Annotated in this window: 153 protein-coding genes and 1 pseudogene (1 of these 154 cut by a window edge); 74 read left to right on the top strand and 80 right to left on the bottom strand. The window is 73.6% G+C overall.

Annotation, left to right across the window (positions count from 1 at the left end; translation table 11 throughout):
- Window positions 1–386, top strand: partial view of a DUF6114 domain-containing protein gene (locus tag ACZ5FU_RS06455; RefSeq protein ID WP_468646536.1) — the 3' portion only. 34 nt of this gene lie to the left of the window's left edge; 386 of the gene's 420 nt are visible here — the last part of the coding sequence; its start codon lies beyond the left edge, outside the window; the stop codon is at window positions 384–386.
- 156 nt (window positions 387–542) lie between these two features.
- On the opposite strand, the gene ACZ5FU_RS06450 is transcribed toward ACZ5FU_RS06455, so the two are convergent.
- The 3 genes from ACZ5FU_RS06450 to ACZ5FU_RS06440 are packed head-to-tail and all read right to left on the bottom strand — an operon-like array spanning window position 543 to window position 4001.
- The gene (locus ACZ5FU_RS06450; protein ID WP_451779980.1) at window positions 543–971 is read right to left on the bottom strand and encodes an ankyrin repeat domain-containing protein; all 429 of its coding nucleotides are present in this window, start codon (window positions 969–971) and stop codon (window positions 543–545) included.
- Window positions 972–1006: 35 nt separating this feature from the next.
- The gene (locus ACZ5FU_RS06445) at window positions 1007–3037 is read right to left on the bottom strand and encodes an aromatic amino acid ammonia-lyase (protein WP_469044911.1); all 2031 of its coding nucleotides are present in this window, start codon (window positions 3035–3037) and stop codon (window positions 1007–1009) included.
- Between the two features lie 10 nt (window positions 3038–3047).
- Window positions 3048–4001, bottom strand: coding sequence for an ABC transporter substrate-binding protein (locus ACZ5FU_RS06440; protein WP_451526907.1), 954 nt, complete (start codon window positions 3999–4001; stop codon window positions 3048–3050).
- 396 nt (window positions 4002–4397) lie between these two features.
- Between ACZ5FU_RS06440 and ACZ5FU_RS06435 the strand changes: the two genes are divergently transcribed.
- Genes ACZ5FU_RS06435 through ACZ5FU_RS06420 form a run of 4 tightly spaced genes read left to right on the top strand, consistent with a single transcriptional unit; the run spans window position 4398 to window position 8727 of the window.
- On the top strand, window positions 4398–7190 hold the full coding sequence (locus tag ACZ5FU_RS06435) for a sensor histidine kinase (protein ID WP_451526906.1): 2793 nt from the start codon (window positions 4398–4400) through the stop codon (window positions 7188–7190).
- Window positions 7187–7663, top strand: a complete 477-nt coding sequence (locus ACZ5FU_RS06430; RefSeq protein ID WP_451526905.1) for a roadblock/LC7 domain-containing protein — start codon at window positions 7187–7189, stop codon at window positions 7661–7663. Before ACZ5FU_RS06435 ends, ACZ5FU_RS06430 begins: the two co-directional genes overlap by 4 nt.
- Before the next feature lie 37 nt (window positions 7664–7700).
- Window positions 7701–8141, top strand: a complete 441-nt coding sequence (locus ACZ5FU_RS06425; RefSeq protein ID WP_451526904.1) for a DUF742 domain-containing protein — start codon at window positions 7701–7703, stop codon at window positions 8139–8141.
- Window positions 8128–8727: a GTP-binding protein gene (locus ACZ5FU_RS06420; RefSeq protein ID WP_451526903.1), complete on the top strand. Its 600-nt coding sequence runs from the start codon at window positions 8128–8130 to the stop codon at window positions 8725–8727. Before ACZ5FU_RS06425 ends, ACZ5FU_RS06420 begins: the two co-directional genes overlap by 14 nt.
- 217 nt (window positions 8728–8944) lie before the next feature.
- Here the strand turns inward: ACZ5FU_RS06420 and ACZ5FU_RS06415 are convergent, their stop codons facing one another.
- The 6 genes from ACZ5FU_RS06415 to ACZ5FU_RS06390 form a co-directional block, all read right to left on the bottom strand.
- Window positions 8945–9613 carry an ABC transporter permease gene (locus ACZ5FU_RS06415; protein ID WP_451526902.1) on the bottom strand — a complete coding sequence of 223 codons (669 nt, stop codon included), beginning with the start codon at window positions 9611–9613 and terminating at the stop codon, window positions 8945–8947.
- Window positions 9610–10329, bottom strand: a complete 720-nt coding sequence (locus ACZ5FU_RS06410) for an ABC transporter permease (RefSeq protein WP_451779985.1) — start codon at window positions 10327–10329, stop codon at window positions 9610–9612. The genes ACZ5FU_RS06415 and ACZ5FU_RS06410 overlap by 4 nt, the downstream gene beginning before the upstream one ends.
- Complete coding sequence (locus tag ACZ5FU_RS06405) at window positions 10326–11468, bottom strand: ABC transporter ATP-binding protein (protein WP_451526900.1); 1143 nt, start codon at window positions 11466–11468, stop codon at window positions 10326–10328. Before ACZ5FU_RS06405 ends, ACZ5FU_RS06410 begins: the two co-directional genes overlap by 4 nt.
- Before the next feature lie 584 nt (window positions 11469–12052).
- Window positions 12053–12832, bottom strand: coding sequence for an FAD:protein FMN transferase (locus ACZ5FU_RS06400; RefSeq protein WP_451526899.1), 780 nt, complete (start codon window positions 12830–12832; stop codon window positions 12053–12055).
- 1 nt (window position 12833) lies between these two features.
- Window positions 12834–13241, bottom strand: coding sequence for an FMN-binding protein (locus ACZ5FU_RS06395; protein ID WP_451526898.1), 408 nt, complete (start codon window positions 13239–13241; stop codon window positions 12834–12836).
- 10 nt (window positions 13242–13251) lie between these two features.
- On the bottom strand, window positions 13252–14589 hold the full coding sequence (locus ACZ5FU_RS06390; protein WP_469044908.1) for a ferredoxin reductase family protein: 1338 nt from the start codon (window positions 14587–14589) through the stop codon (window positions 13252–13254).
- 153 nt (window positions 14590–14742) lie between these two features.
- Between ACZ5FU_RS06390 and ACZ5FU_RS06385 the strand changes: the two genes are divergently transcribed.
- The 3 genes from ACZ5FU_RS06385 to ACZ5FU_RS06375 all read left to right on the top strand — a co-directional run bounded on the left by ACZ5FU_RS06385 (window position 14743) and on the right by ACZ5FU_RS06375 (window position 18221).
- Window positions 14743–15432 (top strand): response regulator transcription factor, encoded by a 690-nt coding sequence (locus ACZ5FU_RS06385; protein ID WP_451526896.1) that lies wholly within the window; start codon window positions 14743–14745, stop codon window positions 15430–15432.
- The gene (locus ACZ5FU_RS06380) at window positions 15429–16865 is read left to right on the top strand and encodes a sensor histidine kinase (RefSeq protein WP_469044907.1); all 1437 of its coding nucleotides are present in this window, start codon (window positions 15429–15431) and stop codon (window positions 16863–16865) included. The genes ACZ5FU_RS06385 and ACZ5FU_RS06380 overlap by 4 nt, the downstream gene beginning before the upstream one ends.
- A 333-nt stretch (window positions 16866–17198) precedes the next feature.
- Window positions 17199–18221 (top strand): lysylphosphatidylglycerol synthase transmembrane domain-containing protein, encoded by a 1023-nt coding sequence (locus ACZ5FU_RS06375; RefSeq protein ID WP_469044905.1) that lies wholly within the window; start codon window positions 17199–17201, stop codon window positions 18219–18221.
- Between the two features lie 33 nt (window positions 18222–18254).
- Here the strand turns inward: ACZ5FU_RS06375 and msrB are convergent, their stop codons facing one another.
- From msrB to ACZ5FU_RS06355, 4 genes are all read right to left on the bottom strand, one after another.
- Complete coding sequence (gene msrB, locus ACZ5FU_RS06370; protein WP_451526893.1) at window positions 18255–18662, bottom strand: peptide-methionine (R)-S-oxide reductase MsrB; 408 nt, start codon at window positions 18660–18662, stop codon at window positions 18255–18257.
- Window positions 18663–18676: 14 nt separating this feature from the next.
- Window positions 18677–20065, bottom strand: coding sequence for a UDP-N-acetylmuramate--L-alanine ligase (murC, locus tag ACZ5FU_RS06365; RefSeq protein ID WP_468833102.1), 1389 nt, complete (start codon window positions 20063–20065; stop codon window positions 18677–18679).
- A gap of 310 nt (window positions 20066–20375) precedes the next feature.
- On the bottom strand, window positions 20376–20849 hold the full coding sequence (locus tag ACZ5FU_RS06360; protein WP_451526891.1) for an indole-3-glycerol phosphate synthase: 474 nt from the start codon (window positions 20847–20849) through the stop codon (window positions 20376–20378).
- A 250-nt stretch (window positions 20850–21099) separates the two neighbouring features.
- Window positions 21100–21903: a pyrimidine reductase family protein gene (locus ACZ5FU_RS06355; protein WP_451526890.1), complete on the bottom strand. Its 804-nt coding sequence runs from the start codon at window positions 21901–21903 to the stop codon at window positions 21100–21102.
- Between the two features lie 37 nt (window positions 21904–21940).
- On the opposite strand from ACZ5FU_RS06355, the gene zapE reads away from it, so the two are divergent.
- The 13 genes from zapE (at window position 21941) to ACZ5FU_RS06290 (ending at window position 35810) form a co-directional block, all read left to right on the top strand.
- Window positions 21941–23047, top strand: a complete 1107-nt coding sequence (zapE, locus tag ACZ5FU_RS06350; RefSeq protein ID WP_469044903.1) for a cell division protein ZapE — start codon at window positions 21941–21943, stop codon at window positions 23045–23047.
- A 182-nt stretch (window positions 23048–23229) separates the two neighbouring features.
- A complete protein-coding gene (locus ACZ5FU_RS06345) occupies window positions 23230–23637 on the top strand; it encodes a hypothetical protein (RefSeq protein WP_451779999.1) in 408 nt (135 codons plus the stop codon).
- 101 nt (window positions 23638–23738) lie between these two features.
- Window positions 23739–24320 (top strand): carbonic anhydrase, encoded by a 582-nt coding sequence (locus ACZ5FU_RS06340; RefSeq protein WP_451526887.1) that lies wholly within the window; start codon window positions 23739–23741, stop codon window positions 24318–24320.
- Window positions 24321–24328: 8 nt separating this feature from the next.
- On the top strand, window positions 24329–25786 hold the full coding sequence (locus ACZ5FU_RS06335) for a SulP family inorganic anion transporter (RefSeq protein ID WP_451526886.1): 1458 nt from the start codon (window positions 24329–24331) through the stop codon (window positions 25784–25786).
- Between the two features lie 128 nt (window positions 25787–25914).
- Window positions 25915–26754 (top strand): slipin family protein, encoded by an 840-nt coding sequence (locus tag ACZ5FU_RS06330; RefSeq protein ID WP_451526885.1) that lies wholly within the window; start codon window positions 25915–25917, stop codon window positions 26752–26754.
- 90 nt (window positions 26755–26844) lie between these two features.
- Complete coding sequence (locus ACZ5FU_RS06325; RefSeq protein WP_469044902.1) at window positions 26845–28239, top strand: alkaline phosphatase PhoX; 1395 nt, start codon at window positions 26845–26847, stop codon at window positions 28237–28239.
- 108 nt (window positions 28240–28347) lie between these two features.
- Entirely contained in the window at window positions 28348–29283 is a 936-nt protein-coding gene (locus tag ACZ5FU_RS06320) for a polysaccharide deacetylase family protein (RefSeq protein WP_469044901.1), read from the top strand.
- Between the two features lie 29 nt (window positions 29284–29312).
- Window positions 29313–29501, top strand: coding sequence for a hypothetical protein (locus tag ACZ5FU_RS06315; RefSeq protein ID WP_451780006.1), 189 nt, complete (start codon window positions 29313–29315; stop codon window positions 29499–29501).
- Window positions 29502–29571: 70 nt separating this feature from the next.
- Window positions 29572–30285 (top strand): aminoacyl-tRNA hydrolase, encoded by a 714-nt coding sequence (locus ACZ5FU_RS06310; protein ID WP_469044899.1) that lies wholly within the window; start codon window positions 29572–29574, stop codon window positions 30283–30285.
- A 278-nt stretch (window positions 30286–30563) separates the two neighbouring features.
- On the top strand, window positions 30564–31976 hold the full coding sequence (locus ACZ5FU_RS06305; RefSeq protein WP_469044898.1) for an MbnB/TglH/ChrH family RiPP precursor modification enzyme: 1413 nt from the start codon (window positions 30564–30566) through the stop codon (window positions 31974–31976).
- A gap of 262 nt (window positions 31977–32238) precedes the next feature.
- Window positions 32239–33036 (top strand): DUF4142 domain-containing protein, encoded by a 798-nt coding sequence (locus tag ACZ5FU_RS06300; RefSeq protein WP_468833115.1) that lies wholly within the window; start codon window positions 32239–32241, stop codon window positions 33034–33036.
- A gap of 136 nt (window positions 33037–33172) precedes the next feature.
- Window positions 33173–33961: a TIGR04222 domain-containing membrane protein gene (locus ACZ5FU_RS06295; RefSeq protein ID WP_469044895.1), complete on the top strand. Its 789-nt coding sequence runs from the start codon at window positions 33173–33175 to the stop codon at window positions 33959–33961.
- 250 nt (window positions 33962–34211) lie between these two features.
- The gene (locus tag ACZ5FU_RS06290; protein ID WP_469044893.1) at window positions 34212–35810 is read left to right on the top strand and encodes an alpha/beta hydrolase; all 1599 of its coding nucleotides are present in this window, start codon (window positions 34212–34214) and stop codon (window positions 35808–35810) included.
- On the opposite strand, the gene hemQ is transcribed toward ACZ5FU_RS06290, so the two are convergent.
- The gene (gene hemQ, locus ACZ5FU_RS06285) at window positions 35811–36542 is read right to left on the bottom strand and encodes a hydrogen peroxide-dependent heme synthase (RefSeq protein WP_451526876.1); all 732 of its coding nucleotides are present in this window, start codon (window positions 36540–36542) and stop codon (window positions 35811–35813) included.
- Window positions 36543–36547: 5 nt separating this feature from the next.
- Window positions 36548–38002: a protoporphyrinogen oxidase gene (gene hemG / locus ACZ5FU_RS06280; protein ID WP_469044891.1), complete on the bottom strand. Its 1455-nt coding sequence runs from the start codon at window positions 38000–38002 to the stop codon at window positions 36548–36550.
- Window positions 38003–38164: 162 nt separating this feature from the next.
- Here hemG and ACZ5FU_RS06275 point away from each other — a divergent pair, with 162 nt between their 5' ends.
- Together ACZ5FU_RS06275 and ACZ5FU_RS06270 are read left to right on the top strand one after the other, a co-directional pair.
- On the top strand, window positions 38165–39151 hold the full coding sequence (locus ACZ5FU_RS06275) for a DUF4349 domain-containing protein (RefSeq protein WP_451526874.1): 987 nt from the start codon (window positions 38165–38167) through the stop codon (window positions 39149–39151).
- Between the two features lie 409 nt (window positions 39152–39560).
- On the top strand, window positions 39561–40973 hold the full coding sequence (locus tag ACZ5FU_RS06270; protein ID WP_451526942.1) for an FAD-dependent oxidoreductase: 1413 nt from the start codon (window positions 39561–39563) through the stop codon (window positions 40971–40973).
- A gap of 64 nt (window positions 40974–41037) precedes the next feature.
- Here ACZ5FU_RS06270 and ACZ5FU_RS06265 read toward each other — a convergent pair whose 3' ends face one another.
- Entirely contained in the window at window positions 41038–41307 is a 270-nt protein-coding gene (locus ACZ5FU_RS06265; protein WP_451526873.1) for a hypothetical protein, read from the bottom strand.
- Between the two features lie 127 nt (window positions 41308–41434).
- On the opposite strand from ACZ5FU_RS06265, the gene ACZ5FU_RS06260 reads away from it, so the two are divergent.
- Window positions 41435–42241 (top strand): rhomboid family intramembrane serine protease, encoded by an 807-nt coding sequence (locus ACZ5FU_RS06260; RefSeq protein ID WP_451780018.1) that lies wholly within the window; start codon window positions 41435–41437, stop codon window positions 42239–42241.
- Between the two features lie 13 nt (window positions 42242–42254).
- On the opposite strand, the gene hemE is transcribed toward ACZ5FU_RS06260, so the two are convergent.
- A complete protein-coding gene (hemE, locus tag ACZ5FU_RS06255; RefSeq protein ID WP_468645683.1) occupies window positions 42255–43322 on the bottom strand; it encodes a uroporphyrinogen decarboxylase in 1068 nt (355 codons plus the stop codon).
- Between the two features lie 208 nt (window positions 43323–43530).
- Here hemE and ACZ5FU_RS06250 point away from each other — a divergent pair, with 208 nt between their 5' ends.
- From ACZ5FU_RS06250 to ACZ5FU_RS06230, 5 genes are all read left to right on the top strand, one after another.
- On the top strand, window positions 43531–44199 hold the full coding sequence (locus ACZ5FU_RS06250; RefSeq protein WP_451526870.1) for a DUF3000 domain-containing protein: 669 nt from the start codon (window positions 43531–43533) through the stop codon (window positions 44197–44199).
- A gap of 516 nt (window positions 44200–44715) precedes the next feature.
- Window positions 44716–45378, top strand: coding sequence for a response regulator transcription factor (locus ACZ5FU_RS06245; protein ID WP_037671863.1), 663 nt, complete (start codon window positions 44716–44718; stop codon window positions 45376–45378).
- Between the two features lie 344 nt (window positions 45379–45722).
- Entirely contained in the window at window positions 45723–47087 is a 1365-nt protein-coding gene (locus ACZ5FU_RS06240) for a ribonuclease D (protein ID WP_469044831.1), read from the top strand.
- Between the two features lie 293 nt (window positions 47088–47380).
- Entirely contained in the window at window positions 47381–48598 is a 1218-nt protein-coding gene (locus tag ACZ5FU_RS06235; RefSeq protein ID WP_451526868.1) for a thiolase family protein, read from the top strand.
- Entirely contained in the window at window positions 48595–50733 is a 2139-nt protein-coding gene (locus ACZ5FU_RS06230; protein ID WP_451526867.1) for a 3-hydroxyacyl-CoA dehydrogenase NAD-binding domain-containing protein, read from the top strand. Before ACZ5FU_RS06235 ends, ACZ5FU_RS06230 begins: the two co-directional genes overlap by 4 nt.
- An 82-nt stretch (window positions 50734–50815) precedes the next feature.
- Here the strand turns inward: ACZ5FU_RS06230 and ACZ5FU_RS06225 are convergent, their stop codons facing one another.
- On the bottom strand, window positions 50816–51832 hold the full coding sequence (locus tag ACZ5FU_RS06225) for a PLL family lectin (protein ID WP_451526866.1): 1017 nt from the start codon (window positions 51830–51832) through the stop codon (window positions 50816–50818).
- Window positions 51833–51945: 113 nt separating this feature from the next.
- Between ACZ5FU_RS06225 and ACZ5FU_RS06220 the strand changes: the two genes are divergently transcribed.
- Window positions 51946–52320, top strand: a complete 375-nt coding sequence (locus tag ACZ5FU_RS06220; protein WP_451780021.1) for a PIN domain-containing protein — start codon at window positions 51946–51948, stop codon at window positions 52318–52320.
- A gap of 308 nt (window positions 52321–52628) precedes the next feature.
- Here ACZ5FU_RS06220 and ACZ5FU_RS06215 read toward each other — a convergent pair whose 3' ends face one another.
- From ACZ5FU_RS06215 to ngcE, 9 genes are all read right to left on the bottom strand, one after another.
- Window positions 52629–54146 carry an amino acid permease gene (locus ACZ5FU_RS06215; protein ID WP_451526864.1) on the bottom strand — a complete coding sequence of 506 codons (1518 nt, stop codon included), beginning with the start codon at window positions 54144–54146 and terminating at the stop codon, window positions 52629–52631.
- A 183-nt stretch (window positions 54147–54329) separates the two neighbouring features.
- Complete coding sequence (dxs, locus tag ACZ5FU_RS06210; RefSeq protein ID WP_451526863.1) at window positions 54330–56249, bottom strand: 1-deoxy-D-xylulose-5-phosphate synthase; 1920 nt, start codon at window positions 56247–56249, stop codon at window positions 54330–54332.
- 242 nt (window positions 56250–56491) lie between these two features.
- Complete coding sequence (locus ACZ5FU_RS06205) at window positions 56492–57838, bottom strand: sugar ABC transporter permease (protein ID WP_451780027.1); 1347 nt, start codon at window positions 57836–57838, stop codon at window positions 56492–56494.
- Complete coding sequence (locus ACZ5FU_RS06200) at window positions 57835–58626, bottom strand: ATP-binding cassette domain-containing protein (RefSeq protein ID WP_451526861.1); 792 nt, start codon at window positions 58624–58626, stop codon at window positions 57835–57837. Before ACZ5FU_RS06200 ends, ACZ5FU_RS06205 begins: the two co-directional genes overlap by 4 nt.
- Before the next feature lie 280 nt (window positions 58627–58906).
- Window positions 58907–59998: a sugar ABC transporter substrate-binding protein gene (locus tag ACZ5FU_RS06195; RefSeq protein WP_469044829.1), complete on the bottom strand. Its 1092-nt coding sequence runs from the start codon at window positions 59996–59998 to the stop codon at window positions 58907–58909.
- A 121-nt stretch (window positions 59999–60119) separates the two neighbouring features.
- Window positions 60120–61319 carry an ROK family transcriptional regulator gene (locus ACZ5FU_RS06190; protein WP_451526859.1) on the bottom strand — a complete coding sequence of 400 codons (1200 nt, stop codon included), beginning with the start codon at window positions 61317–61319 and terminating at the stop codon, window positions 60120–60122.
- A 216-nt stretch (window positions 61320–61535) separates the two neighbouring features.
- The gene (locus ACZ5FU_RS06185; RefSeq protein WP_451780029.1) at window positions 61536–62453 is read right to left on the bottom strand and encodes a carbohydrate ABC transporter permease; all 918 of its coding nucleotides are present in this window, start codon (window positions 62451–62453) and stop codon (window positions 61536–61538) included.
- Between the two features lie 2 nt (window positions 62454–62455).
- Window positions 62456–63382, bottom strand: coding sequence for a carbohydrate ABC transporter permease (locus ACZ5FU_RS06180; protein ID WP_468645674.1), 927 nt, complete (start codon window positions 63380–63382; stop codon window positions 62456–62458).
- A gap of 28 nt (window positions 63383–63410) precedes the next feature.
- Window positions 63411–64922: an N-acetylglucosamine/diacetylchitobiose ABC transporter substrate-binding protein gene (ngcE, locus tag ACZ5FU_RS06175; protein ID WP_451526856.1), complete on the bottom strand. Its 1512-nt coding sequence runs from the start codon at window positions 64920–64922 to the stop codon at window positions 63411–63413.
- Window positions 64923–65673: 751 nt separating this feature from the next.
- Between ngcE and ACZ5FU_RS06170 the strand changes: the two genes are divergently transcribed.
- Window positions 65674–69414, top strand: a complete 3741-nt coding sequence (locus tag ACZ5FU_RS06170; RefSeq protein WP_469045101.1) for a GH92 family glycosyl hydrolase — start codon at window positions 65674–65676, stop codon at window positions 69412–69414.
- Window positions 69415–69575: 161 nt separating this feature from the next.
- Here the strand turns inward: ACZ5FU_RS06170 and ACZ5FU_RS06165 are convergent, their stop codons facing one another.
- The 3 genes from ACZ5FU_RS06165 to ACZ5FU_RS06155 all read right to left on the bottom strand — a co-directional run bounded on the left by ACZ5FU_RS06165 (window position 69576) and on the right by ACZ5FU_RS06155 (window position 75219).
- A complete protein-coding gene (locus ACZ5FU_RS06165) occupies window positions 69576–70640 on the bottom strand; it encodes a lytic polysaccharide monooxygenase auxiliary activity family 9 protein (protein ID WP_451526940.1) in 1065 nt (354 codons plus the stop codon).
- Between the two features lie 614 nt (window positions 70641–71254).
- A complete protein-coding gene (gene acnA / locus ACZ5FU_RS06160) occupies window positions 71255–73972 on the bottom strand; it encodes an aconitate hydratase AcnA (protein ID WP_451526855.1) in 2718 nt (905 codons plus the stop codon).
- A 356-nt stretch (window positions 73973–74328) separates the two neighbouring features.
- Entirely contained in the window at window positions 74329–75219 is an 891-nt protein-coding gene (locus ACZ5FU_RS06155; protein WP_469044826.1) for an aminoglycoside phosphotransferase family protein, read from the bottom strand.
- A gap of 332 nt (window positions 75220–75551) precedes the next feature.
- Here ACZ5FU_RS06155 and ACZ5FU_RS06150 point away from each other — a divergent pair, with 332 nt between their 5' ends.
- The 5 genes and pseudogenes from ACZ5FU_RS06150 (at window position 75552) to ACZ5FU_RS06130 (ending at window position 79616) form a co-directional block, all read left to right on the top strand.
- Window positions 75552–75752, top strand: a complete 201-nt coding sequence (locus tag ACZ5FU_RS06150) for a DUF4236 domain-containing protein (protein ID WP_363090398.1) — start codon at window positions 75552–75554, stop codon at window positions 75750–75752.
- Between the two features lie 64 nt (window positions 75753–75816).
- The gene (locus tag ACZ5FU_RS06145; RefSeq protein ID WP_451526853.1) at window positions 75817–77346 is read left to right on the top strand and encodes a helix-turn-helix domain-containing protein; all 1530 of its coding nucleotides are present in this window, start codon (window positions 75817–75819) and stop codon (window positions 77344–77346) included.
- Window positions 77347–77700: 354 nt separating this feature from the next.
- A complete protein-coding gene (locus ACZ5FU_RS06140) occupies window positions 77701–78093 on the top strand; it encodes a hypothetical protein (protein WP_451526788.1) in 393 nt (130 codons plus the stop codon).
- Between the two features lie 5 nt (window positions 78094–78098).
- Window positions 78099–78765, top strand: a pseudogene (locus tag ACZ5FU_RS06135) (nucleotidyl transferase AbiEii/AbiGii toxin family protein).
- 191 nt (window positions 78766–78956) lie between these two features.
- Window positions 78957–79616, top strand: coding sequence for a hypothetical protein (locus tag ACZ5FU_RS06130; RefSeq protein WP_469044824.1), 660 nt, complete (start codon window positions 78957–78959; stop codon window positions 79614–79616).
- A gap of 223 nt (window positions 79617–79839) precedes the next feature.
- On the opposite strand, the gene secD is transcribed toward ACZ5FU_RS06130, so the two are convergent.
- From secD to ACZ5FU_RS06110, 4 genes are all read right to left on the bottom strand, one after another.
- Complete coding sequence (secD, locus tag ACZ5FU_RS06125; RefSeq protein WP_469044823.1) at window positions 79840–82209, bottom strand: protein translocase subunit SecD; 2370 nt, start codon at window positions 82207–82209, stop codon at window positions 79840–79842.
- 63 nt (window positions 82210–82272) lie between these two features.
- Window positions 82273–82674 (bottom strand): hypothetical protein, encoded by a 402-nt coding sequence (locus ACZ5FU_RS06120; RefSeq protein ID WP_468645664.1) that lies wholly within the window; start codon window positions 82672–82674, stop codon window positions 82273–82275.
- 130 nt (window positions 82675–82804) lie between these two features.
- The gene (locus ACZ5FU_RS06115; protein WP_451526784.1) at window positions 82805–83503 is read right to left on the bottom strand and encodes a response regulator; all 699 of its coding nucleotides are present in this window, start codon (window positions 83501–83503) and stop codon (window positions 82805–82807) included.
- Window positions 83500–84450: a sensor histidine kinase gene (locus ACZ5FU_RS06110; protein WP_451526783.1), complete on the bottom strand. Its 951-nt coding sequence runs from the start codon at window positions 84448–84450 to the stop codon at window positions 83500–83502. Before ACZ5FU_RS06110 ends, ACZ5FU_RS06115 begins: the two co-directional genes overlap by 4 nt.
- A gap of 381 nt (window positions 84451–84831) precedes the next feature.
- On the opposite strand from ACZ5FU_RS06110, the gene ACZ5FU_RS06105 reads away from it, so the two are divergent.
- From ACZ5FU_RS06105 to ACZ5FU_RS06095, 3 genes are all read left to right on the top strand, one after another.
- Window positions 84832–85173 carry a TraR/DksA C4-type zinc finger protein gene (locus tag ACZ5FU_RS06105; protein ID WP_451526782.1) on the top strand — a complete coding sequence of 114 codons (342 nt, stop codon included), beginning with the start codon at window positions 84832–84834 and terminating at the stop codon, window positions 85171–85173.
- Between the two features lie 92 nt (window positions 85174–85265).
- A complete protein-coding gene (locus tag ACZ5FU_RS06100; RefSeq protein WP_451526781.1) occupies window positions 85266–85685 on the top strand; it encodes a TraR/DksA family transcriptional regulator in 420 nt (139 codons plus the stop codon).
- On the top strand, window positions 85682–86539 hold the full coding sequence (locus ACZ5FU_RS06095; protein ID WP_469044821.1) for a hypothetical protein: 858 nt from the start codon (window positions 85682–85684) through the stop codon (window positions 86537–86539). The genes ACZ5FU_RS06100 and ACZ5FU_RS06095 overlap by 4 nt, the downstream gene beginning before the upstream one ends.
- A 68-nt stretch (window positions 86540–86607) precedes the next feature.
- On the opposite strand, the gene ACZ5FU_RS06090 is transcribed toward ACZ5FU_RS06095, so the two are convergent.
- Entirely contained in the window at window positions 86608–87054 is a 447-nt protein-coding gene (locus tag ACZ5FU_RS06090; protein WP_468833335.1) for a DUF6299 family protein, read from the bottom strand.
- A 227-nt stretch (window positions 87055–87281) separates the two neighbouring features.
- Between ACZ5FU_RS06090 and ACZ5FU_RS06085 the strand changes: the two genes are divergently transcribed.
- Window positions 87282–87470, top strand: coding sequence for a DUF5999 family protein (locus ACZ5FU_RS06085; RefSeq protein ID WP_451526778.1), 189 nt, complete (start codon window positions 87282–87284; stop codon window positions 87468–87470).
- Here the strand turns inward: ACZ5FU_RS06085 and ACZ5FU_RS06080 are convergent, their stop codons facing one another.
- Both ACZ5FU_RS06080 and ACZ5FU_RS06075 read right to left on the bottom strand, forming a co-directional pair.
- On the bottom strand, window positions 87471–87872 hold the full coding sequence (locus tag ACZ5FU_RS06080; protein WP_451526777.1) for a RidA family protein: 402 nt from the start codon (window positions 87870–87872) through the stop codon (window positions 87471–87473). It abuts the gene before it with no gap.
- Window positions 87869–89194, bottom strand: coding sequence for an acyl-CoA dehydrogenase family protein (locus ACZ5FU_RS06075; protein ID WP_469044820.1), 1326 nt, complete (start codon window positions 89192–89194; stop codon window positions 87869–87871). Before ACZ5FU_RS06075 ends, ACZ5FU_RS06080 begins: the two co-directional genes overlap by 4 nt.
- A gap of 205 nt (window positions 89195–89399) precedes the next feature.
- Between ACZ5FU_RS06075 and ACZ5FU_RS06070 the strand changes: the two genes are divergently transcribed.
- Together ACZ5FU_RS06070 and ACZ5FU_RS06065 are read left to right on the top strand one after the other, a co-directional pair.
- A complete protein-coding gene (locus ACZ5FU_RS06070) occupies window positions 89400–91004 on the top strand; it encodes an AMP-binding protein (RefSeq protein ID WP_468833340.1) in 1605 nt (534 codons plus the stop codon).
- Between the two features lie 15 nt (window positions 91005–91019).
- Complete coding sequence (locus ACZ5FU_RS06065; protein ID WP_451526774.1) at window positions 91020–91844, top strand: PaaX family transcriptional regulator; 825 nt, start codon at window positions 91020–91022, stop codon at window positions 91842–91844.
- A 48-nt stretch (window positions 91845–91892) separates the two neighbouring features.
- On the opposite strand, the gene ACZ5FU_RS06060 is transcribed toward ACZ5FU_RS06065, so the two are convergent.
- Window positions 91893–94277 carry a bifunctional salicylyl-CoA 5-hydroxylase/oxidoreductase gene (locus tag ACZ5FU_RS06060; RefSeq protein WP_468645651.1) on the bottom strand — a complete coding sequence of 795 codons (2385 nt, stop codon included), beginning with the start codon at window positions 94275–94277 and terminating at the stop codon, window positions 91893–91895.
- The gene (locus tag ACZ5FU_RS06055) at window positions 94262–95089 is read right to left on the bottom strand and encodes an enoyl-CoA hydratase family protein (protein ID WP_451526772.1); all 828 of its coding nucleotides are present in this window, start codon (window positions 95087–95089) and stop codon (window positions 94262–94264) included. The genes ACZ5FU_RS06060 and ACZ5FU_RS06055 overlap by 16 nt, the downstream gene beginning before the upstream one ends.
- A 347-nt stretch (window positions 95090–95436) precedes the next feature.
- Here ACZ5FU_RS06055 and ACZ5FU_RS06050 point away from each other — a divergent pair, with 347 nt between their 5' ends.
- Entirely contained in the window at window positions 95437–95922 is a 486-nt protein-coding gene (locus tag ACZ5FU_RS06050) for an ATP-binding protein (protein WP_469044818.1), read from the top strand.
- 85 nt (window positions 95923–96007) lie between these two features.
- On the opposite strand, the gene argF is transcribed toward ACZ5FU_RS06050, so the two are convergent.
- Window positions 96008–97018: an ornithine carbamoyltransferase gene (argF, locus tag ACZ5FU_RS06045; protein ID WP_451526770.1), complete on the bottom strand. Its 1011-nt coding sequence runs from the start codon at window positions 97016–97018 to the stop codon at window positions 96008–96010.
- A gap of 254 nt (window positions 97019–97272) precedes the next feature.
- Window positions 97273–98496: an arginine deiminase gene (locus tag ACZ5FU_RS06040; protein ID WP_451526769.1), complete on the bottom strand. Its 1224-nt coding sequence runs from the start codon at window positions 98494–98496 to the stop codon at window positions 97273–97275.
- A gap of 140 nt (window positions 98497–98636) precedes the next feature.
- Here ACZ5FU_RS06040 and ACZ5FU_RS06035 point away from each other — a divergent pair, with 140 nt between their 5' ends.
- Window positions 98637–99701 carry an SPFH domain-containing protein gene (locus ACZ5FU_RS06035; RefSeq protein WP_451526768.1) on the top strand — a complete coding sequence of 355 codons (1065 nt, stop codon included), beginning with the start codon at window positions 98637–98639 and terminating at the stop codon, window positions 99699–99701.
- A complete protein-coding gene (locus ACZ5FU_RS06030; protein ID WP_451780060.1) occupies window positions 99698–100591 on the top strand; it encodes a diacylglycerol kinase catalytic domain-containing protein in 894 nt (297 codons plus the stop codon). The genes ACZ5FU_RS06035 and ACZ5FU_RS06030 overlap by 4 nt, the downstream gene beginning before the upstream one ends.
- Window positions 100592–100716: 125 nt before the next feature.
- Here the strand turns inward: ACZ5FU_RS06030 and ACZ5FU_RS06025 are convergent, their stop codons facing one another.
- The 7 genes from ACZ5FU_RS06025 to ACZ5FU_RS05995 all read right to left on the bottom strand — a co-directional run bounded on the left by ACZ5FU_RS06025 (window position 100717) and on the right by ACZ5FU_RS05995 (window position 108939).
- Complete coding sequence (locus ACZ5FU_RS06025; RefSeq protein ID WP_451526766.1) at window positions 100717–103305, bottom strand: polynucleotide kinase-phosphatase; 2589 nt, start codon at window positions 103303–103305, stop codon at window positions 100717–100719.
- Window positions 103302–104816: a 3' terminal RNA ribose 2'-O-methyltransferase Hen1 gene (locus tag ACZ5FU_RS06020; protein ID WP_469044816.1), complete on the bottom strand. Its 1515-nt coding sequence runs from the start codon at window positions 104814–104816 to the stop codon at window positions 103302–103304. The genes ACZ5FU_RS06025 and ACZ5FU_RS06020 overlap by 4 nt, the downstream gene beginning before the upstream one ends.
- A 107-nt stretch (window positions 104817–104923) precedes the next feature.
- Window positions 104924–105856, bottom strand: coding sequence for a DUF4232 domain-containing protein (locus ACZ5FU_RS06015; RefSeq protein ID WP_469044814.1), 933 nt, complete (start codon window positions 105854–105856; stop codon window positions 104924–104926).
- Between the two features lie 363 nt (window positions 105857–106219).
- The gene (locus ACZ5FU_RS06010; RefSeq protein WP_451526763.1) at window positions 106220–107143 is read right to left on the bottom strand and encodes an LLM class F420-dependent oxidoreductase; all 924 of its coding nucleotides are present in this window, start codon (window positions 107141–107143) and stop codon (window positions 106220–106222) included.
- A 160-nt stretch (window positions 107144–107303) separates the two neighbouring features.
- Window positions 107304–107765, bottom strand: a complete 462-nt coding sequence (locus tag ACZ5FU_RS06005) for a DUF6099 family protein (protein ID WP_451526762.1) — start codon at window positions 107763–107765, stop codon at window positions 107304–107306.
- A gap of 296 nt (window positions 107766–108061) precedes the next feature.
- Entirely contained in the window at window positions 108062–108388 is a 327-nt protein-coding gene (locus ACZ5FU_RS06000) for a nucleotide pyrophosphohydrolase (protein WP_451526761.1), read from the bottom strand.
- 164 nt (window positions 108389–108552) lie between these two features.
- Window positions 108553–108939: a cell division protein SepF gene (locus tag ACZ5FU_RS05995; protein ID WP_451526760.1), complete on the bottom strand. Its 387-nt coding sequence runs from the start codon at window positions 108937–108939 to the stop codon at window positions 108553–108555.
- Between the two features lie 635 nt (window positions 108940–109574).
- Here ACZ5FU_RS05995 and ACZ5FU_RS05990 point away from each other — a divergent pair.
- Entirely contained in the window at window positions 109575–110015 is a 441-nt protein-coding gene (locus ACZ5FU_RS05990; protein ID WP_451526758.1) for a Fur family transcriptional regulator, read from the top strand.
- Window positions 110016–110092: 77 nt separating this feature from the next.
- Window positions 110093–112318, top strand: coding sequence for a catalase/peroxidase HPI (gene katG / locus ACZ5FU_RS05985; RefSeq protein ID WP_451780070.1), 2226 nt, complete (start codon window positions 110093–110095; stop codon window positions 112316–112318).
- Window positions 112319–112754: 436 nt separating this feature from the next.
- Here katG and ACZ5FU_RS05980 read toward each other — a convergent pair whose 3' ends face one another.
- Window positions 112755–113243, bottom strand: coding sequence for an ATP-binding protein (locus ACZ5FU_RS05980; protein WP_451531054.1), 489 nt, complete (start codon window positions 113241–113243; stop codon window positions 112755–112757).
- Window positions 113244–113417: 174 nt separating this feature from the next.
- Between ACZ5FU_RS05980 and ACZ5FU_RS05975 the strand changes: the two genes are divergently transcribed.
- The 13 genes from ACZ5FU_RS05975 to ACZ5FU_RS05915 all read left to right on the top strand — a co-directional run bounded on the left by ACZ5FU_RS05975 (window position 113418) and on the right by ACZ5FU_RS05915 (window position 126959).
- Window positions 113418–116087 (top strand): LuxR C-terminal-related transcriptional regulator, encoded by a 2670-nt coding sequence (locus ACZ5FU_RS05975; RefSeq protein WP_468645637.1) that lies wholly within the window; start codon window positions 113418–113420, stop codon window positions 116085–116087.
- A 327-nt stretch (window positions 116088–116414) separates the two neighbouring features.
- On the top strand, window positions 116415–116849 hold the full coding sequence (locus ACZ5FU_RS05970; protein WP_451531056.1) for a hypothetical protein: 435 nt from the start codon (window positions 116415–116417) through the stop codon (window positions 116847–116849).
- Between the two features lie 183 nt (window positions 116850–117032).
- Complete coding sequence (locus ACZ5FU_RS05965; RefSeq protein ID WP_451531057.1) at window positions 117033–117479, top strand: hypothetical protein; 447 nt, start codon at window positions 117033–117035, stop codon at window positions 117477–117479.
- A complete protein-coding gene (locus ACZ5FU_RS05960; protein ID WP_468645635.1) occupies window positions 117476–118132 on the top strand; it encodes a hypothetical protein in 657 nt (218 codons plus the stop codon). Before ACZ5FU_RS05965 ends, ACZ5FU_RS05960 begins: the two co-directional genes overlap by 4 nt.
- A 2-nt stretch (window positions 118133–118134) precedes the next feature.
- Window positions 118135–122895, top strand: coding sequence for a putative T7SS-secreted protein (locus ACZ5FU_RS05955; RefSeq protein WP_469044813.1), 4761 nt, complete (start codon window positions 118135–118137; stop codon window positions 122893–122895).
- Between the two features lie 8 nt (window positions 122896–122903).
- Window positions 122904–123254, top strand: a complete 351-nt coding sequence (locus tag ACZ5FU_RS05950) for a hypothetical protein (RefSeq protein ID WP_451531060.1) — start codon at window positions 122904–122906, stop codon at window positions 123252–123254.
- A 21-nt stretch (window positions 123255–123275) separates the two neighbouring features.
- Window positions 123276–123695, top strand: a complete 420-nt coding sequence (locus ACZ5FU_RS05945) for a hypothetical protein (RefSeq protein WP_468833358.1) — start codon at window positions 123276–123278, stop codon at window positions 123693–123695.
- A gap of 48 nt (window positions 123696–123743) precedes the next feature.
- On the top strand, window positions 123744–124139 hold the full coding sequence (locus ACZ5FU_RS05940; protein ID WP_468645629.1) for a hypothetical protein: 396 nt from the start codon (window positions 123744–123746) through the stop codon (window positions 124137–124139).
- A 2-nt stretch (window positions 124140–124141) separates the two neighbouring features.
- Complete coding sequence (locus ACZ5FU_RS05935) at window positions 124142–124936, top strand: hypothetical protein (protein WP_451531063.1); 795 nt, start codon at window positions 124142–124144, stop codon at window positions 124934–124936.
- Window positions 124930–125367: a PH domain-containing protein gene (locus ACZ5FU_RS05930; protein WP_451531064.1), complete on the top strand. Its 438-nt coding sequence runs from the start codon at window positions 124930–124932 to the stop codon at window positions 125365–125367. The genes ACZ5FU_RS05935 and ACZ5FU_RS05930 overlap by 7 nt, the downstream gene beginning before the upstream one ends.
- Before the next feature lie 128 nt (window positions 125368–125495).
- Window positions 125496–125801: a hypothetical protein gene (locus ACZ5FU_RS05925; RefSeq protein WP_451531065.1), complete on the top strand. Its 306-nt coding sequence runs from the start codon at window positions 125496–125498 to the stop codon at window positions 125799–125801.
- Between the two features lie 181 nt (window positions 125802–125982).
- Window positions 125983–126159 carry a hypothetical protein gene (locus ACZ5FU_RS05920; RefSeq protein ID WP_451531066.1) on the top strand — a complete coding sequence of 59 codons (177 nt, stop codon included), beginning with the start codon at window positions 125983–125985 and terminating at the stop codon, window positions 126157–126159.
- 2 nt (window positions 126160–126161) lie between these two features.
- Window positions 126162–126959: a hypothetical protein gene (locus ACZ5FU_RS05915; RefSeq protein ID WP_451531067.1), complete on the top strand. Its 798-nt coding sequence runs from the start codon at window positions 126162–126164 to the stop codon at window positions 126957–126959.
- Window positions 126960–126977: 18 nt separating this feature from the next.
- Here ACZ5FU_RS05915 and ACZ5FU_RS05910 read toward each other — a convergent pair whose 3' ends face one another.
- From ACZ5FU_RS05910 to ACZ5FU_RS05895, 4 genes are read right to left on the bottom strand one after another with little or no spacing between them, the layout of a single operon-like run.
- A complete protein-coding gene (locus tag ACZ5FU_RS05910; RefSeq protein ID WP_451531068.1) occupies window positions 126978–127904 on the bottom strand; it encodes a MerR family transcriptional regulator in 927 nt (308 codons plus the stop codon).
- A 55-nt stretch (window positions 127905–127959) separates the two neighbouring features.
- Window positions 127960–128538, bottom strand: coding sequence for a P-loop nucleotide/nucleoside kinase family protein (locus tag ACZ5FU_RS05905; RefSeq protein WP_451780080.1), 579 nt, complete (start codon window positions 128536–128538; stop codon window positions 127960–127962).
- Window positions 128539–128545: 7 nt separating this feature from the next.
- A complete protein-coding gene (locus tag ACZ5FU_RS05900; protein ID WP_451531071.1) occupies window positions 128546–128758 on the bottom strand; it encodes a DUF397 domain-containing protein in 213 nt (70 codons plus the stop codon).
- Window positions 128731–129582, bottom strand: a complete 852-nt coding sequence (locus ACZ5FU_RS05895) for a helix-turn-helix domain-containing protein (protein ID WP_451780082.1) — start codon at window positions 129580–129582, stop codon at window positions 128731–128733. The genes ACZ5FU_RS05900 and ACZ5FU_RS05895 overlap by 28 nt, the downstream gene beginning before the upstream one ends.
- Window positions 129583–129797: 215 nt before the next feature.
- Here ACZ5FU_RS05895 and ACZ5FU_RS05890 point away from each other — a divergent pair, with 215 nt between their 5' ends.
- Together ACZ5FU_RS05890 and ACZ5FU_RS05885 are read left to right on the top strand one after the other, a co-directional pair.
- The gene (locus ACZ5FU_RS05890; RefSeq protein ID WP_451531073.1) at window positions 129798–130064 is read left to right on the top strand and encodes a hypothetical protein; all 267 of its coding nucleotides are present in this window, start codon (window positions 129798–129800) and stop codon (window positions 130062–130064) included.
- Window positions 130061–130291: a hypothetical protein gene (locus ACZ5FU_RS05885; RefSeq protein WP_451531074.1), complete on the top strand. Its 231-nt coding sequence runs from the start codon at window positions 130061–130063 to the stop codon at window positions 130289–130291. The genes ACZ5FU_RS05890 and ACZ5FU_RS05885 overlap by 4 nt, the downstream gene beginning before the upstream one ends.
- 113 nt (window positions 130292–130404) lie before the next feature.
- Here ACZ5FU_RS05885 and ACZ5FU_RS05880 read toward each other — a convergent pair whose 3' ends face one another.
- The 10 genes from ACZ5FU_RS05880 to eccD form a co-directional block, all read right to left on the bottom strand.
- On the bottom strand, window positions 130405–133494 hold the full coding sequence (locus ACZ5FU_RS05880) for a glycosyl hydrolase (RefSeq protein WP_469044785.1): 3090 nt from the start codon (window positions 133492–133494) through the stop codon (window positions 130405–130407).
- A gap of 705 nt (window positions 133495–134199) precedes the next feature.
- Window positions 134200–155793 (bottom strand): hypothetical protein, encoded by a 21594-nt coding sequence (locus ACZ5FU_RS05875; protein WP_469044784.1) that lies wholly within the window; start codon window positions 155791–155793, stop codon window positions 134200–134202.
- An 81-nt stretch (window positions 155794–155874) separates the two neighbouring features.
- The gene (locus ACZ5FU_RS05870; RefSeq protein ID WP_451530609.1) at window positions 155875–156252 is read right to left on the bottom strand and encodes a hypothetical protein; all 378 of its coding nucleotides are present in this window, start codon (window positions 156250–156252) and stop codon (window positions 155875–155877) included.
- A 2-nt stretch (window positions 156253–156254) separates the two neighbouring features.
- Window positions 156255–156710 carry a YbaB/EbfC family nucleoid-associated protein gene (locus ACZ5FU_RS05865; RefSeq protein ID WP_451530608.1) on the bottom strand — a complete coding sequence of 152 codons (456 nt, stop codon included), beginning with the start codon at window positions 156708–156710 and terminating at the stop codon, window positions 156255–156257.
- Between the two features lie 189 nt (window positions 156711–156899).
- Window positions 156900–160553, bottom strand: coding sequence for an AAWKG family protein (locus ACZ5FU_RS05860; RefSeq protein ID WP_469044782.1), 3654 nt, complete (start codon window positions 160551–160553; stop codon window positions 156900–156902).
- Between the two features lie 128 nt (window positions 160554–160681).
- The gene (locus ACZ5FU_RS05855) at window positions 160682–161146 is read right to left on the bottom strand and encodes a type VII secretion system-associated protein (protein WP_451530606.1); all 465 of its coding nucleotides are present in this window, start codon (window positions 161144–161146) and stop codon (window positions 160682–160684) included.
- Between the two features lie 229 nt (window positions 161147–161375).
- Window positions 161376–161684, bottom strand: a complete 309-nt coding sequence (locus ACZ5FU_RS05850; RefSeq protein WP_451530605.1) for a WXG100 family type VII secretion target — start codon at window positions 161682–161684, stop codon at window positions 161376–161378.
- A 91-nt stretch (window positions 161685–161775) separates the two neighbouring features.
- Window positions 161776–162111, bottom strand: coding sequence for a hypothetical protein (locus ACZ5FU_RS05845; protein WP_451530604.1), 336 nt, complete (start codon window positions 162109–162111; stop codon window positions 161776–161778).
- A gap of 487 nt (window positions 162112–162598) precedes the next feature.
- A complete protein-coding gene (gene eccB, locus ACZ5FU_RS05840; protein WP_451530603.1) occupies window positions 162599–164269 on the bottom strand; it encodes a type VII secretion protein EccB in 1671 nt (556 codons plus the stop codon).
- Between the two features lie 139 nt (window positions 164270–164408).
- Window positions 164409–165815, bottom strand: coding sequence for a type VII secretion integral membrane protein EccD (gene eccD, locus ACZ5FU_RS05835; RefSeq protein WP_451778931.1), 1407 nt, complete (start codon window positions 165813–165815; stop codon window positions 164409–164411).
- Window positions 165816–166271: 456 nt separating this feature from the next.
- Between eccD and eccCa the strand changes: the two genes are divergently transcribed.
- Complete coding sequence (gene eccCa, locus ACZ5FU_RS05830) at window positions 166272–170309, top strand: type VII secretion protein EccCa (RefSeq protein WP_469044780.1); 4038 nt, start codon at window positions 166272–166274, stop codon at window positions 170307–170309.
- A gap of 666 nt (window positions 170310–170975) precedes the next feature.
- Here the strand turns inward: eccCa and ACZ5FU_RS05825 are convergent.
- From ACZ5FU_RS05825 to ACZ5FU_RS05810, 4 genes are all read right to left on the bottom strand, one after another.
- Window positions 170976–172223, bottom strand: coding sequence for a S8 family serine peptidase (locus ACZ5FU_RS05825; protein ID WP_451530600.1), 1248 nt, complete (start codon window positions 172221–172223; stop codon window positions 170976–170978).
- Complete coding sequence (locus ACZ5FU_RS05820) at window positions 172220–175537, bottom strand: right-handed parallel beta-helix repeat-containing protein (protein ID WP_451530599.1); 3318 nt, start codon at window positions 175535–175537, stop codon at window positions 172220–172222. Before ACZ5FU_RS05820 ends, ACZ5FU_RS05825 begins: the two co-directional genes overlap by 4 nt.
- Window positions 175538–175681: 144 nt before the next feature.
- Window positions 175682–177079, bottom strand: a complete 1398-nt coding sequence (locus ACZ5FU_RS05815; RefSeq protein WP_469044778.1) for a ricin-type beta-trefoil lectin domain protein — start codon at window positions 177077–177079, stop codon at window positions 175682–175684.
- Window positions 177076–177921, bottom strand: coding sequence for a type VII secretion system-associated protein (locus tag ACZ5FU_RS05810; protein ID WP_468833479.1), 846 nt, complete (start codon window positions 177919–177921; stop codon window positions 177076–177078). The genes ACZ5FU_RS05815 and ACZ5FU_RS05810 overlap by 4 nt, the downstream gene beginning before the upstream one ends.
- A gap of 570 nt (window positions 177922–178491) precedes the next feature.
- On the opposite strand from ACZ5FU_RS05810, the gene ACZ5FU_RS05805 reads away from it, so the two are divergent.
- Window positions 178492–179586 carry a mannose-binding protein gene (locus ACZ5FU_RS05805; protein ID WP_469044777.1) on the top strand — a complete coding sequence of 365 codons (1095 nt, stop codon included), beginning with the start codon at window positions 178492–178494 and terminating at the stop codon, window positions 179584–179586.
- 106 nt (window positions 179587–179692) lie between these two features.
- On the opposite strand, the gene ACZ5FU_RS05800 is transcribed toward ACZ5FU_RS05805, so the two are convergent.
- From ACZ5FU_RS05800 to ACZ5FU_RS05780, 5 genes are all read right to left on the bottom strand, one after another.
- Window positions 179693–180538: an RNA polymerase sigma factor SigF gene (locus ACZ5FU_RS05800; protein ID WP_451778959.1), complete on the bottom strand. Its 846-nt coding sequence runs from the start codon at window positions 180536–180538 to the stop codon at window positions 179693–179695.
- A gap of 168 nt (window positions 180539–180706) precedes the next feature.
- A complete protein-coding gene (locus ACZ5FU_RS05795) occupies window positions 180707–182026 on the bottom strand; it encodes a TIGR02679 family protein (protein WP_451530502.1) in 1320 nt (439 codons plus the stop codon).
- Window positions 182023–186264 (bottom strand): TIGR02680 family protein, encoded by a 4242-nt coding sequence (locus ACZ5FU_RS05790; RefSeq protein ID WP_468644228.1) that lies wholly within the window; start codon window positions 186262–186264, stop codon window positions 182023–182025. Before ACZ5FU_RS05790 ends, ACZ5FU_RS05795 begins: the two co-directional genes overlap by 4 nt.
- Window positions 186261–187511, bottom strand: coding sequence for a TIGR02678 family protein (locus ACZ5FU_RS05785; protein ID WP_451530504.1), 1251 nt, complete (start codon window positions 187509–187511; stop codon window positions 186261–186263). Before ACZ5FU_RS05785 ends, ACZ5FU_RS05790 begins: the two co-directional genes overlap by 4 nt.
- Complete coding sequence (locus tag ACZ5FU_RS05780) at window positions 187508–189145, bottom strand: TIGR02677 family protein (protein ID WP_469044775.1); 1638 nt, start codon at window positions 189143–189145, stop codon at window positions 187508–187510. The genes ACZ5FU_RS05785 and ACZ5FU_RS05780 overlap by 4 nt, the downstream gene beginning before the upstream one ends.
- A 443-nt stretch (window positions 189146–189588) precedes the next feature.
- Here ACZ5FU_RS05780 and ACZ5FU_RS05775 point away from each other — a divergent pair, with 443 nt between their 5' ends.
- A complete protein-coding gene (locus ACZ5FU_RS05775; RefSeq protein ID WP_468644241.1) occupies window positions 189589–190458 on the top strand; it encodes a helix-turn-helix domain-containing protein in 870 nt (289 codons plus the stop codon).
- Window positions 190455–190652, top strand: coding sequence for a DUF397 domain-containing protein (locus ACZ5FU_RS05770; protein WP_469044760.1), 198 nt, complete (start codon window positions 190455–190457; stop codon window positions 190650–190652). The genes ACZ5FU_RS05775 and ACZ5FU_RS05770 overlap by 4 nt, the downstream gene beginning before the upstream one ends.
- Window positions 190653–190710: 58 nt before the next feature.
- Here ACZ5FU_RS05770 and ACZ5FU_RS05765 read toward each other — a convergent pair whose 3' ends face one another.
- From ACZ5FU_RS05765 to ACZ5FU_RS05750, 4 genes are all read right to left on the bottom strand, one after another.
- On the bottom strand, window positions 190711–191598 hold the full coding sequence (locus ACZ5FU_RS05765) for a hypothetical protein (protein ID WP_451530507.1): 888 nt from the start codon (window positions 191596–191598) through the stop codon (window positions 190711–190713).
- Window positions 191595–192026 (bottom strand): hypothetical protein, encoded by a 432-nt coding sequence (locus tag ACZ5FU_RS05760; protein WP_451778903.1) that lies wholly within the window; start codon window positions 192024–192026, stop codon window positions 191595–191597. The genes ACZ5FU_RS05765 and ACZ5FU_RS05760 overlap by 4 nt, the downstream gene beginning before the upstream one ends.
- Before the next feature lie 117 nt (window positions 192027–192143).
- Entirely contained in the window at window positions 192144–192851 is a 708-nt protein-coding gene (locus ACZ5FU_RS05755) for a DUF6585 family protein (RefSeq protein WP_469044759.1), read from the bottom strand.
- On the bottom strand, window positions 192848–193972 hold the full coding sequence (locus ACZ5FU_RS05750; protein WP_451530510.1) for a BTAD domain-containing putative transcriptional regulator: 1125 nt from the start codon (window positions 193970–193972) through the stop codon (window positions 192848–192850). The genes ACZ5FU_RS05755 and ACZ5FU_RS05750 overlap by 4 nt, the downstream gene beginning before the upstream one ends.
- Before the next feature lie 188 nt (window positions 193973–194160).
- On the opposite strand from ACZ5FU_RS05750, the gene ACZ5FU_RS05745 reads away from it, so the two are divergent.
- Together ACZ5FU_RS05745 and ACZ5FU_RS05740 are read left to right on the top strand one after the other, a co-directional pair.
- Window positions 194161–196677 carry a helix-turn-helix domain-containing protein gene (locus ACZ5FU_RS05745; protein ID WP_469044757.1) on the top strand — a complete coding sequence of 839 codons (2517 nt, stop codon included), beginning with the start codon at window positions 194161–194163 and terminating at the stop codon, window positions 196675–196677.
- Window positions 196678–196835: 158 nt separating this feature from the next.
- Window positions 196836–197600, top strand: coding sequence for a PE-PPE domain-containing protein (locus ACZ5FU_RS05740; RefSeq protein WP_451778892.1), 765 nt, complete (start codon window positions 196836–196838; stop codon window positions 197598–197600).
- A gap of 510 nt (window positions 197601–198110) precedes the next feature.
- Here ACZ5FU_RS05740 and ACZ5FU_RS05735 read toward each other — a convergent pair.
- Window positions 198111–200450: an AfsR/SARP family transcriptional regulator gene (locus ACZ5FU_RS05735; protein WP_469044755.1), complete on the bottom strand. Its 2340-nt coding sequence runs from the start codon at window positions 200448–200450 to the stop codon at window positions 198111–198113.
- Window positions 200451–201066: 616 nt separating this feature from the next.
- Window positions 201067–202518 carry a flavin monoamine oxidase family protein gene (locus ACZ5FU_RS05730; protein WP_451530514.1) on the bottom strand — a complete coding sequence of 484 codons (1452 nt, stop codon included), beginning with the start codon at window positions 202516–202518 and terminating at the stop codon, window positions 201067–201069.
- A 373-nt stretch (window positions 202519–202891) separates the two neighbouring features.
- Between ACZ5FU_RS05730 and ACZ5FU_RS05725 the strand changes: the two genes are divergently transcribed.
- A complete protein-coding gene (locus ACZ5FU_RS05725; RefSeq protein ID WP_451530515.1) occupies window positions 202892–204070 on the top strand; it encodes an acyl-CoA dehydrogenase family protein in 1179 nt (392 codons plus the stop codon).
- A gap of 54 nt (window positions 204071–204124) precedes the next feature.
- Window positions 204125–205006, top strand: coding sequence for an NAD(P)-dependent oxidoreductase (locus ACZ5FU_RS05720; protein WP_451530516.1), 882 nt, complete (start codon window positions 204125–204127; stop codon window positions 205004–205006).
- Window positions 205007–205713: 707 nt separating this feature from the next.
- Here ACZ5FU_RS05720 and ACZ5FU_RS05715 read toward each other — a convergent pair.
- Complete coding sequence (locus tag ACZ5FU_RS05715) at window positions 205714–207318, bottom strand: aspartate aminotransferase family protein (protein WP_451530517.1); 1605 nt, start codon at window positions 207316–207318, stop codon at window positions 205714–205716.
- Between the two features lie 180 nt (window positions 207319–207498).
- Here ACZ5FU_RS05715 and ACZ5FU_RS05710 point away from each other — a divergent pair, with 180 nt between their 5' ends.
- Together ACZ5FU_RS05710 and ACZ5FU_RS05705 are read left to right on the top strand one after the other, a co-directional pair.
- Window positions 207499–208047, top strand: a complete 549-nt coding sequence (locus ACZ5FU_RS05710; RefSeq protein WP_451530518.1) for a flavin reductase family protein — start codon at window positions 207499–207501, stop codon at window positions 208045–208047.
- Between the two features lie 96 nt (window positions 208048–208143).
- Window positions 208144–208557 (top strand): YybH family protein, encoded by a 414-nt coding sequence (locus ACZ5FU_RS05705; protein ID WP_451530519.1) that lies wholly within the window; start codon window positions 208144–208146, stop codon window positions 208555–208557.
- Window positions 208558–208689: 132 nt separating this feature from the next.
- Here ACZ5FU_RS05705 and ACZ5FU_RS05700 read toward each other — a convergent pair whose 3' ends face one another.
- Window positions 208690–209100, bottom strand: coding sequence for a YybH family protein (locus tag ACZ5FU_RS05700; RefSeq protein ID WP_382784508.1), 411 nt, complete (start codon window positions 209098–209100; stop codon window positions 208690–208692).
- A 282-nt stretch (window positions 209101–209382) separates the two neighbouring features.
- On the opposite strand from ACZ5FU_RS05700, the gene ACZ5FU_RS05695 reads away from it, so the two are divergent.
- Window positions 209383–223269, top strand: a complete 13887-nt coding sequence (locus ACZ5FU_RS05695; protein ID WP_469044754.1) for a type I polyketide synthase — start codon at window positions 209383–209385, stop codon at window positions 223267–223269.
- Between the two features lie 62 nt (window positions 223270–223331).
- Window positions 223332–230686 (top strand): type I polyketide synthase (locus tag ACZ5FU_RS05690; RefSeq protein WP_469044752.1); only part of this gene is annotated, 7355 nt, incomplete at its 3' end.

The raw sequence follows: 230686 nt of genomic DNA, 5'->3' as shown, positions 1-230686 counted from the left end.
CCTTCCCGGGCGGTCTGCTGCTCGTGCTGGGCGGTGCGGAGATCCTGGTGACCATGAAGGCACCGCTTCCGGTGATCCTGCACATCGGCATGCAGGGCCTGGCCGGCTACCTCCTGCCGACCCTCATGGTGCTGATCGGGCTGCTGCTCCTGTTCAACCCGGCCCAGCGGTTGTTCTACTCGATCATCGGCGTCCTGCTGTCCCTCGGGACGTGGCCCACCTCGAACCTCGGCGGCTTCCTCGTCGGCCTGCTCCTCGGGGTCGTGGGCAGTTGCCTGGCCTTCGGGTGGCTCCCGGACCAGGAGTCGCGCAAGGTCCGCAGGCAGCGGCGCAAGGAGGCACGGGCGGCCGAGGGGCCGCCGCTGGAGGCCGGGAAACCCGCCTGAGCGGGATTCCACGGGGCTCACCGAGGGGCCGGGGCGATCCACCGTCGACGGGGATCGCCCCGGCCCCTTTCGGTCGCCGCCCCGCACCGCGCCCGCCGGGTGCGGCGGGCGGCGGCCCGGCAGCGCCCCGGCGGTGCGGGGCCCGTCGGCGGCCCGTCAGCGCGGGGCGGCGGCCGCCCCCGCGGCGCTCAGTACGGCGATCGTCCCGGGGTGCGGGCCCTGCCGCGCCCACTCCAGCGGCGTCCGGCCCGTGCCCCGGTCCTCGCGCAGGCCGGGATCGGCGCCGTGGGCGAGCAGGGCGCGGACCGTCTCGGTGTGCCCCCAGCAGGCGGCCGCGCACAGCGGCGTGCCCTGCGAACCGGGCCCGTCGCTCTCCGCGTCGGGCGGTGCGCCCGCCTCCAGCAGCCTGCGGACGATGCCGGCCGAGCCCTGGACGGAGGCGACGTACAGCGCGGTGGTGCCGTCGCGGTCGGCCGCCGCGGGATCGGCACCGGCCCGCAGTAGTGCGTCGACCCGGGCACCCTCGTCCAGCAACGCCGCGGTGACCAGTTTCCCGGCCAGTTTCTTCTGCCTCCGCCTGTTCATGTCCGCCGAGGCTAACGGGGTGCGGGAACCGGCGCTCACAATTGCGCGAGCAGGGACAGCAGTTCGGCCGCGGCCGTCACGTCGCCGGTCAGCGGGCGGTCCTCGGTCCCGTCGGGCAGGGCGCCGGCCGCCACGGTGAGGACGTCGGCCGCGGGAGGCATCGGGTGCATCCGCAACGCCCTTACGGCGGCTACGAGTTCGCAGCCGAGGACCGTGCGGTACGCCTGCGCCGCGCGCAGCGTCTGGCGAGCGGCCTGACCGGCGAAGCTGGCGGCCTCCTCCAGGCCGTGCGAGAGGACGGCGTGGCCGACGGAGGCGGGAGCGGCACAGGAACGCATCTCCGCCAGGGCGGAGTTGGCGGTGTACTCCAGGATCATCGTGCCGGAGCTGCTGGCGGGGCCGGCGGCGAGGAACGCGGGCAGGCCGGTGAGACCGGGGTCGCCGAGCGCGGTCAGGCGCGCCGCCGAGAGCTGGGCGGTCTGGAGCAGGGTCAGGTTCACCGTCTCCAGGGCGTGTCCCAGGGGGGCGGCGAAGAAGCCGCCGTGGTGGTGGGCCGCGGTGCCGTCGGAAGACAGGAGGGGGTTCTCGGAAGCCGAGTTGATCTCGACCTCGAGGACTTCGCGCAGCCGCTCCGACGCGTCGAGGGCGCAGCCGTGGACCTGGGGGAAGGCGCGGAAGCCGTAGGGGTCCTGGATGCGGCGCCCGCCGGCCCGCGGCCGGTCCGGCAGCCCGAGCAGCCGCCGCACCTCCGCGGCCGCGCGGGCGGCGCCGGGGTAGGGGCGCAGGGCGTGCACGGGCGCGGCGTAGGCCTCGGCCGAACCGGAGACCGCGGCCAGCGACAGCGCCGCCACGGCATGGGTGGCCCGCAGCAGCCGGTCCACCTCGTGGCGGCCGAGCGCGGCCTGCGCCAGCGCGAGCGCGTTGCTGCTGAGCAGCGCGAGCGCGTCACCGGGACGCAGGACCACGGGAGCGGGCAGGGCGCGGGACGCGGACCCGGCCCCCGCGGGGGTGCCCGCGCCCACCCGACCGACGGACGCGGGGATGCCGGCGTCCACCGGACCGGCGGGCGCGGGAACACCGTCCAACGCCGGACGAGCGGGGGCGGGAACACCGTCCAACACCGGACCGGCGGGGGCGGAGACACCGTCCAACACCGGAGCGGCGGGGGCGGAGACACCGTCCAACACCGGACGAGCGGGGGCGGGAACGCCGTCGAGCACCGGACCGGCGGACACCGCAACACCCTCCGCCACCGCGTCCGTCCCCGCGGGCCGGTTCCCGAACACGGTGCCGTCCGGCACGATGCCGCCCGGTGCGGTGCCGCCCGGCACGATGCCGCCCGGTGCGGGGACCCCCTCGGTCCTGGCGCGGCCCGCGCCGATCAGGCTTTCGTCCCCGCCGTCGGCGTACGCCTCGTACGAGCCGTCGGGGATGTCCTCGCCCCCGCCGTGGACGGTCGCCCCGTCCCCACCGCCGGTGCGGTCCCCGGGCACGCCGCCCGTCCGGGCCGGAGCGCCGCCCGTCCGGACCGGGACGCCCGTCCCCCGCGGACCGGCCGACTCGCTTTCCAGCCAGGGGCGTTCACCCAGGAGGGTCAGGCCCGTCTGGGCGAGGGCGGTCAGGTCACCGGTGCCGACGGCGCCGTACTCGTTGACGGCGGGGTGGACACCGAGACGGAGGGCCTCGGTGAGGGCGTCGACGAAGGAAGGGTGGATGCCGGAGCCGCCGGCGAGGAGCTGGTTGGCGCGGATCGCGAGCATCGCGCGGACCTGGCGGGCGGGCAGCAGAGCGCCCGCGCCGCCCGCGTGGCTGCGCAGCAGGCGCAGCCCGTGCGCGGTCTCGTCGTCGGCGTCGACGGACACCGCGCGGTGCGCGCCGACGCCGGTGCCGCGGCCGTACAGCCGCCCGGCGGCGGCCAGCCGGCGTCCGGCGCGGAAGGAACGCGCGGCCCGCTCCCGTGCCTCGGGCGCCAGGACGGGTACGGCCGCACCGTCGGCGAGCGCGATCAGCCCGCCGACGGTGAGGGTGGTGCCGTCCAGGACGACCCGGTGTGCTGTCGTGTCCAACGCGGACGGGTCAGCCCAGGCCGACGGACTTCAGCCAGGCCTTGGCCACGTCCAGCGGGTCCTTGCTCTCCAGCTGCACCTGGGAGTCCAGGTCCAGCAGGGTCTTGGTGTCGAGCTTGGCGGAGACCGCGTTGAGCGCGTCGACGCCCTCCTGGGAGAGCCCGCTCTTGTAGACCAGCGGCGTCACGTTCGCGAACCCGAAGAGGTTCTCCGGGTCCTGGAGGACGACGAACTTCTCCTTGGTGATGGTCGGGTCGGTGGTGAAGAGGTCCGCGGCCTGCACGGTGTTCTTCTTCAGCGCGGCCTGGGTCAGCGGGCCGCCGGCGTCCAGCGCCTTGAAGGACTTGAACTTCAGTCCGTACACCGCCTCCAGGCCGACCATGCCCTGCTGCCTGGTCTGGAACTCGGGCGAACCGCCGAGGACCAGGTCGGGGGCGACGTCCTTGAGGTCGGCGAGGGTGGACTGCGCGGTGAGGTCGTACTTCTTCGCGGTGGCCGCGTTGACCGTGACGGAGTCCTTGTCCTCGGCGGGCGAGGACTCCAGCAGGGTCAGCTTGGGGTCGAGCTTGGCCTTGGCCGCCGCGTTGACCGCCTCGAGCGACTTCTGCTCGGCCTTGGCGTCGAGGTAGGCCAGCAGCGAGCCGTTGTACTCGGGCAGGACGGTGATGGAACCGTTCTTGAGCAGGCCGTAAGTGGTCTCACGGCTGCCGATGTTGGGCTTGTAGGACACCTTGATGTCCTTGGCCTTGAGGGCCTCGCCGTAGATGTCGGCCAGCAGGATGCTCTCGGCGAAGTTGTTGGAGCCGACGACGACGGTGTCGCCGGCGGCCTTGTCCTCGGAGAGCGGGTCGCCGTCGTCGGAGGAGGAACAACCCGCCAGCAGGGCCGTCATCGCGGCGAGCGCGACGGCCGCCGCGCCTGGGTGGTTCCTGAGGGACCTGCTGCTGTGGGCGTTGGAAGTCACGTCTGCCGTTCCGGGCTCGGAGGTTGGTGGAGAGAACGAACGCTCCGTCTGATCCAATCCAGCGCGTTCTCCGCGAGTCAAGTGCAGCCGGGTCACCGATTGGCTTCGATGCGCGACCGGTTGTGATGGTTCGTGAAGAGGGAAAGGCCAGTACGACACCCTGACGGCGGCGCTTTGTAATGGATTCTTGACGTAGGGCCACGCACGTGATCGATCGAAGAGACGATAGTCTCGCCGCAGTCGGCGTCGGTCACAGCGGTGTGCGGGGGCCGCTCCGGTCCCGTGACGCACCCCGTGTGGTGCGGTCGCGCACCCGACCGGGTTGCCGGGAACATCGATCACAATCGGACAGAAGCGTGCGTCGCGCGGTGCGCACGACCTCATGAAGGAGGCCCGGTGTCCACGACCGAGGTGGACGCGTCCTCCCCCCGTCGCTCGGCTTCGCACGAGCGGTCCGGGCAGGGGGGACCCCGACGGCCGGCGGGCTCGTCCGTACGCCGGGGGCTGCGGGGTCTCGTCGACCGGTGGCCCTTCCAGCGCAAGCTCAACATCCTCGTCGGCGTCCCGCTGGCGGTGATCGCCCTGCTGCTGACGTGGGTCATCACCGACCTGGTGGAGGAGTCCGACCACGCCGAGACGGCCGCCCAACTGGTCCGGGACAGCGCCGAGGTGGCCCAGCTGGTCGCCGACGTGCAGGCCGAGCACCAGCAGGCCGTCCTGCTGTCCGTGCGGTACGAGGCGTCCTTCGACGGGGGCACGCCCTCCACCTCCACCTACCGGGTCGCCCAGCTCGCCGTCGACGCCCAGGTCCAGAGAGTGCGCGACACCTTCGGCGACCGGCTGCCGGAAACCGAGGCGCAGGCGCTGCGCGAGGTCGAGAGCCTGGCCGGCCTGCGGGACACCATCGAGCAGGGGTACCTGCCCGCCGACAACATCGACCCGGCGTACTCGGGGGCCGCCGACGGCCTCATCGACGGCCTCGGCCTGGACCGCAACACCGCCCTCGCCACCACCTTCACCGGCAACCTGCTCGACTCGCTGCTGCGGGCCGACGCGGCCCACGGCGCCTACGAGACCGGCGTGTTCTCCGCGCGGACCGGTGACAGCAACGCCCTCATCGAGTTCACCGGCGCGGTCGGCTCCCACGAGCTGTACACCTACCAGGCCGAACGTTTCGCCCGCTTCGCCACCGAGGCGCAGACGGACCTGCTCGGCGACATCGAGCACAACCCGGCGCAGGCGGTCATCGGCCGGCACTACGCCGAACTCGCCGTCGACCCGAGCGCGTTGCAGGCCGAGTCCAAGAACGAGATCCGCGTCGCGTTCCGTGAGGCGCTGGACTCCTACCACCGCTACAACGAGCAGGCCGAGACCCGGCTGGGGATCACCACCTCGCTCATCGACCAGATCGCCGACCGGGCCGACGACGCCGACACCGCCGCCGAGTGGCGCGCGGCCCTGCTGCTGACCCTGGCGCTGCTGGGCTTCGCCACCTGGATCGCGCTGGCGGCGCTGGTGCGCCGCTCCGTGATCCGCCCGGTGCTGGCCCTGACCGGGGCCGCGCAGGAGGTCGCGGACATCGCCGGGCGCGAACTGGCCCGGGTGGCCGACGACGACGCCGAGGAGAGCGGGCCGCCGCGGCTGCGCGAGCTGCCCGTCACCGCCGACGACGAGATCGGCGCGCTCGCCGAGGCCTTCAACAACGTCCAGACGACCGCGGCCGCGCTGCTGGAGCGCCAGGTGGTCAGCCGGCGCAACGTGGCCGAGATGTTCGGCAACGTGGGGCGCCGCGTCAGCAACCTCACGACCCGCCAGCTCGCGCTGATCGACGCGGTGGAGCGCGGCGAGACCGACCCGGCGCTGCTCGAACGCCTCTACTCCATCGACCACATCGCGGTCCGGCTGCGCCGCAACGCCGACAGCCTGATGCTGCTGGCCGGCATCCGCGAGACCGTGCTCGACTCCGGGCCGTCCGCGCTCACCAACGTGGTCCGCGCCGCGCTCGGCCAGATCGAGGGTTTCCAGCGGGTGCAGCTGTACGCCGGCACCGAGGTCATGGTCGAGCCCGACATCATCGGCGACCTGACCCTGATGATCGCCGAACTCGTGGAGAACGCCGTGTCGTTCTCCCCCGAGGGCAGCCCCGTCGAGGTCCGGGTCCGGCCCGGCGACGACGGCGCGACGATCACCGTCGCCGACCACGGTCTGGGCATGAGCGCCGAGCGGCTCGCCGAGGAGAACGCCCGTCTGGTGCGCCGCGAACGCCTCGACCTCGTCCCGACCAAGGTGCTCGGCCTGTTCGTGGTCGGCGCGCTGGCCCGTCGCTGGGAGATCGACGTCACCCTGACCCGTACCCCGGGCGGCGGCGTGACGGCGGAGGTCGCCATCCCCTCCGGCCTGCTCCTGACGCAGATCGGCACGGCCCTCCAGGGCCCGGCGCCCGCGACGGCGGCGCTCCCCTCCGGTACGACAGCCGGTACGGCGTCCGGCGCGAAGACCCCGGTCCCGGCGGGCGGCCCCTCCCGGGCGGCCTCCGTGCCGGCCTGGGCGGCGACGGACGGCGGCGAGGACGCCGGCCCGCTCCCCCGCCGGGTCCCCCGGCGCGAGCCGGCCGGGACCGGAACGGGGGCAGCGGCGGAGCCGGAGGCCGGGGCCGCGTCCCCGCCCGCCACCGGACCCCGTACCGAGGAGCCGACGGTCCACGACCGTACGGCGGAGCCCGCGCCGCACGCCGGCCGGCCCGCCGCGGCGGAGCCCGCCGACGGCGCCGTACGCCCGACGACCCGTGCCGGGGACGCCGCGCCGGGTGCCGGGGAGGCCGCGGCCAGCACCCACGACGGCGGGAGCGCGCCCCGTCCGGCGGCGGACCCCGCGCACGACGGGGCCCGTCCCCTGCGCCGCCGGGTCCGCGGTGCCACGCTGCGGACCACCGCGGAGGCCGCCGACCGGCAGGCCGCGCTGCGGGCGGCGCCCCCGCCCGCCGACGCGGACGCCGTCCGCAGCGCGCTGGAGGAGTTCGAGGCGGCCGTGGAACGCGCCCACCTCGACACCGGCGAGCATCCCCGCCCCGACGGCGGTCGCGCGCTGCCCGGCGACGCCGGGCCCGACGGCCGTACGACCGACCCCGAGACCGACGACCGGAACACCACGCACCGCCAGAACCACCTTCCGGAAGGAGCCGAGCAGTGAGCACGTCGACAGGAGGCACTCCCGCGGGAGACGCCACGCCGACCGACCTGCGGGCCGCCGCAGCCGACTTCACCTGGCTGCTCAACCGTTTCGCCAACGAGACGGCCGGAGTCGTGGACGCCATCGCGGTGTCCACCGACGGCCTGCTGATCGCCGTGTCGGAGCTGCGTGAGCACGCCGACTCCGAGCGGCTGGCCGCGATCGTCTCCGGCATCACGAGCCTGGCCGCCGGCGCCTCCGGCAACTACGGCCTGGGCGGCCTGAACAAGGTCATCATCGATCTGGAGGGCGGCCACGTGCTGGTCTCCGCGATCGGCAGCGGCGCCGTGCTCGGCGTGGTCACCGACAAGGAGGCCAAGCTGGGCAACATCGCCTACGAGATGACCGTGTTCGCCAACCGGGCCGGTACCGCGCTCAGCCCGCAGCTCGTGCTGGAGCTGAAGAACAGCGTCGGCGCCACCAGGTCGCGCTGAGCGTCCACCGCCGGTCCAGAGAGGAAACCCACCACCGATGGCGGACGGCCGCACTCCGCGCGGCGCCGGCGAGGACGGCGTCGCACCCGTCGGCCCGGCGTCCGCCGTCCGGCCCTTTCTGGTCACCGCCGGCCGGGTCGCGGGCTCCGACGAGGCCGCGGCCGGCCGGCCGATGCCGGTGGAGACCCAGCTGGTGGCCACCGCCGCCGGGCTCGCCGCGCTCGACCGGCTCTCCTTCGAACAGCACGACATCGTCGCCGCATGCAGGCAGCCGCAGTCGATCGCGGAGATCGCGGCCCGGCTGCGGCTGCACCTGAACGTGGTGCGGGTCCTGGCCGAGGATCTGCGCGCGGCCGGGCAGCTGTCGGTGCACGTGCCCGACTCCGGCGTCACCCATGACGCGTCCGTCCTGCGCAGGGTTATCGATGGCCTGCGGGCCATCCCCGACTCCCGGGGGGTACTCCGTGACTCCGACTGAACCGCTTGTCGGCCATTTCGCCGGACAGGCCGCCGTACGGCCGCCGCTGCCGGTGAAACTGGTGATCGCAGGCGGCTTCGGCGTGGGCAAGACCACCGCCGTCGGCTCGATCTCCGAGATCGAGCCGCTGACCACCGAGGCCGCCATCACCGAGGTGGCGGCGGGGGTCGACGACCTCAGCCACACCCCGCGCAAGACCACCACCACGGTCGCGATGGACTTCGGCTGCATCACCATCGACCCGACCCTGAAGCTGTACCTGTTCGGCACGCCGGGGCAGGAACGTTTCGGTTTCATGTGGGACGACATCGTGGAGGGCGCGGTCGGCGGCCTCGTCATCGTCGACACCCGCCGTCTCGACGACTGCTACGCCGCCGTCGACTACTTCGAGCACAAGCGGATCCCGTTCGCCGTGGCGGTGAACGCCTTCGACGGCCGGGTCGAGCACGGGCTGGACGAGGTCCGCTGGGCCCTCGACGTGTCCGAGGGCGTCCCGGTCCTGGTCTTCGACGCCCGTGAGCGCGGCTCGGTGCGGGACGCGCTGCTGGTGGTCCTGGAGCAGGCGCTGGCCCGGTCGCAGGGGTGACGTCCGCCCCGGGCCCGGCGGTCCCGGTCCGGGCGGTCCGCCCCGCCCGGGGAGCCGGAACCGGCCGGGGAACCGGAGCGGGGCCGGGCGGTTCGGCGGACCGCCCCGCCGGTCCGCGGGCCCCGCGGACCGAAGGCCCCACGGCCGGACCCACCGACGGTCCGGAGGCCGGGACGGTCCGCGGGCCGGGGCGGTCCGCAGGGTCGTCCCCCGGCCGCTACGCGCTCCTGCGCACCCCCGGTGACACCGTCGCCTTGGTGACCGCCCAGAACACCGCGAGGGTGGCCAGGGCCATGCCGGCGGTGAGGGTGGCGCCGCCGACGACCTTCTCGTAGTCGCGCTGGTAGAGGCCGTCGATGATGTAGCGGCCGAGGCCGCCGAGGCTGACGTAGGCGGCGATGGTGGCGGTGGAGACGATCTGGATGGCGGCCGAGCGCAGGCCGCCCAGGACCAGCGGGAGGGCCGCCGGGAGTTCCACCTGGAGCAGGATCCGGGTCTCGGCCATGCCCATGCCCCGCGCGGCGTCCACCGGGGACGGGTCGACGGAGCGCATCGCCTCGTAGGTGGTGACCAGCACGGGCGGGACGGCGAGGACGACCAGCGGGATCATCACGGGCAGCATGCCGAAGCCGATCAGCATCGTCATCAGCACCAGCAGACCGAAGGTGGGCAGGGCCCGTGCGGCGGTGGCGACCATGGCGAGGGCGTTGCCGCCGCGGCCGTAGTGACCGGTGAGCAGGCCGACCGGCAGTCCGATCAGGGCGGCCAGGGCGAGCGCCTCCAGGGTGTAGCCGAGGTGCTCGCCCAGGCGGGTGGGGATGCCGTCGTAGCCCTGCCAGTGGGCGCTGTCGCCGAAGAAGGCGCTGACGAAGTGGAGTACGTTCACCGGGCTGCGTCCTTGAGGGCGGGTTCGGCCGGCACGGGCCGGGTCCCGGCGGATCGGGGCGTCCTGCGGCGTCCGGCACCGCTCGGCATCCACGGGGTGAGCAGGACCCGTACGAGCACCAGCGCGGTGTCGGCGAGCATCGCCAGGACGGCCATGGTGAGGACGGCGTTCCAGGCGAGCTCGGGACGGTTGTAGATGGTGGCGTCGTGCAGGAGGTTGCCGAGGGCGCCCTGGTTGCCGATGAGGGCGCCGACGCTGACGAGGCTGATGCTGGACACGGTGGCCACCCGCAGCCCGGCGATGATCGCGGGCACGGCGATCGGCAGCTGCACCTGGAGGTAGCGGCGTACCGGACCGAAGCCCATGGCGGTGGCCGCGGCGAGGGTCTCCTGCGGTACCGAGCGCACCGCGTCGACGATGGCGGGGACCAGCACGACCAGGCTGTAGACGGTCAGCGGGATCATCACGGTCAGTTCGGTCTGGCCGGTGTAGTCGATGAGCACGACGAAGAAGGCCAGCGAGGGGATGGCGTACAGCACGGTGGTCACCCACAGCACCGGCGCGTACAGCCAGCGCAGGCGCACGCAGAGCTGGCCGAGCGGGAGGGCCAGCAGCAGGCCGGCCAGGACGGGCAGCAGCGCCTCGCGCAGGTGCAGTCCGATCAGCCCCCACCAACTGTGCTGGAGGTCGCTGGGGATGTCGAAGAAGCGGTTCATCGCAGGACCTTGGGCCGGCCGGCGCCGTCCCGGGGGGCTCCGCCGTCCTCGTGGGCACCGCGGATCGCCTCGGCGATGGCCTGCTGGGGGACGACCCCGGCCGCCCGTCCCTCGCCGTCCACGGCGACCGCCCAGCCGGTGGGCGAGAGCACGGCGCAGTCGAGGGCAGCCCGCAGCGAGTCCCGTCCGGCCACGAACGGCCGCCCGTGGGACAGCAGTCGGCTCACGTCGACGTGGCCCGCGGTGAGCCGGTCCGGCTCGCTCCAGCCGAGGGGCCTGCCGTCGACGTCGGTGACGAGGAGGTAGGGCGCGCCGGCGCGGGCGGCGATCTGCTGCGCGGAGGCGTCGACGGCGACGATCGGCGCGGTCAGCAGGTCGAGCCCCGCGGAGGAGAAGAACGACAGGCGCCGGATGCCGCGGTCGGCGCCGAGGAAGTCCTCGACGAACGCGTCGGCGGGGCTCGACAGGAGCTCGGCGGGCGGCGCGAACTGGGCGAGCCGGCCGCCCGTCCGCAGGACGGCGACCATCGTGCCGATCTTGACGGCCTCGTCGATGTCGTGCGTGACGAAGACGATGGTCTTGCCCAACTCGTCCTGGAGTCGCAGGAGTTCGTCCTGAAGACCCTTGCGGACGACGGGGTCGACGGCGGAGAACGGCTCGTCCATCAGCAGGACGGGCGGGTCGGCGGCGAGGGCGCGCGCGACACCGACGCGCTGCTGCTGTCCGCCGGAGAGCTGGTAGGGGTAGCGCTTGGCGAGCGAGGCGTCGAGACCGACACGGTCCATCAACTCACGGGCGCGGGCGCGGGACTTGTCCTTGCTCCAGCCGAGCAGGCGCGGCACGGTGGCGATGTTGTCGATGATCGTGCGGTGCTGGAAGAGTCCGGCGTTCTGGATGACGTAACCCATCGACCGGCGCAGGGTGTTGACCGGCTGCTGACGGCTGTCGACGCCGTCGATGAGGATGCTGCCCTCGCTCGGCTCGACCATCCGGTTGATCATGCGCAGGGTCGTCGTCTTGCCGCATCCCGAGGGGCCGACGAGGACGGTGATGGCACGGTCCGGTATCTCGAGGGAGAGGCGGTCGACCGCCACCGTCCCGTCCGGATACCGCTTGGTGACTGAATCTATCCGTATCAAAGCGCCGAATACCCTTCGGGTCTGGCCGTGTCTGCCCGTTCTCGACCACGCAAGTTCCGAGCCGTTGCGGGGAGAGTCTAGACGGCTTGTGTTGCGGGGGTTTTGACGGGCGCGGCGGGCTTCCCCCGGTCCTTCACCGGATCGACGGGCCCGCGCCGGGCCGCCGCGCGGACCGCGCGCCCGCCCCGATGCCGTCCGGGCGGTTCCCGGTGCGCCGGGCGCGTCCGGGCGCACGGCCGGGGCCTGCCGCCCGACCGTGCCGGTCCGGCGGACGGGACTTCGTGGCGGACGGGGGCGACTCGGCCCGGACCGGGGCGGTCCCGCCCGGGAAGGCGGGACCCGGGCGGGAACCGGACACCGGTCGGACGGAGCGACGGCCCTACGGATAGACCGCCTGACTGCCTGACTGCCTGACGGATCAACGGTCCGTCGGATCGACGGCCCTACGGCCCGACGGACCGACGGGCCTCTCCCGTCCCCCGGCCCGGCTCACCGGGTGGGAGGACGGGAGAGCACCCACGCCGCCACCGCCGCGCCCCACCCCGGCCCCCGGGCCGCGACGACCAGCGCGCCCACCCCCGGACTCATCCCACCCCCGCCCCCGGCACCGCCGGAACCCCGGTCGCCGGAGCGCCCGCCGTCGGAAACCCTGCCGTCCGCAGGACGCTTCGTCCCGCGTCCACGGCGTACACCTCGCACCCCGGCAGGCCCGCCGCCCACGCGACGCCCTCCGTGCCCATCGCGAAGGCGGCGGTCGCCACCGCGTCCGCCTCCGTCAGGGTCGCCGCCACGACGCTGACGGACAGCAGTCCGGTCGCCGGCCGTCCGGTGCGCCCGTCGACGATGTGGTCGCCGCGTTCGTAGCGCGCGGAGGTCGCGACGGCCCCGTCGGTCAGCTCCAGCACCGTGCACAGCCGGTCGGCGATCTCCGGGTGCCGTACGCCCACCCGCCACGGGCCGCCGCGGACGACGACGTCGCCGCCGGCGTTGAGGCAGAACCGCTCCGCCCCGGCGGCGGCCAGCCGCTCCGCGGCCCGCTGCACCGCCCAGCCCTTCACGATCGCGCAGGGGTCGAACCCCCTCCCCGGCAGCCGGGCGTCGAAGGCGCCGCCGGTGGCGACCCGGTAGCGCTCGCACAGCTCGAGGATCTCCGCGAGGTCCGCACCGATCCGGGAGGCGGGCAGCTCGCCCCGGCCGTGGCGGGACACCTCGCTGTCCGCCCGGAACGGGCTGAACCGTTCGTCGACCTCGCGCAGCCACCCGAACACGGCGTCCGCGGCCCCGGCCATCGCGTCGGCCCGCCCGTCCGGGCCGTCGACGCGCAGGGAGACCGGGAACCCCATCACGTGTTCGACGCGGCGCACGTCAGGCGCCCTTCGCGTCGATCGCGGCCTGGAGGGACTCCTTGTAGCCCTCGCTGGTGAGCGTCGCGCCGGACACCGTGTCGATGTCCGCGCTCTGCGCCTCCAGCGTCTCGGCGACCAGCGTCGGCACGGCCGCCGTCGTCTGCGGGTGGTCCGGCTGCCGCACCATCCGCACCGCGGTGATCTCCTCCCCCTCGAAGGTGACCTCCACCTGTACGTCGCCCTTCTCGGTGCGCACCGTCGTGCCCGTGACGACGACGGCGCCGGAGGACGAGGTGGAGGGCGGGACGGAGGGCGTCGAGGCCGGTGCGGCGGCCTCCGCGGACGCGGTGCCCGTCGACGGCTCGTAGCGCCACAGGGGGACGAGTGCGGCGGCGGACAGGACCAGGACCGGCAGTGCTCGCTTCACGATGTCTCTCTCATCCCGCCAGGCTGAAGCGCTCGAAGTGGATCTGCGTCCGGGGCACGCCCAGCGCGCGCAGGCTGCCCAGGACGGCGTTCATCATCGGGGGCGGCCCGCACAGGAACACGTCCCGGCCGGCGATGTCCGGCACCAGGCGCAGCAGTTCGTCGGGGGCCAGCCGGTCGGGCACGGGCGGCCCGGTGACCAGGTGCAGTTCGGCGCCCTTGAGCCGGGCGAGGTCGCGCAGCTCGTCGTGGAGGACGGCGTCCCGCTCGGAGCCGACGCGGTGGATGACGACGGTGCGGCCGTGCAGCTCCTCCAGCAGGGCGCGCAGGGGGGTGACGCCGACCCCGCCGGCGATCAGCACGGCCTCCGGCCGGGTGCGGCGCATCGCGGTGAAGGCGCCGTAGGGGCCCTCGGCGAAGACGCGGGTGCCGGGCCGCAGGTGCCGCAGTCCCGCGGAGCCCTCGCCGACGGCCTTGACGGTCAGGCGCAGGCTCCGGCCGTCGGGCGCGGCGGACAGGGAGTACGGGTTGGCCTGCCACCAGCGGTCCCTGGTGAGGAAGCGCCACAGGAAGAACTGGCCGGCGCGGGCGGGCAGCCGGTCGAGGTCGCGGCCGGTGACGTACACGGAGACGACGTCGTCGGACTCGGGGACGACGGCCTCGACGCGCAGCCGGTGGCGCAGGTTGCGGTACAGGGGCAGCGCGATCCGGCCCAGGAACACCGAGCCGAGGGCGACGCTCCACAGGGCGTACCAGTACGCCGTGGCGGCGGGCGAGGTGGTGAACGTCGTACCGGCGGCGACCTGGTGGGTGAAGGCCAGCACCACGGCGACGTAGGTGTAGAGGTGGATGAAGTGCCAGGTCTCGTACGCCAGTCGGCGGCGGGCCCAGCGGGCGGAGACGCCGCCGACGACGAGGATCAGGGCGAACGCGACGACCGCGCGGAGCACGCCCTCGACGGTCTCGGCGAGGTCGACGAGCTGGCCGACCGGGCCCAGGGTGGAGGACCGCGCGTAGCCGAAGGTGACGAGGACGACGTGCCCGAGCAGCGTCCACAGCAGGCCGAAGCCGGTCCAGCGGTGCCAGTTCGTGAGCCGGTCCATGCCGATGCGCCGGTCCAGCCAGGGCAGCCGGGCGACCAGCAGCAGCTGGAACGCCATCAGCAGGGCGGCGTAGAGGCCGGCGAAGCGGCCGAGCACGAGCAGGGCGTTGGAGGCGAAGCCGGCCTGCACGGCGAAGAGGGTCACGACGGCCGCGTTCGCGGCCGGCACGGCGTACAGGCCGGTGCGGGCCACGACCGCGGGGCGTATCGCCGTGGGGGGTGCGGGGGGCGACTGGACGGTCGTCACGGACGGAAACTCCTTGATCGGGTCCTCAGGACACCGAGCTTCGCCGCCCGTTGCTGTCGATACCCTGTCGTACAACTTTCAAGAGGATATCGATCCCGGTCCGCCGGCCTCCGGGGGGCTGATGCCGCGGGGCGCGTGGCGCAGTATGGGCGGGTGGAAAAAGTACGGCTCCTGGTGGTGGACGACGACCCGCCGATCGCCGACCTCGTCGCGACGGTCGCCCGCTACGAGGGCTGGGACGCGGTCACCGCGAACACGGGCGAGGAGGCGCTGCGGCGCGCCGCGGAGTTCCGGCCGGACATCGTGGTGCTCGACCTGATGCTGCCCGACCTCGACGGCTTCGGCGTCCTGGACCGGCTGCGCCGCTCGGGGACGATGGTGCCGGTGGTCTTCCTCACCGCCCGTGACGGGGTCGCCGACCGGGTCGCGGGGCTCACCCGCGGCGGTGACGACTACCTGGTCAAGCCGTTCGCGGTCGAGGAGCTGATGGCGCGGCTGCGGACCGTGCTGCGCCGCAGCGCGGGTCCGGCGTTCCAGCGGTCGGTGCTGCGGGTGGGGGACCTGTCGATGGACGAGGACACCCGTGAGGTGCGGCGCGGCGACAGCACGCTGACGCTCACCCCGACCGAGTACGAGGTGCTGCGCTACCTGATGCGCAAGTCGCCGACGGTCCTGACCAAGGCGCAGATCCTCGACCACGTGTGGGAGTACGGCTTCGGCGGCCGCTCCAACGTGGTGGAGCTCGTGGTCAGCCGGCTGCGCCGCAAGCTCGACGCGACGGGCGAGCCGCTGATCCAGACGGTGCGCGGGTTCGGGTACGTCGTCCGGCGGGCCGCCGAGTGATCCGCCGGGCCCGGGGGTCGTACCGCGGGCTGCGGCTCGGCACCCGGCTCGCGCTCGGCCTGGGCGTGCTGTCGCTGGTGGTGTTCGCGGTGGTCGGCACGGCGCTGACCGCGTACATGCGGGACTATCTGGAGCACCAGCTGGGCTACCAGATGAAGGTCGTGCAGACCGTGCAGTCCAAGGACGCCGCGGCGCACGGCACGGTGACGCAGAAACCGTACTGGGGCTGGTTCTCCGCGGTGTACGACGTCTCGGGCGGTTCGGCCGTGCTGCGGCAGCCCGCCGACATCCCGCACGACATCCGTCCCCTCACCCGGTTCGCCGAGACGATGGCGGACTCCGACACCGAACTGCTGCGCACCGTGCGACTCGACGGCGAGGGCGTCTACCGGCTGCGGGCGTGCGAGGTCCGGCCCGGTGTGGTGCTGGTCAGCGCGGCGCCGATGAAGGGCGTCGAGGACACGATCGAGCGGCTCGTCACCGTGCAGGTCGTCACCTTCGGCCTGGCGCTGCTGGGGCTGGTGGTGGCCGGGCGGGCGCTGCTGCGGCGCGGTCTGAAGCCGCTGAGCGACATGGCGCACACCGCGCACGGCATCGCCTCGCACAACCTCACCGGGTCGGCCCCGCGGCTGCACGTGCGGGCGGACGCCCTCGGCGGCGGCCCGGAGGTGGAGGAGCTGCGCACCGCGTTCAACACGATGCTGGAGCACATCGACGCCTCCCTCGCGGTGCGCGCCGAGGCCGAGCAGCGGCTGCGCCGTTTCGTCGCGGACGCCTCGCACGAGCTGCGCACCCCGCTGATGTCCGTGCGCGGCTACGCGGACCTCTTCCAGTACGCGGCCGCCAACGAGCCCGGGGAACGGGACAGGCACCTGGCCCGGCTGCGCGCCGAGGCCGCCCGCATGGGCGTGCTCCTCGACGACCTCCTGCTGCTGGCGCGGCTGGACGCGGCGGAGGCGGAGACCCCGCTGCGGACGGAGGAGGCGGACCTGGTGGAGCTGGTCGAGCAGGCCGCCGACGCGTTCCGCGCCGGTCACCCCGACCACCCGCTGGCGGTGGCGCCGGGCCCGGCGCCGGTGCGGCTGCGCCTGGACCCGCAGCGCGTCCGGCAGGTCCTGGACAACCTCCTCACCAACGCGGCCGTGCACACCCCGCCCGGCACCCCGGTCTCCGTCGCGGTGTCGTCGGCCGCGCACACCGCGCGGGTGCGCGTCGCCGACGAGGGACCCGGCATCCCGCCCGGCGACCGCGACCGCGTCTTCGACCGCTTCCACCGCGTCGACAAGGCCCGCAGCCGCGACCGCGGCGGCAGCGGCCTCGGCCTGGCCGTGGCCCGCTCCCTGGTCGAGGCCCACGGAGGGACCCTCACCCTGGACGACGACCCGGCGCGCACGGCCTTCACCCTCACCCTGCCCCTGCGGCCGGCCGGGTGAGGCACGGGACCGCGCGGGCCGGGCCCCGGCGGCCGTCCCGCGGATGAGCGGCCCGTGCGGCGGGCAGACATCCCCCAGCACCGCGGTCGCCCCTCCGTCCGCACACCGTCGGCTCGCGGACACCGCACCGTCACCCCGGAGGGGAACGTCTCCCCCGTCCCCTCCCCCGCCCAGGGCCCGCCCCGCCGCAACCGCACCGCCCACCGCCCGCCCGTCCACCGCCCGCGGCCGTCGCCGCGACCGGTGGGCGGGCGGTGGGAACGGGCCGGACGCGCCCGCCCCGATCCGTCGCCCCGCCGTGCGCGGGCGTGACGCGGAAGGACACCGTGCGCCGTGTCCCTGATGCCGCTCGACGGTCCCGTCGCCCCGCTCCCCCGCACCGACGACCGCCCCCCGCCGCCGGTCTCCCCCGCCCGCCGCGCGCTCGGCTCCCCCGCCCGCCACGTCGCGGTCCTGCTCCCGCTCCTGCTGCTCGGGGTCTGGGCGGCGGTCGACGGGGCCGCCGTCCGCGACGGCGCCGCCCGCCTCACCGCCGCCGACCCGTGGTGGCTGTCGGCCGGGCTCGTCCTCACCTGTCTGGGCTGGGTCGCCGCCGCCTGTGTCCGGCAGGGCGCGGTCCCCGACCGGCTGCCCAGGGGACCGCTGCTCGCCTCCCAGATCGCCGCGGACGCCGCGAACCACCTGCTGCCGGCGAACCTCGGCGCCCACGCGGTCACCGTCCGCTTCCTGTTGCGCCAGGGCGTCCCGCTCCCCCGCGCGACCGCCTCGATCGCCCTGTACTCCCTGGTCAGGGCCATGGCGAAGGCCCCGCTCCTGCTGGTCTTCCTGCTGGCCGCCCCGACGGCCGTACCGCCCGTGGCGCTCCTCCCGGACGGTCGGACCCTGGCCCTGGCCGTCGGGGGCGCCCTCCTCGTGCCCGCCGCGGCCGCGGTCACACTGGCCCTGGTACGCCCCCTGCGGCGCCCGGCGGTGGACTTCGTCCGCACCGCCCTCACCGACGCCCGGCACCTGCACACCCGCCCGGGCCGCCTCCTCCCCCTGTGGGGAGGGGCGGTGGCGGCACCGCTGCTCCAGGGGTGCGTGGTGGCCTCGGTGGGCACCGCGCTCGGCGTCCCGCTGTCCTGGCCGCAGCTGGTCTTCGCGTTCCTGGCCGCCGGCACCGCCGCGGCCGCGGTGCCGGCCCCCGGCGGCATCGGACCGGTCGACGCGGCCCTGGTCCTCGCCCTGACCGGTTACGGCACCCCCCTCGCCCTCGCCACGACCACCGTCATCGGCTACCGGGTCCTGACGGTCTGGCTCCCGCTGCTGCCGGGGATGCTGGTGCTGTCGGCGCTGGTGCAGCGGAAGGTGCTGTGAGGGGCGGTGGCGCGGGGAGGGGACGGGTGGGGGTCAGCCCTCGGCGGGCGTCAGCCGCAGCGAGATGCTGTTGATGCAGTACCGCTGGTCGGTGGGGGTGGGATAGCCCTCCCCCTCGAAGACGTGGCCGAGGTGCGAGCCGCAGCGCGCGCAGCGCACCTCGGTCCGCAGCATGCCGTGCGAGCGGTCCTCGATCAGCTCCACCGCGTCGGTGTCCTTCGGGTCGAAGAAGGACGGCCAGCCGCAGTGGGACTCGAACTTGGTGCCGGAGGTGAACAGTTCGGCGCCGCAGGCCCGACAGGAGTAGACACCGGTCGTCTTCGTGTCGGTGTACTCACCGGTGAACGCGGGCTCCGTACCGGCCCGGCGCAGCACGGCGTACTCGGCCGGGGTCAGTTCGGCCCGCCACTGCTCGTCGGGCTTTTCGACGTCGTACGACATGAAGGCCAACCCCTCTACTTCTGTGCGAGACGGTCCAGGATGCGCGGGCCCAGGTCCGTCACGTCGCCCGCGCCCATGGTGAGAACGAGATCACCGGGCCCGGCCATTCCCGCGATCACGGACGGCACCTCGTCCTTGTCGTGCACCGGGGTCACGGCGGCACCCGCCGCCCGGCCGGCGTCGATGATCAGCTCGCTGGTCACGCCCGGGAGCGGGTCCTCGCGGGCGGGGTAGATGTCGAGGACGACGGAGGCGTCCGCGAGGGCCAGCGCCTGCCCCATCTCCTTGCCCAGTTCCTGGGTACGGGAGAACAGGTGCGGCTGGAAGACGACGAGGATGCGGGCGTCGCCCACGGCGGAGCGCATCGCCTCCAGGTCGGCCGTCATCTCCGTCGGGTGGTGCGCGTAGGAGTCGACGACCTGCACGCCGGCCGCCTCGCCCTTGAGCTGCAGGCGCCGCTTGACGCCGGTGTAGGCGGCCAGGGCGGGCGCCAGCTCGGCGGCCGGGATCCCGAGCGAGACCCCGGCGACCAGTGCGGCGACGGCGTTGTGCGCGTAGTGGCGGCCGGGCACGGAGACCGCGAAGGTCAGTTCCTGCCCGTCGAGCAGGACGGTGACCTCGCTCTTCAGCCCCTGGGCCACCACCGACAGCACCCGCACGTCGGCGTCCTCGGCCTCCCCGTAGGTCACCACCCGCACGCCCTCGACCCGCCGGGTCAGCTCCCGCGCGCCCTCGTGGTCGGCGGAGATCACCAGCGTGCCGCCGGGCACGATCCGCCCGGCGAACGTCTCGAAGGACTCGTAGATCTCGTCCATCGACGCGTAGTTGGCGTGGTGGTCCAGCTCCACGTTGAGGACGATCGCGACCTCGGGGGCGTACTTGTGGAAGCTGCGGTCCGATTCGTCGGCCTCGGCGACGAAGATCTCGCCGGCGCCGTGCAGCGCGTTGGAGCCGGGCGCGTCCAGGTCGCCGCCGATGGCGTACGACGGGTCCAGGCCCAGTTCGGACAGCGAGACCGCGAGCATGGAGGTGGTGGTGGTCTTGCCGTGCGTGCCGGCGACCGCGATCGGCCGCAGGCCGTCCATCAGCCGGGCGAGGGCGTCCGAGCGGTGGACCACCGGGATGCCCAGCTCGGCGGCGCGGGCCAGCTCGGGGTTGTCCGCGCGGATCGCCGACGAGACGACGACGCAGCCGGCGTCGTCGGCGAGGTGCTCCGCGGCGTGCCCGATGTGCACGGTCGCCCCGAGCGCCCGCAGCGCCTGCGCGGTCGCCGACTCCTTGGCGTCGCTGCCGGACACCTCGGCCCCGCGCTGGGCCAGGATCTTGGCGATCCCGGACATCCCGGCGCCGCCGATGCCGATGAAGTGCGGTCGGTCCATGGCGGAAGGAAGGCCGGGTGCCATGCGTGTCTCTCCCAGATGCGGTACGACGGTGACGCCCCCACCCTATTGCGCGAACCGTCCCCACCCGACCAGGGGCACGGCGAACCGCCCCGGGACGCCTGCCCACCCGGCCAAGCCCCACCACCCCGCCCCCGGGGGCGGGGTGAACCGCGCGACCGGCCACGGCCGACCGCGAGCCGCCCGGCACCCGCACTCCCACGGCGCACCGCCCCCGCCGGGCCGACGGCGGTCAGGAGCACCGCCCGCCCCGTCGACGCGGGTCGCCCGCGAGGCCGGCGGCGGTCACCTCACCCCGCGAGGCCGGCGGCGGTCACACCTTGCTGTGCGAGAACAGCTTCAGCACCGGCACCCCCACCTTGTGACGCGCGCGCGACGCCCAGTCGCGGTGGAAGAACTCCTCCACGTAGTGCGGATCGGTCAGGACGATCACCTCGTCCGCCCCGGTCTCCTCGACGAGCGTCTTCAGCGCGTCCAGCGGGTGGTCCTCCACCAGCCGCCCCACCGCCTCGCTGCCGGCGGCGTGCAGCGCCTGCAAGGACACGTCCAGGGCCCGGACCCCGAACCCCTTGGCCTCGTCGCCCTCGGGCGTCTCGCCCTCCTTCGCCGCCTCGTCCAGCTCGCCGAGCGCGACGTCGTCGATGGCCCGCAGCAGGCGGTCCGCCTGGTCGCCGCGCGGCTGGAGCAGGACGTGGAACGAGACCGGATCGTCACCGTGCAAAGTGGTGACGAACTCCACGTCGGCGGACGTCAGGGCCTTCTCGATCATCAAAACGCTTGTGAACACCAGCGCCTCATTCTCCTTCGAGGACCCCCGTGGCCCTCAGTCCTCCGCGGGCCTCCGAGACCCTGCGGAAACCATCCTTCCCCGTGTTCGCACGGGGTCTGCGTGTCCTAGTCTGCCCATCCGAAGTCAACCGGAACGGAAGGTTCCGTCGAATTCGGTTTCAGGGTGCCGCCCGCCTTCCCCGGCAGCACCCCGTCACGCCCCTCCCTCCCGTTACTTCCGTTCCTTCCTTTCCCTTCCGTCCCGTCCGTCAGGCCCGCCCGTACCGGCTGAAGAGGAACCCGTCCTCCTCCAGGAGCGACACCAGCGCGAACCGTCGCGGAACCGCGACCCCGGGTCCGCCCGCGATGCGCTGCGCGCCGCCCGCGGTGAGCGTCGGGGAGAGCGTCAGGCACAGCTCGTCGAGCACCCCGGCGGCCACCAGCTGCCCGAGCAGCCGGGGACCGCCCTCGGTGAGCAGCCGGGTGTGCCCGAGGGCGGCGAGGGCCCGGACGGCCCGCGCGGGGTCGACGCCCGCGCCGTCCCCGGCGGTCACCACCCGGGCGCCCGCCTTCTCGGCCGCCGCGACCCGGCCGGGGTCCGCCGCCGCGCCGGTCAGGATCAGGGTCGGGACCAGCGGGGAGGTGAAGAGCGGCAGTGAGAGGTCCAGGTCCAGGCCGGCGCTGACGACCGCGATCGCCGGGGCGGCGCCCTGCCCGGCCGCCCTCCGCCGCTCCGCGAACTCCGCACGCGCGCGTGCCGGGCGGTACTGCTCCCGGCGTACCGTCTCGGCGCCGACGACCACCACGTCGGCGAGCGCCCGCAGGGTGCCGAAGACGCGCATGTCGGTGGCGCCGGAGATGGGCTGGGAGCGCCCGTCGTGCTGGGCGGCGCCGTCGAGCGTGGAGACCATGTTGGCGCGCAGCCAGGGCGCCGGCCCGCCGGGACCGGGCTCCGGGTAGGCGTAGGCGTCGGCGATCTCGTCGAGGCTCCACTCACGGGCCCGTGCCGCCGCACCCCCTTCGCCCGGGGGGTCGGCCACTGTCTGGTCGGTCACAGGGAACAGCCGTCGCATGCCAGGCAGTCTGGCACGGCGCTTACCATGGGGAACCGTGTCGTCCTACCGTTCCGCCCTCGGCATCGACCCGATAGCCGACGCGGCCCCCGTGTCCCTGTGCGCCCGTGAGCCGCATGTCCCCGCGGACCGGCTGGTCGCGGAGATGGTGCCACCGCCCCGGTTCGACTCGGTGCGCTTCAGCACCTACCTCCCGGACCCGAACCAGCCCAGCCAGACGCGGGCGGTGGAGGTCCTGGAGGACTTCGCCGCGGGTCTCGACGGGGCGCAAGCCGTCGGTTCCGCCAGACGGGGGTTCCTCGGCCTGGGCCGGGCGAGGGCGCCGAAGGTCCCGGCCGGCCCGCGCGGCGTCTACCTGGACGGCGGGTACGGCGTCGGCAAGACGCACCTGCTGGCGTCGCTGTGGCACGCCACCCCGGCCGAACCCGCGCTCAAGGCGTTCGGCACCTTCGTCGAACTGACGAACCTGGTGGGCGCCCTCGGCTTCCAGCAGACGGTGCGGACCCTCTCCGGCCACCGGTTGCTGTGCATCGACGAGTTCGAGCTGGACGACCCGGGCGACACCGTCCTGGTCTCGACGCTGCTGGGCAAGCTGGTCGAGGCGGGCGTCGCCCTCGCGGCCACCTCCAACACCCTGCCGGGCAAGCTCGGCGAGGGCCGGTTCGCGGCGGCCGACTTCCTCCGGGAGATCCAGGGGCTGTCCGCGCACTTCCGCGCCCTGCGCATCGACGGCGAGGACTACCGCCACCGCGGCCTGCCCGAGGCGCCGGCGCCGTACTCCGAGGAACAGGTGACGAAGGCGGCGTACGCCACCGCCGGGTCCTCGCTCGACGACTTCCCGGGCCTGCTCGACCACCTCGCCCGGGTCCACCCCAGCCGCTACGGCGCGCTGACCGACGGCCTGAAAGCGGTCTGTCTCACCGACGTCCAGCCGGTCCCCGACCAGTCCACGGCGCTGCGCCTGGTCGTCCTCGCCGACCGGCTGTACGACCGCGAGGTCCCGGTGCTGGCCTCCGGACTGCCGTTCGACCGCCTGTTCAGCGACGAGATGCTGAACGGCGGATACCGCAAGAAGTACTTCCGGGCGATCTCCCGCCTCACCGCGCTGGCCCGCGACGCCAAGCGGCTCGTCGAGTCCGCCTGAGCGTCCGCCGGCCCCCACCGAGGGCCGGTTCGCGCCACTCCACCCGCGTTTTTAAGGCGCAGTTCGCCTGGAAACGTGGAGTTAACCCTGCAAACAACTTTGCAGGGTTAACGTGTTTCTTGACCATCGGTTGACCAATCCTTGGTCCGGACCGGAGGCGTGAAACGGCCGGGAGGGGGCGCATGTTCCGAGGTGAGACGGCCAGGGGCGCGATGTCGCTCCTCGTCGCCGTCCTGCTGACACTCCCTTTCTTCACACTCGCCCCTTCCTTCGCACACGCGTACACAGCCCGTCATGCCGAGGCCAAGGCCGTGCCCGGGATCAAGGCCTCCGCCACGCCCGCGCGCGACGAGATCTCCCCCTCCCGGCCCTGCGGCCGGTCCGAGAAGCCCTCCGACCCCCTGCGCGTGCGCGACCGGCACCGCACCACCGTCACCGCCGGCCCGGCACCGCAGCAGCACGAGCGCCCCCGGCCGGTCCGGGATCCGGCGGCCGGGCACCGGGACCCCGGTCCGGCCGGCCTCCACCGGCACGGGGCGAGACCCCCGACCGCCCACTCCCCGGCGGCCCTCCAGGTCTTCCTCTGCTGACAGGGCCCTCCGCTGCCGCAGCGGAGCGGAACAGCAGTTCCCCCACCTGTCCTGCACGTCCGACGCGCACCCCACCGCGCGCCAGGAGGAATCACCACGTCATGCAGCCCCTCATCGACAACGCCCGTACGTTCGGACAGCGCCCTGAGGAGTTCGCCCAGCTCGCGGCGGGCCAGTCACCCGACGTCCTGTTCATCACCTGTTCCGACTCGCGGGTCGTCCCCGCCCTGATCACGGGCGCCCGCCCCGGCCAGCTGTTCGAGCTGCGCACCGCCGGCAACATCGTTCCCCCCTACGTCTCGAACCCCCCGACCGGCGAGGCCGCCACCATCGAGTACGCCGTGGAGGTGCTCGGCGTCCGGGACGTCGTCGTCTGCGGCCACTCGCACTGCGGTGCCGTCGGCGCGCTCGTGCGCGGCGACGACCTCGACGCCGTCCCGGCCGTGCGCGCCTGGCTCGCGCACGCCGCCGGCGAACCCGCGGCCGCCGACGCCGGCGACCCGACCGTCGCGCAGGCCGTGCAGCACCACGTCCTCGCGCAACTGCTGCGGCTGCGCTCCTACCCGTGCGTGGAGAAGCGGCTCGCGGACGGCCGGCTGCGGGTGCGCGGCTGGTACTACGAGGTGCACACCGGCGCCGTGCGCGAACACCGCGCCGACACCGACTCCTTCGAGGCCCTGTGAGGACCCCGATGACCAGGTTCCCCCACCTCAGGGAGGACTTCACCGCCTCCCTCGTCGTCTTCCTGGTCGCGCTGCCGCTGTGCGTCGGCGTGGCCGTGGCCTCCGGCGCCCCCGCCGAACTGGGGCTCGTGACCGGCATAGTCGGCGGCGTCGTCACCGGTCTGATGCGCGGCAGCAGCCTCCAGGTGTCCGGACCGGCGGCCGGTCTGACCGTGCTGGTCTTCGAGGCGGTCCAGGAGTTCGGACTGCCCGCGCTCGGTGTGATCGTGCTCGCCACCGGCGTGCTCCAGATCGCGATGGGCGTCCTGAGGCTGGGGCGCTGGTTCCGGGCCATCTCGGTCTCCGTCGTCGAGGGCATGCTGGCCGGGATCGGCCTGGTGCTGATCGCCGGCCAGCTGTACTCGCTGGTCGGTGCCGAGGCCCCCGCGTCCGGCCTGGAGAAGATCGCCGGGCTGCCGGCGGCCGTCGTGGACGTCTTCGGCAGCACCGCCTCGCTCGCCTCGCTCGCCCTGGGCGCCGGCACCGTCGTCCTCCTCGTGGTGTGGAGGCGGCTGCCGGCGAAGGCGCGCGCGGTGCCCGGTCAGCTCGCCGCCGTCGCCCTGGCCACCCTCGCCGCGCTGGTGCTGGACCTGCCGGTGGCCACCGTGGAGGTGCGGGGCCTGCTCGGCTCGATCCAGCCGCCGTCCCCGGACGCCCTCGACGGGGCGGCCGTCGTCGGTCTGATCGCCACGATCGTGGCGTTCACCCTGATCGCGTCCGCCGAGTCGCTGTTCAGCGCGGCGGCGGTGGACCGGCTGCACGACGGGCCGCGCACCCGGTACGACAAGGAGCTCATCGCGCAGGGCGCGGGCAACACCGTCTGCGGCGCGCTCGGCGCCCTGCCGATGACCGCGGTGATCGTGCGCAGCGCGGCCAACGTGCAGGCGGGCGCGCGCACCAAGGCGTCCCGGGTGCTGCACGGCGTCTGGCTGCTGCTGTTCGCGGCGCTCCTGCCGGGCGTGCTGGCCTACATCCCCCTCCCGGCGCTCGCGGGCATCCTGGTGCACGCGGGGGCCAAGCTCATCCCCGTCCGGTCGGTCGTGTCGCTGTGGCGCGACCACCGGGGCGAGGCGCTGATCCTGGTCGTCACGGCCGTGTCGATCGTCTCGGTCAGCATGTTCGAGGGCGTCCTGATCGGCCTGGCGCTGGCGGTCGTCAAGACGGCCTGGGAGGCCTCGCACGTCAGGACGGAGGTCGTCGACAAGGGCTCCGGCCCCGTCCAGGCCCACCTGTCGGGCAACGCGACCTTCCTGCGGCTGCCGAAGATCCTGGACAGCCTGGAGGCCCTGCCGCAGGACCGTCCGGTCGAGCTGGACCTCTCCGGTCTACACCACCTCGACCACGCCTGCCGCACGGCGCTGGAGAACTGGGCGGCCCGGCACAGCGACGCCGGCACCGAACCGGTGCGGGTCACCATGGCCGCGTAGCGCCGGGCCGGCGGAGGGCTTTCGCCCCGCCCGCCGTCGGTTCCGGGCGCCGGCACGTGGCCCCGGGACCGGCGGCGGGCCTATCTTTGCAGGACAGGCGTGTCGGACCTCTCCCGGAGGAGGTCGTGATGGTCGAGGAGCTGCTGACGGCGGCCGCGGCGGTCGGTGCCGCGGGGTTCGCGTACGTGGCGGCGGGCGCCCGGGTCGTGAAGCAGTACGAACGCGGGGTCGTCCTCCGGCTCGGCCGGGTCGCGGGCGAGGCGCGCAGGCCGGGCTTCACCATGGTGGTGCCCTTCGTCGACCGGCTGCGCAAGGTCAACCTCCAGATCGTGACGATGCCCGTGCCCGCGCAGGAGGGCATCACGCGGGACAACGTGACCGTGCGGGTCGACGCGGTCGTCTACTTCCGGGTCGTGGACCCGACGGCGGCGATCATCAACGTCGAGGACTACCGCTTCGCCGTCTCGCAGATGGCGCAGACCTCGCTGCGGTCGATCATCGGCAAGAGTGAACTGGACGACCTGCTCTCCGACCGGGAAAAGCTCAACCAGGGGCTGGAGCTGATGATCGACAGCCCGGCGGTGGGCTGGGGCGTGCAGATCGACCGGGTCGAGATCAAGGACGTGTCGCTGCCCGACACCATGAAGCGCTCGATGGCCCGTCAGGCGGAGGCCGACCGCGAGCGGCGGGCCCGGGTCATCAACGCGGACGCGGAGCTCCAGGCGTCGCGGAAGCTCGCCGAGGCGGCCCAGCAGATGGAGGACACTCCCTCCGCGCTCCAGCTGCGGCTCCTGCAGACGGTGGTGGCGGTGGCCGCCGAGAAGAACTCCACGCTTGTGCTGCCGTTCCCGGTGGAACTGCTGCGCTTCCTGGAGCGCGCCCAGCAACAGCCGCAGCCCTCGCCGCCCCCGCAGCCGTCACGGCCCGGCTCCCCGCCGTCGCCGTCCGCCCCGCCGGTGGAGCGGTGACACGAGCCACTCGCGTGGTTCCCGGGGCGGGCGCCGGGTGATAGACACGGCGGGGTCACCGTCCCTGTCCGCCAGCAGGAAGGTCACCCCATGTCCGCGACCCGTCGTCAGATCCTCGCCCGCACCGGTGCCCTGGGAGCGGGCATCGCCTTCTCCGGGGCGCTGTCCGAGCTCTTCCCCGGCACGGCCATCGCCGCCCAGGACCTCGGCCACGGCGGCTACGGCCCCCTCGTGCCCGACCCGCACGGCCTGCTCGATCTGCCGGAAGGTTTCCGCTACCGGGTGCTGTCCCGCGAGGGCGACGCGCTGCGCTCCGGGGAGGGCCCGGTCCCCTCGAACCACGACGGCATGGCAGCCCTCCCCGGCCGCGACGGCCGCGTCCACCTGGTCCGCAACCACGAGAACCGCCCCACCGCCCGGTACCCGGTCCCCACCGTGGCCGGCCTGACCTACGACCCGGCCGGCAAGGGCGGCTGTACGGCCCTGACCCTGGACCCGGGCGGCAAGGTGGTCGCCGAACGGGTCGCGCTCGCCGGTACGGCCGTCAACTGCGCGGGCGGGCCCACCCCGTGGCGCACCTGGCTGACCTGCGAGGAGACCGAGGACAAGGCCGGCACCAACGGCTACGCCGAGGACCACGGCTTCGTCTTCGAGGTCGACCCGTCCGACCCGCGCCGCACCGGGGCGGTCCCGCTGACCGCGATGGGCCGTTTCCAGCACGAGGCGGTCGCGGTCGACCCGCACCTGGGGATCGTCTACGAGACGGAGGACGCCTTCCTCGAGCCCTTCGGCCTGTTCTACCGCTTCCTGCCCGCGAAGCCGCTGGGCGGCGTGGGCTCGCTGCGCGCCGGCGGCCGGCTCCAGGCGATGCGCGTGCCGGGCGTGCCGGACCTGTCGTCGGTCCGCGAGACGGGCACGGTCTTCGACGGCGTCGAGTGGGTCGACGTACCCGACCCGCTGGCCGTCGGCACCCCGGTCAGGTTGCAGGACTTCGGTCCGAAGGGCGTCACGCACGCGCAGAAGCTGGAGGGCTGCTACTGGGGCGGGCGGTGCGTGTACTTCGTGTCGTCGTTCGCCCGTGCCACCGACGGCTCGGCGGCCGACCATTTCGGCCAGGTCTGGCGCTACGACCCGGCCCGCCGCCGGCTGACCCTGGTGATCGTCTTCGGCCCGGACACGGACGTGCGGCTGCCGGGCGAGTCCCCCGACAACATCTGCCTCGCGCCCAGCGGCGGCCTGATGGTCTGCGAGGACGGCAACGGCGCCCAGCACGTCTTCGGGGTGACGCGGGGCGGCGAGGTCTACGCGATGGCGCGCGGACGCCAGGCGATCGCCTCGGCCGCCGGCGCGGCGGGCGGCACGCCGCAGGAGCCCGAGTGGGGCGAGTTCGCCGGCGTCACCTTCTCGCCCGACGGCCGCACGATGTACGTCAACTGCTACACGCCGGGGACGACGTTCGCGGTGACGGGCCCCTGGCGCCGGTAGGCCGGTGCCCGCCCGGGTCACCTGCCCGGTGACCCGGGCGGGTGACGCGGCACGAGGCGCGCGCACATCTCCACATGATCGGATCACCGTCGCTCATAGCTTCGTACGATGATCCTTCCCGTACCCCGTCTCGCCGCCGCCCGTGTCCTCGGTGTCCTCGGTGTCCTCCGCATCCTCAGTGTTCTCGGTGTTCTCGGTGTTCTCGGCGCCGTGCTCGCCGCCTGCGGCACCTCCGAGGCGCCCCAGGCACCCCGCGCCCCCCGCCCGGCCTCCGGCCGGCCCTCCGCCGGTCCGCTCCCCGCCGGCCGTCCTTCGCCCGCCGCGTCCCGGCCGCCCACCCTCGCGCCGGGACCGGCCGGCCAGGTCCCCGTCTTCGCGCACGCGCCCCGCACCCGCGACCGGACCGTCGCCCTCACCTTCGACGCCGACATGACCGCCGACCAGGGAGCGCGGGCCGCGGCCGGGGAGCACTTCGACAACCCTCCGCTGATCTCGGCCCTGCGCACGCTGAGGGTGCCGGCGACCGTGTTCATGACCGGCCGGTGGGCGGAGGAGTATCCGGCCCAGGCCCGCGCCATCGGCCGGGACCCGCTCTTCGAGGTCGCCAACCACTCCTACAGCCACCACGCCTTCACCGACGACTGCTACGGGCTGCCGACCGTGGGGCGCGAGGCGATGCGGGCGGACGTGGAGCGGGCGTACGCGGCCTTCCGTGCGGCCGGGATCCCGGACGCGATGCCGTACTTCCGCTTCCCGGGCGGCTGTTACGACGGACGGGCGCTGCGCGCGGTGAGCGGCACCGGGGTGACGGCGGTGCAGTGGGACGTGGTGAGCGGCGACGCCTTCGCCACCGACGCGGACGCGGTGGCCCAACAGGTCCTGGAGGGCGTGCGGCCGGGGTCGGTGGTGGTCATGCACTGCACGCGCAGCGCCGCCCCGGTCACCGAGCGGGCGGTGCGCGCGATCGTGCCCGAGCTGCGCCGCCGGGGCTACCGGTTCGTGAAGGTGTCCGAGCTGATCGGCGCCGCGGGCGGCCGCCGCTGAGCCCCGCGCCGCTCTCGTACGCTGGGGTCATGAGCGACGACGGCGACGACACCCCTTGTGCGATCGACGCGAGCCGGCCGGCCGGGGCCGGGGGGCCGCCGTACGCGGAGTGCGTGCTGTGCCGGAAGCCGACGGAGTACCCGCGGGCGTACCGGGGGATCACGCTGTGCCCCGGGTGCGAGTGGCAGGAGGCCCAGCGGACCGCCTGCTCGGGCTGAGCCCCGGCCGTACGACGGTCCCGGGGGCGGGGGCGCGAGGCGCGCCGGGCGGTCCAGTACCCTGCGCCGAGTGAGTGAGAGCCCGTTCCAGACCGAGCCGAATCCGCGCGATCAGGCACCCCAGTTCGTCCTTCCGCTCGTCGTGCGGCTGGAGAAGACCGACCCTCCCGGCCGCACCGACGCGCTCGAGACGGCCGCCCGGGCCGTGCTCGTGCTGCTGAGCGACGAGCGGGCCCTCGGGGAGGGCGAGTGGGCGCGGGCCGTACGGGACTGGCAGGACGCCCGCATCCGCAAGGTCGTGCGGCGGGCCCGTGGGGCCGAGTGGCGGCGGGCCGGGGAACTGCCCGGGATCACCGTGACCGGGGGCACGGCGCAGGTGCGGGTGTTCGTGCCGGTGCCGCTGGACGGGTGGCCGAAGGAGCTGGCGAAGCTCCAGGTGTCGGGGACCGAGCTCGACGACCCGCGGGAACCGGAGCCGGCCGCTCCGGGAGTACCGGTGCTGTGGATGAGCCCCGAGGTGGAGATGTCGGCGGGCAAGGCCATGGCGCAGGCCGGGCACGGCGCGCAGCTCGCCTGGTGGGAGCTGTCCGACGAGGAGCGGTCGGCGTGGCGCGAGGCGGGCTTCCCGCTGGCCGTGCGCACCGCGGAGCCCGGGCGCTGGCGCGAGCTGACCGCGAGCGGGCTGCCGCTGGTGCGGGACGCGGGGTTCACCGAGATCGCGCCGGGCAGCTGCACGGTGGTCGCGGAACACCCGGCGCTGCGCTCGCGCTCGCGCTCACGGTGACGGCTTCGACATCGGCGGTGTCGGCTTCGGCTTCGGCTTCGGCTTCGGCGGCACCGATTCCGGTGCGACCGGGTGGTCCCGTGCCGCCCTCCCTGTGAACCGGACGGGCCCGCCCTCCGTACTTCCCGGAGCCGGGCGGGCCGTGCGGCGGTGCGCGGCCGAACCTCAAATGTTGCTCTGAAGGGGCCTCGTCGGCGGTTCGGGCCCGGCCGGCGGGGTCATATCCCGGTCACCACGCGGGGGGCTCGGCGATGAAGTCGGCGACGAAGGAGGGGACCATGACGCGACTCGGTACGGGAATCGGCTGGCGGCCGGAGATCGCGGACGCCGTGGAGCGCATGCCGGGCATCGACTGGGTCGAGGCCGTGGCCGAGAACGTCTGCCCCGGTCACCTCCCCGAGTCCCTGCTGCGGCTGCGCGAACGCGGGGTCACCGTCGTCCCGCACGGGGTCTCGCTCGGCCTCGGCGGCGCCGACCGGCCCGACGAGGGGCGGCTGACCGCGCTCGCCGCGCGGGCCGAGGCACTGGGATCGCCGCTGGTCACCGAGCACATCGCCTTCGTCAGGGCGGGCGGCCCGCTGACCGCGACACCGCGGCTGGAGGCCGGGCACCTGCTGCCCGTGCCCCGCACCCGGGACGCGCTGGACGTGCTGTGCGAGAACGTGCGCGTCGCGCAGGACTCGCTGCCCGTGCCGCTGGCCGTGGAGAACATCGCGGCGCTCCTCGCCTGGCCCGGCGAGGAGATGACGGAGGGCCAGTTCCTGTACGAGCTGGCCGACCGCACCGGTGTCCGGCTGCTCATCGACGTGGCCAACCTGCACACCAACCACGTGAACCGGGGCGAGGACCCCGCCAAGGCGCTCGCCGAGCTTCCGCTGGAGGCCATCGCGTACGTCCATGTCGCGGGCGGCTTCGAGCGGGACGGCGTCTGGCACGACAGTCACGCGCATCCGGTGCCGCGCCCCGTCCTCGACATCCTGACCGACCTCACCTCGCGGGTCGCCCCGCCGGGGGTGCTGCTGGAGCGCGACGAGAACTTCCCCGCGCCGAAGGAGCTGGAGCGCGAGGTGGACGCGATCCGGGAGGCGGTGCGGCTGGGGACGCGCCGGCGGGAGAGGACCGCGCCGCGGGACGCACCGGCCGCGGAGACGACGGAGACCGGGAGGACGACACGGCGGGCCGCGGAAGCCGGGCTGACCGCACGGCAGGAGACGGAAGCGGGAAGAACGGCACCGCGGGAGGCCGAAGCCGGGGCGGCCGAGCCGTCGGCCGTCGGCGACGCCGTGCGGCAGCGGCTCGGGCTCGCCCAGGCCGCCCTGTTGTCCGCGCTGGTGGCCGGTACGCCCGTACCGGAGGGCTTCGACCGGGTGCGGCTCGGTGTGCAGGCCCGCGCGCTGGCCGCGAAGCGGGCCGACGTGGTGGCGAAGCTGGCGCCGGAACTGCCGCTGATCCTCGGCCCCGGCTACCGGTCCGCGTTCCTCGCCCACGCCCAGCGCCACCCGATGCGCGGCGGCTACCGGCAGGACGCCCTGGACTTCGCCGAGCAGCTGCTGCGGGGCGGGCGGCCGGCGCGGGGGCGGGCCCGGCGCGAGCTGCGGCGCTGGTGGCTGGACCGCTCGGGCCCGGCACCGAGGCCGCTGTCCCGGCTGGGACGGGTGGGCCGGGCGGGGCGCTCGCTGATCGGGCGCTGACCGGGAGCGCCCCGGTCACCGAAGCCGACGGCACACCCCGCACGCGGGGGTGCCGGGGCCGGCACCGGAGCCGCCCGTCCCTCCCGGGCGGGCGGCTCCCGACGCTTTCCGCCCGTCCGCCACGCGGCCCCGAAGGGCGTTTCACCCCGAAAGCCCGAGCCGCAGCCTTTGTCCCCCGGGCGGCAGTTGCCTCGACGGGCGCAGTAATATGCCCACTCCGCACCCGAAGCACGCGCGTGCGGTGCCGTGAGCAGGAGGCACCATGCGACCCCGACCCCGCCCCCCGATCAAGGGCAGAGGCATCTTCAGCGGCACCGGGCTCATCGTCGTCGGCCTGGCCGCGACGCTCGTCGCGCTGGTCTTCCCGCTCTGGTCCTACGAGGACCGGCCGGGCGCCGGCGTCGACGTGCTGAACGCGGAGACCGTGGCGACGCAGTACGGGCCGCTGTCCGGGCTCGACCGGGACTTCGTCACCAAGGTGCGGCTGGCCGGGCTGTGGGAGCTGCCGGCGGGCCGGCAGGCACAGGCCAAGGGCACGACCGAGGCCGTGCGGACGGCGGGACGGCACCTCGTCGAGGGGCACGCCTTCCTGGACGAGCGGGTGCGCACCGCGGCCGCGCAGCTCGGGCTCGCCCTGCCCGACGAGCCCACCGAGCAGCAGCAGGGGTGGCTGGAGGAGCTGGACGCGGCGCGGGGCGAGGACTTCGACCGGGAGTTCGCCAACATTCTGCGGCTCGCGCACGGCCGGGTGTTCTCCCTCGTCGCGCAGGTACGGGCGGGCACCCAGAACGCGCTGGTGCGCAACCTCGCCGACGACGCCAACGCCACGGTCCTGGACCACATCAAGGTCCTGGAGGCCACCGGCCGCGTCGACTTCGCCGGCCTCGCCCGGGACCTGGCGGCGGGCGGCACCCCGCCGGTCACCCGCTCCCCCGCTCCGGCCGGTCCGGTCGCCGACCCGGGAACGGTCGTACCGCTCGCGCCGTCCGCGCCGTCCGTGCCGTCGGGCCGTCCGCTCCCGCCGGCCGCGACCGGCCCGCCGCCGCCCGGCGGTTCCTGACCGGTCCCGGCGAGGTCGGACGGAACGCCGCACGCCACACGCGCACGCCGCACGCCGCACGGACCGGAGCCCGGCCCGGGTCCGGATGGTGAACAGGGCATGGCGTTCCCCGGCGCGTCCGGCATAGAACTGCGGCATGTTCTGGGTCCTTCTCCTGCTGTTGGCCTGGGTCGTCGCCGGTGTCGCGTGCACCCGGCTGTGCCTGGCCGCCGTCCGTACGGCCTCCGTCGACCCGGGCGGGCCCCCCGGACACGACCTGACGCTCTACGAGGCGGCGTTCCTCTCCGGTGGTCCCGCCCGGGTCGCCGAGCTGACGCTGGTGTCCATGGCCCGGCAGCGACGGCTGCTGCTGGCCCACACCGGCTGGGCCACGGTGGTGGACCCGCACGGGCGCGACGAGATGGAACGGTCCGTCATAGGAGCCATCGGCCCCTCGGGACAGTCCAGGGTGGCCCCGGTGCGGGCCGCCGCCGCGGCCGCCGACGCGGTCCGCCGGCTCGCCGACCGCCTCGCCGGCGCGGGCCTCGCGGTGCCCGAGGGCGCCGGTACGACGGTGGCGGCGGGCGTCCGGCAGGTGCGGGGTGCCGCCCTGGCCGTCCTGGCGCTCGGTACGGCCGCGCTGCTGATGCCGGCCCCCTCGGACGTGCCGCGCGTCCTCGTCGCCGCCTGGTTCGGGCTCCCCCTCGCCCTCACCCTGAGCTGCCTGGTCCTCGCCCGGATCGAGGCGTACCCGTACTCGCGCTGGGCGTCCCCGGCGGGACAGCACCTGTTGACCGCCCTGACCCGCGGCCCCGCGGCCTCGTCCGACGACCGCGCCCGTCTGGCCTCCGTGGCCGTGCACGGCCTCCGGGCGGTGTCCGAACCGCACCTGCGGGCGGCGTTCGCCCACCGCGACGCCGGCCACGGGACCCGCGGGAGCGACTGAGACACCCGGCCCGCGCCCGGCCGCCGCCCCCCACCCCCACTGGACGCCCCTGCCCCCGCCGGCCGGTCCGGCCCCGCCCCCACCACCGGCGCGTCCCCGGCGCGTGCCGGACCTCGTCCGCCCCGGCGCGTCCGGTCTCCGGGGGGCGCACGAGGGGCATCGGCGGCGACACCCCCGTGCGGTGCTTGCCTTCGTCGGCGGGTGGACGAAGCATCCCTTCTGCCGCTGCCGCGCCACGAAGGGACACGCGATGAGAGCCGCCGCCCTCCAGTCGGTCACCGGAGCCGTGCTCCTGACCGTGCTTTCCGCCGTCCCCGCGGGCGGGACCCCGAACACCGTCCCCGGGGTCGTGCTCGCCGCCGGGCGGGCCGCGGCGGCGGGAATCGACTTCGGCGCCTGTTCCGGCGTACCGGGCCTGCCGGCCGGCGCGGAGTGCGGCACCGTCAGCGTGCCGCTCGACTACGCGCGGCCGGACGGCGAGCAGCTCCGGCTGACCGTCAGCCGGGTCCGGGCCACCCACCGCGACCCGCACCACAGGAAGCACCGCGTGCCCCGGCAGGGCGCGCTGGTCTTCAACCCGGGCGGGCCGGGCGCCTCGGGGCTGAACTTCCCGCTGGTCGGCACGGTTCCCCGGTGGAAGCGCCTGGGCGCCGCCTACGACCTGGTGGGGTACGACCCGCGCGGGGTCGGCCGCTCGGCCCCGCTGTCCTGCGAGGACCCGAAGGCCTTCTTCGAGGGGCCCGCCCCGGCGCCGACGCACCCCTCACCGGCGTACAAGCGGGAGCGGGTCGCGCGGGCGAAGGCGTACGCGCGCGGCTGCGCGCAACGCGCGGGCCGTGCGCTGCGGCACTACAACTCGCTGAACAACGCCCGTGACCTGGACGTCCTGCGGGCCGCGCTGGGCGAGGAAAGGCTGACGTTCCTGGGGGCGTCGTACGGCACCTACTTCGGTGCGCTGTACGCGACGCTGTTCCCCTCGCACGTACGGCGGATGGTGTTCGACTCGGCGGTGAACCCGGACCCGGCGCGGATCTGGTACCGCAACAACCTCGGCCAGTCGGCGGCGTTCGAGAGCCGCTGGGAGGACTTCCGGGAGTGGGTCGCGAGGCACGACCGGGTGTACGGGCTGGGCACCACCCCGCAGGCGGTGCTGCGCGGTTACGAGCGGGCGCGGACGCGCCTGGCCGCCGAGCCGGCCGGCGGCACGGTGGGGCCCGCCCAGTTGCAGGGCGCGTTCCTGCAGGCCGGGTACGACGACGGCCGCTGGCCGTCGCGCGCCGAGGCGCTGTCGGCGTACCTGAAGGGCGATCAGGGGCCGCTGGTCGCGCTGGCCGCGCCGGTCCCGGAGGCCGCGGCGGAGGCGGAGAACGCGAACGCCGTCTACACGGCCGTGGAGTGCAACGACGGGCCGTGGCCGACGGACTTCCGGGTGTGGGACCGGGACAACACGCGGCTCGCGCGGTCGGCGCCCTTCGAGACCTGGGACAACGTGTGGGCGAACCTGCCGTGCGCGTACTGGCCGGCGCCCCGGCAGAGCCCGCCGGACGTGCGGACCGGGCCCGGTGAGCTGCCCCCGACGCTGATCCTGGCGGCCGAACGGGACGCCGCGACGCCCTACGACGGAGCCCTTGAGCTGCACCGTCGGCTGACGGGCTCGGTGCTGGTGACGGAGCGGGACGCCGGCACCCACGGCATCGCGGGCGGGCCGAACCCCTGCGTCAACGGCCACCTGGAGGCCTACCTGCTCCAGGGGCGGCTGCCCTCCCGGCACGCGGCCTGCGCCCCGCGCGCGGAACCCCGGCCGGGCGGCCCCGCCGGGAAGGCGGCCGCCGCCCGGCCGGCGCGCTGATCAGGCGAGGCCCGCGACCAGTTCGGCGACGTCCTTGCGACGGCCCGTGTAGAACGGGACCTCCTCGCGGACGTGCAGCCGGGCCTCGGAGGCGCGCAGGTGACGCATGAGGTCGACGATGCGGTACAGCTCGTCGGCCTCGAAGGCGAGGATCCACTCGTAGTCGCCGAGGGAGAACGAGGCGACCGTGTTGGCGCGGACGTCCGGGTAGCCGCGGGCCATCTTGCCGTGGTCGGCGAGCATGCGGCGGCGGTCCTCGTCGGGCAGCAGGTACCAGTCGTAACTGCGCACGAACGGGTAGACGCTGATGTAGTCGCGCGGCGTCTCGTCGGCGAGGAACGCCGGGATGTGCGAGCGGTTGAACTCGGCGGGGCGGTGCAGCGCCATGTTCGACCAGACCGGCTCCAGGGCGCGGCCCAGCCGGGTGCGGCGGAAGAGGTTGTACGCCTCCTGGAGCTGGTCGCTGGTCTCGGCGTGCCACCAGATCATCAGGTCCGCGTCGGCGCGCAGGCCGGACAGGTCGTAGGTGCCGCGGACCGTGACGTCCTTGGCGGCGAGCTGGTCGAACAGCTCCTGGACCTCGTCGGCGTAACCGGTGCGGTCCTCGGGGAGGGTGTCCTTCAGCCTGAAGACGGACCACAGCGTGTAGCGGATGACCTCGTTGAGGTCCTTGGCCAGCTTGCCCTTGTTCGGGATCCTGCCGGGCTCGGTGGTGGGGGCGTCGTCACTCATGGTTCTCATTCTCCCGCTCCGCCGTGCAGACTTTGCACGGGGTTGGCCGTCAGCTCGCGCGCACCGCTCTCGTCGCCGCCGATCCCGTCGGCCGCCGCGTACGCGCTCGCGATGCAGGCGGGGATGCCCACACCGTCGTAGGGCGCGCCGCACACCGCGAGGCCGGGCAGCTTCGCGAGGTGCTCGCGGACGCGGGCCACGCGCGCGTGGTGGCCCACGGGGTACTGGGGCAGGCCGTCCGTCCAGCGGGTGACGCGGGTCTCGAGGGGCATGGCGTCCAGGCCGACGGCGGCCTTCAGGTCGTGCCGCGAGACGTCGACGAGTTCGGCGTCGGAGCGCTCCAGGATCTCCGTCTCGCCGTACCGCCCGACGGAGGTGCGCAGCACGGTCACGTCCGGGTCCTGGTCGGCGATCCAGCCCCACTTCTGCGAGGCGAACGTGGACGCCTTGACGGTGCGGCCGTCGACGGGCGGGACGAGGAAACCGCTGCCGTCGGGCAGGGCGGCCGCGGAGCGGCGGAAGGCGAGGGTGACCAGGGCCATCGAGGCGTACTCGACGGTGCGCAGTTCGGCGGCGGCCCCGGGGGACTCGGCGGCGAGCAGGGCGGCGGCGACGGGCGCGGGGGCGGCGACGACGACGCCGTCGGCGTGCAGGACGCGGTCGCCGGCGGTGACGCGCCAGCCGCCGGCCGGGTCGCGGCGCAGGGCGCTCACCGGCGTGCGGGTGAGGATCTCGCCGCCGCGCGCCCCGACGGACGCGGCCACCGCGGACGGCAGCGAGCCGACGCCGCCCTCGACGCCCATGAACACCGGTCCGGTCCGCTGGTGGGCGGCGGCCTTCGCCTGGATGTCGCGGACGGCCTCCGTCAGCGAGCGGTGGGTGCGCGCGGCCTCGAACAGCTGCGGGACGGCCGAGCGCATCGAGATGCGGTAGGCGTCGCCGGCGTAGACCCCGCCGAGGAGCGGCTCCACCAGGCGGTCGACGACCTCGCGGCCCAGGCGGGCCGCCACGTACTCCCCGACGGCCACGTCCTCGCCGACCTCCGTGCGGGGCAGGTCGGCGTCCCGGTCGATCCGGGCGAGGCCCTCGTCGGAGAGGAGGCCGGCGAGCGCGGCGGCGGTGCCGGGGACGCCCATGACGTGGCCCTTGGGCATGGGCCGCAGGGCGCCGCGGGTCCAGACGGAGGCGGTGGCGGTGGCCGGCGGCCGGAGCCGCTCACCGAGGCCCACCGCGCGCGCGAGGGCGACCGCCTCGGGGCGGCGGGCGAGCATCGACTCGGCGCCCAGGTCCACCCGGACGCCCGCGATCTCGCCCGGCAGGAGCTTGCCGCCGACCCGTTCGGACGCCTCCAGCACGGTGACGCGCGCACCGCGCTCCAGCAGCCGGTGGGCGGCCGCCAGGCCGGCGATCCCGGCTCCCACCACGACGACGTGCCCCGTGCTCGTACCCGTTGCGCTCATGCTCCCCACTCTCTCAGACCCCACCGGCGCTCCGGCCAGGGCCATGTGGCCCCACCGAGTCCCGACCGTGACCGCTTCGGGACCGTCGCGGCCGAACGCCCTGCCCCGCCCCGGCGTCGAAGGACCGTCAGCCGTCGCCGAACCCTCGGGGGGTACGCCCACATGCGCACACGACGTTCCGTACGACCGGTCCACGCCCTGGCGGGCGTCCTGCTCGCCGCCGCCGTCGCCCTCACCGGGTGCGGCGCGAACGACACGGGGGCCGGCAGCAGCTCCGACAAGGCGGCCGGCCCGGAGGCCGGCGTGGCGCAGCCGGCCCAGGACGCCAAGTCCGGTGCGGGCGCGAGCGGGTCGCGGGCGACCGCGGCACCGAAGCCGTCCGTCGATCGCGTCATCCGCACCGCCACCCTGACCGTGCGGGTCGAGGACGTGCCCGCGGCCCTCGACCAGGCCCGCGCCACCACCGAGAACGCGGGCGGCTACGTCGGCGACGAGACGACCGTCCGCGACGAGGACGGCGCCGAACGGACCCGCGTCGTCCTGCGCGTGCCGGTGGAGAAGTACGACGACGTCCTGGCCGGGCTGCAGGGCGCGGGCAAACTCCTGGAGCGCACGGCGAAGGCCCAGGACGTCACCGACCAGGTCGTCGACGTGGAGAGCCGGATCACCTCGCAGCGCGCCAGCGTGACCCGCGTCCGCGCGCTGATGGACCGGGCGACGAAGCTGAGCGACGTGGTCACCCTGGAGGGCGAGCTGAGCCGCCGGGAGGCCGACCTGGAGGCCCTGCTCGCCCAGCAGGCGTCCTTGAAGGACCGCACCAGCATGGCCACGATCACGCTGACCCTGTCCGAGAAGCCGGTGCGCGTCGTGGCCGAGGACGACGACCCCGGCTTCGTGGACGCGCTGGCCGGCGGCTGGGACGCGTTCGTGACGATGCTGCGCTGGATCGCGATCGCGTTCGGCGCGGTGCTGCCGTTCGCCGCGGTGCTCGCGGTGGCGCTGCTCGTGTGGCTGCGGCTGCTCCGCCCCCGACGCCGGGCGGCCCGCCCGGCCGAGCCGGCCCAGTGGCCGGCCCACCCGGCCCACCCGGCCCACCCCGCCGAGCCCGAGCGGCGGACGGCCGACCCGGACCGAGCGGACCAGGACTGAAGGAGCGGGGACCGAGCCGACCGGGGCTGAAGGGACCGGGGCTGAGCGGACCGGACGGACCGGGCCGTTCCAGGGCCCGGCTCCGCCCCGGCCGCCCGCCCGGCACCACCCGCCGTCCGCGGCGTCCCACCGGTCGGCCCGCTGGTCGGCCCGCCGAGTGGCTCGCCGGCCCGGCGCGTGCCGTGCGCAGGTGGTCCGCGAACCGTTCGGCGGGCCGGGCCGCGGTCGGGCCGTCGCGGACGCCCGGGGGCGGCGTCGTCCCCGGTCCGGCAACTCCCCTGCCCCGCACGTCCCTTGTCGGCAGGTCCCTTGTCCGGCACGTCCCCGGCCCGGTCGGCCCGGTCGGCCCGGTGGGGTCGAGGGCGGGCGGAGCGCCCTGGCGTCCGCCCCGTAGCGTGTCCGCATGAGCATGAGCGAGAGCGCGCGTACCGGGGCGGCCGGGCGGAAGCGGCTGGTCGTGATCGGCGGCGACGCTGCGGGCATGTCGGCGGCCTCCGGGGCCCGCCGGCTGAAGGGGCCGGGGGAACTGGACGTCGTGGCCTTCGAGCGCGGCCACTTCGCGTCCTACTCGGCCTGCGGCATCCCGTACTGGGTGGGCGGTGACGTCGAGGAGCGGGACGACCTGATCGCCCGCACGCCGCAGGAGCACCGCGCGCGCGGGATCGACCTGCGCCTGCGCACCGAGGTCACGGAGATCGACCTCGCCCGGCAGCGGGTGCGCGCGCGTGACGTCGACTCGGGGGCTGAGTCCTGGACGTCGTACGACGACCTCGTGATCGCCACCGGGGCCCGGCCGATCCGGCCGGACATGCCGGGGGCCGACGCCGAGGGCGTGCACGGGGTGCAGACGCTCGACGACGGGCAGGAGCTGCTCGACACCCTGACGCGCACCCGCGGGCGCGGGCGGCGCGCCGTGGTGGTCGGGGCGGGTTACATCGGCGTGGAGATGGCCGAGGCGCTCGTCAAACGGGGCTACCTGGTGACGGTCGTCAACCGGGGCGGCGAGCCGATGTCGACGCTCGACCCGGACATGGGACGGCTGGTGCACCGGGCCATGGAGGGCCTCGGCATCACCATGGTGAACGACGCCGAGGTCACCGAACTGCTCACCGACGACGACGGCCGGGTGCGGGCGGTCGTCACGGCGGACGCCGCGTACCCGGCGGACGTGGTGGTCCTCGGCATCGGCGTCCGCCCCGAGACCGCCCTCGCCGGGGCCGCCGGCCTGCCCCTCGGCGCCCACGGCGGGCTCCTCACCGACCTGGCGATGCGGGTGCGCGGCCACGAGAACGTCTGGGCCGGCGGCGACTGCGTCGAGGTCCTCGACCTGGTCTCCGGCCAGCAGCGCCACATCCCCCTCGGCACCCACGCCAACAAGCACGGGCAGGTCATCGGCACCAACATCGGCGGCGGCTACGCCACCTTCCCCGGTGTCGTCGGCACCGCCGTCAGCAAGGTGTGCGACCTGGAGATCGCCCGCACCGGCCTGCGCGAGAAGGACGCGCGCCGGGCGGGTCTGCGGTACGAGGCGGTCACCGTCGAGTCCACCAGCCGGGCCGGCTACTACCCCGGCGCGGCCCCCATGACCGTCAAGATGCTCGCCGAGCGCCGCACGGGCCGCCTCCTCGGCGTGCAGATCGTCGGCAGGGAGGGCGCGGGCAAACGGGTCGACATCGCGGCGGTGGCCCTGACGGCGGGCATGACGGTCGAACAGATGACCGCCCTGGACCTGGGCTACGCCCCGCCGTTCAGCCCGGTGTGGGACCCGGTGCTGGTGGCGGCGCGGAAGGCGGCCGCGAAGGTGCGCGACGCACGGGGATAGCGACAGCGACCGCCCCCGCACACCCGCACCCGCACCCGCACCCGCACCCGCACCCGCACCCGGCCTACGCGGTCCCGGTCAGCCTCGGCAGCGCGGAGACCGCCGGAGGCTGCTGCTCGGCCGTCGGCTTCGCGTGCGCGGCCGGCGCCGGCCGGGACCGCAGCCGGTGGCTGACGGCCTCGTCGAGGGTCACCGCCCGCTGGTGCTGCGCGGCCAGCCGTCCCGCCTCCTGGCCGAGCCGGGCCACGTCCTCCCAGGGCAGCCGGATGACGAGCGCGATCTCCGCCTCGCCGTCGGGCGTGGCGTGCATCGGAGGGGTCACCCTGTCGTTCATTCGCCTGTTCCTCACGTCGTGTCCCGCGGCCCGCCTTCCCGGTGCCGCGGGCGGTCGCCGCTTCATACGCGTCGGCGGGGAACCGCGTTCACCGGTTCACCGAACGGATCGGGGGCACTACTTCCTTGTGGTCATCCCCGTCCATGACGTGAATCCCGCGCGCCGTACGCCCGTGGTGACGTACGCGCTGATCGCCGTGAACGTCTTCGTGTTCCTGTTCATGCCGGGCCTGTCCGGCTCGGTGGCGGGTGACAGCACGCTGGCGCAGACCTGCCATCTGCACGCGTTCCTGGAGCAGTACGCGGCCGTCCCGCGCGAGTTGATCCACCATCAGTTCCCTCAGCTCGTCCCCACCGGGGACGTGCGCGGCGGCGGCTGTCTGCTGGGGCCGCCGGGCTACGACAAGTCCCCGGCGCTCAGCGTCCTGACCGCGATGTTCCTGCACGGCGGCTGGCTGCACCTGCTGGGCAACATGCTTTTCCTGCTGATCTTCGGCAACAACATCGAGGACCGCATGGGCCACGTCCGCTTCGCGCTGTTCTACCTCGCCTGCGGCTACGCGGCGTCGTACGGCTTCGCGCTCGTCAACGCCGGCTCGACCGACCCGCTGATCGGCGCCTCGGGAGCGATCGCGGGCGTACTGGGCGCCTATCTGGTGCTGTACCCGAAGGCCCGGGTGTGGGTGCTCGTGCCGTTCCTGGTCTTCCTGCCGCTGCGGCTGCCGGCCTGGCTGGTCCTGGGCTTCTGGTTCGGGCTCCAGGCCGTGTACTCCTCCGGCGAGGGCGTGTCCGACGCGGGCACGGTGGCGTACGCGGCGCACGTCGTCGGATTCCTGGCGGGCATGCTGCTCGCCTGGCCGCTGAAGCGGGGCACGCCGCCACCGCCGGAGCCGCGCGGCCTGCTGTTCGGCAGGAGGGCGCGGCCCGGCTGGTGACGCGGGCGGCGGGTCAGCGCGCCGTGTGGGTGTGGACGTACTCCACGAGGCGGGTCAGGGCGTCCGGGTCGGTGGACGGCATGACGCCGTGCCCGAGGTTGAAGACGTGGCCCTCCAGGTCCGCGGCGGCGTCGAGCACCTCGCGGGTCTTGGTCTCGACGGCCTCGGTGGAGGAGAACAGCACGGTCGGGTCGAGGTTGCCCTGGAGCGCCTTGCCGGGGCCGACCCGGCGGGCGGCCTCGTCGAGCGGGACGCGCCAGTCGACGCCGACGACGTCCGCGCCGGCCTCGCCCATGAGCCGGAGCAGTTCGCCGGTGCCGACGCCGAAGTGGATGCGCGGGACGCCATACCCGGCGACGGCCTCGAAGACCTTCACCGAGGCCGGCATCACCGAACGGCGGTAGTCGGCCGGGGCGAGGGCGCCCACCCACGAGTCGAACAGCTGGACCGCCGACGCGCCCGCCTCGATCTGCACCTTCAGGAAGGCCGCCGTGATGTCCGCGAGACGGTCCAGCAGGTCGGCCCACAGCTCGGGGTCGCCGTACATCATCGCCTTGGCGTTCTCGTAGGTGCGCGACGGTCCGCCCTCGACGAGGTAGCTCGCGAGGGTGAAGGGCGCGCCCGCGAAACCGATGAGGGGGGTGGAGCCCAGCTCGCGGGTCAGCAGGCCGATCGCCTCGGTGACGTAGGAGACGTCCTCGGGGGTGAGGTCGCGCAGCCGGGCGAGGTCGGCGCGGGTGCGGATCGGCTCCGCGACGACCGGGCCGACACCGGGCCTGATGTCGAGGTCGAGGCCGATCGCCTTGAGCGGGACGACGATGTCGCTGAAGTAGATCGCCGCGTCCACGCCGTGCCGGCGCACCGGCTGGAGGGTGATCTCGGTGACCAGCTCGGGCCGCATGCAGGACTCGAGCATCGGCACGCCCTCGCGCACCTTGCGGTACTCGGGCAGCGAGCGCCCCGCCTGGCGCATGAACCACACGGGCGTGTGCGGCACCGGTTCCCGCCGGCACGCCTTCATGAAGGGGCTGTCGTACGTCGCTGTCGGCTGCCGGCCCGCGGGGCTCTCGTTCGCGCTCACGACGGCAAGTCTCCCACGCCGCGGAAAGCCCGCGGAAACCGGCGGTCCGCCCCCGTACCGCCCCCGTGCCGTCCCGTACCGTCCGCGGGACGCCCGCCCGCCGACACCCCGTGTCCGCGCGTCTGTTCGCCCAGCGCGCAGCCGTCCGAGGTCGGCGCACGGGTGTCTTGCCCTGCGCGAGGCTCCCGTTCCCCTTAATCTTCCCGGCATGGCTGCGGCTCAGGAACGACTGTCGGACGGTACGGGCGGGATGGACGACGCGAACGGGGAGGACCAGGAGGGGAGCAGGGCGGCTCCGGCGCCCTTCCGGGCCGCCGTCGAAGCGCTGAGGACCGCCCGGCCGCGGCCCCAGATCGAGATCGAGCCGACACCGGCCCCGCGACGCCTCGCGCCGTACGCGTACGCGCTGGAGGCGGCCGTCGTGGACGGCGACCAGGACCTGGCCGACGGGCGCCTGGTCCTGCTGCACGACCCGGCCGGGCACGACGCCTGGCGCGGCACCTTCCGGCTGGTCACCCTCGTGCGGGCGGAGCTGGAGCAGGAGATGGCGGTGGACCCGATGCTGCCGGACGTGTGCTGGTCCTGGCTGACCGGGGCGCTCCAGGCGCGCGGCCTGACGTACGGCGAGCCGAGCGGCACGGTCACCCGGGCGAGTTCGCACCACTTCGGCGGCCTGTCGGAACGTCCGCCGTCCTCGCAGATCGAGATCCGGGCCTCCTGGACGCCCCGCGAGGGCCTGGGCTCGGTCCCGGACACGGCGGCGCACCTGGCGTCCTGGTGCGATCTGCTGGCGCAGGTCGCGGGGCTGCCGCCGGCCGGTCCGGGCGACGCGTCCGTGGTGACGCTGCCGCAACGACGGGGGCCGCAGTCGCGCTGACCGCGCGCACCGACGGCGACGGGCCCCGTCGCCGCCCGGCACACCCCTGACCCGCCCCGCACACCCCTGACCCGTCCCGGGCGCCCCGCCTCCGCGGCCCCGCCCTGCCTGCCCCTCGCAGCCCGGCCTCCCTGCCTCGCCCTGCCCGGCTCCCACCGGTCACTCCGGTCGCGCCGGCTCTTCCCCGTTCCACCGCCCCGTCGCGGCCCGTCGGCCGTACTCCTCCACCGTGTTCGGGCCCGCCAACCGCGGAGTCCCTCGAACGGCCGCCCCGATTGACCATCTCTTTGTCGATACGGCCACTTTCGGTCCCATACGGCGCCCGCTCAAACCGACTCGATCTTCGGATGATCGACCACGCGTCCGAATTGAACGGATTGTTACTCACTAGATCGTGATCATTTTCTAAAGGACCCGGCGTCCGCTGCCGAAGACGACTGTGACCTTGAAAGCACGGTTCGTCCCGGCTTCGTCACCACGAGCCGGCCGCCCGTCGTCCCCCATCCAGGAGGCCTGGTGTCCGTTCTCCTCGAGCAGCCCGCAAGCCTGGTCGCCTACCGCCCGAACAAGCCCACCGCCATGGTGGTCGTGGCCGACCCGCGCGTCCGTTCCACCGTCACCCGCCATCTGTGGGCGCTCGGTGTGCGCGACGTCATCGAGGCCTCGTCCGTCGCGGAGGCTCGTCCCCGCATCGGCAACCCCCGCGACATCTGCGTCGCCGACGTCCATCTCCCCGACGGCTCCGGCCTCACCCTCCTGTCGGAGACCCGCGCCGCGGGCTGGCCCAACGGGCTCGCCCTCTCCGCGGCCGACGACATCGGCGCCGTGCGCAACGCCCTCGCCGGCGGCGTCAAGGGCTACGTCGTCACCGGCACCCGCACCAACCTCGGGCTCCCCACCCGACCCGGTGCCGCCCCCATCGGCGCGGCCGCCGCCCGCCTCCACCGCCGCCCCCCGGGTGCCCCGAGCCACCCGGGCGGCTACCGCGAGCTGTCCGGCCGCGAGGTGGAGGTGCTGCGCCTGGTCGCCGAAGGCCAGTCCAACAAGGCGATCGGCGTCTCGATGGGCCTGTCCGCACTGACCGTCAAGAGCCACCTCGCCCGCATCGCCCGCAAGCTCGGCACCGGCGACCGCGCCGGGATGGTCGCGGTCGCGCTGCGCACCGGCATCATCCACTGAGCTCCGCGGACCGAGGGCCCGCCCCGCCACCCGGCCGGCCGGCGGATCCCCCCGGTCCCGACGCGCGCCCCGCCGACAACCGCCGAGCCCCTTCGCCCCCTTCGATCCCTTCCGCCCCTTCGACTCCTTCCACCCCGTCGGTCCCCGCCGATCTCCCGCGATCCACCCCGACCGCCTCGACCCCTCCCCGCCCCACCGGCCTCACCGGTTCGCCCCGCCCGTCCTCGCCGGCCCGGCCGGTTCCCCGCCCCCCTCCCCCGGCCTGACTGGTTTGCGACCCCACGGAGACTGCCGACGGAACGTTCCGTCGGCAGTCTCCGCCCACACACGGATACCCTTGACAGGTGACCGACGCCCAAGAAACCGCAGCAGCCAGTTCACTGCGAACCACCGGGGGCGCCCCTCCGGAAGACGACGGACCGCTTGCCACCGGGGCGCCGACACCACTGCTCGAACCACGCGAGGGCATTCCCCCCGTGATCGCCGACGAGGCCGCGCTCGCCGAGACGATCGCCGCCTTCGCCGCCGGCTCCGGCCCCGTCGCCGTGGACGCCGAGCGCGCCTCCGGCTACCGCTACGGCCAGCGCGCCTATCTGGTGCAGCTGCGCCGCGAGGGCGCCGGCACCGCGCTGATCGATCCCGTCGCCTGCCCCGACCTCTCCGTGCTCGGCGAGGCGCTGTCCGACGTGGAGTGGGTGCTGCACGCGGCCACCCAGGACCTGCCGTGCCTGCGGGAGATAGGCATGGTGCCCACCCGGCTGTTCGACACCGAGCTGGCCGGCCGGCTGGCCGGGTTCCCGCGCGTCGGACTCGGCGCGATGGTCGAGGGCGTCCTCGGCTTCGTCCTGGAGAAGGGACACTCCGCCGTCGACTGGTCCACCCGCCCGCTGCCCGAGCCGTGGCTGCGCTACGCCGCCCTGGACGTCGAGCTCCTCGTCGACCTGCGCGACGCGCTGGAGAAGGAACTGGACCGGCAGGGCAAGCTGGAGTGGGCCCGGCAGGAGTTCGACGCGATCGCCTCCGCTCCGCCGCCCGAGCCCCGCAAGGACCCCTGGCGCCGTACGTCCGGCATGCACAAGGTGCGCCGGCGCCGCCAGCTCGGCGTGGTGCGGGAGCTGTGGCAGACGCGGGACCGGATCGCCCAGCGGCGGGACGTGTCGCCCGGCAAGGTGCTGTCCGACGCGGCCATCGTGGAGGCCGCGCTCGCCGTGCCGGTCAACGCGCACGCGCTGGCCGCGCTGAACGGCTTCGGGCACCGCATGAGCCGGCGCCAGCTCGAACAGTGGCAGGCGGCCGTCGACCGGGCCAGGGCGCTGAGCGAGTCGCAGCTTCCGCAGCCGGGGCAGTCGGTCGCGGGGCCGCCGCCGCCGCGGGCCTGGGCGGACAAGGACCCCGAGGCCGCGGCCCGCCTCTCGGCGGCGCGGTCGGCGGTCTCGGCGCTGGCCGAGGAGCTGAACATGCCGCAGGAGAACCTGATCGCCCCGGACACCGTCCGGCGGGTCTGCTGGGAACCGCCCCGGCAGGCCGACGCGGACTCCGTCGCCGCGGCGCTCACCGCCCTCGGCGCCCGCCCCTGGCAGGTGGAGCAGGCGACGCCGGTGCTGGTGGCGGCGCTGTCGGCGAAGGACACCAGCACCCAAACGGCACAGCCGGCGCAGACGGCGGGGACCGGCGGCGCGCCGGAGGCCGGGAGCCCGGAGCTGGCGTAGCCGGCGCGGACACCGCCGCCGTACGGCGGCCGCCGGCCGTGCGTGGTGGTGCGGCCGGCACCCGGGATCCGCCCGCGTTGCCGGACGACACGGCGAGGTCGGGATCAGGCCAAGATCTCGTGCGGGCGAGCGGAGCGGGCGGGTGCCGGTGCCGTCCGGCGGCCGTGTGACATTCACCGCTCCGCCGGGTAGGGCTGTGCAGCTACGTTACCCACAAGTAGCATGGGCCCTGAGCGCGCGCTCAGCGCTTGCGCCACGCAGCAGTGCCATCCCGCACCTGGAGGAGAGCCATCGTGCCTCGTACCGTCAGGGACGTCGTCTTCGTCGACGGCGTCCGTACCCCGTTCGGCAAGGCGGGCCCGAAGGGCATCTACCACGAGACCCGTGCCGACGACCTCGTCGTGAAGGCGATCCGGGAGCTGCTGCGCCGCAACCCCGGTCTCGACCCGAAGAAGGTCGACGAGGTCGCCATCGCCGCGACCACGCAGATCGGCGACCAGGGCCTGACCATCGGCCGCACCGCCGGCATCCTGGCCGGTCTGCCGACCTCGGTGCCCGGTTACTCGATCGACCGCATGTGCGCGGGCGCCCTGACGGCCGTCACCACGGTCGCCGGCTCCGTCGCCTTCGGCGCCTACGACGTCGCCATCGCCGGCGGTGTCGAGCACATGGGCCGCCACCCGATGGGCGAGGGCGTCGACCCGAACCCGCGGTTCGTCAGCGAGAAGCTGGTCGACGAGTCCGCCCTGTTCATGGGCATGACGGCGGAGAACCTGCACGACCGCTACCCGCAGATCACCAAGCGGCGCGCCGACGAGTACGCGGTGCGCTCGCAGGAGAAGGCCGCCAAGGCGTACGCCGACGGCAAGATCCAGGCCGACCTGGTGCCGGTGTCCGTGCGGCGCACCAGCCCGGAGGCCGGTGAGACGGGCTGGGGCCTGGTCACCGCCGACGAGCCGATGCGTCCGGGCACGACCCTGGAGAACCTCTCCGGGCTGAAGACCCCCTTCCGCGTGCACGGCCGGGTCACCGCCGGCAACGCGGCCGGTCTGAACGACGGCGCCACCGCCTCCCTCATCGCCTCCGAGGACTTCGCGCGCGAGAACGGCCTGCCGGTCAAGATGCGCCTGGTCTCCTACTCCTTCGCGGGCGTCGAGCCGGAGGTCATGGGCTACGGCCCGATCCCGGCCACGGAGAAGGCCCTCGCGCAGGCGGGTCTGTCCATCTCCGACATCGGCCTCTTCGAGATCAACGAGGCCTTCGCCGTCCAGGTCCTGGCCTTCCTGGACCACTACGGCATCGCCGACGACGACGAGCGCGTCAACCAGTACGGCGGCGCCATCGCCTTCGGGCACCCGCTGGCCTCCTCCGGCGTCCGGCTGATGACGCAGCTGGCCCGCCAGTTCGAGGAGCAGCCGCACGTCCGCTACGGCCTGACCACCATGTGCGTCGGCTTCGGCATGGGCGCGACGGTCATCTGGGAGAACCCGCACTTCGAGGGGGACAAGTGAGCACCACCGCTGAGCTGTTGAAGGGTGCGGCCGAGCTGTTCCCGGACGAGGTCGTCACGTCGGCGCACGTACGCCACTTCGACCTGCCGCTGGGTGCCGGGCGCTTCGCCCTGATCACCCTCGACAACGGGCTGGACCACACCAAGCCGACCACCTTCGGCCCGCAGTCCCTCGCGAACCTGAACACCGCGATCGACCAGGTCGAGAAGGAGGCGGCGGCCGGCGAGATCGTCGCCGCGGGCGTCACCGGCAAGCCGTTCATCTTCGCGGTCGGCGCCGACCTCAAGGGCGTCGAACTGCTGAAGGAGCACGAGCACGCGCTCGCCATCGGCAAGGGCGGCCACGAGGTCTTCAAGCGCCTCTCCGGCCTGGCCGTGCCGACCTTCGCGTACTACAACGGCGCGGCCATGGGCGGCGGCGTCGAGGTCGGCCTGCACTGCACCTACCGCACGGTGTCCGCGGCCCTGCCCGCCTTCTCCCTGCCCGAGGTCTTCCTCGGTCTGGTCCCCGGCTGGGGCGGCTGCACCCTGCTGCCGAACCTGATCGGCGCCGACAAGGCCGTCTCGGTGATCATCGAGAACTCGCTCAACCAGAACAAGCAGCTCAAGGGCGCCCAGGTCTACGAACTGGGCATCGCCGACGCCCTGTTCGAGGGCGCGGACTTCCTGGAGCAGTCGCTGATCTGGACGGCGTCCGTCCTCAAGGGCGAGATCGTCGTCGACCGTCCGGTGATCGACCGCGGCGAGGCCTGGGACCAGGCCGTCGCCCGGGGCCGCTTCATCGCGGACGGCAAGGTGCACGGTGCGGCCCCGGCCGCCTACCGCGCCCTCGACATCATCGCCGCCGCCAAGAACGGCGACCTCCAGCAGGGCTACGACGCCGAGGACCAGGCCCTCGCCGACCTGATCATGGGCGGTGAACTGCGCGCCGGCATCTACGCGTTCAACCTGGTGCAGAAGCGCGGCAAGCGCCCGGCCGGCGCCCCGGACAAGAGCCTGGCCCGCCCGGTCACCAAGGTCGGCGTCGTGGGCGCGGGCCTGATGGCCTCGCAGCTCGCCCTGCTGTTCCTGCGCCGTCTGGAGGTGCCGGTCGTGCTGACCGACATCGACCAGGAGCGCGTCGACAAGGGTGTGGGCTACGTCCACGCCGAGATCGACAAGCTGCTCGGCAAGGGCCGCGTCAACCAGGACAAGGCCAACCGCCTCAAGGCGCTGGTGACCGGTGTGCTGGACAAGGCCGAGGGCTTCGCGGACGCGGACTTCATCATCGAGGCCGTGTTCGAGGAGATCGGTGTCAAGCAGCAGGTGTTCGCGGAGGTCGAGGCGGTCGCCCCGGCGCACGCGATCCTCGCCACCAACACCTCGTCCCTCTCCGTCACCGAGATGGCGTCGAAGCTGAAGAACCCCGAGCGGGTCGTGGGCTTCCACTTCTTCAACCCGGTCGCGATCCTGCCGCTCCTGGAGATCGTGCGCGGCGAGGCGACCGACGACGCGTCGCTGGCCACCGCCTTCGCCGTCGCCAAGAAGCTGAAGAAGACGGCCGTCCTGGTGAAGGACGCCCCGGCGTTCGTCGTGAACCGCATCCTGACCCGCTTCATGGGCGAGGTGCAGAACGTCATCGACGAGGGCACCCCGGTCGAGGTCGCGGAGAAGGCGGTGGAGCCGCTCGGCCTGCCGATGTCCCCGCTGGTCCTCCTCGAGCTGGTCGGCCCGGCCATCGGCCTGCACGTCTCGGAGACGCTCAACCGGGCGTTCCCGGACCGCTTCACGGTCTCCCCGAACCTCAAGGCGGTCGTCGAGGCGGGCAAGCGCGGCTTCTACGTCTACTCCGCCGAGAACGACTTCCGGCCGGAGCTGGACCCGGAGGTCTCCGCGCTGCTGAAGCAGGGCGACACCGTCCTCACCGAGGAGCAGGTGCGGGCGCGCGTCCTGGACGCGGTGGCGCAGGAGATCGGGCTCATGCTCGACGAGGGTGTCGTCGCCGAGGCGCAGGACGTCGACCTCTGCCTGATCACCGGTGCCGGCTGGCCCTTCCACCTGGGCGGCATCACGCCGTACCTGGACCGTGAGGGCGTGTCGGAGCGGGTGAACGGCAAGAGGTTCCTCGCCCCGGGCGTCGCGTCGGTCCCGGCGTAACGCGGACGCATGACGTGAGGAGGGCCCCCGCCGGTCGGCGGGGGCCCTCCTCGCGTCCGCACCGGGCCTCGCCGCAACCCCGTCAGACCTCCTGCCACGCCGTCAGCGCCAGCCCCGGTTCGTCCTTGCGGCGGGTGACGAGGAGCCGGCCGGCCGACGGGGACAGGGTCGCGGCGACCACCCGGTCCTCGTGGTCGCGGGCGAGGGCCACCTCGGCGTCGGCGGGCAGCCCGGGTCCGGACTCGGCCCACCAGGCGCCGGCGCCCTCCTCCTCGGTGGGGTACGCCGCGAAGGCCACCCGGCCGCCGGAGGAGCGCTGGGCGAGGAGCGTGCAGTCGTGGCCGTCGAGTTCGCAGCGCACGGCGGCCACCGGACCGGGGCCCGCCGCGGTGAGCAGGGCGACGGGCGCGCCCCCGGGGCGCCACGCGCACAGGTCGCCCGAGGCGTCGGTGTAGTAGAGCGTGGTGTGCTCCGGCGAGGTGGCCAGGGCCCGCAGGGTGCCGGGGCGGACCGGTGTCTGCACCGACTCCCCGAGGACGGGCGGGGTGCCCGGCTGCTCCTGCCGCCAGTGCTGCAGCCCGCCGGGGACGGCCGCGTACGCCTCGACGCGCCCGGACTCCCCCGCGAGCGCGACCGGTGCGTCCAGGACGTCCGGACCCTTCAGGTCGCGCCACGGGTCCCAGCCGCCCTTCTCCTTCTGGGCCACCATGCCGAGCCCGGTGCCGCCCCGGGCGGCGAAGACGTGCGCCCGCCCCTGGGCGTCCACGGCCACGGCGGGGATGCCGGTGAGGTCGCCCCTGGTCTCCGGGTGGCCGACCGGAACCCAGTCGAGGGCGGCGAGCAGGGGCCGGAAGTGCGCGGAGTGCACGATCCCCGACTGCCCCGGCACGGTGGGCCGCCAGGAGGCGAGGTGGGCGTACCCGTCGGCCCCACGGCCGACCGCCGCGGCCGCGCGCAGCTTCTGGTCGCCACCGACCCGGCGCGGCGGGTCCCAGGCGCCGCCCGGGGTGCGCTCCGCGCGGCACAGCACCGCGTCGTCCGACGTCAGGTAGACACAGAGCCGCCCGTCGCGGCCACGTACGAGCCATTCGCCGTTCACCCGGTCACTTTATGACGGCCCCTCGGCGGCGCCCTCGGGCGGGCCGCGCCGGGGACCGGCATCGGCCGTCGTCGGCTGCCGCGGCCGTCCTCGGCCGTGGCACCCTGGGCCCCATGGATGACGACGACGGCCCGCTGCTCGTGATCGTCGACGCCGCGAACGTCGTGGGGTCGGTGCCCGACGGGTGGTGGCGCGACCGGCGGGGCGCGGCGGAGCGGCTGCGGGACCGGCTGGCCGCCGACGGGCTGCCGGGACACCCCGGGCCCGTGGAGATCGTCCTGGTCGTCGAGGGCGCCGCGCGCGGTGTGGCGCCGGTGTCCGGCGTGCGGGTGGAGTCGGCGTCCGGCAGCGGCGACGACCACATCGTCGGCCTGGTGGCCCGGTCGGGCGACCGCCGCCGCCTGGTCGTCACGGCCGACCGCGAACTGCGCCGGCGGGTCACCGCCCTGGGCGCCGGGGTGGCGGGACCTCGCACCGTGCGGCCGTAGGGCGTGTCCGGCCCTGCGCGTCGGGCCGGCGCGCGGCGTCCGGTGCGGTGGCGGTGCGTCGCACGGCGGAGGATCGCCCGTGCACCGGAGGTGCTCGGGTGGTCCGACGACGCGGCGGGGGCCCTCCCGCACGAGCGGAGCCGAGCGTGGGGGAGCCGAGCCGGGCGTCGCCCGCCCGACGAGAAGGGGCGGACCCGCCCTGAACGGGTACGGCGTCCTCGCGCACCCCGCCCGAACGGCGCACGGCCCCGCGGGCACCGCCGGGACGGGGTCGCGCGGGGCCGCGGGGCGGGGTCGCGCGGGGTCGTTCAGCGGCCGGCGGCGGGCCCGGCGCCCCGGCCGGCGGTGGCCTCCTCGCCGCGCCCCAGGCGGCTGTGGGAACGGCCGTACAGGAAGTACACGGCGAAGCCGATCACCATCCAGATCACGAAGCGCAGCCAGGTCTCGGCGGGCAGGTTGAGCATCAGCCACAGCGAGGCCAGCACCGACAGGACCGGCAGCACCGGCACCCAGGGGGTGCGGAAGGCCCGGGGCAGGTCGGGACGGGTCCGGCGCAGGATGATCACGCCGATGGCGACGACCACGAAGGCGAAGAGCGTGCCGATGTTGACGAGTTCGGCGAGTTCGCTCAGGGGCGTGAAACCGGCCAGGATCGCGATGAGCACGCCGAGCAGGATGGTCGGCCGGTGCGGGGTCTTGAAGCGCGGGTGGACCTGGGAGAAGAACCGCGGCAGCAGTCCGTCGCGGCTCATCGCGAAGAAGACGCGGGTCTGGCCGAGCAGCAGGATCATGCAGACCGTGGTGAGGCCGACGGCGGCGCCGAAGCTGATGAAGCCGGCGAACCAGGGATGGCCGGTGGCCTTGAACGCGTCGGCGAGGGGGGCGGTGATGGACAGATCGGTGTACTTCTGCATGCCGGTCACGACGATCGACACCGCGACGTAGAGGGCGGTGCAGATGATCAGGGAGCCGATGATGCCGCGGGGCATGTCCCGCTGTGGGTTCCTGGTCTCCTCCGCGGCCGTGGCCACCACGTCGAAGCCGATGAACGCGAAGAAGACCACGGAGGCGGCGGTGAAGATGCCCATCACACCGAAGTTGGACGGCGCCCAGCCGAACATCAACTGGATGAGCGGGGCCTGGAGGCTGTCGCCGGCCGGCACCGCCTGCGCCTTCGGGACGAACGGGTCGTAGTTGGCGCCCTCGACGAGGAAGGCGCCCGCGATGATCACGACGAGGACCACGGTCACCTTGATCGCGACGACCACCGAGGTGACGCGCGCGGAGAGCTTGGTGCCGACGACGAGGATGGCGGTCAGGACCAGGACGAGCGCGGCGGCGAGGATGTCGAAGCCGAAGCCCTCGGCCCCGTCCCGGCCGCTGAGCGCCGCCGGCAGGTGCCAGCCCGCGTTGTCCAGCAGCGAGGCGATGTAGCCGGACCAGCCGACCGCGACCACCGCCGTGCCCAGCGCGAACTCCAGGACCAGGTCCCAGCCGATGATCCAGGCGGGCAGTTCGCCGAGGGAGGCGTAGGAGAAGGTGTAGGCGGAGCCGGCCACCGGGACGGTGGAGGCGAACTCGGCGTAGCAGAGCGCGGCGAGCGCGCAGACGACGCCGGCCGCCACGAAGGCCAGGGCGACGGCGGGACCGGCGTTGTTCTTGGCGACCGTGCCGGTCAGGACGAAGATGCCGGTGCCGATGATGACGCCGACGCCGAAGACGGTCAGGTCGAGCGCGGACAGGGATTTCTTGAGCGCGTGCTCGGGTTCCTCCGTGTCGAGGATGGACTGCTCGACCTTCTTCGTCCGGAAGAGGGCGTTGCTCATGGGTGTACCTCCCACGCGGTGTCGTCCCCGACATGATCGAGAGGGGCCGTAGTCCGTATGCCCCGGAGCGGGCTCAATCACGCAAATGGGCCGGTTCCACCACTCTCTCAGCGGTGGAACCGGCCCGGCAACGGCACGGCGCGCGCATCGCGCCCGCTTCCCGTCGGTCGCGCCCGCTTCCCGTCAGTCGCGCGCGGGCTCGGCCTCGGCGGCCGTCCTGTCGTACCGCCCGTCGAGGCGGGAGACCAGGCCGGTGACCTGGCGGGCGATGTCGGGGGCGGTCAGCCCGATCTCGGCCATGACCTCGGCGCGGGAGGCGTGGTCGAGGAAGCGGGGCGGGATGCCGAAGTCGCGCAGGGGCACGTCCACCCCGGCGTCGCGCAGGGCCTGGGCGATCGTGGAGCCCACGCCGCCGACGCGCGAGTTGTCCTCGACGGTGACGACGACGCGGTGGCGCTCGGCGAGCGGGGCCATGGCCTCGTCGACGGGCTTGACCCAGCGCGGGTCGACGACGGTGGTGGAGATGCCCTGCCGGTCGAGGAGGGCGGCGATCTCCAGGCACATCGGGGCGAGGGCGCCCACGGAGACCAGCAGCACGTCGGGCCGGTCGGTGCCCGGCTCGCGCAGCACGTCCATGCCGCCGACGCGTCCCACGGCCGGTACGGCGGGGCCCACGGCACCCTTGGAGAAGCGCACCACGGTCGGCGCGTCGTCGACCTCGACGGCCTCCCGCAGCTGGGCGCGCACCTGGTCGGCGTCGCGCGGCGCGGCCAGCCTCAGGCCCGGGACGACCTGGAGGATCGACATGTCCCACATGCCGTTGTGGGAGGCGCCGTCGGTGCCGGTCACGCCGGCCCGGTCGAGCACGAACGTGACGCCGCACTTGTGCAGGGCGACGTCCATGAGGACCTGGTCGAAGGCGCGGTTGAGGAAGGTGGCGTAGACCGCGAAGACGGGGTGCACGCCGGCGTGGGCGAGGCCCGCCGCGGAGACGGCGCCGTGCTGCTCGGCGATGCCGACGTCGTAGACGCGCTCGGGGAAGGCCTTGGCGAACTTGTCCAGGCCGACCGGCTGGAGCATGGCCGCGGTGATGGCGACGACGTCCTCGCGCTCGGTGCCGAGCTTGACCATCTCCTCGCCGAAGACGGAGGTCCAGTCGGCGCCGCTGCTGGCGATCGGCAGACCCGTGTCGGGGTGGATCTTGCCGACGGCGTGGAAGCGGTCGGCCTCGTCCTGGAGGGCGGGCTGGTAGCCGCGGCCCTTCTCGGTGAGGCAGTGCACGATGACGGGGCCACCGAAGCGCTTGGCGCGGGCCAGCGCCGACTCCAGGGCCTCGATGTCGTGGCCGTCGATGGGGCCGACGTACTTCAGGCCGAGGTCCTCGAACATGCCCTGCGGGGCGATGAAGTCCTTCAGGCCCTTCTTGGCGCCGTGCAGGGTGTCGAAGAGGGGCTTCCCGACGACCGGGGTGCGGTCGAGGATGTCCTTGGTGCGGGCGAGGAAACGTTCGTAGCCCTCGGTCGTGCGCAGGGTCGCCAGGTGGTTGGCGAGGCCACCGATGGTGGGGGCGTAGGAGCGCTCGTTGTCGTTGACGACGATGACGAGCGGGCGGTCCTTGGCCTCGGCGATGTTGTTCAGCGCCTCCCAGGCCATGCCGCCGGTCAGGGCGCCGTCACCGATGACCGCCACGACGTGGCTGTCCCGTTTCAGGATCTCGTTGCCCTTGGCGATGCCGTCGGCCCAGCCGAGCACCGTGGAGGCGTGGCTGTTCTCGATGACGTCGTGCTCGGACTCGGCCTGCGAGGGGTAGCCGGACAGGCCGTCCTTCATCTTCAGCCGGGAGAAGTCCTGCCGGCCGGTGAGGAGCTTGTGCACGTAGGACTGGTGGCCGGTGTCCCAGAGCACCTTGTCCTTCGGGGACTCGAAGACCCGGTGCAGGGCGATGGTGAGCTCGACCACGCCGAGGTTGGGGCCGAGGTGGCCGCCGGTCTTGGACACGGCGTCGACGAGGAAGGTCCGGATCTCCCCTGCCAGCTGGTCCAGCTCCTCCAGGCTGAGCCGGTCCAGATCGCGCGGTCCCCTGATGCGGGTCAGCAGCGGCACCCGTGCCTCCTTGCAATAGAGCTGATCGAGCTGTTGCCGGGTTCTGCGAGTCTAATCTTCCGCCCCGGCGGACGGCGCCCGCCCCATGATTCGAGGGTTCTCGGGGGTCCACGGGGGTTCTCGGGGTTCTCGGGGGTTCACGGATCGGCCGTCCCCCGGATGCGGGTCTCCCCGCTCGTGCCCGGCACGCCTGTGCCCGGCACCCGAGGACGGGTGCCGGGCACAGTCGGTCGCTGCCGTGATCAGCCGCGGCCGGCGGCCTTCTGGCTCCTGCGGGAGACGGAGTCGACGACGACCGCGCCGAGCAGGACACCACCGGTGATCATGTACTGGATCGAGGTGTTCATGTTCAGCAGGTCGAGACCGGTCCGGATGGACTGGATGACCAGCATGCCCAGGAGGGCGGACCAGACGGTACCGCGGCCGCCGAAGAGGCTGGTGCCGCCGATGACGGCCGCCGCGATGGCGAGCATCAGGGTGTCGCCGGCACCGGCGCTCAGCGAGGCTCCGGCGGTCTGGCCGGCGAAGAACATGCCGCCGAGCGCGGCGAAGCCACCGGCGATGGCGAACACGGTGATCCGGACCATCGGGACGTTGATGCCCGCGCGGCGGGCGGCCTCGATGCCGCCGCCGACCGCGAACACCTTGCGGCCGTACGTCGTACGACGGAGCACGAAGTCCACGATCACCAGCGCGGTCAGGAAGAGCACCAGCGCGTTGGAGACACCGGACGCGTTGTTCAGCACGGCCGCGGACACGAACGCCGCCACCGCGAGCAGGCCCACGCGCAGCAGGATCTCGCCGGTCGCGCGGAACGGCACGCCCGCCGCCCGGCGGCGACGCTGCTCACCGAAGTTGCCGATCAGGGACAGCACGACGGCGAGTCCGGCCAGCAGGTAGGCCCCGATGATGGCCTGGTCCATGAAGAAGGAGTTCTGGCCGAACAGGTGGATGGGACCGGAGTCGGACGGGAGGTTGATGGTGCCGTTGGAGCCCAGCAGCCACAGCATGAGGCCGTTCCAGGCGAGGAGGCCGGCCAGGGTGACGACGAAGGCGGGCACGCCGATCTTGGCGAAGAACCAGCCGTGCAGGGCGCCGATGGCGATGCCCGTGATGATCGTCAGGACGAGCGACAGCCACGGGTTCATGGAGTGGTCCACCACGAACACGGCGAACAGCGCGGACGCCAGGCCGCTGACGGAACCGACCGACAGGTCGATCTCGCCGAGCAGCAGGACGAACACCAGGCCGATGGCCAGCATGCCGGTGGCCGACATGTAGTAGCTGATGTTCGAGAGGTTCTCGGCGCTCAGGAAGCGGTCGTTGTTCAGCTGGAAGATCGTCCAGATGACGATCAGGCCGACGACCACCGGCAGCGAGCCCAGCTCGCCGCCCTTGACCTTGCGCTTGAACTCGGTGACGTAGCCCTTGAGGCCCTCTTCGCGGACCAGCAGGCGCGGGTCGACGACGGCGACCGGGGCGGCCGTGGGGTCGTCGGCGGGGGCGACCGTGGTCTGGTCCTCCACCACGCCCTCGCTCTTGCCGACCTTGGTGCTGTCGCTCTTCACGGTCTTGGACGTGTCGCTCACTTGGCCGCCTCCGCGGTGCGACGCCCCGCACGACGGGTCACGGCGTTGTCCGTGGCACCCGTGATCGCGGCGATGATCTCTTCGTGGCTGGTGTCCTTCACGGGGAAGGAGCCGTTGTTCTTGCCCAGGCGCAGGACGGCGACGGTGTCGGCGACCGCCTTGACGTCGGCCATGTTGTGGCTGATGAGGATGACGCCGAGGTTGCGCTCGCGCAGCCGCTCGACCAGGTCGAGGACCTGCGCGGTCTGCTCGACGCCGAGGGCGGCGGTGGGCTCGTCGAGGATGACGACCTTCGGGTCGCCGATGAGCGCGCGGGCGATGGCGACGACCTGGCGCTGACCGCCGGAGAGGCTCGCGATCGGGATGCGCACGCTCGGGATGCGGATGGAGAGCGTGGACAGCAGCTCGCGGGCGTTCTTCTCCATCGCCACCTCGTCGATGGCACCGCGGCGCAGCAGTTCGCGGCCGAGGTAGAGGTTGCCGACGACGTCGAGGTTGTCGCAGAGCGCGAGGTCCTGGTAGACCGTCGCGACACCGAGACCCTGGGCGTCGTGCGGCTTGTTGATGCTGACCGGCTTGCCCTCCCACTCGATGACGCCCTCATCGATGGGGTGAACACCCGCGATCGTCTTGACCAGGGTGGACTTTCCGGCGCCGTTGTCGCCCACCAGGGCGACCACTTCTCCGGCGTGGACCTCCAGCTCGACGTCGGTGAGTGCCTGCACCGCACCGAATCGCTTGGAGACTCCGCGCAACGCCAGCACGGGCGTAGCGGACACGTGAACCATCTCCTTCGCCGCCTGACCGGCGGGGATGCCGCGCTGTGGAACAGGCGCGGAAGGGTGTGCTCAGCGCCGACGGCTGCGGGGCGCTGACGCACGAGGTTTACAAGATGAACATGCGCGAGTCCGCCGCACTTGGCAACGGTTCCGTCCGACGCCCGCCCCGGCAGCGGGGTGTGAAGGTGGGGCGAGCGTCGGCGGGGTCTCACGGGGCCGCTGTGCGGCCGGTGGTCCGGGCCCGGGCCCCGCGGGGGCCCGAGCCGGATGCGCGCGGGGCGCGGGACCGCTACTGGAGGCCGGCGGCCTTGCAGGCGGCGGCGAACTCGGCGGTGCAGATCTCCTCGACCGTGTACAGCTTGTCCGCGACGACCGTGTCCTTGATGTTGGCCTTGGTGACCGACACCGGGGTCAGCAGCTGCGAGGGCACCTTGTCGCCGGAGCCGCTGGTCAGCTCGGTGGTGGCGAGGGACTTGATGTCCTTGCCCTCGAGCAGGTTGACCGCGAGCTGGGCGGCGGCGTCGGCCTCGGGCTTGAAGGCCTTGTAGACGGTGGAGGACTGGGTGCCGGCGACGATGCGCTGGATGCCCGCGAGCTCCGCGTCCTGGCCGGTCAGCGGGATGCCGCTGATCTTCGCGCCCTTGAGGGTGTTGGCGATGCCACCGGCCATGCCGTCGTTGGCGGCGTAGACGCCGGCGATCTTCTTCGCGCCGAGCTGGGTGATCGCGGCGGACATCTTCTGCGCCGCGACGGTGTCCTTCCACAGGCCGGACTGCTCGTAGGCGATCTTGACCTTGCCGTCGAGGGCCTTGTGGGCGCCTTCCTTGAACTGGCCGGCGTTCGGGTCGGCGTCGTCACCGTTGATCATGACGACGTTCGCCGTGGGGGTGGCCTTCGAGCCGAGCGCGTCGAGCAGGGCCTGGCCCTGGAGCTCGCCGACCTTGACGTTGTCGAAGGAGACGTACGCCGAGACCGGACCCTGGGCGAGGCGGTCGTAGGCGACGACCTTGACGCCCTTGTCCACCGCGGACTTGATGGAGGACTTGATGGCGGCCGAGTCCTGCGCGGAGACGACGATCACCTTGACGCCCTTGGTGACCATGCTGCTCATCTGCTGGGCCTGCTTGGCCGGGTCGGCGGCGGCGTTCGCGTACTGCACGTCGCAGTCGGAGCAGAGCTCCTTGACCTTGGCCTCGAAGAGCGGCTTGTCGAACTTCTCGTAGCGCGCCGTGACGCTGTCGGGGAGCAGCAGGCCGATGGACTTGCTGTCGGAGCTGCTGCTGTCGGAGTCGTCGTCGCCCGCCTTGCCGCACGCGGCAATCGACAGGGCCATGGAGACGGCGGTGGCGCCGATCAGGACTCTACGCATCGTTGCGTTCATTGGATGTGCCTCCCTGACAGGGCCGCAACGCTGCGGCCGAGGTGGCTGGAAGTCAACTCGGCCACACGTGCGACGTCAAGAAGTAAATACTTAACGAGATGGCAACGGCGTCATTCGTTCTCTAAGTGAAGGCAGGCGTGTTGACGGACAGCGTGCCGTCCAAAAGGGTCGAATCACCCATCTCGCCGAGGGCGAGGGCGAGCGCCCCGAGCACCTCCGCGCGGCCCCCCAGCGCCCCCGGGAGAACGGTGAGTTGGCGTGCCGCGCTGGGGATCGCGTAGCGGCCGACGGACTCCCTGATGGGCCCGAGGACCAGCTCGCCGGCCTCGGCGAGATCACCGCCCAGGACCACCCGGCTCGGGTTCAGCAGGTTGCAGAGGTTGGCGACTCCGCTGCCGATGTGCCGGCCGACGTCGGCGATCACCCGGCGGCAGCCCGGATCCCCGTCCCTGGCCAGCCGCACGACCCTCTCCATGGTCAGGTCCGTGCCGTGGCTGGAGTGCAGGAGGGGCAGCACGTAGCGCGCGGCCGTGAAGGTCTCCAGGCAGCCCCGGTTTCCGCAGCGGCAGACGGGGCCGGACTCGTCGAGGGTGATGTGCCCGATCTCCCCGGCGGTTCCGCCGGGACCCCGGTAGATCTTCCCCTCGATCACCAGGCCGGCGCCGACACCGCTGGCGACCTTGATGTAAGCAAGATCACGAACACCCCTGCCGCTGCCCCAGACCAGCTCGCCGAGGGCGCCGAGGTTGGCGTCGTTGTCCACGTGCACGGGCACGCCGAGCCGCCCCCGCAGCTCCTCGGCGGGCTTGGTGCCGATCCAGCCGGGCAGGATCGCGGACGAGCCGAGCGAGCCGGACTCCACGTCGATCGGACCGGGGACCCCGAGGCCCACTCCGGCGATCTTCGAGCGGTCCACCCCGGTGGCCTCGATCAGGCGGCTGACCAGCTGTTCCGCCCGGTCGAAACCCTGTGTCGAGGAGGCGTCCACATCCAGTGGTTCGGACTCCTCGGCCAGCACCTGATGGGCGAGGTTGCCCACGGCGACCCGCAGGTGGGTATGCCCGAAATCCACGCCGATGACGATGCCGGCGTCCCCGCTCAGACTGACGCTGCGGGCCCTGCGGCCGCCCGCCGAGGTGGGGGTGACCTCGACGGTCCCGCGGTCCTTCAGCTCCCGCACGATGTTGGACACGGTCGCCGCGGACAGGCCCGTCGTCCGGGCGATCTCCGCCTGCGTGAGGGACCCGGCCAGACGCACGGCGCGTACCACCCGCTCCAGGTTGGCTCGGTGCAGCGACGACTGCGACCCCGGAGTCTCCACGACGACCTCCCGCGCGCGGGACCGCTTCGATGAGGCCCCGTCTATGTCCAACTAGTGAACTCTAAGCTGAGCTGTTCGGGTTGCCTCCCGTCAAGAGGTTGAACACTAATCGCATTCATGCACACACCGAACGGCGCCGTCCCCCGACTCGGGAACGGCGCGCGTACGGGCGGCTGCGCAGTGCTACCCCGGCGTCCAAGGGATCAAGGGAAAGGGCTACTTCAGCGCCCCCGCGGTCAGCCCCCGCACCACCTGCCGCTGGAAGACGACGTACGCGGCGAGGACCGGCAGCATCGCCATCACCAGTCCCGCGAAGAGACCCGACCAGTCGCCCTTGTAGCCCTGGCTGACGGCCAGCTGCACCAGCCCCTGGGTGAGGACGCGCCGGTCCGGGTCGGTGTTCAGGACCGTGGGGAGCATGTACTGGTTCCACTGGCCCAGGAAGTTGAAGATCCCCACGCTGATCAGGCCGGGCCTGGCCATCGGCAGCATGATCTGGAAGAACGTACGGCTGTGCGAGGCGCCGTCGACGAACGCCGCCTCCGCCACCGACGAGGGCAGCGTGCGGAAGAACGCCGTCAGGAAGAACACCGTGAACGGCAGCGAGTAGGCGATGTAGACCAGGATCAGGCCGTGGATCGTGTTCAGCAGGCCCATGTTGTTCACCACGTAGAACAGCGGGACCAGCGCGAGCATGACCGGGAAACTCATGCCGCCGACGAACAGGTAGTAGACGAACCGGTTGCCGGGGAAGTCGAACCGGGCCAGGACGTAGGCCGCCATCGAGCCGAGCACCAGGGTGCCGACGAGCGAGCCCCCGACCACCAGGACGGTGTTGAGGAAGTAGTCGCCCATGTCGGCCTCGGTCCAGGCCCGCGACCAGTTGTCGAAGTGCAGCGTGTCGGGCAGCGACCAGGGCGAGCCGAAGATGGAGCCGTCGTCCTTGAAGGAGGTCATCACCGCCCACAGCAGCGGCAGCACGACCATGACCGCCCACAGGACGAGGATGCCGTGCGAGAAGGCGTTGAGGACCTGCCCCTCCTTCCGCGTCCGGGGCGGGGCGCCGGCCGGCGGGGCGTCCGCCTTCACGACCGGGACGGGCGCCGGGGGTTCCGCGGTCTTCTCGATGCTCATGATCAGTACTCCAGCCGCTCGCGCCGGCCCAGCCGCAGCACCAGCGCGGCGAAGGCCAGCGTCACGACGAGCAGGGCGACTCCGATGGTGGTGGCGTAGGCGGCCTGACCGTCGCGGAACGCCTTCTGGTACACGTAGAGGACCATGACGGTGGTCGAGTAGTCGGGTCCGCCCGGCCCGGTCGTCATGATCTGGACGACCGCGAACGACTCCGCGCCGAGCGCGAGGATGCCCAGGTAGACCCAGCCGGACCGCACGGTGTCCCACAGCAGCGGCAGGGTGATGCGGAAGAACGTGGTGGCGCGGCCGGCGCCGTCGAGCAGCGCGGCCTCGTACAGGTCCGTGGGGATCGACGCCATGCCGGCGGAGAACAGCACCACGAAGAAGCCGACCGTCGACCAGACGAGCACCGCCATCACGCACCACAGCGCGAGATCCGGATCGCCCAGCCACAGCGGCTGCACGCCGTCCAGGCCGATCCCCCGCAGCAACGAGTTGAGGGCACCGCTGTCGGGGTTGTAGGCGAAGGCGAACAACAGCGCCACGATGGCGATCGAGAGCACCTGCGGGAAGAAATAGACGATCTTGTAGAAGGACGAGCCGCGCACACCGGAGACGACCGGGCCGCCCTTCCTCCTGCGTCCGCCGACATTGATCATGAAGGCGAGGAACAGGGCCAGGCCGATCGTCACCGGCGGCAGCACGAGCGCGAACGTCAGGCTGTGCCGCAGGGACTTCCAGAAGATGTCGTCGTCCAGCATCCTGCGGTAATTGTCCAGGCCGACCATCTCGAATTCGGGGCTCAGCCCGGTCCAGTCCGTGAACGAGTAGGAGATGGACTGGATGAACGGCCACACCACGAAAAGCGCGTACAGCCCGAGGGGCGGCGCCAGGAAACCCACGATGAACCGGTACTTGCCGTGCTGCATCGCCACTCCGGTGTCGTGATGTCGCCGGTCACTGGTGCTTGTAGTGCTTGATCGAGGAATCCTTGGCCGCCTCGTCGGCATAGCCCTGGATCTTCTTGATCGCCTCCGCCGGGGTGAGCCGGCCGGCCATCATCTCGCCGAGGCCGGAGACCCCGATCTTCTCCTTCTGCAATTGCACGTACCAGTCCTGGAGCCGCGGGTTCACCACGTTCCGGCCGGCCTTCCGCAGCGCGGCGACACCCGACTTCAGGCCGGGGGTGAGGGTGATGCCGTCGGTGCCGCCGTCGTACGCGGTCAGCGACTTGACCTTGGAGGTGAAGTTCTTCGAGGACGCCTCACCGAGCATGATGCGCAGCTGCTCCATGCCGCCGGCCGGGTTCTTCGCCCTGGCCGGGACGACGAACGGCTCGCCGCCGGAGGCCCAGATGGTGCCGAACGGCAGCTTGTCGGAGCCGTCGAGTCCGGTCGGCGCGGAGACGGCGAGGCCGAAGTCGGCGGGGATGACGCCGGCCGACTCGTTCTCCACCCAGGAGCCGTTGGGGAGGAACAGGGCCTTGCCCTTGGCCCACGCGGTCTGCGACTGGATGTGGTCCAGGCCGGGCGTGCCCCGCAGGACGTACCCCTTCTCGTACAGCTCGTAGTAGGCGTCGAAACAGGCCTTGACCGCCGGGTGCCTCCAGGCGTTCGGCTCCAGGTTGTCGATGGCGTCGAGGACTTCGCGGCCGCCGACCTTGCCGATCATCGGGTACAGCGAGAAGGGCAGGTAGTACGGGTACTTGCCCGCGTACGTCCAGCCCGCGATGCCCTTCTTCCTGGCCTTGGCGCAGACCGCGAGCATCTCGTCCCAGGTCTCGGGGTAGGCCGCGTCCAGCGAGTCCAGGGCCTTCTGCGAGTACCAGACGCCGTACACGGTGTAGGCGTAGTACATGATCCAGACCGGGTCGCCGTCGAACTGGCCCATCTCCACGATGCCGGGGCGCAGGGTGTCGCGGACCTTCTTCGCCGGGTCGTCGTACGAGGGCGCGTCCAGCAGCGCGGTGAGGTCGGCCAGTTGGCTCTTGCCGACCAGGACGCCCATGTCCATCTGCTCGGCGCCGGAGTTGTCGATGAGGTCCGGCGGGGTGCCCTGGTTGAACCGGGGCTGGAGCGTGGACTGGATCTTCTGGGTGGCCGAAAACTTCACCTTCGCCTCGGGGAAACGCTGTTCGTAGATCTTGACGGCGTCCTCGGCGTACTCCTTGCCGAAACCGCCGTCGAACAGGACGAATTCCAGTCGGGTGGTGTCCTTCACGCCGAGCGGGTTCTTGTCGGTCTTCTCGCCCGTCTCGGCCTTTCCCTCGTCACCACCGCTCCCGCTGCTGGCGCAGGCGGAGAGGAAACCCGCCGTGGGGACGGAGATCAGCCCGAGTGCGACCGATCTCCTGATCAGATCACGGCGGCCGACGCCTTTCGCACCACGGTCCTCGATCGCATCGGCGGAATCATCCGGAACGGCCGGTCGGGCCGGGCCTTCCGAACCGGACACAGAAGCGGATCCCATGCTCAAGTCCACGCCTTCTCCAGGACTCAGGCGGTGAACCGGATTCCTCCCGGCACCGCGGTCAGGTCAAGCAGGGTTGTGCGGATCGAGTGAATCGCCGACAGGTATAGTCCACTTCCCGCCACCGGACAAGATCGAATACAAGGTTGGCCGTGGGTCTTTTCCGAGTTGAGACCTGGCGGAAATACGGGCCCACCGCGACCGTCCGGCCGGAAAATCGCCGGACACGAACCCATGGGGGATTCACGGCGAGCCTCCGGACGGTGGTTCGGCGGTCCGCGACGGATCCGCGAGGGGCGGGGCGGACGACCTGCGGCAGACCCGCGAAGGGCGGGGCGGCAGGCCCGCCGAGGACGGCCCGGACGACCTGCGGGGGACCGGCGGCGGAACGCGGCAGGACACCTCGGGAAGCCGGTGGCAGCCCGCGGCAGGGCACCTCGGGAAGTCAGTGGCAGCCCGCGGCAGGGCACCTCGGGAAGTCGGTGGCAGCCCGCGGCAGGGCACCTCGGGAAGTCGGTGGCGGCCCGTGGACGTGAGGCCCCGCGAGGTCCCTCCGGGGCGCCGGGGAGGACGCGGGTGGCGCGGTCAACATCCTTGACATCACTTGCCACTTGGCCACCTACTGATTCCTGCGCATCGAAGAAGACAACGTTGTCCGGCGCAGGGAGGGTGCTCGCGGATGCAGCGCTTCGGAGCTCGGTCGAGGTGGGTCCGATGGAGACGGGCGGTCGTGGGCACGGCCGCCCTGGTCATGGCGGCGGGCGCGCCGGGGGCGGCGGTCGCCCTGCCCGACCGGGTGCCGGTGCCCGACCGGGAGTTCGCCTCCTCCTTCGAGGAGGGCGAGCGGGCTCCCGACTGGCGGAGCACCGTCGAGTCCGCGCCGGGCGGCGGGAAACGGGCGTCGGGGGTCGACGGCGGATACGGCGGCGGGCTCCCCGGCGAGGTGACCGACCGGGTCACGGACGTGCGGGCGAGCGCCGAGAACACGGCCGGCGGCGAGGTGAAGGAGAACCTCGTCGACGGCGAGGCCGGCACCAAGTGGCTGGCCTTCGAGGCCACCGGCTGGGTGGAGTTCGACCTGCCGGAACCCGCGGCGGTCACCGTGTACGCACTGACGTCCGCCAACGACGCCGCCGAACGCGACCCGGCGGACTGGACGTTGAAGGGCTCGGCGGACGGCGGCGACTGGACGGCCCTCGACACCCGCTCCGGCGAGTCCTTCGACAAGCGGCTGCAGACGAAGGCGTACGCGCTCGACGCACCCGCCTCCTACCGGCACTTCCGGCTGGAGGTGACGAAGAACCACGGCGCCGGCCTCCTCCAGCTCGCCGACGTGCGGTTCGGCACGGGCGGCGACGGCGCCCCCGTGCCGCCGGACATGCAGACCGTCGTCGACCGGGGCCCGAGCGGCTCCCCCACCGCCAAGGCGCGGGCCGGCTTCACGGGGCTGCGGGCCCTGCGCTACGCCGGGCGGCACACCGCCGAGGGGCGCGGCTACTCGTACAACAAGGTCTTCGACGTGAACGTGCGGGTCTCCGCGCGCACCCGCCTCGCCTACCGCGTCTTCCCCGCGATGGCCGAGGGCGACCTGGACTACGCGGCGACGAACGTGTCGGTGGACCTGGCGTTCACGGACGGGACGTATCTGAGCGGTCTCGGGGCGAGGGACCAGTACGGCTTCGCGCTGTCACCCCGCGGGCAGGGCGCGGCCAGGTCGCTGTACGTCAACCAGTGGAACGACGTCGTCGCGGGGATCGGCGCGGTGGCGGCCGGGAAGACCGTCGACCGCGTCCTCCTCGCCTACGACTCCCCCGGCGGGCCGGCGCGGTTCCGGGGCTGGGTGGACGACGTCACGCTGCGCACGGTCCCGCCCGAGGCCCCGAAGGCGCACCTGTCGGACTACGCGCTGACCACGCGCGGCACCAACTCCAGCGGGAGCTTCTCGCGGGGCAACACCTTCCCCGCGACCGCCGTGCCGCACGGCTTCAACTTCTGGACCCCGGTGACCAACGCCGCCGGCCTGGGCTGGCTCTACGACTACTCCCGCGCGAACGACGCCGGCAACCTGCCCACGATCCAGGCGTTCAGCGCGAGCCACGAGCCCAGCCCGTGGATGGGCGACCGGCAGACGTTCCAGGTGATGCCGTCCACGGCGGCCGGCGTCCCCGACACCGGGCGGGCCGCGCGGGCGCTGCCGTTCCGGCACGCGAACGAGACGGCCCGGCCGTACTCCTACGGCGTGCGGTTCGAGAACGGGCTGACGGCGGAGATGGCGCCGACCGACCACGCGGCGGCCCTGCGCTTCACCTACCCGGGCGACGACGCGAGCGTCGTCCTCGACAACGTCAACGACCGGGCGGGCCTCACGCTCGACACCGATGAGGGCGTCGTCACCGGCTGGTCGGACGTGAGGTCGGGACTGTCCACGGGCGCCACCCGGCTGTTCGTGTACGGCGAGTTCGACGCGCCGGTGACGGACGGGGCGTCGAACGGAGCGAAGGGGTACCTGCGGTTCGACGCGGGCGCCGACCGCACGGTCACCCTGCGCCTGGCGACCTCCCTGATCGGTGTCGACCAGGCCCGCGACAACCTGCGCCGGGAGATCCCGGAGGGGACCTCCTTCGAGACCGTCGAGCGGCGGGCCCAGCGGCAGTGGGACGAACTGCTGGGCACGGTGGAGGTCGAGGGCGCCACCCCGGACCAACTGACGACGTTGTACTCCAGCCTGTACCGGCTGTACCTGTATCCCAACTCCGGTTTCGAGAAGGTCGGTTCGACGTACAAGTACGCCTCGCCCTTCTCGCCGGTGTCGGGCCCGGACACCCCGACGCACACCGGCGCGAAGATCGTGGACGGCAAGGTGTACGTCAACAACGGTTTCTGGGACACCTACCGGACGACCTGGCCGGCGTACTCGCTCCTGACGCCGACCAGGGCCGGCGAACTGGCGGACGGGTTCGTGCAGCAGTACAAGGACGGCGGCTGGACCTCGCGCTGGTCCTCCCCGGGGTACGCCGATCTGATGACCGGCACCTCCTCGGACGTCGCCTTCGCGGACGCGTACGTCAAGGGTGTCGGCCTGGACGCGGAGTCGGCGTACGACGCGGCGGTGAAGAACGCGACCGTGGTGCCGCCGACGTCCGGTGTGGGCCGCAAAGGCATGGCGACCTCGCCGTTCCTCGGTTACACCGCCACCGACACCCACGAGGGCCTGTCCTGGGCCCTGGAGGGCTACCTCAACGACTTCGGGATCGCCCGGATGGGACGGAAGCTGTTCGAGAGGACGGGCGAACGGCGGTACCGGGAGGAGTCGGAGTACTTCCTCAACCGCGCGCAGGGCTACGTGCACCTGTTCGACGCGGAGGCCGGTTTCTTCCAGGGCCGGGACGCCGCGGGCGACTGGCGGGTGAAGTCGTCGGCCTACGACCCCCGCGTGTGGGGTCACGACTACACCGAGACCAACGGCTGGGGCTACGCCTTCAGCGCCCCGCAGGACAGCCGCGGCCTGGCCAACCTCTACGGCGGCCGCGACGGCCTCGCGCACAAGCTCGACACCTACTTCGCGACCCCGGAGACCGCCTCCCCCGAGTTCACGGGCTCCTACGGCGGCGTCATCCACGAGATGACGGAGGCGCGGGACGTGCGGATGGGCATGTACGGGCACTCCAACCAGGTGGCCCACCACGCGATCTACATGTACGACGCGGCCGGGCAGCCCTGGAAGGCGCAGGCCAAGGTCCGCGAGGTGCTGGGGCGCCTGTACACCGGCAGCGCGATCGGGCAGGGCTACCACGGTGACGAGGACAACGGCGAGCAGTCGGCCTGGTACCTCTTCTCCGCGCTCGGCTTCTACCCGCTGGTGATGGGCGGCGGCGAGTACGCGGTCGGCTCGCCTCTGTTCAAGAAGGCCACCGTGCACCTGGAGAACGGGAAGGACCTGGTGATCCGGGCGCCGCGCAACAGCGCCCGGAACGTCTACGTGCAGGGCCTCGAGGTCGACGGCCGCCCGTGGAGGTCGACCTCGCTGCCCCACTCGGTGCTGGCGAAGGGGGCGGTCCTCGACTTCGCCATGGGACCGGAGCCCTCGGCGTGGGGCAGCGGGAAGGGCGCGGCCCCCGTGTCGATCACCCGGGACGACGAGGTGCCCGCACCGCGCACGGACGTGCTCGCGGGCGGGGGCGCCCTGTTCGACGACACGTCGGCGACGGGGACCGGGGTCTCGGGCGCGGTCGACCTGCCGGTCGGCGCCGCCGAGAAGGCCGTGCAGTACACGCTCACGTCCGCGAAGCACTCCGACGCGCCGACGGCCTGGACGCTCCAGGGCTCCTCCGACGGCGTGACGTGGACGGACCTGGACCGGCGCACCGGGGAGGCGTTCCGCTGGGACCGGCAGACCCGGGCGTTCTCGGTCCCCCACCCGGCCTCGTACCGGCACTACCGGCTGGCCTTCGACGGCCCGGCGGTCGTCACGGAGGTCGAGTTGCTGTCCTGACCGCGGGCGGCCCGGTGGGCGGCGGCCGTACGGCTCACCGCCCACCGGGCCGGAGCGGGGTGGCCCGACCGGAGTGGCCGGAGCGGGGTGACCCGACCGGAGTGGCCGGAGCGGGGTGGCGCTCCGGCGCGGCCGGTCCGTGGCGGGGTGCCGGCCCGGGCTCAGCCGACCCGGCAGGGAAGGGTCGTCGTGCTGTCGCCGCCGGCGCCCGAGACGACGTACCCGAAGCTCGCGCTCTGCCCCGGGCTCAGCGAGCCGTTCCAGCCGGCGTTGTGGACCATCACCGCCTGGCCGGCGTAGGTGGCGGTGCCGTTCCAGAGGCTGTCGACCTTCTGGCCGGCGGGCAGCGTCCAGTCGACCATCCAGCCGAGCATCGGGACGTCGCCGGAGTTGGTGACGGTGACCTCGGACTGGTGTCCGCCGTTCCACGTGCCCGTCGTGCGGCGGGTGGCCGTGCAGGTGCCGGGGACGGGTTCGGTCGGGTTCCCGGGCTCGTGGATGCCGGTCACCTCGCCGTCGCCGCCGTCGAAGACGACGTCGGAGCAGGAGTAGAAGGTCTCCGCGCTGTCGGAGCGCTGCCACACCATGTAGACGACGTGGCGCCCCGACTTGCCCTCGGGCAGCTTGCCGCTCCACCGGTAGTCGGCCTCGACCGTGCCCGGGGTGCCGTTGAGCGGCGGGTGGTCGACGCTCAGGAACGGCTGGTCCTCGACGGCGTCCCAGGTGAGGGTCCGGGTCGGGTCGAAGCCGTCCTTGGTGAGGTAGACGCGGAACCAACCCGGGTGCGCGGCCCAGGCGTTGTAGGAGAAGTCGATCGTCGCGCCCGAAGTGAGGTGGGTGAGCGGCCAGTCGGCGCGGGGGGCGTCGAAGCCGGTGAAGTTGGTGTTCCCCCCGCTGCACAGTTGTCCGTCGGGCACGAAGCCGCGGGTGCGGCCGGCGCCGTCGGAGCGGAGCACGGAGAACCAGTTGTAGAACGGCGTCGTCCCGCTGACCTGTTGCGCGTTCCGGCAGGCGGGGTTGACCGGTTTGATCTCGCCGGTGTCGGTCAGCCCGTCCTGCCAGCACAGGAAGGTCCGGCTGCCGGGCTTCATCGGTGTCCCGTGGGCCTCGGCCGTGCCGCCCGCCGTGACGACGAGTCCGGCGGCGGGGAGGGCGACCAGGAGGGAGAGGAGGACGAGGAGGAGGGCCTTGGCGCGTGACCCGGCTCCAGATTTTGTCGTGATCATGACATCGATGTCGGTGTCTCGCATGGGAGTCCGTCCTTCCGTGTACGGACCGTGCGGGCATGGAGAGGGTGCGGGGCGGGTGCGGCCGCGGGTGCGAGTACGGGTGCGGGTGCGAATGCGGGTGCGCGGAGGAGGGGTGGAGGCGGGAGCGGTCCCGGCGGGTTCCGGTCCGCCGGATGGGAGCGCTCCCACCTCACCTGTGGCGCAAGGTAGCGCCGGAGAGCCGACTTGTAAACGGAATCGGCGTCGATTCACGGAACCCGCGGCCCGGCCGGGTCGCGGAAGGCGGAGCGGACGCGTCCCCCTGCCCGCGGCGGCGCCGCCGCCCGCGGACGTGTCGCCGCCGCCGCTCGTGGGCGGGTGCGCCGTACCGGCGCCACCGGGTGGGGCGGGGGCGGCCCGGGAGGTCCGTGCGGCCGGTGGCCCACAGGAGGGTGGGCCACCGGGGGTGTCCGTGGGGGCGTCGAGCGCCGTCGGCGGCCGCAGAGGCACGGCAACGGTGACGGCGGAGACGGTGACGGCGACCGCGACGGCCCGCCGTACGGCGGAGGGCCGCTCCCCCGTCACCGGGGAAGCGGCCCTCGACGGCCGTGCCGTACCGCTCGCCCGACCGCTTACTTGCGGATCAGGCTGCGCAGCACGTACTGCATGATGCCGCCGTTGCGGTAGTAGTCGGCCTCACCGGGGGTGTCGATGCGGACGACCGCGTCGAACTCGACACCGGTGTCGGTGGTGACCTTGACGGTGCGCGGGGTGGTGCCGTCGTTCAGCTCCTCGACACCGGTGAAGGAGAAGGTCTCCTCGCCGGTCAGGCCCAGGGTCGTGGCGGACTGGCCCTCGGGGAACTGCAGCGGCAGGACGCCCATGCCGATGAGGTTCGAGCGGTGGATGCGCTCGTAGGACTCGGCGATGACGGCCTTGACGCCCAGGAGCGCGGTGCCCTTGGCGGCCCAGTCGCGGGACGAGCCGGAGCCGTACTCCTTGCCGGCCAGGACGACCAGCGGGATGCCCTGCTCGATGTAGTTGCGGGAGGCGTCGTAGATGAACGACACCGGAGCGTCTTCCTGGGTGAAGTCGCGGGTGTAGCCGCCCTCGGTGCCCGGCGCGATCTGGTTGCGCAGGCGGATGTTGGCGAACGTGCCGCGGATCATGACCTCGTGGTTGCCCCGGCGCGAGCCGTAGGAGTTGAAGTCACGACGCTCCACACCGTGCTCGGTGAGGTACTTGCCGGCCGGGGTGTCGGCCTTGATGGCGCCGGCCGGGGAGATGTGGTCGGTGGTGACCGAGTCGCCCAGCTTGGCCAGGACGCGGGCGCCCGTGATGTCGGAGACCGGGGTGGTCTCCATCGTCATGCCCTCGAAGTACGGGGGCTTGCGGACGTAGGTCGACTCGGCGTCCCACTCGAAGGTGTTGCCGGTCGGGATCGGCAGCGCCTGCCACTGGGCGTCGCCCGCGAAGACGTCCTGGTAGGACTTGTTGAACATGTCCTCGCCGATGGCGTTGGCCACGACGTCGTTGACCTCGGCCTCGGAGGGCCAGATGTCCTTCAGGTGGACCGGGTTGCCGTCCTGGTCGACGCCGAGCGCGTCGCGCGTGATGTCCACCTTCATGGAGCCCGCGATGGCGTACGCGACGACCAGCGGCGGGGAGGCCAGGTAGTTCATCTTGACGTCGGGGTTGATCCGGCCCTCGAAGTTCCGGTTGCCGGAGAGGACCGAGGTGACCGCGAGGTCGTGGTCGTTGACGGCCTTGGAGACCTCCTCCGGCAGCGGGCCGGAGTTGCCGATGCAGGTGGTGCAGCCGTAGCCGACGAGGTTGAAGCCGACCTTGTCGAGGTAGGGGGTCAGGCCCGCCTTGTCGAAGTAGTCGGTGACGACCTTCGAACCCGGGGCGAGGGTGGTCTTGACCCAGGGCTTGCGGGTCAGGCCCTTCTCCACGGCCTTCTTCGCGACGAGCGCGGCGGCGACCATGACGTACGGGTTGGAGGTGTTGGTGCAGGAGGTGATGGCCGCGACCGTCACCGCACCGTGGTCGATCTCGTACGTCGAGCCGTCGGGGGCGGTCACGGTGACCGGGTTGGACGGGGCGCCGTTCGGGGCGACGGCCGGGGCGTCGGAGGCCGGGAAGGACTCCTTGCCCGCCTCGTCGACGTCGTCGACGTAGTTGCGCACGTCCGTCTTGAACTGCTCGGCGGCGTTGGCGAGGACGATGCGGTCCTGCGGGCGCTTCGGGCCGGCGATCGAGGGGACGACGGTGGACAGGTCCAGCTCGAGCTTCTCGGAGAAGTCGGGCTCGGCCTTCGGGTCCAGCCAGAGGCCCTGCTCCTTGGCGTACGCCTCGACGAGCGCGAGCTGCTGCTCGGGGCGGCCGGTGAGCTTGAGGTAGTTGATCGTCTCGGCGTCGATCGGGAAGATCGCGGCGGTCGAGCCGAACTCCGGCGACATGTTGCCGATGGTGGCGCGGTTGGCGAGCGAGGTCGCGGCGACGCCCTCGCCGTAGAACTCGACGAACTTGCCGACGACACCGTGCTTGCGCAGCATCTCGGTGATGGTCAGCACGAGGTCGGTGGCGGTGGTGCCGGCCGGCAGCTCGCCGGTCAGCTTGAAGCCGACGACGCGCGGGATGAGCATGGAGACCGGCTGGCCGAGCATCGCGGCCTCGGCCTCGATGCCGCCGACGCCCCAGCCGAGGACGCCGAGGCCGTTGACCATGGTGGTGTGCGAGTCGGTGCCGACCAGGGTGTCGGGGTACGCCTGGCCGCCTCGCACCATGACCGTGCGGGCCAGGTGCTCGATGTTCACCTGGTGGACGATGCCGGTGCCGGGCGGGACGACCTTGAAGTCGTCGAAGGCGGTCTGGCCCCAGCGCAGGAACTGGTAGCGCTCCTTGTTGCGGCCGTACTCCAGGTCGACGTTCTGCTTGAAGGCGTCGTTGGTGCCGAACTTGTCGGCGATGACGGAGTGGTCGATGACCATCTCGGCCGGGGAGAGCGGGTTGATCTTGTTCGGGTCGCCGCCCAGCTCCTTGACGGCCTCGCGCATGGTGGCGAGGTCGACGACACAGGGCACGCCGGTGAAGTCCTGCATGATCACGCGGGCCGGCGTGAACTGGATCTCCTGGGAGGGCTGGGCCTGCGAGTCCCAGCCGCCGAGGGCGCGGATGTGGTCGGCGGTGATGTTCGCGCCGTCCTCCGTGCGGAGCAGGTTCTCCAGCAGCACCTTCAGGCTGTAGGGAAGGCGCGCGGAGCCCTCGACCTTGTCCAGCCGGAAGATCTCGTACGACTCGTCGCCCACCTGCAGCGTGCTGCGGGCGTCGAAGCTGTTCGCCGACACGACAGTCTCCTTCATTGATGTGCGCGTACCACCGCATCCTGCCGTCACGCGGGCTTGGCCGATCGCTTAGGACAGGCTAAGTTAGGTAACCCTTACTCGGGTGGCGGCTGCGGTGCGCCTCGGCAGATATCTCGATGTCGAGATAACTCTAGTACATGGGGGCCGACTGGTCATGTCCGGGCCCGCCCGTCAGCCGTCATCCGATGAAAGGAAGCCTCCGCTCTCCGCGAGGTCACTTTCGGTGATTTCCCGAATCGAGCGGACATGCCCCGCCTCAGCCGACCTGTTCCCATGGGTGCCGTCTCGGCGAGGGCGGCAAGCGGTCGTCTCCGTCACGGCCCGCGACCGGGGCGACGTCACTTCGTCGACTCCAGAATGCGGTCGAGTGTCCGGCGCCCCATTCGGCTCATCGTCGGATTGCTCTCGGCGTAGTACCAGACGAGCCCCATCGCCTGTTCGAACGCCCATGCCTTGCCGCGCTCCCACTCCAGATCGTCGCAGGCCAGTATCCGCCGGAGCACGTCCCGTGGGCCCGGCCGCAACAGGTGCCAGGCGCCGACCAGGTCCAGCGCGGGGTCGGCCGGGCCGAAGCCGCCGGTGTCGAGTACGCCGCCGAGCCGGTCTCCCGTGACCAGTACGTTGCCGGGGATCAGGTCACCATGGCTCATCACGTCGGCGGCCGTGCGCGGCAACTCCCGGAAGCGGCTCCACAATCGGCGCAGCCGGGGCACGTCGAGCAGCCCCTGGCTCTCCTCGAAGCACTTCGCCATCCAGTCGTCGTGGTGGGCGAGAACGCCGCCACGGTTGTCGCCGCTGAACCGCCGCCCCCGCGTCTCGGCGTCCCGCAGGGCCGCGATGAAGGCCGCAAGGTCCTCGGCGAAAGCGTCCGACCCACTCGGGTCGGCTTCGAAGGCGACCGTTCCCGGCAGCCACGTCTGGACCGACCACGGCATGAGGTAACCCGCTCCGGGCTTTCCCAGGGCGACGGGTTCCGGAACGGGGAACCGGGACACCCGTGCCAGCTCCGCGCTCGCCCGGGCTTCCCGCTCCAGAACCGCCAGCGCCTCCGCGGCATCGGTCGGACGCAGCGGGAAACGCGCGGAGAGGTCGTCCCCGACGCGGAAGACGGCGTGGACCGTCCCGGTCGACGACAGGGGGCGGATCGCCTTGCCGCTCCACTGAGGGAACTGTTCTCGGATCAAGGTCGCGACGACGTCGGTGGTCACGTCCACTTGGTCATCGTGCATGGTCAATCTCGCAGGCCCTTCCACTGGTCCGGTTCGAAACGACGGAAGCAGTCCAGATCAACCGGGACGACAGCAAGTATTCAGACGCCGGGTTCCAGGTCGACCGAGATTTCTTCGGCCACCCGGATGTCTCAACCGTCCGGGCCCGCTCCCGGCCCTCCGGATCCATCCGGTCCGTCGGGTGTCCGACGGCGCGTCAGCTGCCGGTGCGTCAGGTCGGCGGCACGGCGGCCATGACCCGGCAGGGCGGGGGTAGACGGAAGCGGAGCGTTCCCGGGACGGCCGTGGAGCGCTCCCGACGTCCCGACGTCCCGACCGAGAAGGAGACCCCGATGCCCCTCACCTTCCGCAAGAGCTTCCGCATCCTCCCGGGGGTGCGCCTGAACATCAACAAGCGTTCGTGGTCCATCACCACCGGCGGCGGCTCGCACGGCCCGCGCCACACCCACAGCAGCACCGGCCGTCGTACGACATCGATGGATTTGCCCGGACCTTTCGGGTGGCGTCGCACGCGTACCGCCAAGCGACGTTGACGGGGCATCACTCGAACAGACCCCCCGAGATGTGCGATCTCATATCTGAGATAACCTCAGCCTCATGGCAGACGACTACCTCGTACGCATCGGCAAGCTCATCCGTGACGCCCGGCAGCACCGGGGCTGGACACAGGCGCAGCTCGCCGAGGCGCTCGGAACCAGCCAGAGCGCCGTCAACCGCATCGAGCGCGGGAATCAAAACATCAGCCTTGAGATGATCGCTCGAATCGGTGAAGCTCTGGACAGTGAGATCGTCTCACTGGGCTATGCGGGACCGATGCACCTGCGCGTGGTGGGCGGCCGCCGGCTGTCCGGCGCCATCGACGTGAAGACGAGCAAGAACGCGTGTGTGGCCCTGCTGTGCGCCTCCCTGCTCAACCGGGGGCGCACGGTGCTGCGCCGGGTCGCCCGCATCGAGGAGGTCTACCGCCTCCTGGAGGTGCTGAACTCGATCGGCGTCCGCACGCGCTGGATCAACGGGGGCGTCGACCTGGAGATCGTGCCGCCGGCCGAGCTGGACATGGCGGCCATCGACGCCGAGGCCGCCGTGCGCACCCGCTCGATCATCATGTTCCTCGGCCCGCTGCTGCACCGCGCGGACCGCTTCATGCTGCCGTACGCCGGCGGCTGCGACCTCGGGACGCGAACCATCGAGCCGCACATGATCGCGTTGCGGCGGTTCGGGCTGGACGTCGCCGCGACGGAGGGGCAGTACCACGCCGTCGTCGACCGCGCCGTGCGCCCGGACCGTCCGATCGTGCTGACCGAGCGCGGGGACACCGTCACCGAGAACGCGCTGCTGGCCGCCGCCCGGCACGACGGGGTGACCGTCATCCGCAACGCCTCCTCGAACTACATGGTCCAGGACCTCTGTTTCTTCCTGGAGGCGCTCGGCGTCGGGGTCGAGGGCATCGGCACCACCACGCTCACCGTGCACGGCGTGCCGGACATCGACGTCGACGTCGACTACTCCCCCTCCGAGGACCCGGTCGAGGCGATGAGCCTGCTGGCCGCGGCGGTGGTGACGGAGTCGGAACTGACGGTCCGCCGCGTCCCCGTGGAGTTCCTGGAGATCGAGCTGGCGGTCCTGGAGGAGATGGGCCTCGACCACGACCGCACGCCCGAGTACCCCGCGGACAACGGCCGTACCCGGCTGGTGGACCTGACCGTGCGGCCCTCCAAGCTGGAGGCGCCGATCGACAAGATCCACCCGATGCCGTTCCCGGGCCTGAACATCGACAACGTGCCGTTCTTCGCGGCCATCGCGGCCGTCGCCCAGGGCAAGACCCTCATCCACGACTGGGTCTACGACAACCGCGCGATCTACCTCACCGACCTCAACCGCCTCGGCGGCCGGCTCCAGCTCCTCGACCCCCACCGGGTCCTGGTCGAGGGCCCCACCCGCTGGCGCGCCGCCGAGATGATGTGCCCGCCGGCCCTGCGGCCCGCGGTGGTCGTCCTGCTGGCGATGATGGCGGCGGAGGGCACCTCGGTGCTGCGCAACGTCTACGTCATCAACCGCGGTTACGAGGACCTGGCGGAGCGGCTGAACTCGATCGGGGCGCAGATCGAGATCTTCCGGGACATCTGAAAGCCATAAGAAAGAGCACCACGAGTCCCCTTTTGACCTGCATATATGCGAGCCAGGAGGGGACTCGGCTGTGTCTGTGGGACTTCTCAGGGACGGGACTTCTCAGGGACTTCTGGGCCGAGCCGGGAGACTGCCGGCCTCAGTGGCTGAAGGGCGGCTCGCCCGTCACTGCACGTGAGGGCTCACCGGCCGGGCTTCGAGCTGAGCGGCGCATGGACGAGGACAGGGCGGGCCGGTTTTTCGGCTCACTGCCTTTCTGCCACGCTCGGACACCCTCAACGGGCCCGTCCCACTCACTGCGAACGCAAGCTCGCGCGTCATGGTCCTTACTCCTCCCGCGGTCATCATGGGAGCATGTCCTTCAGCCCACAGCACCCCGCGCCCGCCCCGAGCGGCCTCTCGGACGCGGCCGCCGAGGACCTCGCGCTGTACCGGGAGAAGTTCCGACGGCGTCTGCCGGAGTCACTGGACGAGTTGCACGGCCCGACCCAGGGGATCGTGGAGCTGCCCCTGCACATGGCCTGGTCCGGGATGACGTCGTACGACCTGGGCAAGCCGCGCCGGCGTATGGACCTGTACCGCACCGTCCTGCACGAGGGCCTGCGCGACGACCTGCCTCGCTACCTCGACCAGGACCTGCTCCTCCAGCTGTGGCCGGTGCTGCGCACCCTCGTCGGCCGCACCGTGCGCACCGTATGGGAAGACGCCTTCCCCCAGCTCGCCTCCCGCACCCGGGCAGCCGCGTGACGGACATGCCGGAGCTGCACACACGGCTCCTGGCAGATGTGATCGCTCTCGGCTCCCCGTATCCCCTGGTCCTCACCGGCGGATATGCCGTACGGGCGCACCGCCTCGTGAACCGCCCCAGTCAGGATCTCGACGTCGCCACCGAGAACCCGGCGCCCATGGCCGACATCGCGGCCGCGATCCGCTCCGGCCTGGAAACCCGCGGTTGGAAAGTGCACGCGTTGGAGACCGCACCGCTGTCCGCCCGCTTCACCGTGTCCGATCCGGCCACCGGGCAGGACTGCGAGGTCGACATTCCCAAGGAGATCTTCTGGCGACCGGTCGCCCAGAGTCCGTACGGGCCCGTCCTCGCGGAGGAGGACGTGATCGGGACCAAGGTCCGCGCTCTCACCGACCGTGGAGCGCCCCGCGACCTGATCGACGTGTTCGCAGCCTCCCTCCGCTGGACCAATGCCGAGCTCGAGGAGTTCGGCCGCCGCCACGCCCGCGGCCGCTTCGAACGCGAGGACGCAGTCGAACCTCACGGGCGCCGAATGGACCGACGACGAAGCCTTCGCCGCCTACGGGCTCGATGACGCCACCATCACCGCTCTCCGCTCTTGGGCCGTGGAGTGGGCCGACGACCTTGCGACCCGCCTCCTCCAAGAGGCCGATGATCCGGACATCGAGTAATCATGTCCGGGAAAGGCCGTGTGCCGGAACCGTTCCCCGTTCCGGCAGGGACCGCACATCCGCGTCGTGCGCATCGTCCGCGTCGTCCGCCGTGGGGAAAGACGTCTTTCGTCGACGTGTGAGCTGCTTCCCCTCCTCACCTGAGTACGGGTGCTCACGTGAACGGGGCGGGGCGGGCCGAGACTTGGCGCATGAGACGATCCCTCGCCCTGACCGGCACGGTTGCCCGCTCCTCGCGCCGTCCGCGGCTCACGTTCGCCATGGCGGTCGTCGGCGTCTGCCTCCTCTCCGCCTGCGGGACCGCGGGGACGAGCGCCGACGGAGCGCTGAGCGTGCCCGCCGACACCTCCGGGGGCCGGTCCGCCGCGTCCTCCGCGTCCTCCGCGTCCTCCGCCGGGATGCTGAGCGAGGTCGCGCGGTCGTGTCCCCCGAGCGCCCCGCCGGAGGCGCCGCCGACCGGCCCGACGGAGGCGCTGCCGCCTGATGGGGTGGAGACGCCGCCGAGCGACGCGATCGAGCCCATCGCCCCGACGGCGGGGCCTGAGGTGGAGTTGAACGCTCGCGACTGGTGCGCGAGCTTCCTCCACGAAGAGCGCGTCACCCGGGCTCTCCTGGGGCTGACGGCTCCCACCCCGACCGAGGTCAGGGCGGTCCTGAACGGCCTCGGCTACGTCGACGAGCGCATCCACGGTCTCGAGCAGTCCGGTGCGGCCACGCGGTTCTTCCTCGACCTGCGCGAGCAGGGCGGACGACTCTGCCTGGCGGGCTCGGCGGCCGGGGAGCGGACCCTCGTCGACACCTGCGTGGCCCCTGCCACCGGCCCGTTCAGCCCCGGAGAGCGGGAACGGTGACCACCGGGCCGGCGTGACCGGCCCGTCTTCACGCGGCCGGGCGGTCCGGCCGCCCGGCTCCCGCTCACGTGGTGCCCGCAAGGCATGGTGGTGGACCGCCTTCGCGAAGCCGTCGAACAGCTTCGCGAAGGCGGCGGGGTCTCCGGCCCGTACCCGGGTACGCGTATCGGTGCTCACCTCCATGGGCTGTCCGGCGCCGCCCGCCCCCTTCCCGTGACCCGCGTCACGCCGACCGTGCTCCCGGGCGGCGTTCGTGGAGCAGGACGGCCAGCGGTGTCGCCGTGAACATGGAGGAGTACGTTCCCACGGCGAGGCCGACGAGCAGGGCCACGGCGAAGTCGGTGAGGGAGTCGCCGCCGAAGACCGCCAGCGCGGTGAGGACGAGCGCGGCGCCCGTCCCGGTGTTGACCGTGCGGGGCAGGGTCTGCTGCAGCGCCCGGTCGGCGATGCGGCGGAAGGAGGCGGCGCGCCCCCCGTCCGCGCGCCGGGTCAGTTCCCTGACGCGGTCGAAGACGACGACGGAGTCGTTGACGGAGTAGCCGATGACGGTGAGGAGCGCGGCCAGGAAGACGCCGTCGACCGGTTTGCCGAGCCAGGCGAAGACGCCGACGAGGATCACGACGTCGTGGGCGAGGGCAGCGACGGCGGCCGTGCCGAGCAGCAGGCGGAACCGGGCCGCCAGGTAGACGAGTTGGGCGCCGAGGGCGACGGCGAGGGCGATGACCGCGCCTCGGCGCAGTTCCTCGCCGAGGCTGGGGCCGATGGCCTCGTCGCGGAGTTCGTCGGCGGGGCCGGTCAGTCCGGTGACGGCCGCGCCGACGGCGTCCGCCTGCGCGTCGCTCACCTGGCCGGTCCGGACGGTGAGCCGGTTCTCGCCGGAGGTCTGCACCACGGCCTCGGGGAAGCCGGCGTCGGTGAGGGCGGCGCGGACCCGGTCGGGGTCGACCGGGGCGGCGGTGGCGTACTCGATCTGGCGGCCGCCGGTGAACTCGATGCCGAGGTCGAGGCCGCGCAGGGCGATCCCGGCCCCGGCGAGGACCAGTGCGGCGGCGGACGCGGCCAGCCAGCGGCGGGGGTGGCGCATCAGGTGCGGGTCCTTGCGGGCGAGCCGGTCGCGGACGGCGCCGGTGTGGGCGATGCCCGTCAGGTGGGGCCGGCGGCGCAGACCCGGGCGGGCCACGGCGAGGTCGGCGAGCGCGCGGGTGACGACCAGGGCGCTGACCATCGAGGCCAGGACGCCGATGCCGAGGGTGACGCCGAAACCGCGGACGGGGCCCGACGCCAGCGCGAACAGCAGTCCGGCGGCGATGAGGGTGGTGATGTTGGAGTCGGCGATCGCGCTGAGGGCGTTGCGGAAGCCGGCGGCCAGGGCCGAGCGCGGGGTGGGCCGGTGGCGCGCCGCGTACTCCTCCCGGGCCCGCTCGAAGACGAGCACGTTGGCGTCCACCGCCATGCCGATGGCCAGGACGAACCCGGCCAGGCCGGGCAGGGTGAGGGTGGCGCCCAGGGCGGCCAGGGCGGCGTAGGAGATCAGGCCGTAGCAGAGCAGGGCCGCGGCGGCGAGGACGCCCAGCAGCCGGTAGACGACGATGACGAACAGGACGGTCAGCGCGCTGCCGACGGCGGCGGCCCAGGCGCTGGCGGTGATGGCGCTCGCGCCGAGGGTGGGGCCGACGGTGCGCTGTTCGACGGTCTCGACCGGTACCGGCAGGGCGCCGCCGTTGACGAGCAGGGCGAGTTCCCGGGCGTCGCCGTCGTCGAAGGCGCCGTTGATCATCGTGGAGCCGCCGCTGATGCCTGCACCGCAGCCCACCGAGGGGTCGACCTGCGGTGAGGAGATGATCCTGTCGTCGAGGACGATGGCCACCCGGCGGGCCGGGTCTCCCGCGGGCCGGCAGGCCGCCTCGCCGGTCAGGCGGGCCCAGCGGTCGCGGCCCGCGCCCTCGAAGTCGACGGTGACGTGCCAGCCCGCGCCGCCCTGCTGGTCGAACCGGGCGGCGGCCTCTCCGACGTCGCCGCCGGTCAGCGCGGCCGCGTCGAGGCGCAGGGGCTGACCGGACTCGTCGGACAGGACGCGTGCGCGGGTGGGGTCGGGGCCCGGGTCGGGCCGCGACTCGGGACGTGGGCCGGGGGCGGCTCCGGGAGCGGCTTCGGTTCCGGGAGCGGCGTCGGGCGCGGTTCCGGGAGCGGCGTCGGGCACGGTTCCGGGAGCGGTATCGAATCCGGACCCCGCCGCCGTGCCCAGCACCCGGTGGAAGGTGAGCTGGGCGGTGCGGCCCAGGACCTCCGCCGCCTCCGCCGGGTCCTGGACGCCGGGGAGTTCGACGACGATGCGGTCGTCGCCGGAGCGGACGATGGTGGGTTCGGCGACGCCGAGCGCGTCGACGCGGCCGCGCAGCACCTCCACGGTGCGGTCGACGGTGTCGCCGTCGTCGGTGGTGTCGGTGGTGGCGGTGGGTCGGGTCTCCAGCACGATCTGGGTGCCGCCGCGCAGATCGAGCCCGAGGTGGACGGGCACGGTCATGGCGACGTACAGGGACAGGGCGACTACGGCGAGGGCGAGCAGCCCTCGGATGCGCTGGGCGCGGGTCAAGCGGGCCTCCGGCAGGCGTGCCGCGGCCCGGACGGGACCGCGGTGAAGGAAGAGAGGGGGATGTCAGGTGCCTGGAGGAGGGGGCGGGGCGCGCAGGGGGTGGCCGTCGGCCGGGCGCGGGCGGACGGGTGGGAGCACGGCCGTCCGCGGGGCCGGCGTTCCCGGCAAAGCGGTGCCGGCCGGGTCCCGGGGGTCGAGGCCGGCGAGGGCCGGCGGGGCGGGGAGGTCGCCGTGGACGCGGGCCGCTGCCGTGCGGACGGCGGGCGGCGCGTCGTCGGCGACGGGGGCGCCGCCCGCCTCGACGCCCGCGGAGACGCCGTGCGGGGCGTGAGGGTGAAGGCGAGGGCCGTCGTGTGCGGCCGGGGTGAGAAGGGTGGTGAGGACGACGAGGAGGGCGGTGAGCAGGGCGGCCGCCGTCGGCGGGCGGGGCCCGCCACGGGGGACGGGACGCGCGGAGCGTGTCATGTGCCGTCCCCCCTCTCCTCGTTCTCCTCGTTCGCGCGCGGCCGGTTCAGGTGGCTTCCGCGCGGGCGGCCGTTCCCCTCGTCGACGTGATGACGTGCGGGCGGCTCGCTTCGTGCCCGTACGGGCCGGTTCAGGGCTCGATGAGGCCCGCCCGGATGGCGTACCGGGTGAGTTCCAGCCGGTCGCGCATGCCGAGCTTGCTGAGGAGGTTCGCCCGGTGGCGGTGGACGGTCTTGATGCTGATGAACAGGGTCTCCGCGATCTCCTTGGAGGTGTTGCCCTCCGCCACGAGCTTGAGGACCTCCTCCTCGCGCGCGGTCAGCACCCGTTGCGGGGGTTCCTCGCCGTGGCGGACGCGGTCGAGGTAGTTGCGCACGAGGGCGGTGACCGCGCCGGGGTAGAGGAAGGGCTCGTCGCGCACGGCGGCCCGGCAGGCGGCGACCAGGTCGCGGTCGGCCACGGACTTGAGCACGTATCCGCCGGCCCCGGCCTTCAGCGCCTGGAAGAAGTACTGCTCGTTGTCGTGCATGGTCAGCATCAGGATGCGCAGGCCCGGCTTCAGCGCGGCGAGTTCACGGGCCGCCTGCAGGCCGGTCATCCGGGGCATGGCGATGTCCAGCACGGCCAGGTCGATGTCGTGGGCCCGCGCCAGGGCGATGGCCTCGGCGCCGTCCCCGGCCTCGGCGACGACCTCGAGGTCGGGTTCCCGGTCGAGGATGAGGCGCACTCCGCGGCGCACCAGGGCGTGGTCGTCGGCGAGGAGGATGCGGATCGGGGACGGGGCGGTCGAGGAGGGATCGGTCGGGGACGGGTCGGTCGGGGTGGTCATGACACCTTCTTCCGGACGGGCACGGTCAGCCGGACCTGGGTGCCGGTCGGCTGGGAGACGATGTCCAGGGTGGCCCCCACGAGCAGCGCCCGCTCCCGCATCCCCCGGATGCCGGCGCCCTCGTGCGCGATGCCGGTCCCATGGCCGTCGTCGGTGACGGCCAGCAGCAGCGCGCCGTCCGCGGAGGACAGGCTCACCTCGACCCGGTCGGCCCCGGCGTGGCGGGCCGCGTTGGTCAGGCTCTCCTGGACGACCCGGTACAGCACCAGTTCCGTCTGCGGGTCGAGGGCCGGCAGGTCCGCGTCGAACCGGCGTACGACCCGCAGTCCGGCGTGGGCGGCGAACTCGGTGGTGAGCGAGGTCAGGGCGCTGACCAGGCCGAGGTCGTCCAGCACCCCCGGACGCAGTCGGCGTACCAGACGGCGTACTTCGTCCAGGCTTCCCCGGGTGATCTCCTGGGCCTGCCGGAGTTCGCCGCGCAGGGGCTCGTCCGCCTCGTCGGCCGCCCGCTTCAGCGAGAGCAGGATCGCGGTCATCGTCTGCCCCACCTCGTCGTGCAGTTCCTGGGCGATGCGGCGCCGTTCGGCCTCCTGCGCGAGCAGCACACGGCCGCTGCTGGCCGCCCTCTCGCTCTCCAGCCGGTCGAGCATGGCGTTGAAGGTGCGGATGAGGTGGGCGACCTCGCGCATGCCGTGCGCGGGCAGCCGCTGGCCGGGGCGGAGCAGGTCGACCGTGGTCATCAGGCGGGTGAGCCGGTCGAGGGGGGACAGCGCGAGCCGCAGCAGGGCCGCGTTGGCGACCAGCATGACCAGCATGCCGCCGACCAGGATCACGGCCTCGGTCAGCAGGACCGGCACGGAGACGGTGACCGGGGCCCACAGCAGCAGCGCGGTGGCCGTGCCCAGCACCACCGCGTTCAGCCCGAAGATCCGCCAGAACAGGGACACCGGGATCGCGCCTTTCGTAGGGACACGCTTCGTACGTGGTCGGTCTCGTGGTCGGTCTCGTGATCGGCCTCGTCGTCGGAATCGTCGCCGGGACCGGGGCCGGGGCCGGGTCGACGCGCCCGCGCGCGTGGGACGCGGGGAGCGGACCGACCGGCCCCCGACCAGCGTGCGCGCTGTCCGCCGCCGCGTCGATGGGCTCTGATGCCCATTTCCCGGCGCGCGCCGGCCGGGCCGGCGGTCCGGAGCGGGACGGGCGGCGCGTGCGGCGGCGGATGGGTACTGCGCCCGATAGGCAGGGGGCGGCCCGTGGGCGACGGTGGAGGGGAGCGGCGACCACCACCGGCCGCTCCCCCGCCGAGCCACCCGAGGAAGAGGTCCGCCATGTCGTCGCTCGACACGCCCCCCACCGAAGGCCGTCCGAAGCGCCTGACGGCGCACGAGGCCCGTCAGCGTCTCGAGCACGAGCGCAACGCGCGGCTGACCCAGCTGCGGGCCCTCGACGAGGCCGGGCGAGGAACGACGGACCCGGTGACCGACCAGGTGACGGTCGTGCAGAAGGAGGCCGTCCGGCGCGTGCTCGCCGAGATCGAGGCGGCCTTCGCGCGCGTGCACGACGGCGGTTACGGCATCTGCACGGGTTGCTCCCGGCCGGTGCCCGCCGAACGCCTGGAGATCCTGCCGTACACGCGCTTCTGCGTCGCCTGCCAGCGTCACAGCGCCTGACCCCCCGCCTGACCCCGCCCGTCCCCGTTCCCCGCCCCGACCGATTCCCGTCCTGCCCGATTCCCGTCCTGCCCTGACCGAGGGGTGAAGTCGTGAACCACCGCACCATCGGTGACGTGAACCACCGGACCGTAGGTGAGCGGTCCCCGGTCCTCTCCGCGGAGGACCTCGCCGCGCTCCGCGAGAACCTGCACGAGCAGTTGCTGTTCCGCCGGGAACAGATCGAGCAGCTCACGTCCGCCGCCCCGGCCCTCGTCCCCGGTGACGGCGACGGGGACGGCGACGGGCCGGGCGGGCTGCGGGCCGCCGCCCGGATCGAGGTCGGGGTCCAGCTCGCCGCCTCCGCCCGTATGGTGCTCGCCGACGTGGAGGCGGCCCTGCGCCGCATGGACGAGGGCCGTTACGGCTCCTGCCGTCTGTGCCGACGGCCCATCGCCCGCGAGCTGCTGGCGATCGTGCCGCAGGCCCGGCACTGCGCCCGCTGCCGCCAGGTCAGGGAGACGGGCCGGTGATCCCCGCGGCCCGTCGCGGCTCCGGCCGGCACCGGCCGTGGCCGCTGTGCCGGCGGTGCTACGGCCTCGCCCTGGACGTGGGCGCCACCCGTACGCGGGTCTGGACGTCCGACCGGGGCACGGTACTCGACGTCCCCAGCACGGCCGGCGCCGGGGCACCGGCCCCGCGGGGCGCCGTCGGCAGCGGCGTCGACAGCGCCGGCACGGCGCGGTTGCTCGACCGGCTGTTCGGCGGCCGCGAGCCCGGTGCCGGCGGCGGCCGTCCCCTGGTCATCGTGAGCGCGCCCGTCCTGGACGGCGTCGCCCACCGGGGCCGGGTCCGCGCCGCCGTCGAGGTGCTGCGCCCGCGTGCCGTGCTCACCGTCCCCGCCGCCCGCGCGGTCGCCGTGGCCGCGCGGGCCGACCTGTCCCGGCCGCTGCTCGTCGTGGACCTCGGCGCCCGTCTCACGGAGGTCGTCCTGCTGGCGGACGGGGCGGTGGTCGACGCCCGGGGTGCCGCGCTGGGGACGGACGACGTGTACGGCGCCCCGCCGGGCACGGCCGCCGCCTCGCCGGTGGCCCCGCCGGCCGCCCTCCTCGTCGACGCCGTCACCGCCATGGTGACCGCGATGCTGGAGGAGGACCGCACGCCGCAGACGCTCGACGCCCTGCGGCGCGGTGTCCTGCTGGCCGGCGGGGGCGCGTCGCGGCCCGAGATCCCCTACCGGCTGACCGGCCGTCTGCACGCCCCGGTCCACCCGGTGCCCGCCCCGCGCACCGCCGCCGTACGGGGCGCCGCGGAACTCCTGCGGGCCGCGCACGCCCACCCCTCGGCCGCCGGCGTCGTGGGGGCCGGGGTGTCCCGGCCCGGCTGACGGCGTGTCCGCCGGCCGGTGGCATCGGCCCGCCGTCTGTCCGTCGTCCGTCCGCCGTCGGCCCGTCGTCAGTCCGTCGTCAGCGTCATGCGGGCCGCGTGCACCGCGTGGAAGTGCGGCAGGGGCAGGCCGCCCGTCGCGCGCAGTTCCATCAGGGTGACCTCGACGCGGACCGCGCCGGGCTCGATCGGTTCCGGCGCGGTCCCGCCCGTGTTCACCCAGCGGTGCTCGGCGCCGTCGCAGACGGCACGGGTGCCGCCGACGGGGTACTGGGCGGTCGAGTCCTCGTGGCGGACGGAGGAACTGACGAAGACGGGCCCGGAGCTGCCGACGCAGCGGTAGGTGCCGGAGAGGGTGACGGTGCCGTCGGCGGCGATCCGGCCGACCGGGTCGACGGTCACGCTCTCGGACGGGTCGGCGGTCGCGGTCACCGCGGGCGCGGCCGACAGGAGCAGGGCGGCGCCGGCGGCCAGGGCGGGGCGCGGGAATCGGCTCGGGACGAGGCGGAACGGCATGGGAGACCTCCTGGTAGGGGGTTCCACTGGTACCGGGAGGACGGGCCCGCGCCCGTGACCGTCACTCCTTCGGTGGCGAGTCCGCACCGTGCGTCGGTGAACGGTCCGCGGGTCGTCCCGGTGCTGTCACACTCCCCGGCGGCCTCTGGCGGCGGTGTCCCGGGCGGGCGCACGGTCGGTTCGACGGGGCCCGCCGACCGGTGGCCCCACCGACGTGGAGGTGCGCCATGTGTACCCACCGGACGACGAACTCCCCGGCCGACCCCGCGCACGTCGTCGCGGCCCGCCCCGAGCAGGGCTGGACGCTGCTGTGCGACGGCACGATCGTCTTCGACGACTCCGGCGAGCTGCTGCCCGACGGCCGTGTCGTGGCCCCGCACCGCGTGCCGGCCGAACGGCTCGCCGTCGCCGCCTGATCAGTCCCCGAGGACGGCGAACCCGTCCAGTTCGACGAGGGCCTCCTCGTCCCACAGCCGTACGATCCCGACGACCGCCATGGCGGGATAGTCCCGGCCCGCCAGCGCCCGCCACACGCGGCCGAGTTCGGGTGCGCGGGCCCGGTACGCGGCGACGTCGGTGACGTACACCGTGACGCGTGCGAGGTCCGCCGGGGTGCCGCCGGCCGCCGCGAGGGCGGTCAGGAGGTTGGCCAGGGCGCGGGCGAACTGGTCGGGCAGCGAGTCCCCGGCCACCTTCCCGTCGGCGTCCAGCGCGGTCTGGCCGGCCAGGAACACCACGCGGGAGCCGGTCGCGACGACCGCGTGCGAGAAGCCGGCCGGCGGTGACAGCTCCGGCGGGTTGACGCGCTCGGCGGTCACCGGACGCCCTCCGGCCCGGCCTGCGCGGGGCCGTCCCCGCCCGCCCGCGCACGGTCCGGTTCCGTGCGGTCCGGCACCGTACCGTCCGGCTCCGTGCGATCCGGTGCCGTGCTGTCCGCCCCGGGGCGCCCCGGCTCCGTGCGGTCCGGCTCCGTGCGGTCCGGCTCCGTGCGGTCCGGCTCCGTGCGGTCCGGCTCCGTGCGGTCCGCCCGCGCGTACAACTCCCTCGCGATGATGGTGCGTTGCACCTCGCTCGCCCCCTCGTAGATCCGTGGCGCCCGCACCTCGCGGTACAGGTGTTCCAGCAGGTGGCCCCGGCGCAGGGCGCGGGCGCCGTGGAGCTGGACGGCCGTGTCGACGACGTACTGCGCGGTCTCGGTGGCGAGGAGTTTCGCCATGGCGGCGCGGCGCGGCACGTCGGGTGCGCCGGTGTCGTACGCCGTGGCGGCGGCGTACACCATCAGGCGGGCCGCCTCGGTGCGCAGGGACATCTCGGCGACCTGGTGGGCGACCGTCTGGAGGTCCCTCAGCTTGCCGCCGAAGGCGTCCCGTCGCGCGGTGTGGGCCAGGGTGGCGTCGAGGGCGGCCTGGGCCATGCCGACGGCGAAGGCGCCGACGCTGGGCCGGAAGAGGTCGAGGGTGGACATGGCCACGCGGAAGCCGCGGTCCGGTTCGCCGAGCAGGTCGGCCCCAGTGACCGGGACGGCGTCGAAGGTGAGGGCGCCGACGGGGTGCGGGGAGAGCATGTCGAGGGCGGTTCCGGTGAGGCCGGGGCGGTCGGCGGGGAGCAGGAAGGCGGTGACGCCGCGGGCGCCCGCTCCGGGTGTCGTACGGGCGAAGACGGTGTAGAAGTCGGCTTCGGGGGCGTTGGAGATCCAGCGTTTCTCGCCGGTCAGGCGCCAGCCGCCGGTGCCGTCGGGCTCCGCGGCGAGGGAGAGCGCGGCCGCGTCCGAGCCCGCCCCCGGCTCGCTGAGCGCGAAGGCGGCCACGGCGCTGCCGTCGGTGACGCGGGGCAGCCAGTGCTCCCGCTGGTCGCGGCTGCCGTGCGCGTGGACGGGGTGCGCGCCCAGGCCCTGGAGGGCGAGGGCGGTCTCCGCCTCGGTGCAGGCGTGGGCGAGGGACTCGCGCATCAGGCAGAGGTCGAGGGCGCCGGAGGTGAACAGGCGGGCGAGCAGGCCCAGTCGGCCGAGCTCGGCGAGCAGGGGGCGGTCGACCCGGCCGGGTTCGCCCTTCTCCGCGAGCGGGCGCAGCCGGTCGGCGGCCAGGGCGCGCAGTTCGGCGCACCAAGCCGTCCGTGCCGGTTCGAGCGAGAACGCGGGCATCGCCGCCCCTCTCCGCCGATGGCCTTGCCTCTGCCACCCCCACGGTATCGCGAACCGTTGACTGTCGTCACCGAGGCGATACGCTCGGTGGGCGAGCCCACGCCACGCGCACCGTCACGCCACGCCACGTCACGTCACGTCACGCCCACCGTCACGCGCACCACGGCGCTCCCGGGCGCCCACCCAGACAAGGGGGCGATCCGCCATGCACGCCTCGGCCCACGTCGACACCTTCGCGCGCGACCACCTCCCGCCGCCCGACCGGTGGCCCGCACTCCACTTCGATCTGCCGGAGCTGCGCTACCCCCGGCGGCTGAACGCCGCCGCCGAGCTGCTCGACGGCGGCGCACCCGGGCGGCCGGTGTTCCGCACCCCCGCGGGGGCGCCCTGGACGTACGGGGAGCTGCGCGCCCGCGTCGACCGGCTGGCGCACGTCCTCACCGGCGAGCTGGGCGTCGTGCCGGGAAACCGGGTGCTGCTGCGCGGGCCGACCACGCCGTGGCTGGCGGCCTGCTGGCTGGCGGTGCTGAAGGCGGGGGCGATCGCGGTCACCGTGCTGGCGCAGCAGCGCCCGCAGGAGCTGCGCACGATGTGCGCGATCGCCCGGGTGGGGCACGCCCTGTGCGACGTCCGGTCGGTCGGCGACCTCGCCGGGGCGGGGATACCGGGGCTGCGGATCGCGGTGTACGGCGGCGACGCCCCCGACGACCTGCTGAGGCGGCGGGCGCCCGCCGGCCCGTTCCCGGCCGTGGGCACCGCCGACGACGACGTGGCGCTGATCGCCTTCACCTCGGGCACCACCGGTCGGCCCAAGGGCTGCCTGCACTTCCACCGGGACGTGCTGGCGATCGCCGACACCTTCTCCCGGCACGTGCTGGCGCCACGCGCCGACGACGTGTTCGCGGGCAGTCCCCCGCTCGGTTTCACCTTCGGTCTCGGCGGTCTGCTGGTCTTCCCGATGCGGGCGGGCGCGAGCGCCCTGCTGCTCGAACAGGCGGGCCCGCGGCAACTGTTGCCGGCGATCGGCGAGCACCGGGTGTCCGTGCTGTTCACCGCGCCCACCGCCTACCGGGCGATGCTCGGCGACCTCGACGGGCACGACGTCTCGTCGCTGCGCCGCTGCGTCTCCGCGGGCGAGAACCTGCCCGCGGCCACCTGGCGGGCCTGGCACGAGCGGACCGGGCTGCGCCTGATCAACGGGATCGGGGCCACCGAGCTGCTGCACATCTTCCTCTCCGCGGCCGACGAGCGGATCCGGCCGGGCACCACGGGCGTCCCCGTGCCGGGCTGGCAGGCGCGGGTGCAGGACGGCGACGGCGATCCCGTCCCCGACGGCCTGCCCGGACTGCTCGCCGTGCGCGGCCCGGTGGGCTGCCGCTACCTCGCCGACCCGCGGCAGCGGGAGTACGTGCGCGACGGGTGGAACGTCACCGGCGACACCTATGTCCGCGAGGCGGACGGCTACTTCCGGTACGTGGCCCGCGCCGACGACATGATCGTCTCCGCCGGGTACAACATCGCGGGTCCCGAGGTGGAGGAGGCGCTGCTGCGGCACCCCGACGTCGTCGAGACGGCGGTCGTCGGGCGGCCCGACGAGGCGCGCGGCCGGGTGGTGGTGGCGTTCGCCGTCCTGCGGGCCGGGGCGCGTCCGGACGCGGAGGCGCTGCGGGCCTTCCTCAAGGCGGAGCTGGCACCGTACAAGTGCCCGCGCGAGATCGTGTTCCTGGACGCGCTGCCGCGCACCGCGACCGGCAAACTCCAGCGTTTCCGGCTGCGCGCCACCGGCGACACCGGTGGTGACCAGCAGTGATGCCGACGACCTAAGATGATCAACGTGTCCGACCAGCCCGCACCCCGGTCCCTCATCGTCACGCTCTACGGGGCGTACGGCCGCTTCGCGCCGGGCCCGGTGCCCGTCGCCGAGCTGATCCGGCTGCTCGCCGCGGTCGGTGTCGACGCGCCTGCCGTGCGCTCCTCGGTGTCCCGGCTGAAACGGCGCGGCCTGCTGCTGCCCGCCCGCACCCCGCAGGGCGCCGCCGGGTACGAACTGTCGGCGGAGGCACGGCAGTTGCTGGAGGACGGCGACCGGCGCGTCTACGCCACCGCGCCGCCCGAGGACGAGGGCTGGGTGCTGGCGGTGTTCTCGGTGCCGGAGTCGGAGCGGCAGAAGCGGCACGTGCTGCGCTCCCGGCTGGCCGGTCTCGGCTTCGGCACTGCCGCCCCGGGTGTGTGGATCGCCCCGGCCCGGCTGTACGACGAGACGCGGCACGCCCTGGAACGGCTGCGCCTGGACGGCTACGTGGACTTCTTCCGCGGCGAGCACCTCGGTTTCACGCCGACCGTCGAGGCCGTCGGCCGCTGGTGGGACCTGGCGGCCGTCGCCGAGGAGCACGAGGCGTTCCTCGACCGCCACGCGCGCGTGCTACGGGCCTGGGAACGGCGCGAGGACACCCCGGCGGAGGAGGCGTACCGCGACTACCTGCTCGCCCTGGACGCCTGGCGCCACCTGCCCTACGCCGATCCCGGCCTGCCCGCCGCGCTGCTGCCGGACGACTGGCCGGGGACGCGCTCGGCGGCGGTGTTCCGGGGGCTGCACGACCGGCTGCGGGACGCGGGCGCCGCCTTCGCGGGACTGCTCCCCGAGGCCTGAGCCGCCCCCGGTCCCCCCTCTCGGCTCTCGGCTCTCGGCTCTCAGCTCTCAGCTCTCCAGCGTGAGCCGCGGTCTGGGGGCGTCGGTGCGGCCGGTCCGCGGTGGCCGGCTGCCCGCCCGGTACGGTGCCGGCCAGACGGCGCCCGGTCCGTCGTAGCCCTGTTCGGCGGCCGCGTGCAGGGTCCAGTGCGGGTCGTACAGGTGCGGCCGGCCCAGCGCGCACAGGTCCGCGCGCCCGGCCAGCAGCAGCGAGTTGACGTCGTCCCAGGAGGAGACGGCGCCGACGGCGATCACCGGGATCCGCGCCTCGTGCCGGATCCGGTCCGCGAACGGCGTCTGGTACGACCGGCCGTACTGCGGCCTCTCGTCGGCGACGACCTGCCCGGTGGAGACGTCGATCGCGTCGGCCCCGTGCGCGGCGAAGGCGCGGGCGATCCCTACGGCGTCCTCGGCCGTGGTCCCGCCGTCGGCCCAGTCGGTGGCGGAGATCCGTACCGTCATGGGGCGTTCCTCCGGCCACACGGCCCGGACGGCGTCGAAGACCTCCAGCGGGAACCGCAGCCGCCGCTCCGGCGAGCCGCCGTAGGCGTCGGTGCGCCGGTTGGTCAGCGGGGAGAGGAAGCCGGACAGCAGGTAGCCGTGGGCGCAGTGGAGTTCGAGGAGGTCGAACCCGGCCCGCGCGGCCCGCCCGGCCGCCGCCGCGAACTGGTGCCGCAGATCGGTGAGCTGGGCCCGGCCGAGTTCCCGGGGCAGCTGGCTCCCCCGCTTGTACGGCAGCGGGGAGGCGGCCACGAGCGGCCAGTTCCCGTCCGGCAGGGGCTCGTCCATGCCCTCCCACATCGGCCGGGTCGAGCCCTTGCGCCCGGAGTGGCCGAGCTGCACGCCGATCGCGGTGCCCGGTGCCCGCTCGTGCGCGAAGTCGGTGATCCGCCGCCACGCGTCGGCCTGCCGGCCGGTGTAGAGGCCGGTGCAGCCGGGCGTGATGCGCCCCTCGGGCGACACGCACACCATCTCCGTCATGACCAGTGCGGCCCCGCCGAGGACGCGGGCGCCGAGGTGGACGAGGTGGAGGTCGCCGGGGACGCCGTCGGCCGCGGAGTACAGGTCCATCGGGGAGACGACCACCCGGTTGCGCAGGGTCAGGCCGCGCAGCCGCAGCGGCGTGAACATCGGGGGCGTGTCGGGCGGGCAGCCGAACTCCCGCTCCACGCCGCCGGTGAAGCGGGCGTCGCGCAGCCGCAGGTTGTCGTGGGTGACGCGGCGGCTGCGGGTGAGCAGGTTGAAGGCGAACCGGCGCGGCGGCTGGCCGACGTACAGGGCGAGGTCCTCGAACCATTCCAGGCTGGCGCGGGCGGCGCGCTGGGTGGAGGCGACGACCGGTTTGCGCTCCTCCTCGTAGGCGGTCAGCGCCGCGCGCAGGTCGGGCTGTTCCTCCAGGCAGGCCGTCAGCGCCAGGGCGTCCTCGACGGCGAGCTTGGTGCCGGAGCCGACGGAGAAGTGGGCGGTGTGGGCGGCGTCGCCCAGCAGCACCACGTTGCCGTGGGACCAGCGTTCGTTGACCACCGTGCGGAACGTGGTCCACGCCGAGTCGCCGGACCGCAGCGGCCTGCCGCCGAGCGCGTCCGCGAAGATCTCGGCGCAGCGCGCGACGGACTCCCGCGGGGTGATCCCGTCGAACCCGGCCGCGCGCCAGACCTCCTCGCGCATCTCGACGATGACGGTGGAGGCACCGGACCGGTCCTGCGGCCCGGAGGGCCCCGTCGAGGGGTGGTGGCCGGGGGACGGGCGGGCGTAGGGGTAGCCGTGCAGCTGCATCACGCCGTGCTCGGTCTCGGCGATCTCGAACCGGAAGGCGTCGAAGGCGAAGTCGGCGGCCAGCCAGATGTAGCGGCAGCGGTGGGTGGTGATCCGGGGGCGGAACACCCCGGCGTAGGTCTCGCGGACGGCGCTGTGCACGCCGTCGGCGGCGACGACCAGGTCGTGGGTGCGCGCGAGGTGCGCCACGGGCGGTGCCTCGGTGGGGCGCAGCTCGACGCCGAGGGCGTGGCAGCGGGCGTGCAGGATCTCCAGGAGGCGCTTTCGGCTCAGGGCGGCGAAGCCGTGGCCCGTGCAGGTGTGGCGGGTGTCGCGGTGGACGACGTCCACGTCGTCCCAGCGGACGAAGCTCTGCCGGAGGGCGTCGTGGACGGCGGGGTCGGCGTGTTCGATGCCGCCGAGGGTCTCGTCGGAGAGGACCACGCCGAAGCCGAAGGTGCGGTCGGCGGGGGTGCGTTCCCAGAGGGTCACCCGGCGCTCGGGGGCACGGCGTTTGAGCAGGGCGGCGGTGTAGAGGCCGCCCGGGCCGCCGCCGACGACCGCGATGCGCGAGGGGCGGGCGGGGCCCTCGGACGCGGGGCGCGCCGCCGGGGCGGGCGTGCTCAACGCCCCTGCCATTTCGGCGCCCTCTTCTCGGTGAAGGCCGCGTGGAACTCCGCGTAGTCCTCGCCGTTCATCAGGAGGGCCTGGGTGGCCGCGTCCAGTTCCACCGCCGCCGCCAGCGGCATGTCGAGTTCGGCCGTCAGCAGGGCCTTGGTCTGGGCGTACGCCAGGGCCGGGCCGTCGGCCAGGCGGCGGGCGAGGCGGTGGGCGGCCTCGTCGGCACGGGCCTCCTGCGCCAGCTCGCTGATGAGGCCGATCCGCTCCGCCTCGGCGGCGCGGACCGGCTCGCCGAGCATGAGCAGGCGGGTCGCGTGGCCGAGGCCGACGACGCGGGGCAGGAGGTAGGCGGCGCCCATGTCGCCGCCGGAGAGGCCGACGCGGGTGAAGAGGAACGCGAAGCGGGCGCTGGGGTCGGCGACGCGGAAGTCCGCGGCCAGGGCCAGCACCGCACCCGCTCCGGCGGCCACCCCGTGCACGGCGGCGATCACCGGGAACGGGCATTCCCGCACCGCCCGGACGACCTGGCCGGTCATCCGGTTGAAGTCGAGCAGCTGGGCGGTGTCCAGGGCGAGGGTGGCGCCGATGATCTCCTCGACGTCTCCGCCGGAGCAGAAGCCGCGCCCCTCGCCGGCCAGCACCAGGGCGCGCACGGAGCGCTCCCTGGACAGTTCGGCGAGCAGGTCGCGCAGGTCGGCGTAGGCGCCGAAGGTGAGCGCGTTGAGCTTCTCGGGGCGGGCGAGGGTGACGGTGGCGACGCCGTCGGCACGGGTGACGCGCAGGTGGTGCCAGTCGGAGGTGCGGGCGGCGGAGCCGGTGAAGGGACTCATGAGGGCGGCCTCCTCGACGCGTGGTCACCTTCGAAGTTATCACCTGTACGTGACTGTCGTCAGGAGTGCGCGATAGGGCGAGTCGGCCCGCGCCGCGACGGTGCGGGACGGGACGGTGTGCGAGGGGCGGGCCGGTGGGTGACGGACGCCCCGTCGCGCCGGAGCCCTGTCGTCACCCGCGTCACCGGTTCTCGACAAGGTGGTGACGACGGGATCAGGGGTGCGCCCGGGATCGTTGTGACGGGTGGGCCGGCCGGCGACGGCACGGACGGTCCCGTACGGCCACCGGTCTGGGCCTCGGGCCGGGGCCGCCGTACCATTCCTCGAATCGAGAGCAGGACCGCCCGGTGCCGCACCCGGGGGCCTGCGCCACGAACGGACTCGCCTTGTACGAACGCCCCTCCCCAGCCGCGTCCTGGCGCGTCGCGCTGCCGCACTCCGCCGCGGCCGTGCCGGTCGCGCGCGCCCTGGTCCGCACGGCGCTGGCGGAGCTGGAGCACCGGGCGGACAGCGACACGGCGGAGCTGCTGACCGCCGAACTGGTGGCGAACGCCGTGGAGCACACCGCCGGGGACGACCCGATCGAGCTGGTGGTGCGGCTGCTGCCGACCGGCTGCCAGGTCGAGGTGCACGACCCCGACCCGGTGCCGCCCGGCGACCTGACCCGGCCGGCCACCGGCCGGGAGCCCGACCCGTGGCAGGAGCACGGGCGAGGACTGCTGCTGATCCGCGCGCTCAGTTCGTCCTGCGGTCACCGGCCGACGGAGACCGGCAAGGCGGTGTGGTTCCGGCTGGCCGCCGTACCGCCGCAGGGGCATCCGCGCCCGGCGTGAGCCGGACCCGCCACCGGGCGGGCGCCGTCGCGGTCCCGCGGCCGGCGTCGCCACGGACCCGCGGCCGGCGCCGTCGCGGTCCCGCCTACCGGGCCAGGGTCGCCACCAGGACGGCCTTGATGGTGTGCAGCCGGTTCTCGGCCTCGTCGAAGACGACGGAGTGCGCGGACTCGAAGACCTCGTCGGTCACCTCCAGCGAGTCCAGGCCGTGCCGGGCGTGGATCTCGCGGCCGACCTCGGTGCCGAGGTCGTGGAAGGCGGGCAGGCAGTGCAGGAACCTGACGTCCGGGTTGCCGGTGGCTCGCAGGACGTCCATGGTCACGGCGTACGGGGCGAGGGCCTCGATCCGCTCGTCCCAGACCTCCTTGGGCTCCCCCATGGAGACCCACACGTCGGTGGCGACGAAGTCGGCGCCGCGCACGCCGTCGGCGAGCGACTCGGTGAGCGTGACGCGCGCGCCGCTGGCGCCGGCCAGTTCGCGGGCGCGGTCGACGACCTCCTGGGCGGGCCAGTAGGCCCTGGGCGCGACGATCCGCACGTCCATGCCGAGCAGGGCACCGGTGACCAGGTAGGAGTTGCCCATGTTGAAGCGGGCGTCGCCGAGGTAGGCGAAGGCGATCTCGTGCAGCGGCCGGTCGGTGTGCTCGGTCATGGTGAGCACGTCGGCGAGCATCTGGGTGGGGTGCCAGTCGTCGGTGAGGCCGTTGTAGACGGGCACGCCGGCGTACGCGGCCAGCTCCTCGACCTTGTCCTGGCTGTCGCCGCGGTACTGGATGCCGTCGTACATCCGGCCGAGCACGCGGGCGGTGTCCTTCACGGACTCCTTGTGGCCGATCTGCGAGCCGCTCGGGTCGAGGTACGTGGTCGAGGCGCCCTGGTCGGCGGCGGCGACCTCGAACGCGCAGCGGGTGCGCGTGGAGGTCTTCTCGAAGATCAGGGCGATGTTGCGGCCGGTGAGGTGCCGCGTCTCGGTCCCGGCCTTCTTGGCGGCCTTCAGCTCGGCGGCCAGCTCGACCAGCCCGCGGAACTCCTCCCCGGTGAGATCCAGCTCCTTGAGGAGGTGGCGGCCGGCGAGGGCGGTCGGGACTGTCGCCATGGGGGCGCTCCAGAGGTGCGGTGAACAGGTTCCGCGGCAGGTTCGCTGACGCGGTCGTCGACGGTGCCGACGACGGGAGTTTGGAAGTCTATACGACGTTAGGCATTTATATACATCCCGTCCCGCCCCCCGCGTCACCCCACCGCCCCCACCGGCCCGCACCCCACCGGCACCGCACCGGCCGGCACCCCCCGTCGGCACACCGGCAGCCCGCGGGCGGCGCACCGGCACCGCACCGGCCGGCGCGCCGGCGGCTACACCGGCCCCCGCTCCACCGGACAGCTCATGCAGCGCGGCCCGCCCCTCCCCCGTCCCAGCTCGCTGCCCGGGATCTCTATGACCTCGACGCCCCGCTTGCGCAGGTGGGTGTTGGTGGTGGCGTTGCGCTCGTAGGCGATGACGACGCCCGGTTCGACGGCCAGGACGTTGCAGCCGTCGTCCCACTGCTCACGCTCGGCGGCGTGCACGTCCTGGGTGGCGGTGAGGACGCGGATCTCGCTGAGGCCGAGGGCGGCGGCGATCGCGCGGTGCATGTGCTCCGGCGGGTGGTCGGTGACCTTGAGCTCCTTCTCGCCGACACCGGGCTCGATGGTGTACGAGCGGAGCATGCCGAGGCCGGCGTACTGGGTGAAGGTGTCGCCGTCGACCATCGTCATCACGGTGTCGAGGTGCATGAACGCGCGCCGCTTCGGCATGTCGAGGGCGACGATCGCGGTGGCCGAGCCCGCCGCGAACAGCTTGTGGGCGAGCATCTCGACGGCCTGGGGCGTGGTGCGCTCGCTCATGCCGATGAGCACGGCGCCGTTGCCGATGACGAGGACGTCACCGCCCTCGATGGTGGAGGGGTAGTCGGCCTGCCCCTCGGACCAGAGGTGGAACTCCTCGGGGCGGAAGAGGGGGTGGTGGCGGTAGATCGCCTCGAAGTGCACGGTCTCGCGCTGCCGGGCCGGCCAGCGCATCGCGTTGATGGAGACCCCGTCGTAGATCCAGGCGGAGGTGTCGCGGGTGAAGAGGTGGTTGGGGAGGGGGCCGAGGAGGAAGTCGTCGAGCTCCATGGCGTGGAAGCGCACGGAGGTGGGTTCGGGGTGCGCGTCGAGGAACTCCCGCTTGGTCATGCCGCCGACGAGGAGTTCCGCCAGGGCGGGCGCGGGCAGGTTCTCGAAGGCCGCGCGCAGGTGGTCGGTGGCGAGCACCCCGTACTCCTTCTCGTCGAAGACCCGGTCGAGGACGAGCGTTCGGGCCGCCGGGATCTCCAGGGCCTCGGTGAGCAGGTCGCCGAAGAGGTGGACCTCGACGCCGCGGTCGCGCAGCACGTCCGCGAAGCCGTCGTGCTCGGCGCGCGCCCGCCGCACCCAGAGCACGTCGTCGAAGAGGAGGGCGTCCTTGTTGCTGGGGGTGAGCCTTTTGAGCTCGAGATCGGGCCGGTGCAGGATGACGCGGCGCAGCCGCCCGGCCTCGGAGTCGACATGGAATCCCATGCCTCCATCCTGACCACCGGGACCCGTCTTCACCCGCACCCGGCCCGATTCCGCACCGCCCCGTTCTCGTCCCCTTGACGACAAGTGGATCTCCCGTTTATCGTCTTCATGACGAGAACAAGGCGAGCGAGGGGAATCCCGTGGCCGACATCACCCGGCGCCTGGGCTGGCGCCATCTGCGGGGCGCCCCGACGGCGCACATCCGCCACCACCGCTCCGGGACGCTGGTGCACGACGGTCCGGGGCTCAGCTTCTGGTTCCGCGCGCTGAGCGCCGCGCTCTCCGAGGTCCCGGTGGACGACCGCGAACTGGCCATGACCTTCCACGCCCGTACGGCCGACTTCCAGGACGTGGCCGTGCAGGCGACCGTGACCTACCGGGTCGGCGACCCGGCGCTCGCCGCCGCCCGGCTCGACTTCTCGATCGACCCCGACACCGGGGCCTGGCGCGGCTCCCCGCTGGAACAGCTCGGCACCCTGCTGACCGAGACCGCCCAGCAGCACGCGCTGGACGTGCTCGCCCGCACGCCGCTGTCGGCGGCGCTGGTCGACGGGGTGACGGCGGTGCGCGAGCGGGTCGCGGCCGGACTCGCGGCCGAGCCCCGGCTGCCCGCCACCGGCATCGAGATCGTCGCCGTGCGCGTGGTGGCGCTGCGGCCGGAGCCCGAGGTGGAGCGGGCACTGCGCACCCCGGCGCGCGAGCAGATCCAGCAGGAGGCCGACCGGGCGACGTACGAACGGCGGGCGGTGGCCGTCGAACGGGAACGCGCGATCGCCGAGAACGAACTCGCCAGCCGGATCGAACTGGCCCGGCGCGAGGAGCAGTTGGTCGACCAGCGCGGCACCAACGCGCGGCGCGAGGCCGAGGAGGACGCGGCGGCCGACAAGGTGCGCGCCGAGGCGGAGGCGACCCGGTCGGTGCGCCTGGCGGAGGCCGAGGCGGCCCGTACCGTGGCCCTCGGCGACGCGGAGGCGACCCGTTCGGTGCGGATCGCCCGCGCGGAGGCGGAGGCGGCCCGCGAGGTGGGCGAGGCGCGGGCGCAGGCCCAGGCCGCCTGGCTCCGGGTGCACGCGGACGTCGACGTCGCCACCCTGCACGCCCTCACCGGCACCCGGCTCGCGGAGAACCTGCCGCACATCGACAACCTGACCGTCTCGCCCGACGTGCTGACGGGGCTGCTGGCCAGGCTGGGAGCACCGCGGTGAGTCTCGCCCCGCGGGCCGTGCTGGTCCACCGCACCACGGAGTACGAGGAGTTGGTGGCCCGGCACGGCACGCACGGCCAGGCCGCCTTCTTCCTCTCCTCGCGGGGCCGGGACATCGAGGAGGTCGCCGAGCGCCACCGCGCCGGCCGGCGCGCGCTGGCCCGGGTGACGGCGGCGATCCCCCTGGCCTGGCGGCAGAGCCGGGTGGAACGGCGGGACCTGGACCGTTTCCTGTTCGCGCCCGAGGACGTGGTGGTCGTGGTCGGCCAGGACGGGCTGGTGGCGAACGTCGCCAAGTACCTGGCGGGCCAGCCGGTCGTGGGCATCGACACGGACCCCGGCCGCAATCCGGGCGTCCTGGTCCGCCACCGGCCCGCCGACGCGCGGGCGCTGCTGGCGGCCGGCACCGGGGACGTCGAGGAACTGACCATGGTGGAGGCCGTCGCCGACGACACCCAGCGGCTGGTGGCCCTGAACGAGATCTACCTCGGCGCGGCCGGCCACCAGACCGCCCGGTACCGCCTGGGCCTCGGCGGCGACGGGGGTGTCGCCGAGGCCCAGGCCTCCTCCGGGGTGCTGGTCGGCACCGGCACGGGGGCCACCGGCTGGATCAGCTCGGTCCGGCGGCAGCGCGGCGACGACGGCCCGCGCCCGCCGGGCCCCTGCGAGGAGCGGCTGCTGTGGTTCGTGCGGGAGGCCTGGCCGTCCCCGGCCACCGGCACCTCCCTGGTCGCGGGCGAACTCACGGCCGGCGACCGGCTGACCCTGACCGTCGAGTCGGAACGGCTGGTCGCCTTCGGCGACGGCGTCGAGAGCGACGCGGTGGAACTGACCTGGGGGCAGCGGGTGACGGTGGGCGTGTGCGCGGAACGGCTGCGGCTGGTGCGCTGACACCACGCTCCCCCACCCGGCCCCGGCACCGGCGCCCTGCCACGGCCCGCCACGGCCCGCCCGGCTCGGCGGTCGGGACGGGGAGGGGCGGCGGGGGTGAGGACCGCCGCCCGCCGCCTCGCGCCTCACAGCCGCGGGTCGACCGGCTCCGACTCCAGGGCGAGCACGCCGAAGACCGCCTCGTGCACGCGCCACAGGGGCTCGCCCTCCGCCAGCCGGTCCAGGGCCTCCAGGCCGAGGGCGTACTCGCGGACCGCCAGGGAGCGCTTGTGGTTCAGGAAGCGCTGCCGCAGCCGGGCGAGGTTGTCGGGGCGGGTGTACTCCGGACCGTAGATGATCCGCAGGTACTCGCGTCCCCGGCACTTGACGCCCGGCTGGACCAGGCGGCCGGCCGGGCCGCGCACCAGTGCCCCGAGCGGTTTGACGACCATGCCCTCGCCACCGCGCTCCGTCGTCTCCAGCCACCAGTCGACACCGGCCCGCACCGACTCGGGGTCGGCCGTGTCGACGTACAGGCGCCGGGTCGTCTGCAGCAGACCGGTGCCGTCGTGCTCCACCAGCCGGTCCAGCAGGGCCAGTTGTCCGTCGTGGGGCAGGCCGGCGAGGCTGCGCCCCTGGACGGCGAGGATCTGGAACGGCGCCAGCCGGACCCCGTCCAGGCCGTCCGTGGTCCAGCAGTAGCGGCGGTACGCCCGCGTGAACGCGGCGGCGTCCGCGGCCCGTCCACGCTGCCGGGACAGCAGGTCGCGCACGTCGACCCCGCGGGCGGCCGCGCCCTCCAGGGCGGCCAGGGCGCCGGGGAGGACGGCGCCGGACGCGGCACCGACGGCCGCGTACTGCGAGCGCAGCAGCCCGGCCGCCTTCAGCGACCACGGCATCAGCTCCGCGTCCAGCAGCAGCCAGTCCGTGGCGAGTTCGTCCCACAGCCCCGCCTCGCCGACCGCCGTGCGGACCCTGCCGAGGATCTCCTCGGTGACCGACCCGTCGTCGAAGAACGGGCGGCCGGTGCGGGTGTAGAGCGAGCCCGTCGGCCCGTCCACGCCGAAGCGGCGGCGCGCGGTCTCCGCGTCCCGGCACACCAGGACCACCGCCCGCGAGCCCATGTGCTTCTCCTCGCACACCACCCGCGCCACCCCGTCCTCGGCGTACTGCGCGAACGCCTCCGCCGGGTGCTCCAGGTACCCCTCGACGCGGCTGGTCGCCGTCGGCGCCATGGTGGGCGGCAGGTACGGCAGCAGGCGCGGGTCGACGGCGAAGCGGCTCATGACCTCCAGGGCCGCCGCCGCGTTCTCCTCGCGCACGGACACCCGCCCGGCGTGCCGGGTCTCGACCACCCGCCGGCCGTGCACGTCCTTCAGGTCCAGCGGACGCCCGTCGTGCCCGCCCGGCGCCTCGGCCCGCAACGGCTTCACCGGCTCGTACCAGACCCGCTCGGCCGGTACGTCGACCAGCTCCCGCTCGGGCCAGCGCAGCGCGGTCAGCTTGCCGCCGAACACGGCGCCGGTGTCCAGGCAGATGGTGTTGTTGAGCCAGCTCGCCTCCGGGACCGGGGTGTGGCCGTAGACGACCGCGGCCCGCCCCCGGTAGTCCTCCGCCCACGGATAGCGCACCGGGAGGCCGAACTCGTCGGTCTCGCCGGTGGTCTCGCCGTACAGCGCGTGCGAGCGGACCCGGCCCGAGGTGCGGCCGTGGTACTTCTCGGGCAGGCCGGCGTGGCACACCACCAGCCGGCCGCCGTCGAGGACGTAGTGGCTGACGAGCCCGTCGAGGAACTCCCGCACCTGCGCGCGGAACTCCTCGCTCTCGCGCTCCATCTGCTCGATGGTCTCGGCGAGGCCGTGGGTGGGCTGGACCTTGCGGCCGCGCAGGTGGCGTCCGTACTTGTTCTCGTGGTTGCCGGGCACGCACAGCGCGTCGCCCGACCCGACCATCGCCATCACGCGGCGCAGCACGCCGGGGCTGTCGGGGCCGCGGTCGACGAGGTCGCCGACGAAGACGGCCCGGCGGCCCTGCGGGTGCACGCCGTCGACGTAGCCCAGCTTGCCCAGCAGCGACTCCAGTTCGGCGGCGCAGCCGTGGATGTCGCCGATGATGTCGAAGGGCCCGGTGAGGTGGGTCAGGTCGTTGAAGCGCTTCTCGGTGACGACGGTGGCGTTCTCCACGTCCGCCACACCCCGCAGGACGTGCACCTTGCGGAAGCCCTCGCGCTCCAGGTGCCGCAGCGAGCGGCGCAGTTCACGGGTGTGGCGCTGGATGACCCGGCGGGGCATGTCGGCGCGGTCGGAGCGGGCCGCGTTGCGTTCGGCGCACACCTCCTCCGGCACGTCCAGCACGATCGCGATGGGCAGCACGTCGTGCTGCCGGGCCAGTTCGATCAACTGGCGCCGGGAGTCCTGCTGCACGCTGGTCGCGTCGACGACCGTGCGCCGGCCCGCCGCGAGGCGCTTGCCCGCGATGTGGTGCAGGACGTCGAAGGCGTCCCGCGAGGCGCTCTGGTCGTTCTCGTCGTCGGCGACCAGGCCGCGGCAGAAGTCGGAGGAGAGGACCTCGGTGGGCTTGAAGTGCCGTCGGGCGAACGTGGACTTGCCCGACCCGGACGCGCCGATCAGCACGACGAGGGAGAGGTCGGTGACGGGCAGGACGCGGCCCTGCCCGTCCGCCGCGCCTGTCGCGCCTGTCGCGTGTGCCGCGGGGGTCGCGGGGGTGTCGGTCATGCCGCCTTCGCCTCCTTCTCGCTCTTCTCGCTCTTCTGGTTCTTCTGGTTCTTCTGGTTCTTCTCGTTCGTGGTCCGCAGGGTGAACACGGCCATCTGGGTCGGCGGTCCGACCTCGGGGTCCTCCGGCCCGACGGGGGTGAACCCCACGTCGTATCCGTGCCGTTCGGCGACCGCGCCGGCCCAGGCGCGGAACTCCTCGCGGGTCCACTCGAAGCGGTGGTCGCCGTGCCGGACGTGGCCGGCCGGGAGGGTCTCCCAGCGGACGTTGTACTCGACGTTCGGGGTGGTCACGAGGACCGTGCGGGGGCGGGCCGAGCCGAACACCGCGTACTCCAGGGCGGGCAGCCGCGGCAGGTCGAGGTGCTCGACGACCTCGCTGAGCACGGCCGCGTCATAGCCCTTGAGCCGGGTGTCGGTGTAGGCGAGCGAGCCCTGGAACAGCTTCACGCGGGAGGCCTGCCGCTCCCCCATCCGGTCCAGCTTCAGCCGCCGGGAGGCGATGGCCAGGGCGCGCACCGACACGTCGACGCCGACGATCTCCGTGAACCGCGGGTCCTTCAGCAGTGCCTGCACCAACTGGCCCTGCCCGCAGCCGAGGTCGAGGACCCGGGCGGCGCCGGACCCGACCAGCGCGGCGACGATCGCGTCCCGGCGCTGCACGGCGAGCGGGGTCGGCCTCTCCTCGGCCTCCGTCTCCGCCCCGACCGCGTTGTCGATCTCCTCGACCGCGGTGTCGTCGGTCTCGGCGAGCCGCACCAGCTCCAGGCGTTCCGTCGCCTGCCGGGTCAGCGACCAGCGGCGCGACAGGTACCGGCTGGTGATGAGCTTCTGCTCGGGGTGGCCGGGCAGCCAGCCCTCCCCGGCGCGCAGCAGCTTGTCGACCTCGTCGGGGGACACCCAGTAGTGCTTGGCGTCGTCGAGGACGGGCAGCAGGACGTACAGGTGCCGCAGGGTCTCGGCGAGGGTCAGCGTCTCGGACTCCAGCACGAGGCGCACGTACCGCGAGTCGCCCCAGTCGGGGAACTCCGCGTCGAGCGGGACCGGTTCGGCGGTCACCGTCCAGCCGAGCGGCTCGAAGAGGCGCTGGACGAGGCCGGAGCCGCCGCGCGCGGGCAGCGCGGGCACCTCGACGCGCAACGGCCTCGGCCGCGAGGGGAGTTCGGGCTTCGCCGCGCACACGCCCCGCATGGCGCTGGAGAAGACGGCGCTCAGCGCGACGGCGAGCAGCGAGGAGGCCGCGTACGGGCGGTCGTTGACGTACTGGGCGAGCGCCGCGTCGGGGGCGCCACCACGGCCCTTGCCCTTGCCCCGGCGGACCAGCGCCACGGCGTCCACCTCCAGCAGCAGCGCCGCCGTGCAGCGCCCGGCGTCCGCCTCGGGGTAGAGGACGTGCGCCGTGCCGTAGGAGGTGGAGAACGCCTGCGCGTTGTCGGGATGCTTGTGCAGCAGGAAGCCCAGGTCGGTGGCGGGGCGTTCGGGGGTGCCGGTGGTGGTGATCGTCAGGAACACGGTGGTCGCCTCGGAAGGGTTCGGAAGAAGCGAAAGCGCTGGTGATGCGCCTGCGCGCCTCTCCAACGTACAGAGATCGGCGCACGGGCACCCGGGATTTTCCCGCGCTACCGCGCCGCCCGTTCCCAGGGCCGGACGCCGAGCTTCCCGGTGGTTCCCAGGTCGAGTCGGGGCGTCACCATGACCGGGTCGGCGCCCTCCTTCGCCCGGACCCGGACGTAGGGCACGTTCACCGGCGTACCGAACTCGGTGGTGTTGCGCCACACCAGGCTCGCCCTCGCCGTCTCGCCCGGTTTCAGGGTGACGGGCTCGGGCGGCACGTCGGGCCCGGCCCCGGTGGTGATCTCGCCGCTGCCCCGGAGGATCTCGACGCCGTCGACCGGCTCGCGCTCGCCGTCCAGCAGTTCCAGCAACGGGTAGCCGTGGACGGCGTAGTCGCGCGATCCGCAGTTCTCCAGGTGCAGGCCCACCACGCGCAGGCCCATCGCCGCGTCGCCCTGGTCGGCGGTGACGCGGATCCCGGAGGGCGGGCAGTCGCCCGCGTCGGCCGGCGCCTCGGCCACGGGCACCTTGGTGACGTCGGCGACCTCGGCCCGCGTCACCGACGAGAACCCCGGCGTCGCCGCCCCCAGGGTGACGGTGCCGCGGACGGTCTTCCCGGGGGCGACCGCGCGCACGGTCGCCCGCTGGTTGCCCATCGCCTCACCGGCGTCGTTGGTGAAGGCGACGAGGATCGCGTACGTCATCGCCTCGGTGCCCCGGTTGGTGACCTCGTAGGAGGCGGAGATGCCGAGGGCGTAGCCGGTGGGCAGCCGTTCGGCGCTGACCGAGAGGCTGCGCCGGGGGGACGGGGAGGGCGACGGAACGGTCACCGAGGTGATCCGGACCCCGTCGACGCCCGGGTCGGTCACCCGGGCACCGGACGAGGCCGTGTCCGCGCCGGGGCCGCCGCCGTGGGTGTCGGCGCGTTGCGTTCCGCACGCCGGGAGCAACAGCACGGCGGCGAGGGCCGGCAGGAGGAGGGGGGTGGGTCTGCGCATCCGGCCACCCCATCAGGGGGCCGTCCCGGCGACTGTGGCGGAGGTCATAATTCCGGTCACAGGGCTGTCACAGTGACCGCCGCCGCGTTCCGGGCACCGGACGTCGTCGTCCGAGCCCGGAAGGCCGGGGTGCGGGGTGCGGGTGCCTGTCCGCCGTCACGTTCCGGGTGCCGCCCTCCGGGTGCCGGACATCGTTGTCCGGGGCCCAGGGGCCGGGGCGCGGGACACGCGGCGTCCACGGCGCGCGGTGCGCGTCGCGTGAGGCCCTCGTCCGGCGCCGGGAACTCGCGAGGCGCGCGGCGTCGTCACGGCGGCTGCGACTGGGCCGGGGGCGTCACGGCAGCTGCGACTGGACCTGGAGCGTCACGGCAGCTGCGACTGGACCTGGGCGGAGATGAGCTCCAGGTGGTCCAGGTCGTGCAGGTCGAGGACCTGGAGGTAGAAGCGCGTGGCGCCGACCTCGGCGTAGCGGCCGATCTTCTCGACGACCTCGGCCGGGGTGCCCGCCAGGCCGTTCTCCTTGAGCTCGTCGACCTCGCGGCCGATCGCGGCGGCGCGGCGGGCGACCTCCCGGTCGTCCTTGCCGACGCACACCACCAGGGCGTTGGAGTAGGTGATCTCCTCGGGTGCGCGCCCCGCCTTCTCGGCGGCGGCCCGGACCCGGCCGAACTGCCGCTCGGTGTCCTCGACCGAACTGAACGGCATGTTGAACTCGTCGGCGTAGCGGGCGGTCAGCCGGGGCGTGCGGGTCGCCCCGTGGCCGCCGATGAGCACGGGGATCTTGGCCTGGGCGGGCTTGGGCAGTGCGGGCGAGTCCTTGAGCTGGTAGTGCTCGCCCTGGAAGTCGAAGGTCCGGCCGGCTTCCGTGGCCCACAGGCCCGTGACGATCGCCAGCTGCTCCTCCAGGCGGCCGAACTTCTCCTTCGGGAACGGGATGCCGTACGCGGCGTGCTCCTCGGCGAACCATCCGGCTCCCAGGCCGAGTTCGACACGGCCGCCGGACATCTGGTCCACCTGGGCGACCTGGATGGCGAGGACGCCGGGCAGTCGGAAGGTGGCGGCGGTCATGAGCGTGCCGAGACGGATGCGACGGGTCTCCCGGGCGAGGCCCGCGAGGGTGATCCAGGCGTCGGTGGGACCGGGCAGGCCGTCCACGTCGCCCATCTTCAGATAGTGGTCGGAACGGAAGAAGGCGTCGAAGCCGAGGTCTTCGGTGGCCTTGGCCACCGTGAGGAGCGTGTCGTAGGTGGCGCCCTGCTGGGGCTCGGTGAAGATACGGAGATCCATACCTCCATCCTGCACGAGAACCTCACCGGCCTCGGCAGACCCTCCGGCCCCCTCCGTACCCTCCGCCCCGGCCGAGGCGGCACACGGGGCCGGCGGACGGACCGGGGAGCAGGGCGCGCCGACGGGGCCGGGCACACCGACGGCCGGGCGTGCCGACGGGTCACCCCTCCCGCAGCGCCCCTTCCCGCGCCGCCAGTTTGCGCAGCATCTCCAGGACCCGGTCCCTGGACTCGTCCGCCGCGTCGATGGCCTCCATGCACTGCCAGTACGTCCCCTCGTCGGCCGCCGAACTGGCGACGCCGACGAGGACGATGCCGACCTCGCCGAGCAGGTCGCCCAGGCGGAGGAGGGTCTCGCGGGCGTCGTCCAGCTCGGTGAGCCGGGCGGCGAGCAGGTCGCCGGGGTCGAGGTCCGGGGTGTCCAGCACCCCGCAGCCCCGGCCGGCCAGCTCGGTCAACCCGAGGGCCTCGCCGCGCAGTTCGGGCGGGCCCGAGACCGCGAGGCGACTGCCGATCGCCTGGGCCAGGGCCTGCGCCTGCCACACCTCGGTCAGGGTCCGTCTCCCGTCGTCACTGCCCGCGAGAGCCCGGCTACTCGTCAGGATGAGCCGCACCGCGTCCATGGGGCGCCCCCGTCTGTCCCGACGTGCTCCGCGCACGTCCACGTCACCGCATCACCACGTCACTACCCAGAGTGAAGGGCGATGGGACGAAAAGCCAGAGGAAGACCGAAATCTGTGGACAACAAATTGATGTCGAACAGGGAAACACTCACGAAGAGTGATAACGGAGGAACGAGTTCCCCTCGGACGCCCACCTCGGCCGGCCGCCTCGGACGCCCGCCGCTCCGCCTGCCCCGTCCGCCCGTCCGCCCGTCCACCCAGCCGCCCGCGCCGGGACGGTCAAGGCGCCGGGACGGTCAGGGCGCCGGGAACCTCCGCTCGTTGCGGTCGATCTTCGCGTCGAGCGCGGCCAGCGGATCGATACCGAGCACCTCGCACAGTTGCAGCAGGTACGCGAGGACGTCGGCGACCTCGTCGGTCACCCGGTGCGCGTCGTCCGGGTCGTCCATCACGCGCGCCGACTCCTCCGGCGTCATCCACTGGAAGATCTCCACCAGTTCCGAGGCCTCCACGCTGAGCGCGGAGACGAGGTTCTTGGGGGTGTGGTACGGCTGCCAGTTCCGGACCGCCGCGAACTCGGCCAGTCTGCGCTGCAGCCGCGCCACGTCGAGATGTTCTGTCACGGCTCCAGGTGTACCACCGTCACTCCGGCGGCCCCCGCCGGCCGGGAGGCCGCGCCCACCACCCCGACGCGGCGCACGCGGCCGCGCCCGCACGCCCGGACGGTGGCGGGCGGCGGGGCGGGCGCGGCCGGCTCACGCTCCCCGGCCCGGCGCCCGCGCACCGCTCACACTCCCGCGTCCTCCATGAGCCCGCTCACCTCGGTGCCCGGCGGGGTCAGCAGGAACACGTTGCGGTCCACCCGGTGCATGCCACTGGCGAGGCCGAAGACCACGCCGGTGGAGAAGTCCAGGACCCGCTTGGCGACGTCGGTCTCCGCGCTGCTCAGATCGAGCAGCACCGGAATGCCCGCCATCAGGGTCTCGGCGACCTCGCGCGCGTCCGCGAAGATGCTGACCCGCAGGACGACGAAGCGCCGTCGGGCCTCCGTCGCCGCGTCCGGCAGCGCCCGGTGGCCCACCGCCGACGGCCAGGCGTCCCGGCCGCGCAACGGAACGACCTGAGCGAGCCCTTCCCACTGTTCATCGGTGACGTCGTAACGGTTCACCGGCACCCCCCGAACTGACTCGCTTTCACTGCCTGCACCAGCCATTCTTACGCCAAGTCACCCGTTCGGCCCAACACCGACACGGACCGCCGCGGCCGCGGAAGCCGTCGGGCCGCTTTCCGACCGCCTCGCGGCACGGCCTTCGCCTCCGCGAACACCCCCGCTCACCGGCCCCGATCGCCTTTCCGCGCCGCGCACTTGAGGCGGATCACGCCGGTGGCACCGGGCCGAGGGAGCAGGAGCGGGCCGTCCGCCCTCCGCGGAACCACCCGGACGAGCGACCGCCGCGCCGCCCGCTCCGGGCACCCGTTCGCTTCTGCACCAGCCGCGGAGCCCGCCGCGGCCGTCCCGCGCACGACACACCCGACCGTCACTCCCCGTACACGCCGCGACACGCATGTCGCGGCGCCCGCGTCGTGCCGTGCATGCCATGACACGACACGACGCAGCGCGACACGGTGCGGCGCGACACGGTGCGGCGCGACACGGTGCGACACGACACGGTGCGACACGACACGGTGCGACACGACACGGTGCGACACGACACGGTGCGGCGCGACACGGTGCGACAAGAGGCGACACAAAGCTGGATCGATTCCATTTCTTGAACCGTTCGTGTTTATGGGGGTAGGTTGGTGCCCATGACCACATCCGGGACTCCGTCCACGGCGGACGAGCTGCGTGGCGCCGGCCTGCGGGTGACGGCCGCCCGCGTCGCACTGCTCGACACCGTGCGCGCGGGCGACCACCTCGGGGTCGAGGCGATCGCCGCGGGCGTCCGCGAGCGTGTGGGTCACATATCGCTGCAAGCCGTGTACGAGGCGCTGCACGCGCTCACCGCGGCCGGTCTCCTGCGCCGCCTCGAGCCGCCGGGCAGCCCCGCCCGGTTCGAGGGCCGTGTCGGGGACAACCACCACCACCTCGTGTGCCGCTCCTGCGGCGCCATCGCCGACGTCGACTGCGCGGTCGGCCACGCCCCCTGCCTGACCGCCTCCGACCACCGGGGCTTCTCCGTCGACGAGGCCGAGGTCATCTACTGGGGCCTGTGCCCCGACTGCTCCGGCGCCCCGTCGAGCACCTGATCCACCGATACGCCGTCATGCCGTTTGTGCCGTTGTGCCCGATCCACTGATCCACGCAGTTCGGAAGGAACCCCCCAATGACCGAGAACCACGACGCGATCGTCACGGAACCGAAGACGGAGGAGGCCGGCGGCTGCCCCGTCGCGCACGGTCGTGCCCCGCACCCGACCCAGGGCGGCGGAAACCGCCAGTGGTGGCCGGAGCGCCTCAACCTCAAGATCCTCGCCAAGAACCCGGCCGTGGCCAACCCGCTCGGTGAGGATTTCGACTACGCCGAGGCGTTCAAGAACCTCGACCTCGCGGCCGTGAAGCAGGACATCGCCGAGGTGCTGACGACCTCGCAGGACTGGTGGCCGGCCGACTTCGGCAACTACGGCCCGCTGATGATCCGGATGGCCTGGCACAGCGCCGGCACCTACCGCATCAGCGACGGCCGCGGCGGCGCCGGCGCCGGCCAGCAGCGCTTCGCCCCGCTCAACAGCTGGCCGGACAACGCCAACCTGGACAAGGCCCGCCGACTGCTGTGGCCGGTCAAGAAGAAGTACGGCCAGAGCATCTCCTGGGCCGACCTGATGATCCTCACCGGCAACGTGGCGCTGGAGCAGATGGGCTTCGAGACCTTCGGCTTCGCCGGCGGCCGCGAGGACGTCTGGGAGCCCGAGGAGGACGTGTACTGGGGTCCCGAGACCACCTGGCTCGACGACCGGCGCTACACCGGTGACCGCGAGCTGGAGAACCCGCTCGGCGCCGTCCAGATGGGCCTCATCTACGTCAACCCCGAGGGCCCGAACGGCAACCCGGACCCGCTGGCCTCGGCCCGCGACATCCGTGAGACGTTCCGCCGCATGGCCATGAACGACGAGGAGACCGTCGCGCTGATCGCCGGCGGCCACACCTTCGGCAAGACCCACGGCGCGGGCCCCGCCGACCACGTCGGCGACGACCCCGAGGCCGCCCCCCTCGCGGAGCAGGGCCTCGGCTGGAAGAGCACCTACGGCACCGGCAAGGGCGGCGACACCATCACGTCCGGCCTCGAGGTCACCTGGACCGCGACGCCGACGCAGTGGAGCAACGGCTTCTTCAAGAACCTGTTCGAGTACGAGTACGAGCTGACCGAGTCCCCGGCCGGCGCCAAGCAGTGGGTGGCCAAGAACGCCGAGGCCATCATCCCCGACGCCCACGACCCGTCGAAGAAGCACCTCCCGAAGATGCTCACCGCCGACCTGGCGCTGCGCTTCGACCCGGTCTACGAGCAGATCTCGCGCCGCTTCTACGAGAACCCCGACCAGTTCGCGGACGCCTTCGCCCGCGCCTGGTACAAGCTGACCCACCGTGACATGGGCCCGAAGTCGCTGTACCTCGGCCCGGAGGTCCCGCAGGAGACCCTGCTGTGGCAGGACCCGCTGCCGGAGCGCACCTACGAGCTGGTCGACGCCGACGACGTCGCCGCTCTGAAGGAGCAGATCCTCGCCTCGGGCCTGACCGTGTCGCAGCTGGTGTCCACCGCCTGGGCGTCGGCCTCGACGTTCCGCGGCAGCGACAAGCGCGGCGGCGCCAACGGCGCGCGCATCCGCCTGGAGCCGCAGCGCGGCTGGGAGGCCAACGACCCCGACCGCCTCGCGCTCGTGCTGCGCACCCTGGAGGGCGTCCAGGAGTCCTTCAACTCCGGCCGCACCGACGGCAAGCAGGTCTCGCTGGCCGACCTGATCGTGCTGGGCGGTGCCGCCGCGGTCGAGCGGGCCGCCAAGGAGGGCGGCTTCGAGGTCGAGGTGCCGTTCACGCCGGGCCGGGTGGACGCGACCGATGAGCACACCGACGCGGAGTCCTTCGCCGCGCTGGAGCCGACCGCCGACGGGTTCCGCAACTACGTCGGCAAGGGCAACCGCCTGCCGGCCGAGCACCTGCTGCTCGACAAGGCCAACCTGCTGACGCTGAGCGCCCCCGAGACGACCGTCCTCGTCGGCGGCCTGCGCGTGCTGGGCGCGAACCACCAGCAGTCGCAGCTGGGCGCCTTCACCACCACGCCCGGTGTCCTGACCAACGACTTCTTCGTCAACCTGCTCGACCTGGGCACGACGTGGACGGCGACCTCCGAGGACCAGAGCACCTTCGAGGGCCGCGACTCCGCCACCGGCGAGGTCAAGTGGGCCGGCACCCGTGCCGACCTCGTCTTCGGCTCGAACTCCGAGCTGCGCGCGCTGGCGGAGGTCTACGCGAGCGACGACGCGAAGGAGAAGTTCGTCAAGGACTTCGTCGACGCCTGGGTCAAGGTCTCCAACCTGGACCGCTTCGACCTGGTCTGATGCGGCCCGGACCGGTCCTGGCCACTTCGGCCCGGACCGGTCCTGGCTTCTCGCACAGCGGCCGGGCCGCTCCCCTCGGGAGCGGCCCGGCCGTCGGCGTCCGCCCGCGTCCCGGATCCGCCGGCCCGCCGGCCGGCGCCGCCCCCCGCCTGCGCGAGGGGGCCCGGCGCGCCCCGGCCACGCCGGGGCGCGCCTCACCGGCTTCACCCGGCGTCCCACCGGCGTCACCCGGCGCCTCGCGGGCGTCGCCGGTGCCGCGGAAGGCCGCCCCGCTGCCGCTCGCGACCGCTCTGCGCCGCGCAGGTCACTCCGCACGGCCCGGACGACCCGCACGGCCCGGACGACCCGCACGGCCCGGATGCCCCGCACGGCCCGGACGACCCCGCATGCCCCCGCATGACGTGACATGACCCGGCACCGCCCGGCACCTCCCCCGTCACAGGGCGATGACGGCCCGCACCACCGTGCCCTCGTCGGAATGCCGCACGGACGTCTCCAGGGAGTACGCGTCGACCAGGGCCAGCCCGCGGCCGAAGTCGGCACCCATGTCGGCCGCCTCGCAGCGCCGCGAGGGGCGCTCCCGCCACCGCCCGTGGTCGCGCACCACCACGGTCAGCTCGCCGTCACCGGCCACGAACATCACCTCGAGGTCGGCGCTGCCGCTGTGCAGGACCACGTTGGTCGCCAGCTCGGTGACGATCACGGAGAGCGCCTCCTCCGCCGCCGCGGGCAGCCGGCGGCTGCGCGCCAGCGCCTTCGCCAGCCGGCGCAGGCAGGGCACGGCGGGCGCGGACGCCACGAGGGCCGCCGTCGCCAGGACGTGTCCGGTGCCGGGAGGCACCGTCTCGCGGAGGCACACGGACTCCGGCGGCCTCTCCACGCCGGGGAGCACCCCGCCGGGGCTCGGATAGGTCACGTTGCTCACGCCGGACTCCTGCCTGGCAGCCGACCGCGTCGGTGGCGGGCCCTGCCGGTACCACCGGCCACGGGCCTTACGCGCTCCACCGTGCCCGCCCTCCGAAGCCCACGGCAATCAGGGCAGACTGAGTACGGATACGCAAACAACAAGGCGACGCGTGTGAAGACGGGGTGACGAAGCATGCCGGACACCGCCGCACCGGCGGCCGGGGCCGAGGCCGCGCTGCTGAGACGGATCGCGGCCGCCCTCGCGCCGGAAGGACCGGGCAGGCCCCTCCTGCTGCTGGTCGAGGGCGCCGCGGGAACCGGCAAGAGCCGCCTGCTGCGCCGGCTCGCGGTGGGCCGGACCGGGACCGTGCTGCGGACGGTCCCCGACGGGCCGCTCCCCGGCCACGGCCCCGTGCTGCTCCTCGTCGAGGACGTGCACCGCGCGGCGCCCGCCGAGACCGCGCGCCTGGCCTCCCTCCTCGCCGATCCGCCCGCGCGTCTCGTCTGCGTCCTGAGCCACCGCCCCGAGGAGCTCGCCGAACCGGGGCTGGTCCTGGGGCCCGGCACCGAGTTCCCCGCCTCCCTCACCGTGGTCCGGCACGTCCTCGGACCGCTGGACGTCGCCGCCGTCCGCCGCATGGCCGACCACGCCCTGGGGGCGGACCGCGCCACGGCCGGCCTGGCCGACACCCTGCACCGCGCCTCCGGCGGCGTCGCGCAGGTCGTCGCCGACCTGCTCGACCAGCTGGCCGCCGACTCCCCCGCCGGCGGCCGGCCGCTCTGCGTCGACCCCGACCGGCTGGACGCGCCGCCCCGTCTGACCGCCCTGATGCTGCGGCGCACCGCCGCCGTGCCCGCGGAGCACCGGCAGATCGTGTTCGCCGCCGCGGTCCTCGACGAACCCGCCGCCTCCCGCGACCTCGCCGTCGTGGCGGGTCTCGCCGGCCGGGACGGCCACGACGCCCTGGTCGCCGCCCTGCGGGCCGCCGCGCTCCAGGAGTGCGGCGACGGCCGGTACGGTTTCGCCTCACCGCTCGCCGCCGCAGCCGTCCGCGGCGCGGCGGACGGGCCCGACCGGGAGGCGCTGCACCGGCGGGCCGCACGTCTGCTCGCCGGGCGCCAGCCCGTCCCCTGGGAGCGCGTGGCCGGTCACCGCCGTGCCTGTGGCGACGAGCGGGGCCGGCTGCAGGCCGTCGAGCGCGCCGCCCAGCAGTACGAGGACGCCGGCGAGCAGTCGCGCGCCGTGGGCCTCCTGGAGTCGGCGCTGGAGACCGGCACGATTCCCGAGCAGGTCCGCTCCCGGCTCGCCATGCTGCTGGCGCGCTGTGCCGTGGTGGGTCTGCGCTCCGACCAGACGCTGGAGGTGCTGCGGCACATCGTGGCCGACGCCGGCCTGCCTCCCGCCGTGCGCGGGGAGATCCGTCTGGACCTCGGGCTCCTGCAGTGCAACCAGATGGGCCAGGTCATGGAGGGACGGGACGAGCTCGCCCGCGCGGTGGACGAGCTGGCGGGCCGGCCGGTGCCGCTGGCCCGGGCGATGTCGGCGCTCGCGATGCCGTACGGGCCGGACGCGTCCTTCGCCGAGAACGTCGTCTGGATCGAGCGTGCCGTGGCCGTCGCGGAGGAGTCGGGGGACCCGGTGGTCCAGGCCGCCGTCGCCGCGAACCGGGTGAGCGTCCTGCTCAACGGCGGCGACCCGGCCGCCTGGCAACTCGTCGAGCGCCTGCCCCGCGACAGCGACATCGTCGGCAGCCGGCAGCAGACCGCCCGCGGGCTGTGCAACGCGGCGGACGCGGCGGTGTGGCTCGGCCACTACGAGAAGTCGCGGGCCCTGCTCCGTGAAGGGGTGGAGCTGGCGGCGCGCAGCGGCGCCGTCTACGCCGAGCAGACCGGCCGCGGCTGCGCCCTCGTCCTCGACTGGGCGACCGGGAGCTGGTCCGGGCTCGCCGACCGGTGTCGCGCCTTCGTCGACGAGGCCGGTGACATGCCCTACCTCGCCTCCGACGCCCGGATGGTCCTCGGTCTGCTCGCCCTGTCCCGCGGCGAGTGGGCCGGTGCGGTCACCCACCTGACCGGGCCCGGAGCGGCCGACCTCGACACCGGCCCGGTACCGATCTCGGCGACCGTGTCCGGTGCCCTGATCAGGATGGCGCTGGCCCACGACGACGTCGCCGGCGCGGCCGCGGAGGCGGCCGCGGCGTGGCGGCGGCTGCGGGCCAAGGGGCTGTGGGCCTGGGCCGCCGAACTCGCCCCCTGGGCGGTGGAGGCGGCCCTGCGGGCCGGGGACGTGCCCGCCGCGCGCGCGATGACCGACGAGTTCGCCGCCGGACTGGAGGGCCGTGACGCGCCGTCGGCCGAGGCCGCGCTCGCCTGGACCCGCGGCGTCCTGGCCGAGCACACGGGGAGGACGGCCGAGGCCGCGGCGTACTACGGGGGGAGTGCCGCCGCGTACCGGGCGCTGCCCCGGCCGTACCACGAGGCGCTCACCTCGGCGGCGGCCGCCCGCTGCGCCCTCGCCCTCCGGGAGGGCGACGGCCCCGCCGTCGCCGCGCTCAGCGACCGCGCCACGGTCTTCGACTCGCTCGGCGCCACCTGGGACGCCGCCCGCACCCGCGCCGACCTGCGCCTTCACCAGCCCGCCGGGGAACGGCGGCCGCCCGGCCGCCCCGGGTACGGCGACGTCCTCTCGCCGCGGGAGGCGGAGGTCGCCGAACTCGCCGCCGCGGGCATGTCCAACCGGGAGATAGCCGCCACCCTGCACCTGTCCCCGCGCACCGTCGAACAGCACGTCGCCCGGGCGCTCCAGAAGATCGGCGTGCACTCCCGGCAGCAGCTCGCACACGCCCTCGGGGCGGCGGGTTGATTACGTATCCGTGAACGCCCGTCCCGGATGGCGCGGCGGGCCGTGGCCGTCCGATGCTCTTGCGGGCGGCGCCGCTCCCCACCCCCCACGACGGCGCCGCGACGGGCCGGCCGCCCTCACCGCGGCCCCGCCCGGGCACGCGGCCCGGCCGTCCGGACCCGACGGCGGACGGCCGGGCCGCGTGCCGCTCGGTGTCCCGGCCGGTCCCCGCCGGCTGCCGGGCGGACGGACAGGCGAGCAGGCGGGCAGCGGGGCGGCGTCGGCGAGGGAGGCGGACCGTCGCGGCCCGACGGTCCGCCGCATCACGTGCGTGCCATGATGTGCCGCGTGAGTGAGCAGCGACAGCACGCCGAGATCGTCCACTGGCGCCGCAGCCTGTGGCGGGGATCGCGGTGCGAGCCGGTCCTGCTCGTCCTGGCCCCCGCCGGACTGCGCGCGTACGACCGGGCGTCGCGGATCGTCTTCGAGGCCGCTCCCGGGGAGGTGGGCGGACGCCTCACCCGCTTCGGGACCCTCCGCCTGACCGTGGCGGGCCGGCGGTACGACCTGGTCGGACGCGGCGCCGACCGGTCCCCCGCGCCGAGCGCCGAACAGGAGCGGGACCTCGCCGCCCTGCGGCGGCCCCGGACCTCCGCACCCGACGGCTCCACCGACTCCGCGAACCCCACCGGCGCCGTCGACCAGTTGCTGAACGCGGGAGCCGCGGGCAGGATGCGTGCCTGGCACGCCCGGCTGGCCCGGGCGGGCGCCCGCCTGGACTGACACGGGCCTCCCCGGCGCTCCGGGCGGCCCGGTGCCGACTCCGCGCCTTCACGGGACCCGCGTACCCCCTCCGCGCCTTCACGGGACCCGCCTGCCCCTTCCGCACCTTCACGAGAACCGACTCCGCCGTACCGGGCGTCCTGTTCTACGGTGCCACCAGGCATCCATGACCAGGGAGGGACCGTGCAGCAGCCCGGGGCGGCGCTCGCCGAGCGGATCGCCGAGCGGAGAAGGGGCGGGGACGACCCCCGCGCCCTGGTCGGGGAGATGCGGCGCTCGGTGCTCCTGGTGCCGGTGGCCGACGGGGGTCTGTGGTCGGTGCGTTCGGGTGGGGTGCGGTGGATCTGCGGGTTCACCGACGAGACGGCCCTGGCCCGGTTCGCGCTGCGGCACGGGCCCGGTGACCGGCCGGTGGAGTACGCGGCGCTGCTGGGGGCGCGCATCGTCGACGAGATCGTGCCCGCGCTGGAGGAGCCCGCCGGTCTCGCCGTCGACATCGCCACCGAGGACGGGTCGATGTTCTTCCCGCCGGTCGTCGGCATCGTCCCGGACGCGGCGGCCGTCGACGCCGACGCCGGTACGGCGGGACGTCCGACGGGACCTGAGACGGAACGGGGGCCGCGGTCATGAGCGGTGACGGGACGGACCTCAACCTCGACAAGGCGTCCGTCGCGAAGTTCACGCAGGGCGTGGGCGCGACGATCGACCAGCTCGGCGACCTCGGCGGCCCCACCGGGTCGATCACGGGCAAGGGCTTCTCGGAGCTGGCGATGACCGGGATGGAGGCCGGGCACCACGGCCTCTCGGTCGACTTCGAGGACTTCTGCGAGCGCTGGGAGTGGGGAGTGCGCGCCCTGGTGCACGACGCCAGTGAGCTGGCGAACCGGCTCGGGCTGGCGGCGGGCACCCTGTGGGAACACGACCAGTACGTGGCGGGCACGCTCAAGGTGGGCGCCAACTCCCTGTTCGGCGGCAACCCGCACGCCAGTGAGGAGGAGATCGCCCAGCAGGACTGGGGCGACGTCTTCACGCCGGACTACCTGGACCCCGACTGGAGTGCCGAGTCGTGGGACAAGGCCGGCGACGAGATGGGGCAGACCTGGAAGGACACCGGCCGCACCGTCCTCACCGAGGGCCGGGGCGGTCAGCAGTCGGAGATCCTCAACGACGCGCTCGGCATCTCCGACGACCAGTTCGACCGGGCGCTGGACGACACCTTCGGCCCGTCGCCGGAGGAACGCGCCCGGCAGGAACAGCAGCAGGGTGAGCCCGGGGGGAACTGACCATGGGTATCGGCGACTTCATCAGCGACATCACGCCCGACTCGGTCGAGGACGTGGTCGAGGACGGCGTCGAGTGGGTGGGCAACCGGGTCGAGGACGCGGGCAACTGGACCGCCGACCGGCTGGACGACGTCGGCTGGGAGTCCGGCGCGGACTGGGTGCGCGAGCAGTCCCGTTCGGTGGCCAACCGGCTGGGCGCCGAGGTCGACGAGATGGACCTCGGGCAGACCGAGGACAAGACCAAGCTGATCTACGGCAGCCCCGACAAGCTCACCGCCACCGCCGCGAAACTCCGCGCCTTCCAGAAGGCCTTCGACGGCACCGGCGACGGTCTCAAGGGCATGGACCCGGCCCGGCTCAAGGGCGAGACGGCCGAGGCGCTGCGGACCGCGGTGAGCACCCAGCCGCCCAAGTGGTACGGCGCCGCCGACGCGGTCGAGAAGGCGGCCGGCGCGCTGGACGCGTTCGCCGACACCGTCACCTGGGCGCAGGGACAGGCGCAGACGGCGATCGACAAGTGGAAGGAGGGCGTCAAGGCCTCCGAGGACGCCGCCGACGCCCACCGCAAGAAGGTCGACGACTACAACGGCGCCGTCGACCGCTACAACGCCCAGCCCGCGGACAAACGCGACCCGTCCTCGCTGCCGCCCAAGCCCGCCTCGACGTTCGGCGACCCCGGCAAGAAGCTGATGAAGGAGGCCCAGGACCTCCTCGCCGAGGCCCGCACGCAGCGGAACTCGGCGGCGGAGACCGCCCGCACGGCGGTGCGCGCCGCCCGCGACATGGCCCCGGAGAAGCCGTCGTACGCCGAGCAGCTGGGCGACGGGCTGCAGGAACTGCAGATCATGGGCGACCACGTCGGCGGCGGCATCATCAAGGGCACGGCCGGACTGCTCAACTTCGTGCGCGGCGTGAACCCGCTGGACCCGTACAACATCACGCACCCGGCCGAGTACGCCACGTCCCTGAACAGTCTGGCCGCGGGTCTGGTGGTCGCCGCCAACGACCCCGTCGGCACCGGCAAGCAGATGATCGGCGACTTCATGAAGGACCCGGCCGAGGGCTTCGGCCGGCTCATCCCGGACCTGGCGCTGACCGCGGCCACCGGTGGCGGCGGCGCCGCGGTGAAGGGCATCCGCGTCGCCGAGGAGGCCGCCGACGCGGCCCGGCTGCGCAGGCTGGTCGACGACGCCCCGGACGGCACCCACAACCGGCCCGACGGGGAACGCACCACGGACGGCACCGACCCCGTCGACCTCGCCTCGGGCCGGATGTTCCTGCCGCAGACCGATCTGACGGTCCCCGGCGTCCTGCCGCTGGTGTTCACCCGCCGCACCGAGTCCGGCTGCACGGCCGGCCGCTTCCTGGGCCCCTCCTGGACCTCCACCGTCGACGAGCGCCTCCAGGTCGACGCCGTCGGCGTCCTGCACGTCACCGCCGACGGACTGCTGATCCCGTACCCGCACCCGGTCCCCGGCGTGCCCACCTCGCCGGAATCGGGCCGGGCCCGCACCCTGCTGGCCCGCGAGCCCGACGGCGACTACACGCTCACCGACCCCGACAGCGGCCTGGTCCTCCGCTTCACCGCCCCGCCGGGCGCCGAACCGGGCGGCGACGGCACCGCCTGGCTGTCGACCGTCACCGAACGCAACGGCCACACGGTCACCGTCGACCGCGCCGAGGACGGCCTGCCGCTGGCCCTGGTCCACTCGGCGGGCCACCGGGTGACGCTGACCACCGCCGACGGCCTGGTCACCGCCCTGTCCCTGGCCGGCGCGGGCGAGGACGGCGCGGACCTGCCCCTGATGGCGTACGGCTACCGGGACGGCGACCTGACCACCGTCACCAAGCCGTCGGGCGCGACGACCACCTTCCTGTACGACGACCGCCGCCGCGTCATCGCCTGGATCGACTCCAACGGCAGCCGCTACGACTACCTCTACGACGACTACGACCGCGTGGTCGCCGAAGGCGGCGAGGCCGGCCACGTCCAGATCACCCTCGCCTACACCGGACCCGACCCCGAGACCGGCCACCGCACCACCACCCTCACCACGGCCGAAGGCCACGCGACCCGCCACCTCGTCGACCGGCACTCCCGGGTGATCGCCACCACGGACCCGCTCGGCCACACGACCCGGTTCCGCCACGACGCCCGCGGCAACCTGCTGACCCGCACGGACCCGCTGGGCCTCACCACCGCCTTCACCTACGACGACGCCGGCCGGGTCGTCTCCGCCACCCGCCCCGATGGAAGCGAACTGCGCACCGCGCGAGGCCCGTTCGGCCTGCCGGTGGAGGTCGTCGCGCCGGACGGCACCCGCATGGTCCACGCGTACGACGAACGCGGCAACCGCACCTCGGTCACCGACCAGGTCGGCTCCACCACCCGCTACACCTACGACGACGCCGGCCGGCTCACCTCCGTCACCGACGCCCTCGGCGGCACGACACATGTGGTGTGTGACGCGGCCGGGCTGCCCGTGGAGGTGACCGCTCCCGGCGGCGCCGTCACCCGCACGGAGCGGGACGGCCTCGGCAGGCCGGTCCGGGTCACCGATCCGACGGGCGGCGTCACCCTCCTGGAGTGGCACGTGGACGGGCAGCTCGCCCGGCGCACCGGTCCCGACGGCGCCACGGAGTCGTGGACCTACGACGGCGAGGGCAACTGCCTCACCCACACCGACGCGTCCGGTGGCGTCTCCCGCTTCGAGTACACCCACTTCGACCTCCTCTCCACCCGCGTCCAGCCGGACGGCTCGCGGTACGAGTTCAAGCACGACGCCAACCTGCGTCTCACTCGGGTCATCAACCCCCAGGGACTCTGCTGGACATACGCGTACGACGCGGCGAACCGCCTCGTGTCGGAAACCGACTTCGACGGCCGAACCCTCAGTTACCACCTCGACGCCGCAGGGCAAATGACGTCCCGGACCGACGCTCTCGGCGGCGTTCTCAAGCTGGAACACGACCGACTCGGCCGAATGATCAGGAAGGAAGCCGGAGGCAGGACCACTACCTACGCCTATGACGCGTCGGGACGTCTCTTGCAGGCATCCGGCCCGGACGGCGACCTGATCCGCCAGTACGACCGGCGTGGCCTGCTCAAGACCGAACTCGTCGACGGCCGCGCCACCACCTACGTGCACGATGCACTCGGTCGCCGGACTCGACGCGTGACTCCGACCGGCCATGTCACGACGTATACCTACGACCGGGCAGGCCGCCTCGATCTGATGACCGCGAGCGGCCGTCAGATCGGCTTCACCCATGACGCCGCAGACCGTGAAGTGTCGCGCTCCTACGGCGACACGATGACCCTGTCATCCGTCCGGGACGAAGTCGGCAAGCTCATCGCCCAGTACCTCACAGCCGGTGAACAGGCCCTGAGCAGCCGTACGTACACCTACCGTGCCGACGGTCACCTCACCTCCGTGACCGATCAGCTGTCCGGCACCCGGTCGTTCGAGCTCGACGTTGCCGGCCGTGTCACCGCCGTCAACGCCCACGGATGGACGGAGCGCTACGCCTACGACCTGGCCGGCAACCAGACCGAAGCCTCCTGGCCCTCCACCCATCCGAGTCACGGGACAACCGGCCCTCGCACGTACACCGGCACCACGATCACCCGTGCCGGCGACAGCCGCTTCGAACATGACCGCCTGGGGCGTGTGATCCTCAAGCAGCGGACCCGGCTGTCCCGCAAACCGCAGACCTGGCGCTACGCATGGGACGGCGAGAGCCGCCTCACCTCGGTCGTCACTCCGGACGGCACCCTCTGGAAGTACCGTTACGACCCGCTGGGCCGCCGCATCGCCAAGCAGCGCCTCTCGGACGACGGTGAGACCGTCCTGGAGGAAACCCGGTTCACCTGGGACGGCATGGTCCTGTGCGAACAGACGACTGCCTCCCACGACCTGCCGAACATCGTCGCACTCACCTGGGACCACCGCGGCTCGGCTCCTGCCGCCCAGACCGAACGCGTCATCGCCGGCGAGGCGGGGCAGCGGGAGATCGACCGCCGCTTCTTCGCCATCGTCACGGACCTCGTCGGGACCCCGACCGAACTGGTCGCCGAGGACGGGAACGTCGCCTGGCGCGCCCGGTCCACCCTCTGGGGCAACACCGCCTGGAACCGAAGCAGCACCACCTACACGCCTCTCCGTTTTCCCGGCCAGTACTACGACCCGGAGACCGGCCTCCACTACAACCTCTTCCGGCACTACGACCCCGCCACAGCTCGTTATCTCACCCCGGATCCGCTCGGCCTCGCTCCCGCACCCAACCCGGCCGCATACGTCCATAATCCGCACACCTGGGCGGACCCTTTGGGCCTTTCTCCCTATCAGGACAAGGGAGGAAACGCGGAGATCGATTCCCGGAAGCTCGACTACCTGTTCAACAAGGACATCAAACCGGACTCGCACAACTCGCCGAGGGCGCTCCAGAACGAACTGCAACTCCACCGGATCGGCATACCGGACACTCCGGAGATGCGACGGTACGTCACCGACCATCTGTCACAGGCGTCCCAACAGCCGTTCGGGCGCACATTCACCAAGGAGTGGCCTGGCGGAAGCGGAGAATTCGGTGTGACCGAATCCGTCCTCCACGGCCCCCACGGAGCCCTTGGCGTGGAGAGCACATGGCAGATTCTGCCGGACGGCGGGCATAGACTTTCCACAGTCATCTTCCGCGGCAGCGGCCCCAATGTCAGCATTCACGGCAGCCTGGACCACTGGCCGCCGTACACCGGAAAATGAAGGTGAACGTGTACCGAGAGTTCCTCACCCCGGACGACGAAGAGGTTTACGAGGCCATCGGCGAATGGCCGGATTCGGACGAGAACGGCACGCGGGTTCTCGCCCTGGAGGATACTTACGGCCAATCTATTTCTTTCTCCTACGATGCTCTGGCGAGGTCGGTGAGGATCCGCTGGGTGAACGATCAGGGAATCGAGATGTTGGATTCTTTCCGTGAAGGCGCTACACGCCTTTCTGTCACGTCGGAGCAATCAACCAAGCACATTTCGATTGATTTCCACACGGGCGAGTGCGCGGGGACGATGGTGATTCAGGTGGCTCCCCACTTCTCGGTACACGACCGCTTCCTGTTCCAGTAGACAGCACCAAGGGTTTCTGTGGTGAATGAGAAATCGTCGGCCCCAGCACCCGGGGACGCACAGATCGATGCGGCGACGGCGTCCGTGACCGCCGCTCACCCGCCTCGCATCAAGGCCTGGTCACGCCTTGATGACGTCACCTCGGCGAGTGCGGCAGCACGGCAACTGGCGTTGCTGGACGCATTCACCGACGGAACGTGCGACGCACCGGACTTCGCGCACGGCCGGTGGAAGGACCGGCGCGCTTCCCAGGCGAACGGGGAAAGGATCCAGGGGGCCCTCGGTGATCTCTTCGACCAGGTGTTCATGATCCTCGAGGACTACTCGGTCGCCCCCGACCTAGCAGAACCCGGCGATCTCGACGACGCCAAACCCCAGACAGCCGTAAATGCGGTCTGGGCGGCGTTCCGTCGCCGAGAAGCCGACCGGACCGGACGGTGAAAGTGTCTCGACCCGAGTGTACGTCGGCGCTGATCGGACGAGCCGGCCATGACGATGCGACTGACCTTCACCGATGGCCGGCCTGATTTCTGCTTCCGTGCCCATGACGACGGGTGTTCCGCATTGAAGTCCCGTGAATTCATCGAAATCGCCCGCATGCTCCTGGAAGGCGATCCGCACGTACGCGAGCGCGCAGCCGACGAAGTGACCGACCACCTGGGCGCTTACGCACCCGCCCAGGCATCGGCCCTGGCGACACTGCTGGCGGCGACTGCCGTCTCCGAAGAGGCGAGTGCCGCCCTGGAAGCCGAGTTGCACGCCCTCGTCGAGCTCGCCTCCACCGGGCACGTCGGCCTCGACACTCTTTTCCCGTTGCGCGAGATCCCCCTCGCCGGCCTTCCTCCTCAGTTGCAGGACTACGTCGGTGATCTACTGGAGGGGTGAGCGTGAGCGAAGCCTCGACCGGGCGGGGGACGGCGACGACCGTGCGACTGGCCTTTGACGGCGACTGGCGCGCAACGGTGACGGACAGCCCGCTGCGCATCTCCCCCCGCTTCACCGGCAGCGCCTCCGTGGACGTTGCGCGCTACGTGGATGCGGCGGAGCGGGAGCGTTTCCTCGCGGACACCCTCGGCAGCCAGGAGTGGCTGTGGGACGCGCCTGACGTCCTCCGGTTCGACAAGACCGGCCGAGAGCTGGTCGGAGCGGAATTCCACTGGCCGGAGGAGTCCGCCTCCGCCGAGGAGGTCGCCCGCCTTCCCCTGACGCCCGCGGTACGCGCGGGCGGGCTCCGCGCCGATGAGGTCCGGGACTTCCGCCATGAGAGGTGCACGGTGCTGTGCCGCGCCCCCGGGGACACCGTGCTGACCTGTCTGCGCGATCTCGACGTCCTCGACGAACCGCTGGACGCCCGCGTCGGCATCGCCCCCGACGTGGCGCTCCTCGTCCAGCACGGCACCGTCGTCGGCTGGAGCCTCACCGACCCCGTCCGCCATCTGACCACGACGTACGCCGACCCCGACCCCGACCCGCCCTCCCCCACCACCCGCCGCCTGTTCACCGAATGCCTGGACCTGATCACCACGCCGGTGGTCGACGACTTGGTGGACGGCGAACCGGCGGCACTGGCCCGCCTCCAGGCCGCCGACAAGGCCCTGCGCGAGCAGCGCGAGGACCGGCACCGGGCCGGCGCCCTGCTCGAACTGATCGCCACCTACGTCGAGGACTACGGGAAGTGGTGACGACCGACCGAGAAGCAGCCGTACGGCTGCTCGAGCGCTGCGGCCTCGAGGTGACGGGAGGGGCGGCGCATGGTGGCCCACCCGTGATCGCCGCCCTCCACGCGGTCAACGGATTCGAGGTCGAGCCGGTCGCCGCGATCCCCGCCACCGCCCCGCACGCCGCCGACGAACTGGACCAGGCGTGGCATCACCACGCCGCACAAGCTCCACTGCACACGCAGAACGGCGAGTTCCTCGTCCTCTCGCCCATGCCGGGAGGGAGCGAGGTTGGCTGGATTCGTGTCAGGGACCCGGCCGGCAAGAACCTCCCTTTCCGCGTTTCCGCAGCGACGGGCTCACCGGAGTTCGTCGCGGTTTCGGTCGACGGCCGCCACCTGTGTGCCGCTTCGGTCGAGGAATACGACTACTGGGTGGTGGTGCACGAGTTCTGAGGTTCCGGGAACGATCCTCCCTCCGCGTCGCCGGGGTCGTGCACGAGTACAGGGTGATCCCCGACCGCCCCGACCTGCAGCCCGACCCGCAGAAAGTACCGGGAGAGCTCCGTCAGGAAAGGCGAGACATGCCTGTTCCGACCCCTGCGGCCGGTGACTTCCGCCGTGCGATCGACGACGCCGACGGCAGGCAGGCAGGTCGGCGAAGCGGCCCGCGAGCCGGCCGGGGCGTCCTGGTCGGCGGCGGGATGTCTGCGGCCGTCGTCGTGAACCTCTTCACCGCCGGGTACTACGACGTTGCCGGTCTGGGTTCGGGGGTGGTCGGCATCGCGAACGTCAGACCGGCAGCGGCCACCGTTGCGACGAGAACTCTCTTGGCCACCTGCGTCATGGTCATTCACCTATGGGGGACAGGAATGGAAGTGATCATGTGAAGTTGTCGTATCTCTTCGCCATCGGCCCGGCGCGAGCGCTGCGGCCAGGTGGAAGGCTACGGAGAGTGCGGGTCGCAGTCGTCACCACGCAGAGCCAACTCGGGCGTAGCTCCCACGGGGGACAGACCGCCTGGGCGCTTACGCACCGGCTCAGGCATCGGCCCCGGTGACACCGCCGGCGGTGGCTGTTGCCTCCGAAGGGAGGAACGCCTCCCTGGAAGCCGAGTCGCACGCCCTCGTCGACCTCACCTCCACCGGCCACGTCGGCCTCGACACTCTTTTCCCGTTGCGCGAGATCCCCCTCGCCGGTCTTCCTCCTCAGTTGCAGGACTACGTCAGTGATCTACCGGAGGGGTGAGCGTGAGCGGAGCCTCGACCGGGCGGGGGACGGCGACGACCGTGCGAGTGGCCTTCGACAGCGACTGGACCGCGACGGTGACGGGTGATCCGCTGGACGTCAGCCCACGTCTCGACTTCCGGGACTTCCTTGTGCGCATCGCGCCGTACGTGAACGTCGAGGAACGCGGACGGTTCCTCCTGGACGCCTTCGGCAGTCAGCCGTGGTTGTGGGACACGCCCGACGAGCTCGGGTTCGACCGGACGAGCCGGGAACTGGTCGGAGCCGAGTTCCAGATCGCCTATCAGGGCGCCGATGCCGAAGACTCGGCCCGTGTTCCGCTCACGCCCGCCGTCCGCCCCGGCGGCCTTCGCGCGGACGAGGTCCGGGACTTCCGCCTCGAGGTGACCACGGAGCTCTGCCGCGCCCCCGGAGACACCGTGCTCACCTGCCTGCGCGACCTCGACGTCCTCGACGAACCACTGGACGCCCGCATCGGCATCGCCCCCGACGTCGCGCTCCTCGTCCAGCACGACACCGTCGTCGGCTGGAGCCTCACCGACCCCGCCCGGTACCTGACCACCGGCTTCGCCGCCCCCGACCCGACGCCGCCCTCCCCCGCCACCCGACTGCTGTTCACCGCATGCCTGGACCTCGTCACCACCCCCCTGCTCTACGAGGTGAAGGACCGGAACCCGGCCGCCCTGACCCGCCTCCGAAAGGTCCACCAAGCCCTGCACGACCGACGCGAGGACCGGCACCGGATCGATGCCCTGCTCTCCCTCATCGACGACCTCATGGAGGACTACGGGAACCCGTGACCTCGCAGCCGTGCCCGGTCACGGGGTGCGGTTCCCGCGCAACGCCTGGAGCAGCCAGGAGGCGTCCGGGAGCAGGCCGGGTACGACCTGCCAGCCGTTGACGACCCACACCAGTCGCCAGTACCGCTCCACGAGCGGATCGCCGGCCACCTCGAGTTGTTCGATCAACCGGGCCGTCACCTCCGCGTCCGGGATGTGCGGGTACGCCTGCGCGAACAGCCGGACGACGCTCTCGACGACCGGTCCGGCCTCAGGGCCCGTCGGGTCGATGCCCGCTTGCTTCGCCGTGGTGATCCGCTCGCGCACGGGCTCCGGCAACCCGTCGTCGATACCGGATTCGGCCGGGTCCGCCTGGCGCTCGGCGGTCCTGCGCATGCGGTCGCGGAAGTCCTCGTCGCCGATGAGTTCGTTGAGTTCCGCCCACGCGCGGACCTGCGCGGGAGAGGGGTCGTCGGGGAGGTGGGGAGCGGCCACGCGCACCATGGCCGCCAGATCGAGTCGGGTGTGCTCCGCACCGAAAGTGGTGGCGATGAACTCGTCGACCAGGCGTCGGCGTTCGGCTGTGGTCAGCCGGGTGAGCTTGTGCATGAGAGCGGCCTCCTCGGGACCGGAACCGTGGTCGGCCACGGCCCGCAGGACGCTGCGACGCAGGCGCAACGTCCGGATCCGGAGGTCCACGGCATCGGCGTGGACCGCCGCGACTTCCGCCACCGAGACCTTGCGGTCCAGCACCCGCCGGATGGTCGCGAGGCCCAAGCCCAGCTCCCGCAGCGTGCGTACGAGGTCCAGACGGAGCAGTGCGTCGAGGTCGTAGAGCCGGTAGCCGGCGGGGCTGCGGCCGGCTACCGGGACCACTCCGGAGTCGGAGTAGAAGCGGATCGTCTTCACCGACAGGCCTGTCCGCCGGGCCACCTCCCCGATCGGGAGGAGCGTCGCGTCGTTCATGCGCCTCATCCTGGTGTCTCCCGTGGCGGGAGACTCAAGGGCGTCCGCACACGGCTCAGTCGGGGCCGCCGGTTCCGTCCGGTACGGCCGCCCGTACGAACGCCGCGATCTCCGGGACGCTCGGGACGCGACCGGCGGAGGTGTCCACCGTCAGGGTGGGGACGTCGAGGGAGATCGGCACGAAGGAGTCCAGCGAGTGCTCGCCGGCCGCGATCCTGTCGAGCAGGTCGCGGTCGCCGTGCGCGGCCCGGTGGGCGTCCTCCTCGGCGCGCCGGACGATGCGGTCGTGCGCGATCGCGGCGGGCGTGACGCAGCGGACGACGCGGATCCGGGCGAGGTCCACGAGCGGTTCCAGGTGCGGCCGCCACAGCCGGTCCTGGTAGGCGGCCTCGGCCACGGTCGTCACCCCGGCCCGGAGCATCACCTCCAGCACCCCGAAGAACGCCTCCAGCGCGGGGCGGTTCAGCGGGTCGTCGCCGCCGCCCCGGTAGCCGGGGGTGGACATGACCAGTCCCTGTTTGATCTCGTCCCGGATGACGGCAGGGCATCCGAGTTCCCGGGCGAGGGCACGGGCCAGCGTGGTCTTCCCCGTGCCGGGGCCTCCGCTCACGACGGCCAGCGTGGGCGGGGTCATGACGGGTTCACCCGCTCAGCCGCCCGTCCTTGACGGCCGAGACGAAGGAGGCCCAGCCGGCGGCCGGGAACACGAGCACCGGGCCGTGCGGGACCTTGCTGTCCCGTATCGGGACGGCGACGGCGGCGAAGTCGGGGGAGAGCTCGAGGCATGCGCCGCCGTCCGAGTTGCTGTGGGAACTCTTGCGCCACGTCACGTTGCCAAGGTCGATGGATCGCACGGTACTTCCTCCAACAGGCGCCGGATGAACTTCAGCGACTCGGCCCGGGTCAGTGCCAGGTCACGGACTGCATCGTAAGCGGCTTGCAGCTTCTCGACCGCCGCATCGTCCTCGATCAGGTCACCCCGGTGCGCGTTCTCCGTGTAGGCCACCGTGCGTTGCTGCGGCAGACGCAGAAACCACACGTCGGTGCTGTCGAGTCCGTACGGACCCGCGCTGAAGGGCAGTACCTGGACAGCGATGTTGCGGTGCTCCGCCGCCTCTGCGAGGTGCTTCAGCTGCCCCCGCCACTCGGAGGTGTCCAGCAACGCCGTCCGCAGGACCGCCTCGGAGAGGATCGTCCGGAACCGGGGCGCGTCCTCCCCCTCCAGCAGCTCCCGCCGCCCCATCCGCGCCTCCACCTGCTGCTCCAGCTCCTTGCCCTTGAGGCCGCCCGCCGCCAGTACCTCCCGCGCGTACCCCGGTGTCTGCAGCAGGCCCGGCAGGACGCTCACCGCGAAGTGCCACAGGCTCACCGCCTCGGCCTCCAGGGCCATGTACCGCCGGTACCGCTCGCGGAACTGCGTGTGGTCCCCCGCGGCCAGCTCCCACAGCGCGAGCAGCAACCCCGGCGTGCCGTAGTGCGTGTCGAGGGCCTGGACGACCTCCGGACTGCCGAGCGTCTCGCCCTTCTCCATCTTGCCGAACAACGACCAGTCCCAGCCGAGCCGTTCACCGAGCGCCCGCAGGCTCGTCCCGCTACCGGCCCGTAGCGTCCGCAGTTCCTCGGCGAACCGCTGACGGGGTTCCTGGCTGCGGCCGGTGACGACGCGTCGCTGCGGCATACCGCTCCCTCCGGGACGTTCGTGCGACCGATGTGGAACCTGTGGAACCGACTCCGGGTGGCGGAGAAGCACCACCCCGTCCACACCCCGGCCGCCCCCACCCGGCCGCATCCTCGTGACGACCGGACCACGCAGAGTAATTCAGCCCATGCGGTCAGGTCATGGAATCAGCGCAACCACACCCCGTACGGACACCGACACCCGCGAGGACCCTCATGGACCAGACCCGCCCGATCCCCCACGCCTCCCACGACTCCCACGCCTCCCGCGTCCCCAGGACCGCCGAGGCCCTCGAAGCCCGTGACGCGCTCGCCGCCGCCCTCTCGCGGGCCGGCATCCAGCTCCCCGCCATGGACGTCCGTACGCCGTGGGCGGACGACCGCGAGGCCGGGGCGCGGTACGCACTCGTCCACCTCGGGGTGTGCTCGGCCCCCGTGGCCCTGATGCTCGCGGACGTGATCGTGAAGGGCGTCGGCGGGTGACGGAGGACGCCGCCGGGGTTCCGGCCGTCGGCGAGGCGGTCCGCGACGTCGGCCGTGACCGCGTCGGACGCGTCATGGGCCATCAGGGCCCCTACGTCCAGGTCCGCCCGCTCGGTGGTGGCCGCGAGTGGGACGCCGATCCCGGCCTGCTGCGGACGCTCACCCGGGACGAGCTGCTGAGCGCCCTCGTCGCCGAGGCGAACGCCCGCGGCAGGCGGCCCGGGTGACGGCACCGCCCGGTCGGCGTCGGCCGCGGCGGCCCGGCGCCGGGGAGGGGGTGTCCCCCGGCGCCGGGTCTTTCGGTGCGTCGTTCGTCCGTTCCTCGTGGGTGCCGGTCCGGTCAGGTGAACGGGATGGTGAGGACGGAGCCCGCGCCCACCTGGAGGGTGGACGGGGTGCTGCCCAGGGCGCTCCAGACCTCGACGCGGACGGTGCCGCCGTTCAGGTCGCCCAGGGTGCCCGTGGCGGAGTGCAGGCCCTGGCGGGCCGAGGAGTACGCCTCCCAGCCGGGGACCGGGTCGGTGGCGAAGTAGCGGAACGTCTCGACGCGTTCGAACGTGCCGTCGCCGGTCAGGTCGTACGACACCCGGGCCTGCTGGGCGTTGCCGACGGAGGTGCCGGCGTCGACCTTGAGGTCGAAGGCCGTGGCGGCACCGGATTTCAGGGTGCCCTTCACGTTCTTCACCTCGTGGACGAGCGGGTTCTTCGGTGTGCCGTCGTTGTTGGTGCCGCCCGCCGGCTGAACGGTGGCGGAGGACGGTGCCGTGGCGGCCGTGGTGCTGAGGCGGCCGTTCGGCTGCGGGTAGAAGGTGTCGCCCGTGACGTACGGAGGGGGCGTGTCGCCGGTGGTGGTGACGGTCACCGTGCCGCCGGCCGGGCCGACCTGGCCCGCGGTGTCGCGGGCCTTCACGCTGTAGGTGTAGGTGGTGCCGGGGGTCAGCCCGGTGTCGGTGTACGTCGTGCCGGTGACGGTGGCGGCCTTGGTGGTGCCGCGGAAGACGTCGTAGTCCTTGACGCCCTTGTCGTCCTGGGCGGGAGTCCAGGTCAGGGTGACCGCGTGGTCGGTGACGCCGCTCGCGACGGGGGTGCCGGGCGCGGTGGGCCGGTCGTCGTCCGGCGGCGGGGTGGTGCCGCCCGCTCCGCAGAGCTTCTCCAGCGGTGTGTCGTCACCCGCTCCGGACGCGGTGGACCTCGCCGGGACGTCGAGGACGCCGCCGTCGGAGAACGTCACCGAGCAGGCCTCGGCGCCGTAGTTGTGCGCGGCGTAGGTCTTGGTGCCGTTCTTGTCGAAGGCGACGGCCGTCGGGGTGTTCGCGGTGACGGTCATGTCGGGTGCGCCGACGGCGTCCATCGTGGCGACCCAGTGGTAGGTGTGGGCCCTGGTCTCGCCCTCCTCGGGGACGTAGCCGCCGTTCCCCTGGTTCCAGGCCGCCATGGCCTTGGCCGGGTCGGCCAACGCCTGCGCCTCCCAGAAGATGTCCCGCCACTCGACGGCCGGACCGCCGTTCGCCTTCTCCATCTCGGCGATGCTGCGGCGCAGCATGTCCTTCTCGCGCGCCAGGTGCAGCGAACCGCCGGTCACGGGGAGGAAGTTGATGCCGTGGATCTCCTCGGGGTTGGCGGTCCACCAGGTGGAGTGAGCGCCGCCGCTGCTCCAGACCATGCCCACGACGTCGTGGGTGAAGTCCTCGGGGAAGACCTGCCGGTCGGCGTCGAACCAGTACTGCGCGATCGCCTCCGACTCGGTCGTCATCAGGTAGACGCCCTGGTCGCGCAGCGCCTTGTCACCGGTGGCCGAACCCCACATGATCAGCGCCGCGCTGAGGTTGACCGACTCCGAGGACGACTCCTGGTTGTTGCCGGCGGCGAAGGCCTCGTGGCCGGCGGCCCAGCTGTGCCCGGCGTAGACGTCGAAGCCGCGCAGGAACGGGTATCCGGCGTCGTCCCTGGCCGGGTTGGCGGCGTCCTTGATCAGCTCCTTCACCATGCCGCCCCACGCGGAGTCGGCGGCCCACCCCGGGTCGTACTGCGCCACGATCGCGGCGGCCATCACGTAGTACGAGTAGTGGAAGTGATGGTCGTTCAGCTCCAGGTCGCTGCCGTAGGAGGCCGGGTAGCCGATGAGGGTGCGCCAGTCCTTGTCGTAGGAGAACTCGGAGGGGCCGCCGACGGTGAACCACTCCTCCATGCGTCCCTCGATCAGGGCGAGGAGCTCGTCGCGGGCGGCGGTGGCGCCGATCTGGTCGGCGATCGGGACGAGTTGGGCCAGCTTGCCGAGGGCCTTGCCGGTCCAGTAGGTGTCGGTCGCGCCGCTGAACGGATCACCTTGCGCCAGCACGTCGTCGATGTACGCCTTGAGCTTGGCCTTGTCGACTCCGGCGGCGCTCGGCAGGCCGGGCAGCACGCCGTTGACGTCCTGGACCGTCGTGAAGGACGTGCCCTCGCGGACCTTCATCGCACCGCGCGACGAGACGTAGGTGTGGTCGGTCAACTCATCGGTGGTGTGCATCCACTGGTGGCGGTAGAGCGCCTGGAGGGTGCCCGTCTCGGTGCCCTCCTTCGCCTCGGTGGTCAGCGAGTAGGTCGCCTTGACCTTGCCGTCGCCCTCCAGGTATTCCCAGCTGGTCGTGGAGCCGGTGACGAAGCTGAAGGCGTACCGGGTGTAGTCGGCGAGCGCGTCCTTGCTGGGCAGGACCGCGAGGGAGAAGTAGTCCTCGGCGCCGAGGTCGGCGCGGATGTCGTTGCCGGAGACGGTCCAGTCGCTGGTGCTCGGGGCGAACAGCGCGTAGTCGTGGCCGGCGATGGTGACGCCCAGGACGTTCCCGCGGTCGGCGAAGACGGTGGGCGGGGCGGCCGCCGTGATCTGCGCCGCGCCGCCGGTGCCCTCGGCGTAGACGTACGGCGAGCCGTGGCCGATGGTGGTCCGCAGGGTGCGCGTGCCGTCCTTCCAGTAGGGGGTGACGGTCCAGTCGCTCCAGCCGTCCGCCCTGGCGTCCGGGGAGTTCAGGCCCGCGAGGCCCAGAGTCAGGTCGGCCTTGTGCGGGAACTCGTACTGGCGGCCGTCGCCCACGATCTGGTGGGCGGTCGGGTAGCCGACCTCCAGGCCGCCGGAGACCGCCTTGTAGGTGAGGGGGTGGCCGTACATGTTCTCGGACCACGGGTTGCCCGCGAAACGCTGGAAGACCAGCGAGGACCACCAGTCGTTGGTCGGTACGGGCTTGTCCGCCATCGCGGGCGTCACCTTCGGCCTGACCGCCTGTCCGCCGCTGTCGGACGGCCCTTGTCTGCCCGGCGGTCGTACGTCGCTGTAACCGCCCTTGCCCACCTGGACGGTGGCGGCGGAGGCGACGCCGGAGCCGACGGTCGCACACAGGCCCGAGGCCGCCACCGCGGCTACCGACAGTAAGGCAAGGTGTTTGCGGAATTCCATGATCCACCTTTCTGAGAGCGCTCTCAAGACGGCGTCAACGTAGGACCCTGATGGTGAGCGGTCAATACTTCGCGCACGGACGACCGGGCGTCCGGTACGCACCCGTCAGGCGGTCGCGAGGTGGCAGTCCGGCGCCCGCCGCCCCGCGGGACGCGCGCGTGCCGCCGCCGCGGCGGGTCGGCCGACGCCCGTGCGGTCGAGCCGGTTCCTCCGCACGGACGGCTCTCGAACCGCCCTGAGCAGCGAATTCGAGGGGCGTGGGGAGTGGGCCCTCGGTCCCGACCGACCGTTCGCGAGGCGCCGGGACCGGGCGGCCGGCGAAGGGGAGCGAACGGTTCCGGGGGTCCCGGCCCCCTCGGGGAAACGGGTCCACGCTCCGGGTGGCGACGCCTCGAAGGGGTTGCCGTCGGCGGACCGGGGCGCGGGCCGGGCGGCCGGGGCACGGCCGGGCGGCTGCTGCGGGCAGGGACGGTCTTCGGGAGCGACCCGCCCGGCCGTCACTCCCGGTGATCGAGGTGAGGGGTCATGTCCGTCGTCCGTGCCGGCCGGTGCGCCCCGGCGGCCGGGGGTGCGGGAGCGCGGGCTCCGACGGGAAGGCGGGGCTCCGACGGGAGCGTGGCGCACGCCGCCCCGGCGGCCGGGGGTGCGGGAGCGCGGGCTCCGACGGGAAGGCGGGGCTCCGACGGCAGCGTGGCACTGCGCGGGTCAGTTTGTCGTCCCGTCCCGCTGGATGCTGTCGCCGCGGTTGTTCATGGAGACGGAGGTGCCGATGCGCCGGAAGTCGTTGATCACGCCCAGCATGCCCTTGTCCGGGGGCAGGAGGGCCAGGACCTCGGGGTCGTTCTCCAGCAGGCCGTGGAGCGTCTTCTTGTAGGCGTTGTAGACCTTCGCCGTGTATCCGGGTTCCATGGCCGCGCCCAGCCGGTGGTCGTTGGTGACGGCGATGGAGGCGAGGTCCATGAGGTAGCAGTCGAACAGGTCGGTGACGTCCTTGGGCTTCGTGTTCTCCTCCCCGTTGCGGGCGTCCCGCGCGAGCGTCCTGGCCATCTCCAGGACGATCTCGCGGTAGACGCGGTGCCGGGTGCTGCTCTGGTAGGCGGCCATGATGTGGTCGGCCTGGCCGGCGCCCTCCGTGCTCATGGTGCGGGGCGGGTTCACGCCCTCCAGTCCCGGCACCGGCAGGGGGAAGTTCTCGAACATCGCCTCCTCGTCCGGGAGGCCCGTGTTCCGGGAGGCCAGGGGGTGCAGGCCGATCTCGTGGGCCAGCATGCCCATCACGTACCCGATGTCGTACTTCTCGAAGTAGTAGCTGGCGAGGTTGATGTCGATGCCGAGCGCGTCGGCCGGATCGACGGCGGCCAGTGCGTCCAGGGCGGTCCGGGCGGCCTCGACCGCATCGGTGTCGGCCGCGTCGATCGCGTGCGCCAGGGCGGCCCGGGCGGCGTCCAGGCGTGCCGCGTCGCGGTCGATCACGTCGGCGGGCGTTTCCGTGGTGCGCACCTGCAGGGTGATGCGGACCGGACGGCCACCGACGTACTCGCGGATGGTGTCGTGCCCGCGCAGCAGCTCGATGATGCGGACCGCCCTGTCGCGGTACCTCTCGTTCGTGTGCTTGAGGTTGGTGAACTCGAAGTTCCCCGACTTGAAGGGGACGAGCATCCGGGGCGCCACGCCGCCGGCCACCGCGTTCCCGGCGTCCGCGGCGGCGTGCGCGTCGACGTCCGCGTCGACATCCGCGTCGACATCCGCGTCGACGTCCGTGCCGGTCCCGGGGACGGGGCCCGGTTCGGTCCGTCCCTCGGCCGGGGCGGGAAGGGAGACCGGGTCCACCCACAGCGCCTCGCGCGTGTCGGGGACGGCGGCGCTCCGGGCCTCCGCGAAGCTGAGGCCGGCCTCCTCGGGTGCCGGGGGCACGTCCCCGATCAGCGCGCCCAGCAGGGCGAGGTGGCGGCCGCGGAGACCTGCCGGGGCGAGGGAGGAGTCCTCGGGGTCAGCGTCCAGGTCGCCCAGCAGACTGCCGAGGATGTGCGGGCGGTGCGGGGCGTCGGCGTCCCGGTACTCGTCGCGCAGACCGAGCTGGTGCGTCAGCTCGTGCACCAACTGCACCGGGGCCGCGTCCACCCACCACGTGTTCTGGTCCATCGCCCGGTCCCGGCCCACCAGGTCCACCATCAGGTGCGGGGAGTCGGAAGGGTCGACGAACTCCACCGTCACGTGCAACCGGTCGCCGTTGGGCAGCCGGTGGCCCGCCGCGTTCAGGAACTCCTGAACTCCCGAGGTGAGTTGCTCGGCGACATGCGCGCTCCGGTCCTCCGCGCCGCGCAGCGCGACCCGCACGGTGAGATCGGTGACCGTCTCGCCCCGGTGGGGGAACCGCCGGACGTCGAAACTCGACCGCACCACGAACCGGGGGCGGCTGTCACGGTGCCCGGTCGTCCTCGGTCCGGGAAGCGAGGGGCCCTGGAGGGCGGGGGCCGGATCGGTCTGCGGCAGGCGGGGACGGGCTTCGTAGGCCGGGGCGGGCCGCTGGATGCTGTCGCCGGTGTTGTCGGTCGCGATGCTGGTGGCGAGTCGTGTGAAGTTCCCCGCGACGCCGAACACACCCTTGTCGGGGGGCAGGAGCGCCTGGAGGGCGGGGGTGTCCGCCAGCTGATCGCGCAGCAGCTGCTTGTAGGCGTTGTAGACCTTCGCCGTGTTGAAGGGCTCCAGGACGGCTTTCGCCCGGTGGTCGTTGGTCACCGCGATCGTCGCCACGTCCATCAGATACGTGTCGAACAGGTCCGTGACGTCCTTCGCGACCGCACCCTCGTCACCGTTCGCGGCCTGCTGCGCCAGCACCCGCGCCATCTCCACCACCACGTCGCGGTAGATCCGGTGCCGCATCCGCTCCGGGGAAGCCGCCATGACGTGGTCCGCCTGACCCGCCCCGGTCGTGTTCATCACACGGTTCGCCGGCAGACCCGGCACCCGCTGGTCCACTCCCCTGTTGTCGGCCTCGTCCCTGCCCAGACCGTCCCGCGCCGAGGCCAGCGGATGCAGACCGATCTCGTGCGCCAGCATGCCCATGATGTAACCGGTGTCGTACTTCTCGAAGTAGTAGCTCGCCAGGTTGATCTCGACCCCGCGCATCTCCGCCGCAGGCCGCACCACCAAGGCGTCCGCCAGCTCCGCCCGGGCCGCCTCCGCCGCCTCCGCATCGCCCGAATCGGCAGCGGCCTCCAGAGCACGCATCGCCGCATCCTGACGCGCCACATCCAGATCGATCACATCCGCCGGAGTCTCCGTCGTCCGCACATGCAACGTGATCCGCACCGGACGGCCGGCGACGTACTCGTCGATGATGGAGTGCTTGAGCAGCGTCTGAATGACACGAATCGCCTTGCCCAGGTACGCGTCGTTCTCATAGTTCAGGTTGGTGAACGTGAAGTTGCCCGACCCGAACGGACGCAGTCCCTCCCCCCGCGTCATCCGGGCGGGAACACCGACACCGGTGTCGCCGTCGGCGGGCTGAGGCAGGGAGACCGGGTCCACCCACACCGCCTCCCGCGTGTCGGGGACGGCGGCGCTCCGGGCCTCCGCGAAGCTGAGGCCGGCCTCCTCAGGCGCCGGGGCCACGTCCCCGATCAATGCGCCGAGCAGGGCGAGGTGCCGGTCGCGCAGACCGGCCGCGACCAGGGAGGAGTCCTCGGGGTCCGCGTCCAGGTCACCGAGGAGGCTGCCGAGGACGTGCGGGCGGTGCGGGGAGTCCGCGTCCCGGTACTCGTCGCGCAGACCGAGCTGGTGCGTCAGCTCGTGCACCAACTGCACCGGAGCGGCGTCCACCCACCACGTGTTCTGGTCCATGGCCTCGTCGCGACCCACCAGGTCGACCGTCAGGTGCGGCGACTCACCGACGTCCACGAGCTCCACCGTCACGTGCAGACGGTCACCGCTGGGCAGACGGTAACCACGGTCGTTCAGGAACTCCTCCACGCCTGAACTCAGTCGGCCGAAGACATGGGCGCTCCGCCCGTCCGCGCCACGCATCGCCACCCGCACGGTGAGGTCGGTGACCGGGTCACCGTCGTGCGTGAACCGGCGGGCGTCGAAGCCCGACCGCACCACGAACCGCGGACGGCCGTCGCGCGTACCGGCCGACAGCGGACCTGTGGTCAGGACCTGCCCGTCCGGCTCCGCGCCTTCCTGGGTCTGCCTTCCTCGCGGGAGTCGGGGCCGGGCCTCGTCGGTCGGGGCGGGCCGCTGGATGCTGTCGCCGCGGTTGTTCGTGCCGACGCTGGTGGCGAGCTGGGCGAAGTCGCTCAGTACGCCCCATCGGCCCTTGTCGGCGGGCAGCAGGGCGCGCAGGCGGCTGTCCTGCGGCAGGTGCGCGTCCAACTGCGCCTTGTAGGCGTTGTACGACCTCGCCGTGTACGACGGATCCGTGATCGCCCGCGCCCGGTGGTCGTTCGTCACCGCGATGGAGGCGAGGTCCATGAGGTAGGTGTCGAACAGGTCCGTGACGTCCTTGGCCTTGGCCCCCTCCACACCGACCCGCGCACGCTGTTCCAGCACCCCGGCCATCTCCACGATCACGTCCCGGTAGATGCCGTGCCGGATCGACTGCGGGAACGCCGCCATGACGTGATCCGCCTGGCCCGAACCCTCCGTGTTCATGAAACGCGGCTCTCTCAGCGACTCCAGACCGGGAACCGTCAGCGGCATCCCCGCGAACAGGTCCTCCTCCTCCGCGATGAGCCTGTTCCGCGAGGCCAGCGGATGCAGACCGATCTCGTGGGCCAGCATGCCCATGAGGTAACCGGTGTCGTACTTCTCGAAGTAGTAGCTGGCGAGGTTGATGTCGACACCGTCGTCACCCCTGTCGATCACGTCCGCCGGAGCCTCCGTCGTGCGCAGCCTCAGCGTGATGCGCACCGGACGGCCACCGACGTAGTCCCTGATCGTGGCGTGCTCGTCCAACAACTCGACGATCCGGATCGCCCTGTCGACGTACCGGTCCGTCTGGTTGAGGTTCGTGAACTCGAAGTTCCCCATCCGGAACGACCGCAGAGCCGGCTCCGGCACCGCCGGCACCGCGTCCGTGTCCTGGGGCATGCGGGCGGGAACGTCGGTGACCGTCGCGTCGTCGTCGGCGGGCCGGGGCAGGGACACCGGGTCGACCCAGACCGCCTCGCGCGTGTCGGGGACGGCGGCGCTCCGGGCCTCCGCGAAGCTGAGGCCGGCCTCTTCGGTGTCCTGCCGCGGCGCCGGGGTCACCTCCCCGATCAGCGCGCCGAGCAGGGCGAGGTGGCGGTCGCGGAGGCCGGCGGTGGCGAGCGAGGAGTCCTCGGGGTCCACGTCCAGGTCACCGAGGAGGCTGCCGAGGACGTGCGGGCGGTGCGGGGCGTCGGCGTCCCGGTACTCGTCGCGCAGACCGAGCTGGTGCGTCAGCTCGTGCACCAACTGCACCGGAGCCGCGTCCACCCACCACGTGTTCTGGTCCATCGCCCGGTCCCGGCCCACCAAATCCACCGTCAAGTGCGGGGAGTCAGACGGATCGACGAACTCCACCGTCACGTGCAGACGGTCACCGTTGGGCAGCCGGTGGCCCGCCACGTTCAGGAACTCCTCGACACCCGACGTGAGTTGCTCCGCGACATGCGCGCTCCGGTCCTCCGCGCCGCGCAGCGCCACCCGCACGGTCAGGTCGGTGACCGGGTCACCGTCGTGCGCGAACCGCCGCACGTCGAAGCCCGACCGCACCACGAACCGGGGACGGCTGTCACGGTGCCCGTTCGTCCTCGAACCGGGAGTCGACGAGCCCTGGGAAGCGGGGGTCGGGCCGGTCCGTGGGAGGCGGGGGCGGGCCTCGTAGGCCGGGGCGGGCCGCTGGATACTGTCGCCGACGTTGTTGGCCGCGATGCTGGTGGCGAGTCGCGTGAAGTTCCCCGCGACACCGCGCCACCCCTTGTCGGGGGGCAGGAGCGCCTGAAGCGCGGGGGTGTCCGCCAACTGATCGCGGAGCAGCTGCTTGTAGGCGTTGTAGACCTTGGCCGTGTTGACGGGTTCCAGGACGGCTCGTGCCCGGTGGTCGTTCGTCACCGCGATCGTCGCCACGTCCATCAGATACGTGTCGAACAGGTCCGTGACGTCCTTCGCGACCGCACCCTCCTGGCGGTCTGCGGCCTGCTGCGCCAGGACACGCGCCATCTCCACCACCACGTCGCGGTAGATCCGGTGCCGCATCCGCTCCGGGGAAGCCGCCATGACGTGGTCCGCCTGGCCCGCCCCGGTCGTGTTCATCACACGGTTCGCCGGCAGACCCGGCACCGGCTGCGGCCTCCCCGCGTTGTCCGCCTCGTCCCTGCCCAGACCGTCTCGCGCCGAGGCCAGCGGGTGCAGGCCGATCTCGTGCGCCAGCATCCCCATGATGTAGCCGATGTCGTACTTCTCGAAGTAGTAGCTCGCCAGGTTGATCTCGACCCCGCGCATCTCCGCCGCGGGCCGCACCACCAGGGCGTCCGCCAGCTCCGCCCGGGCCGCCTCGGCCGCCACGTCGTCACCCGAATCGGCAGCGGCCTCCAGAGCACGCATCGCCGCATCCTGACGCGCCACGTCCAGATCGATCACATCCGCCGGCGTCTCCGTCGTCCGCACGTGCAACACGATCCGCACCGGACGACCACCCACGTAATCACCGATCACGGCATGGCCGCGCAGCGCCTCGATGACACGAACCGCCTTGTCCCGGTACGCGTCATGGTCATAGTTCAGGTTGGTGAACGTGAAGTTGCCCGACCCGAACGGCAGCAACCCCTCTCCCCGCACCATCCGGGCAGACACTGCGGTGACGGGTGCGTCGTCGGAGTCGTCGACCGCTCCGGGCAGGGAGACCGGGTCCACCCACACCGCCTCACGCGTGTCCGCGACGGCGGCGTTCCGGGCCTCCTCCCAGCTCCGGCCGGTCTTCTCAGGTGCCGGGGTCACGTCCCCGATCAGCGCGCCGAGCAGGGCGAGGTGGCGGTCCCGCAGACCGGCCGGAGCGAGGGAGGAGTCCTCCGGCGCCGCGTCCAGGTCGCCCAGCAGACTGCCGAGGACGTGCGGACGGTGCGGGGAATCGGCGTCCCGGTACTCGTCCCGCAGACCCAGCTGATGCGTCAGCTCGTGCACCAACTGCACCGGAGCCGCGTCCACCCACCACGTGTTCTGGTCCATCGCCCGGTCCCGGCCCACCAGATCCACCGTCAAGTGCGGGGAGTCGGAAGGGTCGACGAACTCCACCGTCACGTGCAACCGGTCACCGTTGGGCAGCCGGTAGGCCGGATCGTTGAGGAACTCCTCGACACCCGGGCCCAGTTGTTCCCGTACGCGCGTCTGCTGGTCCTCCGTGCCGCGCAGCGCCACCCGCACCGTGAGATCGGTGACGGGATCACCGGCGTGCGTGAACCGGCGCGCGTCGAAACCGGACCGCACCACGAAACGCGGACGACCGTCCCGCCCGCCCCGCGGCAGCAGCCGGCCCTGCCCGTTCTCGTTTCCTTCGGCCCGCCGGTCACCGGTGCTTCCCTGCGGGAGGCGGGGACGGGCCTCACCGGTCGGCGCGGGAGACTGCTGGATGCTGTCGCCGCGGTTGTTCGTGCCGACGCTGGTGGCGAGCTGCGCGAAGTCCCTCAGCACACCCCACCGGCCCTTGTCCGCCGGCAGCAGGGCACGCAGACGACTGTCCGCAGGCAGATGCGCCGCCAACTGCTCCTTGTACGCGTTGTAGACCCTCGCCGTGTACGACGGGTCCGTGATCGCCCGCGCCCGGTGGTCGTTCGTCACCGCGATCGAGGCCAGGTCCATCAAGTACGTGTCGAACAGGTCCGTGACGTCCTTGGCCTTGGCCCCCTCGACGCCCACCCGCGCGCGCTGTTCCAGCACCCCGGCCATCTCCACCACCGCGTCGCGGTAGACGCCGTGCCGGATCGACTGCGGGAACGCCGCCATGACGTGGTCCGCCTGGCCCGAACCGATCGTGTTCATGAAACGCGGCTCGCTCAGCGACTCCAGCCCCGGAACCGTCAGCGGCATCCCCGCGAACAGGTCCTCCTCCTCCGCGATACGACCGTTCCGCGAGGCCAGCGGATGTAGAGCGATCTCATGCGCCAGCATGCCCATGAGGTAACCGGTGTCGTACTTCTCGAAGTAGTAACTCGCCAGATTGATGTCGACGCCGTCCGCACCCCGGTCCGTCACGTCGGCCGGAGCCTCCGTCGTCCGCAGACGCAGCGTGATGCGCACCGGACGGCCACCGATGTAGTTCCTGATCGTGGCGTGCTCGTCGAGCAGCTCGACGATCCGGATCGCCCTGTCGACGTACCGGTCCGTCTGGTGGAGGTTCGTGAACTCGAAGTTCCCCATCCGGAACGACCGCGGCACCGGCACCGCGTTCGCGTCCGCGGAAGTGTCCGGGCCCTCGCCGACACCGGAGAGCGTGCTCAGTTCGTGTGCTTCCTCCTGCTCGGCCGGCGGCTCCGGCGGGGTGTCGGCGCTCCGGGCCACTGGCGACGGGGGCAGCGGGATCTCGGCCGCGTCCTGGTGGGACGGCAGGGGCCGCAGGGGCGGTGAGGGAGGCAGCGGCGCGAAGGGCTGGACGGCGGGCGGGACTGACAGGTCGGTTTCGGCCGTCGTGGTGTCAACGGGCGGTGAATCGACGGCCGGAGTGTCCAAGGGCGTCGCGGTCGCCGTTGCCGCATCCGTGACCGGCACGTCCACCACCGGCGCGTCCACGGGCGTCCCGTCCGTGACCGGCACATCCACGGGCGTCCCGTCCGTGACCGGCACATCCACGGGCGTCCCGTCCGTGACCGGCACATCCACGGGCGTCCCGTCCGTGACCGGCACGTCCACCACCGGCACGTCCGCCGTCTCTGCGGACACGGGCGACGTGGCCTGCGTGACAGACGTGTCCGGTGTGTCCGGTGTGCTGGGCTTTTCCGTTCGGGTCGGTTCGGGGGCCGGGGTGCGGAGGGTCAGGGGGATGATGTCGCCGCCGCGGCGGCGGAGGCGGAGGTGCGGGCCGTCGGAGCCGGCCGGGCCGGGGTAGGTGTGGGCGGTGCCGTTCTCCTCGATCAGGGTGATGGTGGTGCCGGTCGCGGCGGCGGCCCACTCGGCCACCGCGCGGTCGGCCTCGGGGCCCCAGGAGGCCTCGGTGAGGTGACGGCGCAGGTGGGCGTCGCGGGCGTCCGGGCCGGGTCCGGGTGCGCCGGGACGGGCGTCCACGGGCGGGGGCCGGAACAGGGAGTCCCGCTCGGCCGGGTCGCCGGGGAGGCCGTTCAGGTGCAGCAGCCGGTCGGGCGGCGTGGCGGCGAGGTTGCGCAGCCGCGCCACCTCGGGGCCGTACGGTCCGGGCTGCTCGGCGGCGGTGCGCAGGGCCGTGGCGAGCGCGCCGAAGAAGCCGTTGCCGCGGCCGCCGGGGGTGCCCTGGGTGTAGGTGGCGCCGTCGGGTGCGGTGAGGACGCCGTCGCGGGACAGGCGGTGGCGCGGGCCGTCGGCGTCGGCGGGCGGCATCCAGGGCGGCACGGTGTGGCTGCGGTGGACCGGCGGCTGCCGCGTCGCGCGCGCGGCGGCGGTGTCCGGGGCGGCGGTCGTCGAGGTGTCGCCGCGCGCGCCGGGGTCGGCCTCGGTCGCCGGTGCCGGCAGTGCGGTGGCGGTCGGGGCCGGGGTGCCGGGCGGCAGGGCGGCGTGGAAGAAGCCGTCGGCGGTGAACAGGACCGGGTCGGTGACCGGATCGACGGCGGCCGGGTCGGCGCCGTGCGGGAGGAAGACCTGTTCGCGGCCCTCGCCGGTCACCACGGTGAGGGGGGTGCCCAGGACGCGGGCGGCGAGGGCGGGCAGCAGGTCGGCACCGCCGTGGTCGCCGGCCCGGCGCACGGGCGGGGCCGGTTCGCCGTCCGCGCCCTGCGCGCCGTCCTGGCGCGGTTCGGCCGCGAACGGGCGGGAGAGGGCGGCGGTGGCCAGCGCGATCCGCTGGGCGGGGGTGGGCCAGAAGGTCAGCGGGAGACGGCCGAGGGCGTCGAACTCGGCCTGTTGCGCGGGGGTGAACGTGATTCCCGCGGTGTCGAGTTCGTCCTGGGTGAAGGTGTCGGCGACGTCCAGGGCGAGGGCGTCGAGCAGGTCCTCGTTGCCGTCGTCGCCCAGCGCCCAGGCGAGGCGGTCGCGGGCGGCGTCGACGGCCTCGGCGGTGACCGCCGGATCGCCGGGGGCCCGCCCGAACCGGTCGGCGAGGTCGGTGCCGAGCAGGTGGGGCAGCCTGCCGCGGGCCCCGACGGTGGCCAGGAGCGCGTGGAAGAACGAGGCGCCGTCGTGCGGCACGTCGTGCACCTCGCGCACCGTGGCGCCGTCCGGGGAGGTGAGGGTGCGCGGTGCGGAGTCGGTGTCCCCGGTGATCGTGTACGGCTCCGGCGCCTCGGACCCCCATCCCGGACCGGCGTACTCCTGCGGCCGGTCCGGTACCGGGACCGAGGGCGAACCCTGGTGGTGGGCGGTGAGGCGGGAGGCGGCGAGGTGGAGCCGGTGGTGGTCCGCGGCGGCGGTGTCGGTGTGCCGCCGCCACCGGTCGGCCTCGTCGCGGGCGGCCTGCCAGGCGACGACGGCCGGTGACTCGGCCACGGCCCGCGGCAGCGCGGTCTGCAGGTCGGGGTCGCCGTCGCCGAGCGCGGCCTGTTGTTCGGCGCTCAGGTCGAGCCACGTCTCCCGGGCCCGTGCCCGGGCGTCGTAGTAGCGCTTCTCGGCGGTGGCGAGGTCGCCGGCCGCCTTGGCCATGGTGTCCCAGGCCGTGCGGACCTCGGCGGGGAACGTGGTGTCGTCGAGGAGGCCGTAGTCCTGGGCGATGTCCTCGCGCAGCCAGACCAGGACCGTGGTCTCGGCCTCGGCCGCGCGCGGGCCCCGCTTCGCCTTGCCGAGCGCGCGCAGCGGGCGGCTGTCGGTGACGCGGTGGTCCACCTCGGCCACCGCCAGCCAGCTCACCGGCAGCGCGAAGAGCATGCTGCGGTCGGTGACGACCTTGAGGTGGGTGCCGAGGGTGGTGTCCGTGGTCCCCTTGAGCGTGGTGCCGTCGTTGGTGCCGCCGAAGGGGACCGTGGCGCCCTGGTTGGTGACGCCCGCGTTGCTGGTGCCGGCCAGGGGCGCGCTGCCCACGGCGCCCTCGACGTTGTCGGTGATGCCGGCCTCCAGCGCGTCGGAGGTCTTGGACCGCTGCATGGCCTCCATGCGCGGCTTGTTCTCGACGGCGAGGAGGCGGGCGCCGCGGCGGTGCATCCTCGCGTAGAGCCGGGAGTCGGCGGTGTGGGACTGGCCCAGGAGGTGGGCGGAGGCCTGGGTGGGCAGCGGCGAGCCGTTCGCGCTCAGCGCCTCGCGGAAGCCGGCGGTCAGGCCGCCCTGGGTGGTGGCCTCCTGCTGGGCCCGGGCGGGCGCGGTGCCGAGGCCGGTGAGCGGCGTGAGCCGGGCCATGCGCACGCGTTCGCGCAGGACGTCGCCGGTGTGCCGCTTGCCGAGGTCGCTGTCGCCGGTGCCGTCGGCGCGGGCGGTGGCGAGGGTCAGGGCGTCGTGCACGGCGGCCGCGCCGCGCACGTCCACGGCGAGGATGCCGGAGCCGATCCGGTCGTCGAAGGGCAGGACGTCCGGGTCGGCGCCGCGGGTGCCGGTGTCGGTGGTGCCGGCGGTGCCGGTCCCGTTTTCGGTGGTGCCGATCCCGGCGTCGGTGGTGCCGGTCCGTGTGCCCTCCCCGGTGGTCGAGGCGGCCGAGGTGCGCCACGTCGCGACGCCCTCCGGGCGGGCCTGGGCGGCGGTCAGCATCCGCACGGCGCGCTCGGGTTCCGGCACGTCCTGTTCGGTGAGCGCGCCGTCGGTGCCGTCGCCGTCCGGGGTGAGCAGGCTGACCGGAAGGATCTCGTTGAGGCTGCCGACCGGGGCGGTCGCGCGCGGGGCGAGCGGTTCACCGGTGGCGTCGGTCATGGTGACGGTGAGGACGTAGGTGGTGACGATCTCGGCGTGCGCCTGGGTGGTGGCGATGTTCGGCATCGCGGTGCTGCCGGTGGCCTCGGTCCGGGTGCTGGACCGCTGCTTGGCCGCGGTGCCCTGGAGCGAGGGGTTGGCGATGAAGACGCCGCTCTCCGCCGCCCGCTGGCCGGCACTGAGCGTGAGGTCGGCGCCGCGGTCCTGGGAGGTGCCGTCGGCGTCGTCGCGGGCGACGGTGCGGTAGTCCTCCAGTTCGTAGCCGGTGCGCAGCCTGTCCACGGTGGTGGTGAGCGGGGTCAGGGTGAACCGGATCTGTCCGGGGCTGCCGCCGACCGGCAGGTGGTGCGGGCTGGACCAGGTCCGGTAGTGGACCGGCAGGGTCATCCCGTCGGTCGTCAGCTCGTGCAGGTGGGCGCGGAGGAAGTCCGGGGAGAGGTGCTGCAGGACCTGTTCCCGGTCGTGCGAGGACACTCCGGCCTTCTTCAGGCTCTCCATGAGCTGCCGCGCCGCGTGGCCGGCGTCGAGCTGGCCGCTGGGGTGGGTGGGGAAGCGGCGGCGGCGCAGGAAGGGGGGCACCCGGTAGCCGCCGCCGAGGTTGTGCGGTGTGGTGGTGCCCAGGCCGTCCGGGGCGAGCCCGGCCTCGATGACGTCCTGCATCGGCAGGTGGAACATCACCGCGTCGCGGACGCGCTGGAGCGCGGCGGCGGCCCGGCGTGGTGCGAGGCCGCGCCCCAGGCGTCCGGAGATCCACCCGGCCGCGGAGCTGATCCGGGCGCCGGCACGGGTGCCCACCGTGCCCATCGCGGCCGTCCAGCGGTCGCGCACCGCGATGGTCTCCGCGGCGTCGGCGACCACCAGGTACATCCGCCCGGCGTAGGCGAGGGTGGTGTTGCGTCCCCGGGTGAGGGTCTGCGTGACGCCGCGGCCCTTGCCCCAGGCGTACTGGAGGCCGCTCGAGTACGAGCCGACCACCGCCTGCTGGCCCGGGTCCTCTTCGGTGGGGGCCCGGTGGAGCGGCATGTAGGCGCCCTGCACGCCCACCGTGGTGTGCGAGACGGTGCTCGCGCCGCCCAGGACGCGGTGCTCGTTGCCGATCGTGGCCTCGAAGCTGGCCGGCTTCGGGTCGCTCTTGACCCGCAGCCGGTGCAGTTCGCCGCGGATCGCGGCCTTCAGGTAGTGGGTGCGCAACGGTCCCGCGCCGTTGAGGCCGGTGATCCGGGAACCGAACGGCCCCAGGTACTGACCGAGTTGGCCGGCCACCTGGAGGTCGGCCATCGCCCGGCGCAGCGCGGTGCGCACCGGGGCGCCGGGCGCGCTGACGTGCCAGGAGCCGCCCGCGGCACGGTCGGCGGTGTCCTGCATGAGCTGCTGGCGCTGCCGGCCGCCCTCGGTGCTGAGCACCACGTGCGGGGCGCTCAGCAGCTTGCGGACGAGCCGCCGGTCGGCCGAGTCCTCCCTCTGCGGCGGACGGGTGCCGTCGAGGAGCTGGTCCCCCTCGGTGGCGGAGAGCAGCCGCGGTACGGGCGCGGGTGCCGGGGCCGGACCGCCCGGCGGGGGGTCGACGGGGGCGTGGCGGTCGGAGCCGTGCGCCGCCGGCACGGCCAGCTCCACCCGGCCCACGGTCTCGCTGCCCCGGCTGAACAACGGCCGTTCCTCCACCTTGCTGACGGACAGGCCCGTACCGAGCAGGCCGAGCGTGACGAGCCGGGCCCAGCCGCGCGGCCGGCGGTGGCCCTCGAAGGATGCGCCCAGTTCCACCCGGTAGCTGTAGAGGTCGGCGCCGTTCTGGAAGGTCAGATGGTCGTGGGCGACCGCGACCGTGTTCCGGGTGGCCTTCTTGTCGGTCCTGGCGTAGCGGGCGCCGAGGGACGTGTTGCCGGTACGGCGCGGCATGTCGGCGCCGGGGACCTTGTCGTGGTCGCGCGGCGAGATGCCCAGCTCCGCACCGGCGGAGAGGGTGGTGGACGCCTGCTGCCCCTGGCCGGAGACCTCGGTGCCGATCACCGCGTTGCGCAGCGAGCGTTCGCTCATGGTGGTCTCGAACCGCCGGTCGGTGAGCCGCGCCCGCAGGGTCAGCGTGTGGTGGCCGCGGCGCACCTTGCCGTCCTCGGTGAGGGTGACCGGCACGCCGGTGGTGGTCAGGTCGTCCAGGCTCTGCGCCAGGCTGGGCCGGTTCAGCGCCTCGCGCACCTGGCGGTCGTTGTGCAGCGCGGTCCGCATCCGCCCGTCGCCGTACCAGAACTTCGCCAGCCGCGGGTGCCGCAGCATGAACGGCGGGACGAACAGCGACGGGTACGAGCGGTGGAGGGTGTCCAGGACGGCGTCGGCGAAGACCCGCATGGGGTCCGGGGGGAGAGGCCGGCCGTTCTCGTCCCGGCCGTTCTCGTCCCGGCCGTTCTGGTCCTGCCGGACGGTGGGCTGCTGGTCCTGGGGCTGCGGGGTCGCCTGGTCCTGCTGGACGCTGGGTTGCTGGTCCTGGGGCTGCGGAGTCTCCTGGTCCTGCCGGACGGTGGCCTGCTGGTCCTGGGGCTGCGGAGTCTCCTGGGGCTGCTGGTCCTGCCGCGGGGCCGGCTGCTCCTGACGCGGGTCGGGCACCCGCTCCTGCGGGCGGTCGGGGCGGAAGCCCTCGGCACGGACCTGGCCGCTCAGGTGCACCGGGTCCTCCCGGGTGAGGTACCACGGCACCGGCGGCTCGGCGTGCGGGTTCGGGCCCGTCCGTCCGGGCGTACGGCTGTCCCAGCCCGCGAGCCGGCGCGCGTCCTGGGTGGAGATCCAGTCCAGGCTGACCACCCGGACCGGGCGGGCCGCGGACGGCGGCTCGCCCGCCTTGCGCACCATCAGGGTGCGCTCCACCCGGTAGAGCGCGATCGGGTGGTTGCGGACGCGGCCGGTGGTCTTGCGGGCCGCGTCCGCACCGAGCTGGTGGGTCCGCCCGGTGCCGAGGTCGACGCGGACCAGCGGGCCGCCCTGGAGGCGTACGTCCGTCTCCGCGCCGGGGAGGCTGTAGTTCGGTCCGGCCGTGACCTGGACGCCGAGGCGGGTGTCGCGGACGTGGCCGCGCTGGTTCTGGTACGTCGTCTGGGTCAGGTCGCGCAGTTCCGCCTTGACCGACTCGGTGACCAGGGTGGCCCGGTGCGCGACCGACCGCTCCACGACCAGGTGCCCCAGCGGGTGCTGGCCGCTGCCACGGGTCAGCTCGGGCCCGCTGACCGGCCCGGTGAACCGTCCGAACAGGCCGAGCAGCCGCCCCGGACGGACGTAGGAGACGAGCGTCCGGTGCGCCGAACTGCCGGGCCGCGCGCCGGAGAGGGCGAGCGCCACCTCCTCCGGCGGGTCCGTCAGGTGCAGTCCGGTGGTGTCGGTGAGCCGGGCCTCGTACCCGTCCGGGAAGGTGAGCGTCTCCGGCGCCCGCCGCGGTCCCTTGAAGGGCACCGTGAGGTCGTCCGGCAGCCGCCAGCTCAGCCCGTCCCGCACGGCGAACTCCGCGGTGTGCACCGGGCTGCGCAGCCACCGGGGGCCCGGCGCGGACGGACCGGTCCCACCGGCCGTCGTCCCATCCGTCGTCCCGCCCGTCGTGCCGGCCGTCGTGCCGGCCGTCGTGCCGGCCGTCGTGCCGGCCGTCGTCCCGGCCGTCGTCCCGGCCGTCGTCCCGGCCGTCGTGCCGGCCGTCGTGCCGGCCTGCGGCGGCCGGCCGGGCGGGGCGGCCGCCGCGCCGGTCCCCGGCGCCTCGGTCACCCGGTCCACCCGGACCCGGTAATAGACGTCGTCCAGGTGCAGGTGCGAGCCGTCCACGGCCCGGTACTCGGTCTGGTTGTAGGCCTGCGTGCCCAGGGCGTAGTCGGTCCGCCGGGTCCAGCCCAGCGAGACGCCGATCTTCAGCAGCCAGTTGAGCGGCGGGCCCATGCCGACCGCGGCGGCGATCCGGCGCCCGAAGCCGACGCTGCGTCCGCCGCCCGTACCGGCCTGTCCGCGCCGCATGGTGTCCACCCGCACGGTCGCGCCGTTGACGTCGGAGAAGCGTTCCCAGCGGTGGTACGGAACGGCCTCGATCGTCATCTCGTGGCCGACCCCGGACTTCTCCCGGCCCACGAGACGGGCGCCGCGCGGGGCGGTGAAGGCCCCGGGCTGCCGGGTCAGCAGCCTCAGCAGCTCCGCCTCGTCGAACTGCGCGCGCAGCTTCTTCGGCAGCTTGCCGAGGATCTCCTCGGCCACCTGTTCGGGCGAGCGCAGGGTGACGACGCCGAGGCCGGTGAAGAGGCCGGCCGGCGCGGTCTTCGGGGTGCCGTCCGGGCGGGCGTCCGGGCCTTCGGTGCCCGGACCGGCGTCCGGATCGGCGTCCGGGCTGATCAGGACCGTGGGCAGCCGGCCGCCGTCCTCGAAGGTGACCGTGCGCGGGGCCGGGCCCGGCGGCCGGGCGTCCTCGCCGGTCAGCAGGCGGGCCGGGCGGTGCCGTTCGAGCTGCGTCTCCAGCGGTACCGGGTCGCCCTTGTCGGGCGTCGCGGTGCCGTCGAGGTCCGTGATCCCGCCCATGCCGCGCAGCCACTCCCCGAAGGGGTCGGACCCGTCCGGGGTCGGGGTGGTCGTGGCCTGATCCGACGCTTCCGTCGGAACCGGGAGCGGGTCCGGGAGGGACGTGTCCTTCGGGTCGGTGGTGCCCTTCGGGTCGGTGGTGCCCTTCGGGTCGGTGGTCGGGACCGTTCCGGAGGTGACCGGGGCCGTGGCCGGGATCAGGGCGTCGTAGTGGTCGGTGCCGTTGTAGGCCAGGTGCAGGGCACCGTCGGCACCGCCCGGGTGGAGCTCGTTGACGAGGATGCCGCCCTTCACCGTCGGGTGGGGCCGGACGATCCGCAGATCGAGGTCGAGGGTGTGCGCCAGGACGTCCGGGAGCAGATCGCTGAACGGCGTGGACCACAGCCCGGGACGTTCGGCGACCGCGGCGAGCAGCCCGCGCCCGCCGAGCCGTCGTGCCTCGGCCGGGGTCGGTGCCACCTGGGCGAGTTCGGGGTAGCCGCTCTTCCGGAGGATGTGCCGCCACTGGTTCGCGTCGCCGTCGGTGACGACCGCCCGGGCGATGTCGTTCCACTCGTTGGTGATCCAGAACCGCGCGACCGGGTTCCGCACCCCCGCCAGGGCGCGCATGCGCAGGTCGTCCACCACGCTGAACACCGGATCGGGGACGATGTCGTCCGCGACGGCACCCAGTTCGGTCCCGGTGATGCGGTTGCGCAGGAGTGCGCGCAGCCCGGCGATGTTCAGCGCGGCCCACGCGGGCGGTACGTCGCGGCTGCGCGCGCCGTCGAGGACGGCCCGGAAGAGGCAGTTCCCGCCGCCCGGGGTGTCCAACTGCCGGAAGGTCCTGCCGTCCGCGTGCACGAGGTCGGACGTTCCGGGGTCCGCACGCTCCTCGCTGAGGAGGGTCATGTCCTCGGCGAGGGTCGCCGGACGGCTCGACGCGGGTGCCAGGTCGGGCCTGCGGCGGGCGAGTTCGGCGGTGTCCTCGGGGCTGAGGCCCAGTTCGGACAGCGACAGCGGGGCGGTGGACAGCGACCAGGTGACCTGGGCCGAGGGTGCGTAGGACAGCCCGCGTACGTCCTCCGGCGAGACCAGCGTGGTCGGCGGGAGCTCGGGCGGCGGCGGAGGCAGCAGGACGTCGAGCGTGGTGCGGGGATCCGCCGTGGCACGCAACTCGGCCGCCGCGCGCAGGAATGCGGTGTACTGCTCGACCGTGGGATCGGTGTCCTGCCCGGCCGTGGGGTCGGCCGCCGCCGGACCGGCGCCGGCTTCGGTCGTCGCGCCGCGCCGGTCGGCGACCATCCGGCGCAGCAGGTCCGGGGTCATCCGGCCGTCGCCGTAGCGGGCCGCGGTGTCCGGGCTGCGCCAGCGCAGGCCGTCCACGAAGGCGAGCCCGGCGAGCAACTCGTGGTTCTCCGGGCGTTGTTCGGCGTCCGGACCCAGGACGTCCCGCAGGGTGCGGATCTGCTGGAGGGTGCGGGCCCGCGCGAAGCCGTCGGCCGGCTCCGGGCCCGCGTGCAGGCCCGCGACGCGCGCCAGCGCGTCCAGGTCGGCGCCGCCGGGCTCCGGGGTGAACAGCCGCCACCGTCCCGGCCCGTCCTTCCCCTCGGTGAGCACCGCGCGGACGTCTCCCCGGCCGTCCCGCGCCGTGCCCACCTCGGTGGTCGGCGCGTACACCGCCCGGCCGGTCCGGTTCGCCACGTGCTGCGCCACCGGCAGACCCGCCACCTCGGGCTGGCGTCCGGTCTCGCAGGAGAACAGGACCAGCGGCCGCTCCTGATCGCCTTCCTGGGCCCAGGACTTGAGCACCTCGCCGAGCTGGACGCCGCTGACCTCGATGGTGGGGTGCGCCGCGTCCTCGGTGCCGAGGGTGACGGTGCGGGGGGTGCCGTGCGTCGCCAAGTAGTCGGCGCCGCTCTCGGTGCCCGAGCCGGGGAGCGGGGCCGGCGGGCCGGTGAAGACGGTGCGGCGGACGGGCGGGGCCTCGGTGCTCGTGCTCGCCGGGTCCGGGGCGGTGACGGACGCGGGGGAGTCGGGCGGCGCCGGGGAGGCGGCCGCCGGATCCGCGGACGTGGCGGCCGGAGCCGTGGAGGCGACGGCCGGGCTGGTGGACGTGGCGGCCGGGGTGGTGGACGTGGTGCGCACGCCCCGGAAGGTGTCCTGGCCGAGCAGCGCGCGGCGTGCCGCGCCGTGCGCCGTGTCGTCCTCGGCCTGACTCTGCGAGATGGTCAACGTCCTTATGGCACGGCCCGGTTCGGGCTTCACGGCCGTGCCGGACACCCAGCGGCGCAGCTGCGCGACGGGCACCCTGTGACCGTCGAGGGTGGTGATGGACGGCTCTCCGGCGGGCCGCCCGGAAGACGTGTCGTCGTCGGTGTCGCTCCGCGAGTCGCTCCGGGTCCCGGACCGCACGACGATCCGCCCCGACGACGGGGACGGTGCGGGGGGCTCCGGCGCGGAGTCGTCCCGCGTGGGGTCGTCCGGCGTGGTGACAGCAGGCGGTGGCGTGCCGGTCCCGGGCCCGCGCCCGTCGCCGGAACCGGGGACGTTTCCGCCGGTTCCCGTGTCGTTGCCGCTCGGCTCCCCCTCGGCGTCCCGGTCGGTCGTGGTGTCGCCGTCGGTGGAGCCGTTGTCGCCGACGGCGTTGCCGTCGCCGACGCTCCCGCTGCCGGATTCCAGGTACAGGTCCGTGGCGGTCTCGGTCCAGGGGCGGGACTGGGTGGCGAACTTCGACGCGGGCGGCGCGGTGGTGACCGCGGACTCCGGGGCGGCTCCGGTGACGTCGACGGCGGGTGTCGCACCCGAGAGGAGCTTCGGGGGCGCGACCGGAGCGTCGGTGGCGGCGTCGCCGTCGGCTCCCGCGGTGCTCTCGGTGACGGGACGGGGGGCCGGGTCGGCGGTCACACCGAGCGCGTCGGCGAGCGGCAGCAGGACGTCGGCGCCGGGGAACGCGAAGTCGGCGGAGTCCGTGGTGACCGGGGCGTCGGTGCCGTCCTGGGCGGACGTGGCATCCGGGGTGGTCGTGGTGCCGTCCGGCGTGGTGGACGGGGGGCCGGCGAGCGGACGGACCCGGACCGGGGCGCCAGGCCCCTCGCGGGTCAGCTCCACGGCGGCGCGCACCGGGCGCCCCGCACCGTCCGGCGTGACCGCGGGGCCCAGCACCACGGCCCGGTCCGTCCCGGCCTCGTCCAGCAGCTCGGCCGCCCGCGGCGACCCCTCCCCCGGCGGCGGCGTCTGCGAGACCACGACCGTCAGCGGGGACGCCTTCGTGGGTGCGGCATCGCCGGCCGGGGCGGGGCCGCCCTTCGCGTCACCGCTCACGCCGGGTACGTCGGGGACCTGGCCGAGGTCGGTCTCCGCGTCCGTGCCGGTGCCGGTCTCCGCATCCGTGTCCGTGCCGGTGCCCGTGTCCGCGTTCGTGCCGGTGCCCGTGCCCGCGTACGAGCCGCTGGTGCCGACCCGCGGCGGAGCGGCGGTGAGGTCGTCGGTGCCCGGCGGGGAGTCGGTCCCGGACGACGGGTCGGCCTCCGGCGAACCGGTGGTCGTCGACGGTGCGCCGGCCCCGGGAGCGGACGTGGATCCCGTGGGGGACGTCACCTCCGGCGAGGACGTGCCCTCCGTCGAGGACGTGGTCCGCGCAGGGTCGGTGGTCTGCGGGTCGGCTCCGTCCGCCGGGCCCTGCGGGCCCTCCGTCGAGGCCGTGCCGTCCGGGGCACGAGTGCCCTGGGCCTGCGGGCCGGAGGTGGCCGGGTTGCCTCCCGTGGTGGGGACGCCGCCCGCCCGGCCACCGGAGCCGGTACCCGTTCCGGAGTTGGTGCCGGTGCCGGTGCCCGTGCTCGTTCCGGAGTTGGTGCCGGCGCCCGTCCCGGTACCGGTCCCGGTGCCCGTCCCGGTGGCGACACCGGTGCCCGTGCCCACACCACTGCCCGTGCCGACCCCGGAGCCGGTCCCGAAGCCCGTGCCCGTACCCACGCCGATGCCGGGCCCGGCCGAGGTCCCCGGGCCGTCGGAGTCGGCGGGCCCGCCGGTTCCCTGGGTGAGCGGGGTCTCCACCGTGACCGGGACGCCGAGGCCGTCGAGGGCGCGGCGGACCGCGTCGGCGTCGATCTCGACGGCGGGGCCGTTCCCGTCCGCGACCACCCGGACCTCGGGCCGGGTGGACAGGTTGCCGTGCAGGCCGTCGCGGACGCCGATCTCGGTGCCGCCGGGCGGCTGGGAGCCGCGCAGGACGGCGAGGTCGCGCAGGGCCTGCTCGCGCACCTCCGCGGGGCCGTTGTGGACCTGCTGCCACAGCCCGTTCTCGGCGGCGGTCACGGGCAGCGGGCCCGGGGAGTACGGCGGCGGGTCCGACGTCGTGTAAGGCGGCGGGTTCTCCGCGGTGTACAGCGGCGGGTTCTCCGCGGTGTACGGCGGCGGCGACTGGCTGCCGGTGACGTCGCCCTGCCCGGTGCTCGGGACGGGTGCGGTGCCGTCGCCGCCCGTGGTGTCGGGGCGGGAGGGCCCGTCGGCACCGCCGGAGCGCGAGCCGTCACCGGTGTCCCGGCCGCGGCCGGCGTCGCTGCCGCCGGCGGAGACGGTGGGCGGCGGCTGGTTGCGCAACTTGTCGATGGCGTGCCGCAGTTCGGCACCGCTGTTCAGGGCGGCGCCGCTGAGCGTGGCCTCGACCTGGCTGCTGAGGCCCGCGCCGACGAACGTGGTCCAGTTGGTGGACCAGTCGCCGTCGAAGGCGCCCTTGATGAGGATTTCCCCGACGCTCTCGCCGGCGCCGGCGGCGATGAAGTCGGCGGTGCCCTTGAGGCCGTAGTGTCCGGCGATCGCCCCCGGCCGGTCGGCGTTGTGCCGCAGGATCCGGTTGTTCCGCCACAGGGTGGGGTTGTTGCGGAACGACAGCGGGTCGTTCCGGAAGGTGATCGGGGTGTTGTTCCCGGGACCGGGGCCGTTCCCGTACGGGGTGGGCTCGGGCCGGTTGCCGGGGCCGCCCGGGTTCGGGGTGGGGTCGGGCTTCGGGGTGGGGCCCGGGCCGTTGTTCCTGAATTCGGGCTTCGGGGTGTGGTGGAAGTTCGGGTTGTTCTTGAAACCGAGGTCCGGCCCGTCCTTCAGGAAGTTGCTGTCGTAGCCCTTGACGATCTTCTTCGCGAAGTCGTCGAAGACGCTGGTGAAGAAGCCCGCCGCGGCGCCGAACGCGGCGGACTTGAGGATGTCGTTCCAGTCGAAGCCGTCGGGACGGCGGCCCTTCGGGGCGAAGTTCATCATCGCCAGCCGCACCGCGAAGGTCGTGAACGCCTCGGCGAACGCCTCGGTCAGCGAGGGCGCGAGGTGCAGCCGCTGGAGGAGGTGGCTGAGCGTGGTGAGGATCATGAAGCGGCTGCGCAGCTTGGCCATCATGATCTGGCTGGCCGTGGCGCCGCCGGTGAAGAAGGACATCGCCAGGTAGATGGCGATCTCGATGAGCAACCGGATGACCTCGGCGATCACCTGCCACTTGGACTCCATGATGTCCATGGAGGTCTTGCGCCGGCCCTCGGCGATCTTGTCGAGCTGTCCGGCGAACTCGCGCAGGTAGTTCTTGCCGCCGTCGTCGATGAGCATGCCCATCGCCTTCGCGTACGACTTGGACAGGTCGTCCGGCATCGACTCGGCGATGTCGTGGACCGACTTGTCGATCAGCGAGGAGAGCCGGTCGACCTTGCGGCCCAGCCCGGAGTAGGGCCGGCGGCTCTCGTAGGCGAGGTCCTCGTCGGCGTCGATGAGTCTCTCCCCGGTGAGGATGAAGATCATCGCGTTGACCTCGGGCGACGGCTGGATGCTCACCGGGCGCCGTCCTGGAGGACGCGCGGGCAGGCCGGGGCGGCCGCTCCCGGCGTGGTGCGGGAGCGGCCTGCGGAGCGCGGGTCAGCGGCGGCCATGCCCGGACGAGCCGCCGTCGCCGTTCAGCCCGTGGGTGTCGATCCGGTTGTTGCTGCGCTCGATGTCCTCGAGGTGGCGGTCGCGGGTGTCCTTCATCATCCGGACCTGGCTCACCGTGGCGTCGGTGATCCCCACCAGCGCGTCACGGATGGCCATCATGGTCTCCTTGGTGGTCTGCCGCTCCTTCTGCTCCTGCGGCCTGGCCTTCTCGGCGAACTCGCCCGAGGTTCCCGGCCACCGGACCGTGGGGGCGAGTTCGTCGAGGAACTCCTCGGTCACGTCCCTGGCCAGCTGGCCGATCTCCTCCAACTGCCCGGCCAGGGCCTCGATGCGCTGCGGGTCGACGTAGTACCGCTCTCCCACCGTCAGTCCTCCCCGTCGTCGCCGAGGGCGTCCCGCCAGGCGGGGGCGGCCCGGCCGTCGCGTGCCGTGTCCTCGTCGTCCTCACGCAGCACGGCGGGGCCGAAGACGCGCTCCCAGTCCAGCTCGAAGCCCTTGAGTTCCGGCACCTCGGAGCTGGGCTCGGTGAAGGGAGCCATGGCCTTCATCACGTGCCGGTTCATCTTCAGGCGTGCCGCGCCCGCGGCCTCCAGGACGCTGGCGGCCAGCTCCTGGGGGGACATGTCGCGGTACTTGTTCTCCAGGAACTCGATCCCGGTCAGCTCGCCCTGGGGGCCGACGGTGGCACGGACCGCGCGGTCGGAGGAGAGCACGGCGAACGAGGCCTGCCGCAGTTCGCGCTCGGTGCGCGCGACCGCCTCCTGGGCGGCCCGGAGTTCGGCCATCGCCTTCTCCAGGCGCTTCTCCAGCGGTTCCGTCACGCCCGTCCCACCCCTTCCTCGTCGTTCTCCCGGACACCCGGACTCCCTGACGCGCCGTCGAGTCCATGGGGTCGCGCGGTCCGGTTCGTCAACTGCTCAGCTGATCTTGCCTGGTGACGGCCCCGGCAGGGAAGCCGGGGCCTGGTGGGATTCGTCTCTCCCGGTGGCCGCGCGGACGGAGAGCCGTGGTCATCGCCCGATGACGGCCGGGGTGCCGCCCTCCTCGGTGCCCCACACGTCCGCGTCCTCCTCCAGGTGGCCGGCGGAGCTGGTGGACCTGCGGCCCGGCTCCGCCTCCTCCTCGGGGACGTCGCCGCCGGTGGTCGCCGGCCGGGCGGCCGGCGACAGGAAGGTGTCGTCGTCCTCCTGGCGGTGCCACGCGCTGCGCCGCCGGCGGTTGCGGCGCTCGCTCTCCTCCACCGCGTCGACCAGTACGGCGCGCACCCGTTCCCCGTTGCCCTTGTCGCCGCCGCCCATGCCGCCCGCGCCCATGCCGCCCATCGGCATGCCCGGCGTCCCGGGCGTGCCGGGGGTGCCCGGGGCGCCGGGGGTGGCGGGGGCGGCGGCCGCGGCGAGCGAGGTGCCCGTGCCGTCGACGGCGCCGTCCGAGAGGGGCGCGACCCCGCCGGCCACGCCGATGCCCTGCCCGGTGAGGGAGTCCGTCCCGGAGAAGCCGCCGCCGGAGCCCGGGGAGTTCACGGAGCCCGCGCCACCGCCGAGGCCCAGTTCGGACAGGGAGACGTCCCGCGTACCGGAGCCGCCGCCGGTCCCGTTCAGGCCGTCGAGGACGTCCGACACGTCGGAGGTGCCGGAGTCGCCGATGGTCCGGATCGGGTCGAGGCCGTGCAGGTCGACCGTCCTGGTGTTGCCCTGCGGGTCGGTGACGGTGACGACGCCGGTGTCCGGGTCGATGCTCTGCTTGCTGCCGTCCGGGAAGGTCGTGGTCAGCTGCCCGTTGTCGAGGACGGTGGTGGAGCCGTCCGGGTTGGTCACCTTCGCCCCGTGGGTGAGGTCGGTGACCGTGGTGGTGCCGTCCGGGCGGGTGCTGGTGAACAGCCCGGTGTCCGGGTCGAACGTGCCCTTGCTGCCGTCCGCGAAGGTGGTGGTGAAGTCGCCGTCGTCGAGTGCGGTGTGGCCGCCGGTCGGGGTCTCCAGGCCGGACCCGCCGCCGAGGTCGAGGTCGAGGTCGTCCAGGTTGCCGAGGTCGCCGTTCGACTCGGTGGGCAGGTCGGAATTGAGGTCGCCGAGGTCGCCGAGGTCGCCGAGGTTCCCCAGACCGTTCCGCCCGTTGAGGTTGCCCAGGCTGCCCAGGTTCTCGGTGGTGGTGGTGCCGTCGGGCTCGGTGGTGACCGTCTGGCCGGTCGACGGGTCCACCGTCTGGACGGTGCCGTCGGGGAACGTGGTGGTCAGCTTCCCGTCGTCGCCCAGCGAGGTCACCGAACCGTCGGGGTTGGTCACCTTCAGACCGTCACCCAGATCGGTCGTCGTCGTCGAACCGTCCGGATTGGTCGTCGTGAGCACCCCGCTGTCGGGGTCGAAACTGGTCTTGCTGCCGTCCGCGAAGTCGGTGATCACGTCACCGCCGCTGGTCAGCTCGGTGCTGCCGCCGGTCGGGGTGTCGAGGACGCCGTCCCGCAGCCCGCTGTCGAGACCGTCGAGGCTGCCCAGGTCGGTCGTGGTGGTGGTGCCGTCGGGCTTGGTGGTGACCGTCTGGCCGGTCGACGGGTCCACCGTCTGGACGGTGCCGTCGGGGAACGTGGTGGTCAGCTTCCCGTCGTCGCCCAGCGAGGTCACCGAACCGTCGGGGTTGGTCACCTTCAGACCGTCACCCAGATCGGTCGTCGTCGTCGAACCGTCCGGATTGGTCGTCGTGAGCACCCCGCTGTCGGGGTCGAAACTGGTCTTGCTGCCGTCCGCGAAGTCGGTGGTGAGCTTGCCGTCGTCGAATTGGGTCCGGCCGCCGGTCGGGGTCCTGAGGGAGACGCCGCCGCTGTTCAGGCCGCCGAGACCGCCGAGGTCCTGGTTGACCACGTCGTCGAGGGAGCCGTTCGTCCCGCCCGCTCCGCCGCCGAGGTCGCCGGGGCTCTCGGTGGTGAGGTTGTTCCGGTTCAGCAGATCGTCGAGACTGCCCAGGTCCTGCTCGTCGAGCGCGTTCGGGTCGTTGAGGCCGCCGAGGCTCTCCTCCACGGCCTTGCGCTGCTCCTCCGCCTCACGCTTGGCCTCGTCCTGCTCGCGCTTCTGCTCCTCGCGCAGCTCGTCCTGGTACTTGCGGTCCTCGTCGCGCTGCTGGTTCTGCTCGTTGCGGAGATCCTGCTGGAGGCGTTCGGCCTCCTCCTGCTCGCGCTTCTGCTCCTCGCGCAGCTCGTCCTGGTACTTGCGGTCCTCCTCGCGCTGCCGGTTCTGCTCGGCGCGGAGTTCGTCCTGGTACTTGCGGTCCTCCTCGCGCTGCCGCTCCTGTTCCGCGCGGAGTTCGTCCTGGTACTTGCGGTCCTCCTCGCGCTGCCGCTCCTGCTCGGCGCGGAGCTCCTCCTGGTACTTGCGGTTCTCCTCGTTCTGCCGGTTGATCTCCTCCTTCTCCTTCTCGAGCTTCCTCTCCTCGTACTCCTGCGAGGCCGTGCTGGTCGACTTGGGCTTGGGCACGTTCGACGAGAAGTCCTCGCCGAGGTCGAGGAAGTGGTTGTTCAGGGTGGACTGCACCGTGGCGGCGGGCTTGCCCAGGTACTCGGCGACGCCCTGGGTCCAGATCTTGACCGCCTTGTCGCCGACCTTCGCCCAGTTGGCGATGTCGGTGAGGTCCCCGTACTCCGGGTGGGTCTGGGAGAAGCCCTCCTGCGGGTTGTGCGTGACGGACGAGGAGTAGCGGCTGGTGTGGGACGTGAGTTTCGTCATGGCGACGTTGTTGGTGTCCACCCACTGGGCGAGGTCGTCCAGGACGTAGCGCAGCACCTGAAGCGGGTCGTAGTAGGGGGACTTGGCCCAGGCCAGCCACGCCTTCAGCAGTTCCCTGGCGGCGTCCTCCAGGTAGGTGCGGCCCAGCGACAGGGCACGCGAGTAGACCGTGTTGCCGGTTCCGGTGCCGGCGGACGGCGAGGAGTCGAACGTCTCGACGTAACTGTCGTAGTTCTCGCGGATCTTCGTCAGCAGGCTGCGGAAGACCTCCGCGGCCTCGCCCTTCCAGCTCGCGTCGTCCCGGCCGAAGCGGTCCTCCCAGTCCTTCAGCACCACCGCGTGGTCCTTGAAGAACTTCGCAGCGAAGTCGAAGGACTCCCCGGTGGTCTTGAAGGAGTTGAGGTCCACGACATCGGCGTCGGACACGCCCAGGTTGCTGAAGCGGGCGTTCTGCGTGCCGCCGTCCAGCAGTGCGATGAGCGCCGCCCGCGGCCCGTTCATGTACCGGGCGAGCGGGATGGTGCTCATCTTGTCCTTGTTGTAGTCCGTGAACTCGTTGCCCTCACGGACCTGGGCGGTGCGGACGTCGTCGGAGCCGGGGCCGGCGAAGATGATCTCCTCGCCGGCCTTCACACGGCCCTCGAAGACGATCCTGGCCTGCATGATCGACCGCTTCTTGCCGCTGTCGAAGAACCAGATGTCGTAGTCCTCGCCCTTGTTCGTCAGGAAGCCGGAGTCCTTGACGAGCAGGCTGAGGCTGCGCTCCTTGATGTCCATCCGGAAGAGCTTGCCGCCGTGGTCGGACCGGAGCGTGTCGAAGACGGTGCTGCGGTCCGGCACCGGGTAGCCGGTGATGTGGGTGACCAGGGTGGCCCAGGTGTCGCTCGACGGGTCGCCCGCGTTGTCGAACTTGTCGAGGTTGGCGACGGAGTTGGGATCGTAGCGATCGGCCACCGGGCGCCCTTTCTGGTCGTTTGTCGTCCGTGCCGGTCCACCGCCTCCTCACGTGGAGGCGCGGCCGGGTGATGTGCGGGCGGGCGCGCCGGGCGGCCGTGGCCCCCGCCGGCCCGCGCGGCGCGGGCTCAGCTCTCCTCGTCCGTCCCGCCGGCGGTGAGTTCGTCGACCTCGTCGAAGGTCTGGAGCAGCGTCTGCGCGTCGATCGCGTCCAGGTTCTTGTTCTTGGTCTTGTTGGCCTCCTCGATGGTCTCGGTGAGAGCCTCCTTCAACTCCTTGAAGAGGTCCATCTGGTCACCGAGCAGCTTGTCGATGGCCTCGGCCGCGGTACGGACGTCCTCGATCAGGCTCGGTCCCGAGACGAGGGGATCGGTGACCATCTTGCCGATGCGCAGCAGCTGCTGCTTCTGGTCGAGGTTGCCCGGGGTGGTGTGCCCGTCGACGAGGTGGCCGAGCGGCCGGATGCCGGCGGTGTCGTCGCCCACCTCGTGGTGCTTCTTCGCAGACTTGTACACCGGGTCGACCTCGAAGTCCCGGAAGTTCTCCATCTGCTTGAGGTCGAAATGCCTGACGTCGGCCTTCTCACCGGCCATGGGACGCTCTCCTGCCGCTTGGTGCCGGACGGGTGGGGGGTGGGTGCGGCGCCTGCCCGCCGGTCACCCGCCCGGGTGCCGGGGGGCCGTCCTCCGACGCGGACGGAGGACGGGCCCCCGGCGGGCCCCGGGGCCGGTCCGGCGGGTCGTGCCGGGCGGACGGGACTTCGGGGACACGACCTGGGCCGTGCCCGCGGGGTCCCGCCCGCCCCGCGGCGCCTGGCACTCCCTAGCGGGCCCGCACGTTGCCCCAGTTCTCGGCGCTCGTGCGCTCGTCGCGGGAGTGGTTGTCGTGGATCATCTGGATCAGCTGGCCGTTGTCGCCGAGCAGCGTGGCCATGTTCTTGGTCGCCTGGTCCCACTCCGCCTGGACACCGCGGTACATCTCCTGGTCCGCGCCCTCCCAGGAGGTGATGAGCGGCTTCAGCTCGTCCTCGAGGTTGTTGAGGGTGGTGATGATCTGCTGGGTCTGGCCCATCAACTCCTCGATGGCGTTCCGGACCGTGGCGTACTGCAGGTCGATGATGCCGTCGGCCATGACGTCTCCTCTTGGGTGGCCGGGCCCCGGGCCCGGGAAGCTCGCGTGCTCCGGCCTCGCCGCAGGGGGCCGGTGTCGCGCTGGGGGCGGTTCAGCGCAGTGCCTCGAAGACGCCCTGGCTGGTCTTGCTGTTGAGGACCTCGGTCAGGTCCTGGTTCTCCTTCGCCAGACGGTTGGCGGAGGTCACGTTCTCCTGGAGCGCGTCGACCATCTTGCTGATCTGGATGACCACCTTCTGCGCCTCGGCGTTCCAGCTGCGGAACAGCTTCAGCAGGGCCTGGCCCTCGTCGCCGCCGACGCCCGACCGCGCGGCGATCTGGGCGACGTTGTCCTGGATCCTCTCGACCTGGGAGCGGGCCGACTCCAGAGAGGAGACACCGCCCAAGCCCTTGGCATAGTCCGCTTTCCTCGCGGCGCTGTCCGCCATGTCGCGTTCCCTTCGTCCGAGCACGTCTCGTCGCACCGTTGTCCGCAGAGGCTAAAGAGAACCGTGCGTTCCGCGCAACGCGAGTGGGGAAAATTTGAGCATTGGTCAGAATGCCTGTGGCACAGTCGAGTTGTTGCGGTGTTTCGGCGAAATGAACTCGCCCCGCCCCGCCGGACCGGCCGGTGCGACGCGCACCGTCCACGAACCCCGCACGAACCGTCCGCGGGACACGGCGATACGGGCGGAGAACGGTCACGCCGAGGAGGACAACGGGCATCCGGGACGGCCCGTTTCCGGCGTGCGGGACGTGTCCGAGCCGGTTTTCCGGCGGGCCCGGGCGGAATATTTGAGCTTTCTCTGAGGTTCGGCATCGCGTTCGGCCGATCCCGGCCCGGCCGGCTTACCCGCTTCGGCGCCGAGTTCGGCCCGCGCCTTTCCCGCCCGGCCTTTTCCTTTTCTTTGGCGCCGTATGCGGAGCTTGCCTCGATCAGGGCGTGGTGTCGGCTGTGCGCGCGGTGCCCGCAGCGTCCGCTTTGTCGGTGGTGCCGGTGGTGCCGACAGCACCTCCGGCCTTCCCGGCGTCCGCCGCTTCACCCTTGTCCGCTTCGTCCTTGTCCGCCCCGTCGGCCGCTCCGGCCCGCTCCGGCCCGTCGGCGTCGCCGCACCGCGGAGCCGTGACCTTGGGCTCCACCGCGCCCGAGGCGGCGGCCGGGTCGAGGTCCGCGCCGGTCGGAAGGGCCGCGAGCAGCGGTGCCGGAACCGAGTCGATGTCCGCGGCCTCGTACCCGAGGGCCGCCAGCGCCTTCTTGTCGGAGACCCGGTGCTTCACCCCGTTCTCCGCCACCAGGTAGGTGGTCCCGGCGTGCGCGGCGCCGCTCGCGTTCAGGGCCCGGACCAGGGCGCCGTGCCCCGGCCGTACGACCGTGGCGTCCGTCGGGACGCAGGCCGCCCTCAGCGGCTGGTCGGTGCCCTGCGACACCGCGACCGGGGCGAGCGCGGTGAGCGGGACGAACACCGAACCGATCCGGGCGCCGCCGTCGCCGCCGTCCACCTGCGCGCAGAGCGCGCTGCCGCGCGGCGCGGACTGCGGCAGGGGCGGCGCGTCCGGCAGCTCCGCGGACCCGGCGGCCGCCGTGTCCTGCGCCCGGTGCTCGCGCAGCGCGTCCGCGCCGAGCGTGCGCACCTCGGGCGACCGTCCCCGGTAGGCGTCCTTCTGGGTGGCCGGGTCGCCCAGCACGAGGGCGGCGCCGAGCCGGGTCAGCGGCACCAGCCCGTCCTTGCGGAGCAGGTGGTAGGTGCTGCCGCCGCCGGGCACGCTGACCTTGAACAGCTGGCCGATCCTGCTGGCCTCGCCGCCGAGCACCGGGCCCTCGCCGCCGCGCCCCGGCACCGCGGGCGGGCTCAGGGCGGGGCCGGGGGCCAGCGCGTCGAGGAAGGCCGCCGAGACCGGCATCGGCCGCTGGGAGCCGTAGCCGAGGGCGTTGCGGGCGTCGGAGGCGCGGTCCAGCGGCAGTCTGCTGCCCCGCCACACCAGGTATTCGGTGCCGTCCGGCCCGCTCACCAGCACGCCGCGGTCGCCGCCGACGCCACGGGCCTCCAGGGGCGCCCCGGCCACCACGGTGGTGGTCCCCGGCTCGTCCACCCCGGTGTCCGGCACGGCGCCGGAGGTGTCGGGCAGCGCCCCCTCCGGTCCGGTGACGCACAGGTGCCAGGCGCCGTCGTCGAGGCTGTCGGAGGCGGGCAGGGCGTCCGGGGCGCCGGGGATGCCGACCGGGGCGCCCACCGGGACGTCCCGCAGGGAGGCGGTGCGGACGTCCGCGGTCGGCAGGTCGGAGCCGCCGATCAGGCGTGCCGACGCGTAGTTGCGCACCGGGTGCAGTACGCCGTCGGTGCCGGTCCACAGGTACCGGGCGCCGGTGTCGCGGTTGACCACCAGGTGCTCGCCGTCGCGCCAGCCGTCGTTCCCGCCGGGGCGCAGCAGGCCGTACACGGTGGCGCCCGCGCCGATCAGGACGGTGACCAGCACGCCGAAGACCAGGCCGCGGGTGGTGCGCCCGAGCGGGCTCTCCGGGGCGTCCGGGTCGGCCGTCAGCAGGCCCGAACTGAGCCTGCCCATCATGAAGGTGTGGGCGTGTACCTGGTCGCGTTTGGACTGCACGGCCTCTCCTCGACTCGTTCTCCGTGCCCCGCCGTACGGGTGTGGGGGTGCGCAGGTGCGGTGGCGCGGTGGTGCTGCGGTGCTGTGGTGCGGGTGGGGACGGGTGCCGCTTCTCGCGGGTGCGGGTTCTCGCGGGTGCTCAGCCGAACAGGCCGCGCAGCCAGCCGAACAGCCCCGCCACCCAGAGGGCGAGCGGCAGCAGCGCCACCGCGAGGCCGGTGTGCGCCAGTTCCGCGGCACGGCCCCAGTACGGCAGCACCCGGCGGCCGGGCACCGTCCAGGCCGCGATCACGAGGGCGGCCGCCGCCGCGAGCAGCGCCGCGAAGACGGTCAGCCGCCCGTCACCGTGCTGGTCCACCGCCCAGGCGCGGGCGAGCAGCAGCAGCCCGCAGACGCCGGGCACGGCCAGGGTCAGCCGCTGGCCGATGTGCACGAGGCCGCGGCAGTGCAGGAGCAGCAGCAGGCTCAGCGTCAGGGCGGTCAGCACCTCGGGCAGGTCGGGGCGTTCGGCGAGGACGACCAGGGCGGCCGCGGCGACGACGCCGGTGGCGGCGAAGAGGGCGGTGACCCAGCGCCCGGCCAGTTCGGTGCGTTCGGCGACGTCGTCGCCCGCGTAGGGCTCGATGCCCTCCTGGAGCTGGCCGGCGGAGGACGGCAGCGCCGGCATCCGCATTCCGGCCAGTTTGAAGGCGAACGGCGCCACCGCCCCGGCGCCGAGCGCGACGACCGTCGCCACCAGCGCCACCGCGGCCGGCGCGTCGAGGCCGGTGTACCCCATCAGGGCCCCGGCGGTCGCGACGGCCAGCGCGACCACCGCCGTGGCCAGGAGGGCCGGGGCGCCGACCGCCGTGGCGGCGAGCGCCAGGACGGCGCCGCCGGCGCCGGCCGCGCCCGCGGCGAGCAGCCGCGCGCCCGCGACCCGCGCCGTGTCCGGGCCGCCCAGGTCGCCGCCGGGCAGCAGCCAGCCGGCCAGGGCCAGACAGGGCGCGACCAGCAGACCGAGCGCGCTCGCGGAGAGGCGGTCGCCCACCGCGCGACTGGCCGAGCCCGCGCCCGCGAGCAGCAGCAGCCCGGTCAGGGCCGCGCAGGCGGCCCTGACCGAGCCGGAGCCGGTCACCCCGGGCCACAGCACCAGGACGAGGGCGGCCACCACCGTCGCCGTCGCGGTGCCCACCAGCAGGCCGCGGGCCGCTTCGGGGCTCCAGTTGTGCAGCCGCCGGCCCGCGGTGTCGGCTATCCCGTCCACCAGGTCGTCCAGCCGGGCCTCGGGCAGCGCCTCGGTGTGCGGGCGCAGGTGGAGCACGGCGCCGTCGGCGAGGCCGGCGTGGGCGAGGGTGGTCTCCTCGTCGAGCGGGGGGTCGCCGAGCCGCTGGAGCACCCAGCCGGCGTGGTCGAGTCCGGTCTCCTCGGCCTCCTCCCCGACGTAACGCAGCAGCGTGGGCAGGAGGTCGGCGACCGGCACGTCGGCGGGCACGGCCAGATCGACGCGGACGCTCGGCGCACGTACGGTCAGGCGGCACAGTTCGGCCACCGTGCTGTCGGTCATCAGCTGAACTCTCGACTTCCGTAAAGGCGTTGGCTGGGGACTTCCCTCGGGAGAGGGGATGTGCGAAGAGTACGGAAGGCCGGCCGGTCCGGGAACGGAGGGGACGGGCGGAGAAATTCGGTCCGCACCCCGGGCGGAGACCCGCCCCCGCGTGGACAGGTCGCGTTCCGTGAATGCAGACTACTGCCTACACCCGCCGGATCGTGCTGCGGACCGGACTCCCTGCCCGGTATGGAGTTGTCCATCAAGGGAGTTGACCGTCCCCCCGCTATCCGCTCGAAACATGCAGTCGGCGTTCACCGCGTCACGCGGACTCCGGAGAATCGGCTCGGTGCGGCTTACCCGCCGCCCGCCGCTCCGGTATTTCGGTGCGGGCCGGAAAGCCAGTGAAACCGGAGGTTTCGTTCCTTGAGTGTGGTGCTGTTTCGCCGGCCGGCCCGCCGACGCGGACCCGAGATGCCCGAAGGGCAATTGACCCTTCAGGAGCCGCCCGTACTGGCCGAGACGGTGCCGGACACCTCGGCGATATGGACCTATCTGCCGATGGCGCTGATGTCGGTGTCCATGATGCTGATGTTCCTGCGCCCCGGCGGCGGCAACGGCGTCTTCATGTATCTGGCGATGGGCGTCATGGCGCTCTCCGCCGGTGCCATGCTGCTGGGCCAGCTGATGCGCCGCTCCAGCGAGCGCAAGCAGCGTCTGAAGGGCGAACGCCGGGACTACCTGCGCTACCTGGCGCAGACCCGCAAGCGGGTCCGGGCCACCATCGCGGAGCAGCAGCGGGCGCTCGCCTGGCGCCACCCGGAGCCCGCCTCGCTGCGCTCGCTGGCCCGCACCTCGCGGCTGTGGGAACGCCGTCCGGCCGACGAGGACTTCGGCGAGATCCGGCTCGCGGTCGGTGAACAGCAGCTCGCGCTCACCCTGAACCCGGTCTCCACGCGCCCGGTGGAGGACCTCGAACCGCTCTGCGCGCACGCCCTGCGCCGCTTCATCCGCGCCTACTCCACGATCCCCGAACAGCCCCTCGGCCTCTACCTGCGCTCCTCGGCCCGGATCCTGCTGCGCGCCGAGGAGACGCCCGGCGGGGACCCCGCCGGCACCGGCGGCTCCGGCGGCCCGTCGTCCGGGACGAACGGCGGCACCGGCGGCGGTGCGGCCGGCGACCCCGGCGCCGAGGCGGTGCGTGCCCTGGTGCGGGCCGTGCTCGCGCAGCTCGCGGTGTTCCACGCGCCCGAGGAGCTGTGGCTGGCCCTGTGCGTCGGCGACGAACGGCGGCCCGACTGGGAGTGGGCCAAGTGGCTGCCGCACACCCTGCACCCGTACGAGGAGGACGGGGCCGGCAAGGTCCGCCGGATCACCGCCGACCTCACCGAACTGGACGACCTGCTCGGGGCCGAGTTCGCCGAGCGCCCCGGTTTCGACCCCGACGCCCGCCCCGGCCGCGACGAGCCCTACACCGTCGTCGTCCTGGACGGCGTCACCGTCCCCGAGGGGCACCGCTGGGAGGGCCACGGCTACCGCAACGCCGTGATCCTGGACGTCGGCGGGGCGCTGCGCTGGCGGCCCGGCCGCAACACGCTGCGGCTGACCGTCGGGCCGGACCGGGTGAGCCTGGTGCGCACCGACCGCAGCCGCAAGGAGCGTTCCGTGCCGCTCGGCCGGCCGGACCGGCTCGGCCCGCTCGGCGCGGAGTCCCTGGCCAGGCTGCTCGCCCCCCGCCGGATGAGTCTGGGCGGCGACGTCGCGCAGCCGCTGGACACCGACGTCGAACTGACCGCCCTGCTCGGCATCCCCGACCTGCACCGGCACGAACCGCGCACCCTCTTCGACCGGCACACCGGCTCCGCGCGGCTGCGGGTGCCGATCGCGGTCGGCGTGGACGGGCGCCCGGTGGAACTCGACATCAAGGAGTCCGCGCAGGGCGGCATGGGCCCGCACGGCATGCTCATCGGCGCCACCGGCTCCGGCAAGAGCGAACTGCTGCGGACCCTCGTCCTCGGCCTCGCGCTGACCAACTCCTCCGAGACCCTCAACTTCGTCCTGGTCGACTTCAAGGGCGGCGCCACCTTCCTCGGCCTGGAGGAACTGCCGCACACCTCCGCCGTCATCACCAACCTCGCCGACGAGGTCGCCCTGGTGGAGCGCATGCAGGACGCACTGCACGGCGAGCTCATCCGCCGCCAGGAGCTGCTGCGCGCCGCCGGCAACTACACCTCCGCCCTGGAGTACGAGCGGGCGCGCGCCGCCGGGGCGGCCCTCACCCCGCTGCCCAGCCTGTTCGTGGTGGTCGACGAGTTCAGCGAACTCCTGTCCGCACACCGGGAGTTCATGGACCTGTTCGTGATGATCGGCCGGCTCGGCCGCTCCCTGGGGGTGCACCTGCTGCTCGCCTCGCAGCGTCTGGACGAGGGCCGTATGCACCAGTTGGAGAGCCACCTGTCGTACCGCGTCGGCCTGCGTACCTTCTCCGCCATGGAGAGCCGCGGCGTGCTCGGCGTGCCGGACGCCTACGAGCTGCCGGCCCAGCCCGGCAGCGGCTACCTGAAGTCCGGGGTGGAGTCGCTGACCCGGTTCCGGGCCGCCTACTCCTCGGGCACCTACCGGCGCCGCACCGGCGCGGTGGTGCAGGCCCGGGTGGCCAGCCAGGTGGTGCCGTGGACCAGCGGCTGGGTGGTGCCCCGCACGCTGGAGGCGGCGCCCGAGCCGGAGCCGGCGCCCCACGGGAGCGGTGAGGCCGACGAGGAGACACTGCTCGACGTGGCCCTCGACCGGCTGCGCGGCTCCGGTCCCGCCGCCCACCAGGTGTGGCTGCCGCCGCTGGACGAGCCCTCCCCGCTCGACGCCCTGCTGCCCGGCATCGCCGCCGACCCCGAGCGCGGTCTCGGTGCCGCCGGCTGGTCCGGGACCGGCAGGCTGCGGGTCCCGGTCGGACTGGTCGACAAGCCCTTCGACCAGCGCCGCGACCCGCTGGTGGTGGACCTGTCCGGAGCGGGCGGCCACGTCGCCGTCGCGGGCGGCTCGCAGAGCGGCAAGTCCACCCTCGCCCGCACGCTGATCGCCGCCCTCGCCCTCACCCACACCCCCGCCGAGGTGCAGTTCTACTGCCTCGACTTCGGCGGCGGCGGCCTCTCCCAGCTCGCCGCGCTCCCCCACGTCGGCGGCGTCGCGCCGCGGCTCAACCCGGAGCGGGTGCGCCGGGCCGTCGCCGAGGTGATGACGCTGCTCGCCCGCCGCGAGCAGTTCTTCGTCGACCACACCCTGGACTCCATGCAGTCCTACCGCCGCCGCCGGGCCGCCGGGGAGTTCCCCGACGAGCCCTTCGGCGACGTCTTCCTGGTGGTCGACGGCTGGTCCACGGTCCGCCAGGACTACGACGACCTGATCCCCAAGTTCAACGAACTCGCCGCCCGCGGCCTGAACTACGGCATCCACCTGATCGTCACCACCACCCGCTGGGTGGAGCTGTCCGCCCAGGTCCGCGACCAGGCGGCCACCCGCCTCGAACTGCGGATGGGCGACCCGATGGACTCCGAGATCGACACCCGCAAGGCCCGTTCGGTGCCGCGCACCGGGGGCCGGGGCATCACCTCCGACAGCAAGATGCACTTCCTCGCCGGCCTGCCCCGCCTGGACGGCAGCGGTTCCCTCGACGACCTCGGCGACGGCGTCGCCCACCTGGTCTCCGAGGTGGCACGGCACTGGCCGGGCGCGCCCGCCCCGCAGATCCGGATGCTGCCGCACCGGCTGCCGCTGGCCGAACTCCCCGCGCCCCAGGGCACCGAGGGCGGCGGCATGCGGCTGCCGCTCGGCATCGACCAGGACGCCCTGGAGCCGGTCTGGCACGACTTCAGCCGCACCCCGCACCTGATCGTGGTCGGTGACACCGAGAGCGGCAAGACCAACCTGCTGCGCCGCGTCACCCGGGGCATCACCGACCACTACGCCCCCGACGAGGCGAAGATCATCGCCGTGGACTACCGCCGCACGCTGGTGGGCGCCGTCCCCGAGGAGTACCGCATCGGGCACGTGATCTCCCTGGACAACCTCAAGGAGACCATCGAGGGGGCGGCCCGCGCGATGAAGACCCGCGTCCCCGGCGCGGACATCGCGCCCGCCCGCATGCGCCGGTGCGACTGGTGGACCGGCCCGCGGCTGTTCATCCTGGTGGACGACTACGACATGGTCTCCGGCGCCAACTCCTTCCAGAGTCCCTTCGAACCGCTCTTCGAGAACCTGACCCTCGGTTTCGAGATGGGCCTGCACCTGGTCGTCGCCCGCAGCGCCATGGGCGCGGGGCGCGGCCTCAGCGACGCCCTGATCCGCCGCCTCGACGAGGCGAACAACCCCGCCGTCCTGCTCTCCTGCCCGCCCACGGAGGGCAGTCTCTTCGGCAACACGAAACCGCTCAACCTGCCGCCCGGCCGTGCCCTGCACATCGCCCGCCGCCGGGCGCTGCTGATGCAGACGGCACTGGTGGAGGAGGGCACGCCGTAGCCGGACCGCGACGGGCCCCCGGAGGGCGGGGACGTGGGGGCACGGGGGGGGGACGCCGTGGGGACGCGGAGGGGGAACCTCGGGAACGCGGGTCCGGTGGGGGCCGCCTGAGGGCGGCCCCCACCGGCGGTCGCCGGGGCCGCGTCCCGCCCCGCCCCGGTCTCCGACGCCCGGCACCGGACCCCGCCCACTGATCCGGGCGGGGTCCGGCCCGTCCGGACGAGCGGGGACAGCCCGTTCCCCACGGCGGCGGACCAGGGCGAGCCGCGACAACCCGCGCCGGGCCGGGCAGAGTCGTACCAGGCCAGGCCGGGCCGGGCCCGACCCGACCGAGCCGGATCGGGCCGAGCTGAACCGGACCGGACTGGGCTGGACCGGCCTGGGCTGGGCTGGGCTGGGCTGGGATAAGCCGGACCGGGTCAGACCGGAACGGAACGGACCGAGCCAAGTCGGACCGAGCCGAGCCGGGCCGCGTCGGACCAGGCCGGACTGAAGTGAGCCGGAACGGATCGAGTCGGACCGGACCGGGCCGAGCCGGGCCGAGCTGAACCGGACCTCACCCGGCCGGACCGAGCCGAGCCCGACCGGGCCGAGCCGAGCCCGACCGAGCCGACCCGGGCCGGCCCGGCCGGGCCGGGTCTGTGAGACGCCCCCGGAGGGGGCGGATCATTCGCGTGTCGGTGGGCCCGCCTGTGCCGGGCGCCAGCCGCGGGCGCGGGCTCGGGAGAAGGTGAAGGCGGCCCACAGGACGGCGAGGACGGCGGCGGAACCGAGGAGGACCAGCAGGCCGGCGCGGCCGGTGGCGCGATCGGCGGAGGCGGTGTCGCGGACCGTCACGGGGTCCGCGGCCCGTTCGGCGCCGGTGGCCGCGGCGGCGTCGCCGAGGACCGTGGTGACGGCGGCGTAGGGATCCAGCTGGGGGATGTCCGCCGGGTAGGCGGTGGCGGTGAGGCGGCGCGCGACGGCGTCGGCCGGGTCGTCGGGGTGGGCGGCGCGGACGGCCGCGGCGGCTCCGGCGGTGTAGGCGGTGGCCACCGAGGCGCCGCCGCCCAGGTAGTGGCCGTCTCCGCGCGGGCCGCCGGAGACCACCCCGGCGCCGGGGGCGGCCAGGTCGATGCCGTCGGTGGGCAGGGAGTCCTCGGGCCGGGTGCCGCCGGGCAGCATGTCGGCGACCGACAGGACGCCGGGTTCGCCGGCCGGCCAGTAGGTGCGGGAGGGAACGTCGTCGGTGCCGCTCCGGGACGGCGGGTCCGGGGTGGCCGCGGCGACCACCACCGCGCCCGCGCGGCGGGCCTCGGCGACCGCCCGGGTCAGCTCCGCGTCGCGGCGGGGCAGGGCCACCGCGACCGCGATCACTCCCGCCCGTGCCTCGGTCGCCTCGCGCAGCGCCCGTACGACCAGGCCCGCGTCGGCCCTGCCGCGCGCGTCGGTGCCGCGCAGGGCGAGGATCTCCGCGTCCGGGGCGACCCCGGCCAGGCCGGGACTGTCCCCGCCGGTCCCGGCGATCAGCCCGGCCAGGAAGGTGCCGTGTCCGACGCAGTCGTCACCGGCGGCGCCCTGGGCCAGGACCCGGCCGTCGAGTCCGGCGGCGCCGGTGGCGACCCCGGTGTCGATCAGCGCGACGGTCACGCCGGCCCCGGTGCTGTGCCGGTGCAGCCGGTCCAGGTCGAGGCGCTGGCGCGACCAGTCCTGCTTCTTCGCCTTCTCCTTGGAGGCGGGCGTACAGGTCACGTCGTCGGCCTCGGCGTCGAACGCGGACGGCATGGCGGGCAGTTGCTGGCCCTTCTTCCCGTCGGCCGCCGGCGGGCCCGAGCGGGGTGCCGGCTGCGCCGGAACGGCCCCGGTCAGCAGCAGGACGGCGGCGAGCCCGGCGCCGGCGACCAGGCGGGCGGCCCCGGAGGCGGGCCGCCTCACCGGGGAGCCGTTCCCGGTGCGGTGACGGCCACGTCCTCGGGGCGGAGGATGCGCAGGTCGTCCAGGGTGGGCGCGGCCAGCGAGCTGAGCCGCCCCGCCTGACGGGTGACCATCGACTCGACCACCTGGCGGGCCAGGCGGGCGTTGCCGAAGGAGCGGTCCCGGGGCAGCGCGTCGAAGTACTCCTTGAGCAGGGGTCCGGTGCCGGGCCCGCACTCGTAGCCCATGGCCGTGGCCTGGGAGCGCACGATGGTGACCAGTTCCTCGGAGGAGTAGTCGGCGAAGGCGATCCGGCGCGGGAAACGGGAGGACAGGCCCGGGTTGGAGGCGAGGAAGCGTTCCATCTCGTCGGTGTAGCCGGCGACGATGACGACCACCTCGTCGCGGTGGTCCTCCATCAGCTTCAGCAGGGTGTCCACCGCCTCCTGGCCGAAGTCGGCGCCGCCGCCGCGCGGGGTGAGGGTGTACGCCTCGTCGATGAACAGCACCCCTCCCAGGGCCCGTTGGAAGACCTCGCGGGTGAGCTGGGCGGTGTGGCCGATGTAGCGGCCGACCAGGTCGGCGCGGGCCGCCTCGACCAGCTGGCCCTGTTCGAGGATGCCGAGCCGGGACAGGATCTGCCCGTAGAGGCGGGCCACGGTGGTCTTGCCGGTGCCGGGCGGGCCGGTGAAGACCAGGTGGTGGCTGAGCGAGGGCACCGGCAGCCCGGCGGCGGCCCGGTGGCGGGCGGTGGTGATGAGGTTGACCAGGTCCGCGACGTCGCGCTTGGCCTCGGCCAGGCCGATCATGTCGCCGAGGCGGGTGAGCGGGTCGTCGGCCGGGGCGGCGGTCTCGGCGGCCGCCGCGGCGGCGGCGGGCGAGACGTCCTCCGGCAGCAGCAGCCGCAGGTCGCGCTCGCCGACCTGCGGCTGGGCCGCGAGCCGGACCGCCTGCCGGTCCACCATCTCCTCGAACACCCCGCGCGCGGCACGTCCGTTGCCGAAGCCGGCGTCCCGCGGCATCGCCCCGAAGTGCGCGGCGAGCGCCTCCGCGGTGCCCTCGCCCAGCTCGTACTGGTGCTGGGCGCACATGTTCTCCATGATCGCGACCAGTTCGGACACCGAGTAGTTCTCGAACTCGACGGTCCGTGAGAAGCGGGAGGCCAGACCGGGGTTGGAGCCGAGGAAGGACTCCATCTCGCGGGAGTAGCCGGCCGCGACCACCACCACGTCGTCGCGGTGGTCCTCCATGAGCTTCAGCAGGGTGTCCACCGCCTCGCGCCCGAAGTCGGCGCCGCCGTTGCCGCTGTCGGCGGTGAGGGTGTACGCCTCGTCGATGAACAGCACGCCGCCGAGCGCCCGTTGGAAGGTCTCGCTGGTCTTGATCGCGGTGCCGCCGACGACCTGCGCGACCAGGTCGGCGCGCGAGACCTCCACCAGGTGCCCGCTGCGCAGCGAGCCCAGTTCGGCGAGGATCGCCCCGTAGAGGCGGGCGACGGTGGTCTTTCCGGTGCCGGGCGGACCGGCGAAGATCAGGTGCCGGCTCATCGGCGGGGCGGACATGCCGAGTTGTTCGCGGCGCTGGGCGAGCTGGGTCAGGTTGACCAGGGTGCGCACCTGCTGCTTGACGTTCTCCAGGCCGATCAGCGCGTTGAGGGCGCCGAGCGGGCCGTCCGCGCGGTCCGGCGCGGGTCCGTCCGCGGCGCCCGAACCGGCGGGGTCGGTGTTCTCGGCACTGCCGGTGCCCCAGGCGTCCCGCTTGCCGTTGCCGGTGCTCTTCAGTCCCTCCACGGCAAGCCGTTCGCCGGGCGCGGTCTGCACCAGGCCGCCGCCCTCGTTCTCCCGGGCGAGGCAGTTCACGAGCGAGACCGGCGCGGTGGACTCCACCCGGAAGCCGTCCTGGGCGCCGCCGGTGGCCTCGCAGCCGCTGAGGGAGGCCAGCGCGCCCTCGCGCAGCAGGAAGCCGTGGCCCTTGGCGGCGTGCGCCACGGTGCGGCTGGCGGTCAGTTCGCCGCCCCCGGCGACCACCACCCCCTCCTCGCCGGACATCTCGACGCGGAAGTCGCGGACCGTGACGTTGCCGCCGTCCGCCACGACCAGACCGCCGCCGACGGCGTCGGAGACCCCGCCGCCGGCCAGGTAGAGGGTGCTGCCGGAGGCCACGTGCACCCCGGTGCCCCCGGGCCGGACGATCTCGCAGTCCTCGGCGCGGCCGCGGGCGTTCGCGGTCGCGGAGATGCCGTCGCCGGAGGGTTCCACCAGGCGGGCCCGGCGCAGCAGCGGGTTGGCGCCGCCGCGCACCGTGACGGCGGGTGAGCCGCCGATCACCTCCAGGCGGTCCAGTTCCGGTGCCGAGTCCTCCTCCAGGAGCAGTGCGCCGTGCTCGCAGTCGCGGACCGTCAGACCGGTCAGCGCCGGGGAGGCGGCCCCGGCGACCCGCAGCGCCGCGCCCTGCGCGCCGTCGACCCAGCAGTCCTCGAAGGTGCCGCGCGCCCGGTCGGTGACCAGGACGCCGTGTCCGCGGGTGCGCGAGACCCGGCAGCGGCGCAGCACCGGGTCGGTGCCCGAGGCCAGCGCGATCCCGTTCCCCGACGCTCCGGTGACGCGGACGTCCTCCAGGGTCGTACGGCCCGTGCTGCTCAGGTGCACGCCGGTGCTCGTGTCGTGGACCACGGTGCGGACCACCGTCAGGGAGCAGTTCTGCTCCAGGGCGACGGACGGCTTGTCGGTGGAGGAGATGTCGCAGTCCTCCACCGTGCCGCGGGCCTCGCCGTTGGCGAGCAGGCCGTTGCCGCGGGCGTCGCGCACCGTGCAGCCGCGGACGCGCGCCTCGCCCTGCTCGGCGAGGACCAGGCCGCTGGTGCCCAGGTTCTCCAGGGTGCAGGACTCCACGGTGGTGGGCGTGGTCGAGGTGATCACGATGCCCGCGCCCTGCGGGTTGCTCACCCGGCAGTCCCGCAGCGCGAGGGAGCCGGTGCCCCCGGCCAGCATCGCGGTCCAGGCCGCGCCGACGACCTCGCAGCCGTCGAACGCGGCCTGCCCGCGCCGCACGTCCACCGCCGGCAGTTCGGCGTCGCCGCCGCGCAGCGTCAGTTCGGACAGCATCACGGCGTCGGCGCGCAGCGCGAGCACACTGCCCGTGCGCGGCCGGATCTCCACGGTGCCCCGCCCCTCGGCGGCGGTGAGGGTGACCCTGGTCTGGATCACCAGGTTCTCGGCGTACGTCCCGGGCCGGACGCTGATGAGCGCGCCGGTACGGGCCGCCGCGAGTGCCTCACCGATCGTCCGGTAGCGGTCCCGGTCCCCGGGACCGACCGTCAGTACCTGGCGCGACACGCACCAACCTCCTTGCCACGGGGGCGTTCTCAGCGAGCACCCCCGTGGTCCGGGGGGCCTGGTCGGCGAGCCGACCGTGTCATCATGCCCCGCCCTGGGGCCGGGCGGGCGGTGAGAGCGGCGCTCTCGGCGTGGGGCGTGCGGTCAGACGCTCCACTTCTGGTTGTCGGTGCCGGCACAGGTCCACAGTTGCAGCCGGGCCCCGTTGCCCCGGTTGTTGTCCCTGATGTCGACGCACTTGCCGACGACGGTGTTGACCAGGTCGTGCGCGGCGTTGAGCACGAACTGCTGGGCGGCGTTGCCGTTGCACCAGGCGATCTGGATGGTCGTGCCGTCGTTGTAGTTCGCGTTGGCGACGTCGAGGCACTTGCCCTGGATGCGGATGGTGCCGTCGGAGGCGAACTGCCACTTCTGCGCGGTGGAGCCGTTGCAGTCCCACGCCCACAGCGCCTTGCCGTCGCTGAAGTCGCTGCCGGGTACGTCGACGCAGCGGCCCGAGAGGTGACTGCGCAGGGAGACGAAGCCGCTGAACGTCAGGGCCGAACCGGCGTTCGCGGCCTGGTTCTTGGTGCCCGACGCCTTGCCGCCGGCCGCCGCCTTGCTGCCGCCGGAGGCCTTGCCGGAGTTGGAGCCGGTGCCACTGCCGGACTTCTGCCCGCCGCTCTGCTTCGTGGGCCGGGCCTGCTGCGCGGTGTCCTTCTTCGCGCCGGCCGCGCTCCCGCCCTCGGCCGGGGCCGACGCGGCGGTCCCCCGCGCCGGCTCGCCGGACTTCGCGGAGGGCTCGGGGCTCCTGCCCGGGGACCCGGTGACGGGGGGCCGGGTCACCGCGAACTCGCCGGGCGCCTCTCCCGCGTCCCCGCCGAGGACGGTCTCGGCAGCCGCCGCCGTCGTCGTACGGGCCTGGTCGTCGTTCCCGCCGAGCACCAGGAACGGCACCGACACGAGCAGCGCCCCGCCGACCGCCGCCCCGGCCAGCACCGCCTTGCCCGGCCGCCCGGCCGGACCGGTCCGCTGCGGCCGGTCGATCGCGGTCGTGGTCATGGTCCGTACGAGCGCGGGCAGCCGGCTCTTGGCCGCCGCGGCGGCACCCGGGTCGGCCTCGGTCTCGGACCGGCCGCCGGCCACCGCCGCCCCGTCGGCGGACTCGCCGCCGACGGCCACGGACGCGGTCCCGGTCTCAGTGGTTTCGGCGGTCTCGGCAGCCTCAGTGGTTTCGGCGGTCTCAGCGGCCTCGGCGGTCTCGGCGGCCCGCGCGGTCGTCTCCCCGGCGGGACCGGAGCGGGAGACGGCGCCGGGCTCGGCCGCCTCCGCCTTTGGCTCCGCCTCCGCCTTTGGCTCTGTCTTCGGCTCCGCCTCTGTCTTCGGCTCCGCCTCTGCCGTCGTCGCTGCCGGACCGGGTCCGGTTCCCGCCTTCGCGGGTTCGTCTCCCGCCTCGGTGGGCCGGGAGACGGTGGCCGCCACGGCGGTGGCTGCCGTCTCCTCGCCGCCGGAGCCGGACTCCGCCCCTGGGGGGCTGGGGGGTTGCTGGGCCGAACGCGTCACGGGGTCCTCCCTGTGATGTGGGGCCGGGGTTCGGGGAAGTGGTCGTCGGTCCGGCCCGCGGAAGGGGACGGGGAGGGGGCCGCGGCCGGGGAGCCGGTGCGGTCCGTCGTGCCGGGGAGGGCCCCGGAGCCCTCCTCCGCGGCGTCCGAGGCGGGTACGGTCCCCGCGTCCGGTCCGGGTGCGGGTGCCGTTACGGGAAGGCTGTCCGCCGGGACGAGCAGGGGCGCCGCGGCCCCGGCGTTGACCATCAGCAGGGTGCCGGAACCGCTCAGTGAACGGGCCAGCTCCGCTGCCGGAAGCGTGTCATGGCCGAGTGCCTCGGACAGGAACTCGTGTGCCGGGGAGGTGAACAGCAGGACCACGGGCGCCCCGTCCCGCCCGGCGGCCGTCAGCGGCCCGCCGTCCGGTGCGCGCACCACCGTGACGTCCGCCTGCGCGAGCGCCGCGAGCGCGTCGTCCACCGGGCCGTAGCCGGTGGCGGCCCGCTGTGCCGCCGCGTCCACCGGGTCGGTGGGCTCGGGCCAGCCGAGCACCCGCGCCGAGGGCCGGTAGGCCGGGTTGGCGCGGTAGTCCCCCACGCCCCCGTCGTCGTCCGACCGCCACTCCCCCAGTACCGCCCACTCCGGCGGCGTCCGCTCCTCGGTCCACTCCGGGTCCACCACGCCGATCCAGTGCCCCGGCGCGCGGCGGGCGGCGGCCCGCACGGCCTCGGGTATCCCGGGGACGTCGCCGGTGCCGGCGACGGTCGTGCCGGGGACTTCGGGGGCCGTGGCCGGCCCGGAGCCCCCGGGCACCGCGGGCGGGGCGTCGCGCCTGCCCTCCTGCCGTTCTCCGGGCCGCATCTCCACCTGAACTCTTGGGTCCGTACGACTTCCTGGGTGCCGACCGACCTGCGCGCACGAAGGCACTGATCAGACCGGGAGTCAACAGGATGCCACAGCCGCTCTGTTGACGGGCGGCGGGGAAGGGCCCGTATCCGCTCCGGCCGTGCCCGTTCACCGTCCGAGTGGGGAACTTTCCGGGAACAGTGAGGCGTGGGCGGACAAAGCGCCGAGGCGTTCCCGACGGGAAAGCGGCCGTCGCCGGTACGACAGGTTAAGTTGGGCGTGCCGTCGGACCCGTCGGCGTACGGCCTCGCGGCCGGACGTCCGGGCCGGGGCCGTACGGGAGGACCTCACGGCCTGGGAAGGCCGTCGGTCCGGCCCGCGGACCCGACCGCCGCCGGGTCACGCGGGACCCGGCGGCCGGGATCGTGGCGACACGGCCCGCCCGGACCGGACTTGGGACCGGCACCGGCGCCGACGCCCGCCCGTGCGCCGGGCGTTCGTCCGGTACGCCGGCCGAACGGGTCGTCCGGGTTCGTCACTGACAGCTCCCCCACCGACTGCTCGGCCACCGAGGAGGAGTAGCGCATGTCCCCCCAGTCCCCCGCTCCCCGTGCGAACGCGGAGGCGGCCGCCGCCCGCACGGAGGAGACCGGCTCCTCACCCGTGTCCTCCGCACCGGAGCGGAGCGCCGGCTCCCCGGCCGCCCCCTCCGCACCGGAGGGGACCGCGCCGGGCCCCGCAGCGGTCCCCGAGGCCGGGTCCGGCACCTCCGCGCCCACGGCCCCTGCCTCGACCCCGGCCCCGGCCCCGGCCTCGACCGGGGAGACCACCGCCGCCCCGACAACCACGCCGGCCGCGACTCCGCCTGCCACCGTCCCCGCCGAGGCCACCGGGGCCACCGGGACGTCCGGGGAGGGCGGGGAGGGCGTCGCCGTGGCGGCGGCCGTCGGGACGGCCCCGCCGGGTGTCGGTGCCGGCACCGGCACCGACGGCGGGCGGCCGCGCAAGCCGATCCTGGCGGGGGCGGCGTTCCTCGGCGCCGCCCTGATCGCCGTACCGCTGCTGCTGGCCGGGACCGCGAAGGACGAGGGGCACCGCGACGACGCGAAGGGACTGGCGGCGGGCTCCGACACCGTCCTGAACCCGCAGTCCGCCCCCGCCTCCCTGGGCGACTACGTGGCCGGCCTGCCCAGCGCGTCGCCGAGTCCGGCGAAGCCGCGCAGGAGCGCGACCCCGAAGGCCGCCGTCCCCCAGCCCGTCGCGCCCGCTCCGGCACCGAGGACGAGCGGCCCGCCCGCGAAGAAGTCGACGCCGACCCCGAAGCCCGCGCCCAAGCCCAAGGCGACCCCGCAGCCGGTCTGGAGCACCGAGACCGTCTACGCGACCAGTGTTCTGGAGGTCAACCAGGCCTGGACCACCAACCGCATCCGCATGGTGATGCAGACGGACGGCAACCTCGTCGTCTACAACGAGCAGGGCAAGCCCCTGTGGGCGTCCATGACCTTCGGCCAGAACCACCGGGCGATCTTCCAGACCGACGGCAACCTCGTCATCCACAACGGCGCCGACCGTCCGATCTGGGCCTCCCGCAGCCACGGCCACGACAACGCCCAGCTGGTCCTGCGGGCCGACGCCAAGGTGGTCATCGTGCACAACGGCGGTGTCGTCTGGTCCACCTGACACCGGCTCCGGCTCCGGCAGCTGCCGGATCCTGGACGTGCGTGGGCCCCGGTGCCGTGGCGGCACCGGGGCTGCGGGGGTGTGGCCGTGAGGTGGTGGGGGTGGTTCAGCTGGTGGTGAGCATGCCTTCGCGCAGGCGGGTCAGGAGGCGGGAGATCAGCCGGGAGACGTGCATCTGGGAGACTCCCAGGCGTTCGCCGATCTGGGCCTGGGTGAGTTCCTCCACGAACCGCCAGTGGATGATCCGCCGGTCCCGCTCGTCGAGCGCGGCCACCATCGGCGCCAGCGCGTGGAAGTCCTCGATCAGCCCCAGGGCCGCGTCCTCGGTGCCGATGAAGTCCGCCAGCGCCGCCTCACCGTCCTCGCTGCCGCTGATCGCCGCGTCCAGCGACGCCGACGTGTAGCCGTTGGACGCCAGCCGCGCCTCGACCACCTCGTCCTCCGGCAGGCACATCAGCTCCGACAGCTCCTTGGTGGTGGGCGTGCGGCCCAGCCGGCTGCGCAGCTCCTCGTTGGCGCGCGCCAGCTGCACCCGCGCCTCCTGCAGCCGGCGCGGCACGTGCACCGCCCAGGAGGTGTCCCGGAAGAACCGCTTGATCTCGCCCACGATGTAGGGCACCGCGAACGAGGTGAACTCCACCTCCCGCGACAGCTCGAACCGGTCGATCGCCTTGATCAGGCCGATCATGCCGACCTGGACGATGTCCTCCATCTCCTCCGGACCACGGCTGCGGAACCGGCCCGCCGCATACCGCACCAGGGACATGTTCATCTCGATCAGCGTGTTGCGCGCGTACTGGTACTCCGGCGTGCCCTCCTCCAGCACCGCCAGCCGCCCGAAGAACACCTTCGACAACTCCCGCGCGTCCCGCGGCGCCACCTTGGAGGGATCGGCGATCTCCGGAACGTCCACCGCCCCCTCCACCCGCTCCACCTGCACGGTCGTCGTCATCATGTGCCCCTCCCAGTCCTTCGGCCTACGAACACCACCGGCCCGCCGTCGCCGGACCGTCTTCCCCGCAAGCACCCGGCTACCCCCTTCCTCCACCACCATTCCTCCGAATTTCCACGGGACGGGACCGGAGCGTCCGGGCCGGGCCGCTGACGAGCGCGGTCCCGCTCAGAACGGCCCTCCGGTGAGCCCTGGCCTGAGGTCCGCGAGCAAGTCGTCCATCACCGCCTCCTCCTCGATCCGGACACCGTGTTCGACGAGGGCGGTGGCCAGGGCAGGATCCCAGGGCGTCGCGACGGAGGGACCCGTCAGGTCCGGGGCCCGGTCCGCTGCGGCCACCGCGGCCCGGTAGTCGGCGGCCTCGTAGCGCCAGGGCAGCCAAGGGACGTTTCTCGCCAGTGCCGTGGCGATGCGTACACCACCCCAGTCGAAGTCCCCGTGGTGGAGCAGGCGGGCTCCCTGCGCGGACAGATCGCGCAGCAAGGTGAGGGCGGCGGCCGACGGCTGACCCTGGAGGCACACCATCGGCGGGCACTGCGAGCCGAAGGCGTCGGCGGCGGCGGACAGTACGGCAGGGTTCTCACAGATGTGGACGGTTCCGGTCGCCGGAACGGCGACGACCGGTGGGCGACGGGTGAGGAAGCGGAGCGTCAGCACCATGGGCTCCCCCGCGTCGGCCATCTGGTCGAGGGGCGGGGCACCGCGCAGGTTGAGGGTGAGGACGGTCGACGAGAGGTCGTCCCTGAGCAGCCCCGCCGAGGCCCATGCCTCCCGCCGCCACCGGGTGCCGGAGCCGTCGGGAAAGCCGGTGAGGGCGCGGATCCCGGACAGCACGAGGGTGGCGAGCGGTGTCCCCTCGTCCAGGGCGTGGGCGCCCGAAAGGTTCCGTGCCGCGAACGTCGCCCGTGAGACCGGGGGTGACACGGGCAGCGCCCGCAACGCACGCACGGCGTCCTCCACCAGGGGGCCCGCGATCTCCGGTGTACGGGCGAGGCGCCGTACGAGACCCTCACCGCGGATCCGCTCGGCCCAGCGGGCCGGCTCCCCGTCGAGGGCGTCGAACGGGGCGTACGCCTCCTCCCAGGCCTGTTCCTCCCTGCCGCGCGCCTCGGCGTGGAGCACGACCGGGCCGGTGAGGGCCACCACGGCCGCCTCCAGTCCGTCGGGGCTGACACCGGAACGGCGCAGGATCGCGTCCACGGTGGCGAGACGGACGCCGAGGGAACCCCGGGACCGTGGGGCACGTCCCAGCAGACGGTCGGCGGCGCGGCGCTGTGATTCGCCGGGATCGGACAGGGTGACGGTGCCGGTGAGCGGCCGTCCGCGTACCAGCCGTTCCCGGACGCGGTCCACGAACCAGGCGAGGCCGGGGTCGCCGAGCAGGCGGGCGAGACGCTCGGTGTCGACGCCGGTGCGGGCCTCCGGCGATGACGGGTCCCTCGTCGCCCGGTCTCCCTCACGACCGGGAGGGGGTGTCGGACGGTTCACGTCCACAGGGATCCCTGCCCGCCGGCGCCGTCGACGATGTCGGTCCGCTCGGGCCGGCCGGGAGGACTCGCCGCCCCGTCGGCCCGCTCGCCGGAGCGGCCGGCCACCGCCCCGGGCAGGCCCGTTCGCGCGCCGGGCTCCGTGCCGCGCCGCCGTTCGCCGCCGTCCCATTCCCACCGCGTCACCAGCACGGCGTCGATGTCGTCGACGCGGGAGAGCTGCGCGATGGCGATGCCCGGCACCTGGGGGTAGCAGGCCCATTCGCGTTCGCTCGTCATGACGACGTCGAGGTCGAAGGCGCGCAGCAGGCCCAGGCACTTGGCGCGCGAGTCGTCGTCGACACCGGCGAACGCCTCGTCCAGGGTGACCAGACGCGGGGCGTGTGCGCCGCCCGCGCTCGCGTAGTGCGAGGACGCGGCGGCGAACAGGGGCACGGACGCGGCCAGGACCCGCTCTCCGCCGGAGGCGGGTCCGGTGGCCGGCACCCACTTGCCGTGCTGGTGGCGTTCGACGCCGAACTCGTGCCAGGACCGGTAGTCGAGGGCTGTGGTGAGGTCCTCCAGCCAGCTGCCGGCACTGTCGTCGGCCTGCCGGCGGGCGATCTGCTCCTGGAGGAAGGCGCCGACCGCGGCCCGGTCCTCGGGCGACCACGCGTCGGCGGACTGGCGCAGCCGTTCGCGGGCCTGGGTCAGTCCCTGCGGCGCGCGGCGGGACGCCCGCCACACCAGCCGCAGTTTCATTCCCGTGGAGGTCGGTCGCTCCTCCAGCTCCCTGTTCATGGCGGCCACCTGCCGTTCGGCCGCCCCGATCAGTTCCTGGAGCGTTCCGGCGACCTCGGTGATCAGATGGGTCTGGAGGATCTCGCGCTCGTGTGCGGAGAGGATGCGGGTGAGTTCCGCGACCTCCACGGCCAGTGCCCCGGCGAGTTCGGGCACGGCCCGTTCCCGGCCCTGGTAGACGATGTCGACCCGCATGCCGTCCTCGCTCGGGCGGGCGGTGGCGGTGTGGCCGTGCCGCGACAGCGCGTCCTGGAGCTTGCCGAACTCCTCGCTCAGTTTCTTCTGCACGCGCTCCCAGGCCGCGTCGGTGTCGTCGGCCGAGGCGAGCCGGGACTCCACGGTCCGCGCGAGGGCGATGGCGGGGGTCGCCGCCCATGTGCCCTTGTCGTCGTCCGGTACGACGAGGTCGGGCAGCGCCACGGTGAGCAGCCCCGTCGCGGCGAACCGCTGGAACGCCGCGACGGCCTCGTCACGCGCGGCGGTCGCCTCGGTGACGTCCTCGGCGAGCCTTCCGATGCGCCCCTCCGCGCGGTGGGCCCGCCGCTCGGCGTCACCGTGTTCCGCCCGCACCTTCTCCTGTTCGTCCGCGCAGACCCGGGCCGCCTCGGACGTCTCCTCCAGCTGTCGCTGGAGTTCGGCGACGGCCGCACCGACGGTGGAGCGGAGCGTCGTGAGGTGTTCGTCCGCCGCCGCGGCGGTCCGGGCGGCCGCCACCGCGCGCTCGGCACGCTCGGACACGAGGAGTTCGGCCCGCCGGGTCTCCTCCCGCTCGCCGGTCACCGCGCGCTCGGCCTCCGCGCGCTCGCGCAGCGCGGGCCACAGGGCCGCCAGGAGGGCGGTGTGGTCGGCGAGCGCCTGGCGCACGGCGCCCAGTGCCGTGCGGTCGGCGGGGAGCTTCAGGGCGGCCGCCGTGTCGGTCAGTTCGGCCACCGCGCGCTCGGCCCGCAACGCGGTCGGAGCGAGTTCCGCGGCCCGTTCGTCCCGCCGGGCGCGGGCGCGGCGGACCGTGTCGGCCTCGGCGGTGACGCGTGCGTGGGCGCGCCGCAGCTCGTCGTCGCCCTCCAGCGCGCCGAGCTCGGCGTCCAGCACGGCGCGGCGCCCCGTCACGGTGCGGAACTCCCCGGTCAGCCGTTCCCGTTCCGCTGCCAGGTCGTCGATCTCGGCGCGCAGTTCCCCGACCCGGACGCGACGCGCCTGTTCCCGTGCTCCTTCTCCCACGTACTGGGCGCTGTCCTTGGCCCAGCTTCCGGTGAGCGCCCCGACGCGGAAGCGGCCGTCCGCACCGACCCAGGTGTCGTGGTCGTCGGCTTCCCGGGAGCTCTCCCCCGGCCCGTCGCCGCCCGTGGCCAGCCCGATCGACGCGAGCAGGCGCGCGACCGTCTCCTCCCCCACGGCGGCGGCCCCGGCGTCCGCGGGGTCGACCGCCGGACACAGCGCGCGGTCGAGGCCGGGCCCGCCCGGCAGCCCGACCGGGTCGAGCAGCACGTCGTGGCCGTCCGCCGCCGCCGCGGAGCCGTCCGGCCGCACCCAGGCGTCGAGGAGGCCCGACGCCTCCAGCGCGGCCTCCAGTCCCGCGCGGTCGGCTTCGGTGACCTGCGGGCGGAAGTCGACGAGCCGCCACAGCGGAGCGCCGGGACCCCGGTCCCGTACGCCGGGTGTGCGCGTGCGAGGGGCTGCCGGGCCGCGCTCCCCTCCCGCCTCGAGGGCGGTCAGTTCCTCCGCCGCCAGCCGCTGCCGCTGCGCCGCCGCCTCCTCACGGTGGGCCAGCAGGGCCGCCCGGTCGGCCAGGCGTGAGGTGGCGGCCCGGTGCGCCTCGGTCGCCGCCGTACGCGCCGGCATCGGGCCGTCCAGAGAGCCGGCCCACTCCTGTACGGCGTCCAGGATCCCCGGCAGTCCGGGCACCCGCAGCTCCACGCACCCCGACAGGTGTTGCCGCACGGCCGTGACCAGCGCACGCCCCGCCGCGGCGGTGGCTTCCTCCGCCTCGGCCAGCCGCTCCTCGGCGTGCACGACCTCCTCGTCGGCCTCGTCGGCGCGCATCCGGGCGGCCCGGTGCCGCTCTTCGGCGCGCTCGGCCCGCGCGGCGAGTTCCGCCACGTGCTCGACGGCGCGCCGCCTGCTCTCCGTCGCCTCCTCCGCCGCCCCGCGCAGGACCGGGTCGGGGGCTCCCTCGGTCCTGGGGACGTCGAGCCGGGCGGCCGCCGCGCTCCCGGCCACCCGGTGCCGGATGCCGTCCAGGGTCTCCCGGGCGGCCGTGAGCCGGTTGTCCGCGGTGCCGAGCCGGCCCAGGGCACGGGTGTGCGCCTCGGCCGCCGTACGCCGGTCGGCCTCGGCCCGCTTCAGCTCCCCGGCCGTACGGGAGGCGTCGTCCGCCGCCCGGTCCAGGGCGTGGGCGTCGCGCATCTCGGGCCGGGCCCGCAGTGCGGCGTCCTGGGCGGCCAGCCGCGCGGCCCGCTCGTCGAGGGCGGCGCCCCGCGACCGGGCCTCCTCGCCGTCCGCCGCGGCCCGGTCGCGGTCAGCCTGCGCCTTGGAGAGCTCCCGTTGCAGGTTCTCGTAGCGGGCGTGCTCCCGGCGGGGCAGGCGGGCGCGGCGCCGGGAGGCGAGGCGGGCGTAGCGGCGGTAGTGGTCGAGGAACGCCGAGGACGCCTGTTCGGCCTCGCGGGCCGCCCGCAGTTCCTCCTTCTCCTCGTCCAGCGAGCGGAACGCCTCCGCCGCGTCGGCGACGACCGCCTGGTCCATCGGCGGCAGCGCCTCGGTCAGCGCCCGGGACAGGGCGGCCTCGCTGGGGCGTTTGGAGAGCTGGGGCTGGCGCAGCTGGATCAGGAGGTCGACGAGGGCGCCGTAGCGCCGCTCCCCGAGCCCGAAGAGCGCTTCGTCGACGGCCCTGCGGTAGGCCTTCGCCGTGTCGTACACCGTGCCACGGTCACCGACGGCCTCGGCGAGCCGGTCCCGGGACAGGGCCGTCCCGGTCGCGTCCATCAGGAACAGGCCGGCGCCGATCCGCTGGTCGGTGACCGCGAACCAGTGCCGGGCGATGCCGCGTCCGGTGACCGCCTTCAGCCCGCACAGCAGCGTGCGGAAGTGCGCCTCGCCCGTGGCCGCGTCGAGGCGCCCGAACTCGATCCAGGTGTAGCCGAGCCGTTCGGGGTACGGGTGCGCGCCGCCCAGGAGCAGGTTCCACTCCATGCGCTTGCCCGGATCGCCGTCGGGTTCGACGCGGCGGGCGGAGAGGTCGCCGTCCAGCAGGAACGGCAGGGTGAGGGCGAGCACCTTCGACTTGCCGGTGCCGTTGTTGCCGCGCAGCAGCAGCCGGCCGTCGCGGAACCAGAACTCCTCGGCGTCGTAGTGGAAGAGGTCGACGAGTCCGATGCGCAGGGGGCGCCACCGGCCCGGGGCGGGAGCGGGGAGCGCGGGGCCGGGCAGTTCGGTGCCGGGGAGCGCGGTCACGGGGCGGTTCACTTCTCGTCCTTCGCGGTCGTGTCGGGGGAGGCGGCGGGGAGGCGGCGGGCGGGTCCCGGTTCCCGGACGACGGGCTCGCCGACCGCGTACCGCGCGAGGGCCGGCCGCGGGACGACGCCCCGCTCCGTGATCCCGGCGAGTCCCAGCGCCACCAGCCTGGTCAGCGCCCGCTCGACGAGTTCGGGTTCCGCTCCCGGCTCCCGCGCCGACTTGGACCAGAACCCGCCGTGTTCGGCGGCCAGTTCCCGTACGCGGACCGCCAGCTCCTCCGGTTCGACGGGCCCCGTCGCCCGGGCCAGGTGCCCCGCCAGCAGCAGGGTGACGTGGCCGTGGGTGCCCTGCTCGGGCATGCGTACGTCCGTGAGGTCGTCCAGGGGGTCGACCATGGCGACGCCCTCGGCGCGGATCTCCGGGACGAGTCCGGTCAGTTCGCTGATCCGCGCGGTGATGAAGCCGCGCTGCCGGGTGAGGTAGGCCAGTTCGTCGTCGGCGAGGTCGTCGTAGTAGAGCACCGGATCGTCCAGGAGGACGCGGGTCAGCTTCCAGCGGATCGCCCGGAACCTGAGCTCGTCGCTGTCGAGCGCGGTGCGCGCGGTCATCTCCGTCAGGCGTTCCTCGAAACCCCCGGCCTCGACCATGGAGGGGCCCCGCAGGGACGCCGGCATCCCGGCCAGCACGCGCCGCCGCACGTCGTACAGGGCGTCGCCCGATCCGCTGACGTAGGCGTCCTCGTCGCCGGCCACCCGCCGCAGCACCCCGAGCCGCAGCAGCAGACGGACGACGGCCGCGAGGTCGAGGCGCTCGTCGCGCCGCTCCAGGGTGAATGTGATCCCGGCGGCCACGAGTTCGGGATCGGCGGCGGCCAGGACGACCTGTTCGGCGAGGCGTCCGAGCGCCACCTGCGACTCGCCCCGTTCCAGCGCGGCCAGCGCCAGGCAGAGCAGGACGTAACGGCGGCGGGTGAAGGGCAGGGCGCTGCGGGCGGCCTCGCGCGCCGGGTGGGTGGCGTCGGTGAGGGTGCCCGGCGTCTTGCGCAGCCGGGCGGCGTCGGCGTCCGTGCGCAGCGTCCAGCCGACGTTGCGCTCGAACCACTCCCGCAGTTCGGCGGCGTGCCGGCGCACCAGCCGGAACTCGTCGGCGTACGGCCCGTCGGCGGTGAGCAGCGGCTCCTTCAGCAGGGCGCGTGCGGCCTTCTGCAGATCGGCCTGGCGCTGGCCGTCCAGGACCTCGGCGAGGGGGCCGCTCATCGGTCCTCCGTGAGCCGGTGGGCGGCGCCTTCTCGTGGAGCGGGGACGGCTGCGGGCGTGGCGTGATCGCCGCGCCCCGCCGTGAGGTCGACGATGTCGATCAGGTGGTCCGGGCCGCTGAACACCCCGTCCGGGGTCTGCACTTCGGCCGTCGATCCGTCGTCGAGGGCGGTCAGCCGGACCTCCATCGAACCGTCTTTGCTGGTGGCCGTGGTGGTGGTCGTGCCCGGCCGCCAGGTGGCGAGCGCGTCGCCGAGCAGCCGCAGGAACAGCTGGAAGGCGAGCGGGTCGAGTTCACCGAGCCGCGACAGTCGGACCGGCCCTCCCGTGACGAGCCGGTCCCGCGCCCGTCCGGTCTCCTCCGTCTGCCGGGCGGCGATCTCGGCGAGCCGGCGCTTCGCCTCGCCCCGGTCGGCCACCTTGCGCGGCTTGCCGCGCCGCTCGTAACTGCCGGTGCGGCGCAGCTGGGGGCTGATCCGCAGGGGCCGCGCCTCACCCCAGGGGAGGGAGGCCGGCTCCGGGGCTGCCGTCCGTTCGGCGAGGGTGTCGGCGTCGACGGTCAGGTGCCGTGAGGAGTGCAGCCCGAACGCCACCCGCCACAGCCGGTGCCGTGCCGCGTCGTCCGGGGCCTGGGCGAACCAGCGGGCCAGGGTGCGGAAGTCGGCGGAGCGGTCGGACCGCCCGGCCCGCCGCTCGTTCAACTGCCGTACGACGGCCAGCAGCTGCGGAATCGAGTTGAGCGCCCGCCCGCGCAGCAGCCTGGCCTGCGACTCCCTGCCCTCCCCCGACACGAACCACTCGGCGAGCCCGGACCACCGGGCGGCCCACCGCTCGTACGCCACCGCCTCCGCCCGCCCGGCGTCCTCGGGAGCCGCGTCGGCGGCCTCCCGGGCGGCGGCGAGCGACAGCAGCGGCCCCACCCTCCCCTGCTCCTCCAGCTCCCCGATCAGCAGGGCGATCCGCCCGCCGAGGGTGATGAGGTCCTGGATGAACCGCTCCAGGTACTGGATCAGCCGGTCCTTGTAGACGAGGAACGCCTCGACCTCGATGTCGTGCAGGTCGATGGTCCGCTGGAGCGAGCCCATGAAGGCGCGGGCGTTGTCCGCGAGGTCGGTGAACCGCGCCGTCAGCACGGACAGGGCGATGTACGCCTTGGCCGGGTCGGGCTCGTCCTCCGCGGCGATCACCAGGAGCGCCCGCAGCTGCGTGACGATGTCGTGCAGCGCGACCGCCTGGAGCTCGCCGCGCCGCCCCAGCACCTCGTCGTACGTCCCCAGCGCCGCCTCGGCCGCTTCACCTGCGCGGGTGAGCTGGTAGATGAACCGCCTGCGGTAGAAGTCCTCGACCGTCGTGACGTGCGCGTGGTCCGGGTCGGCCCGCAGGTTGCCCCACTCCACGAGCTTGTCCAGCGCCTGCGTCACCGCGTCGAGGCCGGCGGGCCGGCTCCCCGCGTCCAGGGCGGCGTACACGTCCTCCGGCCGCAGATGCACCGCGAACCGTTCCTTGGCGACGAGGAAGGCGCGCATGACCTGGCGGTAGAGGGGGGCGTTGGGGGTGGTGAGGTGGGTGAAGGGGGCGTAGTCGGCGAGAGCCGGGCCGCTGGGGCCGGAGGCCGGGGACGTCTGAGAGGTCATCGTCCCCCATTCTTCCGGACTCGCAGCCGCTCCTGTACGTGATGTCCGATGTGCGCGATGCCCGATGTGCGTGATGTCCGATTCTCGACCGTTGGGAGCGGCTCGCCCGGTCGGCCGGTCCCGACGGACTTGACGCCGGCCCGGTGCAGCAGCTCCTCGCCACCCGGTCGGCGGAGCCTCAGCATCGAAACGATGTCACTGCACTCCGGTTCACGACATCGTTCTTTGTTGTTCCTCGCGGCGGCGCACGTTCGGCGCGAGGAGCGGTGATCTCAGTCCGGGCGGGACTGTTCCTGATGTCGACCACGGTGACGTCGGTGGCGTGACGCGACCAGTGGTGAACGCGCCGACGCGGGCCGGTTGTACGCGCGGTGGCGGTACGGGTACGCGGTGCGCGCGTGACGAGACCGCCGGGGCCGCGTTGAGCCAGGGAGGCGGTGGCGATGACTGAAGGTACGGGCGAGGGGTCGGGAGCCGTGACGGCAGGCGACGCGGAAGGGGCGGCGGCGGACACGTCCGGTCAGGCCGTGGTGATCGCGTTCGGGCAGACGCTGAAGACGCTGCGCGTGCGGGCGGGCCTGGAGCGCGAGGAGTTCGGGCGGCGGATCGGATACTCGGCGTCCACGGTCGCGTCGTACGAGCAGGGGCGGCGGATCCCGTCCCGCGGGACCATCGAGCGGGCGGACGAGGTCCTGGCCGCGGGCGGGCTGCTGACCGTGTGGAAGGAGCAGGTGGAGCGGGCCCAGTACCCGGTGTTCTTCCAGGGGATGGCAGCTCTGGAGAAGGCGGCGATCGAGTTGCTCTCGTACGACACGTTTGTGGTCAAAGGCCTGCTCCAGACCGAGGACTACATGAGAGCGGTGCTGGCGATGCGGCGACCGCTCCTGGACCAGGAGACGACCGAACAGCGAGTGGCGGCACGGCTCGCCCGTCAGGACATCTTCGACCGGCGGTCCGCACCGCTGCTGAGCTTCGTGATGGACGAGTCGGTATTGCGGCGTCGACTTGGCGGATTGAACGTGCTGCGAGGGCAGTTGGAACATCTGCTGCTCGTCGGCCAGAAGCGGAACGTCGAGATCCAGGTCATGCCGCTCGACTGTGAGGAAAGCGCGGGCGTGGACGGACCGTTCACCGTCGTCACGCGTGACGACGGTAGGAAGTTCGCGTACATCGAGGCACAGGGAACCAGCACTCTTCAAACCGACCCACAGCAGGCGGCCTTCGCAGCGGCTCGTTATGGGATCATCCGGTCACAGGCTCTCACCCCGCGAGAGTCCCTGGATTTCATCGAGAGATTGCTGGGAGAGCTATGAACACCGCTGAGTCCTCGGCCGTCGTGTCCGGCCTCGCCTGGTTCAAGAGCAGCTACAGCGGAGCGGAGGGTGGCGACTGCGTCGAGGTCGCCGCCGCTACGGGGATTGTGCACATCCGGGACTCCAAGGCCGCGACCGGACCCGTCGTCCGTGTGTCGCGCGAGGCGTGGGCGGGATTCCTCAGGGAGGCCTGACGCTCGCGGGGGAGACGGGTGCCCCGCCGTCCCGTCTCGTCCCGCCCTCGCGGGCCCCTCAGGTCGCCGTCTGTACCGCGCAGATCGTCCTCGCGCCGTTGAAGACGTCCCACGACAGCGTCCGCCTTCCGGTGTACTGGGGGCAGTCGCGGCCGCTCTGCACCGCCGTGATGGCCATGACCGCGTTGTAGCCGCTCGGTACGTCCTTCCGGTCGCAGCCCCACACGGTGAACAGGCGGCCCTCGCCGTCGACGGACCCGTCGGCCCGTCTGTTCAGGATCGCGGGGAAGCACTGGCCCGTGGCGTACACGCGGTCCAGGCACAGGGCGATGAGCGATCCGTCGTCGTTGACGTGGCCCCAGGCCCATCGGCCGGCGCTCTGGGGGCAGTTGACGGCGGCCGTCGTCACCATGGTGACCTTCGTGTAGGCGAAGCCGGCCCCGCAGTCGACGGCGGCCGGCCGCTCCTGGTTCAGCTTGCCCCAGCCGGCGTCGTACGCGTTGAGGCAGGTGCCGACCCCGACGGACGCGAACGCCACGTCGACCGGGTCCGGCGGGTCGCCGGGGGTGGGGTCGGGGGAGGTCTCCGGTTCCTCCGTCTCCTGCGGCTCCTCCTCCGGTTCCTCTTCGGCGGTGGGCGTCGGCTCCCGGTCCGGTGCGGGCGTCGCGAAGGCTCCGCCGGGGGGTCCCGATCCGATCGCGGTCCGCCCCCGGTCCCGTTCGCCGGTCGCGGCCGTCTCCTGCCACGGCTGCCACACGCCCACGAGGAGCACGAGCCCCACGAGGGCGGCGAGCGCCGCCGACGAGGCGCTGACGACGTAGGTGGTGTTGATGTCACGGCCGGCCACGGAGCTCCTGGACCGGCCGTCCGCCCGTACCCTGATGTGCGTCCCGCCGCCGTCGGCGCCGTCCCGGCGGGAGCCGTCCGGGTTCCGCGCGGAGTTCACGACGGTCCCCCTCCGGTGATGTTGACGTCGCGGCCGGCCATGGTGACGCGCGACCGCCCCGAGGCGTGCGCGGTCAGGTGGACGCCGCCGGGCCGCGGTTCCTCCTTCTCGACCATGGGCAGCAGCTCGTCCACGACGGCCCGGACCTCGGGCACCATCTCGGGGTGGGCGGCCAGCAGCCGGCGCAGCCGCGTCCGCCATTCGCCGACGAGTTCCCGCTCGGCCTCCTCGTCCCCGTCCCGCCGGGCGCCGAGCACCTCGGCGCGTGCCTCGCCCAGTTCGGCCAGCACCGTGTCCGCCCGCTCGGGGTGCGCCCGGCGCCACAGCCCGCCCATCGCCCGCTGCGCGCTCTCCCAGCCGGCCGTGGCCATCGCGCCGACCACCGTCGACGCGGCCAGCCGCACCAGGGCAACCAGTTCCGGTTCCATCGCCGTACTCCTGTGTCCGTGTGTCCGTGTGTCCGCTGTGTTCGCTGTGTCCGTCATGCCTGTTGTGCGTGTCGCGTCCGCGTGTCCGCTCGGTGGAGGTCGGCGGGGGGCCGCAGGTCAGTCGTCGTCCCGCCCGGTGCGGGTGGCGTGCTCGGCCAGGTGTTCCGCGAGGGCGTGGAAGACGCACAGGTTCGGGGTCCCGGCGGCGGCCCACACCTGCCGGCGGCCGGCGGCGCGGACGGCGACGGACCCGTCGAGGATCTCGACCCGCCGGACCTGCGCCCATCGCAGCGCCGTCCCCCCGGAGCCGACCTCGTCCCCGGTGACCCACACGGGGCCGAAGGCCAGCCGTGCTCCCCGCCCCAGCGCGGCCAGGGCCCCCGGCACCTGCGCGTCGGCGACGGCCCGGCGGATGCCGGGCCACCACTCCTGGGGCCGGCCGAAGTCACCGTGGCGCAGCACGACCCGCTCGCCGTCGACGTCGACGAGCACCAGGGCGCGGGTGACGCCCCGCGCGGACAGCGCCCTGCGCCGGCGCACCACCGTGGTGTCGAAGCGGACGACGTGGATCCGCCCGCCGCGCACCGCCGTGATCCCGTGCTCGTACAGGTCCAGCCGCGCGACCGCCCTCGTGACCGGTCTGCCGTCGGGCCGCGGCAGGCGCCGCGCGAGCGCGCCGGCCGCGGTCCACCGGGCCGCCCGTCCGGCACCCGGGGCCCGGTGGGTGGCGTGGCGCCTGCCGAGCCGTGCCCGGCCCGCGGCCGCGGAGATCCGCGCCAGCAGCAGTTCCTCGTCGTCCCCGGGGCCGGCGGCCGCCCCGGTCACGCCGCGCCCGCCCGGACGTGCCCGGTGCCGGTGCCGTCCCCGCGCAGGACCGCGCGCCGTGCCCGCGTCAGCACCTCCCCCGGCGCCACCCCCAGGTCGTCGGCGAGGCGCCGCGCGGTGCGGTCGAAGACGGCCAGCGCCTCGGCCCGCCGGTCGTCGCACCGCAGCGCGTGCATCAGCGTCGCGGCGGCCGGTTCGTTCAGCGGCTCCTCCCGGGTCAGGGCGGACAGTTCGGCGATCGCCTCGGCGTGCCGGCCGAGCGTCAGCTGCCAGCCCGCCCTGCGCTGCGCCAGGGCGGCCCTGCGCCCGGTGAGCCGCAGCCGCTCCGACTCGGCGAAGGGACCGGGCAGTCCGGCCAGCGGCTCGCCGCGGAACAGCTCCAGCGCCCGCCCGCACAGCCGTACGGCCTCCGGCAGGTCGCCGGCGCGTTCGGCCCGTCCGGACCGGGTGACGAGGTCCTCCATGCGCAGTACGTCCACCTCGGCGACGCCGTGGGCCAGGCCGTACCCGTACCGGTCGCGCCGGATCACCGAGTCCGGGCGGTCCCCGAGGCGCAGGGTCTTGCGCAGCCGGTACACGTAGACCGGGACGACGTTGCCGTCCGGCATCTCCCTGCCCCACACGTCGTCCAGCAGCCGCCGCCGGCTGACGGAACGGCCCGCGCCCAGTGCCAGCGCCGCCAGCACGGCCTGCTGCCGCAGGGGGCCGACGTCCACGGGCCGCCCCGCGAGCGTCGTCCGCAACGGGCCGAGCAGCGACACCCGGAGCCAGGGACCGGACACGGTGCCCGCCCGCGGCCGCGCGGTCTCCGTCCGCCGCTCCCCGGTCTCCGTCCGCCGCTCCGCGGTGTTCCCCGGCGCCCGTGCCGGCCTGCGCGGGCCCTGCCCCGGTACGACCAGGCCGCAGTCGAAGGCGTGCACGACGGCGGCGGTCCGGTCGCTCAGCCCCAGCTTCCCCAGGAGGCGGCCGACCCGCTCGGCCACCACGGGCCCGGGCAGGGCGAGGACGCCGGCGATCTCGGCGTCCCCCAGACCGCATCCGAGCGCGTAGAGCAGCTCGCGTTCGTCGGTGGTGAGGACCGTCCCGCCCGGGACGCCCCGGGCCTCGGTCGTCGTCGGCATGGCGACTCCCCGTTCTCCCTCTCCGGACCGGTCGATCCGCTCGCCCGGTCGATCACGTCGATGCCGTCGAGACTGGCCGCGGTGCGGGAAATGTGGGAAGTGCAGGGAACAGGTCATATGTGACCGGTGGCCGCGCTACAGTCCCCGCCTGCGGAAACACGGACGATTCAGGGGGAAGGCCGTGACTTGTGGCCAGTGAGTTCGGCACGGTCCTGCGACGACTGCGCGAGAAGGCGGGGCTGACCCGGGAGGAGCTGGAGGGGCTCTCCGAGGTCAGCGTGAGCACCATCAGCGGTCTGGAGAAGGGCCGGCGCGGCAATCCGCGGATGACCACGGTGCGGAAGCTGGCGGACGGGCTCGCGCTGGACCGCGCGGACCGCGAGGAGTTACTGCGCGCCGCCGTCCCGGGGCGCCCGGACGGCGGCGCGGACACCGCCGGTGAACCGGGGACGCGGGAACAGGCGTCCGGGCCGTCCGCCGTACGAGAGCCGGACGGTGCGTCCGGGCCGGAGCGGGGGCTGGAACCGGGGCTGGGGCCGGGGCCGGGGCTGGAGCCGGGGGAACCGACTCTCGGACCCTCTGCCGCGGCACCGCCCCCGCCACCACCCCTGCCCCCGCCACCGCCACCGACGCCGCCCCAGGCTTCGGCGGCGCCCCCGCCACCGACGGCGCACCACGCGCTGGCGGACGCGGCCGAGCAGCTCGCGAAGGCGGTGGCGGCCCGCTGGCAGCGCGAGGAGGAACAGCGCCGGATCCAGGACCCCTTCCCCCTGCCGCTCCGCTGGAAGGCCGCCCCCGGGGCGCTCACCGACCACTGGTCCAACATCCGCCGCCTCCCGCCGGGAGCCCCGAGCGGCCCGCTGGACCTGAGCGGCCGGCTGGAGGAGATCGCGCGGACCTACCGGAGCGTCCCCTCCGGGCGGCTGGTGGTCCTCGGCAGGTCCGGGTCCGGGAAGACGGTGCTGACCCTGCGTTTCGTCCTCGACCACCTGAGGACGCGGACGTCCGCGGAGCCCGTCCCGGTGATCTTCAGCATCGGCGCCTGGGACCCCACCGCCGTCACCCTGCGCGACTGGCTGACCGAGCGGCTGACGCGCGACCACCCCGGCACGGCCGCCCGGGGGCCGGGCCGGGAGAGCCTGGCGGCCGCGCTGGTCGACTCCGGCCGCGTCCTGCCGGTGCTGGACGGGTTCGACGAGATGGCCGACGGGCTGCGGCGCCCCGCGCTCGAGGCCCTCAACGCCACCACCCTCCCCCTCCTCCTCACCAGCCGCCCCGCCGAGTACGCCGCCGCGGTGGCCGAGACCGACGTGCTGACCTCGGCCGCGCCGGTCGAACTCACCGACCTCACCCTCGACGACCTGGACCACTACCTGCCCCGCACCACCCGCAAGACCGACCGCGCGGACCCCGCGGCGGGGGCCTGGGACCCCGTGCTGAAGCACCTGCGCGAGCCGTCGCCGGACGGGACGCCGGCCCCGCTCGCCACCGTCCTGTCGACCCCGCTGATGGTCGCGCTCGCCCGCACCGTCTACAGCGACACCCCGGACCACGACCCGGCCGTCCTCCTCGACACCGGGCGGTTCGGCAGCGCGCGGGAGGTGGAGGAGCACCTGCTCGACAGCTTCCTGCCCACCGTCTACCACCGCCGGCCCGGCCCGGGTTCGCGCGGCTGGGACCCCGACCGCGCCCAGCGGTGGCTCGGCCACCTCGCCCACCACCTGACGGAGCTCAGGACACCCGACCTGGCCTGGTGGCGGCTCGGCGACGGCCTGCGCGCCTCCACCCGCGTCCTGGTCACCGCACTCGTCACCGGGGTGGTCATCGGCCTCGCCGACGTCGTCGCCGCCCTCTTCCGCGTCCCGCTCGGCGTGAGCCTCGTGGACGGGGCGTCCGTCGGGCTCCTGGCCGGCCTCCTGTTCGGGGCCGTGCACTGGCTCACGTACACGGTCCTGGGCAAGGCCGTCACCCCGTCCGCCGTACGCCTGCGCATCCGGGGCCGGTCCGGGCCGCCCCGGTGGACGGCCGGTCCGCGGCTGGTGCTCGGCACGCTGGCCGGTGCGGCCTTCGGCTGCGCGTACGGATGCGCGGTCGGGCTGGTGAACTCCTACCGCTGGCAGGCCGGGCTCTCGTACGCGCTGCACACCGGACTCGTGGACGCGATCGTCCTGGGCCTGGTCTTCGGCGGCGGCGCCGGGATCACCTTCTGCCTCCTCGGTCTCCTCGAGACTCCCCTCGACATCGTCTCCGCCGTGAGCCCGCGCAGCGTCCTGAACGCCGACCGGCGGACGGCTCTCGTCCAACTGGCCTTCTGGACGGTGGTGTTCGGCACGTCGGTCGGACTCGGGGTCGGGGTGGTGGTCGACCTCCTGCAGGGGCACCTGGGCGTGCTGGTCATGGACTCCGCGGCCAGCTTCACGCTCGGCGTCATCAGCGGTCTCGGCGGCGCTCTCGGCTACACCCTGAGCATGACCGCCTGGGGCCAGTGGTGCGTGCTCTCCCGCTTCTGGCTGCCGTTGACCGGACGCCTTCCCTGGGACGTCGTCGCCTTCCTCGACGACGCCTACCGGCGCGGCGTCCTGCGCCGGGCGGGCGCGGTCCACCAGTTCCGCCACGCCCGGCTGCAGAGCCACCTCGCCCGGGCCCACCGGCACCGGGCCCACCGACCCCGAGTCCGCGGTCCCCGAGTCCGCCGACGCGGATGAACCGCCGCCGGGCCGGCTTTCACCGCGATGTCACGGCCCTTCCCTAACGTCCGTCGTCAACGTCCGTCACCGGCGCGCCGGAACGTCCGTCAACGTCCGTCAACGTCCGTCACCGGCGCGCCGGCCGTCGACACACCACCGATCCCGGGGGAACACCCATGTCGAAGACCAGCCGACTCGCCCGCCGCGCCAGGACCGCCGTCCTGACGACGGTCTTGGCGGCCGCCGCCGCCCTCACGCCCACCGTCGCCCACGCCGAGGAGGCACCGCACCACTACTACATCGAACTCGGCGGCACCGGCGCCGCCGCGGACGCGCCCGGCTGCACCATCACGTTCGGCTACGCCAACCGCCACCTGGACGGCGGCACACCCGTCCCCGTCTGCTACCCGGCCTCCGCCGGCCCCTGGCTCAACGGCCGCAACACACCGGACCTGTTCGCGGCGAGCTACGACAGCAGCGTCGCCCAGGGCTACACCAACCTCCTGGCCGCCGTCGAGAAGACCCACCGCGAGGACCCGGCCGCACGGCTGACGATCGTCGGCTACTCCCAGGGCGCGCAGGCCGCCGACGCGGTGCTGGAGACCATCGCGTCCGGCACCACGGGCATCCCGCGGGAGCTGGTCAACGGCATGCTGTACGCCGACCCCAAGCAGCCCGGCACCGGCCTGTGGGCCAAGGTCCCCCGGGGCGTGGGCGCCCTCGGCCTCACGTCGACGGGACCCGGCCCCGAGAGGTTCGCGGGCATCCCGGTCGCCCGCTTCTGCATCCGCGGCGACCTGGCCTGTGACGCCACGACGCCCGTGGCCGCCTTCGACTTCTTCCTCACCGGCACGCACGGGCGCTACGTCCTGGACGGGAACGTCATGACCCGGACCATCGCCCGGGACGGCCTCGACGGGATCTTCTGGTACGAGGCGTGACCCTCCCTTCCGGGCCCGGTCCGCGGGGACCGGGGGCGGGGGCCGGCCGGGGTGCCGCGCAGCGGCCGCCGGTCCCCGCCGCGGACCACGCGGGTGACGCGGTGCCGGCCCGCGCGGTGGCCGGCCACCGCCGGTCCGCCGGCCTCCACGGGCCGTCGGCGGACCGGGCGGCCGCTCGGCAGCGGGTACGGCCGTGCCGGGCCGGGCCCGCGGTGTGCCGGGGTCGCGGCGTACCGAGGGCCCGGCACGGTTGCCGGGGTCCGCGCCGTGCGGACGGGACGACGTCGTCCGGCCCGTGACGGGGGGGGCGGGAGACCGGCGGGGAGCCGGCACGGAACCGCCCCGCGGACCGGCGCCGTTGCCGGGACTTCGAGGACGGCGGCTCTCACGCCCGCGCGGGCGGAAGGGGCGCGGCCGGCGGCCGCTCGGGCTCGTGCGGGAGCCGTGCGACGCGGACGCGTCCGGGGCGCCCGGCGGCGGCCGTCACCGGCCCGCTCCGGGCGGAGTGCCTCACGGAACGGGGAGACAGTCCTCGTCCGAACAGGCGAGTTCTTCGTCGACGGGCTTGTCGAGCAGCACCGTGGTGGCGGCGCGCCCGTCCGAGGACCAGTCGGCGTGCTGCAGGAGCTCCGGGGCGGCGCCGGCGATGACGGTGAGGGGGATGCGGACGGGCAGGCGGGCCATGAGAGCGACGAGTTCCCTGGTCGCCGTGTCCTCCAGGTGGAGGTTGTCGATGATCAGGACGATCGGGCCGTCGTGGGCGACGGCTTCCAGGAAGTACCGCCAGACGTCCCGCCACTCCTCGGCGCCCATCCGCTCGGGCGAGCGGTTCGAGGTCTCGAGGACCGAAGTGCAGCGGGCGACCAGCCAGTTGATGCAGCTCTTCCCGGCGTCCAGGCGCTGGACGGCGGCGCTGACCTTGCGGCGGACCGCCCAGGGCGGATCGGACTTCGACAGCCCCGAGAACCTGGAGATGATCCTCCGGTGCAGGCCGAAGGGGCCCGCCTCGGCGGCGTCCCGGCCGTTCCAGCTCAGCACCTGGGCCCCGTCGAGCGCCGAGCCGGCGAACTCCCCCAGCTTGTCGAGCATCCGGCGGCGGGGCGCCTCCTCGGTGCTCAGCACGGTGATCAGGTGCGGCTGGGACCAGCGGTTGCTGTGGGTCATCACCCCCTGCAGCAGGTCGAGTTCGCGGTGGTGGGCGTCGTCGTCGGCGGGCTCGGGGTCGATGGGGCCGAGCAGTTTCCAGCGGAGGGGCGTGCCCGGGATCTCCTCGTACGCGAAGTGTTCCCTGGTCTCCTCGCGCGTGCGGTCGCAGACGTGGGTCCCGTCCGGGGTCGCCAGGGCCAGGAGCGCCTCGCACTCCTTCACCGTGGCGCCGTAGACCCTGGGCGGACGGCTGCCGCCGAGCGACTGGCTCACCAGGACCGCGCCCGTCGCGACGGCCGTACGCAGTTCCGTGCGGGCGGTCACGGGGCCGCCGGGCCGCGCGGCGGGCGCGGCCAGGGCCGTGCGCAGCGCGGTCGCGGCGCGGGCCGCGCGCAGCGGGTACTCGCTGTCGTCGGGGTCCGCCGGGAAGAGGGCGAGGGTGAGGGCGTGCAGCGAGAAGACGACCGTACCGCCGCAGCGCTCGATCTCCTGGTGGATCAGGGTGCCCACCCCGTCCATGACGGCGTCGAGTTCGCAGGCGTCGGTGGAGGCGGGGTCGGGTTCGGCCCGCACCAGCAGGAGGCTGGCCTGGCCGCGTACGGCGGAGGCGACGGTGGGTGTGCCGGTGCCGGTGCCGGTGCCGGTGTCCGGCGTCGGCAGGTCCCGGACGGGGGCACGGTGGATCGCCGTGTCGTTCTTCCGCGACCCACCGCTGACGGGGGCCAGTGCCTTGGGGGCCAGTTTCTTGGGGGCCGGTGTCTGGACGGGGGCGGAGAGGACGGCTCGGAGGGCCGGACGGTCGGGACCGGGTCCCGAACCCTGCACGGGCACCCGGGGCGGGTCCGGGAGCTCGCCCTCGGACCGGCCTCTCGCGCCGTGCGGCCGGTCCGGTGCCTCGGCGAGCGTCAGGGTCGGGGCGGGCCGGGCGCCCGCCGGGTCGGGAAGGTGCGGGCGGGGGGCCGGATTCTGGAGGGAGGGTTGAGGCGGGGCGGGGTCCGGGCGGTCGGGGACGGGCCGCGGGCCGAACGGCCGGGGCTCCAGGTCCATCGCACCGGGCAGCAGGGCCGCCGTGCCCTGCACGGAGTACGGCCCGGCGGGGGCGGGCAGGGCCTGAAGGGCGAGGTCGTGGGTGAGGATCGCCTGCTGGAGCTGCTGGAGTTCCCGGCTGGGTTCGAGACCGAGCTCCTCGACGAGCCGGGTCCGCAGCCGGCTGAACACCCCCAGCGCGTCCGACTGGCGCCCGCAGCGGTACAGGGCGCGCATGAGCTGGCCGCAGGCGCGCTCGCGCAGCGGCTCGTTCTCCACCAGCGACTCCAGCTCGCCGAGCACCGCGTAGTGGCGTCCGCAGGCGAGCTGGGCCTCGAAGACGTCCTCCAGGACGTCCAGCCGCATGTTCTGGAGGGTGGTCAACTCCGGCCACAACAGGCCCACTTCGGTCAGGTCCGCGAGGGCCGGGCCGCGCCACAGCTCCAGGGCGTCGCTGAGGAGTGTCGCCGCCGCGTCGGGTTCCCCCGCCTCCAGCCGGGTCCGCCCCTCGCGCACCCACCGGTGGAAGAGGTGCAGGTCGACCCGTTCGAGGGCGACGTCCAGGGAGTAGCCGGGAGGCTGGGTGCGCAGCGCCACGGGCGCTTCCGCGCCGGGGGCGGTGACGAGTTTGCGGCGAAGGCTCCAGATCGAGTTCTGCAGGATCTTCCGGGCGGTCATGGGAGCTTCCTCGACGCTCCACAGGGCCTTCAGCAGTTTACTGATGGGTACGGTCTGGTTGGGGTGGAGGAGGAGATATCCGAGCGTCGCCCGCTGCTTGCTTCCCCCCAGGGAGATGGGCTGCCCACCGGATATGACTTCTAACGGCCCTAACATCCTGAACCACATAGTCCCTCAGCATGGTTGGCGTGCGGCGCAGGGCTCACCCCCCTATACGCCGGGAACACTGCCAATGCTACTAAGAGGACGAGCCAATACCACAACAATCTGTGTTCGACGCCTCACGAACCGGTGGTCCTGTCGGCGGTGCCGGTGTCAACCTGCCCACTGCGTGCGGACTTCTATCGTCCGCGGGCCGAACTCCTGGTGAACCGCGCCTTCACCGGTCCTCCACGGGTTCCGCCACCGGTTCCCACAAGGGTCGGAACCGCTCCTCCATGAGGACCGGCTCCGGTCCTCCATGAGTGCCGGCTCCGGTTCCCGCAAGGGCCGGAACCGGTCCCGCCGGTTGCCGGCCGGACGACCGCGGTCCTCTCGACCGATCGCGGTGTCCGGCCGGCCGCCGGTCATCCGCCCCGTTCCCCCGGGGAGGTGACCGGTCCGCGTCCGTGCGGGGTCAGCTCGCCGCGGAGGCCGTGGCGCCGGTCAGGCCGGCCGCGAGGCCGGCGGCCCGGATGCCGGTCTCGATGGCGCCGTCCACGTAGCCGCCCCAGCCGGTCGCGATGTCGCTGCCCGCGAAGACCAGCCGGCCGTGCGGCTGGCGGACGGCGCGCAGCGAACCGAGCAGCTGGCCGGGGGTCCGGAAGGTCCAGCCGCCCTTGGCGTAGGCGTCCCTGCCCCAGTCGTGGCCCTTGACGGACAGCACCTTGGTGCCCGGGAGCAGCTCGCTGATGGCGCTCTGCACCTGCGACACGCTGGTGACGTCCAGGTTCGGGTTGACGCTGAAGCCGATGAGCACCGTGCCCAGGGACGACTTGTCGGAGTGGGTGAGGACCAGGTCGAGCAGCCCGCCGCTCTTGCCGTTCATGAGCGGGCGGCCGATGTCGCCCTGGACCTGGATGAAGACCTTCTTGGCGGTGGGCACGCCGACGGTCTGGGTGCTCAGCCGCGAGAACTCGGCCGGCAGGCCGGAGGCGAAGTTGATGGAGTTCCAGGTGTTGACGGGCACGGCCACCACCACGGCGGGGGCCTCGTACACCACGCCGCCCGCCGTCACCTGGACCCGGGAGCCGATGTCGGTGACCTTGGTGACGGGCGTGTTGTAGAGGACGGGCGCGCCGGACTCGGCGAGCATCCGGGAGATGACGTTGCTCATCCCGCCCACGGGACGGGTGACGTTGATGCCGTGGAACGTCTCCGTGTTGTAGCCGCACAGCGCCCACCAATGGGCGAGCTGGGTGAGCGCGCCGCGCTCGAAGCCGCCGCCGTACGCGCCGGTGGTGGCGCTCACCCAGTTCATCTCCAGGTCCGACAGGCGCAGTTGGCGCGCCCGGTCGCCGAGGGTCAGCTTGTCGAGGTCGACCAGCAGGTCCTCGCGGTAGAAGGGGTCGTAGGCGCGCGGCAGGTACGTCTCGGAGCCTTCGACGAACTTCCGCAGGAGGGCGTCCTGCTGGTCGAGGAAGGTCAGTTCCTGCCGGGCGTAGCCGCCGGTCTCCGTGGCGAACACCGCGTAGTCCGGGTTGGGGTCGTCCACCCTGGCGATGCCCAGGCGCTGGACCTCGTTCCAGATCAGCGTCTGGCTGGGGTGGATCCAGGTCGCGCCGAACTCGATCGGCAGCCCCCCGAACGTGCTCGACCAGGCCCGGCCGCCGACGCGGCCGCGGGCCTCGATGATCAGCGTGCGCTTCCCCTTGGCCTTCAGTTCCCGCGCGGCCGACACGCCGGCGAAGCCGCCGCCGATGACGATCGCGTCGTAGCTGCGGCCGGCCTCCGTCGTCCCCGCCGCGAAGGCGGGGCGGACGGCCGCGGCACCGACGGCGACCGACGCCCCCGCGGCCGCGCCGGCCTTGAGTATCGCGCGACGCGAGGTGCGCGTTCCCCCGAAGAACGTCTCTTTCTTGTGCTTCATCCCAGTCCCCTCGTACACAACGTGGTCCGTTGTCCAGGAATCAAGCGCTGCTGTGGTCACCTGAACGGTTCACCACACTAGTTGCGGTTGACTGAAATCGATCGCACATTTCCCATTGACTGATAATCGCCTGTCTCCACAGGTTTAGGGATTGCCGCAGATCGGCGGATTACCGTCCGATGGGCGGCCGGTGGCCGTACGGGACAAGGGCCCGGCCGGCTTCTGGTTAGCTTGGCGAGGACGGGGCGGTTACTCGCTGGTGGCGGGGGGATGGTCCGGTCTCGCTTAATTTGTTCGGACCCCGAAACGGCAATGGCGCTGGCTGGCCTACGCCCATGCCTTTCACCCCCGCCGAAATCACCAAGGAGCTGGTATGGCCGTCAGGTCCAACGAAGCGGAAAACATTCTCAAGGCGGTCCGGGAAATCGTCCCGACGCTGCGGGCGAACGGCGTGGCGTCCGAGGACCAGCGCTGGATAGTCCAGGAGAACATCGACCTCCTGGAGAAGGCCGGCGTCTTCCGTATCGCCGTTCCCAAGCGTTTCGGCGGCCTGGACCTCCCGCTGAAGGAGCAGGTCGAGATCATCACCGAGATCTCCCGGGGCTGCGGCTCCACCGGCTGGGTGGCCGTCGCCTGGATCTCCAGCGCCTGGATGGCCACGCTGTACCCGCTCGAGGCCCAGGAGGAGATCTTCGAGGGCGGCTCGGTGCGCATCTCCGGCGGCTTCACCCCGACCGCGAAGATGGTCCCCACCGAGGGCGGCTACCTCCTCAACGGTGCCTGGCGCTTCAACTCCGGTGTCCGCGGCGCCCACTGGGACCTGCTCGCCGCCGAGCTGGAGCACGCCGACGGCACCGTCGAAGAGGTCTATGCCATGGTCCCGGTGGACCAGCTGACGATCGCCGACGACTGGCACGTCTCGGCCGCCATCGCCACCGGCAGCTCGACGTCGAGCGCCACGGACCTCTTCGTGCCGGCCCACCGGGTCGTCACCCTGGAGGCCGCCGTCCTCGGCACCAGCGGCGGCGGCGCCGTCACCGGCTCCCAGGGACGCGACTACAGCCTGATCAGCTTCGTCGTCGCCGAGTCCGTGGCCGTCTACATCGGCATGGCGCGCGCCGCGCACGAGGAGCTCGTCGCCACGGTCAAGGGCAAGCCGCTCGCCTACAGCAACGTCACCGACCAGGCGCAGCACCCGCTGACCCAGATCCAGATCGCGCTGGCCCACAGCAAGATCGAGGCCGCCGAGGCGCTCGCCGAGACCTACCTCGGCTTCCTCCAGGAGCGCGCCGACGCCGGCGAGCAGCCGACCTGGGAGGAGAAGGCGGAGGTCCGCGGCAAGGCCGGCGCCGCGATCCTGCTCACCCAGGAGGCCCTCGAGGCGCTCCACTCCGTCAGCGGCGCCGGCTCGCTCTCCCGCAAGGCGCACTTCCAGCGCTTCTACCGGGACCTGCAGGGCCTGTCCCGGCACGGCCTGATGGCCCCGAACATGGGCCTCGAGGTGTACGGCCGCACGCTGCTCGGCCTCGACCCCGACAGCCTTTTCCTGTAGTACGCCGCCTTCGGTGGCGCACTGATTCCGAAGAGAAAATTGAGGAGCAAGTCAATGTCGAACACGAACCAGGGTCCGGTGACCGTTCTCGGTCTGGGAATGATGGGCGCCGCCCTGGCCACCGCCTTTGTGAAGAACGGCAATCCGACCACCGTGTGGAACCGTTCCGCTGACAAGGCGGACGCGCTCGTCGAACAGGGCGCCGTCCTCGCCGCGGACGTCAAGCAGGCGATCGAGGCCAGCCCGGTCGTCGTGGCGTGCGTCTCCACCTACGAGGTGCTGAACGGCCTGCTCGCCGACTCCGCCGCCGAGCTGAAGGGCAAGGTGGTCATCAACCTCACCTCGGGCACCCCCGAGGACGCCCGCGCCCTCGCCGTCTGGGCCGAGCAGAACGGCGTCCGCTACCTGGACGGCGCCATCATGGCCGTCCCGCAGATGATCGGCCTGCCCCAGGCCCTGATCTTCTACGCCGGCGCCCAGGAGGTGTACGCCGAGCACGAGGAGCTGCTGAAGCCGCTCGCGGGCACGAACGTGTACCTGGGCGCGGACACCGGTGTCGCGATGATCTACGACCTCGGTCTGCTGTCGCTGCTGTGGTCGAGCCTGGCGGGTTACTTCCACGCCGTGGCCCTCGTGAACTCGGCCGGCGTCTCGGCGGAGGCGTTCACCCCGTTCGCCCTGACCTGGATCGAGCACGTCATCACCCCCTCGATCCCGCAGAGCGCCCAGGAGATCGACTCGGCGAGCTTCGACACCGAGATCTCCAGCCTCGGCGTCAACAAGGCCGCGATCGAGCACCTGGTCGCCACGAGCAAGCAGCTCGGCGTCAACAGCGACTTCTCGGCCGCCATCCAGGCGCTGATCGAGCGTCGCGTCGCGCAGGGCCACGCCGGCCACAGCCTGGCCAGCCTGGTCGAGGCGTTCAAGCAGGGCTGACCCCCGCGGCGTCCCTCCGGGGACGCCACGTGCGCGGTGGGGCAGGAGCCCGCTGGGCGGGACACGGCCGCGTGCCGGGTCCCGCCCAGCGGCGTGCCGGACGGGCGCGGGTCCCGAGGACCCGCGGTACATGACTCCGGCGGCCCGTCCGTGCCCCGCCGCACTCACCGCGAGCGGCGGCACACGGGTGCGGGGCGCGCGAGCGGGCCCCGCACCCGTGCGCGGGCGCCGTGCGGGCGCGGGCTCGGTGGTCGGCACGGACGGTGCGGTCCGGCGGCCGACCCGGGCGGCGCTGTGCGGGCGCGAGCTCGGTGACCGGCACGGGCCGCGCTGTGCGGGCGCGGCCGGTGGCCGACGCAGGCCCGGACCCGACGCGGGCGCGGTGCGAGCGCACGCGACACGGGTACGGGCCGACACACACGGGCCGCGCTGTGCGGGCGCGGCCCGGTGACCGACCCGGGCGGCACGGTACGGGCGCGAGCTCGGTGACCGGCACGGGCCGCGCTGTGCGGGCGCGGCCGGTGGCCGACGCAGGCCCGGACCCGACGCGGGTTCGGACCCGACGCAGGCCCGGACCCGACGCGGGCGCGGTGCGAGCGCACGCGACACGGGTACGGGCCGGCACGGGTGAGGGCCGGTGGTCGGGACGTGGAAGTCGTCCCGGCCGCCGGCCCTCGTGCTCGTGCTCGTGCGGGTCGTGCCGCCCGTTACGCGGCGGGCAGCGCCAGGGGGCGCCGGTAGCCGCCCCGGATGATGTCGCAGGTGTCGCGCAGGGCCGTCTCCAGCCAGGCGATGTCGTCGTCCGAGAGCAGGACGGACGGCTCGAAGCGCAGGGTGTCGGGGGCGCTCGCGGTCGGGAACGTACGGACCCGGTGGCCGCGCAGCAGGTGGCCCGCGACCAGGTAGCCGAACAGGCCGGCCCGGGCCGCCTCGGCGACCGGGGGGACCGGCGCCCCGGACTGGTCGTGGAACTCCAGGCCGAGCATCAGGCCGCGGCCGCGGACGTCCTTGACGACCTCGGGGAAGTCCTCCCGCACGGAGTTCAGCATGGCCAGCAGCCGCTCGCCCAGCTCGGCGGCCCTGCGGTAGACGGCGCCGTCGTCGGCCTCCAGGAGCTCGAGGACCTTCAGGGCGATGCGGTTGGAGAAGCCGTCCTTGGCGAAGGTCGAGCTGTGGATCAGTTCGAACTCGCCGCGGTAGCGCGAGGCGCGCACCAGCAGCACCGAGATCTTGGCGAGGCCGCCGCCCAGGCTCTTGGCGAGGGTGTAGTAGTCGCCGCGCAGCCCCAGGCGCGTGCCGGCCAGGAAGTCGCCCGTGCGCCCCATGCCGCTCTGGATCTCGTCCACGACGACCGGTGCGCCGATCTCCGCGCAGACCTCCTGGACCTCCCGGACGAACTCCACCGACAGCTCGCGGATGCCGCCCTCGCCCTGGATCGGCTCCAGGACGAACGCGCAGACGACGGGCGCCTCGTGCTCCGTCAGCCGGACCCGGCCGTCCTCCAGGGCCAGGCCGAGGAGGGTGGCGCGCTCCTCGTCGACGATCTTGCGCAGGGCGCCCGGCTGGTCGAGCGGGACGAACCGCGCCTGCGCGGCCAGCGCCCCGAACGGGGTGCGGTAGCCCTCGTTGTGGGTGAGCTGGACCGTGCCGACCAGCTTCCCGTGGAAGGAGCCCTCCGGGGAGAGGAAGACCGGGGGACGCCCGGCCTGGGCGTCGTTGTGGGCGGTGAGGCGGTCGATCAGCTCGTCCAGGACGGCCGGGGCCGCACCGTCCGCGGCCACGCCGAAGCGGGTGAGGACGTCGGCGGGCACCGTCGCCGAACCGTCCCGCACGGCCGCGCGCACCGCGTCGAGGCCGCCGCGCACGGACTCCAGGAGCGCGCCGAGGCGGATGCCCCGGTCCATCTCGGCGTGTTTGAGCGCGGCCTCGTTGGCCTCGGCGCCGGTGTTGGCGAAGACGGCGAAGAACGGCTCGTCGTCGCCGGTCTCGCGGCGGACGATCCGGTTCAGGGCGAGTGCCAGCTCGGCGGCCTCCGGATGCAGGGAGAACTGCGCGTGCACCGGGACGCCGCTCTCCAGCAGCTCCTTCGCGTACGCGACGATCGCGGGGTGGTTGTGGCCCAGCAGGAGCGAGCCGTATCCCCCCGCGTAGTCCACGACGGCGACCTCGCGGCCGTCCTCGCCCCGCCGGTGGAGGTGGTTCCCCTCGGCCCGGACGTACGCGGCGTCCAGGCCGGCGGAGGCCAGCACGGCTCCCAGATGGGGTTCGGCCAACTGCGTTTGTTCCGCGGGGGCATTCGAAGCATCGGTCATGGGGCCAACATGACCGAATGCGCGCCAGTGTGCGGTAACGGCGCGGTCATCGGCGGTCGTCGGCACGGTGAAAGAGATCGATTACTTGGCGATTAGGCGCGGGAAAGTGCCGAGCGGATACGTTTTCCATCCACCCCTTTATTGCGTAGGGGGCCCTCAAGCCGAATCCGAAGAGGGGAAATGACTCCTGCATCCGCAGAGCTCGAACCCGCAGCCTCGCGGACGGGGCTGCGCACGTCCGTCGAGGCCACTTCGCTGCGGGATGTGATGTCCCAGTTCGCCACCGGCGTCACCGTGCTCACGGTGGGTGGCGACCACATCCACGCCATGACGGCCAACGCCTTCAGCTCCGTGTCGCTCGCCCCGCCGACCGTGCTGGTCTCCATCGACCACAGCGCCGTCATGTTCGACGAGCTGACCGGGGCCGGGCACTTCGGCGTGAACATCCTGGCAGCCGGACAGCAGTCGCTCGCCCGGCACTTCGCGAACAAGAAGCGCGTCCTCGGGCTCGCACAGTTCGACGACGTCGAATGGGCACCGGGCGAACGCACGGGCGCCCCGCTCCTGGCCGGCGCGCTCGCCTGGCTGGAGTGCGACGTGGTCGACGCGCACGCCTCGGGCGACCACACGATCTTCGTCGGCAGGGTGCTGGACTGCCGACGGGGCTGCGACGACGCGGCGTTGACGTTCTTCGACGGGAAGTTCGGCCACGCCCCGCGGGCCGCCTGACGGTTCCGCACGCCCTCGTGGCGCGCGGTCGCACACACCGGCGCACACCGGCCGGACACGACGAACCACACCACGCATCACACGAAGGAGACAGACATGACCGCCTCGACCCCCGAAGTCGACCTGTACAGCCTCGAACTCACCGACGACCCGGAGGTCCAGAACGACGTCTTCCTGAAGATCTTCAACTCCGGGGACGGCGCCGCCTTCGACAACCTCTACCTCGACGACGCCATCTCCAACCTGACGGGCGGCCCGCTGACCGGCGAGGCCCGCACCAAGGGCATCATCGAGCTGCTCGCCAAGGGCCCGACGCTGAAGTCCGTCGTCAAGCACTCCTACACCGCCGACGACGTCACGCTCATCGTGGTCGACTTCGAGCTGGGGCTGCCCGGCGAGGACGGCGAGCTGGTCCAGGTCAAGGGCAGCTGCACCGACGTCATCCGCCGGACCGAGGACGGCAAGTGGCTGATGGCGGTGGACCGTCCGGTCGCCGACATCACCGTCTGAGCCGTCCGAACCGCACCACCCCGCACCACCCGCACCATCCAGCACCACCCGCACCACGAGACGGACGAGGCCGGGTTCCCCGAGGGGAGCCCGGCCTCTTCGCGATGTACCGTGCGGTCGCGGTCCGTCGCGTCAGTCGCGCGGTTCCTCGCCGAACGGGTCGTCGACGGCGTACAGCCACGAGCCGTCCGCCTGCTTGCGCAGGACGTCCAGGCCGACGCCGCGCAGGCTCTCGCGGCCCTCGCCGCTCGCCGTGTTGATCTCCATGGTCCAGTCCACGACCAGCAGGGCGGTGTCGCCGGTGACGTACGCCTCCCGCAGGTCGGTCTCGATGTGCGGCCGCATGGTGGTGAGGAATTCCTCGATGGCGGCCCGGCGGTCCGCGCCGCTCACCGGGTTGCCCTTCTCCCACGCGATGATGCCGGCTTCGGTGTAGTGGGCATTGACGCGCTCCGCGTCGCCCGAGTTGAAGGCGGCGACATAACTCTCGAGGTGCGCCGCGAGCTCCTTGGGGAGCTCGACGGCCGTTGCGGTGTTGGACATTCTTCTGTCCTCCGGAAAGTGAGGATGGAAAGAGCGATGAGAGTGACAACTACGTCGAAAAGCTATCCGCAGGACGGAAACCCGGGACTCACCGAGGGGTAACGCCGCACGCCGGAAGGCGGGGGCACGGCTCCGATTACCGGGCCGTGATCACACGCTGGATCTTCGGAAGACTCCCGCTACATACCGTCGGTGCAGGCCGCGCCGAGCCGTCCGGGCTTCGAATGCGCAGGCGGACGTCTTGGACCGTTGCGATACGCAGAACGGAAAGGGCACCCGACAGTGACGACCAGCGAGCACGACACCCACGCAGAACCCACCCGGGAGGGCGGCGCGACCGGGGAGCGGGCGGAGCCCATTGCTGTCATCGGCATGTCCTGCCGGCTTCCCGGCGCCGACTCCCCCACCGCGTTCTGGGACCTGCTCACCCGCGGCGCCGACGCCATCACCCCGGTGCCGGAGGGGCGCTGGGGCCCGGACGGGCGCTCCCTCGGTGCCGGGCGCGGTGGTTTCCTGGACGCCGTCGACGCGTTCGACGCGCCGTTCTTCGGGATCTCCCCGCGCGAGGCGGCGGCCATGGACCCCCAGCAGCGGCTCGTGCTGGAGCTCGCCTGGGAGACGCTGGAGGACGCCGGCGTCGTCCCCGCCTCGCTGCGCGGCAGCAGGACGGCCGTCTTCGTCGGTGCCCTGCGCGACGACTACACGAGCCTGCTGTACCTGCACGGCGCCGAGGCCGTCACCCAGCACACCATGACCGGCGTCAACCGCGGTGTCATCGCCAACCGGGTCTCGTACCACCTGGGTCTGCACGGGCCGAGCATGACCGTGGACTCCGCCCAGTCGTCCTCCCTGGTGGCCGTCCACCTGGCCTGCGAGAGCCTGCGCGCCGGCGAGGCCGACGGCGCGCTCGTGGCGGGGGTGAACCTCAACCTCCTGGCGGAGAACGTTGTCACCGAGTCCCGTTTCGGAGCGCTCTCGCCCGACGGGACCACCTACGCCTTCGACGCCCGCGCCAACGGCTTCGTCCCCGGCGAGGGCGGCGGCATGGTGCTCCTCAAGCCGCTGAGCCGGGCGCGGGCCGACGGGGACCGGATCTACGGCGTCGTCCGCTCCAGCGCCGTCAACAGCGACGGCGCCACCGACGGGCTCACCGTGCCGAGCCCGGCCGCCCAGGAAGCGGTGCTGCGCGAGGCGTACGAGCGTGCCGGGATCGCCCCCGACGAGGTGCAGTACGTCGAACTGCACGGCACCGGCACGCCCGTCGGCGACCCGCTGGAGGCCGCCGCGCTCGGCGCGGCGCTCGGCCGCGGCCGCACCGCCCGCACCGCGCTGCGCGTCGGCTCCGTGAAGACCAACATCGGTCATCTCGAAGGTGCCGCGGGCATCGCCGGCCTGATCAAGACGCTGCTCAGCCTGCACCACCGCCGGCTCCCGGCCAGTCTGCACTTCGAGACCCCCAACCCGCGGATCGTGCCGGAGGAGCTGGGGATCGCCGTGCAGCGCGAGGCCACGGCCTGGCCGGACGAGGACCGGGAGCTCGTCGCCGGCGTCAGCTCCTTCGGCATGGGCGGCACCAACGCCCACGTCGTCGTCTCCGAGGCCCCCGCCGAGGCGCCCGCCGAGGCCCCCACCGGAACCGCCGCCGCCCCCGAGGCCGGCACCGGGACCCCCGCCGGCTCCGGGGCGCCCGCCCCCGCCGGTCCCGGCGCCCCGGCGGCCGCCGTCCCGCTGCCGTGGATCGTCACCGGCCACGACGAGGACGCGCTGCGGGCCCAGGCCGCGAGGCTGCGGGCCTTCGCCGCCGAGCGTCCCGACCGGCCGGCCGAGGACACCGGCCGGGCGCTGGCCACCACCCGCACGTTCCTGGGCCACCGCGCCGTCGTCGTCGCCGACGGCCGCGACGCGCTGCTCGCCGGCCTGGACGCGCTCGCCGGCGGCGTCCCCGCCGCCACCGTCGTCTCCGGCGTCGTACGGCCCGGCCGGTCGGCCTTCCTCTTCACCGGCCAGGGCGCCCAGCGCGCCGGCATGGGCCAGGAGCTGTACGCGGCGTTCCCGGCGTACGCGAGCGCCTTCGACGAGGTCGCCGCGCACCTGGACCCGCTGCTGCCGCGCCCGCTCGCCGAGCTGATCGCCGACGACACGGCCCTGCACGAGACCGGCGCCACCCAGCCCGCCCTGTTCGCCGTCGAGGTCGCCCTCTTCCGTCTCCTCGAGAGCTGGGGGCTGCGGCCCGACCTGCTCGCCGGCCACTCCATCGGCGAGCTGGCCGCGGCCCACGTCGCGGGCGTGTTCTCCCTCGCCGACGCCGCGCGCCTGGTCGCCGCCCGCGCCCTGCTGATGCAGGCGCTGCCCACGGGCGGCGCGATGACCGCCGTGGAGGCCACCGAGGCCGAGGTGCTGCCGCTCCTGGCGGACCGTGAGGGCACGCTCGCGGTCGCCGCCGTCAACGGTCCCCGCTCCGTCGTCCTGTCGGGTGACGCCGACGCGGCCGCGGAGGTGGCCGCCGTGCTGCGGGAGCAGGGGCGCCGCACGAAGCGCCTGACCGTCTCGCACGCCTTCCACTCCCCGCACATGGACCCGATGCTGGCGGAGTTCCGCGCGGTCGCGGCCTCGCTCGACTACGCGGAGCCGGTAATTCCGGTCATCTCCACGGTCACCGGGGAGCCGGTGACCGCCGGGCAGTTCACCTCGCCCGACTACTGGGTCGAACAGGTCCGCCGTCCGGTGCGCTTCCTCGACGCCGTCCGCGCCCTGGAGGGCGCCGGCGTGCGCACCTTCCTGGAGCTGGGGCCCGAGGGCGTCCTCTCCGCCCTCGTCGAGGACTGCGCCGCGGACGCCGACGCCGTGGCCGCCGTACCGCTGCTGCGCGCCGGCCGCTCCGAGCCGCCGACCGCGCTGACCGCGCTGGCCACCGCGTTCACGCGGGGCGCCGAGCCCGACTGGAGCGCCCTGTACGGCGGCCGGCCCGCGCGCCACGTCGAACTGCCGACGTACGCCTTCCAGCGCCGCTCGCACTGGCTCGACGGTGCCCGCACGGCCGCCGACCCGCTGCGGCAGGCCCCCCTCCCCGAGGCCGACGCCCCCGCCGCCGTCCCGGCCGCCGCCCCCCGCGGCGAGCTGGGCCGCCGCCTGGCCGCGCTCGACGCGGCGGAGCGCCGGCGCGCCGTCGAGGACCTGCTGCACCCCCACATCGCCGCGGTCCTGGAGTACGAACCGGGCCGGCGCGTGCCCGACCACACCCCCTTCCGGGACCTCGGCTTCAGCTCCCTGATGGCCACCGAACTGCGCGGCACGCTCGCCCGGGCCACCGGTCTGAAGCTGCCCGGCGGCCTGCTCTTCGACCACCCGACGCCGCACGCCCTGGCCGGGTTCGTCGAGGCCGAGCTCCTCGGCGAGGCCGCCGCGGACGGGCCGGCGGCGGGCGGGACGGCGGCGGGCGCCGACGGCGAGCCGATCGCCGTCGTCGCCATGGCCTGCCGCTACCCGGGCGGCGTGGCCTCGCCCGAGGACCTGTGGCGCCTCGTCGCCCGGGGCGGCGACGCCGTCACCGGGTTCCCGGACGACCGCGGCTGGCCCGAGGACCTGTACGACCCGGACCCGGACCGGCCCGGCCACAGCTCCGTGCGCCACGGCGGGTTCCTGCACGACGCGGGCGACTTCGACGCCGCGTTCTTCGGGATCTCCCCGCGCGAGGCGCTGGCCATGGACCCGCAGCAGCGCCTGCTGCTGGAGACCGCGTGGGAGAGCGTCGAGCGGGCCGGCATCGACCCGGCGCGGCTGCGCGGTTCCCGCACCGGGGTCTTCGTCGGCGCCACCGGCCTGGAGTACGGGCCGCGCATGGACGACGCCCCCGAGTCCGTGCAGGGCGGGGTGCTGACCGGCACCACCGCCAGTGTCATGTCCGGCCGCATCGCCTACCAGCTCGGCCTGGTCGGCCCGGCGCTCACGGTCGACACGGCCTGCTCCTCCTCCCTGGTCGCCCTGCACCTGGCGATCCGCTCCCTGCGCTCCGGGGAGACCGACCTCGCCCTCGCGGGCGGCGTCACCGTGATGTCCTCGCCGGGCATGTTCGTGGAGTTCTCCCGCCAGCGCGGTCTGGCGCCCGACGGCCGCTGCAAGCCCTTCGCCGACGGCGCCGACGGCACCGGCTGGTCCGAGGGCGTCGGCCTGCTCCTGCTGGAGCGGCTGTCCGAGGCGCGGCGCAACGGCCACCCCGTCCTCGCCGTGCTCCGGGGCTCCGCCGTCAACCAGGACGGCGCCAGCAACGGCCTCACCGCCCCCAACGGACCCTCCCAGCAGCGCGTCATCCAGCAGGCCCTGGCCGACTCCGGCCTCACCCCCGCGGACGTCGACGCCGTCGAGGCCCACGGCACCGGGACCCGTCTGGGCGACCCCATCGAGGCGGAGGCCCTCAAGGCGGTCTACGGCCCCGGACACGACAGCGAACGCCCCCTCCACCTCGGCTCGCTGAAGTCCAACCTCGGCCACACCCAGGCCGCCGCCGGCGTCGGCGGCGTCATCAAGATGGTCCAGGCGATGCGGCACGGCGTGCTGCCCCGGACCCTCCACGTGGGCCGGCCGACCAGCCACGTCGACTGGTCCGACGGCACCGTCGCCCTGCTCACCGAGGACCGCCCCTGGCCCGGGACGACCGGCCGGCCCCGGCGCGCCGCCGTCTCCTCCTTCGGCATCAGCGGCACCAACGCCCACCTCGTCGTCGAGGAGGCGCCGGCCGCCGCCGGGGCCGGGACGGACGGGGGAGCCGGGACGGACGAGGGGGCCGCGCGGTCCGGCACCGCCGCCGCCCCCGCCGGCGGGCCCACCGGTGGGCCCGCGCCGTACGTCCTGAGCGCCCGCGACCCGGAGGCGCTGCGCGAGCAGGCCGCCCGACTGGCCTCGCACGTCACCGAATCCGGCTCCGAATCCGACTCCGGCTCCGGCTCCGGCCTCGCCGACCTCGGCTTCTCGCTCGCCACGACCCGCACCGCCTTCGAGCACCGGGCCGTCGTCCTGGCCTCCGGCACCGAGGACCTGCTCACCGGACTGGCCGGGCTCGCCGCCGGCACCGATGCCCCGAACACCGTCACCGGCACCGCGGACACCCCGGGCCGCACCGCGTTCCTGTTCACCGGCCAGGGCGCGCAGCGTGCCGGAGCCGGCCGCGAACTGTACGCCGCCCGACCGGTGTTCGCCGCCGCCCTCGACGAGGTGTGCGCCGCCTTCGACGGCCTCCTGGAAGTGCCCCTGCGCGACGTGCTGTTCGGTGAGGGCGCGGGCGCGGGGCTGATCGATCTCACCGCGTACACCCAGCCGTCGCTGTTCGCCGTCGAGGTGGCCCTCTTCCGGCTGCTGACCCACCACGGCCTGACCCCCGACCTGCTCGCCGGGCACTCGATCGGCGAACTCGCCGCCGCCCACGCCGCCGGCGTCCTCTCCCTGGAGGACGCCGCGGTCCTGGTCGCCGCGCGCGGGCGGCTCATGCAGTCCGCACCGGCCGGCGGCGCGATGACCGCCGTCGAGGGCACCGAGGAGGAGATCGCCGCCGGGCTCGCCGGGCAGGAGTCCGCCGTGTCCGTCGCCGCCGTCAACTCCCCCTCGTCGGTGGTGATATCCGGTGACGCCGACCGGGTGGCGGAGGCCGCCCGCGCCTGGCGGGAGGCCGGCCGCCGCACCCGTGCGCTGACGGTCTCGCACGCCTTCCACTCCCCGCACATGGACGGTGTCCTGGAGGAGTTCCGGGCCGTCGCGGCCGGACTCACCTTCCACCGCCCGCGCATCCCCCTGGTGTCGACGGTGACCGGCGAGATCGCCACCGCCGAGCAGCTCACCTCGCCCGACTACTGGGCGCGGCAGATCCGCGAGACCGTCCGCTTCGCCGACGCCACCCGGCGCCTGGCGGCCGAGGGGGCCACCGTCCTCGTCGAGGTCGGCCCGGACGCCGTGCTGACGGCGCTGGCCCGGCGCACCCTGGAGGACACCCCGGCGGCCGCGGTCACCGCCGTGCCCGTGCTGCGCGCCGGACGCCCCGAGGCGGAGACCCTCGTCACCGCGGCGGCCACGGCGTACGCCCAGGGCGCCCCGCTCGACGTCGCCTCCTTCTTCCCCGGCGCGGCCCGCACCGACCTGCCGGTCTACCCCTTCCGGCGCACCCGCTTCTGGCTGGACGCCGCGCCGCGCACCGACGCCCGCGGCCTCGGCCTCGACCCGGCCGGGCACCCGCTGCTGACCACCGCCGTGGAGTTCGCCGAGCGGGAGGACGCGCTGTTCACCGGCCGCCTCTCGCGCGCCGACCGGCCCTGGCTGGCCGACCACGCGATCGCCGGCACGGTCGTCGCGCCGGGCACCGCCTTCCTCGAACTCGCCGTCGCGGCGGGCGGCCGGCTCGGTGCCCCGCACCTGACGGAGATGACGCTGGAGGCGCCGCTGCCGCTGCCCGAGCGCGGAGCCGTCCGCGTCCAGGTGGCGGTCGGCGCGCCGGACCGGGACGGGCAGCGCCCCTTCACCGTCCACGCGCGCCCGGACACCGCCGACCGCGCCCTGCCCTGGACCCGGCACGCCGCCGGTCTGCTCGCGCGGGACGGCGCGGCGCCCGCCGCCGACGAGGACCTCCTCTCCTGGCCCCCGGCCGGTGCCACCGCCGAGAGCCTCGACGGCGTCTACGACCGGCTGGCCGCCCTCGGCTACGTCTACGGCCCCGCCTTCCAGGCCCTGCGCGCCGTCTGGCGGCGCGGCACCGACGTCTTCGCCGAGGTCCGCCTGCCCGACGCGCAGACCGACGACGCCGCCGCGTACGGGCTGCATCCCGCGCTGCTCGACGCCGTGCTGCACCCGCTGGTGCTCGACGCGGGCGCCGACACGGACCCGGCGCACATCCGGCTGCCGTTCGCCTGGAACGACGTCACCCTGCACGCGGCGGGCGCCACCGAGCTGCGCGCCCGGATCTCGCCCGCCGGCCCGGAGCGCGCGGCCATCTCCGTCGCCGACGGCACCGGCGCCCCCGTCGCCGACCTGGACCTCGCCCTGCGCGCCGTCCCCAGGGACCGGCTCGCGGCGGCGTCGCACACCGGCGCCGGCTCGCTGTTCACCGTGGAGTGGAACGAGGTGCCGTCGCCCGCGCCGGTCCCCTCCCCTTCCTGGTCCGAGGCCGTCGTCCCCCTCGCCCCCGAAGGCACCGACGGTCCGGCCGGCCCCTCCGGCTTCTTCGACGCCGTGGAGCCGGCCGACGTGGTCCTCCTGCGGGTGCCCGCCGTCGCGGACGCCACGGCCGACCCGCGGACCGTCACCGGCCGGGTGCTGCGCCTCGTCCAGGAGTGGCTGGCCGACGAGCGGTTCACCGGCTCCCGGCTCGCCCTGGTGACCCGGCACGCCGTCGCCGCACGGCCCGCCGACGACGTGGACCTCGCGGTCGCGCCCGTGTGGGGCCTGATCCGCTCGGCGCAGTCCGAGCACCCCGACCGCATCGTGCTGATCGACCTCGACGACGACCCGGCGGCGGACTCCCTGCTGCCTGCCGCGCTCGCCGCCGAGGAGCCGCAGCTGGCCGTGCGCGACGGCCTGCTGCACGCGCCCCGGCTCGCCCGCACCCCCCGGGCGGCCGGGGCGCCCACCCCCCGCTTCACCGCGGACGGCACGGTCCTCGTCACCGGCGGCACCGGTGGGCTCGGCGCGCTGTTCGCCCGCCACCTGGTCACCGGGCACGGCGTACGGCACCTGCTGCTGAGCAGCCGCCGGGGCCCCGACGCGCCCGGCGCCGCCGAGCTGGCCGGGGAACTGACCGCGCTCGGCGCGGAGGTGACCGTCACCGCCGCCGACGTCGGCGACCGGGACGCGGTCGCGGCCCTGATCGCCTCGGTGCCGGCCGCGCACCCGCTGACCGCCGTCGTGCACACGGCCGGCGTCCTGGACGACGCGACCCTGCAGTCGCTGACCGGGGCGCGGCTGGACGCCGTCCTGAGGCCGAAGGCGGACGCCGCGCGCCACCTCCACGAGCTGACCCGGGACCTGGACCTGACGGCCTTCGTGCTGTTCTCGTCGGTGTCCGGTCTCACCGGCACCGCGGGCCAGGCCAACTACGCGGCGGCCAACACCTACCTGGACGCCCTCGCCCGGCACCGCGCCGCGCACGGCCTGCCCGCCACCTCGCTGGCCTGGGGCCTGTGGGACGCCACGCACGGCATGGGAGCGTCGCTCACCGACGCCGACCTCGCCCGCTGGGCGCGCGCCGGCATGACCCCGCTCACCCCGGAAGAGGGTCTCGCGCTCTTCGACCTGGCACTGGCCGGCGACGAGCCGCTGCTGGCGCCGGTGGCGCTGGATCCGGGCAGGCTCACGGCCGACGGGGCGGCACCGGTCCCGGCGCTGTACCGCGGCCTGGTGCGCCCGCGGCCGCGCCGCGCCGCGCAGGCCGGCTCGCCCGGCGGCTCCGGCTCCGGCTCCGAGTGGGCGCGGCAGATCGCCGGTCTGCCGGAGGCCAAGCGGGGCGACGCCGTACTGGCCCTGGTGCGGTCCGTGGTGGCCTCGGTGCTCGGCCACCCGGGCGCCGCGTCCGTGGACCCGGCCCGTGCCTTCAACGACCTCGGTTTCGACTCGATGGCCGGCGTCGACCTGCGCAACCGGCTCACCGCCGCCACCGGCCTGCGGCTGCCCAGCACGGCCGTCTTCGACCACCCGACCCCGCACGCGCTCGCCGCCCACCTGCTGACCGAGGCGGTGTCCGCCCAGGCTCCCCGGGACCAGGACCAGGACCGGGACCGGCGCGGGCGCGGGCGCGCCGGGGCCCGTACCGACGACCCGATCGTGATCGTCGGCATGGCGTGCCGCTATCCGGGCGGGGTGTCCTCCCCCGAGGACCTGTGGAACCTGGTGGCGAACGGCGTCGACGCCGTCAGCGAGTTCCCCTCCAACCGCGGCTGGGACATCGAGAAGCTGTACGACCCGGACCCCGACCGACCGGGCACGTCGTACGTCCGCGAAGGCGGGTTCCTGCACGACGCGGACCTCTTCGACCGCGAGTTCTTCGGCATGTCCCCGCGCGAGGCGACCGCGACCGACCCGCAGCAGCGCCTGCTGCTGGAGACCGCCTGGGAGACCTTCGAGAGCGCGGGCATCGACCCGGCCACCCTGCGCGGCAGCGAGACCGGCGTCTTCACCGGCGCCATGTACGACGACTACGCCTCGCGCCTGGAGGGCACCCCGGAGGAGTTCGAGGGCTTCCTGCTCGCGGGCAACCTCTCCAGTGTCCTCTCCGGCCGGCTGTCGTACACGTACGGTCTGGAGGGGCCGGCCGTCACCGTCGACACCGCCTGCTCCTCCTCCCTCGTCGCGATGCACATGGCCGCGGGCGCGCTGCGCAACGGCGAGTGCGACCTCGCGCTCGCGGGCGGCGTCACGGTCATGAACAGCCCCAACACGTTCGTGGAGTTCTCCCGTCAGCGCGGCCTGTCCGCCGACGGCCGCTGCAAGTCCTTCTCCGACGACGCCGACGGCACCGGCTGGTCCGAGGGCGTCGGCCTGCTCCTCATGGAACGGCTCTCCGACGCCCGCAAGAACGGCCACCGGGTCCTCGCCGTGATCCGCGGCACGGCCGTCAACCAGGACGGCGCCAGCAACGGCCTCACCGCACCCAACGGCCCCTCCCAGGAACGCGTGATCCGGCAGGCCCTGGCGGTCGCCGGTCTGGGCACGGACGACGTGGACGCCGTCGAGGCGCACGGCACGGGCACCCGCCTCGGCGACCCCATCGAGGCGCAGGCGCTGCTGGCCACCTACGGCCGTGACCGCGCCACGGACAAGCCGCTGTACCTGGGCTCGCTGAAGTCGAACATCGGCCACTCGCAGGCGGCCGCCGGCGTGGGCGGTGTGATCAAGATGATCGAGGCCATGCGGCACGAGACGCTGCCGCCGACCCTGCACGCGGACAAGCCGTCCCGTCACATCGACTGGGACGCCGGCGCGGTCGAGCTGCTGACCGAGGCACGCGCATGGCCCGCCACCGACGGCCGCCCGCGCCGCGCGGGCATCTCCTCCTTCGGCATCAGCGGCACCAACGCCCACGTCCTCATCGAGGAACCCCCGGCCGAGCCGCGTCCCGCCCGCCCGAACCCGGCCGGGACGCCGGGTGCGCCCTCCCGGGTCCTGCCGTGGATCCTCACCGGCAGGACCGAGGAGTCGCTGCGCGACCAGGCCGATCGGCTGCGCCGGTTCGTCGAGGCGCGGCCCGGTCTGGAGGCGGCCGACGTCGCCCACTCGTTGGCCACCGGACGCGCCCTGCTCGACCGGGGCGTCGCCGTCCTGGGCGACAGCCGCGAGACGCTCCTCGAGGGCCTGGCCGCGCTCGCCGGCGCCCCCGAGGGCCTGCGGGTCCCCGGCGTGGTCGGCACCCGTACCGCCCGCTCCGGCAGGACCGCCTTCCTGTTCACCGGCCAGGGCGCCCAACGGCTCGGCATGGGCCGCGAGCTGTACGAGAGCAACCCGGTGTTCGCGGAGGCGCTGGACCGGGTGTGCGCCCGTCTCGACCCGGAGCTGGTCCGTCCCGTCAAGGGGGTGCTCTTCGCCCCGGAGACGTCCGCCGACGCCGCGCTGATCGACCAGACGGCCTTCACCCAGGCCGCGCTGTTCGCCGTCGAAGTCGCCCTGTACCGCCTCTTCGAGCACTACGGCGTGCGGCCGGACTACCTGCTCGGCCACTCCCTCGGCGAGGTCACCGCGGCCCATCTGGCCGGTGTTCTCGACCTCACCGACGCCTGTGTCCTGGTCGCCGAGCGCGGACGGCTGATGCAGGCCGCCCGCGAGGGCGGTGCGATGGCCTCGATCCAGGCCGCGGAGGACGAGGTCCGCGCCTCCCTGCTGCCGTACGGCGAGGAGCGGGTCTCCGTCGCCGCCGTCAACGGGCCGCGCGCCACCGTCATCTCCGGCGACGAGGACGCCGTCACCGAGATCATGGAGGGCTGGCGGGCCGGGGGCGCCCGGGTCAGGCTCCTGGCCGTCTCGCACGCCTTCCACTCCCCGCACATGGAGGAGATCCTCGACGAGTTCCGCGACATCGTCTCGGACCTGACCTTCAGGGCCCCCGAGATCCCCGTCGTCTCCAACGTGACCGGTGTCCTCGCCACCGACGAGGAACTGATGTCGCCGGACTACTGGGTCCGCCACATCCGGGGCACCGTCCGGTTCCACGACGGGGTGCGGTTCCTGCACTCCGAGGGCGTCACCGAGTACCTGGAGCTGGGCCCCGACGGTGTCCTGACCGCGCTCGCCGCGGCGTGCCTGCCCGAGGAGGCCGGGATGCTCACCCCGGCGCTGCGCCGCGGGCGGCCCGAGGCGGAGTCCGTGGCGGCGGCGCTGGCCCTGCTGCGGCTGCGCGGGGCCGGCCCCGACTGGACCAAGGTCCTCCCCGGCGCCCGGCGGGTCGACCTCCCCACGTACGCCTTCCAGCGCGAGCGGTACTGGCTGGACGGCCCGGACGCCCCGCTGGACGCCGCCGGCCTGGGTCTGGCGTCCGCCGGGCACCCGCTGCTCGGCGCGGCCATGAGCCTGGCCGACCGGGACACCCACGTCTTCACCGGACGGGTGTCGTCGCACACCCACGCCCGGCTGGCCGAGCACGCCGTCGACGGCAGGGTCCTGCTGCCGGGCACCGCCCTGGTGGAACTGGCGCTGCGCGCCGGTGAGCAGACCGGCACGGAGGCACTCGACGAACTGCTGCTGTCGGCGCCGTTGGTGCTGCCGGCGCGGGGTGGTGTGCAGGTGCAGGTGGTCGTCGGGGAGGCCGACGAGGTCGGGCACCGCGGGGTGGAGGTGTACGGACGGCCCGAGCCGGACGGACCGGACGGTGACACCGGCGACGCCGGTGAGGGGTCGTGGACGCTGCACGCCCGGGGCCGGCTGGTGCCGGCGGACGCCTCGGCGGGTGAGGCGCTGACGGTGTGGCCTCCGGCGGGCGCCCGGGAGGTGTCGCTGGAGGGCGCCTACGACCGTCTGGAGGAGCTCGGCTACGCCTACGGTCCGGCCTTCCAGGGCCTGCGACGGGCCTGGCGGGGCGAGAACGGGGGCGAGATCTTCGCCGAGGTGGTCCTGCCGGACGGACCGCGCGCCGAGGCGGGACGGTACCTGCTGCACCCGGCCCTCCTGGACGCCGCCCTCCACACCCTCCTCCCCGGCGTCGTCGACGAGGCGGGCCGGGCCCGGCTCCCCTTCGCCTGGTCGGGTGTCACCCTCCACGCGGTGGGCGCCACCGAGCTGCGCGTCCGCCTGACCGTGTCCGACCAGGAGTCCGAGACCCTGGAGGCGTCGCTGACGGTGGCGGACGGTGCCGGTGCGCCGGTGGCGACCGTCGAGGGACTGACGCTGCGTCCGCTGTCGGCGGAGGCCCTGCGCGCGGCGGCGGCCCCGAGCGGCCCGGACGGACTGTTCGCCGTGCGCTGGAAGGCCGTACCCCAGGGCGGTACGACCGAGGTCACGGCCGACGTGATGGAGGCGGTGTCCAACGGACGGCCCGCGCCCGAGGTGCTGCACGACGTCCTGCGCGGAGTCCAGGAGTTCCTGGCCGACGAGAGCAGGGCGGACCGCACGCTGCTCGTGGTCACCCGCGGCGCCCTCGCCCTGAACGGCGAAGAGGTCACCGACCTTGCCGCGTCCGGCGTCACCGGACTGGTACGGGTCGCCCAGACCGAGAACCCCGGCCGCATCGTCCTCGCCGACCTCGAACCCGACACCGACCTGGACACCGCGGCCATCCTCGCCACCGGCGAACCCCAACTGGCCATGCGCGCCGGAACCGCCTACGCGCCCCGCCTGGGCCGCGCCACCGTTGAAAGCGGTGAACGGACCGTGCGCTGGGACGAGGGCACCGTCCTCATCACGGGCGCCACCGGCACCCTCGGCGCGGTACTCGCCCGCCACCTGGTCACCACACACGGAGCACGCAACCTGCTCCTGGTCTCCCGACGCGGCCCCCACGCCCCCGGCGCCACCGACCTCCAGAACGAACTCCACGCCCTGGGAGCCGAAGCCACCCTCGCCGCCTGCGACGTCTCCGACGGGGAGGCGGTCGCCAAGCTGCTGGCCTCCGTCCCGGCCGACCGGCCCCTGCGGGCGGTGGTCCACACGGCCGGAATCCTGGACGACACCGTGCTCACCGACCTGACCCCCGAGCGACTGGACGCCGTGCTCCGGCCGAAGACCGAAGCGGCGTGGAACCTGCACGAGGCCACCCTCGGCGACGACCTCGACGCGTTCGTCGTCTACTCCTCGATCGCGGGTCTGATCGGCAACGCCGGCCAGGCCAACTACGCGGCGGCCAACACCTCCCTGGACGCCCTCGCCCAGCACCGGGCGGCCCTCGGACTGCCCGCCACCTCCCTGGCCTGGGGCCTGTGGAACCAGACCAGCACCATCAGCGGCGAGCTGAACGAGACGGACCTGCGCCGACTGGCCCGGATCGGCCTCAAGCCGTTGGCCACGGACGAGGCGATGGCGTTGTTCGACTCCGCCCTGGCGGGCACCGAACCGGTCCTCGCCGTCAGCGGTCTCGACACCGCCGCGCTGCGCAGGGCGGGTGACGGCCTGCCGCCGCTGCTGCGCGACCTGGCTCCGGCCGGCCGTCGCCGCACGGCCGCCTCGGCGGGCCGGTCCGGTGGCCAGGACGCGGGCCCCGCGCTGGCCGAGCGCCTGGGGGCCCTGTCCCCGGAGGAGCGCGAACAGGTCCTCGTGGACCTCGTCCGCGCCCAGGTGGCCACGGTCCTCGGACACGCAGGCGCCGGCGCCGTCGACCCCCACCGCGCCTTCCAGGAACTCGGCTTCGACTCACTGACCGCCGTCGAACTGCGCAACCAGCTCAACGGCGCCACCGGTCTGCGGCTGCCGAGCACGCTGGTCTTCGACCACCCCAGCCCCGCCGCCCTCGCCGCACACCTGCAACGGCAGATCAAGGTGGAGGCGGCGTCGCCCGCCGACTCGGTGGTCGAGGAGCTCGGCCGGCTCAGGGCCGCCGTCCGGTCGGCGGCCGCCGATCCCGCGGCCTACGAGAGCGTCGCCGGGCAGCTGCGCGAGCTGCTGGGCGTCGCCGAGGAGGCGGGCGGCCGTACGCCGGCCGACGAGGTGCCGGCGGCCGGCGACCTGGACGAGGCGAGCGACGAGGAACTGTTCGCGCTCCTCGACGACCTGAACTGACCGGGCGACCGCTCCCGGAGCCGACGAGGGGGTCGGCTCCGGGGCGGTGCCGCACGTCCGGCGTGCCGGCGGCCGCGGCACACCACCGCACGCCCCGCCCGGCACCGCACGACCCACCCGGCACCGCACGACCCACCCGCGCGAGCACGACCCATCAGACCGAGCACGAGCCACACCACGAGCCACATGACGACGGGGAGCTGAGATCAGTGGCGAACGAGCAGGAACTCCGCGAGTACCTCAAGAAGGCCATCGCCGACGCGCGCGACGCGCGCAGGCAGTTGCGCGAGGCCGAGGACAAGGCGCGGGAGCCGATCGCGATCGTCGGCATGGCCTGCCGCTATCCGGGCGGGGTGTCCTCCCCCGAGGACCTGTGGGACCTGGTGGCGAACGAGGTCGACGCCGTCAGCGAGTTCCCCTCCAACCGCGGCTGGGACATCGAGAAGCTCTACGACCCGGACCCCGACCGCCCCGGCACCTCCTACGTCCGCGAAGGCGGGTTCCTGCACGACGCGGACCTCTTCGACCGCGAGTTCTTCGGCATGTCCCCGCGCGAGGCGCTCGCCATCGACCCCCAGCAGCGCCTGCTGCTGGAGACCGCCTGGGAGACCTTCGAGAGCGCGGGCATCGTGCCGGCCGCCCTGCGCGGCAGCCGCACCGGCGTCTTCACCGGGGCGATGTACAACGACTACGGCTCCCGCCCCGACCTGCCCGCCGAGGGCAACGAGGGGTACCTCTTCAGCGGCAGCGCGGGCTCCATCGCGTCGGGCCGGACGGCGTACACCTTCGGTCTGGAGGGGCCGGCCGTCACCGTCGACACCGCCTGCTCCTCCTCCCTCGTCGCCATGCACCTGGCCGTCAACGCGCTGCGCAACGGCGAGTGCGACCTCGCGCTCGCGGGCGGCGTCGCCGTCATGTCGACGCCGACGGCGTTCGTGGAGTTCTCCCGGTTGCGCGGCCTGTCCACCGACGGCCGCTGCCGGTCCTTCTCCGACGACGCGGACGGCACCGGCTGGTCGGAGGGGGTCGGCCTGCTCCTCGTGGAGCGGCTCTCCGACGCGCGGAAGAACGGTCACCGGGTCCTGGCGCTGATCCGGGGCACCGCCGTCAACCAGGACGGCGCGAGCAACGGCCTCACCGCGCCCAACGGCCCCTCCCAGGAACGCGTGATCCTCGCCGCGCTGTCGAACGCCGGTCTGGGCACGGACGACGTGGACGCCGTCGAGGCGCACGGCACGGGCACCCGCCTCGGCGACCCCATCGAGGCGCAGGCGCTGCTGGCCACCTACGGTCAGGGACGGCCGGCCGGGCAGCCGCTGTACCTGGGCTCGCTGAAGTCGAACATCGGCCACTCCCAGGCCGCGGCCGGCGTCGGCGGCGTCATCAAGATGATCGAGGCCATGCGGCACGGGGTGCTGCCGAAGACCCTGCACGTGGGGGAACCGTCCAGCCATGTGGACTGGGACGCCGGCGCGGTGGAGCTGCTGACCGAGGCACGGGACTGGTCCGCGACGGAGAACCGGCCGCGCCGCGCGGGCATCTCCTCCTTCGGCTTCGGTGGAACGAACGCCCACGTCGTCATCGAGGAGCCCCCGGCCCTCCCCGAGGCGCGGGGCACCGCCGAGGAGCAGGACACCACGGGCCGTGTCGAACTGCCTTTGATTCCCTGGGTGTTGTCAGGCAGGAGCGTGCAGGCGGTCCGCGACCAGGCGGCGCGCCTGGTGTCCCACCTGGAGACCCACCCCGCGTTCGCCCCGCAGGACGTCGCCCTGTCCCTGGCGACCGAACGCGCCGCCTTCGACCACCGCGCGGTCGTGACGGGCACCGACCGCACCGAACTCCTCGACGCCGTACGGGCGCTGGCGAACGGCGACGGAGCACAGCCCGCACGGGTCCGCGACGCGAGCGGAACCGCCTTCCTCTTCACCGGCCAGGGAGCGCAACGACTCGGCATGGGACGGCAACTGCACGCCGCCTTCCCCGTCTTCGCGACCGCCTTCGACGAAGTCGCCGCAGCCCTCGACCCCCACCTCCCCCGCCCGATCCACGACGTCATCAACGACAGCATCACCGACGACCAGGACCTCGACCGCACCGAATTCACCCAGCCCGCCCTCTTCGCCCTCGAAGTCGCCCTCTACCGCCTGGTGCGTTCCTGGGGCATCACCCCCGACCACGTCGCGGGCCACTCCATCGGCGAACTCGCCGCCGCCCACATCGCCGGAGTCTTCTCCCTCGAAGACGCCGCACGCCTGGTCACCGCCCGCGGACGCCTCATGCAAGCCGCCCGCCAAGACGGCGCCATGGCCGCCATCCAGGCCTCGCAGGACGAGATCGACGCGGCGCTCGCGGAGGAACCGGGGGCGGTCGCGGTGGCGGCGGTGAACTCGCCGCTGTCGACGGTGATCTCCGGTGACGCGGAGGCGGTCGAACGGCAGGTGGCGCGGTGGCGAGAGCACGGCCGCAAGGCCGTACGGCTGACCGTCTCGCACGCCTTCCACTCCCCGCACATGGACGACATCCTCGACGAGTTCCGGCAGGTCGCCGCCACCGTCACCTACGGCAGGCCCCGCATCCCCCTGGTGTCGACCCTGACGGGGCGTATCGCCACCCCTGACGAACTCACCACCCCCCAGTACTGGACCGACCAGATCCGCGGCACCGTCCGCTTCACCGACGCCCTCACCTCCCTGCGCGAAGCGGGGGCGGGTGTGTTCGTCGAGATCGGCCCCGACGCCGTCCTCACCGCCCTCACCCGCGACACCCTCGACGACGCCGTCGCCGTTCCCCTCCTCCGCCGCGACCACGACGAGACCCCGACGCTGATCTCCGGCGTGGCCCAGGCGTTCACCGCGGGCGTGCCGGTCGACTGGTCCGCCCTCCTCGGCCCCCGGACCACCACCCCCACCCCCTTGCCCACCTACGCCTTCCAGCGCGAACGCCACTGGCTCGACCCCGTCGACGCCCCGGCCGACGCGGAGGGCCTGGGCCTGAAGGCGGTCGGACACCCCATCCTGGGCGCCTCGCTGGGCCTGGCCACCCGGGACGAGTACGTCCTGACCAGCCGCGTCTCGCTGCGCACCCACCCCTGGCTGGCCGACCACGTGGTCCTAGGCGCCACCCTGCTGCCCGGCACCGCGTTCGTCGAACTCTGCGCTCGCGCGGGCGACCAGGTCGGCGCCCCCCGCGTGGAGGACCTGACCCTGTCGGCGCCGTTGGTGCTGCCGGCGCGCGGTGGTGTGCAGGTGCAGGTGGTCGTCGGGGAGGCCGACGGTGTCGGGCACCGCGGGGTGGAGGTGTACGGACGGCCCGAGCCGGACGACGACACCGGCGATGCCGGCGGGACCGAGGGGGCGTCGTGGACGCTGCATGCCCGGGGCCGGCTGGTGCCGACGGACGCCTCGGCGGGTGAGGCGCTGACGGTGTGGCCTCCGGCGGGCGCCCGGGAGGTGCCGCTGGAGGGCGCCTACGACCGTCTGGAGGAGCTCGGCTACGCCTACGGTCCGGCCTTCCAGGGCCTGCGGCGGGCCTGGCGGAGCGAGAACGGGGGCGAGATCTTCGCCGAGGTGGTCCTGCCGGACGGACCGCGCGCCGAAGCGGGACGGTACCTGCTGCACCCGGCCCTCCTGGACGCCGCCCTCCACACCCTCCTCCCCGGCGTCGTCGACCCGGACCGGGAGGCCCTCGTGCCCTTCGGCTGGGAGGGCGTGACGGTCCACGCGGTGGGCGCCGGGACGGTCCGGGTGCGCTTCTCCCCGGGCGCCTCCGACACCGTGGCCCTGACGGTGGCGGACGGTACCGGTGCCCCGGTGGCGACCGTCGAGGGACTGACGCTGCGCCCCCTGTCGGCGGAGGCCCTGCGCGCGGCGGCGGCCCCGAGCGGCCCGGACGGACTGTTCGCCGTGCGCTGGAAGCCCGTGCCGCGCGGCGGTACGACGCCCGCCCCGGACACCGCCGACGTGATGGAGGCGGTGTCCAACGGACGCTCCGCGCCCGAGGTGCTGCACGAGACGTTGCACGCGATACAGGAGTTCCTGGCCGACGAGAGCAGGGCGGACCGCACGCTGCTCGTGGTCACCCGCGGCGCCCTCGCCCTGAACGGCGAGGAAGTCACCGACCTTGCCGCGTCCGGCGTCACCGGACTGGTACGGGTCGCCCAGACCGAGAACCCCGGCCGCATCGTCCTCGCCGACCTCGAACCCGACACCGACCTGGACACCGCGGCCATCCTCGCCACCGGCGAACCCCAACTGGCCATGCGCGCCGGAACCGCCTACGCGCCCCGCCTGGGCCGCGCCACCGCTGAGAGCGGTGAGCGGACCGTGCGCTGGGACGAGGGCACCGTCCTCATCACGGGCGCCACCGGCACCCTGGGCGCGGTACTCGCCCGCCACCTGGTCACCACGCACGGAGCACGCAACCTGCTCCTGGTCTCCCGACGCGGCCCCCACGCCCCCGGCGCCACCGACCTCCAGAACGAACTCCACGCCCTGGGAGCCGAAGCCACCCTCGCCGCCTGCGACGTCTCCGACAAGGACTCCCTGGCGGACGTCCTGGCACGGATTCCGGCCGACCGGCCCCTGCGGGCGGTGGTCCACACGGCCGGAATCCTGGACGACACCGTGCTCACCGACCTGACCCCCGAACGACTGGACGCCGTACTGGCCGCGAAGGCGGACGCGGCGTGGCACCTGCACGAACTGACGCGGGACCTGGAGCTGTCCGCCTTCGTGCTCTACTCCTCGATCGCGGGTCTGATCGGCAACGCCGGCCAGGCCAACTACGCGGCGGCCAACACCTCCCTGGACGCCCTCGCCCAGCACCGCGCCGCGCACGGCCTGCCCGCCACCTCCCTGGCCTGGGGCCTGTGGAACCAGACCAGCACCATCAGCGGCGAACTCGGCGACGCCGACCTCCAGCGCATCAAGCGCCTGGGGCTGCTGCCGCTCGCCGCGGACGAGGCGATGGCACTGTTCGACGCCGCCGTGGCGGGCACCGAACCGGTCCTCGCCGTCAGCCGCATCGACACCGCGGCCCTGCGCACCCAGCCCCAGGCACCCACCCCGCTCCTGCGCGCGCTGGTCCCGGCCGGACCGCGACGCGCCGCCGACGCGCGGAGCGACGCCGCCGCCTCGCTGGCCGAACGCCTGGGCACCCTGTCCCGGGAAGAGCGCGAACAGGCCCTCGCGGACCTCGTCCGCGCCCAGGTGGCCGCGGTCCTCGGACACGCCGACGCCGGCGCCGTCGACCCCCACCGCGCCTTCCAGGAACTCGGCTTCGACTCACTGACCGCCGTCGAACTGCGCAACCAGCTCAACGGCGCCACCGGCCTGCGGCTGCCGAGCACCCTGATCTTCGACCACCCCAGCCCCGCCGCCCTCGCCGCACACCTGGCCTCCGAGCTGTTCGGCGCGGAGGAGTCCGTCGCCGTCACCGCGGACTCCTCCTCCATGGAGCCGATCGCGATCGTCGGCATGGCGTGCCGCTATCCGGGCGGGGTGTCCTCCCCCGAGGACCTGTGGGACCTGGTGGCGAACGAGGTCGACGCCGTCAGCGAGTTCCCCTCCAACCGCGGCTGGGACATCGAGAAGCTCTACGACCCGGACCCGGAGCGGTACGGGACGTCGTACGTCCGGAAGGGCGGGTTCCTGCACGACGCGGACCTCTTCGACCGCGAGTTCTTCGGCATGTCCCCGCGCGAGGCGACCGCGACCGACCCGCAGCAGCGCCTGCTGCTGGAGACCGCCTGGGAGACGCTGGAGAACGCGGGCATCGTCCCGGCCGCCCTGCGCGGCAGCCGCACCGGCGTCTTCACCGGCGTGATGTACCACGACTACGCCACCGCCACCGGGACCGTCCCGGAGGAGCTGGAGGGCTACCTCGCCGCGGGCAGCGCTGGCAGTGTCGCCTCCGGCCGGCTGTCGTACACCTTCGGTCTCGAAGGTCCGGCGATCACGGTCGACACGGCGTGCTCCTCCTCGCTGGTGGCCCTGCACATGGCCGCGGGCGCGCTGCGCAACGGCGAGTGCGACCTCGCGCTCGCGGGCGGTGCCACGGTCATGGCGACACCCGCCACGTTCGTGGAGTTCTCCCGTCAGCGCGGCCTGTCCGCCGACGGCCGCTGCAAGTCCTTCTCCGACGACGCCGACGGCACCGGCTGGTCCGAAGGTGTCGGCCTGCTCCTCGTCGAGCGGCTCTCAGACGCCCGCAAGAACGGCCACCACATCCTCGCCGTGATCCGCGGCACCGCCGTCAACCAGGACGGCGCCAGCAACGGCCTCACCGCACCCAACGGCCCCTCCCAGGAACGCGTGATCCGGCAGGCCCTGGCCAACGCCGGCCTGGACACCGCCGACGTGGACGCCGTCGAGGCCCACGGCACGGGCACCCGCCTCGGCGACCCCATCGAGGCACAGGCCCTCCTCGCCACCTACGGCCGCGACCGCACCCCCGACAAGCCGCTCTACCTCGGCTCTCTCAAGTCGAACATCGGCCACTCCCAGGCGGCCGCCGGCGTCGGCGGCGTGATCAAGATGATCGAGGCCATGCGGCACGAGACGTTGCCGAAGACCCTGCACGTGGGGGAACCGTCCCGCCACATCGACTGGGACGCCGGCGCGGTCGAGCTGCTCACCGAGGCCCGCGAGTGGCCCGCCGTCGACGGCCGCCCGCGCCGCGCGGGCATCTCCTCCTTCGGCATCAGCGGCACCAACGCCCACGTCGTCATCGAGGAACCCCCGGCCGCCCCCGCGAAGCAGGACACCACCGAACGCAATGAACTGCCGGTGATCCCGTGGGTGTTGTCGGGAAAGAGCGCGCAGGCCGTCCGCGACCAGGCCGCACGCCTGCTCACCCACCTGGAGACCCACCCCGCGTTCGCCCCGCAGGACGTCGCCCTGTCCCTGGCGACCGAACGCGCCGCCTTCGACCACCGCGCGGTCGTGACGGGCACCGACCGCACCGAACTCCTCGACGCCGTACGGGCGCTGGCGGACGGTACTGGCACCCACCCGGTCCAGACGCACCGCCCGGGATCCATCGCCTTCCTCTTCACCGGCCAGGGAGCGCAACGACTCGGCATGGGACGGCAACTGCACGCCGCCTTCCCCGTCTTCGCGACCGCCTTCGACGAAGTCGCCGCCGCCCTCGACCCCCACCTCCCCCGCCCGATCCACGACGTCATCAACGACGCCATCAACGACGGCATCACCGACGGCCAGGACCTCGACCGCACCGAATTCACCCAGCCCGCCCTCTTCGCCCTCGAAGTCGCCCTCTACCGACTCCTCCACTCCTGGGGCATCACCCCCGACCACGTCGCCGGCCACTCCATCGGCGAACTCGCCGCCGCCCACATCGCCGGAGTCTTCTCCCTCGAAGACGCCGCACGCCTGGTCACCGCCCGCGGACGCCTCAT

The organism is Streptomyces sp. NPDC031554 (assembly GCF_055580685.1).
Note: the sequence above shows the minus strand (reverse complement) of the source record. Positions and strands in the feature narration are given on the sequence as shown.

Coding starts and splice junctions, on each gene's coding strand:
- ACZ5FU_RS06345 (WP_451779999.1), top strand. CDS start 23,230: ATGTTCCGAGGTGAGACGGCCAGGGGCGCGATGTCGCTCCTCGTCGCC.
- ACZ5FU_RS05735 (WP_469044755.1), bottom strand. CDS start 200,450: ATGACCGCCCGGAAGATCCTGCAGAACTCGATCTGGAGCCTTCGCCGC.
- ACZ5FU_RS05775 (WP_468644241.1), top strand. CDS start 189,589: ATGACTGAAGGTACGGGCGAGGGGTCGGGAGCCGTGACGGCAGGCGAC.
- ACZ5FU_RS06200 (WP_451526861.1), bottom strand. CDS start 58,626: ATGGTTCACGTGTCCGCTACGCCCGTGCTGGCGTTGCGCGGAGTCTCC.
- ACZ5FU_RS05780 (WP_469044775.1), bottom strand. CDS start 189,145: ATGACCTCTCAGACGTCCCCGGCCTCCGGCCCCAGCGGCCCGGCTCTC.
- ACZ5FU_RS05810 (WP_468833479.1), bottom strand. CDS start 177,921: ATGCGGCCCGGAGAACGGCAGGAGGGCAGGCGCGACGCCCCGCCCGCG.
- ACZ5FU_RS06040 (WP_451526769.1), bottom strand. CDS start 98,496: ATGGGATTCCATGTCGACTCCGAGGCCGGGCGGCTGCGCCGCGTCATC.
- ACZ5FU_RS06090 (WP_468833335.1), bottom strand. CDS start 87,054: ATGCCGTTCCGCCTCGTCCCGAGCCGATTCCCGCGCCCCGCCCTGGCC.
- ACZ5FU_RS06120 (WP_468645664.1), bottom strand. CDS start 82,674: ATGACACGCTCCGCGCGTCCCGTCCCCCGTGGCGGGCCCCGCCCGCCG.
- ACZ5FU_RS06270 (WP_451526942.1), top strand. CDS start 39,561: ATGAGCGAGAGCGCGCGTACCGGGGCGGCCGGGCGGAAGCGGCTGGTC.
- ACZ5FU_RS05895 (WP_451780082.1), bottom strand. CDS start 129,582: ATGCCGCAGCGACGCGTCGTCACCGGCCGCAGCCAGGAACCCCGTCAG.
- ACZ5FU_RS06410 (WP_451779985.1), bottom strand. CDS start 10,329: ATGAACCGCTTCTTCGACATCCCCAGCGACCTCCAGCACAGTTGGTGG.
- ACZ5FU_RS05910 (WP_451531068.1), bottom strand. CDS start 127,904: ATGAACGACGCGACGCTCCTCCCGATCGGGGAGGTGGCCCGGCGGACA.
- ACZ5FU_RS06330 (WP_451526885.1), top strand. CDS start 25,915: ATGGTCGAGGAGCTGCTGACGGCGGCCGCGGCGGTCGGTGCCGCGGGG.
- ACZ5FU_RS06145 (WP_451526853.1), top strand. CDS start 75,817: ATGGCAGACGACTACCTCGTACGCATCGGCAAGCTCATCCGTGACGCC.
- ACZ5FU_RS05710 (WP_451530518.1), top strand. CDS start 207,499: ATGACTCCTGCATCCGCAGAGCTCGAACCCGCAGCCTCGCGGACGGGG.
- ngcE (WP_451526856.1), bottom strand. CDS start 64,922: ATGGGATCCGCTTCTGTGTCCGGTTCGGAAGGCCCGGCCCGACCGGCC.
- ACZ5FU_RS06195 (WP_469044829.1), bottom strand. CDS start 59,998: ATGAACGCAACGATGCGTAGAGTCCTGATCGGCGCCACCGCCGTCTCC.
- ACZ5FU_RS06315 (WP_451780006.1), top strand. CDS start 29,313: ATGAGCGACGACGGCGACGACACCCCTTGTGCGATCGACGCGAGCCGG.
- ACZ5FU_RS05955 (WP_469044813.1), top strand. CDS start 118,135: ATGGGTATCGGCGACTTCATCAGCGACATCACGCCCGACTCGGTCGAG.
- ACZ5FU_RS06295 (WP_469044895.1), top strand. CDS start 33,173: ATGTTCTGGGTCCTTCTCCTGCTGTTGGCCTGGGTCGTCGCCGGTGTC.
- ACZ5FU_RS06065 (WP_451526774.1), top strand. CDS start 91,020: ATGATCAACGTGTCCGACCAGCCCGCACCCCGGTCCCTCATCGTCACG.
- ACZ5FU_RS06250 (WP_451526870.1), top strand. CDS start 43,531: ATGGCTGCGGCTCAGGAACGACTGTCGGACGGTACGGGCGGGATGGAC.
- ACZ5FU_RS06005 (WP_451526762.1), bottom strand. CDS start 107,765: ATGGACGCGGTGCGGCTCATCCTGACGAGTAGCCGGGCTCTCGCGGGC.
- ACZ5FU_RS06060 (WP_468645651.1), bottom strand. CDS start 94,277: ATGGCAGGGGCGTTGAGCACGCCCGCCCCGGCGGCGCGCCCCGCGTCC.
- ACZ5FU_RS05975 (WP_468645637.1), top strand. CDS start 113,418: ATGCCGGACACCGCCGCACCGGCGGCCGGGGCCGAGGCCGCGCTGCTG.
- ACZ5FU_RS06085 (WP_451526778.1), top strand. CDS start 87,282: ATGTGTACCCACCGGACGACGAACTCCCCGGCCGACCCCGCGCACGTC.
- ACZ5FU_RS05720 (WP_451530516.1), top strand. CDS start 204,125: ATGTCGAACACGAACCAGGGTCCGGTGACCGTTCTCGGTCTGGGAATG.
- ACZ5FU_RS06215 (WP_451526864.1), bottom strand. CDS start 54,146: ATGAGCAACGCCCTCTTCCGGACGAAGAAGGTCGAGCAGTCCATCCTC.
- ACZ5FU_RS06300 (WP_468833115.1), top strand. CDS start 32,239: ATGCGACCCCGACCCCGCCCCCCGATCAAGGGCAGAGGCATCTTCAGC.
- ACZ5FU_RS05890 (WP_451531073.1), top strand. CDS start 129,798: ATGGACCAGACCCGCCCGATCCCCCACGCCTCCCACGACTCCCACGCC.
- ACZ5FU_RS06070 (WP_468833340.1), top strand. CDS start 89,400: ATGCACGCCTCGGCCCACGTCGACACCTTCGCGCGCGACCACCTCCCG.
- ACZ5FU_RS06305 (WP_469044898.1), top strand. CDS start 30,564: ATGACGCGACTCGGTACGGGAATCGGCTGGCGGCCGGAGATCGCGGAC.
- ACZ5FU_RS06335 (WP_451526886.1), top strand. CDS start 24,329: ATGACCAGGTTCCCCCACCTCAGGGAGGACTTCACCGCCTCCCTCGTC.
- ACZ5FU_RS06075 (WP_469044820.1), bottom strand. CDS start 89,194: ATGCCCGCGTTCTCGCTCGAACCGGCACGGACGGCTTGGTGCGCCGAA.
- ACZ5FU_RS06010 (WP_451526763.1), bottom strand. CDS start 107,143: ATGGATCTCCGTATCTTCACCGAGCCCCAGCAGGGCGCCACCTACGAC.
- ACZ5FU_RS06355 (WP_451526890.1), bottom strand. CDS start 21,903: ATGCGACGGCTGTTCCCTGTGACCGACCAGACAGTGGCCGACCCCCCG.
- ACZ5FU_RS06170 (WP_469045101.1), top strand. CDS start 65,674: ATGGCGGCGGGCGCGCCGGGGGCGGCGGTCGCCCTGCCCGACCGGGTG.
- ACZ5FU_RS05850 (WP_451530605.1), bottom strand. CDS start 161,684: ATGGCCGACGGCATCATCGACCTGCAGTACGCCACGGTCCGGAACGCC.
- ACZ5FU_RS05770 (WP_469044760.1), top strand. CDS start 190,455: ATGAACACCGCTGAGTCCTCGGCCGTCGTGTCCGGCCTCGCCTGGTTC.
- ACZ5FU_RS06340 (WP_451526887.1), top strand. CDS start 23,739: ATGCAGCCCCTCATCGACAACGCCCGTACGTTCGGACAGCGCCCTGAG.
- ACZ5FU_RS06025 (WP_451526766.1), bottom strand. CDS start 103,305: ATGACCGACACCCCCGCGACCCCCGCGGCACACGCGACAGGCGCGACA.
- ACZ5FU_RS05855 (WP_451530606.1), bottom strand. CDS start 161,146: ATGGCCGGTGAGAAGGCCGACGTCAGGCATTTCGACCTCAAGCAGATG.
- katG (WP_451780070.1), top strand. CDS start 110,093: ATGACCGAGAACCACGACGCGATCGTCACGGAACCGAAGACGGAGGAG.
- ACZ5FU_RS06425 (WP_451526904.1), top strand. CDS start 7,701: ATGGCGGACGGCCGCACTCCGCGCGGCGCCGGCGAGGACGGCGTCGCA.
- ACZ5FU_RS05705 (WP_451530519.1), top strand. CDS start 208,144: ATGACCGCCTCGACCCCCGAAGTCGACCTGTACAGCCTCGAACTCACC.
- ACZ5FU_RS06290 (WP_469044893.1), top strand. CDS start 34,212: ATGAGAGCCGCCGCCCTCCAGTCGGTCACCGGAGCCGTGCTCCTGACC.
- ACZ5FU_RS05750 (WP_451530510.1), bottom strand. CDS start 193,972: ATGCCGACGACGACCGAGGCCCGGGGCGTCCCGGGCGGGACGGTCCTC.
- ACZ5FU_RS05905 (WP_451780080.1), bottom strand. CDS start 128,538: ATGACCCCGCCCACGCTGGCCGTCGTGAGCGGAGGCCCCGGCACGGGG.
- ACZ5FU_RS05725 (WP_451530515.1), top strand. CDS start 202,892: ATGGCCGTCAGGTCCAACGAAGCGGAAAACATTCTCAAGGCGGTCCGG.
- argF (WP_451526770.1), bottom strand. CDS start 97,018: ATGGCGACAGTCCCGACCGCCCTCGCCGGCCGCCACCTCCTCAAGGAG.
- ACZ5FU_RS06450 (WP_451779980.1), bottom strand. CDS start 971: ATGAACAGGCGGAGGCAGAAGAAACTGGCCGGGAAACTGGTCACCGCG.
- murC (WP_468833102.1), bottom strand. CDS start 20,065: ATGGCACCCGGCCTTCCTTCCGCCATGGACCGACCGCACTTCATCGGC.
- ACZ5FU_RS05990 (WP_451526758.1), top strand. CDS start 109,575: ATGACCACATCCGGGACTCCGTCCACGGCGGACGAGCTGCGTGGCGCC.
- ACZ5FU_RS05940 (WP_468645629.1), top strand. CDS start 123,744: ATGACGATGCGACTGACCTTCACCGATGGCCGGCCTGATTTCTGCTTC.
- ACZ5FU_RS05760 (WP_451778903.1), bottom strand. CDS start 192,026: ATGGAACCGGAACTGGTTGCCCTGGTGCGGCTGGCCGCGTCGACGGTG.
- ACZ5FU_RS05785 (WP_451530504.1), bottom strand. CDS start 187,511: ATGAGCGGCCCCCTCGCCGAGGTCCTGGACGGCCAGCGCCAGGCCGAT.
- msrB (WP_451526893.1), bottom strand. CDS start 18,662: ATGTCGTACGACGTCGAAAAGCCCGACGAGCAGTGGCGGGCCGAACTG.
- ACZ5FU_RS05805 (WP_469044777.1), top strand. CDS start 178,492: ATGTCCCCCCAGTCCCCCGCTCCCCGTGCGAACGCGGAGGCGGCCGCC.
- ACZ5FU_RS05845 (WP_451530604.1), bottom strand. CDS start 162,111: ATGGCGGACAGCGCCGCGAGGAAAGCGGACTATGCCAAGGGCTTGGGC.
- ACZ5FU_RS06220 (WP_451780021.1), top strand. CDS start 51,946: ATGGATGACGACGACGGCCCGCTGCTCGTGATCGTCGACGCCGCGAAC.
- ACZ5FU_RS05800 (WP_451778959.1), bottom strand. CDS start 180,538: ATGACGACGACCGTGCAGGTGGAGCGGGTGGAGGGGGCGGTGGACGTT.
- ACZ5FU_RS06150 (WP_363090398.1), top strand. CDS start 75,552: ATGCCCCTCACCTTCCGCAAGAGCTTCCGCATCCTCCCGGGGGTGCGC.
- ACZ5FU_RS05960 (WP_468645635.1), top strand. CDS start 117,476: ATGAGCGGTGACGGGACGGACCTCAACCTCGACAAGGCGTCCGTCGCG.
- ACZ5FU_RS06055 (WP_451526772.1), bottom strand. CDS start 95,089: ATGAGTCCCTTCACCGGCTCCGCCGCCCGCACCTCCGACTGGCACCAC.
- hemQ (WP_451526876.1), bottom strand. CDS start 36,542: ATGAGTGACGACGCCCCCACCACCGAGCCCGGCAGGATCCCGAACAAG.
- ACZ5FU_RS06155 (WP_469044826.1), bottom strand. CDS start 75,219: ATGCACGATGACCAAGTGGACGTGACCACCGACGTCGTCGCGACCTTG.
- ACZ5FU_RS05700 (WP_382784508.1), bottom strand. CDS start 209,100: ATGTCCAACACCGCAACGGCCGTCGAGCTCCCCAAGGAGCTCGCGGCG.
- ACZ5FU_RS05715 (WP_451530517.1), bottom strand. CDS start 207,318: ATGACCGATGCTTCGAATGCCCCCGCGGAACAAACGCAGTTGGCCGAA.
- ACZ5FU_RS05880 (WP_469044785.1), bottom strand. CDS start 133,494: ATGGAATTCCGCAAACACCTTGCCTTACTGTCGGTAGCCGCGGTGGCG.
- ACZ5FU_RS06185 (WP_451780029.1), bottom strand. CDS start 62,453: ATGAGCATCGAGAAGACCGCGGAACCCCCGGCGCCCGTCCCGGTCGTG.
- ACZ5FU_RS05740 (WP_451778892.1), top strand. CDS start 196,836: ATGTCGAAGACCAGCCGACTCGCCCGCCGCGCCAGGACCGCCGTCCTG.
- ACZ5FU_RS06325 (WP_469044902.1), top strand. CDS start 26,845: ATGTCCGCGACCCGTCGTCAGATCCTCGCCCGCACCGGTGCCCTGGGA.
- hemG (WP_469044891.1), bottom strand. CDS start 38,002: ATGAGCGCAACGGGTACGAGCACGGGGCACGTCGTCGTGGTGGGAGCC.
- ACZ5FU_RS06130 (WP_469044824.1), top strand. CDS start 78,957: ATGAGACGATCCCTCGCCCTGACCGGCACGGTTGCCCGCTCCTCGCGC.
- ACZ5FU_RS06275 (WP_451526874.1), top strand. CDS start 38,165: ATGCGCACACGACGTTCCGTACGACCGGTCCACGCCCTGGCGGGCGTC.
- ACZ5FU_RS05730 (WP_451530514.1), bottom strand. CDS start 202,518: ATGAAGCACAAGAAAGAGACGTTCTTCGGGGGAACGCGCACCTCGCGT.
- ACZ5FU_RS06115 (WP_451526784.1), bottom strand. CDS start 83,503: ATGACCACCCCGACCGACCCGTCCCCGACCGATCCCTCCTCGACCGCC.
- eccCa (WP_469044780.1), top strand. CDS start 166,272: ATGCCCGAAGGGCAATTGACCCTTCAGGAGCCGCCCGTACTGGCCGAG.
- ACZ5FU_RS06105 (WP_451526782.1), top strand. CDS start 84,832: ATGTCGTCGCTCGACACGCCCCCCACCGAAGGCCGTCCGAAGCGCCTG.
- ACZ5FU_RS06140 (WP_451526788.1), top strand. CDS start 77,701: ATGTCCTTCAGCCCACAGCACCCCGCGCCCGCCCCGAGCGGCCTCTCG.
- ACZ5FU_RS06320 (WP_469044901.1), top strand. CDS start 28,348: ATGATCCTTCCCGTACCCCGTCTCGCCGCCGCCCGTGTCCTCGGTGTC.
- ACZ5FU_RS06165 (WP_451526940.1), bottom strand. CDS start 70,640: ATGATCACGACAAAATCTGGAGCCGGGTCACGCGCCAAGGCCCTCCTC.
- ACZ5FU_RS06015 (WP_469044814.1), bottom strand. CDS start 105,856: ATGCGCAGACCCACCCCCCTCCTCCTGCCGGCCCTCGCCGCCGTGCTG.
- ACZ5FU_RS06265 (WP_451526873.1), bottom strand. CDS start 41,307: ATGAACGACAGGGTGACCCCTCCGATGCACGCCACGCCCGACGGCGAG.
- eccD (WP_451778931.1), bottom strand. CDS start 165,815: ATGACCGACAGCACGGTGGCCGAACTGTGCCGCCTGACCGTACGTGCG.
- ACZ5FU_RS05925 (WP_451531065.1), top strand. CDS start 125,496: ATGCCTGTTCCGACCCCTGCGGCCGGTGACTTCCGCCGTGCGATCGAC.
- ACZ5FU_RS06180 (WP_468645674.1), bottom strand. CDS start 63,382: ATGCAGCACGGCAAGTACCGGTTCATCGTGGGTTTCCTGGCGCCGCCC.